Annotated in this window: 202 protein-coding genes, 6 tRNA genes, 15 pseudogenes, 2 riboswitches and 1 other annotated feature (1 of these 226 cut by a window edge); of the genes and pseudogenes, 42 read left to right on the top strand and 181 right to left on the bottom strand. The window is 38.2% G+C overall.

Annotated elements, in window-relative coordinates:
• On the bottom strand, positions 1 to 629 hold the 5' portion of the coding sequence (locus tag H1D32_RS22600; protein ID WP_261180453.1) for a C39 family peptidase. Its footprint begins 352 nt before the window's first position; 629 of the gene's 981 nt are visible here — the first part of the coding sequence; the start codon lies at positions 627 to 629; the stop codon falls past the left edge of the window.
• Between the two features lie 179 nt (positions 630 to 808).
• On the opposite strand from H1D32_RS22600, the gene H1D32_RS22595 reads away from it, so the two are divergent.
• The 6 genes from H1D32_RS22595 to H1D32_RS22570 all read left to right on the top strand — a co-directional run bounded on the left by H1D32_RS22595 (position 809) and on the right by H1D32_RS22570 (position 5876).
• The gene (locus H1D32_RS22595; protein WP_261180452.1) at positions 809 to 1339 is read left to right on the top strand and encodes a hypothetical protein; all 531 of its coding nucleotides are present in this window, start codon (positions 809 to 811) and stop codon (positions 1337 to 1339) included.
• Between the two features lie 33 nt (positions 1340 to 1372).
• Positions 1373 to 1714, top strand: a complete 342-nt coding sequence (locus H1D32_RS22590; RefSeq protein WP_314733494.1) for a single-stranded DNA-binding protein — start codon at positions 1373 to 1375, stop codon at positions 1712 to 1714.
• 14 nt (positions 1715 to 1728) lie between these two features.
• The gene (locus tag H1D32_RS22585) at positions 1729 to 1899 is read left to right on the top strand and encodes a hypothetical protein (RefSeq protein WP_261180450.1); all 171 of its coding nucleotides are present in this window, start codon (positions 1729 to 1731) and stop codon (positions 1897 to 1899) included.
• 596 nt (positions 1900 to 2495) lie between these two features.
• Positions 2496 to 4238: a glycoside hydrolase family 13 protein gene (locus tag H1D32_RS22580; protein ID WP_261180449.1), complete on the top strand. Its 1743-nt coding sequence runs from the start codon at positions 2496 to 2498 to the stop codon at positions 4236 to 4238.
• A 348-nt stretch (positions 4239 to 4586) separates the two neighbouring features.
• Entirely contained in the window at positions 4587 to 5183 is a 597-nt protein-coding gene (locus tag H1D32_RS22575) for a transposase (RefSeq protein ID WP_261180448.1), read from the top strand.
• A gap of 117 nt (positions 5184 to 5300) precedes the next feature.
• Complete coding sequence (locus H1D32_RS22570; protein ID WP_261180447.1) at positions 5301 to 5876, top strand: hypothetical protein; 576 nt, start codon at positions 5301 to 5303, stop codon at positions 5874 to 5876.
• A gap of 104 nt (positions 5877 to 5980) precedes the next feature.
• On the opposite strand, the pseudogene secY reads toward H1D32_RS22570, so the two are convergent.
• From secY to H1D32_RS22455, 24 genes and pseudogenes are all read right to left on the bottom strand, one after another.
• Positions 5981 to 7283 (bottom strand): annotated as a pseudogene (secY, locus tag H1D32_RS22565) (preprotein translocase subunit SecY).
• 350 nt (positions 7284 to 7633) lie between these two features.
• Complete coding sequence (gene fliT, locus H1D32_RS22560; RefSeq protein ID WP_261180446.1) at positions 7634 to 7981, bottom strand: flagellar protein FliT; 348 nt, start codon at positions 7979 to 7981, stop codon at positions 7634 to 7636.
• On the bottom strand, positions 7981 to 8385 hold the full coding sequence (gene fliS / locus H1D32_RS22555) for a flagellar export chaperone FliS (protein ID WP_261180445.1): 405 nt from the start codon (positions 8383 to 8385) through the stop codon (positions 7981 to 7983). Before fliS ends, fliT begins: the two co-directional genes overlap by 1 nt.
• A gap of 26 nt (positions 8386 to 8411) precedes the next feature.
• A complete protein-coding gene (gene fliD, locus H1D32_RS22550; RefSeq protein WP_261180444.1) occupies positions 8412 to 10223 on the bottom strand; it encodes a flagellar filament capping protein FliD in 1812 nt (603 codons plus the stop codon).
• Positions 10224 to 10366: 143 nt separating this feature from the next.
• On the bottom strand, positions 10367 to 10654 hold the full coding sequence (locus H1D32_RS22545) for a flagellar protein FlaG (RefSeq protein WP_261180443.1): 288 nt from the start codon (positions 10652 to 10654) through the stop codon (positions 10367 to 10369).
• Positions 10655 to 11146: 492 nt separating this feature from the next.
• Positions 11147 to 11329, bottom strand: a pseudogene (locus H1D32_RS25580) (JAB domain-containing protein); the annotation flags it as partial.
• 430 nt (positions 11330 to 11759) lie between these two features.
• Positions 11760 to 11942 (bottom strand): hypothetical protein, encoded by a 183-nt coding sequence (locus H1D32_RS22535; RefSeq protein ID WP_261180442.1) that lies wholly within the window; start codon positions 11940 to 11942, stop codon positions 11760 to 11762.
• A gap of 217 nt (positions 11943 to 12159) precedes the next feature.
• Positions 12160 to 13284: an AarF/UbiB family protein gene (locus H1D32_RS22530; RefSeq protein WP_261180441.1), complete on the bottom strand. Its 1125-nt coding sequence runs from the start codon at positions 13282 to 13284 to the stop codon at positions 12160 to 12162.
• 71 nt (positions 13285 to 13355) lie between these two features.
• The gene (locus tag H1D32_RS22525; RefSeq protein ID WP_261180440.1) at positions 13356 to 16058 is read right to left on the bottom strand and encodes a tetratricopeptide repeat-containing glycosyltransferase family 2 protein; all 2703 of its coding nucleotides are present in this window, start codon (positions 16056 to 16058) and stop codon (positions 13356 to 13358) included.
• A gap of 115 nt (positions 16059 to 16173) precedes the next feature.
• Positions 16174 to 16998 (bottom strand): flagellin N-terminal helical domain-containing protein, encoded by an 825-nt coding sequence (locus H1D32_RS22520; protein WP_261180439.1) that lies wholly within the window; start codon positions 16996 to 16998, stop codon positions 16174 to 16176.
• Between the two features lie 280 nt (positions 16999 to 17278).
• Positions 17279 to 17515: a carbon storage regulator CsrA gene (csrA, locus tag H1D32_RS22515; RefSeq protein ID WP_261180438.1), complete on the bottom strand. Its 237-nt coding sequence runs from the start codon at positions 17513 to 17515 to the stop codon at positions 17279 to 17281.
• 2 nt (positions 17516 to 17517) lie between these two features.
• Positions 17518 to 17961 carry a flagellar assembly protein FliW gene (gene fliW, locus H1D32_RS22510; protein ID WP_261180437.1) on the bottom strand — a complete coding sequence of 148 codons (444 nt, stop codon included), beginning with the start codon at positions 17959 to 17961 and terminating at the stop codon, positions 17518 to 17520.
• Between the two features lie 209 nt (positions 17962 to 18170).
• The gene (locus H1D32_RS22505; RefSeq protein WP_261180436.1) at positions 18171 to 18749 is read right to left on the bottom strand and encodes a DUF6470 family protein; all 579 of its coding nucleotides are present in this window, start codon (positions 18747 to 18749) and stop codon (positions 18171 to 18173) included.
• A 229-nt stretch (positions 18750 to 18978) separates the two neighbouring features.
• Complete coding sequence (gene flgL / locus H1D32_RS22500) at positions 18979 to 19911, bottom strand: flagellar hook-associated protein FlgL (protein WP_261180435.1); 933 nt, start codon at positions 19909 to 19911, stop codon at positions 18979 to 18981.
• Between the two features lie 112 nt (positions 19912 to 20023).
• Entirely contained in the window at positions 20024 to 21604 is a 1581-nt protein-coding gene (gene flgK, locus H1D32_RS22495) for a flagellar hook-associated protein FlgK (protein ID WP_261180434.1), read from the bottom strand.
• A gap of 24 nt (positions 21605 to 21628) precedes the next feature.
• The gene (locus H1D32_RS22490) at positions 21629 to 22120 is read right to left on the bottom strand and encodes a flagellar protein FlgN (RefSeq protein WP_261180433.1); all 492 of its coding nucleotides are present in this window, start codon (positions 22118 to 22120) and stop codon (positions 21629 to 21631) included.
• 17 nt (positions 22121 to 22137) lie between these two features.
• Positions 22138 to 22395 (bottom strand): flagellar biosynthesis anti-sigma factor FlgM, encoded by a 258-nt coding sequence (flgM, locus tag H1D32_RS22485; RefSeq protein WP_261180432.1) that lies wholly within the window; start codon positions 22393 to 22395, stop codon positions 22138 to 22140.
• Positions 22396 to 22501: 106 nt separating this feature from the next.
• A complete protein-coding gene (locus H1D32_RS22480) occupies positions 22502 to 22936 on the bottom strand; it encodes a TIGR03826 family flagellar region protein (RefSeq protein ID WP_261180431.1) in 435 nt (144 codons plus the stop codon).
• 87 nt (positions 22937 to 23023) lie between these two features.
• Positions 23024 to 23722 (bottom strand): ComF family protein, encoded by a 699-nt coding sequence (locus H1D32_RS22475; protein WP_261180430.1) that lies wholly within the window; start codon positions 23720 to 23722, stop codon positions 23024 to 23026.
• A 1-nt stretch (position 23723) separates the two neighbouring features.
• Entirely contained in the window at positions 23724 to 24059 is a 336-nt protein-coding gene (locus tag H1D32_RS25190) for a helicase-related protein (protein WP_396126315.1), read from the bottom strand.
• Complete coding sequence (locus H1D32_RS25575) at positions 23957 to 25150, bottom strand: DEAD/DEAH box helicase family protein (RefSeq protein WP_396126288.1); 1194 nt, start codon at positions 25148 to 25150, stop codon at positions 23957 to 23959. The genes H1D32_RS25190 and H1D32_RS25575 overlap by 103 nt, the downstream gene beginning before the upstream one ends.
• A 294-nt stretch (positions 25151 to 25444) precedes the next feature.
• Positions 25445 to 26290, bottom strand: coding sequence for a DegV family protein (locus H1D32_RS22465; protein WP_261180429.1), 846 nt, complete (start codon positions 26288 to 26290; stop codon positions 25445 to 25447).
• A 418-nt stretch (positions 26291 to 26708) separates the two neighbouring features.
• On the bottom strand, positions 26709 to 27413 hold the full coding sequence (locus H1D32_RS22460; RefSeq protein ID WP_261180632.1) for a response regulator: 705 nt from the start codon (positions 27411 to 27413) through the stop codon (positions 26709 to 26711).
• Between the two features lie 19 nt (positions 27414 to 27432).
• Positions 27433 to 28560 carry a sensor histidine kinase gene (locus tag H1D32_RS22455; protein ID WP_261180428.1) on the bottom strand — a complete coding sequence of 376 codons (1128 nt, stop codon included), beginning with the start codon at positions 28558 to 28560 and terminating at the stop codon, positions 27433 to 27435.
• Between the two features lie 305 nt (positions 28561 to 28865).
• On the opposite strand from H1D32_RS22455, the pseudogene H1D32_RS22450 reads away from it, so the two are divergent.
• A pseudogene (locus tag H1D32_RS22450) lies at positions 28866 to 29497 on the top strand (YigZ family protein).
• A 101-nt stretch (positions 29498 to 29598) separates the two neighbouring features.
• Here the strand turns inward: H1D32_RS22450 and fabZ are convergent.
• The 14 genes from fabZ to H1D32_RS22380 all read right to left on the bottom strand — a co-directional run bounded on the left by fabZ (position 29599) and on the right by H1D32_RS22380 (position 43346).
• Positions 29599 to 30030 (bottom strand): 3-hydroxyacyl-ACP dehydratase FabZ, encoded by a 432-nt coding sequence (gene fabZ / locus H1D32_RS22445; RefSeq protein ID WP_261180427.1) that lies wholly within the window; start codon positions 30028 to 30030, stop codon positions 29599 to 29601.
• 249 nt (positions 30031 to 30279) lie between these two features.
• Entirely contained in the window at positions 30280 to 30555 is a 276-nt protein-coding gene (locus tag H1D32_RS22440) for a DNA-directed RNA polymerase subunit beta (RefSeq protein WP_261180426.1), read from the bottom strand.
• Between the two features lie 82 nt (positions 30556 to 30637).
• Complete coding sequence (locus tag H1D32_RS22435) at positions 30638 to 31471, bottom strand: flagellar hook-basal body protein (protein ID WP_261180425.1); 834 nt, start codon at positions 31469 to 31471, stop codon at positions 30638 to 30640.
• A 119-nt stretch (positions 31472 to 31590) separates the two neighbouring features.
• Positions 31591 to 32415, bottom strand: a complete 825-nt coding sequence (locus H1D32_RS22430) for a flagellar hook-basal body protein (RefSeq protein ID WP_261180424.1) — start codon at positions 32413 to 32415, stop codon at positions 31591 to 31593.
• A gap of 88 nt (positions 32416 to 32503) precedes the next feature.
• Entirely contained in the window at positions 32504 to 33508 is a 1005-nt protein-coding gene (gene mreB / locus H1D32_RS22425) for a rod shape-determining protein (protein WP_261180423.1), read from the bottom strand.
• 112 nt (positions 33509 to 33620) lie between these two features.
• Positions 33621 to 33908 (bottom strand): sporulation transcriptional regulator SpoIIID, encoded by a 288-nt coding sequence (gene spoIIID / locus H1D32_RS22420; protein WP_261180422.1) that lies wholly within the window; start codon positions 33906 to 33908, stop codon positions 33621 to 33623.
• A 649-nt stretch (positions 33909 to 34557) separates the two neighbouring features.
• Positions 34558 to 35061: a nuclease-related domain-containing protein gene (locus H1D32_RS22415; protein ID WP_261180421.1), complete on the bottom strand. Its 504-nt coding sequence runs from the start codon at positions 35059 to 35061 to the stop codon at positions 34558 to 34560.
• Positions 35062 to 35299: 238 nt separating this feature from the next.
• On the bottom strand, positions 35300 to 37189 hold the full coding sequence (locus H1D32_RS22410; RefSeq protein WP_261180420.1) for a DUF294 nucleotidyltransferase-like domain-containing protein: 1890 nt from the start codon (positions 37187 to 37189) through the stop codon (positions 35300 to 35302).
• Complete coding sequence (locus H1D32_RS22405) at positions 37170 to 38831, bottom strand: sodium:solute symporter family protein (protein WP_261180419.1); 1662 nt, start codon at positions 38829 to 38831, stop codon at positions 37170 to 37172. The genes H1D32_RS22410 and H1D32_RS22405 overlap by 20 nt, the downstream gene beginning before the upstream one ends.
• 47 nt (positions 38832 to 38878) lie before the next feature.
• The gene (locus tag H1D32_RS22400; RefSeq protein ID WP_261180418.1) at positions 38879 to 39184 is read right to left on the bottom strand and encodes a DUF4212 domain-containing protein; all 306 of its coding nucleotides are present in this window, start codon (positions 39182 to 39184) and stop codon (positions 38879 to 38881) included.
• Between the two features lie 70 nt (positions 39185 to 39254).
• Positions 39255 to 39431 (bottom strand): hypothetical protein, encoded by a 177-nt coding sequence (locus H1D32_RS22395; RefSeq protein WP_261180417.1) that lies wholly within the window; start codon positions 39429 to 39431, stop codon positions 39255 to 39257.
• 237 nt (positions 39432 to 39668) lie between these two features.
• Positions 39669 to 40475 (bottom strand): stage II sporulation protein SpoIIQ, encoded by an 807-nt coding sequence (spoIIQ, locus tag H1D32_RS22390; protein ID WP_261180416.1) that lies wholly within the window; start codon positions 40473 to 40475, stop codon positions 39669 to 39671.
• A 250-nt stretch (positions 40476 to 40725) separates the two neighbouring features.
• Positions 40726 to 41739 (bottom strand): stage II sporulation protein D, encoded by a 1014-nt coding sequence (gene spoIID / locus H1D32_RS22385; protein WP_261180415.1) that lies wholly within the window; start codon positions 41737 to 41739, stop codon positions 40726 to 40728.
• A 191-nt stretch (positions 41740 to 41930) separates the two neighbouring features.
• On the bottom strand, positions 41931 to 43346 hold the full coding sequence (locus H1D32_RS22380; protein WP_261180414.1) for an alanine/glycine:cation symporter family protein: 1416 nt from the start codon (positions 43344 to 43346) through the stop codon (positions 41931 to 41933).
• Between the two features lie 362 nt (positions 43347 to 43708).
• On the opposite strand from H1D32_RS22380, the gene H1D32_RS25180 reads away from it, so the two are divergent.
• From H1D32_RS25180 to alr, 4 genes are all read left to right on the top strand, one after another.
• Entirely contained in the window at positions 43709 to 44260 is a 552-nt protein-coding gene (locus tag H1D32_RS25180) for a hypothetical protein (protein ID WP_314733483.1), read from the top strand.
• Positions 44203 to 44961 (top strand): PucR family transcriptional regulator, encoded by a 759-nt coding sequence (locus H1D32_RS25175; protein WP_314733492.1) that lies wholly within the window; start codon positions 44203 to 44205, stop codon positions 44959 to 44961. Before H1D32_RS25180 ends, H1D32_RS25175 begins: the two co-directional genes overlap by 58 nt.
• Before the next feature lie 119 nt (positions 44962 to 45080).
• Positions 45081 to 46211 carry an alanine dehydrogenase gene (gene ald, locus H1D32_RS22370; RefSeq protein WP_261180413.1) on the top strand — a complete coding sequence of 377 codons (1131 nt, stop codon included), beginning with the start codon at positions 45081 to 45083 and terminating at the stop codon, positions 46209 to 46211.
• A 92-nt stretch (positions 46212 to 46303) separates the two neighbouring features.
• The gene (alr, locus tag H1D32_RS22365; protein WP_261180412.1) at positions 46304 to 47512 is read left to right on the top strand and encodes an alanine racemase; all 1209 of its coding nucleotides are present in this window, start codon (positions 46304 to 46306) and stop codon (positions 47510 to 47512) included.
• Between the two features lie 248 nt (positions 47513 to 47760).
• On the opposite strand, the gene murA is transcribed toward alr, so the two are convergent.
• The 57 genes and pseudogenes from murA to H1D32_RS22080 form a co-directional block, all read right to left on the bottom strand.
• Positions 47761 to 49086, bottom strand: coding sequence for a UDP-N-acetylglucosamine 1-carboxyvinyltransferase (murA, locus tag H1D32_RS22360; RefSeq protein ID WP_261180411.1), 1326 nt, complete (start codon positions 49084 to 49086; stop codon positions 47761 to 47763).
• A gap of 33 nt (positions 49087 to 49119) precedes the next feature.
• On the bottom strand, positions 49120 to 49908 hold the full coding sequence (locus H1D32_RS22355) for a YwmB family TATA-box binding protein (RefSeq protein WP_261180410.1): 789 nt from the start codon (positions 49906 to 49908) through the stop codon (positions 49120 to 49122).
• Between the two features lie 158 nt (positions 49909 to 50066).
• Entirely contained in the window at positions 50067 to 50300 is a 234-nt protein-coding gene (locus H1D32_RS22350; RefSeq protein ID WP_261180409.1) for a DUF1146 family protein, read from the bottom strand.
• 325 nt (positions 50301 to 50625) lie between these two features.
• Entirely contained in the window at positions 50626 to 52083 is a 1458-nt protein-coding gene (locus tag H1D32_RS22345) for an NADH-quinone oxidoreductase subunit N (protein WP_261180407.1), read from the bottom strand.
• Between the two features lie 5 nt (positions 52084 to 52088).
• Complete coding sequence (locus tag H1D32_RS22340; RefSeq protein ID WP_261180406.1) at positions 52089 to 53612, bottom strand: complex I subunit 4 family protein; 1524 nt, start codon at positions 53610 to 53612, stop codon at positions 52089 to 52091.
• Positions 53609 to 55498: an NADH-quinone oxidoreductase subunit L gene (gene nuoL, locus H1D32_RS22335; protein WP_261180405.1), complete on the bottom strand. Its 1890-nt coding sequence runs from the start codon at positions 55496 to 55498 to the stop codon at positions 53609 to 53611. The genes H1D32_RS22340 and nuoL overlap by 4 nt, the downstream gene beginning before the upstream one ends.
• 193 nt (positions 55499 to 55691) lie before the next feature.
• A complete protein-coding gene (nuoK, locus tag H1D32_RS22330; RefSeq protein WP_196121195.1) occupies positions 55692 to 56000 on the bottom strand; it encodes an NADH-quinone oxidoreductase subunit NuoK in 309 nt (102 codons plus the stop codon).
• A gap of 1 nt (position 56001) precedes the next feature.
• Entirely contained in the window at positions 56002 to 56502 is a 501-nt protein-coding gene (locus tag H1D32_RS22325; protein WP_261180404.1) for an NADH-quinone oxidoreductase subunit J, read from the bottom strand.
• Positions 56499 to 56948 carry a NuoI/complex I 23 kDa subunit family protein gene (locus H1D32_RS22320; protein ID WP_261180403.1) on the bottom strand — a complete coding sequence of 150 codons (450 nt, stop codon included), beginning with the start codon at positions 56946 to 56948 and terminating at the stop codon, positions 56499 to 56501. Before H1D32_RS22320 ends, H1D32_RS22325 begins: the two co-directional genes overlap by 4 nt.
• A 5-nt stretch (positions 56949 to 56953) precedes the next feature.
• Positions 56954 to 57910: an NADH-quinone oxidoreductase subunit NuoH gene (gene nuoH / locus H1D32_RS22315; RefSeq protein ID WP_261180402.1), complete on the bottom strand. Its 957-nt coding sequence runs from the start codon at positions 57908 to 57910 to the stop codon at positions 56954 to 56956.
• Positions 57910 to 59019 (bottom strand): NADH-quinone oxidoreductase subunit D, encoded by a 1110-nt coding sequence (locus H1D32_RS22310; RefSeq protein WP_261180401.1) that lies wholly within the window; start codon positions 59017 to 59019, stop codon positions 57910 to 57912. Before H1D32_RS22310 ends, nuoH begins: the two co-directional genes overlap by 1 nt.
• Before the next feature lie 13 nt (positions 59020 to 59032).
• Entirely contained in the window at positions 59033 to 59512 is a 480-nt protein-coding gene (locus H1D32_RS22305; protein WP_261180400.1) for an NADH-quinone oxidoreductase subunit C, read from the bottom strand.
• A complete protein-coding gene (locus H1D32_RS22300; RefSeq protein WP_261180398.1) occupies positions 59509 to 60045 on the bottom strand; it encodes a NuoB/complex I 20 kDa subunit family protein in 537 nt (178 codons plus the stop codon). Before H1D32_RS22300 ends, H1D32_RS22305 begins: the two co-directional genes overlap by 4 nt.
• Positions 60036 to 60407, bottom strand: coding sequence for an NADH-quinone oxidoreductase subunit A (locus H1D32_RS22295; RefSeq protein ID WP_261180397.1), 372 nt, complete (start codon positions 60405 to 60407; stop codon positions 60036 to 60038). Before H1D32_RS22295 ends, H1D32_RS22300 begins: the two co-directional genes overlap by 10 nt.
• Before the next feature lie 356 nt (positions 60408 to 60763).
• Positions 60764 to 61129 (bottom strand): four helix bundle protein, encoded by a 366-nt coding sequence (locus tag H1D32_RS22290; protein ID WP_261180396.1) that lies wholly within the window; start codon positions 61127 to 61129, stop codon positions 60764 to 60766.
• Positions 61130 to 61408: 279 nt separating this feature from the next.
• Positions 61409 to 61813 (bottom strand): F0F1 ATP synthase subunit epsilon, encoded by a 405-nt coding sequence (locus H1D32_RS22285; RefSeq protein ID WP_261180395.1) that lies wholly within the window; start codon positions 61811 to 61813, stop codon positions 61409 to 61411.
• Positions 61814 to 62037: 224 nt separating this feature from the next.
• Positions 62038 to 63450 (bottom strand): F0F1 ATP synthase subunit beta, encoded by a 1413-nt coding sequence (atpD, locus tag H1D32_RS22280; RefSeq protein WP_261180394.1) that lies wholly within the window; start codon positions 63448 to 63450, stop codon positions 62038 to 62040.
• Positions 63451 to 63488: 38 nt separating this feature from the next.
• Entirely contained in the window at positions 63489 to 64346 is an 858-nt protein-coding gene (locus H1D32_RS22275) for a F0F1 ATP synthase subunit gamma (protein ID WP_261180393.1), read from the bottom strand.
• A gap of 68 nt (positions 64347 to 64414) precedes the next feature.
• Positions 64415 to 65922: pseudogene (gene atpA, locus H1D32_RS22270) on the bottom strand (F0F1 ATP synthase subunit alpha).
• An 11-nt stretch (positions 65923 to 65933) separates the two neighbouring features.
• Complete coding sequence (locus tag H1D32_RS22265) at positions 65934 to 66488, bottom strand: F0F1 ATP synthase subunit delta (RefSeq protein WP_261180392.1); 555 nt, start codon at positions 66486 to 66488, stop codon at positions 65934 to 65936.
• On the bottom strand, positions 66485 to 66976 hold the full coding sequence (atpF, locus tag H1D32_RS22260; RefSeq protein WP_261180391.1) for a F0F1 ATP synthase subunit B: 492 nt from the start codon (positions 66974 to 66976) through the stop codon (positions 66485 to 66487). The genes H1D32_RS22265 and atpF overlap by 4 nt, the downstream gene beginning before the upstream one ends.
• A 92-nt stretch (positions 66977 to 67068) precedes the next feature.
• Complete coding sequence (gene atpE, locus H1D32_RS22255; protein ID WP_261180390.1) at positions 67069 to 67284, bottom strand: F0F1 ATP synthase subunit C; 216 nt, start codon at positions 67282 to 67284, stop codon at positions 67069 to 67071.
• A gap of 105 nt (positions 67285 to 67389) precedes the next feature.
• A complete protein-coding gene (gene atpB / locus H1D32_RS22250; protein ID WP_396126314.1) occupies positions 67390 to 68106 on the bottom strand; it encodes a F0F1 ATP synthase subunit A in 717 nt (238 codons plus the stop codon).
• 30 nt (positions 68107 to 68136) lie between these two features.
• Positions 68137 to 68505: an ATP synthase subunit I gene (locus H1D32_RS22245; RefSeq protein WP_261180388.1), complete on the bottom strand. Its 369-nt coding sequence runs from the start codon at positions 68503 to 68505 to the stop codon at positions 68137 to 68139.
• Positions 68506 to 68549: 44 nt separating this feature from the next.
• Positions 68550 to 68783, bottom strand: coding sequence for an AtpZ/AtpI family protein (locus H1D32_RS22240; RefSeq protein WP_261180387.1), 234 nt, complete (start codon positions 68781 to 68783; stop codon positions 68550 to 68552).
• 492 nt (positions 68784 to 69275) lie between these two features.
• Entirely contained in the window at positions 69276 to 71531 is a 2256-nt protein-coding gene (locus H1D32_RS22235; RefSeq protein ID WP_261180386.1) for a S8 family serine peptidase, read from the bottom strand.
• Positions 71532 to 72162: 631 nt separating this feature from the next.
• Complete coding sequence (wecB, locus tag H1D32_RS22230) at positions 72163 to 73305, bottom strand: non-hydrolyzing UDP-N-acetylglucosamine 2-epimerase (protein ID WP_261180385.1); 1143 nt, start codon at positions 73303 to 73305, stop codon at positions 72163 to 72165.
• Positions 73306 to 73411: 106 nt separating this feature from the next.
• Complete coding sequence (gene upp / locus H1D32_RS22225; RefSeq protein WP_261180384.1) at positions 73412 to 74041, bottom strand: uracil phosphoribosyltransferase; 630 nt, start codon at positions 74039 to 74041, stop codon at positions 73412 to 73414.
• A gap of 469 nt (positions 74042 to 74510) precedes the next feature.
• Complete coding sequence (locus H1D32_RS22220) at positions 74511 to 75755, bottom strand: serine hydroxymethyltransferase (protein WP_261180383.1); 1245 nt, start codon at positions 75753 to 75755, stop codon at positions 74511 to 74513.
• Between the two features lie 202 nt (positions 75756 to 75957).
• Entirely contained in the window at positions 75958 to 76569 is a 612-nt protein-coding gene (locus tag H1D32_RS22215; protein WP_396126313.1) for a TIGR01440 family protein, read from the bottom strand.
• 75 nt (positions 76570 to 76644) lie between these two features.
• The gene (rpiB, locus tag H1D32_RS22210) at positions 76645 to 77082 is read right to left on the bottom strand and encodes a ribose 5-phosphate isomerase B (RefSeq protein ID WP_261180381.1); all 438 of its coding nucleotides are present in this window, start codon (positions 77080 to 77082) and stop codon (positions 76645 to 76647) included.
• Between the two features lie 26 nt (positions 77083 to 77108).
• On the bottom strand, positions 77109 to 78404 hold the full coding sequence (locus H1D32_RS22205) for a methyl-accepting chemotaxis protein (protein WP_261180380.1): 1296 nt from the start codon (positions 78402 to 78404) through the stop codon (positions 77109 to 77111).
• 81 nt (positions 78405 to 78485) lie between these two features.
• Entirely contained in the window at positions 78486 to 79130 is a 645-nt protein-coding gene (locus H1D32_RS22200; RefSeq protein WP_261180379.1) for a low molecular weight protein arginine phosphatase, read from the bottom strand.
• A gap of 179 nt (positions 79131 to 79309) precedes the next feature.
• On the bottom strand, positions 79310 to 79870 hold the full coding sequence (locus H1D32_RS22195) for a manganese efflux pump MntP (RefSeq protein ID WP_261180378.1): 561 nt from the start codon (positions 79868 to 79870) through the stop codon (positions 79310 to 79312).
• A 142-nt stretch (positions 79871 to 80012) separates the two neighbouring features.
• Positions 80013 to 81053, bottom strand: coding sequence for an L-threonylcarbamoyladenylate synthase (locus H1D32_RS22190; protein ID WP_261180631.1), 1041 nt, complete (start codon positions 81051 to 81053; stop codon positions 80013 to 80015).
• A gap of 188 nt (positions 81054 to 81241) precedes the next feature.
• Positions 81242 to 81688, bottom strand: coding sequence for a GNAT family N-acetyltransferase (locus H1D32_RS22185; protein WP_261180377.1), 447 nt, complete (start codon positions 81686 to 81688; stop codon positions 81242 to 81244).
• A 97-nt stretch (positions 81689 to 81785) separates the two neighbouring features.
• Positions 81786 to 82388, bottom strand: a complete 603-nt coding sequence (spoIIR, locus tag H1D32_RS22180) for a stage II sporulation protein R (protein WP_261180376.1) — start codon at positions 82386 to 82388, stop codon at positions 81786 to 81788.
• A 144-nt stretch (positions 82389 to 82532) separates the two neighbouring features.
• Complete coding sequence (gene prmC / locus H1D32_RS22175) at positions 82533 to 83387, bottom strand: peptide chain release factor N(5)-glutamine methyltransferase (protein WP_261180630.1); 855 nt, start codon at positions 83385 to 83387, stop codon at positions 82533 to 82535.
• A 14-nt stretch (positions 83388 to 83401) separates the two neighbouring features.
• Positions 83402 to 84472, bottom strand: a complete 1071-nt coding sequence (gene prfA, locus H1D32_RS22170; protein ID WP_261180375.1) for a peptide chain release factor 1 — start codon at positions 84470 to 84472, stop codon at positions 83402 to 83404.
• A gap of 136 nt (positions 84473 to 84608) precedes the next feature.
• Positions 84609 to 85055, bottom strand: coding sequence for a hypothetical protein (locus H1D32_RS22165; protein ID WP_261180374.1), 447 nt, complete (start codon positions 85053 to 85055; stop codon positions 84609 to 84611).
• A gap of 241 nt (positions 85056 to 85296) precedes the next feature.
• Positions 85297 to 85917 (bottom strand): thymidine kinase, encoded by a 621-nt coding sequence (locus H1D32_RS22160; RefSeq protein WP_261180373.1) that lies wholly within the window; start codon positions 85915 to 85917, stop codon positions 85297 to 85299.
• Positions 85918 to 86181: 264 nt separating this feature from the next.
• On the bottom strand, positions 86182 to 86424 hold the full coding sequence (locus H1D32_RS22155; protein WP_261180372.1) for a type B 50S ribosomal protein L31: 243 nt from the start codon (positions 86422 to 86424) through the stop codon (positions 86182 to 86184).
• A gap of 148 nt (positions 86425 to 86572) precedes the next feature.
• Positions 86573 to 87844: a transcription termination factor Rho gene (gene rho / locus H1D32_RS22150; protein WP_261180371.1), complete on the bottom strand. Its 1272-nt coding sequence runs from the start codon at positions 87842 to 87844 to the stop codon at positions 86573 to 86575.
• Between the two features lie 426 nt (positions 87845 to 88270).
• Complete coding sequence (gene glpX, locus H1D32_RS22145) at positions 88271 to 89236, bottom strand: class II fructose-bisphosphatase (protein WP_261180370.1); 966 nt, start codon at positions 89234 to 89236, stop codon at positions 88271 to 88273.
• A 109-nt stretch (positions 89237 to 89345) separates the two neighbouring features.
• On the bottom strand, positions 89346 to 90635 hold the full coding sequence (locus H1D32_RS22140; RefSeq protein WP_261180369.1) for a UDP-N-acetylglucosamine 1-carboxyvinyltransferase: 1290 nt from the start codon (positions 90633 to 90635) through the stop codon (positions 89346 to 89348).
• A gap of 309 nt (positions 90636 to 90944) precedes the next feature.
• Positions 90945 to 91589: a fructose-6-phosphate aldolase gene (gene fsa / locus H1D32_RS22135; protein ID WP_261180368.1), complete on the bottom strand. Its 645-nt coding sequence runs from the start codon at positions 91587 to 91589 to the stop codon at positions 90945 to 90947.
• Positions 91590 to 92108: 519 nt separating this feature from the next.
• The gene (locus H1D32_RS22130; protein WP_261180367.1) at positions 92109 to 92966 is read right to left on the bottom strand and encodes a class II fructose-bisphosphate aldolase; all 858 of its coding nucleotides are present in this window, start codon (positions 92964 to 92966) and stop codon (positions 92109 to 92111) included.
• A gap of 338 nt (positions 92967 to 93304) precedes the next feature.
• Positions 93305 to 93667: a response regulator gene (locus H1D32_RS22125; protein ID WP_261180366.1), complete on the bottom strand. Its 363-nt coding sequence runs from the start codon at positions 93665 to 93667 to the stop codon at positions 93305 to 93307.
• A 259-nt stretch (positions 93668 to 93926) separates the two neighbouring features.
• Positions 93927 to 95528: a CTP synthase gene (locus H1D32_RS22120; protein WP_261180365.1), complete on the bottom strand. Its 1602-nt coding sequence runs from the start codon at positions 95526 to 95528 to the stop codon at positions 93927 to 93929.
• A gap of 433 nt (positions 95529 to 95961) precedes the next feature.
• Positions 95962 to 96498: a DNA-directed RNA polymerase subunit delta gene (gene rpoE, locus H1D32_RS22115; RefSeq protein WP_261180364.1), complete on the bottom strand. Its 537-nt coding sequence runs from the start codon at positions 96496 to 96498 to the stop codon at positions 95962 to 95964.
• 494 nt (positions 96499 to 96992) lie between these two features.
• Entirely contained in the window at positions 96993 to 100253 is a 3261-nt protein-coding gene (gene icmF / locus H1D32_RS22110) for a fused isobutyryl-CoA mutase/GTPase IcmF (protein ID WP_261180363.1), read from the bottom strand.
• 112 nt (positions 100254 to 100365) lie between these two features.
• Positions 100366 to 100989 (bottom strand): TetR/AcrR family transcriptional regulator, encoded by a 624-nt coding sequence (locus H1D32_RS22105; RefSeq protein ID WP_261180362.1) that lies wholly within the window; start codon positions 100987 to 100989, stop codon positions 100366 to 100368.
• A 124-nt stretch (positions 100990 to 101113) separates the two neighbouring features.
• The gene (locus tag H1D32_RS22100) at positions 101114 to 102256 is read right to left on the bottom strand and encodes an acyl-CoA dehydrogenase (protein ID WP_261180361.1); all 1143 of its coding nucleotides are present in this window, start codon (positions 102254 to 102256) and stop codon (positions 101114 to 101116) included.
• Positions 102257 to 102276: 20 nt separating this feature from the next.
• Positions 102277 to 103422, bottom strand: a complete 1146-nt coding sequence (locus tag H1D32_RS22095) for an acyl-CoA dehydrogenase (protein ID WP_261180360.1) — start codon at positions 103420 to 103422, stop codon at positions 102277 to 102279.
• 109 nt (positions 103423 to 103531) lie between these two features.
• Entirely contained in the window at positions 103532 to 104383 is an 852-nt protein-coding gene (locus H1D32_RS22090; RefSeq protein ID WP_261180359.1) for a 3-hydroxybutyryl-CoA dehydrogenase, read from the bottom strand.
• A gap of 251 nt (positions 104384 to 104634) precedes the next feature.
• On the bottom strand, positions 104635 to 105813 hold the full coding sequence (locus tag H1D32_RS22085; RefSeq protein WP_261180358.1) for an acetyl-CoA C-acetyltransferase: 1179 nt from the start codon (positions 105811 to 105813) through the stop codon (positions 104635 to 104637).
• A 534-nt stretch (positions 105814 to 106347) separates the two neighbouring features.
• Entirely contained in the window at positions 106348 to 108435 is a 2088-nt protein-coding gene (locus H1D32_RS22080) for a (Fe-S)-binding protein (RefSeq protein ID WP_261180357.1), read from the bottom strand.
• Positions 108436 to 108627: 192 nt separating this feature from the next.
• Here H1D32_RS22080 and cls point away from each other — a divergent pair, with 192 nt between their 5' ends.
• Both cls and H1D32_RS22070 read left to right on the top strand, forming a co-directional pair.
• Entirely contained in the window at positions 108628 to 109821 is a 1194-nt protein-coding gene (cls, locus tag H1D32_RS22075; RefSeq protein WP_261180356.1) for a cardiolipin synthase, read from the top strand.
• A gap of 570 nt (positions 109822 to 110391) precedes the next feature.
• Positions 110392 to 112305 carry a heavy metal translocating P-type ATPase gene (locus H1D32_RS22070; protein WP_261180355.1) on the top strand — a complete coding sequence of 638 codons (1914 nt, stop codon included), beginning with the start codon at positions 110392 to 110394 and terminating at the stop codon, positions 112303 to 112305.
• Positions 112306 to 112448: 143 nt separating this feature from the next.
• Here H1D32_RS22070 and H1D32_RS22065 read toward each other — a convergent pair whose 3' ends face one another.
• The 6 genes from H1D32_RS22065 to speE form a co-directional block, all read right to left on the bottom strand.
• Positions 112449 to 113228 carry an alpha/beta fold hydrolase gene (locus tag H1D32_RS22065; RefSeq protein WP_261180354.1) on the bottom strand — a complete coding sequence of 260 codons (780 nt, stop codon included), beginning with the start codon at positions 113226 to 113228 and terminating at the stop codon, positions 112449 to 112451.
• A gap of 63 nt (positions 113229 to 113291) precedes the next feature.
• Positions 113292 to 113462, bottom strand: a complete 171-nt coding sequence (locus tag H1D32_RS22060; RefSeq protein ID WP_261180353.1) for a XapX domain-containing protein — start codon at positions 113460 to 113462, stop codon at positions 113292 to 113294.
• A 112-nt stretch (positions 113463 to 113574) separates the two neighbouring features.
• Entirely contained in the window at positions 113575 to 115245 is a 1671-nt protein-coding gene (argS, locus tag H1D32_RS22055) for an arginine--tRNA ligase (protein ID WP_261180352.1), read from the bottom strand.
• Positions 115246 to 115247: 2 nt separating this feature from the next.
• Complete coding sequence (locus H1D32_RS22050; protein WP_261180351.1) at positions 115248 to 115685, bottom strand: YwiB family protein; 438 nt, start codon at positions 115683 to 115685, stop codon at positions 115248 to 115250.
• A 211-nt stretch (positions 115686 to 115896) separates the two neighbouring features.
• Positions 115897 to 116769 (bottom strand): agmatinase, encoded by an 873-nt coding sequence (speB, locus tag H1D32_RS22045; protein WP_261180350.1) that lies wholly within the window; start codon positions 116767 to 116769, stop codon positions 115897 to 115899.
• Positions 116770 to 116781: 12 nt separating this feature from the next.
• Positions 116782 to 117609, bottom strand: a complete 828-nt coding sequence (speE, locus tag H1D32_RS22040; RefSeq protein ID WP_261180349.1) for a spermidine synthase — start codon at positions 117607 to 117609, stop codon at positions 116782 to 116784.
• Between the two features lie 382 nt (positions 117610 to 117991).
• On the opposite strand from speE, the gene H1D32_RS22035 reads away from it, so the two are divergent.
• The gene (locus H1D32_RS22035) at positions 117992 to 120070 is read left to right on the top strand and encodes a transglycosylase domain-containing protein (RefSeq protein ID WP_261180348.1); all 2079 of its coding nucleotides are present in this window, start codon (positions 117992 to 117994) and stop codon (positions 120068 to 120070) included.
• Positions 120071 to 120201: 131 nt separating this feature from the next.
• Here the strand turns inward: H1D32_RS22035 and H1D32_RS22030 are convergent, their stop codons facing one another.
• Positions 120202 to 120723 carry a YwhD family protein gene (locus tag H1D32_RS22030; protein WP_261180347.1) on the bottom strand — a complete coding sequence of 174 codons (522 nt, stop codon included), beginning with the start codon at positions 120721 to 120723 and terminating at the stop codon, positions 120202 to 120204.
• Between the two features lie 206 nt (positions 120724 to 120929).
• Between H1D32_RS22030 and H1D32_RS22025 the strand changes: the two genes are divergently transcribed.
• Entirely contained in the window at positions 120930 to 121115 is a 186-nt protein-coding gene (locus H1D32_RS22025; RefSeq protein ID WP_261180346.1) for a 2-hydroxymuconate tautomerase, read from the top strand.
• A gap of 85 nt (positions 121116 to 121200) precedes the next feature.
• Here the strand turns inward: H1D32_RS22025 and H1D32_RS22020 are convergent, their stop codons facing one another.
• From H1D32_RS22020 to H1D32_RS22010, 3 genes are all read right to left on the bottom strand, one after another.
• The gene (locus H1D32_RS22020) at positions 121201 to 121704 is read right to left on the bottom strand and encodes a YwgA family protein (protein WP_261180345.1); all 504 of its coding nucleotides are present in this window, start codon (positions 121702 to 121704) and stop codon (positions 121201 to 121203) included.
• A gap of 12 nt (positions 121705 to 121716) precedes the next feature.
• Complete coding sequence (locus tag H1D32_RS22015; protein ID WP_261180344.1) at positions 121717 to 123012, bottom strand: HD domain-containing protein; 1296 nt, start codon at positions 123010 to 123012, stop codon at positions 121717 to 121719.
• 163 nt (positions 123013 to 123175) lie between these two features.
• Positions 123176 to 123397 (bottom strand): YuzB family protein, encoded by a 222-nt coding sequence (locus H1D32_RS22010; protein ID WP_261180343.1) that lies wholly within the window; start codon positions 123395 to 123397, stop codon positions 123176 to 123178.
• Between the two features lie 329 nt (positions 123398 to 123726).
• Here H1D32_RS22010 and lipL point away from each other — a divergent pair, with 329 nt between their 5' ends.
• Positions 123727 to 124551, top strand: a complete 825-nt coding sequence (gene lipL, locus H1D32_RS22005; RefSeq protein WP_261180342.1) for an octanoyl-[GcvH]:protein N-octanoyltransferase — start codon at positions 123727 to 123729, stop codon at positions 124549 to 124551.
• 653 nt (positions 124552 to 125204) lie between these two features.
• Here the strand turns inward: lipL and pta are convergent.
• Positions 125205 to 126182 carry a phosphate acetyltransferase gene (pta, locus tag H1D32_RS22000; protein ID WP_261180341.1) on the bottom strand — a complete coding sequence of 326 codons (978 nt, stop codon included), beginning with the start codon at positions 126180 to 126182 and terminating at the stop codon, positions 125205 to 125207.
• 195 nt (positions 126183 to 126377) lie between these two features.
• Here pta and H1D32_RS21995 point away from each other — a divergent pair, with 195 nt between their 5' ends.
• From H1D32_RS21995 to gerQ, 7 genes are all read left to right on the top strand, one after another.
• Positions 126378 to 126971: a TetR/AcrR family transcriptional regulator gene (locus tag H1D32_RS21995; protein WP_261180340.1), complete on the top strand. Its 594-nt coding sequence runs from the start codon at positions 126378 to 126380 to the stop codon at positions 126969 to 126971.
• Between the two features lie 88 nt (positions 126972 to 127059).
• Positions 127060 to 127974, top strand: coding sequence for an oxidoreductase (locus H1D32_RS25170; RefSeq protein ID WP_314733482.1), 915 nt, complete (start codon positions 127060 to 127062; stop codon positions 127972 to 127974).
• Complete coding sequence (locus H1D32_RS25165) at positions 127914 to 128987, top strand: FAD-dependent oxidoreductase (RefSeq protein ID WP_314733491.1); 1074 nt, start codon at positions 127914 to 127916, stop codon at positions 128985 to 128987. The genes H1D32_RS25170 and H1D32_RS25165 overlap by 61 nt, the downstream gene beginning before the upstream one ends.
• 15 nt (positions 128988 to 129002) lie before the next feature.
• A complete protein-coding gene (locus H1D32_RS21985) occupies positions 129003 to 129749 on the top strand; it encodes an enoyl-CoA hydratase/isomerase family protein (protein ID WP_261180339.1) in 747 nt (248 codons plus the stop codon).
• Between the two features lie 204 nt (positions 129750 to 129953).
• Positions 129954 to 130697 (top strand): hydrogen peroxide-dependent heme synthase, encoded by a 744-nt coding sequence (gene hemQ / locus H1D32_RS21980; protein ID WP_261180338.1) that lies wholly within the window; start codon positions 129954 to 129956, stop codon positions 130695 to 130697.
• A 219-nt stretch (positions 130698 to 130916) separates the two neighbouring features.
• Entirely contained in the window at positions 130917 to 131348 is a 432-nt protein-coding gene (locus tag H1D32_RS21975; protein WP_261180337.1) for a cell wall hydrolase, read from the top strand.
• Between the two features lie 132 nt (positions 131349 to 131480).
• The gene (gene gerQ / locus H1D32_RS21970; RefSeq protein WP_261180336.1) at positions 131481 to 131954 is read left to right on the top strand and encodes a spore coat protein GerQ; all 474 of its coding nucleotides are present in this window, start codon (positions 131481 to 131483) and stop codon (positions 131952 to 131954) included.
• Between the two features lie 377 nt (positions 131955 to 132331).
• On the opposite strand, the gene H1D32_RS21965 is transcribed toward gerQ, so the two are convergent.
• From H1D32_RS21965 to H1D32_RS21930, 8 genes are all read right to left on the bottom strand, one after another.
• Entirely contained in the window at positions 132332 to 132703 is a 372-nt protein-coding gene (locus H1D32_RS21965) for a DUF423 domain-containing protein (RefSeq protein ID WP_261180629.1), read from the bottom strand.
• Positions 132704 to 132779: 76 nt separating this feature from the next.
• Positions 132780 to 133085: a hypothetical protein gene (locus H1D32_RS21960; RefSeq protein ID WP_261180335.1), complete on the bottom strand. Its 306-nt coding sequence runs from the start codon at positions 133083 to 133085 to the stop codon at positions 132780 to 132782.
• 65 nt (positions 133086 to 133150) lie between these two features.
• Positions 133151 to 133402 carry a YwdI family protein gene (locus H1D32_RS21955; RefSeq protein WP_261180334.1) on the bottom strand — a complete coding sequence of 84 codons (252 nt, stop codon included), beginning with the start codon at positions 133400 to 133402 and terminating at the stop codon, positions 133151 to 133153.
• A 17-nt stretch (positions 133403 to 133419) separates the two neighbouring features.
• Positions 133420 to 134046 (bottom strand): ATP-binding protein, encoded by a 627-nt coding sequence (locus tag H1D32_RS21950; RefSeq protein WP_261180333.1) that lies wholly within the window; start codon positions 134044 to 134046, stop codon positions 133420 to 133422.
• Positions 134047 to 134051: 5 nt separating this feature from the next.
• Positions 134052 to 134615 carry a hypothetical protein gene (locus H1D32_RS21945; RefSeq protein WP_261180332.1) on the bottom strand — a complete coding sequence of 188 codons (564 nt, stop codon included), beginning with the start codon at positions 134613 to 134615 and terminating at the stop codon, positions 134052 to 134054.
• Positions 134616 to 134700: 85 nt separating this feature from the next.
• A complete protein-coding gene (locus H1D32_RS21940; protein WP_261180331.1) occupies positions 134701 to 136839 on the bottom strand; it encodes a sensor histidine kinase in 2139 nt (712 codons plus the stop codon).
• Positions 136840 to 137037: 198 nt separating this feature from the next.
• Positions 137038 to 137901 (bottom strand): NAD(P)-dependent oxidoreductase, encoded by an 864-nt coding sequence (locus H1D32_RS21935; protein ID WP_261180330.1) that lies wholly within the window; start codon positions 137899 to 137901, stop codon positions 137038 to 137040.
• Between the two features lie 26 nt (positions 137902 to 137927).
• The gene (locus tag H1D32_RS21930) at positions 137928 to 138596 is read right to left on the bottom strand and encodes a uracil-DNA glycosylase (RefSeq protein WP_261180329.1); all 669 of its coding nucleotides are present in this window, start codon (positions 138594 to 138596) and stop codon (positions 137928 to 137930) included.
• Positions 138597 to 138846: 250 nt separating this feature from the next.
• Here H1D32_RS21930 and H1D32_RS21925 point away from each other — a divergent pair, with 250 nt between their 5' ends.
• A complete protein-coding gene (locus H1D32_RS21925) occupies positions 138847 to 139239 on the top strand; it encodes a (deoxy)nucleoside triphosphate pyrophosphohydrolase (protein ID WP_261180328.1) in 393 nt (130 codons plus the stop codon).
• 44 nt (positions 139240 to 139283) lie between these two features.
• Here the strand turns inward: H1D32_RS21925 and H1D32_RS21920 are convergent, their stop codons facing one another.
• Together H1D32_RS21920 and H1D32_RS21915 are read right to left on the bottom strand one after the other, a co-directional pair.
• Positions 139284 to 141293, bottom strand: coding sequence for a methyl-accepting chemotaxis protein (locus H1D32_RS21920; RefSeq protein WP_261180327.1), 2010 nt, complete (start codon positions 141291 to 141293; stop codon positions 139284 to 139286).
• Positions 141294 to 141467: 174 nt separating this feature from the next.
• The gene (locus H1D32_RS21915; protein WP_261180326.1) at positions 141468 to 142853 is read right to left on the bottom strand and encodes a glycine--tRNA ligase; all 1386 of its coding nucleotides are present in this window, start codon (positions 142851 to 142853) and stop codon (positions 141468 to 141470) included.
• A 234-nt stretch (positions 142854 to 143087) separates the two neighbouring features.
• Positions 143088 to 143265, bottom strand: a binding site (T-box leader).
• 313 nt (positions 143266 to 143578) lie between these two features.
• Here H1D32_RS21915 and H1D32_RS21910 point away from each other — a divergent pair.
• A complete protein-coding gene (locus tag H1D32_RS21910; protein WP_261180325.1) occupies positions 143579 to 143719 on the top strand; it encodes a YfhD family protein in 141 nt (46 codons plus the stop codon).
• Between the two features lie 83 nt (positions 143720 to 143802).
• On the opposite strand, the gene H1D32_RS21905 is transcribed toward H1D32_RS21910, so the two are convergent.
• The 3 genes from H1D32_RS21905 to cshA all read right to left on the bottom strand — a co-directional run bounded on the left by H1D32_RS21905 (position 143803) and on the right by cshA (position 147204).
• Positions 143803 to 144753 (bottom strand): aminoimidazole riboside kinase, encoded by a 951-nt coding sequence (locus tag H1D32_RS21905; protein WP_261180324.1) that lies wholly within the window; start codon positions 144751 to 144753, stop codon positions 143803 to 143805.
• 132 nt (positions 144754 to 144885) lie between these two features.
• The gene (gene pgmB, locus H1D32_RS21900; RefSeq protein ID WP_261180323.1) at positions 144886 to 145557 is read right to left on the bottom strand and encodes a beta-phosphoglucomutase; all 672 of its coding nucleotides are present in this window, start codon (positions 145555 to 145557) and stop codon (positions 144886 to 144888) included.
• A gap of 120 nt (positions 145558 to 145677) precedes the next feature.
• The gene (gene cshA, locus H1D32_RS21895) at positions 145678 to 147204 is read right to left on the bottom strand and encodes a degradosome RNA helicase CshA (RefSeq protein WP_261180322.1); all 1527 of its coding nucleotides are present in this window, start codon (positions 147202 to 147204) and stop codon (positions 145678 to 145680) included.
• 413 nt (positions 147205 to 147617) lie between these two features.
• Here cshA and H1D32_RS21890 point away from each other — a divergent pair, with 413 nt between their 5' ends.
• Positions 147618 to 148826 (top strand): NAD(P)/FAD-dependent oxidoreductase, encoded by a 1209-nt coding sequence (locus H1D32_RS21890; RefSeq protein ID WP_261180321.1) that lies wholly within the window; start codon positions 147618 to 147620, stop codon positions 148824 to 148826.
• Positions 148827 to 148899: 73 nt separating this feature from the next.
• Complete coding sequence (locus H1D32_RS21885) at positions 148900 to 149715, top strand: histidinol-phosphatase HisJ family protein (RefSeq protein WP_261180320.1); 816 nt, start codon at positions 148900 to 148902, stop codon at positions 149713 to 149715.
• 198 nt (positions 149716 to 149913) lie between these two features.
• Here the strand turns inward: H1D32_RS21885 and H1D32_RS21880 are convergent, their stop codons facing one another.
• Together H1D32_RS21880 and H1D32_RS21875 are read right to left on the bottom strand one after the other, a co-directional pair.
• On the bottom strand, positions 149914 to 151305 hold the full coding sequence (locus H1D32_RS21880; protein WP_261180319.1) for an L-cystine transporter: 1392 nt from the start codon (positions 151303 to 151305) through the stop codon (positions 149914 to 149916).
• A gap of 605 nt (positions 151306 to 151910) precedes the next feature.
• Entirely contained in the window at positions 151911 to 153569 is a 1659-nt protein-coding gene (locus H1D32_RS21875) for a glutamine--tRNA ligase/YqeY domain fusion protein (protein ID WP_261180628.1), read from the bottom strand.
• A 347-nt stretch (positions 153570 to 153916) separates the two neighbouring features.
• Here H1D32_RS21875 and H1D32_RS21870 point away from each other — a divergent pair, with 347 nt between their 5' ends.
• Both H1D32_RS21870 and H1D32_RS21860 read left to right on the top strand, forming a co-directional pair.
• Positions 153917 to 154216 carry an MTH1187 family thiamine-binding protein gene (locus tag H1D32_RS21870; protein WP_261180318.1) on the top strand — a complete coding sequence of 100 codons (300 nt, stop codon included), beginning with the start codon at positions 153917 to 153919 and terminating at the stop codon, positions 154214 to 154216.
• 186 nt (positions 154217 to 154402) lie between these two features.
• Positions 154403 to 156316 (top strand): triple tyrosine motif-containing protein, encoded by a 1914-nt coding sequence (locus H1D32_RS21860; protein WP_314733481.1) that lies wholly within the window; start codon positions 154403 to 154405, stop codon positions 156314 to 156316.
• 43 nt (positions 156317 to 156359) lie between these two features.
• Here the strand turns inward: H1D32_RS21860 and H1D32_RS21855 are convergent, their stop codons facing one another.
• Positions 156360 to 156911 carry a DUF6944 family repetitive protein gene (locus H1D32_RS21855; RefSeq protein WP_261180317.1) on the bottom strand — a complete coding sequence of 184 codons (552 nt, stop codon included), beginning with the start codon at positions 156909 to 156911 and terminating at the stop codon, positions 156360 to 156362.
• A 141-nt stretch (positions 156912 to 157052) separates the two neighbouring features.
• On the opposite strand from H1D32_RS21855, the gene H1D32_RS21850 reads away from it, so the two are divergent.
• Positions 157053 to 157349, top strand: coding sequence for a hypothetical protein (locus H1D32_RS21850; RefSeq protein ID WP_261180316.1), 297 nt, complete (start codon positions 157053 to 157055; stop codon positions 157347 to 157349).
• Between the two features lie 227 nt (positions 157350 to 157576).
• Here the strand turns inward: H1D32_RS21850 and H1D32_RS21845 are convergent, their stop codons facing one another.
• The 11 genes from H1D32_RS21845 to H1D32_RS21795 form a co-directional block, all read right to left on the bottom strand.
• Complete coding sequence (locus H1D32_RS21845; protein ID WP_261180315.1) at positions 157577 to 159214, bottom strand: thiamine pyrophosphate-binding protein; 1638 nt, start codon at positions 159212 to 159214, stop codon at positions 157577 to 157579.
• A gap of 15 nt (positions 159215 to 159229) precedes the next feature.
• Positions 159230 to 162049 (bottom strand): bifunctional diguanylate cyclase/phosphodiesterase, encoded by a 2820-nt coding sequence (locus tag H1D32_RS21840; RefSeq protein WP_261180314.1) that lies wholly within the window; start codon positions 162047 to 162049, stop codon positions 159230 to 159232.
• A 114-nt stretch (positions 162050 to 162163) separates the two neighbouring features.
• Positions 162164 to 162967: a GGDEF domain-containing protein gene (locus H1D32_RS21835; protein ID WP_261180313.1), complete on the bottom strand. Its 804-nt coding sequence runs from the start codon at positions 162965 to 162967 to the stop codon at positions 162164 to 162166.
• 790 nt (positions 162968 to 163757) lie between these two features.
• Entirely contained in the window at positions 163758 to 164927 is a 1170-nt protein-coding gene (locus H1D32_RS21830; protein ID WP_261180312.1) for an HD-GYP domain-containing protein, read from the bottom strand.
• Between the two features lie 29 nt (positions 164928 to 164956).
• A complete protein-coding gene (locus H1D32_RS21825; RefSeq protein ID WP_261180311.1) occupies positions 164957 to 165577 on the bottom strand; it encodes a response regulator in 621 nt (206 codons plus the stop codon).
• Positions 165570 to 167117 carry a sensor histidine kinase gene (locus tag H1D32_RS21820; protein ID WP_261180310.1) on the bottom strand — a complete coding sequence of 516 codons (1548 nt, stop codon included), beginning with the start codon at positions 167115 to 167117 and terminating at the stop codon, positions 165570 to 165572. The genes H1D32_RS21825 and H1D32_RS21820 overlap by 8 nt, the downstream gene beginning before the upstream one ends.
• Positions 167118 to 167319: 202 nt before the next feature.
• The gene (gene lepB / locus H1D32_RS21815) at positions 167320 to 167898 is read right to left on the bottom strand and encodes a signal peptidase I (protein WP_261180309.1); all 579 of its coding nucleotides are present in this window, start codon (positions 167896 to 167898) and stop codon (positions 167320 to 167322) included.
• Positions 167899 to 167966: 68 nt separating this feature from the next.
• Positions 167967 to 168569, bottom strand: coding sequence for a hypothetical protein (locus H1D32_RS21810; RefSeq protein WP_261180308.1), 603 nt, complete (start codon positions 168567 to 168569; stop codon positions 167967 to 167969).
• Between the two features lie 75 nt (positions 168570 to 168644).
• Entirely contained in the window at positions 168645 to 169454 is an 810-nt protein-coding gene (locus H1D32_RS21805; protein ID WP_261180307.1) for a hypothetical protein, read from the bottom strand.
• 85 nt (positions 169455 to 169539) lie between these two features.
• Positions 169540 to 169986 (bottom strand): hypothetical protein, encoded by a 447-nt coding sequence (locus H1D32_RS21800; RefSeq protein ID WP_261180306.1) that lies wholly within the window; start codon positions 169984 to 169986, stop codon positions 169540 to 169542.
• 332 nt (positions 169987 to 170318) lie between these two features.
• Complete coding sequence (locus H1D32_RS21795; protein ID WP_261180305.1) at positions 170319 to 171869, bottom strand: BCCT family transporter; 1551 nt, start codon at positions 171867 to 171869, stop codon at positions 170319 to 170321.
• Between the two features lie 364 nt (positions 171870 to 172233).
• Positions 172234 to 172317, top strand: a riboswitch (cyclic di-GMP riboswitch).
• 116 nt (positions 172318 to 172433) lie between these two features.
• On the opposite strand from H1D32_RS21795, the gene H1D32_RS21790 reads away from it, so the two are divergent.
• Positions 172434 to 173063: a hypothetical protein gene (locus H1D32_RS21790; RefSeq protein ID WP_261180304.1), complete on the top strand. Its 630-nt coding sequence runs from the start codon at positions 172434 to 172436 to the stop codon at positions 173061 to 173063.
• 100 nt (positions 173064 to 173163) lie between these two features.
• On the opposite strand, the gene H1D32_RS21785 is transcribed toward H1D32_RS21790, so the two are convergent.
• Together H1D32_RS21785 and H1D32_RS21780 are read right to left on the bottom strand one after the other, a co-directional pair.
• Positions 173164 to 173961 (bottom strand): GDSL-type esterase/lipase family protein, encoded by a 798-nt coding sequence (locus H1D32_RS21785; RefSeq protein WP_261180303.1) that lies wholly within the window; start codon positions 173959 to 173961, stop codon positions 173164 to 173166.
• Between the two features lie 326 nt (positions 173962 to 174287).
• Positions 174288 to 175577, bottom strand: coding sequence for an NCS2 family permease (locus H1D32_RS21780; RefSeq protein ID WP_261180302.1), 1290 nt, complete (start codon positions 175575 to 175577; stop codon positions 174288 to 174290).
• A 22-nt stretch (positions 175578 to 175599) separates the two neighbouring features.
• A riboswitch (purine riboswitch) is annotated at positions 175600 to 175699 on the bottom strand.
• A gap of 170 nt (positions 175700 to 175869) precedes the next feature.
• Here H1D32_RS21780 and H1D32_RS21775 point away from each other — a divergent pair.
• The 4 genes from H1D32_RS21775 (at position 175870) to H1D32_RS21765 (ending at position 179226) form a co-directional block, all read left to right on the top strand.
• Positions 175870 to 177162 (top strand): phosphotransferase, encoded by a 1293-nt coding sequence (locus H1D32_RS21775; protein ID WP_261180301.1) that lies wholly within the window; start codon positions 175870 to 175872, stop codon positions 177160 to 177162.
• 68 nt (positions 177163 to 177230) lie between these two features.
• Positions 177231 to 177458, top strand: coding sequence for a hypothetical protein (locus tag H1D32_RS21770; RefSeq protein WP_261180300.1), 228 nt, complete (start codon positions 177231 to 177233; stop codon positions 177456 to 177458).
• Between the two features lie 168 nt (positions 177459 to 177626).
• Complete coding sequence (locus H1D32_RS25570; protein ID WP_396126309.1) at positions 177627 to 177704, top strand: hypothetical protein; 78 nt, start codon at positions 177627 to 177629, stop codon at positions 177702 to 177704.
• A 274-nt stretch (positions 177705 to 177978) separates the two neighbouring features.
• The gene (locus H1D32_RS21765) at positions 177979 to 179226 is read left to right on the top strand and encodes a two-component system sensor histidine kinase NtrB (protein WP_261180299.1); all 1248 of its coding nucleotides are present in this window, start codon (positions 177979 to 177981) and stop codon (positions 179224 to 179226) included.
• A 54-nt stretch (positions 179227 to 179280) separates the two neighbouring features.
• Here the strand turns inward: H1D32_RS21765 and H1D32_RS21760 are convergent, their stop codons facing one another.
• Positions 179281 to 180147: a DegV family protein gene (locus tag H1D32_RS21760; protein WP_261180298.1), complete on the bottom strand. Its 867-nt coding sequence runs from the start codon at positions 180145 to 180147 to the stop codon at positions 179281 to 179283.
• 589 nt (positions 180148 to 180736) lie between these two features.
• Between H1D32_RS21760 and H1D32_RS25160 the strand changes: the two genes are divergently transcribed.
• Positions 180737 to 183766, top strand: a complete 3030-nt coding sequence (locus tag H1D32_RS25160; protein ID WP_314733480.1) for a CsxC family protein — start codon at positions 180737 to 180739, stop codon at positions 183764 to 183766.
• A gap of 616 nt (positions 183767 to 184382) precedes the next feature.
• Here H1D32_RS25160 and H1D32_RS21750 read toward each other — a convergent pair.
• Together H1D32_RS21750 and H1D32_RS21745 are read right to left on the bottom strand one after the other, a co-directional pair.
• The gene (locus tag H1D32_RS21750) at positions 184383 to 184769 is read right to left on the bottom strand and encodes a tyrosine-type recombinase/integrase (protein ID WP_261180297.1); all 387 of its coding nucleotides are present in this window, start codon (positions 184767 to 184769) and stop codon (positions 184383 to 184385) included.
• A 226-nt stretch (positions 184770 to 184995) separates the two neighbouring features.
• Positions 184996 to 185373, bottom strand: coding sequence for a site-specific integrase (locus H1D32_RS21745; protein WP_261180295.1), 378 nt, complete (start codon positions 185371 to 185373; stop codon positions 184996 to 184998).
• A 127-nt stretch (positions 185374 to 185500) separates the two neighbouring features.
• Between H1D32_RS21745 and H1D32_RS21740 the strand changes: the two are divergent.
• A pseudogene (locus H1D32_RS21740) lies at positions 185501 to 186774 on the top strand (IS110 family RNA-guided transposase).
• Between the two features lie 691 nt (positions 186775 to 187465).
• Here H1D32_RS21740 and H1D32_RS21735 read toward each other — a convergent pair.
• A complete protein-coding gene (locus H1D32_RS21735) occupies positions 187466 to 189211 on the bottom strand; it encodes a glycosyltransferase family 4 protein (protein WP_261180294.1) in 1746 nt (581 codons plus the stop codon).
• Positions 189212 to 189394: 183 nt separating this feature from the next.
• On the opposite strand from H1D32_RS21735, the pseudogene H1D32_RS21730 reads away from it, so the two are divergent.
• The 4 genes and pseudogenes from H1D32_RS21730 to H1D32_RS21715 form a co-directional block, all read left to right on the top strand.
• Positions 189395 to 190500: pseudogene (locus H1D32_RS21730) on the top strand (tetratricopeptide repeat-containing glycosyltransferase family 2 protein).
• A gap of 92 nt (positions 190501 to 190592) precedes the next feature.
• The gene (locus tag H1D32_RS21725; protein WP_261180293.1) at positions 190593 to 191924 is read left to right on the top strand and encodes a GT-D fold domain-containing protein; all 1332 of its coding nucleotides are present in this window, start codon (positions 190593 to 190595) and stop codon (positions 191922 to 191924) included.
• A complete protein-coding gene (locus tag H1D32_RS21720) occupies positions 191917 to 193026 on the top strand; it encodes a glycosyltransferase (protein WP_261180291.1) in 1110 nt (369 codons plus the stop codon). Before H1D32_RS21725 ends, H1D32_RS21720 begins: the two co-directional genes overlap by 8 nt.
• A gap of 188 nt (positions 193027 to 193214) precedes the next feature.
• Positions 193215 to 193978 (top strand): annotated as a pseudogene (locus tag H1D32_RS21715) (FAD-dependent oxidoreductase); the annotation flags it as partial.
• 264 nt (positions 193979 to 194242) lie between these two features.
• On the opposite strand, the gene H1D32_RS21710 reads toward H1D32_RS21715, so the two are convergent.
• The 36 genes and pseudogenes from H1D32_RS21710 to H1D32_RS21535 form a co-directional block, all read right to left on the bottom strand.
• Positions 194243 to 195019, bottom strand: a complete 777-nt coding sequence (locus H1D32_RS21710) for a sensor histidine kinase (protein ID WP_396126307.1) — start codon at positions 195017 to 195019, stop codon at positions 194243 to 194245.
• A 32-nt stretch (positions 195020 to 195051) separates the two neighbouring features.
• On the bottom strand, positions 195052 to 196320 hold the full coding sequence (locus H1D32_RS21705; RefSeq protein WP_261180289.1) for a hypothetical protein: 1269 nt from the start codon (positions 196318 to 196320) through the stop codon (positions 195052 to 195054).
• Positions 196295 to 196981: a response regulator transcription factor gene (locus tag H1D32_RS21700; protein ID WP_261180288.1), complete on the bottom strand. Its 687-nt coding sequence runs from the start codon at positions 196979 to 196981 to the stop codon at positions 196295 to 196297. Before H1D32_RS21700 ends, H1D32_RS21705 begins: the two co-directional genes overlap by 26 nt.
• Before the next feature lie 505 nt (positions 196982 to 197486).
• Positions 197487 to 197966 carry a 23S rRNA (pseudouridine(1915)-N(3))-methyltransferase RlmH gene (gene rlmH, locus H1D32_RS21695; protein ID WP_261180287.1) on the bottom strand — a complete coding sequence of 160 codons (480 nt, stop codon included), beginning with the start codon at positions 197964 to 197966 and terminating at the stop codon, positions 197487 to 197489.
• A 68-nt stretch (positions 197967 to 198034) separates the two neighbouring features.
• Complete coding sequence (locus tag H1D32_RS21690) at positions 198035 to 198214, bottom strand: CxxH/CxxC protein (protein WP_314733479.1); 180 nt, start codon at positions 198212 to 198214, stop codon at positions 198035 to 198037.
• 141 nt (positions 198215 to 198355) lie between these two features.
• A complete protein-coding gene (locus H1D32_RS21685; RefSeq protein WP_314733478.1) occupies positions 198356 to 199696 on the bottom strand; it encodes a sodium/glutamate symporter in 1341 nt (446 codons plus the stop codon).
• A 192-nt stretch (positions 199697 to 199888) separates the two neighbouring features.
• Positions 199889 to 201105 (bottom strand): annotated as a pseudogene (locus H1D32_RS21680) (S1C family serine protease).
• A gap of 107 nt (positions 201106 to 201212) precedes the next feature.
• Positions 201213 to 202006, bottom strand: a pseudogene (locus tag H1D32_RS21675) (MBL fold metallo-hydrolase).
• A 15-nt stretch (positions 202007 to 202021) separates the two neighbouring features.
• Positions 202022 to 202816 (bottom strand): two-component system regulatory protein YycI, encoded by a 795-nt coding sequence (locus tag H1D32_RS21670; protein WP_261180286.1) that lies wholly within the window; start codon positions 202814 to 202816, stop codon positions 202022 to 202024.
• 3 nt (positions 202817 to 202819) lie between these two features.
• Positions 202820 to 204159 (bottom strand): annotated as a pseudogene (locus H1D32_RS21665) (YycH family regulatory protein).
• A gap of 1 nt (position 204160) precedes the next feature.
• Positions 204161 to 205978: a cell wall metabolism sensor histidine kinase WalK gene (gene walK, locus H1D32_RS21660; protein WP_261180283.1), complete on the bottom strand. Its 1818-nt coding sequence runs from the start codon at positions 205976 to 205978 to the stop codon at positions 204161 to 204163.
• A 5-nt stretch (positions 205979 to 205983) separates the two neighbouring features.
• The gene (yycF, locus tag H1D32_RS21655) at positions 205984 to 206685 is read right to left on the bottom strand and encodes a response regulator YycF (RefSeq protein ID WP_261180282.1); all 702 of its coding nucleotides are present in this window, start codon (positions 206683 to 206685) and stop codon (positions 205984 to 205986) included.
• 157 nt (positions 206686 to 206842) lie between these two features.
• Entirely contained in the window at positions 206843 to 208141 is a 1299-nt protein-coding gene (locus tag H1D32_RS21650; protein WP_261180280.1) for a M23 family metallopeptidase, read from the bottom strand.
• A 472-nt stretch (positions 208142 to 208613) separates the two neighbouring features.
• A tRNA-Thr gene (locus H1D32_RS21645) sits at positions 208614 to 208686 on the bottom strand.
• A gap of 15 nt (positions 208687 to 208701) precedes the next feature.
• Positions 208702 to 208777, bottom strand: a tRNA-Phe gene (locus tag H1D32_RS21640).
• A gap of 36 nt (positions 208778 to 208813) precedes the next feature.
• Positions 208814 to 208889 (bottom strand) — tRNA-Asp (locus tag H1D32_RS21635).
• Positions 208890 to 209024: 135 nt separating this feature from the next.
• Positions 209025 to 209101: transfer RNA gene (locus tag H1D32_RS21630), tRNA-Met, on the bottom strand.
• A gap of 90 nt (positions 209102 to 209191) precedes the next feature.
• A tRNA-Glu gene (locus tag H1D32_RS21625) sits at positions 209192 to 209266 on the bottom strand.
• 14 nt (positions 209267 to 209280) lie between these two features.
• Positions 209281 to 209356, bottom strand: a tRNA-Lys gene (locus tag H1D32_RS21620).
• Between the two features lie 498 nt (positions 209357 to 209854).
• Complete coding sequence (locus H1D32_RS21615; protein ID WP_261180278.1) at positions 209855 to 211141, bottom strand: adenylosuccinate synthase; 1287 nt, start codon at positions 211139 to 211141, stop codon at positions 209855 to 209857.
• Between the two features lie 467 nt (positions 211142 to 211608).
• A pseudogene (queF, locus tag H1D32_RS21610) lies at positions 211609 to 212101 on the bottom strand (preQ(1) synthase).
• 2 nt (positions 212102 to 212103) lie between these two features.
• A pseudogene (gene queE, locus H1D32_RS21605) lies at positions 212104 to 212828 on the bottom strand (7-carboxy-7-deazaguanine synthase QueE).
• The gene (gene queD, locus H1D32_RS21600; RefSeq protein WP_261180274.1) at positions 212825 to 213313 is read right to left on the bottom strand and encodes a 6-carboxytetrahydropterin synthase QueD; all 489 of its coding nucleotides are present in this window, start codon (positions 213311 to 213313) and stop codon (positions 212825 to 212827) included. Before queD ends, queE begins: the two are co-directional and overlap by 4 nt.
• Positions 213303 to 213980, bottom strand: a complete 678-nt coding sequence (queC, locus tag H1D32_RS21595; RefSeq protein WP_261180273.1) for a 7-cyano-7-deazaguanine synthase QueC — start codon at positions 213978 to 213980, stop codon at positions 213303 to 213305. The genes queD and queC overlap by 11 nt, the downstream gene beginning before the upstream one ends.
• Before the next feature lie 445 nt (positions 213981 to 214425).
• Positions 214426 to 215796: a replicative DNA helicase gene (dnaB, locus tag H1D32_RS21590; RefSeq protein WP_261180272.1), complete on the bottom strand. Its 1371-nt coding sequence runs from the start codon at positions 215794 to 215796 to the stop codon at positions 214426 to 214428.
• 117 nt (positions 215797 to 215913) lie between these two features.
• Entirely contained in the window at positions 215914 to 216357 is a 444-nt protein-coding gene (gene rplI / locus H1D32_RS21585) for a 50S ribosomal protein L9 (protein WP_261180271.1), read from the bottom strand.
• Entirely contained in the window at positions 216354 to 218324 is a 1971-nt protein-coding gene (locus H1D32_RS21580; RefSeq protein ID WP_261180270.1) for a DHH family phosphoesterase, read from the bottom strand. Before H1D32_RS21580 ends, rplI begins: the two co-directional genes overlap by 4 nt.
• A 16-nt stretch (positions 218325 to 218340) precedes the next feature.
• A complete protein-coding gene (locus H1D32_RS21575; protein WP_261180268.1) occupies positions 218341 to 219276 on the bottom strand; it encodes a YybS family protein in 936 nt (311 codons plus the stop codon).
• A gap of 213 nt (positions 219277 to 219489) precedes the next feature.
• Complete coding sequence (locus H1D32_RS21570; protein WP_261180266.1) at positions 219490 to 220146, bottom strand: potassium channel family protein; 657 nt, start codon at positions 220144 to 220146, stop codon at positions 219490 to 219492.
• A gap of 232 nt (positions 220147 to 220378) precedes the next feature.
• A complete protein-coding gene (gene rpsR / locus H1D32_RS21565; RefSeq protein WP_238938037.1) occupies positions 220379 to 220618 on the bottom strand; it encodes a 30S ribosomal protein S18 in 240 nt (79 codons plus the stop codon).
• A 95-nt stretch (positions 220619 to 220713) separates the two neighbouring features.
• Entirely contained in the window at positions 220714 to 221214 is a 501-nt protein-coding gene (gene ssb / locus H1D32_RS21560) for a single-stranded DNA-binding protein (protein WP_261180265.1), read from the bottom strand.
• A gap of 31 nt (positions 221215 to 221245) precedes the next feature.
• Positions 221246 to 221533, bottom strand: coding sequence for a 30S ribosomal protein S6 (rpsF, locus tag H1D32_RS21555; RefSeq protein ID WP_261180264.1), 288 nt, complete (start codon positions 221531 to 221533; stop codon positions 221246 to 221248).
• Between the two features lie 235 nt (positions 221534 to 221768).
• Complete coding sequence (gene ychF / locus H1D32_RS21550) at positions 221769 to 222869, bottom strand: redox-regulated ATPase YchF (protein WP_261180263.1); 1101 nt, start codon at positions 222867 to 222869, stop codon at positions 221769 to 221771.
• Positions 222870 to 223447: 578 nt separating this feature from the next.
• Positions 223448 to 225444 (bottom strand): annotated as a pseudogene (locus H1D32_RS21545) (molybdopterin-dependent oxidoreductase).
• Positions 225445 to 225517: 73 nt separating this feature from the next.
• Positions 225518 to 225718 carry a DUF951 domain-containing protein gene (locus H1D32_RS21540; RefSeq protein WP_261180262.1) on the bottom strand — a complete coding sequence of 67 codons (201 nt, stop codon included), beginning with the start codon at positions 225716 to 225718 and terminating at the stop codon, positions 225518 to 225520.
• Between the two features lie 143 nt (positions 225719 to 225861).
• The gene (locus H1D32_RS21535) at positions 225862 to 226884 is read right to left on the bottom strand and encodes a YkvI family membrane protein (protein WP_261180261.1); all 1023 of its coding nucleotides are present in this window, start codon (positions 226882 to 226884) and stop codon (positions 225862 to 225864) included.
• Positions 226885 to 226979: 95 nt separating this feature from the next.
• Between H1D32_RS21535 and yyaC the strand changes: the two genes are divergently transcribed.
• Entirely contained in the window at positions 226980 to 227600 is a 621-nt protein-coding gene (yyaC, locus tag H1D32_RS21530) for a spore protease YyaC (protein WP_261180260.1), read from the top strand.
• Between the two features lie 136 nt (positions 227601 to 227736).
• Here yyaC and H1D32_RS21525 read toward each other — a convergent pair.
• From H1D32_RS21525 to H1D32_RS21515, 5 genes and pseudogenes are all read right to left on the bottom strand, one after another.
• Positions 227737 to 228437, bottom strand: a pseudogene (locus H1D32_RS21525) (DUF554 domain-containing protein).
• A gap of 11 nt (positions 228438 to 228448) precedes the next feature.
• Complete coding sequence (locus H1D32_RS25565; protein ID WP_396126280.1) at positions 228449 to 228952, bottom strand: aminotransferase class V-fold PLP-dependent enzyme; 504 nt, start codon at positions 228950 to 228952, stop codon at positions 228449 to 228451.
• Positions 228943 to 229332 carry an aminotransferase class V-fold PLP-dependent enzyme gene (locus tag H1D32_RS25560; RefSeq protein WP_396126306.1) on the bottom strand — a complete coding sequence of 130 codons (390 nt, stop codon included), beginning with the start codon at positions 229330 to 229332 and terminating at the stop codon, positions 228943 to 228945. The genes H1D32_RS25565 and H1D32_RS25560 overlap by 10 nt, the downstream gene beginning before the upstream one ends.
• Before the next feature lie 7 nt (positions 229333 to 229339).
• Positions 229340 to 229609, bottom strand: a complete 270-nt coding sequence (locus tag H1D32_RS25555; RefSeq protein WP_396126279.1) for an aminotransferase class V-fold PLP-dependent enzyme — start codon at positions 229607 to 229609, stop codon at positions 229340 to 229342.
• Between the two features lie 263 nt (positions 229610 to 229872).
• A pseudogene (locus H1D32_RS21515) lies at positions 229873 to 230669 on the bottom strand (ParB/RepB/Spo0J family partition protein).
• Positions 230670 to 230686 lie beyond the last annotated feature (17 nt).

The following is a 230686-nucleotide window of genomic DNA, read 5'->3' as shown; positions in this document are numbered from 1 at the left end:
TCCCAGATTGGACGATGGGAAACACCTAAACTAGGTTCATCGGCATCATAGATGTTACCGACAAAACCATCATTCGGATGTCCGAAAAATACCCCTGCTTCTGTGACTGTTAATGGTGTCTGATCTTTCTTTAATCGCTGCGCCAATTCAACTTTATTAATTTTTTTGCCGGCATAGGTAAGCAGCATTGCAAGACTTGTCACTTCTGCGCCTCTTTCAAGCTCAGGTAATTGTAGAATAAGAGGTACTTGGAGTACCTGTTGCGGAATATCTTTTACCCGCTCCCAAACAACCGTCTCATGGTCTTGAAAATAGATTTGATTAACATGGCTTGCTCTTGCAAAAGCAACGGCCGCTTGAAAGGATTCGAAATAGCTCACCTCGTTAGCCTTTACAATAAAGGGAGTTTCTTTTGGTGCATTCTCAATTTCTTCTAGTTCAGGCAGTATTTCCTCAGTCTGTTGCGGGGCAAAAAAGAGATAAGTAGCTCCGCCAAACAAAGCGACTACAATGATAAATGAACTAAATGCCTTCCAAAAAAGCTTCCGAACTCGTAACACCTTAGTGATCCCATACATGACTATGATGATAAGTAAGAAAATCGTTGCGACCGCAATATAAAGCCCCATTAGTAACTCCTTTTTTATTTTCATAATAAATATTGTAATTGGATAATTTTTCTTGTAAAATGATGGTAACTTCGATCTCCTTCAACAAAAAACCATCTTCCTCGACAACTACTTCTATTTTACCAAATCACTAGTCTTCTGGCTCAAAGTTTTACGAATCTCATGAATGGGGTTTTTTCATGGTTAAAAAACACACCGTTTGGTTTCCTGGTGCCATTTATTATGTTACTTGTTTCGGTGCATGGGATGAGAGCATTTTTTATGAAGAGTCTGATTTTCTCGCTTATTTATCTTTAGTAGAAAGTGTTCGTTACCGTTACCCCTTTTACCTTCATTCATACTGCCTCATCGCAAAACGCATTTACCTCTTACTTGAAACAACTCATATTCCAATGAATGATATCATCACGACACTCAATGACGAATATGCGCGTTATTTTCAAGACAAGCACACATTTGTTTTACCACAAGCATCCTCTACACTGATTGATTCCGCAGACAAATTCTTGAAAGCTAGCAAGTTTATCCACCTCGCGCCGCTGCAGGAACAAATACCACTACAGAATTACCGTTGGAGCAGCTATCAAGCATATATTAGCTATACTCCTAATGACCACGTTGTCACTTCTAGAATTCTCACTTTTTTTAAGGACCCAAAAATGGACCAATATTCCCGTTTTGTTGAAGGGGAAAAAATCGAAGTAAATTGATGTACGTAAAAGGAGGTCTTTCTATTGAACCAAGTGATCCTGACTGGTAGATTAGCAAAAGAACCCGAACTTCATTATTCTAAGGATGGAATTGGTGTCACGTCGTTTCATCTTGCCGTAAAAAGAAATTATAAAAATTCAGAGGGGACATATGAGGCTGATTTTGTTCCTTGCGTCTCTTTTAAACGAACCGCTGAAAACATTGCGAGTTATTGTGACAAAGGATCGCTAGTGGCGTTGACAGGACGCCTGCAAACCAGAAGCTATGAAAATCGCGATAATATCAAAATTTACGTCACGGAAGTTGTCGTTGATACGATTGAGTTTTTACAAAGAAAGAAAAACGAAGCTAATAAAGAGAAAGTACTCGTATAAGAGGAGGATTTCCCTTGAAAACAACATTAATAGCCAAAAGAAGAAAACAACCGGTTGATCTTTACCAATTTGAGATTTTAGCACTGAACAAGAAGTATGAGGAGCTTAAGCGAAAAATGGAGGAACAACACCTAGAAAACATTCATAGTGATGAAATGCTACTAAAGTACCTCCGAAATCAATAGTCCTCTAAAAAGAATAGGAACTATGCCCGAGGAAGATGGTCCTATTTGTAAACAAATTTAAAATATGTCAAAATATGCACAATTTTGTAAAAATACTAAAAATTTACTGTGTTTTTGTAAAATATTGTATTGTACTTTTTAGAGTTACAAAATAAAATAAATTATAGAAACACTTACAACTTAAAAACACGTGGACTTACTATAGAAGCTATTATGATGCAGCAGCTCGCTCTCAACTACCCCCCTCGTCCCTTAGTCTTTAGGTTTCGCCTTTATCCCATCCTCCGGAACCTAATTTTTAAAGACTAGGGGACGATAACACTCCGGGGTGGGATACCCTAATAACTTAATTCCTAATTTAAACTAACCTTAATTTTTCTTAAGATATTGTGTACAAAAAAAGCCTAACTTGTTATAATTTAAGTGTAAAAGTTGAAGGCAATGTTACCAAAAGGTACAACCTCGTTTCCATAAGAAACATTGGTTGTTTTTATTTACCTAATTGCGAAAACGTTTGCACAAAAGAAAGATGTAACAAAGTATATGTTAATGTCCATACTATACAGTGGAAATGATCTTAAGGAGGTACTCTATTTATGTTATTAGAAGCCATTTACCATCGTCCTAAATCTAATTATGCGTATGCATACGACGAAAATACTATACATATCCGCGTGCGCACGAAGCGAGATGATATGGATCAAGTATTTTTACTTTACTGCGACAAGTATAACTTGCATGAAACCGGTTTTACTAAAGTTGAAATGAAAAAAATCGCTAGTGACTCACTTTTCGACTATTATCAAGCTGAGGCGCAGCCTGAATACCGCCGCTTTGCTTATCTATTCCAATTTATCGCTGGTGAAGAAAACATCGCGATGAATGAAGTTGGCTTTGTCGCTGATAAAGAGTTTGACGATGCTTCTGTGTTATTTGCGACTGGTCTATTTGAATATCCGTTCTTAAATGCGATTGATGTCAATAAACCTCCTCAATGGGTGAAGGATGCGATTTTTTATCAAATCTTCCCAGAACGTTTTGGAAATGGCGACACTTCGAATGACCCGGAAAATATTGAACCTTGGGAGGAAGCTGCGCCCGAGCGTGATAACTTCTTTGGTGGCGACTTACAAGGGGTCATTGATCATCTCGATCATTTAGTTGAACTTGGAATTAATTGCATTTACTTCACGCCAATTTTTGAAGCAACGACAAATCATAAGTATGACACAGTCGACTATATGAAGGTTGATCCTCATTTTGGTGATAATGAACTTGCAAAAACTCTTGTTGATAAGTGCCACGAAAAAGGCATTAAAGTAATGCTTGATGCTGTGTTCAATCACTCAGGCTACTTTTTCGGTCCATTCCAGGATGTTGTAAAAAATGGTGAGTCTTCAAAATATAAAGATTGGTTCTACATTCGTGAGTTTCCAATTGTCGCAGAGCCAAAACCAAATTATCATACATTCGCTTTCACTGGGCAAATGCCGAAGTTAAATACCGAACATCCAGAGGTAAAATCCTACTTATTAGAAGTAGCTCGCTACTGGATTGAGGACATTGGTTGTGACGGCTGGCGCTTAGACGTAGCCAATGAGGTTGATCACCAATTCTGGCGTGAATTCCGCCAAGTGGTGAAAAAAGCAAATCCTGAAGCTTATATTTTAGGGGAGATTTGGCATAACTCATTGCCTTGGCTACAAGGAGACCAATTTGATGCGGTGATGAACTACCCAGTAACAAACTCGATTTTAGAGTTTTTCTGTAAGGATGCCATCGATGCTGAACAATTTATGGGTCGCCTAGATTCAATGCTTTTGGCCTACCCACTACAAGTTAATCAAACGGCTTTTAACCTATTAGATTCACATGACACAGCACGTCTTTTGACGATCTGTAATGATGACAAACAACGCATGAAGCTTGCTGCAACTTTCCAATTAACTTACATGGGCGCTCCTTGTATTTATTACGGAGATGAAATAGGGATGACAGGTGGAAATGACCCTGACTGCCGTAAGCCAATGGTTTGGAATAAAGAAAAGCAGGACCTTGAACTATTCGAGTACTACAAAGCGATGATTAAGCTTCGTAAAGAACACAGAGCCTTCCGTGACGGTTCTTTCACATTCCTACAAGCTGAAAAAGGTTCAAAGCATATCGTATTTGAACGTACTGATGAACATAACCGTTTTGTTGTTGTCATGAATAGTGGAACGGAAGCTGTAGACGTGCAACTACCAGGATCATTTGACGTAGTAAACGGCAATGGCACTGTAGATGGCGAAAAAGTTTCTGTTGGAGCATTAGAATACCTGATTTTGAAAGCTAAGTAAGAGTGAATGTCTTTTTGTGGTGTCGTCTTTTTGTGGTGTCAGACACCACAAAAAGACATTTTTCATTAAATTTCCATCTCGAGTGGACACTACCAATTCTATTAATAATTTCACACATTGGGATATTCCCTTTTCGCAAACTGTATGGTACCTTTACCTTGTACTAACTTCCATCATGCTTTGCTCTTTCACTCCTCTCTTAGCCTCGCTCTGTCTTACACAATCATATCTATCATCCACACTTTATCTTTACATTCATTTATTCTGACTTAACCAATGAAATTAGATGTGAATTAACAATCTGTAACATTTAAGAGGAAAATCACTCTACTAAAAGGAGGCACGTTTATGCCGAGAAAGAAAAGAGTTTGGTTTAAGTATGCCATGTACCATATAACCAACCGTGGCGTTCGAAAAATGGCGATATTTTACCAGGAAGATGATTATTTAAAGTATTTAGAAATTCTTGAAGAAACAAGACAACAATACCCCTTTACTCTCCACGCCTACTGTTTAATGACAAATCATGTACATCTATTACTCCAAACCCTCGATCACCCAATCTCAATCATTATGAAACAATTAAACACTCAGTACGCAAAATACTTTAATAAGAAATATAATTTAGTTGGCCATCTCTTCCAAAGTAGATTTGGTTCAGAGTTAATTGACTCTCTTAAATACGAACTTGATGTCAGCAAATATATTCACCTCAATCCCGTTGAAGCGTACATGGTAGATAAAGCTGAGGATTACCGTTGGAGTAGTTACCGAGCCTATGCTTTTCACGAATCTAACCCTCACGTACACACAGAAAAGATATTATCCCACTTTCCACCTCCAGCCTCCTACCATTACCAACAATTCACAGAACAACAAGACAAGCTTGATCCGCCTCCAATAATAATAAAACCCTTTGTAGGCAAATTTGATCATACCAGATAAATTATGTCGACTTTTGTCCGTCAAGGGTGGAAAAATGCTAAAAAATGTCCATTTAAGGTGTCAGACACCACAATTTTGACTATACTGCTACTACAAATTTTTATGGGGTGGTTAGTCATGAAATATCTATATAGTGTTATTTTCATTCTTACTTTAGGGTTTATCATAGCTGCTGCTGAACAACATTTAAATGTCGAGAACAGTAAGATAGAAGATATCACTCCTAACGAGTTTCCAGAGCCATACAGTAGTTTCGATTATGATGATGCACATGGAATACCTTACGAGTTTCTAAGTGGCAATATCGAGCATTTAGAGCTACATAATGAAGAAGCAGTTTTCGTCTCTAGTGCCCAAATTAAAGAACCTTATGTTGCTCAATTTGAACAGCTTCAGCACCAAGCATTACAGGAAATCACAAACCTTATTGGTGTCATCATAGAGGATTACTCAACAAAAAAAGCAAATGGTGAATCGATCTCCTATTTAAACTTCTACCGAACCTATTATCCAAAACTTAAACAAATAGAAAGTAACATTGACACTGAATTTGCTGAAACATATGCACAGGTGGAAAAGGAGCTTGTTCACTACGGTTTTTCTCCTGACAAAGCCTTAAAATTCAAGGAGCAATATGACTCAACCAAACAAGAAAAGCTTAAGGAATTGATGAGTCTAATTCTCGGCCAATAGTAAGTCACTACCAAACTTTCCTTACATGAAAACAGCAAAAAGTCCACATGAAGTGGACTTTTTGCTGTTTTTGTCTTTTTATGGTGTCAGACACCTTTTTATGATTATGAAGTCTTCTTGATAAATCCTTTATAGTGACGCTTGATTAAATGACCTTCAATTTGTTTCATGGTGTCAAGAGCTACACCGACAACAATTAGTAGACCAGTTCCACCAATTTGTACAGCTGGTGGGAGCTTCATCAAGACTGTGAATACTACCGGGATTAAAGAAATGACTGCTAAGAATAACGCTCCGACAAACGTTAAACGATATAAAATTCTCGTTAAGTACGCCTGCGTTGTTTTCCCTGGACGAATTCCTGGTATATAGCCACCTTGCTTTTTCAGGTTTTCTGCCATTTTTTCAGGGTTAACTTGAATGAATGTGTAGAAGTACGTAAACCCAATGATCAACGCTGCATACATTGCCGCTCCAAGCGGTTTTTGGTACGTAAAGTTTTGGGTAATCCAAGCTGCCACAACGTTACCATCTCCGATAAAGCCAGCAACCGTTGGCGGGAAAATAAATAACGACATTGCAAAGATGACTGGAATAACCCCTGCCGCGCATTAACCTTTAACGGTAGATGTGTAGCACCTCCACCTTGTGGACGTCCTGCGACGATTTTTTTTGCGTATTGAACTGGAATTTTACGTAATGCTTGTTGAACAAAGATAACACCAACAACGATCGCTAAAATAATGAGAACTAATAAGACCACTTTAACAATATTAAGAAATAATTGATCGCCGACTCCTTCTAATTGAGTCGCGTACACTTGGTTCACTGCATTAGGAATCGCTGATGCGATACCCGCAAAAATCAGGATTGAGATACCATTACCAACGCCTTTGGCGGTAATTTGCTCACCTAACCACATTAAGAATGCTGTACCAGCTGTTAAAACTAATGCAATAAAAATATATTTACCAACGCTTGGGTTAGGAATTAACCCTGGCATTAAACGATTAAATCCAATTGACATCCCAATAGCTTGAATAAAGCCTAGAACAATTGTACCGTAACGCGTAAACTGCGCTAATTTACGACGACCACTCTCACCTTCTTTAGCCCACTCAGTAAATTTCGGAACAACATCCATCTGTAAAAGCTGAACAATGATTGAAGCAGTAATATAAGGCATAATTCCCATAGCAAAAATCGAAAAATTCTCTAACGCTCCACCACCGAACGTATTTAAAAATCCAAAGGCATTCATTTGATCTTGAAACTGAAGTACATCAGGGTTTGCACCTGGTACTGGAATAAACGCTCCAATACGGAAAATCACTAACATGAGTAAGGTAAAATAATCTTATTTCTTAAATCTCCCACCTTGTAAATATTCCTAATAGTCTGAAACAAGAAGCTACACCTCAACTTTTCGTTATTCTTTTAGGCTGCATCCATCGTGCCTCTATCAAACTTGCCGTTTTTAACCGCCTAGTAAATTATGATAACGGTTACGAAATTTTCGGCATGTTTAACCGTGATACAATTTCTGAGTAAAATAGCCCTATTAATCTTATTTATACTATAGCTATTATTCTACTATATTTCCACTATTTTTTTAATACTCAGACACCGTAAAATTGTTTTTTTTGAATAATATTACCAGTGTTGCTATCTCCAAGTAACTTGGCTCTGTAACAAAAAAGGCAGAATAACTAGGTACTACATAGTTACTCTGCCTATTTGTGTCTATAAATTTACATTTAGTTTTTCTTATCAATAAAATATCCATCGGTCTGGTCCACATATGGATTTTCGTATCTCTTTCCTGTTTCCTTTTGTTGCTTTAGTTTGTTCAGATCAACTTTGATCGTCTCTAAGTAGTTTTTTAATAACTTTTCGATCGCGTTATTCCACTGAATGATTTGTTTCGCTTGCTCTAGTTCATCTATAGTCGGTTTACCCTCATAGTGGTTAATGAGATCTTGTCTTTTTGCTAAGAGAACTTCTACTCTCTCAATATAAGACTCCCGAACTTCCTTTGGAAACGGAGTATTCAGCTGTTCTACTAAATTTCTCGTCACTATGTAAAGCTCATTTACAGTGACCACTAGGCCTTGCCACCTTGACCATGGCGCTTTTGACGATCAAGTTGAACAACTTGCTTCCAGGTATCACGGAATTCTACGACAAACTGTTCCGCTTCTGCTAAAGCGACAAGATCGCTTTTCGTATTAGCATCAATTAGACGACCAAGGATGAAATCGTACATCCGCATCATTTCTTTACCAATTTCATTATCTGTTTTTAATGTAACCATAAGCTCTCTGATAATGTTTTGTGCTTTAATGATATTCGTATTTTTCGCTTGAATATCGCCTTTTTCAATTGCCATTCGTGTTTGTTTGATGAACTTCAGGCAACCATTATAAAGCATTAATGTTAACTCACCTGGCGAAGCTGTTGCTGTTGTATTGTTCTTATATGCTGTCGCATATGGATTTGGTATAGACATCGTAACCCTCCTACTAATTTAAAAATCTATTGACCGCCAAATAATTGGGCAAACATCGTTTCAGCCTGAGAGTTGGCTTGCTGCATTGCTTTTTCCATCGCTGAAAACTGCTTCCAGTAGCGATCCTCAATTTGCTTTAACCGTCGCTCAAAGTTTGAAATTTGCCGATCGATATCTGTAATATTTCTTCCTAAGGTAAATTGGTGGTTCAGGTTTTTCCCCCTACTACCTCCTGCCCGCTCTGCAACTTGATCCATTGCTCCTGCTAAGTTTTCACGCATCCGGCGCGCAAGCCCTTTTTCAGCAGACGTTGGGCCGTCAGCATTAAAGATCCGAAAAACTCCATCTGGATCTTTTTCGATTGCCGCGCGTAGCTTAGCCTCATCTATTTCAAGCTTCCCTCGCTCCATAAAGTCTCTAGAAGTAGTAATCCCAAGCTCAGCTAACTGTTTAAATGTCGGGTTATCCCCAGATAATGAGACCGGACTGTACATCGCTGATCGCATTCGATCTAATGCATTTGAGAGTGTTTGGTCATTGCGAAGCATACCACTCATCGCTTTCTCTTCCCACTTCTCGATATCCTTTTCAGACATCGCCTCTTTTTGCTCATCAGTCAATGGGCGAAAATCGCGGTACCGCTCTTCTTTAAGCTTGCCATTAATCGTCGCAAGTAACTCATTATATTCATCAACAAAGCCTTTAATTGTATCAAAGATTTTATCTGTATTTGTATTCACATTTAAGGTAACAGGACTGTCAGTAAATGCTTCTTTAAGGGTGATGGTAACACCGTTGATTGTAAAGTTGTTTGTTGGGCGTTCGGTTTCAAGACCGTTGATCGTGAACTTGGCATTATCCCCGCCCTTTTCTTCACTTGTATTTAACTTAAGAACGTTTGTGAAGAAGCTACCCTCAAAGATCATTTCTTGACCTCCTGGATTATGATTACCTGTCTCCTTACGTTGCACCGTTACTCTATCCGTAAAGGAATCATAAAACATGCTAACACCAGCAGGTGAACTATTGATTTCTTGGATTACTTGGTTTAAAGTTTTATCTCCTTGAAATGTAAACTTTTCAACTTGTGGCACTCCACTGGTATTGAAGGTCGTGATGGAAGAAGTAAAGTACTTTTCTGTTTCTGACTTCGTCGCGTACGTTACAGAGACTTTTGCCCCAATTTCCAAGTCTTTACTAAATTCCATTTTCTTATCTACCATATTAAAATATACTTGATTATCTTTTAAACCATCTTTAGTAGTAACTACTTCAAACTGCTTTCCGTTGACCTTTACAATTGTTGACGCTAGTAAATCTGCTTGATTTTCAACAAAGTCAGTATTTTGTAAATTAATCATGCTTTGTTTTTCAGTCAGTGTTAAACTTTCATTTTGAATTTTACCTTTTTTCCATCCGAAATCTCCTACATTCTCCTCAGGGTACTGGGACTGTAATGTTTGCGTCGGATCAATCTTCACAGTTGGATCTGCAGAAATAGCCCCTTGGCTTACGTTTGTTGCAGCTGTAGCTAGCTGTTTTACTTCCTTTATCGTAAACGAGCTATTTGCAGCTGCGGCTGTAGCTGTTGCCGTAATACGAGAACTATTTGAGGATGTTACTGTTTTCGCTGACATATTTGCTGAACGCATAATGGTATCAAAAATATTTGTATTATACTTCGCCATTTGGGTATTGATACTACGATAGGCGTCCCGTTGCCATTCAATCGTTTGCTTCCTTTGAGTAAGCTTGTCCATTGGTAAGCGCTGAACGCGCATTAAATCCTTGATCATTTGGTCAGTATCCATTCCTGAAGCGAGACCACCAATTCTCATTTCTTGCACCTCATTTTCCGAAAACTATCATCTTGACATTATATCGGTTAAAACGACATTTTTTTTAGGGGAAAATTCATTTATCTTAAATTACTCCTCAAAAAAAGTACGTAATTCATAACTACGCACCCTTTTTCCTACTATTAAACTCGCTTATCTACAATTAAACCTACATGCTCTAGCATTGAAGAGATCATATCAAGGAATTCCTTTGGCGGTATTTCCCTAACTACCTCCTGCGTTATTTGATCAACAATTTCCACAAAAATACGATCTAGGTCTTCATGAACTTGAAATTTTAAAGAAGTAAAGCTTGTTTCTAGAAACTTATTAACATTTTCAATATTTTTCTCTAGATCTATCCTAGATATTTCTTTGGCATTTTCAGCGTGGAGAACTTCCCGCTTCTCTGTAAGCCGTTGATTAATCAATTCAGTAACATTTTAACGTCAGGATCTTTTTTTGTACTATTAACATTAAAATCATAGTTCCCTTTAATAGATAAAGATTTCACATCCATGTGAGCTCCTCCTTGATTTATCAGTACTCTTATATACTATTATATCGGTTAGGAGTATGCTTTTATAAAATAAATTTCAAATTCTTATACTATTCATTACTTTTTACCTAATTGTTTAGTACTTCACATGTTTTTTAAGCGGAAGTATCCATTAAAAGTCCAAGAGTTGTGTGCTTGGCTTTGTTTGCGATAGCAACAGCTGCAACCGGCGTTTTATTGTAAGATATGGAAAATAATATTTTAGAAGCTTTTATTAAAATGGAAAAGAGACTATAGCCTAACTAGAGCCTTTCTAACATCTTGACCATCTTTTCTCTTTTACTCCAAGAGTAATTAGGAGTGTTGTTTAGTACTACTCGCCAATTTCACCATGATACTACGTGATTGCTTCCTAGACTAATCGAAGGATGGCAGAATTAAGACTTCCAACATGACAAACATTGATTGCTGTTGGTTGGTTTTTCGTGTCTAAGCAAACGACGATGAACTGCTCACGGTCTGCATCAATCATCATTGGTTTTAGTAGATTGTAAGCATCCTCTGGTGACTTTACTTTCCTGTCTTTGTAGTGGATGCTAGTTTCGATGGCTGTGTCTTCCCTTCCTTCACTACATTAACCAATGGCAATTGTAACTGTTTCGGGTAATCATACTTTCTCATTTTTTAAATTCCTCCAAAAATAGCAATAGCCTTTACTCCCGCAGTGGAAGTAAAGGCTTACGGCTCGGCTCATTCCTGAACAACTAGTGCACATTAAATGAACTTACATTCCTATATATAATATATGGTTGAATGTTGGTTTATTACTGGAATGTACTGTCACTTAGTTACACACCAGCCTCTAAAGGTATGCATTCGGGGAACAATCTACTTCTCAACTTATTCGAAAGTGAAAGAAGATCTAAATCTCTGAAAGGTGTCCCCATAAACTCTCTAGTTTCGAAAGAAGGTTACTCTGTTTTCTTTCTGTAAAACTCCCCTTTCAATATACTCATTAGCATCATTAAGAAGATTACTTAAAGTTTCTCTTTGGGAGTATCAATTAATCTCAAATTAAATAATGTCTCAGGCAAATGATTTTCAGTGTAATCAACGATTGTGGAAGGGTTCCTACCTTTGTATTTTTTCATAAGACTCATTTTAAAGTCATCAAAATCTCTTTGAAATTGCTGTAATAAATAACCACTAATCAATTCCATACATACATCCATTAAATTCTAATAAACAAAGAGACCCTAGCATAACTAGAGCCTCCCTGTTTGTATGGTTTTGTAGTTTTCCTATCCAACTAACCACTAACCAACTAATTACCCAAGTAATTGAAGTACAGCTTGTGGAGCTTGGTTTGCTTGTGCAAGCATTGCTTGAGAAGAAAATGTTGTTCTTTATCAGTAAAATTGCCTCGTTGAATATATCTTATACTTCATGTTTAACTATTTCAGTTAACTTCTTACCAACTGTTTGTTCCCATAAAATATTATAGTAATCATACAAACTTGATTCAGAAGCGTATTTTGTATAAACTGGTTTATCACCCTTGAATTCTTTAGGTGGACCAATGACATCATAAGATTGTAGAAGACAACCTGGTTTCTTACTATAACTAAATAAGTATTCAAAATCAATAACTTTTAATCCATTTTCTTTAGTATAAATTATGTTGCCAGGGTGGAAATCTAAATGAGCAAAACCTTCATCATACAAAAACTTTAGAAAATTAGCGATTTCCTTTATCTTCTGTGAAAGTATACTTCTTTTAGATTGTTCATTATCAATCTCATTTTTATAATACGGAAATATAATATAGTTTTCACCTTTAGCTAGTAATGGTGGTATCAAATTACATTTTTTGCTCAAGACTTCTGAGGCATAAATTTCGTTTAACATAAATTTCTTTTGACTTTCTCTAAATGTCTTCTTAACTGCAAATTCACCTTCATATTCTATAAGCTCCGTTTTAGCTCTTAAATTATAACCATTAAACTGTTTAATAACCCTGTGTTCGTCTGAATGATATCTTTCTATTAAACGAACTTTCTTATTAATTATTTTCTCAACTTCTTCTGGGATTAAAAGTTTAATATACTCCATTGCCTCTAGTTCATCGTCACTGGAATGTACAGGATTGGTCATGTTTTCTTTACTAAGAAGTGCATTTATATCTCTTCTTATTAGTTCTTTTTTAAAGAAGTTACCATTTTTAACAAAAGGGTATTGTTTCTTTCTTTCTTCTGGCACTGGAGTTACGTTAAGATCTAATAGGACTAACATAGTAACTGGCTTACCGCCCGTTTCATAAATCACTCCTTCATTCCAGTTACCACCCCTTATTTCTCTTGTAGCTGTATCTTGTACCTCATCATTTAAATCTTTAGTTAATAGTATTTCATAGCCGTACTTCTTCAAGTTATCAATAATTAAATTACTATAACCCTTGTTCGTTATCCACTCTCTAATAAAATAGATTGACAGTTCACTTTTGAACTCCCTTTCAAAATGGGTAGATTGTGCAACACTTTTCAGAAAATCACTATTAAGCAAAATACTATACTTTCTAAGTAGATCAAGAGAAGGGGACCAATTATTTTCAGATAAGAAATGATGTAACTGTTTTAACGTAATTTCTTTATTAAGTTTATAATCGTCAAAAATTGTTTAATTTTACGATAATACTTATTATTATTTGATACTTTGCCATCTAGCCCAGAATTTTCTGCTTTATGGTATAGTGCATGGTAAATTAAACTAAACATATAATCTTCATTACTAGGCACATATATTATGTCTAACTTTTCCCTTTGGCGTAGTATTTGATCTGCTAAATTTCTTGGATAGTAAGGTAAACCAGCAAAATGATTATTAGGTGTTGGTGTAGGTGTATATACATCGAATGGTATTGCACCTTCTTTGTAATAAGGCAGAAAATATTTGCTTAACTTATAGACATCTTTATCATCAACTAGTATATCAACATCTTTGATTTCCGCTGTAGAATATAATAATTCATCATACCATCTTAAAACTACATACTTAATTCCCTTTTCATCTAATAGTTTAAAAAAGTCTTGAACACTAATGTCTGGATTTAAATATCTCATCGTATTCAAGCATTCGTTTAATAACTTTAGTGTTTCATCCGACTCATTGTGTCTACCTTGCATTTCATGTAAGTAATGTAGGTTGTATAAAATATCGTAATTCCGAGGAAATCTTTCCAATCCGTTATTTAATATATTCTCTGCAACGTCTATATTACCAGTTAACATTTCAACAATTGACTTCATTGTTATACTATGTGCATCTTCCCCAAAGTGTTTAGATAAAACATTCACTAAATTTAGAGCTAAACTTTGCTCTTGATTAGTTATAAGAATAGAAAAGAGTAACTCCAGTTTCTTTTTCAAGTAATTACTATTTTTATAATTTTCTAACCCAAAATCAATTGTATCAATAACACCTTGGTAATTTTGATGGCTCATGAAAATTTCAATAAAGTCTGTTATTATCCTAAAGTCATATTTATTTAATTTAAGTGCTTCACTAGCAACCTTAAGTGCTTGGGTAAAATTTTGTTGGTCTTTATAGTACTTACAGATATTAGCAAAAGAGTTTTCAGATAAAAAGCTTGTATTAATTACTTGTTTATATGAATTAATAGCCAAATCTTTGCAACCATATTTATATAAAATATCTCCTATATCGATATTAATATCGGATCCTAAGGAGTACCTCCATTCTAAAAACTTATTCAATATTGAGTCAAACTTATATTTTAATAACCTTTCAAATAAAACTAAATAATGTTTTTTATCAGTCTCATTTATTAAGTTGCTTCCAGATAGTAATCTTTCTATAAAAGATTTATCTCCACCTAATAGTGTATAAGATAAATCTCTCAAAATGGTGATAATACCATCTCCGAGTATAAAATAGATGACTATCACATCATAGAAATCAATTATTTGTCTTTTAATCAGCTCGATCAGCTCATTATTAGAAATTACCAACATTAATTCTTTAATCGTCGGAATATTGTTTTCGTATAAGGCTATTCTTAAATTAAGTCCTTTAACAAGTATTGGTTCATTAACCTTTTCAATATACTCTTTCACAATAACCGTATCATGAATAGATATTAATATTAATACCATATTAATTAAATCATCAGTAGTTGAGATATCAATATTAGTATCTATAAAGTGCTTTATGTCACTTTCGGATTCGTTTTTATATAAAATATTTAGTAGTTCACTTAACGCTTCTTTACTTTTATTAAAAGAGTATGCTTTACTAAAATGAAATACTGCATTACTTAATTCGTTTTGTTTTTTGTAAACTTTCCCCAGCAATAAATGCGGATAATATTCTCTATAGTCTATACTTACTATACAATGATTATCATCTCCATGAGTTTCTATAGTAGAAACCAAAACTTCTAGCGCATCCGTATAACGATGCTGACTCAAATAGATATTTGCCTTAAAAACCTTAAAATCAGGTGAAGCGGGAAAGATATTTTCAGCATCAGCAATTACCCTTAAGGCTTCTTCATATCTTTGCAAACTAATCAAACAATTAACTATTTGGACCAAACAGAACGGTATCCAGCTAATGTTAAAGCTTATTTTTTTGTTGTATCCATTAACAAATGCCTCCAATGCTTTTTCAGTTTCATTAGTAACCAAGTATTCATTTCCTAAATTAAAATAATCAAAAGCTGAATTCCCAGACAATACGATTTCATTATCTAGTAAATGTGTATTTCTTTCTGATTTGTTTTTTTCTTTCATTGTGCTATTCAGATAACCTGAGTGATAAAGAGTTAGGTTAATAGAACCAACTTCTAAATCACCAGTTACTTTTTTTAATTGTTCATGTATTAGTCTATAATATTTAATAGAAGAACTATTTCTATATAATCTAATGCTTTTATGCTGTATAATTCGTTCGCCATACTTTCCAGTAAAATTGTAAATTTTAACTTGAAAGGCCTCAGCAGAACTTTTACTTTCCTTTAGCTCATCAATGGCTAATTTTAAATTATCAGTGTCTACAAACTCATCAGCATCTAAAACAAGAATCCATTTGCCAGAAGCCTTAGATTGTGCAAAATTTCTTGCATCTGAGAAGCTATTATTCCATTCATACTCATATACTCTTTGTACATATCTATTCGCTATTTCTAACGTCCTATCAATAGAACCTGTATCTACTATTATTATTTCATCAACTACATCCTTAACTGAACTTAAACAACGATCTAATGTTCTTTCCTCATTTTTAACTATCATACATAAACTTAGAAATTTTTCCATTTTTTCTCCTTAAATTTATGTTGCTTTAGATAATAGGTAGTCAATTACTATATAAAACAACATAATAATATAAAAGTGCCCCCTTCAAAGTTCTGAAGGAGGCACTTTAAAGTCCTTAACCTAATAGTTGAAGTACTGCTTGTGGTGCTTGGTTCGCTTGTGCAAGCATTGCTTGTGATGCTTGAGAAAGAATATTACTCTTCGTCATACTCATTACTTCACGTGCCATGTCTACATCTCTAATTCTAGATTCAGCAGCTTGAAGATTTTCAGCTGAATTACCAAGATTCGAAATTGTATGATCAAGGCGATTTTGGTAAGCGCCTAGTTTAGATCTTTCAGCAGAAACTCTTTCAATCGCAGCATTAATAGCTGAAATTGCGTCATTAGCATCACCTTGAGAAGTGATTCCTAAACCTGATAATTGAGATAGCACACCAGCAGAGCTCATATCAGCAATTGTCAATGCAATATTTTGATCAATATTTGCTCCAATGTGGAAAGTTAATGCGGTACTATCGAAACTACCATTCATAAGAGTCTTTGTATTGAACTCTGTATTATTAGCAATACGATCAATTTCCGAGATTAACTGGTTAACTTCTTTTTGAAGTTCTCCACGATCTGCATCAGTGTTTGTATCATTTGATGCTTGTACTGCTAATTCACGCATACGTTGAAGGATAGAATGAGTTTCGTTTAACGCACCTTCAGCTGTTTGAATCAAAGAGATACCATCTTGAGCGTTACGAGATGCTTGGTCTAAGCCGCGAATTTGCCCTCTCATTTTCTCAGAGATTGCTAAACCTGCTGCATCATCACCAGCTTTGTTAATACGAAGACCTGAAGATAACTTCTCCATAGATTTTTGACCAGCAGCCTGGTTCATACCCATCTGACGGTGGTTGTTTAATGCTGAAATGTTATTGTTGATAATCATAAATAATTCCTCCTTGAGTTTGGTTTGTCCGCCCACGTCCTTGTGGTTGGAAAGTATTTGAATTGAGATGGGTGGAAGGTCGGCCGCCAATCTACTCATTTTCAATTCTACATTGTTTATATCGGAGGTATTATATGAATGTTTAATAGTTTTTTCTTAATTTCTACAATTTTTTTATATTTTTTGTAAAATCATAGAGATTAGTTATAAAAATATGTAGAACTATGACTCTTCTTGCTTTATACAAAAAACAGAGCCCAAGTCTCTGCATGTGATTTACTTATTTTTCTTGTCTCTGAAAGTTATTCGTCAACTGCTGCAACAGGTTCATGGAAGTATTTGCTGCCTTATTGTTCTCGTCTTGGATGGCTAGGAAAATCTCTTTGCGGTGGATCTCAATGTTTCTTGGTGCGTTAATGCCAAGTTTAATTTGGTCACCATCAACTGCTAAGATGGTAATTTCAATATCGTCGCCGATCATAATCGATTGGTCTTTTTTCCGGGTTAAGACGAGCATCGTTATCCCTCCTGCCCAACAGTTTGTGGCATTAATAAATGCTTGGTTCGATAGTTTGTTTCACTTAATAGAATTTGTTTTGCTTTTTGCTTTTTCGTATTAATAACGATTGGTCCTTGAAGGTTTGCAGTTGTATCGGTAAACGGGTCTTGGACGGTTAAGATCACATACAAGGCAACGTCCTCTTCTTTTTCAATCACTAATGCTTCAAGGTTTGAGTCTGAAAGCTTGACTTGGTAATCAGGGAAAAATTGAAATGGTGAGACACAGACAAATCCTAATTCAGGGGTAATGACTGATTGCAAGATGTATAGCGGTGTTTCTTGGCCGAACGGCAGTAAAACAAACTGCTTTTCGTCTAAAAAGCTTGGAATTCCATTTTCAAATTTGATTATACTCTCTTCATTTATCTCTACTTCACCTAAATACTTTGTTTTTATTATCACGAGTTATCACCACTTTATCTATATTCTAGCTTTATTGTACTACTTCAGAGCTTTAATTAAAAATAGATACCTGACATCAATATATAAAATAGAGGCTGTCCCAAAACAAAGTGTCAGACACCGCTAGGCACCGAATATAGACATATGATAAATCTGTACGTCAATATTTAGTCGGATCCGCGTGGTTTCAGACACTTTTTGGGCAGCCTCTAAAGCTGTTGATTTACCTGAACACCGACAGCTTGAAAGGATATGCTTTGTTTTTGTTGTAAGTAGATGTTCGTTTGCCAAGGACGATGTTGTATCGTAGGCTCATGTCTTTGCACCTGGATATCAGCTATGCCACCTTTGACTTGAACGCTCGTTTTGCTAGGTTGAAAGTGAATTTTTACTTGAAACGGACCCGGCATCTGGCCGACGGTGGCCTGCTTCTCCGGGAAAAGAACACTATTTACTTTTGCAAGGTGAGGAATGACATTGCCACCATTTTCAATTTTCATAAGTTGGTCGCCTTCTCTGGCGTATTTCGCTGTCACCTGACTTGCGTTACTCATTGCTTTGGCTGCAAATTCTTTATTCAACTGGTAGACATGCTTAAGATTCGCTGAAGCAAAAGCTTGTGTTTGGTCGATGCTAAGCTTTGCTGGTTGAGTATTCATTTGGATACTGGCATGTTCTTGGTTTATTGAAAGTACTGCACTGGCTTGCTTTATTTCGATATGGGGGCGCTGTGAGTGCATACCAGTTTGTCCACGTACTGATTGGATTGCTATCGTTGGTAGTTGCATTAAAACCGCCCCCTTTTAATATTGTTTGAGTTTACCGTAAGGCTATTTTCGCAAAGTTTGTTGCTTTCGTAAAAATCCCAAAAGCCGGATTTTTACACAAAATACTAAGAATCCACCACTTATTTAGTAAGTAGTACTCTTTTCTTACTTAACTATTGGGTGATATCTTCATCTACGTTTTTTTTCGATTATTTTAGGTTAAAAAAGCTACATTTTTTAAGAAAAGAGCCTAACGTAAAAAGTCTAACAACGATGGCTGGATAATTCTTGCCCCAGCTGAGAGAGCCGCACGATGTACACTTTCTTGTGAAACAAGATCAATAATGACTTTTTCCATATCGGCGTCTTCATTATTTGAAAGTATCCGTCTAGCAATCACTTCTTGCTCCATAATTCGGTCTTCAATCATTTCAACTCGATTTACACGGGCCCCCAACTCTGCACGTTCATTGACAACACTATCGATATGATTTGCGACTAGGTCAATAAACCCTTCAATGTCAGTAGCTTTAGAGTTTGGGTTCCCGAGCGTTTTTTCTAAAGAAATAATATCACTGAAGAATTTTTCAGAAAAAACATTTGTCGGGTTAATATTTACACCGACATTCACTCCTTTTAACAGTTCAAATTGAACCGCTTCACCATTCTTTGAAACAGCATCAGCTAGCGGCGGAACAACTCCAGTAGCAAGGGCCTCCGCTAGGGCTGCATTCATCTGCTTCTCATCAACCGGTGGATTAATCGTATTGGTCCCATTAAAGATATATTTATTATTTGCTTTTGTATTTGCGAGGGCCATGAGGTGCTCCCGTAATTGCGTGATCTCTTTACGAATGTTCTCTCGTTGCGTATCTTCATAACTATCATTCGTTGCTTGGACTGTAAGCTCTCTGATCCGCTGAAGTGTCAGGGTAACTTTGTCTAATGAAGAATCTGCCGTATCCATCCAATTGTACGTTTCTGATAGGTTTCGGTTAAATTGTTCTATTTCAGTTACCTGTGAGCGATAGCGCATACCATTCATAGCAACAACAGGGTCTTGAGAGGCCCGTGTAATTTTCTTCCCCGTCGCTAATTGATCTTGAATCTTCCCTAGCTTTTGGTAGCTATTTGACATATGTCGAAGGGTATTATTCGATAACATCGTTTGCGTAATTCTCATATCTTTCACCTACTTTTTTAAAGTGTTGAGTTTTGAGGTATGAGTTAATGAAAGCTTTTCAGGGATGCACTTCGAAGCATCACTGAAACAACTCAAAACTCATAACTACCAATTATCTCCCCGCCGTACCCATGCCATTGATAATCCTATCTAGCATTTCGTCAACGAGGGTTATGGTTCTCGCCGCTGCATTATAGGCATGTTGGAATTGAATTAAATTTGTCATTTCTTCGTCTAAGGAAACGCCACTTACACTTTCACGGCGTTGGTTAATCGACAGTCTTAATGTTTCTGTGTTATAAACCATCCTGGCTGCTTCGTTTGTGTTAACTGCCATTTCACCGATGACACCTTGATAAAAGCTTTGCACGGTTGTGGTTGTTCCACCAAAGTCAAGTAAGGCATCTTTCACGTTTGCTAAGGCTAAGGCATTGGCTCCATCTCCAGAAAATCCACCTAATGACGCCGCTATGTTATCTAATTCTCGAATAATATCATCTGAGACCATAAGTTTTAAAGCTGCACCCTTGATATTATTAGAGGTTGGTTGAAAATCTTTATACGTGAAAAAATCAACTGAGGCACCTTTGTTTCCATTTTTTACATCATTTAAGGTCCAACCCTCGTTATGAACTCTATTAAACTCCTGAACAAAGGTGTATGCCATTTGATCTAACTCTTGCAGCATTTTTGGATAAACGCCTTGTTCTGAGCCGTCTTTTCCAAGGTAACCATGGACTTCTAAATTTGCTTGCAATTTTCCAATCGCTGTAAAGTCTTCAAAGTTGAGTTCAGAAACCACTCTATTAACACCTGTTTCCAACTTTTCAGGGCCAAATTTTATTTTATCCACTAGACCAGTATCCTGGTCATAAGTAACTTGAACTTCATTATGTGTTAAATCTCTGCCATCAACCAGAGTTATGCCGAGTTCCTGCCCATTGTCGTCAATAAGTTTAATCGTATACTTACCTTCTGCTATCTCTAGTGCTAGTCCATCACTTCTAACTGGCTCGACTTTGATGTTAACTAACTGTGACAGTTGGTCGACTAATAAGTCTCGTTCATCGTAAAGGTCATTCGGTAGATAACCATGTGGCTCAATTCCAGCTATTTGTTTGTTTATTGAATTAATTTGCTTTGCGATTGAATTAATATCTTTTATCGTTATATCAATCTGCGACTTTAAGTCACGCTGAATAGCAACTAAGGAGTTGGCTGTATAATTAAAGGTTTCAGCTAATGCCATTCCTCTTTGCCGTACAACCGATCTAGCCCCTGAATCTTCAGGGTGAACTGATAAGTCTTGCAATGATGTCCAAAATTTATCGAGTGTATTTGCTAAGCCTTTTTCACTTGGCTCATTCATAATATCTTCCATCTTCTCTAAAGCCGTATGCTTTGTATCCCAATATCCAAATTTACTTGTTTCATTACGGAATTGCAAATCAAGAAATCCTTCTCTAATTCTTTGAATTGAGCCTGCCTGAACCCCCGTACCAATCTGCCCTGGAATTCCTGGTCTATTAAAACCAACTCCTGGAAACGGGGTTGTCGTTGTTAGATTCACTCGTTGTCTGGAAAATCCTGGTGTATTGGCATTTGCAATGTTATGTCCTGTCGTATGTAATGCAGTTTGTGACGTATAAAGGGCACGTCGAGCCGTTTCTAGTCCCTGAAAGGTTGACCGCATTTGAACCCCTCCGTTTCTCTCTTTTTATGCTTTTGAGTCAAATAATGAACGTCCGAGCGGCTCAGACTCGTTATTTTTCACTCTGTTATAATTCCCAGTCTCAAGTTCAGGTTGCAAGACATCAAGGGATAGGTTCACAAACCGTAACGAATCTTGGATTAGCTGCTGATTTAAATCATTTGTTTGCTTTAAGCTTTGAATTTCGGCCACTAATCTTTTCTGCAACTCTAATAACTCCTTTTTTTCCATATCTGAAATATAGGGAAGGAGCTCCGTGATCGTTCCGCTTTCTATTGCCAATCCCTTGCCGTTTAGAAAATATCGAACTAACCTAGACCGTTCTTGTTCTAATTGCTGTAGCTTTTTTAATTGGGACGTTTCTTTTTGAAGGATCATCCGGAAGTGAGAGATGTCACCCTTAATAATGACATTGGTTTTTTCTTTGGCAAGTTCATGAAAGGATTGATGAACTTGATCTAGTTTTTTTAAACATTCAATAATGAGTTGGGCAGACATCTATTTCACCTCTACTTCTATTCATTCCAAAACTCGTAAAACTTTTTCGCCACTTCCTGGGAGTTTACTTTGTATTCTCCTGACTGAACCTGCGCCTTTAACTGCTCAATTTTTTCTTTTCGTTCCGTTGTAATTCTCGTTTCCTGCTGCAGCAGTTTTGCTTGTGGAGAAATTTCTAACTGATCGCGTTTTTTGGTTACTTCTCCCTTAGGTTGTAGTTTATCCAGTTGCTTCCGGTAAATATTTTGCAGATTTCCGTACGGATTAATTTTCATTGAGTTTCACCTCTTTTGATTTACTTTTTTAATAATATCGGCAAGATCGCTAATTTGTTTAGATTTTCAAATAAATAATTACTTTAAAAATAACCGTTAACAAAGGCTAACGGTTACGATCAAATCTGTTATTTACTGAATGGTAGGTGGTGATTTTACTGTTTTCCTCACGCTTGTTACGTTCTGCGAATGTTTTTTCAATGTCTAAACGCTCTAAACCATCTGTGATGTTGCCTCTACAATCGCTACAAATTCGTCCTTCACGAATCATTGTGCCACAAGACTCACATGGGTATGCGAGATTAGGAAAACTATGTAAAGATATTCTTCCTTGTTTGATAAACTTATAAATGAATTCTTTTTCAACACCTGTTGCCTCTTCTACCTCATGAATTGTTGCCCTTCGATTATCTTTTTTTCTTACGTAATGATAGACTTTTTGAAAATCATCTTCTTCTTGTTGGTGACAATTATTACAGACCTCTCGAAATGCTTTCACAAAAATCTTATTGCAACGCGGACAATTTAGTAATTCTGGCATAACCGCTTCCCCCCATCCAATACTGCTTATACTTATTATATCGGACTGGCATCTACTTTTAATTAGGCTATTGGGAAATTTTTTTGGTCACCCTCTAGCAACAGTAATTGAATAAACAGCTGCTGCCCCGTGTTGTTTTAAAATAGCTGCTGCTGAATACAGCGTCGCTCCTGTTGTGTAAATATCATCGACTAGTAACAGCGATTTCCCTTTGCATAAAGAGGCTGGGACCAAACCAATTTGAAACCGGTCTTCTTGGTGTAAGCGTTGTTGACGGCTTTTTTTACTTTGCTTGGTTACTCCGATAGGTCTAATGATCGCTTCAACAATTGGATAAGGTAGCCCTTCAGCAAGTGCTTGTGCTTGGTTAAAGCTTCGTTCATATAATCGTTCGGGACTTAGTGGAATCGGAACAACCGCATCAATCGTCTCAAATTGCTTAACTAGAATTTGAAGCTTTGGCCAAAATAATTTTACAAGCTCGGCATCCCCTCGATATTTCCACCTCCCAATTACTTCCTGTAAAAATGAATTGTAAACAAAGACCGAACGATTTTTCACCAATCCTCCGTCTCCCCAGCGCACACAGTCATGACATAACTGACCGTGACGGTACTGTGGATCTACACCGCTAAAGGTGCGTCCGCACTTATCACAAATCTCCCCTGTAATTTCTTTAAAGCTGCCGCTACATTGCTGACAGATTGGTAGAGTTGTCGCTCTGCCAAATACATATTCCCAGCTCACCTTTTCAATAAAAGCGGTATGGCACCACAAACAGTACATGTTAAAAACCTCCCAACTTATTCATTAAGTTAATATGGTCAATTGCATCTAGCATCGCCTCTGTTTGACCATAATGAAAAAAGTGAATATCACCCGTTGGAAACCTGGCACTACGACCAACACGACCAGAGATTTGCACAAGAGCACTTTCAGTAAAAATGTCGTCATCTGCACCATAAACAGCGACAGCTACGTTTTCAACCGTAACGCCTCGTTCTAAAATCGTCGTTGTCACTAATATTTGAAGCTCTTTTTGGCGGAAGTTTTGAACTTTTTCGCGGCGATTAGGATCTTCAGCGTGAACGCCATCGAGTAGGGGAAACGTTTTTTGAAGGATTGGAACGATTTGATCGAGGACGGTGACTGAAGGAACAAATAGAAACGCTTGCTGTTTAGTAACCATTCGTTTTTTAACCAATCCATGATGGTGTCTGACACCCGCTCTTTTTTTAACAGCTTACGCCAGTTTCCAATCCATTTGGACTTAGGAACCGGAAGCGGAAAGCCATGGTAGCGCGTCGGTATTTTAACGATCTCGAGATCTTTTGACTTTTGGAGTTTTTTATCAGGAGTGGCGGTTAAGAGGATCGTTGTGGCCGTTTGCTTAGCCGCTTGTTTGGCTGCAAATTTCAGCATCGGGTCATAGGAGAACGGGAAGGCATCTACTTCATCTATGACGACGAAGTCAAAGTGGTCGTGGTATCTGAGGAGTTGGTGGGTCGTTGCTAGCACAAGCTGCCCTTGTTTTCCACGATCTTCACTGCCACCAAATAACGAGATCACAGCTATTTGTGGAAAGACACTTTTTATCCGAGGCGTAAGTTCATGAACAACATCACTTCTTGGTGTCGCGATCACGACATTTTGTCCTTCTTCAATCGCTTTGTTCATCCCTTCAAAAAGGATCTCAGTTTTTCCAGCACCGCAAACCGCCCAAATTAATAACTTTTTCGCCGTACCGACCGCTGCAATAATTTTCTCAGATGCGTGTTGCTGACCTTGCGACAAGGTTCCTTGCCATTCAAGAGCCCGATTACGTTTTTCATAGTGGACGTGCGTCCCTGTCCAAGTAAGTAATGGTGAGCATTGCGACACCTTCCCCATCGTCAAACAGTGGCGACAATACACACATTCTGCTTCGCACCTTGCACATGCATGCTTTGCAAATAAGTGTCTTTTCTGATTGCCACAGCGCTGGCAAAAATATGAACCATTTTTTTCAGTGATTCCTTTATGGTAGCTGACAAAGCCATGTAGATAATGCTCGTGAATGATTTCGATTGAAAGGTTAATCTCTTGAAAAAGGAGTTTTCTACCGCTTAGAAGTTGTTGGAGTGTTTCGGAATAGTTATACGTAGAATTAAGTGGTGGCATACAAAAGTCCGGAAGCCTACTAATGGCCGTAGGTACGAAGTCGGATTGCCGCAAAACAGCTGGAGCGATGTAATTCTCATAAAACACAAATTTCATCAATGCACCTCTTTCTTTAGTTTTGAGGGTTGAGGGTTGAGGGTTGAGTTTTTTTGGGGGCTTCGCTTCGGTGCAATGCTTTCGCTAACTCATAACTCTTAATTCAACCCTTTTAATTTTTTTGAGTTTTGGGTTTTAATGTATCGCTTCGAAGGATCACATTAAGGAAAATTACTTTTTTTATAATTCTTGTGGGTATTGCTTCGAAGCATTACCCACATTAACTCTTAACTCAACACTCAAAACTCTAAACTATCCTTTATACCATCCAATCCCAAGGCTACCTTGTCCAAGGTGTGTGCCAATGACTGGACCGAAATAACTAATACAAATATCCGCGTGTGGGTACTGTAACTTGAGATGATCAGCAATTTTTACAGCTTCTTCTTCACAGTTGCCATGAATGACAGAAATATGAAGTGGCGCGTCTTTTTGTACATCTTCTTCAATAAGACCGTAAATTCGATTTAACGCTTTCTTTGCAGTCCGTACTTTTTCAAACGGAACAATTTTCTTATCTTCAAAGTGTAGGACAGGCTTAATTTGAAGCAAACTACCAAGAACTAATTGTGCTCCATTTAGTCTCCCACCACGATGAAGATGACTTAAATCATCAGCAATGAAATATGCACGCATATTTTCTTTCATTTCGTTAAGTCGATTGATGATCTCCTCAGCCGTCTTCCCAGCTTTGGCCATCCTCGCTGCCTCAAGAACGTAAAAACCTTGTGGCATACAACTTATTTCGGAGTCGAACGGAATCACTTCAATTCCTTCAACCATACTGCCTGCAGCAACTGCAGATTGAAAAGTGCCACTAATACCACTTGAAAGATGAATTGAAATGACCTGATCAAAGTCTTTAGCGAGACGCTCGAACTCCATCGCAAGTTCACCAATTGCTGGCTGTGATGTTGTTGGCAGATTTTCTGCTTTTTTCATCATCTCATAAAAATCATCAGCAGTAATTTCTACTTCTTCCTTATAAGACTCATGACCAAAAATAACGTTTAAAGGCACCATCGTTATTTCTAGCTCATCCCTTACATGTTTAGGAATGTAGGCCGTACTATCAGTTACAACCGCTATCTTGCTCATCGTTATATCCTCACTTTGTTAGATTCATATTTTTTAAAAAGATTATTTTTTCGCGTAGATTATTCCTTTCGTAAAATCCCAAAAGCCGGATTTTTACACAAAAATAATAAGATTTCTTACTTATTTAGTAAGTAGTGCTCTTTTCTTACTCAATTCATTGGGTGATATCTTCATCTGAGGATTCTTCCAATTTATTTTAGATTAAGAAGCAACAAAGTTTACGAAAAGAGCCTTTAAAAAAGCTTGTACAAAATTGTACAAGCTTAACTTATCTATTAATAGTATTCACTACCATAGTACCAATAACCTATTCTACCTGTCCAATTTTATTAACATACAAAATAGGCAGGAAACGACATTGACATGTAGAATTGATTGAGTGAGCACTACAAAGCATTAACTTTAAAGCATTCTACATTTACCTAACGATTACCCAACCATTTTTAATTGCTTCAACAACAGCTTGAGTGCGATCATTTACGTTCATTTTTTGGAGAATATTACTTACATGGTTTTTCACTGTTTTTTCACTAATAAATAAGATTTCTCCGATTGAACGATTGCTTTTACCATCCGTCATTAACTGAAGGACTTCACATTCACGACGGGTTAAAACATGTAACGGGCGTCGGTATTCGACTTCTCGGAAGCCAATTTCTGTTTCTTGTGTTTTATCTGAAGCTAAACGACGGTATTCGTTAATTAAATTATGGGTTACTTTTGGATGAATGTAGGCGCCCCCATCAGCCACTACTTTGACAGCTTCAATTAACGAATCTGCATCCATCTCTTTTAATAAATAGCCAGAAGCTCCTGTTTTCAACACATGTGTCACGTACGTTTCATCATCATGAATGGACAGAATCAGTACTTTAATGCCTGGATAGGCCTCAATCAGTTGACGTGTTGCCTCGACACCGTTCACTTTAGGCATGTTAATATCCATTAAAATGACGTCAGGCTGACATTGCTCGACCAATTGCATTGCCTTGGCACCGTCATCACCCTCAGCAATAATATCAAAATTATCTTCCATCGCTAAAATTCGCTTTACCCCTTCACGGAAAAGCTGATGATCATCAATAATTATTATCTTTATAGTCTTTTCTGTTTGCTCGTACATCATAGATAAATCCTCCTATTTATGTATGGATTGGTATAGCAATCATGATGGTTGTGCCTCTATTGATTTTGGAGTCGATCGATAATTGACCCTTTAACATGTTGACCCGTTCTTTCATTCCTAGTAATCCAAAGCTACCTTCCTTCTTTTCGTTAAGATCGAAGCCTTTGCCATCATCCTTCACCACTAAAAGAACCTTGTTCATTTTTATTTCCATTTTGACTTGAACTTCATTTGGATTGGCATGTTTATAGGCATTTTGAACAGCTTCTTGGACAAATCGAAAAAGAGCAATTTCAAGTGTTGCAGGGAGGCGTTCTTCTTTACCAAAGTTTCGGAATGAAATCGTTATACCCGTACGCTCTTGAAAGTTTTTTAAATACTTTGTTAGCGTCGGGACTACCCCAAGATCATCTAGGGCCATTGGGCGCAAATCATATATAATCCTTCTCACTTCAGATAATGAATTTTTTACCATCGACCTCAAGTCACGTATTTCTAACAACGCGTCCTCAATCCCTTTTTCACGGTAAATACGTTCAACAAGCTCAGAACGAAGCAAGACATTGGCCATCATTTGTGCTGGTCCATCGTGTATCTCTCTTGAGACTCGCTTTCGTTCTTCTTCCTGCGCTTCGATTATCTGCAACCCATACTCTTGGATTTTTTTTGCACCTTGTACCATTTCGTTCACTTGCTGCAAATCACTCGTTAAATAGTTTAAAACGACTGTTATTTGGCCAACTAACGCTTCTGCTTTTTTTATCGTATCTTGAATGGCAATGAGCCTGCGCTCAAGTGTGTCACGACGTTCGCGAAGCTGTTTTTCTTCTTGCTTCAGTAACGCGAGCTTAACACGAAAATCATTTGCTTGTTCGTAAGCTGTACGAACCTCTTCATCAGTGAATTTATCAAAATTTTTACTAACCTCAGCTAGACGATTGCGAGCAAAACGTGCATGAAGCTCCGTGCGATCCGTATTTTTAATAACAGCCGCAACCTGCATTTGTACTTCAGCTAGCTCTATTTGTAATTGCGAATATTCGTTTCGTGATTGTTCAGTTATATCAAAAACTTGCTCTTTACTATCACTTACAGTATCAACCATTTTTTTTAATATATCGTCTAATGTTGTGTTATTCGCCATGAAAGTCCCTCACTTTAACTGTACATAACTATCCTATTAGAAAATAGAAACTAAGTACCTAATATTTTTATAGGTAAACTTTACTAGATTTCTAGCTAAACGTAGTGCATATCATGTGAAATTGGCTATTTAGTAGCAGACTTTTTGATAACTAGATTCCGTCTGTCTTATTTTCTAGCAGATCCACGTTTTCTATTCTACCATATAAATACGTAATTAGATGCTGTTTTAAGGGGGGGCAGGTGTTTTTTCATATTTATGTTACAATAAAAAGTGAACTAGTAACATCAAAAGGGGTGAAGTTGTTGCTCACGGCTTATTTTACAGTTAAAGGATATGGAGAGCATGAGCTTGTCATTCAAAAGTCGCGGTTCATTACCTATGTTACCCGTGTCACTACAGAAGCTGACGCTCAGGCATTCATTGAAATGATAAAAAAGAAGCATTGGGATGCGAACCATAATTGTTCGGCCTACCTCATTGGTGAACAGGACCATATCCAAAAAGCGAATGATGATGGTGAACCGAACGGAACAGCCGGTGTACCAATGCTAGAGGTTTTGAAAAAGCGTCGATTAAAAGATACCGTTGTTGTTGTGACCCGATATTTTGGTGGCATCAAGCTTGGAGCCGGTGGTTTAATACGAGCATATGGTAGTGCAACCAGTGAAGGTCTCAATGCAACCGGAATCGTTGAACGAAGACTCGTGCAAATTTTCATACAAAGGTTGATTACACTTGGCTTGGAAAATTGGAAAATGAAATTCGCGGTTCACATTATCTCCTTAAAGAAATTAATTATCTCGATCAAGTCGAACTTCAAACCTATGTAGCGAGCGGTGAAGAAGAGGTGTTTATCGAGTGGATGATGAACCTAACAAATGGTCAGGCAAAAATTACTGCCGGAGAACAAACATACTTAGAGGTCGATGTGTAAAGTACATAAAAAACTGATACCTTCGCTGAAGCGAGGATATCAGTTTTTTAAAAATAGCTAGTAATGCACATTCGAAGCTTGAAAGCCACAATGTTTCCTAACTATTGCTTTTCACCTAATGCAAACATAAGCTCAGTTTCAGCTACAACTTTTCCATCTACATAAGCTGTACCTTTTCCTTTGCCAATTGAGCCTCGTAAACGCGTGATCTCCACTTCAAGGCGAAGTTGATCACCTGGTTTGACTTGACCTTTGAAGCGACAACCATCAATCCCCGCAAAAAAGGCTAAGCGACCACGGTTTTCTTCCTTGATTAGCATCGCTACGGCACCTACCTGTGCAAGTGCTTCGATAATGAGGACTCCCGGCATTACTGGGTAATCTGGGAAATGACCATTAAAAAACTCTTCATTAGCTGTTACATTCTTAATACCCACCGCACGCGTACCTTCATCAAGTTCAATAATACGATCAACTAATAAAAATGGGTAACGGTGAGGAATGATTTCTTTAATTTGTTGAATATCTAACATTTTAGTACCTCCTATTAATAACAGATCTCATAATAGGATTGTATCATATTTTTGTAAGTTTCACACCTTCCACAAGTTGCGATAAGAAAACGCAAGCGCCGCCCATTTAAGCCCCGACAAGAAAATGTTCTTCGAGAAAAAAAGTGTGATCTTTCACTATTCTCGAGGGTCTAGGCGCACTGGAGCTAGACGTTTACACTTCCTTAAATTGTAAAAAAAACTGTGAAACAAATTTGTTTTCACAGCTTTTTACTTTCCATCTTTATAGATGATCTCATGAATTTTTAACCAAGGACCTTTACCAAGAACATCCTTTGGTTCTCCATCGCCAACAATACCGTAGCCAAACATCGCCCCAAGCACAAGACTTGCAGCAAAAATTAGAAGCACAATGATGAGGCGAACCCAGATCGGAATTAAACGAATTGGTTTACGTTTTTTACGCTTTTTCTTCGCTTCCTTCTGAGCTCTCACTTCTTGTCTATTTTTTTGTTCAGTAGGTTGATTATCGTTTTCTTTCGTCATTTGATACACCTTTTCAATAGAGATTTTCGAGCTACAATACATTGTCACCTTAAGCATAACTTGCTTTGGTTACTTTGTATATCTATCCTCTAATATTATTTACTAATCCCATCATTTGGTCAGCCATAGAAATGGACCGTGTATTAAATTGATACGCACGTTGTGCAAGAATTAATTCACTTAGCTCTTTACCAAGGTCAACGTTGGAACTTTCTAAAGTTCCTTGAATAATACCACCATTTCCTACAATACCAAACACATCAGCGAAGGTTAAACCTAAGTCATCAAGGTTCGGAAAAGAAAAGAAATTATCACCATTATTTTGAAGTAACTGCGGTTTCGTAATTTTTACTAGCTGCAATTGCCCCACGTTTAGCTGAGTATCATCATGTAAAAAAACATCAATTCTACCATTGTCCGTCACAAGTATCGACTTGTAATTAGCCGGAATCGTAATCCGTCCACCAGTTGAGGACATAACATAATCGCCATCTCCAGTAACAAGGAATAACTCGTCGTTATTAGTAGCATTTGGAGTTAAGTAAAACGCACCGTCTCTAGAAAAACGTCGCTCTCCACCGGCCTCTGTTGGCAAAACCTCGAAAAAGGCACCTTGTTCAGAAATCGCTAGATCCAACGCTCGTCCTGTTTGCATTAACGCTCCTTGTTCCATTCTAACATTTGTCTGGGAGACACGTGCACCTGAACCAATCCGTATGCCTAACGGAGTATTGCGCCCAGTTTCTTGGGTCCCGACAACTTGATTATTTAATTGCTGAAATAATAAGTCTTGAAACTGAACATCACGACGTTTGTAACCAGTTGTATTCACATTTGCAACATTATTAGAAATTGTATCTAATTTCTTTTGCAGCTGGCCCATAGTCACTGACGCCGTTATCATTGATTGATTCATGAGAGCACCTCTTTTTTACAGTGTAGAGTTTAAAGTGTAAAGTGTAGAGTCCTAAGGCATTGCTTCGTAGCGTTTCAAGCAACAAAACTCTACACTCTACACTCTGAACTCTAAACTAATTATCCTATTCTCCCAATCTCATTGACCGCTTTTTCCATGCTGCGATCGTACGCTTGGAGGACTCTTTGGTTGGCTTCAAAGGCCCGAAATGCAGTCATCATATCGGTCATTGTTTGGGCTGTATCAACGTTGGCACGCTCAATGAAGCCTTGGTTTAGTTGATACGAAATATTAGCATTACCGTTTGCAGAAAGAACAGCTTGTCCACCTTCGTAACGAAGGAGCCCGTTTCCTTCTTTTACAAGTTGATTAGGATTGGCAACAAAGGCAACATTAATTTGGGCAAAATTCGTACCATTCTCATTAACGAGGAACCCTTCCTGTGTAAGCTTAAAATCATCATTGCCTACATTTAAGCGATTCCCGCTTGGGTCAAGGACATAAAACCCTTCACTCGTCGTAAGGTAGCCTTGTCCATCAACTGTAAAATTCCCGTTTCTTGTATAACGTACTTCGCCTGTTTGATTTTCAACGGAAAACAATAATGCTCCCGGGCGTCCTGTTTCTTCATTCAACGGGACAACACCTTGAAGTAGAGCAATGTCTGTTCTGTTACCTGTTTCATGAAGATCACCTTGGCGAAAATTTAGGGTTCGCTCTTGCAAGTATACCCCTGTACTTAATTCACCAACGTGAGTCGTTTTTCCTTGGGGACGATTGTCAACGCCCATTGCTTGGATCAGCAAATTCGGAAACGCTCGCAATGATGCATCATCAGCGCGATAGCCTGGTGTATCGGCATTAGCTAAGTTATTTGTTAGCATTTCCTGACGGCGTTGCTGAGCAATCATTCCGGCAGCAGATGTATAAAACCCACGAATCATTATTGTTTCACCTCTATGTATCTTACTCTATCTATTCTATTTATCGGCTATCATGTTGGCAGTTGAAAGATATAGCAATTTTGGCAGTTTAGTATTTAAATTTTCGTCTTGACACCTTGTCCAAGTTTTCAAGTAAAATACCGGTTCCCTTTGCAACACAATGCATTGGCTCTTCAGCAACTAAGACAGGTACCTTTAATTCTTCTGCTAAAAGTAGATCAATACCATGAAGCAATGCGCCACCACCAGTCAGGATGACACCACGGTCAATAATATCTGCTGAAAGTTCAGGTGGAGTTTGTTCAAGAACACTTTTTGAAGCTTGTACAATATGTGAAATTGCCTCTTCTAAGGCTTTTTGGATCTCATCTGAGTATACGGTAATCGTACGTGGAAGTCCACTAACCAAGTCACGACCACGGATATCGATTTCCTCTTTGCGACTACCTGGGAAAACGGTTGCTACTTGGATTTTAATTGACTCAGCCGTACGTTCCCCGATTAATAATTTATACTTTTTCTTAACATAGTTTAAAATCTCCTGATCAAACCTGTCCCCTGCAACCTTAATTGAAGAGGCGGTGACAATATCGCCCATTGATAATACAGCAACATCTGTTGTCCCACCGCCTATGTCTACGACCATGTTACCGCTTGGTTGGTAAATGTCCATGCCTGCTCCAATTGCCGCAACTTTCGGTTCTTCCTCTAAGAAAACATTTTTACCACCGCTTTTTTCTGCTGCTTCACGAATCGCCTTTTGCTCAACTGAAGTAATGTTGGTTGGGCAGCAAATCAAAATTCGTGGTTTTGTAAAAAAGCCTCGAACATTAATCTTATCCAAAAAATGTTTTAGCATCGATTCAGTTAAATCAAAGTTTGCAATAACCCCGTCCTTCATTGGACGAAGAGCCACAATGTTTCCAGGCGTACGCCCGACCATTCGGAACGCTTCATCCCCAACCGCTAAAACTTTACCCGTGTGTGTATCTATTGCGACAACTGAAGGTTCATTTAATACAATTCCTCTTCCTCTTACGTGAACGAGAACATTTGCTGTTCCTAAATCAATTCCAATGTCCCTGCCAAACATGCCATTTCCTCCCTGCTTTAAGTAGCCGTTTCATCTATCACTAATTAGTTTATATCTAATGTAATATTTTATCATATTTTGTCAGTGCAGGGAAAATGATTTTTTTGTGAATTTACGATTGAGTCTCTGCTAACTTCTTACCGCTTACTGGCTCTGACTTCTGGTACTTCACTTTCGTTGCTTCGCCACCTCGTAAATGCCGAATCGACTTATGATACTCTAGTATTTCTTTCACTTCATTTGCCAGCTCTGCATTAATTTCAGGCAATCGTTCTGTTAGATCCTTATGAACTGTGCTCTTGGAAACCCCAAACTCCTTCGCAATCGTGCGTACGGTTTTCCTTGTCTCGACGATGTACCTGCCAATCTTGATTGTTCGTTCTTTGATGTAATCGTGCACACCTCTCGCCTCCTAATTCATGAGGGTCCTGCGAGCCCGAACGTCCGCTAACCGATAAAAACCCATCCCCTTATATATGTAAAGATGAACTCCCATACAATACGCCTCCGTCCAAGTGATCTTAGGCCCTTCCTTTAATAACTAATGATTTGTAACATTTTATTAAGGGAGACGGGTATATATGCATAAAAGGTGGTGAGACAAGGCTTTTAATTTAGAAAATTGTAAATTCTTGCTTTGGTGTTACCTTTTTGGGCAAATTGTGGGGTGGTGAGGAGGCGATTCATAAGGTTAGGATCGTTTATTTCTAGAAAATTTCTAATTTCTTCGTTTGAAAATGTGGGACTAATTAAAAGGGAGTAGTCTTTCATTGAGGGGATATGGGCATCTTTCATCTTCACGTTGCAACTAGGACACTTCCAGCCACCATAAATTTTAGGGATCGGTAGACATTCGCATTTAGGACAATAGACACCTTTTATAAGTTGGTCTGGGATCATACCAAATTGATCTAGTATGGGAGTGTCGAGCGGCGTATGTTGAGCTTTCATGGTACGGCAGATTTTTTTCACCTGTTTTTCATTGAGTTTATTTTCGGGGTAATATTTTTCAAGCTGTTGAATTTTTATCGGAAGATACTCACTGCGGATTACTTTTTAGAAGTGGTCTCGAGGATGGAGCTGGGATTTGCGCTAACAACTAAGGATAAGATAGTTAGATCTGTATAACCGTTTTGTTTTAGCCAGTTTTTCAGATGCATTTCTTGAAAATAGGCTTGGGTAAGCGGGTCACTAAAACCATCTCTTTTGGTGTCTAGCGTTCTAATAAGTTGATGATTTCTTTCATCGAATTGAAGGGTGCCGGCAATCGTTTTCACTTCAAGATTCAGGAAAAATTTTTGCGAGATTAGGAGATTATCGATTTGAAAAAAATGATTTCCGTCTTTAAGTCTAATTCCTCGTAAAATATAGTAGCTTTTCTCTGGTAAAAGGGAAAGTTGATAGTGTAAGGAGCATTCACCACGATAACCTGCTAGTCTCCTAGCTGTTTCGTCTTTAATTAGAGAGTATTTAGGTAGCATTATTGGGGTTCTTCGTTTCAAAGCAATAAGTTTTTCTAATTTAAGGGGCATTTTTAATTCTTTTATGATCATTTCACCACTCCTTTAGGGGGTTTATTCGATATTAACAGAGAAAATCCTGCTTCTAGAAAAGGTTTTTTGTGTTCTAGTTGGTTATTCGGACAACTTTTTTGGTTATTCGGACAACTTCAGTAATTATTCGAACAACTTTTTCAGTTATTCTGCAAACTTTCCACATTATTCGGCAAAGTCCAAAAAAAAAGTAAAAACTACTCCTTCTCTCAGAATAGTTTCTACTTGCTAAACTCATCTACATCGCAAACAACGCTAGCACTTGATTTTGTAATGAACGAATGATTTTCAATGCTTGGATCAGCTCAGCTTTATCGCGTGATTTCAAATGCGTAAAGGTGACCACTGATGTATTCGGCTCACCTTGTTTGAACCGTGCCCAACCTTGATTGACACGAATTCTCAAAGCAATACTGTAGGCAAACTTTAGCTCACCAGCAAAGTCCTCCGATACCACCTTTAACTTCTTTAACGACTCAATTTTTTGCAAGGGTGTCCCCTCATAGATTCCATTTTTGATCGCCAGTAATTGCAAGCAATGATGGAATGGAAACAGGGCATCTTTTTTTATATCAATCGTCGTCTTTTCTAATCGAAATAAGGCTCTTATCGGCTGGTCTAACGTTGGAACCGGATAATCCTTTTCTACTTTGGCCATTTGGTACATGTAAATTCGAGCTTTTGCCTGTTGTTCCTTAATCGTTGCTATAAATCGGTTGTGCAACGTTTGGTCGCCATACAATAACCGCATTGAAAAGAAATTTTGGCCAAGTAAGACATGCTCATTCGTCGAACGAACGCTCCAGCGACGGAGCCGGTCACTCCAGTTGCTAAGCGAGCCACACCACCCTTCTTCGCTTGCCATCATTTTGCCTTTGCAATGCTCGTAACCTGCTAATGTAAGCAGTCTGACAATCTCTGCTCCTAGCAACCGAAAATAATCTGCTACATCCTCGCCATCCTCATAGACTAAAAAATGGTCTTGGTCAGTTAAGAGATACTGTTCACAGCGACCTCCGCTTCCCATTTGATAGAAGGAAAAAGCGACTGGAGCCTCACCGACTTCAGCTAAGGCTAGCTTCACACAATGCTTGACGAGGCGATCATACAACTTCGTAATAACCTCTAACATGTTGATTGTTGGTAACTCATCATTGATCAGTGTTTCTAACACTTTATAAATCGCTTCTTTCACTTCACCGATGGTTTCCGTTGTCGATTCTTCAATGGTTTGGATGACGTTTAACTTTCCGCGATCTTTTTTTCTCATTAAATCTGACAAGGTGACGATCCCGACAATGTCACCCGTCCCACCGACAACAGGAAGATGCTTAACCCCATTCATTAAAAATAACGAAAGTGCTTCATAATAATAAGCATCCCTGGAAATTGTATAGGGATTTGTCGTCATAATTTCCCGTGCTTGCTTGTCTAAGCCAAGATTTCCGGCTACGACCCTTGCAACAATATCATTTTCAGTAATGATACCAACAAGCTCTTTTCGATCCATGACTAAAACAGATGTCGTCTTCTTATCTATCATTTTTTTGGCAACGTTTTGGATTCTGTCATCAAGACTAACAGTGTTGACTGGAAATTGCATTAAATCATGAACACGCTGAATAAATGGGTCACTTTCGCCCCACTTGCTCGCTAACTGAACTTGTTCAGCCAATGAGCCATAGATGTCACGAAGCCTAACAGCTATCTGTCGCAGTACAAAGTCGCGAACATTTTCATCTGGCCAACGCTCTTCAATGACCGAGTAAGAAACCTGCAAACAAGTCGTCTCTTCTATTGCTTTTACCTCAACCGTATAGTCATAAATATGCTCCGCTGGTTCTCCTAGAAATTCTGCTAAACTTGAAAAACCAATAATGTCATTTGTCTGTAAAACTTCCAGAACTTCGCCTGTACTAGAGTCGTCAATTAGTACCTCTGCCATTCCTTCTAAAATTATGAGCAGACCCTCGCGTGGCGTTTTTTTATATAAAACCGTTTCCCCTTTTTTATAAGTTCTTAACGTACACTTTTCGATTAACTCCGCAAAAACTTCAGATGACACCCCTTGAAACAAGGGGTGCCGACTTATTTTTTCTAAAAATGGACTATCTTCCTGGGGCATCATCTAACCATACCTCACCATCTTTATAAGTCATTTGCTCTGGGTATCTGAGGTCGATACACTCGTCTTGAAGATGTTGAGGTGGTGCAGCTGTTAGTTTTGAGACCGTGTACATAACAAGTAAGTTGACTGGTACACCAAACACACCAGCTGCTGTATCTAGTAATCCAAAAATTGTAATACCACTTCTGGCCAAGAAAATATATCCAAGGGTTACAAATAGACCTGAAAGCATCCCGGCAATTGCCCCTTCGGCATTAGCACGCTTCCACCAAACCCCTAATAGGAGAACCGGGAAGAACGTACCCGCTGCAAGCGAGAAGGCCCAAGCAACAATTTGCGTAATCACTCCAGGAGGATCAAGCGCTACAACACCAGCAACAATGGTTGAGAGAACAATCGCCCAACGCCCTGCCTTAAGTCGTCTCGCATCACTTGCATCTGGTCGCATCAAGCGATAGTAAATGTCATGAGCGAACGATGATGAGATCGTAATTAACAAACCACCTGCTGTCGAAAGCGCCGCGGCCATTGCACCAGCAGCAACTAGACCAATGACGAACATTCCGAGATTTGCAATTTCTGGTGTCGCCATTACCACGATGTCATTACTAATAACAATCTCTGGCCAACTAAGAATACCATCTCCGTTTGTATCAGCAACCTTAAGTCGACCTGTGTCTACCCAACTTGTTGTCCACGCAGGCAATTGGTCAATTGGACTACCAGCAACCTTCGTCATTAAAATAAAACGAGAAAACGCCGCATAAGCAGGAGCCGATAAGTATAAGAGTCCGATAAACAGAAGTGCCCATGCTCCGCTCCAGCGAGCCGCCTTCATCGTTGACACTGTATAAAAACGGACAATCACGTGTGGTAATGCTGCAGTTCCTACCATTAAACAGAACATTAATCCTAAAAATTGTGCTTTGTTACTCGATGAAAATGGTGCAAAGTATTCAGAGAATCCAAGCTCACGATCGAGATCACCGAGCTGACTCACAATGTTGTGATACGATAGCCACGGCAATGGGTTTCCGGTAATTTGTAGTGACATAAAAAGAACAGGTATTAAGTATGCAATAATCAAAATGATGTATTGAGCAACCTGTGTCCAGGTAATCCCCTTCATCCCACCTAATGTCGCATAGATAGCAATAATGACAACACCAATCATTGTTCCATACATCGTATCGATTTGGAGAATGCGTCCGATAACTACCCCTGATCCAGAAAGCTGACCAATAATATAAACGAAACTGATAATAATCGTGGCAATTGCCGCAATTAAGCGACCTTTATTTGTCCCGAATCGGTCACCAATAAACTCAGGAACCGTGTATCTACCATATTTCCGCAGTTGTGGAGCTAATAAAAAGGTTAAGAATAGATAGCCTCCAGTCCAACCCATGATATAAGCCAAACCATCATACCCCAAAATCATAACAGTTCCAGCCATACCAATAAATGAGGCAGCGCTCATCCAGTCTCCACCAATCGCCATACCATTCCAGAACGGTGGAACTCCCCTACTTGCTACGTAAAAATCAGACGTCACTTTCGCTCGACAATAAATAGAGATCCCGATATAAAGGGCGAAAGTAGCAAAAATAATTGAAATTGACATTAAACCTTGCGCATCCATTTGAATCGCCCCCTTTTTTCATTTCTTTTTTCGCATCCACGTTATGTTTAGTGATCAACTGCCTTCCCTGCACTTAAAGTCGCATTCTTCTCGTCATCAATACCAAAATCTCGATCAACTTTGTCACTTAAGACAGCGTTTGTGAATAGGAGGCAAATAAAGATCAATACAGCTCCTTGAGCCCCCATGAAGTAGTGTAGTGGTACGCCGCCAATGAATGTAAATTGCGAGAAAAACTCCGCAAAGGCTACCACTCCAAATGAAACGCTAAAGCCAATTGCCAAAAAGATGATGATATTGCGAGTTCTAATGCGAAAGTAAGCATCTGCTACTTCCTTATCAATTTTCTTCATCGTTTTTTACCCCCTTTCTTTTTTAAAAAATTTATCGTCACACAGAAACAAGTTTCCATGATGAACGCGCTTATCTGAGACTAAAAATAAATTTTACAGTCTCGAAAAATCCTAGTGGAACCATGGCGATTTGAATGATGATAAATACAACAAGCGCTCCTATTGGTGCCGCTAAAAAACTCGGTTTTTTTAATTTAAAGGACAAGAAAACGCTTACACCAATAATTACTAAAAAAAGATAAAACATTCGATCCCTCCAGTCTTGTAAATTTATTTAAATATTCTAAATTTTAACAATAATTGTATTATTACAGATTTTGTAAGCTAGCACAAGTGAAAATTCTCACTACAAACGAGTTTTTTTTCTGACAAAAAATGATGTTTACTAGAGGACTTTGTGGGGAATAGTTTTGATTCTGAGACAACAAAAAACAGCTCCCCGCCTGCGTAATGCAGTGGGAAGCTGTTTTGAAATGATTTAGACTTATAAATCGTCTGTTTCTTCAAGTGGCTCTTCAGCATTTTCTTCTAGTTCTTCGTCAGTTGGCTCTTCTACTTCATCACCTTCAGTCTTTTCAGAACTAGCAGCTGGAAGTGCTGATAATGGTTGTTCAAAGAAGTCACTAGGATTTACCGGAACACCATCATGACGAATTTCAAAGTGTACGTGAACGCCAGCTTCTTGGTTATAAAGGTTTCTACCAGCTTGGCCGATTACATCCCCTTGTTTCACCGATTGACCTTGTTCAACTTTGACGCCTTCTAAACTTTGGTAAATTGTTACAACGTTGTTTTCATGTTCGATATGAACTAAGTTACCAAAAAGAGCATCCTTTTCAACTTTTACTACAGTACCACTTAATGCTGCGACAACATCGAATGTTTCTCCACTCTCTAATGCGAAATCCATACCTTTGTTTTGGTAGAAAGTATTATCGTAAAAGACGAGAGCAGATTCATTTTGTTCAGCTGTTGCATTGAAATCGAAGTAGTAACCAACAACTTGTACTTCTTCTTCATTCAAAAATGGCTTTTTGAACACTTCATTCATTGTTGTTACCGGTAAAGCATCTTCAGTATTTGTACCTTGATCTGTACCAGTTGGTCCTTGCTCAACATTTGGATCTTCTTGTGTAATTTGTTCATCAGATCCTTGAAGCCAGATTACTGTACTTAATACTAGTGCTGCTAAACCTAAGTAAAGTGCTGGTAATACCCAACGTTTTTTCATTGTCTTCTGAAGGTTTGCCTTCAGTTTTGCTAATTTAGAAGATTGATTTTCTTCTCTCATTTAATCATCACCTCAGCAATCAGTCTGATCAAATTATGAGAATTATATACACAATTAAAAACTTTTTTTAATAAATTATTTTTCGACAAAGTTGGAGAAATTATTCATAGTTTTAAATACTAGTTTTGAGTGTACAGTGTAGAGTGTAGAGTGTAGAGTTGTGAGTGGTGAGCTTCGAAGCATTACTTTCCAAGACTTTACACTCTAAACTCTAAACTTTACACTAAAAAAGCAGCCCAAAGGCTGCTTTTTAATTTAGATTAGCAATGAACGGATCAACCGAGGAAATTTGAACTCCTTGATAATAGTGTTTAATAATCTCTTGATAATTCTTGCCTTCCTTGGCCATGCCGTTGGCTCCCCATTGGCTCATACCAACGCCGTGTCCCCAACCCTTCGTTTCAATGATGACATTATTGCCGCTTCTCTTCCATTTAAAATCGCTAGAGTCTAAATCTAACTTCTCTCTTATTTGCCTACCAGTAAAGGTCTTACCATTTACATTAACTGTAGCTACTCGCCCACCTTTCGTGCGTGCAGTAATTTCTCCTACAGTTCCATCACCAGGTAACTTCACACCTAACGCTTGAAAAAATTCTTGTGAAGACACAATTTTTTCAGAAGAATATCTTGGAGATTCAACATCCCATGGACTTTCTACACTTCGTAAGTATGGAAATTCATTTGGCCAAAAATCCTCTGAGTTTTCTGTAAAGCCATTACTTGTTGAAAAGAAAGAAGCTGTTATTGGAACTCCTTCATGTGTAATTATTTGACCACGAGTGGCACGTACAGCTTCAGTTACTTTTGCCTTAGCCCAATCATAGTTTTCTTTCCAAAATTCCTTAAGTTCTGCATCACTTCGAAAAACTTGGTGCTGAATCGTATCAGTTACAACTGCACCTTCAGGAAGACTAATCTCTCCAGGATTTAGCATATGTTTAATAATATAAGTCCTTGCCGTTAGCGCCTGTGCTTTTAATGCTTCAAGTGAAAATTCGGCTGGCATTTCAGATGCAACAACGCCAATGATGTACTCTTCAAAATCATATTCCTCTATACTTTGTGATTTTGAGCGGTACACGGCCACACTTAGATTTTCAGGTGATATCTCGTTACTAGAGTCAATGACATTCGAGGTTTGAACTGAAACAGGTTTGATAGATTTGTCTGTTTCATTACCTTGAAATGCTAGAACGAGCATTGTCGGGATAATAAGAATAACACTACATAAAATTGCTCCAATAATAATAATTTGCCGCATGCATACGCCTCCATACTTTGATTTTGTGCTGAAATTAGTAGACGAATATTCTGTTTTTCTGTCTCTAGCATTGTATGCAAATTTAATAGAGGATAGACCTTGAGATTTATTTTTCTTAAAAAATTGGAGCCAAGCAATGCTGAAAATACAAAACAGGCTGTTGAGTTCTTCTCAACAGCCTGTTTCCTTCATTAACTTGCTTTTTTGACTGCCACCGCTGCAACCTTGTAGTGATTTTCGAAGAAATCATTTGTTTCACGAACTACTACCTTACTTAAGAGAATAAGTGCAAGTAAGTTCGGGATCATCATTAATGCGTTAGCCATATCAGCAAATGCCCAAACTGTTGTTAAGCTTGCTACAGCACCAACACCACAAGCAGTGATGTAAGCTGCACGGTAAGCTAAAATTCCTCTTGTTCCTACTAAATATTCGAAACATTTCTCACCGTATACATACCAGCCAACGATGGTTGAGAAGCCAAAGAAGATAACTGAGAATGCAACAATATATTCTCCAACGGTTCCTAATACAGATGCGAACGCTGCCCCTGTTAACGCTCCACCTTCAAGGCCTGCCTCATGGACTACACCAGATAGTAATCCACCTGTTGGATCCCAAAATCCAGATATTACAAGAACTAAACCAGTCATCGTACAAACAATGATCGTTACAATGAACGTACCTGTCATTGCTACTAATGCTTGTTTTACAGGATGATCTGTTTTTGCATTACCAGCAATTAGTGCTGCTGTACCAAGACCAGCTTCGTTCGAGAAGATCCCACGAGCAACCCCGTTACGAATGGCTTCTGATACGAGAACACCTACAAATCCACCAGTTGCTGCAACTGGATTAAACGCATATTGGAAAATCAGTCCAAAGGCTGGAATGATTTGATCATAATTAATAGCAAGAATAAGTAATGCCCCACCGATATATAAAACTGCCATAACTGGCACGAAGAAACCTGCAACCGTACTAATACGTTGAATTCCTCCAAAAATAATTAACGCTGCTAAAACAGATAAGATGATTCCTGTTGTAAGATTATTGATACCAAATGAATTCTCCATTACCCCTGCAATGGTATTTGACTGAACACTATTTCCAATACCTAACGCCGCAAATGCTCCAAAGAACGCAAAGGCAATTGCTAACCATTTGAATTTTTTCCCTAGTCCGCGTTCCACATAGTACATCGGTCCGCTAGAATATTCTCCATTAGCATTTTTGACACGATATTTCATCGCAAGAAGTGCTTCAGAGTATTTTGTTGCCATTCCTAAAAGACCTACGATCCACATCCAGAAAATAGCTCCTGGACCACCAATCGTTACGGCAGTTGCAACCCCTGCAATGTTACCGTTTCCGATCGTCGCCGCCAGCGCTGTCATTAATGCTTTAAAGTTACTAACGTCCCCTTCATCCCCTGCACCAGCTTGTCCCTCTTTTGTAAAACCAAGCTTAAAGGCATAAAGCAATCTTCTGAATTGTAATCCCCTTAACATGAATGTTAATAATAGTCCCGTCCCAAATAGTAGGACTAAGCTCGGTGTTCCCCATAACACACCATTTACTTTGTCTAATACCGCTAAGATATCCATAAATCTCCCCCTAAAAAAATGATAGCGCTTTCAATACATTGATAATTGTAGCATTTCTGTGAACAAAAACTTTTGTGTATTTTTTAAACATTGAAAGAATATTTTTGTAAAACACAACAAATGTATACATTATTCAGAATTTTAATTACGATACTTGTTGGAAGCCACATACTAATTCCCAAAAAGGCCAACGATGTTAGTAAAATCTTTTTCTATCTTACTATAATATAGAAAGATCGTATATTAGAAGTTATACTTATATATATGTGTGAATTTCATACCTACATAAAACCTTAGTTGAAAGCGATTTCATTGTTTGAAATTCATATTGCATGATTTTTTACATAAGGAGCAATTATTTAATGACCTATGAAAAACATAACAACGATCCTTTTAAGGGCACTTTTGGGAACTTGGAAAACCTCGTCGATAAAATTAGTGACGTTTTGGGTTGCCCAGTGACGATAGAAGATGCTAACCATCGTTTACTAGCATACAGTTCACACGATGATCAAACGGATCCTGCTAGAATCGCGACCATTATTGGCAGAAGAGTACCAGAGAAGATCATAAACAACCTTTGGAAAGATGGCGTTATCCAAAGGCTTAACCAAACGACTGCGCCAGTGCGTATTTCAGAAATAACAAATATCGGACTAGGTGATCGAGTTGCAATATCTATTCATAACAAAAATGAGGTTATAGGGTATATTTGGGTGTTAGAAGTTGAACACCGTCTCTCAGAAGAACAATTATTATTAATAACTCAAGCGGCTCAAACTGCAAAAAATCAGTTACTCCAATTACAAGTACGTAAAAAAAGAAAGAACAATGCCATCAGGAATTTTTCTGGCAGATACTTACTGGACATGTCAACTCCGATCGTGAAATTAAACAGAGAATCGAACAACTAGGGATTACTCCACCATCACCTATATCTATTCTTGTTTTTCAATTTGGTAAAGAGATCACTCCGAAAATTGAGAAAAATATCAGTTACACGATCACAACAACTCAGCAATTACAAATAGTCTTACATGTCATAGATGGCAATGAGTTAATCCTTCTAGTATCACCGCTGCCAACGAAAGAGGTTCAAAGTAGTATCGCCCATTTTATCAATGAATTTATCTTGCAAATGGATAAGCGCTATAACATCTCCGATATTAAGGCAAGCTGTGGAAATATATACGATAATTACGAAAAAGTTGAAGCAAGCTATCAGGAAGCCTTGACTGTTTTGCGTCTAAAAACTCAGTTTTCTGAAGAAGTTGGTGACATTTATAGTTACCAACAATTAGGGATTTTTCGCTATCTTGACGTCATTTTCGAGAAAAAGAAAGTTGATCAGTACGAAAATCCTGCTCTAAGGAAACTCGCTGAATACGACAAAGTCAATAAAACGTATCTAGTAGAAACTCTGGAAGTTTTTTTAAATAAAGATAGCAACATCAACGAAGCTGCCAAAGAACTGCATGTCCACGCAAACACATTAAATTATCGACTGAAGCGGATATCAGAAATTGGTGACATTGATTTAAAAAATCCAAACCAAAAAATGACGCTGTACCTGGATATTAAGACTAATAAATTAGATAAGCAAGGGCGTTTGTAGAATTTCACAAACGCTCTTTGTTTTTTCTCCAATCTAAACAAAGAAAAATTGTTTCGCAAAATCTATACTGTGATTATCAAGTGATCATCTTTTTGAAAACAACTAAGGGGGATTTTATTATGTTAATTGGGGTACCTAAGGAAATTAAAAACAATGAAAATCGTATTGCGCTTACACCAGCTGGTGTTGATGCATTAATAAAAGCCGGTAATGAAGTTATTATTGAAACTGCAGCTGGAATTGGAAGCGGTTTCACGAACGATGATTACATTCAAGCTGGAGCAAAAATAGTTGATACTGCAGCTGAAGCTTGGTCAGCAGATATGGTCATGAAGGTTAAAGAACCACTTGCTTCTGAATATAACTACTTCCGTGAAGGACTTATCCTTTTCACTTACTTACACTTAGCTGCAGAGCCTGAATTAGCTCGTGCCCTTACTGAAAAAGGAGTAACTGCTATTGCTTATGAAACAGTTGAAGTAAATCGCACATTACCACTTCTTACTCCGATGAGTGAAGTTGCTGGTCGTATGTCTTCACAAATCGGAGCTCAATTTTTACAAAAAGCAAACGGTGGAAAAGGAATTCTGCTTGCAGGTGTACCAGGTGTTAAACGTGGCAAAGTTACGGTTATCGGTGGTGGTGTTGTAGGTACTAGTGCAGCAAAAATCGCAATGGGCCTTGGCGCTGACGTAACAATTATTGACCTTAGCCCAGACCGTCTACGTCAATTAGATGATATTTTCGGAAATGAAATTCAAACTTTAATGTCAAACCCATTAAATATTGCTCAAGCTGTTGCTGAGTCTGATTTAGTCATCGGTGCTGTATTAATTCCAGGTGCTAAGGCTCCTAAATTAGTAACTGAAGAAATGGTGAAAGCAATGTCTCCTGGCTCTGTGATTGTCGATGTAGCCATTGACCAAGGTGGTATTTTTGAGACTGTTGATCGAATTACGACTCATGACAACCCAACATACGAAAAGCACTCTGTTGTTCATTACGCAGTTGCGAACATGCCTGGAGCAGTTCCAAGAACTTCTACAATTGCACTTACGAATGTTACAGTTCCTTATGCGGTTCAAATTGCAACAAAAGGTGTTAAGAAGGCTGTTGCTGAAAATCCAGCTCTTAAACTTGGTGTAAACGTTGCTGGTGGACACGTAACATATGAAGTAGTAGCGAAAGACCTTGGCTATGAGTACGTTAGCGTTGATGAAGCATTAGAAAAGGTTATGGAAACTGTTTAATCTAATATTTTAATCCTTGCAGCTCTAGGAATCCCCTCATCAAATCCAGAGGGGATTTTTTTTACCATAATTTTTTGATAAGGGGTACAAAAATGAGTCTATTCAGTTTTCGAGATACATGGGCAGAGGTTTCATTAGATGCGATTTATCATAATGCAAAGCTTTTTAAAACCAAACTAAAAAGTAAAACTAGGCTGATGGCAGTTGTTAAGGCTGACGGATATGGACATGGTTCTGTTGAAGTAGCCAGAACGGCTGTAGAAGCAGGAGCTGATTATCTCGGTGTAGCCTTCCTTGACGAAGCACTTGTTTTACGGAGATCAATTCCTCAAACACCAATTCTCGTGTTAGGATACATTCCTCCAAGTTCAGTAGCTACCGCCATTGAACATAAAATTACACTGACTGTCTATTCTGAAGAAGTTCTAGAGGAGATAAGTACTTGTGCGACTCGCTTAGGAATAACAGCAAAGGTCCATATTAAATGCGATACAGGGATGGGGCGGGTTGGTGTAACAACAAAAGAAGCAGCTCTCTCGTTAGCGAAAAAGGCATCCAAAGCTAGTGGGGTATTAGTAGAAGGTATCTTCACTCATTTTGCCAATGCCGACAGTGATGACCCCTCGTATACGTTTATGCAATTTAAACGTTTTACAAGTATGTTAAATTATTTAGAAGCAAATGACATATCGATTCAAATCAAACATTGCTGCAATAGTGCCGGAACGATTAACTTCCCAGACATGCACCTTGACATGGTAAGGGTAGGCATCAGCCTTTATGGGCTAACGCCATCAAAGGAAATGAACCTTTTTGCCTTTCCTTTAAAGCAAGCGATGCATCTCAAAACAAGAATTATTCAACTGAAGCAAGTATCCACTGGAGAAGCCATTAGCTATGGCTGCACATATAAAGCTGAAAATGTAACTACAATTGCTACCATCCCAATTGGATATGCCGATGGGCTTTCGAGGCTTTTATCAAACAAGGGATCTGCACTTGTTCATGACAATCGTGTACCAATTGCAGGAAGAGTCTGCATGGATCAATGTATGCTAAATGTTAGCACGGTCTCCAGCCCAGCTGTCGGAGACGAAGTCATTCTCTTTGGAGGAACGGACGAAGGATTTATCTCGATAGATGAAGTAGCCGAACAAATGGGTACTATTAATTATGAAGTCGTCTGTTTAGTAGGAAAACGTGTCCCACGTGTTTATTTAAAATACAATCAGTGCATCAAATACAACAACCAACTTCTTCCTAGTTCGAATCATCAATTGCCTTTAGCATTTGGTGTCTGACACCGTAAATATCTGAAAACCATTACGAGTTCACTTCGAAAGTTCACTTTCCTTTATAAGATAATTCTTCAGCCATATTTACATGTTGTGTTGTAGAAAAGTGAACTTTCTTTAAATGGACTTTTTCTCATTTTGTATATCTGAAAAAGACAAAAAAGGATTCAGCTTCTCTGCTGAATCCTTTTTATTTTGTTTTGGTGTTTATTAATGTCTGACAATCGAGTTCGCTTTGAAAGTGAACGTTCTTTCTAAGCCAAATTAGGATTAACCTTTAATGGCGCTGGTGCTTCAAGATTTTTTAGTTGTGATTGATCCACTTCGTACACACGCTCAACGTTTGCACCTAGTGCTTTTAGCTTGCCAGCAAAGTCAACATAACCACGGTCGATGTGCTTTAACTCAACCACTCTTGTGTAGCCATCAGCCACAAGACCTGCGATAACAAGTGCTGCTCCAGCTCGTAGATCGGTTGCAGCTACTTCTGCTCCTTGTAGCGAAGCTGGACCTGAAATAATGGCTGTTCTGCCCTCAATTTTAATATTTCCATTCATGCGGCGGAATTCCTCCACGTGCATGAAACGATTTTCAAATACAGTTTCGGTAATCATACTCATGCCTTCTGCTCTCAATAACAGTGACATCATTTGTGATTGCATATCAGTTGGGAAACCTGGGTGTGGCATCGTTTTAATGTCGATTGGCTTTAATTTCTCCGGACCAATAACACGAATTCCAGTTTCCTCATCCATAATGGTAACACCCATTTCCTCCATTTTTGCAATAAGAGGCCTTAGGTGCTCAGATAAAGCACCCTCGACAAGGACATCTCCACCAGTAATTGCTGCTGCAACCATAAACGTTCCTGCTTCAATACGATCAGGAATAATTGTATGACCGGCACCTACTAATTTCTTTACTCCTTCAATACGAATCGTACCCGTTCCTGCACCGCGAACTTTAGCACCCATAGAATTTAAATAGGTAGCTAAACAAACGATTTCAGGCTCTTCTGCAACGTTTTCGATAATAGTTGTTCCTTCTGCAAGGGCTGCTGCCATCATAATGTTCTCAGTTGCCCCTACACTAGGAAAATCTAGATAGATTTTTGCTCCTTTAAGGCGCCCATCAACTCTAGCATCAATAAATCCATTTCCGATTTCAACAGTAGCTCCCATTGCTTCGAAGCCTTTTAAGTGTTGATCAATTGGTCTTGAACCGATGGCACAACCACCTGGTAATGCAATTCTTGCGTGACCAACTCGAGCCAATAGAGGACCCATGACTAAGAACGAAGCCCGCATTTTGCGAACATATTCAAATGGTGCTTCAGTCTTTAATGCTTTATCAGCATCAACCTCAATAACTCCATTTTCATATTTAACATCAATATTTAAATTTCTTAAAACTTCATTAATAGTGTATACATCTGCAAGTGCTGGCACATCATAAATGTGGCTCTTGCCTTCACTTCCTAAAATAGATGCAGCGATTACTGGAAGTACAGCGTTTTTTGCGCCTTCTACCTTAACCTTTCCAGTTAATCGGTTACCTCCTCGGACTATGATTTTCTCCAACGTATTCCCCTCCGACGTCCAGTTTCTATATTATTAATATTCAGTCGTAATTATCGGCGTGCCAATTGTAACGGTTGTTTTACCGCCCAATCCTTCTTTTTCTCGAATTGCAACCTGTAAATTCATGTTTTCATTGTTAGTTGAGATTACATTTTTGTTCCATGTATTAGTGTATGCAGAGATGGAAATGAACGTTTCCTCTTTTAAGAATTCAATCGTTTGTGCTGAAAATTCCGCTAATAATTCTTCTGCTTTTTCTTTCAAACCAAAATTAAGTTTATCACTGCTATTTCCTGATACACAAGTGAAAATTTTGGTATTTGGTTGAAATAAGTCTTCAAGCCTATTTTGCACTGTTAAAGATAGATACTGCCAATTTTTTTCGCTTAGTTTCTTCGTGCCATGAATGTCATAGATAAGATATGAATGTAGTTGCTCGTTGTGAGGGTAAATAATGTAGGTAAGTGTTTCTGTTACACCCAATTCGTGGTGAGTAAGCACTGCCGTAGCTTTTTCTTGACCTTTAAGCTCGTCATATAAAAGTGGTTCCCATTGGAATTCAGTTGTATTTTCTTTAAGTACTTGTAACTCATCTACTTCCTCACCTGGAATACTCCAACTATTTAAATGTTCCCTAGTATAAAGCGTCCAATCAGTTAATTCAATCTCATGCTTGTCCATAACTTCAAGTATTTGCTCTAGCTCAGAAAACTGGTTACTATCTGTCGCTTCTCCACTCCAATTTAACCCAAAATAGAGGCTAAATAATGTCACGCAGTAAAAGACTATCTGCATAAATCCTTTTATCTTTTTATTCCCCATGTTTCTCTCTCCTTAACGTTCGTTTCGCCGAACTCTACTTAGTAGCATTTTTGCCAAATAGAGAGTTTAAATACATGGTATTTGTAGTTAAAAGTCGACAAAATCAGCAGATCAAACGTTAGTGGGGATCTGCCCGCTAAGTATATAGGAGACACATTTTAGAATAGAAATCTCAGCATTCTTGAGTAATTTAGATAATCTAAAAAAAAGCTACTTACTAATTGAGTTAATGCAATAGTCATAATAATCATTAAGACAATACCTTGAGGACTTTTTGGGTTTTTAACAAGGACATCAAACCTGAATGCCTGTAACGACCACCAGATAATCACTAAAAACATTAAACTGACGATAAGGTGAACAAGAGCTTGCTGACCAAATTGTTCTAACATACTGTACTTAACTCCTTGACTTTGAATGATTAGTTGTCCATTTTCCACTTGTCAATAATCATTATAGGATTTCTTCATCATTCTTATTTTTTGTGTGTTATTAAAATTATTTCCTGCGCAATCGCTTGCTTATAGGAATTCAACAGTCACATTATTTATGATAACGAAAATCATCCAAAAAAGCTATGTAAATTATAGAAGGTTTGGTGAATTGTGAAGAATTTTAGTTGAATATGAAGAATGTTTCGGGGAATACTTTCTACAAGAAAAAAACCTACCAAAAAATGTTTCTTGGTAGGTTTAAATTATTTAATTTTTGGCTAAATTAAAGGATGATCCAATTTAAGCCGTTCATATAATTGGTTAGCATGTTGGCAAATAGAGCTAGCCCAAAAGTACCGATAAGTGAAATCGTCACGATAAGCGAAATGCTTGTCGGTGCTTTTAGCATGCTATCTTCTTCTTTAGGATCTCTCATATACATTTGTTTGATGATCCCGAAGTAGTAGAAGAACGAAATTGTACTCGTTACGATCATAATAACCGCAAGCCATACCATTTGGCTCGTCATTACCCCTAGGAAAATGTATACCTTCCCAACAAATCCAGCAGTAATTGGTAATCCCGCCATCGATACTAAAAACACAGTCATTGAATGAGCTAAAAACGGCGAACGTTTATAAAGCCCAGCAAAGCTTGACAGGTCTTCATCATTTGCATCTTCTGTTACATAAGAAATGATCGCAAACGCTCCTAATGTCATGAATACATAAGCAAACGTGTAATACACAATCATACTCATTGTAATGTTAAACGATAATGATGCTGCTAGTGGTATTAGTAAGTAACCTGCTTGTGCAATTCCTGAGTAAGCCATTAATCGCTTCACATTTGATTGAACAAGAGCTACTGTATTACCGACGATCATTGTTAAAGCTGCAATCACAGCAATAATGAAGTACCACTCCTGATAGATACCGCCAAAGCCAACTGATAAAATACGAATTAAAATCGCAAATCCAGCTACCTTTGATACTGCAGTTAAAAAGCCAGTAATCGGTGTTGGTGATCCTTCATAAACATCTGGAGCCCACATGTGAAACGGTACAACAGAAATTTTAAATCCAAAACCAGCGATCATGAATAATAGAGACATGATTACTAGGTAGGGATAGTCTGCATAAAGCTGTGGCATTGCTCTACCGATTGCTGCTAAATTGGTTGTTCCTGTTAATCCATAGACAAACGACATACCGTACAGGATGAAAGCAGATGCTGTTCCACCAAGTATGACATATTTAAGAGCTGCTTCTGTAGATTTTGATTGTGATTTACGGAAACCAGCTAAGCAGTATGATGAAATACTAAGTAGCTCTAAACCGATAAATAACGTGATCAAGTCTGCAGATGAAACCATTAGCATTGCACCAAGTGCTGCAAAAAGTAATAACGAATACATTTCACCTTGGTACATTTCTTTATGCTTATCCATGTAGGACATTGATGTCAGAATAACAAGCGCTACCCCAATTAAGATCGCAATCTTAAATAGCATTGCAAATGGGTCAACGATAAACGTGTTTGACACAATTGATCCAGAAGTTTGATTAAATACGACTACTAATACAGCGGTAATTATAAGTGAAATGAAACTTAAAACGCCAATGAATGGCTTTTTACCACGAATGCCTGTCGTAAAATCAATTGTAAACACTGTTAGTGCAAGTATTGCTAACACAATCTCCGGAGTCATTAAAGACCAGTCTGCGTTAAATGCTGCCATTGTCTTTAACCCCCTATCTTCGACACAATGTCGATCACTGTAGTATTAATTACGTCACCTAAAATCGCAGGGTAAACTCCAATTAGAATGATTAACCCAAGTAAACAAACCATTGGGACAAACTCAATTGGACGTGCATCTTGAAGGTGCGCATGGGACTGGTGTAATTGACCAAAAGTAGTTCTTTGCATTGCCCATAACAGATAAGCAGCTGTAAGAATGATCCCTAATGCTGCAACAACAGCGATCGTTTTTGCGGCTGGAATCACCTCAGGAGATGCCCAGAAAATACCCGTAAACGCTAGGAATTCACTAACGAAGCCCGACATACCTGGAAGCCCAACGGAAGCCATGGCCGCCGCAAGTAAAAATCCAGCTAAGATTGGAATCGTCTTAGAAAGCCCGCCTAATTCTTCGATCATACGTGTATGTGTTCTCTCGTAAATTGCACCTACCATAAAGAATAGAAGTGCTGCGATAAATCCGTGAGAAACTAATTGGAAAATTGCTCCTTGCATACCTGCAGTTGTGAACGATGCAGCTCCAAGTAAAACAATCCCCATGTGCGAAATACTTGAGTAAGCAACAAGCTTCTTCAAATCTTTCTGAACTAGAGCTAATAGAGCACCGTAAATAATGTTTACAACCCCAAGGATTGCAATTAAATACGCAAAGTTAGCTGCTTGGTCTGGTAAAATTCCAAATCCAACGCGTAGTAATCCATAGGCACCCATTTTTAACAAGACACCCGCTAAAATCATACTAGCAGCAGTAGGTGCTTGAACGTGAGCGTCTGGTAACCACGTATGGAAAGGGAAAATTGGTAGTTTTACAGCAAAAGCAATAAATAATGTTAAGAATAAACCAGCTCTGAACGTATTAGTAATAGCTTCAGCATTCGCCGGGTTAGCGTAAATTTCAGCTAAGCGTAGGAAGTTTAATGTTGCTTCTTGGGCCATTGCTCCTTGATAGAACATTGCAAAGAAAGCAATTAACATTAGCGCACTCCCAAGTCCTGTATAAAGCAAGAACTTAAATGCAGCATATTCTCGTTCTTTTCCGCCCCAAATCCCGATGATAAAGAACATTGGAATTAACGTTAATTCAAAGAACAAGAAGAATAAGAACATATCTAGTGCAACGAATACACCAAGCATACCTGTTAGAAGGATTAGCATCCATACAAAGTATTCTTTGACACGCTCTTTAATTGTCACAGAAGCGATAACCGCTAAAAATGTAACAATTGTTGTTAATACTAATAATGGCATCGATAAACCATCTACACCTAGGTCGTAATTAAATGAAACAAATCCTAAATCGATCCACGTAAAGTTCTCAGCGAACTGCATACCTGATACGCCACGGCTAAAGTTCGCCCAAGCGATAAACGATAAAATCATTGTTACAAAAGATGTAACCCCAGCAATCGAACGAATAACATTTTTATGCTCATTAGGTATTGTTAAAACAATTAACGCCCCTAATAATGGTAGAAAAACAATTAAACTTAACATATTTGGGATCATCCGAAATACCCCCTTAATACAAAGGCAAGGGCAATAACTGCGAGTCCACCAACGACTGATACTAAACCGTAAGTTTGCAATTGTCCTGTATGCCTTCTGCTAATTACATAGCCTGTTCCCTTTGCAAGGTATCCAGTAATATTAACGATCCCATCAATAATGAAGCGATCGACTGCCCAAAGGAGTTTCCCAAGGTTTACTACCGGACGTACAAATACTTTTAAGTAAAGCTCATCCATGTAGTACTTGTTCAATAGCACTTTGTGTACTCCTGGTGCCATTTTCGGGAAGAAACTTTCAGAAATTGTTCCTTTGAAGTAGATTAAATATGATAGAACAAATCCGATTGCAGCAATCAGGATTGAGTAACCAACTAACCAAAGCTCACCGTGAGCCTGCTTACCAACATTTAATCCCTCTGTTAAAAATCCTTCAAGATGGAAACCGAAAATTGGTGTATTCACATAACCAGCAAAAATTGCTAGAGTAGCTAATACAATTAACGGAATTGTCATCACTTTTGGACTTTCATGTGGTTCATGATGGTGCTCGCCAGCTTCTAGGTTATCGTCTCCACGATATTTCCCTGTAAATACTTTAAAGAATAAACGGAACATATAAAATGCTGTCATCGCAGCTGTAATAGAGGCAATCGCAAATAATAACGGGTCCCCATTATAGAATACAGCAGCTAAGATTACTTCCTTACTCCAGAACCCTGAAAGTAAAGGAGCACCAGCAATGGCCATTGTTCCAATTAAGAATGTAATGGCTGTTACCTTCATCTTCGACCAAAGTCCACCCATTTCACGAATGTCTTGACGATGGTGCATTCCATAAATAACACTACCTGCTCCTAAGAATAGAAGTGCTTTAAAGAAAGCGTGAGTCATTAAGTGGAACAATCCAGCTACATAACCAGCAGTTCCTAAAGCTAAAATCATAAATCCTAGCTGACTCACCGTTGAATAGGCAAGAACACGTTTAATATCTGTGTTAACTAGCGCAATTGATGCAGCGAAAATCGCTGTGATCGCACCAGTGTAAGCAACAACTGTCATCGCAGTTTCTGATGCTAAGAACACAGGATACATAACTCCAACTAAGTATACCCCTGCAGCTACCATCGTTGCAGCATGGATTAATGCTGAAACTGGTGTCGGACCTTCCATTGCGTCAGGTAACCAGACATGTAATGGGAATTGAGCAGATTTACCGACCGCCCCTAGGAAAATACAGATAGCGATTACAGTAATCATTGTTTCCTCAACTAAACCATTGCTAACTGCTGCAAAAATTGTCTCATACTCAAATGATCCCGTATAAATAAACGTTAAAATAAGACCAATGAGTAATCCTACATCCCCAATTCTTGTTGTTAAAAATGCCTTTTTTGCCGCAGCAGCAGCTTCAGGCTTGAAGAACCAGAAACCTACTAGTAAGAATGAACACACCCCTACTAACTCCCAAAAAATGAAAAGTTGTAATAAGTTAGGAGATAGGACGAGACCTAACATTGAGAATGAGAACAACCCTAAGTATGAATAGAATACTGGGAAACGATCATCCCCATGCATGTATTGTTTTGAAAATAAGTGAACAAGTAAACTTACAGTTGTAACAACAATTAACATCATTGCGTTTAATGCCGTTACTTCATATCCCATTGTAATTGTGTGCTCCCCAAAGGTAATCCACCTTACAACGTACTTATAACCTTCCCCACCGATTCTTTCGAATAAGACGACTACTGCCGTCACGAATGAAGCAGCCATTGCAATAATTCCAACGTAAGCCGCTCTTTCTTTCAGTATTCTTCCAAAAAGTAGAAGCAACACGAAGGCTAATAGTGGGAAGACGGGTATTATCCAGGCAAATTGCATCATACCATCACCTTTTCCTCTTTTAGTCTAGCAGACGTTCAAAAAATTCCGGTAACCATTTCTGTCGAATTTCTTCGTTGGCTCACTTCTCTGCTACTTATGTATTTCTGTATACACTACGTTGCTTGAAGCCTTGCCGCCTCGACCTTCTCCGTTCTGCTTATCCTCATTTTTGAACCTTCTTTAAGCTATAGCCTTACCAACGCATAAGATCTTGTTTAATAACATCAATTGATTTTCGATTACGGTATAAGGCAATTAAAATCGCTAAACCAACTGCTGCTTCAGCTGCAGCTACAGTTATGACAAATAGAGTGAATACTTGCCCTGTAATATTGGCGAACGGTCCAATGCTAGAAAATGCTACTAGATTAATATTGACCGCGTTTAACATTAACTCTACTGAAACAAGAACGATAACGAGATGTCTTCTCGTAAGTACCCCATATAAGCCGATACAAAATAGAATAGCTGCTAAGGCAAGATATAACGTTATTGGTACCATTCTAATCGGCCTCCTTTCGTGCCATTACAATGGCTCCTACTAACGCTGCAAGTAGTAAAATACCTGCTCCTTGGAACGCAATGACGTAGTTTCCATATAAAGCAACCCCAATATCCTCTGCAGATGCGATATAAAGGTCTTGCCCCCCGCTAGGCACATCAAGTGTAAAGATTCCGCCTAGCATTAATAAAAGAAGTACGCCGACACCTATAAAGCTCACTATTTTGTGGGCTAAATTACGTTCTGGACCAAATGACACTAATTTATGATCAGTCATCATCATACCGAAAACGAATAGGATCGAAAGCGCCCCTACATAAACCATAATCTGAACAATACCTATAAATTCTGCTCTAAGTAAAAAGTAGATACCTGCAACAGCAAAAAATGTAAATGCCATTGATAAAACCCGATGGGCGATCCTCTTTAAAATGATAACTAGAACAGAACACGAGATTGCAAGAATGGCTAGTATTAGAAAAAGAACTAACTCTCCACTCATTTCTCTTCACCTCGCTCTGGTTCTTCTGCTTTCTTCACTGTGTAATTTCCGTATACTTCATTACCAGAAAGCCAATCAATGTCTTTATAGAGTGGATCTCTCTCATAATCTGAAAGGTTATCATATTTTGCTGTCATAACAATCGCTTGTGTAGGACAAACTTCAGTACAGAAATCACATAAAATACATCCTTGGAAATCAATGTTATACGTATCAATTACTTTTTTCTTCGGATTATCTGGATGCGGCTTACCTGTTAAGGTAATAACATCGGTTGGGCACGCAGTAACACACATGTTACAGACGATACATAAATCAGGGAAAAAACGCTGGATCCCGCGAAAACGTTCAGGCATTACCTGTTTTTGTTCTGGATATTGGATGGTAATCTTCTCTTTAGTAAAGTATTTCAGTGTTACACCGAAACCTTTCAATAATTTAAACATCTATATCACCCCATCCATACTTTTATCACTGCCGTAATGACAATGTTAAGAAGTGCTAGTGGAATTAAAACCTTCCATCCAAAGGCCATTAACTGGTCCACTCTGACACGTGGCAATGTTGCACGTAACCAAAACCAAAAGAACATAAAGATTGACATCTTGAGGAAGAACCATACGATACCTGGTAGAACTGGTCCTAACCATCCACCTAAGAATAATGTAGTTGCGAGTGCCGCAATTGCAATTGCGTATACATACTCTGCAAGCATAAAGAATGCCATTCGGAACCCACTATACTCCGTATGATATCCTGATACGAGTTCACTTTCTGCTTCAGGTAAGTCAAATGGCGAACGGTTTAACTCGGCAATAGCAGCAATCATGTAAATAACAAAACCTAAAAGCTGTGGAACAATAAACCAAACACCTAATTCTTGCTGAGCAAAAACGATGTCTCTTAGGTTTAATGACCCTGCTAAAATAACAACACCGATAATTGCTAATACTAACGGGATTTCGTAACTGATCATTTGGGCAATGGAACGCATGGAACCCATTAATGAATACTTGTTATTAGAACTCCATCCACCCATTAACACACCTATCGTTGATAGTGATGAAATACCAACAAAGTATAAAATACCGATATTTAAGTCAGCACCGACAATATTTTCACTCCATGAAATTGTCGCTAGTACCATAAACGCTGGTGCGAACGCAATAACCGGAGCAATAACAAAAATATTCTTATCCGCTTTTGCTGGAATAATATCTTCCTTTAGCAAAAGCTTTAAAACGTCGGCGATCGTTTGAGTCAATCCCCAAGGACCGTGACGGTTTGGACCAGGACGAAGCTGCATGTAACCAATAATTTTACGTTCAAAAAGAATCGTATACGTTACCGCACCTAACAAAAGTCCTAGCATCGTCACAGCATAGATAATGATATATAGCATTTCCATTATGCATCGACCTCCCCGAGAACGACATCAAGACTTCCGAAGAGTGCAACTAAATTTGCAATATTTTCATCTTTTAGCTTTGCTGCTAAAATTGACGTGTTTACAAATGATGGACGACGTAATTTGACTCGGTATGGCTTATTTTTACCATTACTAATAGCGTAAACTCCGATTTCACCTTTTGAACCTTCACAGCGGAAATATGTTTCCCCAGCAGGTGGCTTAATCATCATAATTCGTTGCCCTTTTTTGTGAATGATTTCACCTTCACAAATTTGCTCACAAGCTTGCTCAACAATTCGCAAAGACTGGAACATTTCTTCAAGCCTTACTTCATATCTAGCAAAACAGTCCCCTTCTTCTCTCGTTGGGACTTCAAAATCAAAACGATCATAAATAGAATAAGGTTGATCTTTTCTTAAATCATGTTTTACACCGCTACCACGTAATATTGGACCTGAAAGTCCCCAGTTAATTGCTTCCTCTTTGGAAATATGCCCTACACCTTTTGTACGTCCAACGAAAATTTCATTTCCAGTTACAAGTGTATGGTACTCCTCAAAGTTTTTGCGAAGTTCTTTAACTGTTTCTTTTACTTTTTCAACCCAACCCTCTGGCGCATCCCATTTCACGCCACCAATACGCATGTAGTTGAATGTCATCCTTGCACCACTAATTTCATTTAAGCGATCCATAATCGTTTCACGATCTCTAAATGCATAAATAAATGGACTAAGAGCCCCAATATCTAGAAGGTACGTTCCCCACCATAATAAGTGGCTTCCAATCCGGTTAAGCTCCATTGTGATGACACGGAGATATTCGGCACGTTCTGGCACTTCAAGTTCCATGAGCTTCTCGATAGCCGCACAGTATACGTAATTATTAGTCATGGCATTTAAGTAGTCTAGACGATCTGTATATGGAATGAACTGAGAGTACGTTAAATCTTCAGCAAGTTTTTCTGTACCCCGATGTAAATATCCGATTACAGGTCTCGCTTCTTTAATAATCTCACCCTCAATTACTACCTCAATACGAAAAACACCATGTGTACTAGGATGTTGCGGGCCTATATTTAATACCATTTGCTCAGCTTTTATACTCATCAACAGTCACCCCCTACGATAAACCCATTTCTTCTTTGTCGAACTTATAATCTTTACGAAGCGGATGACCAACCCAATCATCCTCTAATAAAATTCGGGTAAGGTTTGGATGACCGTCAAATTCAATTCCTAATAGATCATAAGCTTCACGCTCATGCCAATCAGCAGTCTTCCAAATCGGTTGTAACGAAATTACCTTTGGATTAGATCTTGGTGTCTTCACTTTAATGCAAAGGTAGTGGTCTAATTCCAATGAATAAAAATTATAGATAACTTCTAAATGCTCTTCATAGTCAACACCCGTTAAACAGCATAGGAAATTGAACCTCAAACTTTGATCATCGTATAACATCTGAGCTATTTCAGATGTCCAGTTGTCACTGTTGATCGTAATAAAAGGTTCTTCAAAATTTAATCTACTTTCAATTACTACTTCCGGGCCTGATAATTGTTCAATTTTATTTAAGACGAGATCTAGTAATTGTTGACTCATATCCTTTGGCCCACCTTCTTCCTTCTCTTGCCCTTAGCTTCTTCTCTAATTTGAATACGAAGTTTCTCGATACCATCTAACAGCGCAGGTGGAGTTGGTGGACAACCTGGGATGTAAACATCAACAGGTACAATTTTATCAACGCCGTTAACAACACTATAAGCTTTGTGATATGGACCACCGCATGTAGCACATGACCCCATTGCGATAACCCACTTTGGTTCAGGCATTTGATCGTATAGTCTTTTTACAACCGGTGCCATTTTAGCAGTTACTGTACCCGCTACGATCATTAAGTCAGCATGACGTGGTGATGCACGGAAAAGTACACCGAAACGGTCTAAGTCATAACGTGCCGCTCCAGTACCCATCATTTCGATTGCACAACAAGCCAATCCAAATGTTAATGGCCAGAAAGACCTTGTACGAGCCCATGCCTTTACTTCTTCAACCTTTGTAATAAGGACATTACGCTGTACTTCTTCTACTACTGCCGGATCAAATTCCTCTAACCCCTGTTTTTTTAGTTCCATTCTAGCACCTTCTTTTTCCAAGAGTACGCAAGGCCTAACGCAAGTACAACTATAAAGATAAGCATTGCATTGATCCCAAACCAACCTAATTGGTCAAGGGCTACTGCCCAAGGATATAAGAAAACGGTTTCAATATCAAAAATCAAGAACTCTAGCGCTACTATATAATAGGCTATATTGAACCGGACATGGGCATCTCCTGTCGGTAGAATCCCACTTTCATAAGATACTAACTTATCAGGATACGGGTTGTGTGGCCTTAAAAAACGACCAGCAGTCAACGCCACAACAGGAAGTGCAATACCTAAAAGCATAAATACAATGACATAAAAATAACCGTTTGAATACAGATCTAATTCCATGCGCTCTCTCCCTCCATTCCTTGCATATTTGTAATTCAACTCCCCTTCTAAATTATAACAAAGGCGTTCAAATTATGTCCACATTTTTCTCAATATTCTATTTTTTATACATTACACTATCATAATGTTCTAAACCTCGTAAAACCCCGGTATTATAACAATTTTCTGACTATTAACTATGCTGTTTTCTATAAAAATGACCATGTAATTGTGTCGAATTGTAGGCGAAAAAAACTTGTTTGTACTATAACTTTTTTTTGACTGTTATATACGATGAGTTTAAAGTGTAGAGTGTAAAGTGTAGAGTTGATGTGAGCTTATTCGAGGAGAAATTCGATTGTGAGAATAGTAAATTATTATCCACTTTTATCTAAATTGATCTTACTTGTCTTAATTATTGCAGTTAAAATCTTCTTTATTTCAACTGCTTCCTTTCGTAAATTTTCTGTCCTATCTATTTTTAAATAGCCGGACGCTTGAAGTAAATCAATCCAATAAATTGTTTCAGATATTTCTTTGAGAGATATATTTAACTTATAAATAAAATCTCTCTTTGATTGTGAAGCTAATGCTTCAGAGATATTAGCTCCAACACTTGTCCCTGATCTTAGGACTTGTTTAGCCATTACATATTCTTTTCTTTCGTCAACTAGGAATTTGTAGAGGTTAATTACATTTAGAGCAAATTGAAACGACTTTTCCTTAACGATACTTTTTGCCATTGAATCACCAATCTTTCTTTCTTTCTTTAATTAATAGTTTAAAGTGTAGGAGTGTAGAGTGTAGAGTCTGTGGGTAAATCAAGGAGGAAAAGGCAATAGAAATTAAAACAGAGTAAAAAGTGGGGAAGTTAATTTTAATATAGTCTTTTTCCTACGAATTTACAAACAAAAATCTAACATCTTTTACTTCTCGTAGTTACAATCACAACTCTAAACTTTACACTATAAACTCTACACTACAGAAAGAAAATAAAAAAAAGACGCCGCAGCGTCTTTTTTTTATTTTCTTTCTGCAACGTTCAAACGGTTAATAGCACGTTTAAGGGCCATTTCAGCACGTTTGAAGTCGATGTCATCTAGTTTTGCTTGTTGCAGGCGACGCTCTGCTCGTTCTTTAGAAGCGCGAGCACGGGCAACGTCGATATCTGATGGCAATTCAGCTGATTCTGCAAGAATACTTACTTGATCACCGCGAACTTCCATTAGGCCACCAGTGATCGCTACAAGTGTTATCTCAGAATCCTTTTTAATTCGAACCGCTCCAATGGTTAAAGGAGTAACTAAAGGGATATGATTTGGTAAAATACCAAGTCCACCGTTAATCGTTTGTACACTTACCATTTCAACGTCTCCATCGAATACTTTACCATCAGGGGTTACAACACTGACATTCATTGTCTTCATGAAAACCCTCCTTAAGCACCCTAGGAGCCACGGATTGTGGCTACTCTATGAGTGGAGACTAATTCAGTGAACTACATTTCACTAAAGTAGCTTAGAATCATTAAGTTTAATATCTAAACTTATTTATCACGATGTCTAGCTGCAGAGATGCAACGGCTCTGAGATACTTCTTTGCTACCTTGCGAAAAATTATCGCAGGAGCACGATGCCCATCTGACGCTTTTCTATGCCATTGCCTTAGCTTTTTCAACAACTTCTTCAATACGTCCAACAAGACGGAATGCATCTTCTGGAAGATCATCGTACTTACCATCAAGGATTTCTTTGAAACCTTTGATCGTTTCTTTAACTGGTACGTATGAACCTGGTTGTCCAGTGAATTGCTCAGCAACGTGGAAGTTTTGCGATAAGAAGAATTGAATACGACGAGCGCGGTGAACCACTAACTTGTCTTCTTCAGATAACTCATCCATACCTAAGATAGCGATGATATCTTGTAATTCTTTATATTTTTGTAGTGTTTGCTGAACACGACGTGCTACATCATAATGCTCTTTACCAACGATCTCAGGAGCTAATGCTCTTGAAGTCGAAGCAAGTGGGTCTACCGCAGGGTAAATACCCATCTCAGAAAGCTTACGCTCAAGGTTTGTTGTTGCATCTAAGTGAGCGAATGCTGTTGCAGGAGCTGGATCCGTATAGTCATCGGCAGGTACATAGATCGCTTGGATCGATGTTACTGAACCTGTTTTTGTTGATGTGATACGTTCTTGAAGCTGACCCATTTCCGTTGCTAATGTTGGCTGATAACCTACCGCTGAAGGCATACGACCAAGAAGGGCTGATACTTCAGAACCTGCTTGTGTAAAGCGGAAGATGTTATCAACGAATAAAAGTACGTCTGCACCTTGCTCATCACGGAAATATTCTGCCATTGTAAGACCAGTTAAGGCAACACGCATACGTGCTCCAGGTGGCTCATTCATCTGACCGAATACCATTGCTGTTTTCTTGATAACTCCAGAATCACTCATCTCGTGGAAAAGGTCATTTCCTTCACGAGTACGCTCACCTACACCGGCAAATACAGAGATACCGCCGTGCTCTTGAGCGATGTTGTTGATTAATTCCTGGATTAATACTGTTTTACCTACACCGGCACCACCGAAAAGACCGATCTTACCACCCTTAATGTAAGGAGCAAGTAAGTCTACTACTTTAATTCCTGTTTCAAGGATTTCAGTTGTAGTTGAAAGTTCTTCATATTTTGGTGCAGATCTATGGATAGGGTCTCTTCTTACGTCAGCCGGTACTGGCTCGTCTAAGTCGATGTTTTCCCCTAATACGTTAAATACACGTCCAAGTGTTACTTCACCTACTGGTACAGAGATCGGAGCTCCAGTATTGATTACTTCTAATCCACGGACAACACCGTCTGTAGAAGCCATCGCAACTGTACGAACCGAGTCATCACCTAAGTGAAGTGCAACTTCTAATGTTAACTCAATATCAACTTCACCAGCATTTTGTGCTTTGTGAGAGATCTTTAAAGCGTTATAAATCTCAGGTAGTTCACCGCGGTTGAACTTTACGTCAACTACAGGTCCCATAACTTGAGTTACGCGTCCTTTGTTCATAATTTTTCCTCCTAACTTCCATTCAAGCAGAGATAAGGTTACTCAAGGGCCGCCGCTCCACCAACAATTTCTGTAATCTCTTGAGTGATTGCAGCTTGTCGGGCACGGTTAAATTTCAATGTAAGGTCATCAATAAGCGCACCAGCATTATCTGTTGCTGAACTCATCGCTGTCATCCTTGCACCAAATTCACTTGCCTTTGCATCAAGAAGAGCTCCGAAGATTAAGCTTTCCGCATAATGTGGTAAAAGCTGTTCTAGGATAACATCTTCATTTGGTTCGTATATATATTCCAATGTTGCTGCGTCACTTGTAAGTTCAGTTAACGGTAACAGCTTTGTTTCTGTTACGTCTTGTTTAATTGGACTGACAAAATGATTGTAGAAAACAAACAATTCATCAAAAATCTCATCGGTAAACATTTGAACTGTAGTACTCGCAATATTTTTAATATCCGCATACGTAGGGTTGTCTGATAAACCAACGATTTCTTGGATGATTGGCATTTGACGCTTCTTGAAAAAGTCGCGACCAATTCGCCCCATGACGATTAATCCATATTCATCAGCTGATTTATGACGTTCTTTAATCGTGTTCAACACTGTACGTAAAATAGAACTATTGTACGCACCAGCTAAACCACGATCAGACGTAATCACGATGTAACCTGTTTTCTTAACAGGGCGCGATTGTAGCATCGGATGTGTTTTTTCTGTATTACCACCAGCAATAGAGACAACAACATCACGAATTTTTTGAGTATAAGGCTGGAAGTTCTGGGCCTTCAGTTGAGCTTTGTTAAGCTTAGCAGCAGACACCATTTGCATCGCCTTGGTAATTTGCTTCGTCTTTTTTGTAGACGTAATTCTATTTTTTATATCTCTTAAAGAAGCCATGTTCCGTTCACCACCTTTATTCTAAACTGGTATCCCATCTTGTAGAGGTCGTTAAGTAACGAACCCTATTACTTTGAACTTACGAAGTTTTTCTTAAATGCTTCAATAGCAGCCTTCAGTTCATTTTCGTCAGGCAATTTACCAGTTGAACGGATTTGCTCTAAAAGATTTTTGTTGTTGTGATCGAAGTGAGTATAAAGCTCTTCTTCAAAACGTTTCACATCTTCTACTGGGATGTCGTCTAAGAAGCCTTTTGTTAATGTAAATAAGATTAGTACTTGCTTTTCAACAGCAAGTGGCTCATGTAAGCCTTGCTTTAATACTTCAACTGTACGAGCACCACGGTTAAGTTTTGCTTGTGTCGCTTTATCTAAGTCAGAACCAAACTGAGCGAATGCTTCTAACTCACGATATGAAGCTAAGTCTAGACGAAGTGTACCAGCAACTTTCTTCATTGCATTAATTTGTGCAGAACCCCCTACACGAGATACAGAAAGACCCGCGTTAACCGCTGGACGTACCCCTGAGAAGAAAAGGTCTGATTGTAAGAAGATTTGTCCATCAGTGATGGAGATAACGTTTGTTGGAATATAAGCAGAAACGTCACCTGCTTGTGTTTCGATGAATGGTAGTGCAGTTAAAGAACCGCCACCTTTTGCATCACTTAACTTAGCTGCACGCTCAAGTAAGCGTGAGTGTAAGTAGAATACATCCCCTGGATATGCTTCACGACCTGGAGGACGACGAAGTAATAATGAAAGCTCACGGTAAGCAGATGCTTGTTTTGTTAAATCATCATAGATTACTAAAACGTGCTTACCATTGTACATGAAGTGCTCACCCATAGTTACCCCAGCATAAGGAGCTAAGAATAATAATGGAGCTGGTTGAGACGCACTCGCTGTAACTACGATTGTATAATCAAGAGCACCTTGTTGACGAAGTGTTTCAACAACACCCGCTACTGTAGATTCTTTTTGTCCAATCGCAACGTAGATACAAATCATGTTTTCGTTCTTTTGGTTAATAATTGTATCGATTGCAATCGCTGTTTTACCTGTTTGACGGTCACCGATAATTAACTCACGTTGACCACGACCAATTGGGATTAAAGAGTCGATCGCTTTAATACCAGTTTGTAGTGGCTCATGAACTGATTTACGGTCCATTACTCCAGGAGCGTTATACTCGATTGGACGAGTTTCTGTTGTTTCGATTGGGCCTAAACCGTCAACTGGTTGACCTAATGAGTTAACAACACGACCAAGAAGTGCTTCACCTACAGGAACCTCCATGATACGGCCTGTACGTTTTACTTCATCACCTTCACGAATATCTGTGTAAGGTCCAAGAATGATAATCCCTACAGCATTTTCCTCTAGGTTTTGAGCCATACCCATTACACCGTTAGAAAACTCAAGAAGCTCTCCAGCCATAACGTTTTCTAAACCGTGCGCTAGTGCGATACCATCCCCAACTTGGATAACGGTACCCACATCGTTAATTTCAACTTCAGACTGATAGTCTTCAATTTGCTTTTTATAATTAAGCTAATTTCATCAGCTTTGATGCTCATATCCTTCACCCCTATCTACTAACGTTTCCTCGAATCATACGACGCTCAATACGTCTAAGCTGGCTTAAAACGCTTCCATCATATATGCGATCACCAATGCGGACTTTGAAGCCGCCGATTAACTCAGGATCAACGATATTATTAATGGTTAACTTACCTTTTCCAGATATCTTTGAAAAAGTTGCTTCAAAGCCAATTTTTTCAACATCTGTCAATGGTTTTGCAGTATAAACTTTCGCTTCTGCAACACCTTGCTCTTCGTTTGTAAGCTTTAGAAATTCTTCTACCATTTTAAAAAGAATCCCCTCACGCTTCTTATCTATGAGTAGGAATAATGTATTTAACAATGTATCACTGATTTTCCCTTGAAAGCTTGCTTTGACAAGATCTTTCTTCTGGTCAATTGATACTTTAGGATGTTTAAAGAACGTATCAAATAGATTTGTACTTTCTACGACTTCACTAACAACCTTTAATTCTTCTGTTATTTGAGCGACTGCATTTTGTTCTTTTGCAAGTTCAAATACAGCTATCGCATAACGTTTTGCAACGTGGTCTTGTTTCATAGGTTTTCGCCTACTTCTTTAAGGTAGTCTTCGATTAGCTTCGATTGAGCTTTTTCGTCAAGTTCCTTTTCGATCACTTTAGTTGCTACTAAGACAGATAGAGACGCCACTTGCTCACGTAATGCTGAGACAGCTTGCTCTTTTTCTCTCTTGATTTCTGCTAGTGCAGATTCCTTCATTCTCTCAGCTTCTACTTTCGCTGATTTCACCATTTCTTCTGTTTGTTGCTCAGAAATTTTCTTCGCGTTAGCAATAATACTTTGTGCTTCTGTACGAGCTTTTTGAATTTCTTCGCGTTGCTCTGCTAAGTATTTTTCTGCTTCTTCACGATTTTTTTCTGCAGAAGTAATTTGATTTGCAATATGCTCCTCACGCTTTTGCATCATCCCGATAATCGGTCCAAAAGCGAATTTTTTCAGTAATACAAGGAGAATAAGGAATACGATTAACTGATATCCTGCATTTACCCATTGAATATTTTCAAACAAAACAATTCTCCTCCTTCGAGTCCAACATAAGGAATGGCGAAGAGGTTGTTAGACTTTTCTCCGCCATTATTGAATAATTCTTCCGAAAAATATTAAGCGTTACCTAAGATTAAGAATGAGATAACAATTGCAAGGATAGGAAGTGCTTCTGCAAGTGGTACCCCGATGAACATGATTGTTTGTAAAGAACCTTTGATTTCAGGTTGACGAGTTACTCCCTCTAATGTAGCACGAACGATGATTGCTACCCCGAATGCTCCTGCGATTGCTGCTAATGCTGCTACGATTGCTGCTGATAAAAATACCATGAAAAAATCCTCCTTTAGAATATAAGAAATTAGTTTTTTTTATTATTACGCCCTAATATTTCAGGACAAATTGATAAACGAATAGTAGGTAAATCTGTAAAAATTTTAGTGATCTTCACTAACTTTGTGAGACATGTAGACCATCGTTAGCATACAGAAAATGAATGCTTGAAGTGATCCGATGAATATACTGAATGCTTGCCATACCAAAAGAGGTAGTGCCACCCCTACGGCTAAGAAAATTGTACTCTTACCTAAAGTAACAAGCATGACCATTAATACTTCTTTTGCATAAATGTTACCGAAAAGACGCATTCCAAGCGTTAGCGTGTTGGAAAAGTCCTCGACAATTTTAAATGGGAATAAGAATGGTACGGGACGGAAGTAGTCCTTACCGTATTCTTTTACACCTTTGAGTTTAATACCGTAGTAATGAGTTAACAAAATGACAAATGCCGCTAACGATAACGTTAATACCGGATCTGAGGTCGGCGATTTCCACCATACTTCATAAACACCCTCAGCAATCTTCGATTTAATTTCGAACGGAACCCCTAACATGTTTGAAACAAAAACATAAAGGATAATAGTAAGACCTAGCATGACAAAGTTTTTTCCAACTTTCCAATCCATGTTACTGTTGATAATGTTCTTAACGAAATCAACAAGCCATTCTAATGCATTTTGTGCACCTGTTGGTTTCATTTGAATTCTTCTAGACATAAAAAAACAAACGAAAAAGACGATTGCTGCGGCCACAGTTGTCATTAGAATACTCGACATATTAACCGGCTGACCTAGAATTATTCTTACTGGAGCTATCGTTTCCAATTCATTTCACCTCTTTTCTGACTATAGACGTTTTAATTGAAAAATTGAATTAATTAATATGATGATATAGGTTAGCATTAAACCTATGACCACACTTATAAAGTGGAATTTATCGGGGTATCTGTACGCAATGTACACTGCACCTATTGTTAGACCGAAGCGAAAGAGTGTCCCTAAGGAAAACTTTGCTCGTCCAATCTCCATCGACTCGCCTATCCTTTTCACCTGAAAATATGTACTCCATAGATTACTTAAGCTAGCAATAGAACCTAATAGTAGCCCGAGAAAAATTGGTTGATACGGAGTAGCAAAGGCTAGTACAAGAAAGAGGCCAATCAAAATAATCGTATACAGTGTAAAGCGTTTGGTTAAATAAATATAGTCTACCATTCCGATCTTCTCCTTAAGAAAAACACAAGGTCTTTCTTGACCTATCATTTATCATGATAGTTTAAAAAATGCTTGACGACCATAATGACTCCGTAAGAACCCGTACCAAGACCTAAAAAAAGTCCTATGATGAGAAATAATGAGTTTGTTCCGAAGTAGCTATCAAGCCATCTACCACCAAAAACACCTACCAGGATCGAACCCAGTAAGTAGGAGCTAATAGTAGACATTAAAGCTAACGAACGCATTGTTTGTTTAAAGCGTTTAGGATTTTGCATAAACACCTCTTAATAAAATATGAATTACGAATTGTGAACAGTTGAACTCAAGGCTTCGAAGCAGTACGCTCAAAAACATTCATAATTCATAATTCATAATTTATAATTCTTAATTATACTGTTATGTAACAAACAAATACGCTTTCCCAGTTAGATTTCCCCGATGTAAACCTTATCATTATGTCCTTTGTAATCGTACAATAGGGTACACCATCTGTCAACGAATTTAGCAAATAAAAAATATTAAATTAATAACATTAGCATAGTGCTTATCCTCCTTGAATATAAGGCAATTCAGTGAACAAGCTAAGTAATTCACAAATCATTATAACTTAAATCGACATAAAATGTTCAACATTTTACAATAAATTACCACTAAATTTCAGTTAAGAGTTTAGAGTGTAGAGTCGTTACAAGTTTTTCGCCGATGCTTTTTGAGTGCATCTCCAAGAAGCGGAAACAACTATCAACTTTACACTCTAAACTGTACACTTACCTAGTAAGCATATTATGCCCGGAAATTTTTTCAATATCTTCGCCAATATAAATCATTGTTTCAATGAGGTCTTCTTTTCCTTCTTTATTGGCATAGACAAGCGTTTTATAGATACCTTCTTCTATCTGAAGTTCATCCAACTCCACTTCAAGTAAGCCTCGTTCTACGTTCTCCTTGACGTCTAGATACTTTATGAACTTGAACGTATCTGGATCGTAGAGAGCAATTCCCACTTCATCCGCTCCGCCTGGCAAATAGATCTCATAACGATACTTGCCTTGTTCATCCCCAAATTCAAAGGAAAAAGCCATTAATCGCGGATAATTTGGTTCTTCAATAAAAAACATATACGGAACTCGAACAGGATCCTTCCCACCTTCGACAACAAATTCCCCATAATGAATGCCTGATTGAAAGACAGCTGGTAAAATGTCGATCGTAATCGGTACCTGAGTTTCTTCACCAGGTTTTAAGGTGATCGAGAATGGGACCTTCCATTGAACACCGTCTGGTACAACAAACGGCGGTTTAACGTGATAGGTTCTTGTTTTTTGAGATGTATTCTTAATTGTAATCTCAACATCCTTGGTATGCCTTGCCTGCTCACGTGTCCATTTCCCAAAACCTACAGTACCTGGATAAACGAGAGTTTCAGCATGGACTGCCTTGCCTACTTGGATGCGCCCAGTCCCTTGTTCATGAGGCGAATACGGAATGCCTTCTAAATTTTCAATGGGTTTTGCTGTATTCATGATCGCTGCTTTAACCTCTTCAGGCGACCAGTCAGGGTGTGCTTGTTTCACTAGCGCCGCTGTACCAGCAACATGTGGTGCTGACATACTCGTTCCATTTAGTCCTAAATAGCCTTTTGGGATCGTACTATCAATTGAGACTCCTGGAGCAACAACATCAGGCTTCACTCCCCAGGTGTGGGTTACAGGTCCCCTCGAGCTAAACGGAGCAATCTGGTCTTCTTCTTTCCGATAAATCGTTCTTATATAATTTTTTTCATTTACATCCAATTGGTCTTTTAACCATTCACCATCTTCCTTCGAAATAGATACTACAGGAATATCTAATTGCATTTCTAGCGAACCCATAAACGCTCCTGGCGTATTGTTATAGATAATTACTCCGATTGCTCCAGCATCTTGCGCTGTTTTTGCTTTTTCGTAAAAAGGGATCACTCCTCTTTTTACAAGTACAACTTTTCCTTTAACCTCTTTCATATCTTCGACTCGCCCTAAGCCAATTTCCTTGATCGGGTAATCTCTTTTGTGCGTCCAAGGTTTCGAACCAACCATCATGTTCAAGGAAATTTCTCGATCTTCACTTTTAAATGTTAAATATGGGACCTTCAGCGGTGGGGTCGATGCCCCAACTGAAATTGCTTTAAGCGACGTGCCTGGCGATCCTACTGTCCACATGTTTGGACCACTATTGCCGTTTGAGGTTACTGCGATGACCCCTTTTTCCACTGCTTTATCCAAAGCAATACTCGTCGGCCAGTCTGGACCGTTGACTGTATTCCCTAAGGAAAGGTTAATGATATCAACACCATCTTCAACTGCTTTTTCAATGGCTTCAATTACTTGTTCTGTCGTTCCTTTTCCACCAGGTCCTAGAGCTCGATAGGCATAAATCTCTGCCTCTGGAGCTACACCTTTAATCTTTCCGTTAGCAGCGATAATCCCTGCTACATGAGTGCCATGGATGGTCGATAACCCTTGCTCCCTTGTCGTTTCCATTGGGTCGCCGTCTTGATCAATGACATCATAACCGCCCTTGAAATTTTTCTTTAAATCCGGATGGTCATAATCAATACCTGTATCAATAACAGCGATTTTTATTCCCTTACCGGTCAAACGTTGACCTTTTTTATCTAGCTTTCCACGAATGTTTCCGCCACCAATAAAAGGTACACTCTCATCTAACGTAACTTCATACGTTCTTAACGGATCAACACGTTTAATACCGGCAATCCCTTCAAGATGAGCAATATCCTGTTTCTTCAGTTGCAACGAAAAACCGGTAAATAGTGACTGAAACATTTTTCGAAACTGACTGTTAGGAAGCTCCTGCTCAATTTTAGCCAATATTTCATTGGGATCTCCATCCACTTCTACCATAACGACTGTGTCCTCGGCAGTATTTCCTTTGTCGAATGGAGGGCGCTCCGGGAATGTTGCTGCTAGACCTTGCTGAATAAAGCTAACTGTAAAAATAATCGTTAACAATAATAGTTTTCTCATTCTTTTCCGATATTCCCTCCTTTATGAAATTAGCATTTTTTATCGTTCCACAATATAACAAAAACATGCGTATTATAGTTGAGAGTGTAGAGTGTAAAGTTTAGAGTTGTGTGGGTGTTGCTCTGTAGCAAAAAGAAATTATATACGTTAAAGAGCAACCTAGTAGGGCATCACAGAAAAGCATAATGTGCACTATGACAAAGTGTGGTTACTTTTTCTTTGGTAGGACACTTGAATCAGCTCCATTGCACCTTGTAATCCTCAGGAAACTCCGGACTCTTTATTGTGACCTAAAAAAAATAAAAAGCTCTTTTCGTAAACATTGTTGCTTTTTTACTCTAAAATTATCGAAAAAATACCTTAGATGAAGATATCCCCCAATAAATTAAGTAAGAAAAGAGCAATACTTATTAAATTAGTGGTGAATTCTTAGTATTTTGTGTAAAAATCCGGCTTTTGGGATTTTTACGAAAGCAACAAACTTTGCGAAAACAGCCAAATAAAAAGACCGCACCAAATGGTACGGCCTTCTCTCGATTAAGCTTTCAATAACTCTGAACTTTACACTCTAAACTCTACACTTCAAAAAGCGCATCACTGAGCAACTTACACCAACTCTACACTCAACACTCTAAACTGTAAAAGGTTCAGGTCTTTCTCCCTGCTGGAAATGGTGAAGGATGGCTTCAACAATCCGTTTTGATGCAAAGCCATCACCATATGGATTGGAGGCTTTAGCCATCGCTTTAAATGCTTCTTCATCTACTAGAAGCTTTTTAGCAAGCTCATAAATGGTGTCTTCATTTGTACCAGCAAGCTTTAGGGTTCCTGCCTCGATTCCTTCTGGTCGTTCAGTCGTGTCCCGAAGTACAAGTACAGGAACTCCTAACGAAGGTGCTTCTTCCTGGACACCTCCGGAATCAGTCAGGATTAGGTGTGCTCTAGAGGCAAAGTTATGGAAATCTAAAACTCCAAGCGGTTCAATCAATTGGATGCGCGGGTCATTCCCTAGCACCTCATCGGCAATTTCTCGAACAACTGGATTTAGGTGGACTGGATAGACCACTTGCAAATCAGGATGCTCGTTTACCAACCGTTTAATTGCTCTAAACATATTACGCATCGGTTCACCTAAATTTTCGCGCCGGTGAGCGGTTAATAACAACAGCCGATCATTACCTAATTTGTCTAATACCTCATGCTGATAAGTATTTGTTACTGTGGTTTTTAACGCATCTATTGCTGTGTTGCCAGTTATGTATATTGTATTTTCATGTTTATTTTCAAGACGTAAATTATCAGCAGCTTTGCCGGTTGGTGCAAAATGAAGATCAGCGATAACCCCCGTTAGTTGACGATTCATCTCTTCAGGGAACGGGGAATACTTATTCCAAGTTCGGAGACCCGCCTCTACATGACCAACTTCTATTTGGTTGTAGTAAGCCGCAAGACTTGCGATAAACGTTGTCGCTGTATCACCATGCACTAGAACTAAATCAGGCTTAACTTCCTTCATCACTTCATCCAAGCCTTGTAGAACATTAACAGTTACATCAACAAGGGTTTGTCTTGCTTTCATAATATTTAAATCATAATCGGGCTTAACTCCAAAAATTAATAATACCTGATCTAGCATTTCTCGGTGCTGACCCGTCACAGTTACAATTGATTCAATGTGCTCCTGATGTTTTTCAAGCTCTAATACTAAAGGGCACATCTTAATCGCCTCAGGACGAGTTCCAAAGATCGTCATTACTTTAATTTTTTGATCCATGTTGAAACCCCTTTTTAGCTTTGAGTTTTGAGTTTTGAGTTTTTGAAGCATCTTTGAGAAGCAACCATTAACTCATAACTCAACACTCTTCACTCAAAACTTCAAATTATTTCGTTCCAAATAAACGATCACCAGCGTCGCCTAATCCTGGGACAATATAACCTTTTTCATTTAACTTTTCGTCCATTGCCGCTAAGTAAATATCCACATCAGGATGCGCTTTTTGAACGACTTCAACGCCTTCTGGAGCTGCGATTAGACACATAAGTTTAATATTCTTCGCACCACGCTTTTTCAAGGAGTTGATTGCCTCAGCTGCTGAGCCACCTGTCGCAAGCATTGGGTCGATAACGATAAACTCACGCTCTTCTACATCCGTTGGAAGCTTCACATAGTATTCTACCGGTTGTAATGTTTCAGGGTCACGGTATAAACCAACATGTCCAACTTTTGCCGCTGGAATTAACTTTAAAATTCCATCTACCATTCCTAAACCCGCGCGTAAAATAGGAACTAAACCTAATTTTTTACCAGCAATTGTTTTTGATTTCGCTGGACCAACTGGCGTTTCTACTGTTACATCTTGAAGTGGAAGATCACGAGTGATTTCAAATGCCATTAAAGCTGCAACCTCATCGACAAGCTCACGAAATTCTTTTGTCCCAGTACTCTTATCTCTGATGTACGTTAATTTGTGTTGAATTAGTGGGTGATCAAAAACAAATAAATTGCTCATATATTTTCCGCTCCTATTCTTTTGAGTTATGTAATATATCTTAATATACCACGTTAACTCTTTTTTGCTCCTTGAAGATTTTACATAAAAACGAGAGCGAGTTCAAGGATGAAATTTGAGTATGTCTTTTCCTAAGTGAAGAATTAATGAAGTTTGTACCGTTGTTTGACTAGCGGCACACTTTTGCGGACCCAGATTCCTCTATTTAATATTTTTGCCCTGTTTTTATATTTTTACGGACTCAGGGGACCTTACTCGAGTGCAAACCTTTAGTTTTAGCATGTTTTTATGCAAATGTAGGTCCGCTTAGCCGGCCATGGTCGTGAACGAGTTTATCAAAAAAAGCTTGGGGACTGGACCCAAGCTCTAGTTTGCATATAATTTATTATTTTCGCTACAATGTTCTAAATGTTGTTGCGGAAAAACCCATTGCAACGACATATAGATTGGTTTAGCTCTGTTTAGGTAATTATGAAATTGACTCATATAGAGAGTATTTATTCATTAGCGCTGCTACACGCTCTCTTGCTTCAACTTGTTTTTGTTCATTGTCAATATTTTTTAATGTAAGTGCTATGATCTCTCCGATTTCATCCATGTCCTCTAAGCCTAAGCCACGTGAAGTAACAGCAGCTGTTCCGATGCGGATACCACTTGTTACGAATGGGCTTTGTGGATCAAACGGGATCGTGTTTTTATTAGTAGTTATACCAATTTCATCAAGTGCTGCTTCAGCAACTTTACCAGTCAAATCTAAGCTACGTAAATCAAGGAGAACTAGGTGATTGTCTGTACCACCAGATACTAGGTTAATGCCTTCAGCTACTAGTTTTTCAGCAAGGCGGTTAGCATTGGCTACGACTTTCTCTCCATATTGTTTAAATTCAGGCTGAAGTGCCTCACCAAACGCAACAGCTTTAGCTGCAATTACGTGCATGAGAGGTCCGCCTTGAATTCCTGGAAAAATCGATTTATCAATTTTCTTTGCCCATTCTTCTTTACATAAAATCATTCCACCACGAGGGCCACGAAGTGTTTTATGTGTTGTTGTTGTTACGAAGTCAGCATATGGAACAGGATTTTCGTGAAGTCCTGTAGCAACTAGTCCTGCAATGTGCGCCATGTCTACCATAAAGTATGCTCCAACCTCATCAGCGATTTCACGGAATTTCTTAAAATCAATCGCTCTAGGGTAAGCACTCGCTCCAGCTACGATCAGCTTCGGCTTATGTAATCTTGCCTTTTGAAGAACATCTTCATAGTTAATTCGGTGTGTAACTTCATCAACTCCGTATTCAACAAAGTTGTACTGAATGCCACTGAAGTTAACTGGACTTCCGTGAGTTAGGTGACCACCGTGAGAAAGATTCATTCCTAAAACAGTGTCGCCGTGGTTTAAAATTGTAAAATAAACAGCCATATTTGCTTGGGCACCTGAATGCGGTTGAACATTTACGTGTTCTGCACCAAAGATTTCTTTAGCACGATCTCTAGCGATGTCTTCAACAACATCTACATGTTCACAGCCGCCATAGTAGCGTTTGCCTGGATAACCTTCAGCATATTTATTTGTTAAGACTGACCCTTGCGCTTCCATAACCGCTTCACTTACAAAGTTCTCTGATGCAATTAATTCAATTTTATCCCTTTGTCTTGATAATTCATCTTGCATTGCTTCATAAAGTTTTGGATCCTGTTGCTTTAGTCTTTCCATTTTACAATCCCCTTCCAACCATAAAGTCCTTAAACAAATCTCATGTTCACCATTTTATCACAATTTAGATTAGAGTGTAGAGGGGAAAATTAATAGTATTTAAACTTTTCACTATCTTTAGGTTATTTATTTCTTACTAAAAGCACTTTGATTGACCACCACACTCTAAACTCTACACTTTACACTCTAAACTAGAGTGAGTTCAATCACAGTTTCCTTCTTCTGCCTTCAATTCATACACAGCCCGTGCCCCGCCAATAAGTTTTGGTCTAGTTACCGCTAACGTAAGGTGCGCTTTACCGATAAATTTAATCTGACTTCTGACAGGAACCGCGACATGTTTTAAGTGCATGCCAATGAGTGTATCACCAATATCAATCCCCGCATCTGCTTTAATAAATTCAACAACCGTAGGTTTCTCAAATTGTTTATATGCATATGCAGCCATTGATCCACCGGCTTTTGGTACAGGGATGACGGACACTTCTTCAAGGGTAAATTGTCTTTGCGTTTTTTGTTCAACAACTATCGCTCTGTTTAAATGCTCGCAACACTGAAACGCTAAATGGACACGTGTTTTTTCTTGGAATTTCTTTAACGCCCCAAAAACAGCTTCTGCTACCTCTATTGTTCCTGATGTCCCAATATGTTGGCCAATTACCTCACTTGTGCTTGTACCAATAAGTAAAATATGATCTTGGCCAAACACCATTTTGGACTCTAAATCGCTCAATGCTTGTGTGATTTGCTCAAATATATTCAACTTAGATCCACCTCCTAATGTAAAATTGTTTGTAAGATACGCTAGAAGCATTGCATTAATAATTCTACATTTATAAAAATTCCACCAAGCAGAGCTCAACTCCACTTGATGGACTTTAATTGGGTTTTATTTTTCTAAAAACGTAATTTTATCAACTCGGCGTGCGTGACGCCCACCTTCAAATTCAGTTTCTAACCAAACTTTAGCAATTTCTCTTGCCAATCCAGGACCGATTACTCTCTCGCCCATAGCTAAGACATTGCTATCGTTATGTTCTCTTGTTGCTTTTGCACTATACGTATCATGTGCTAGCGCACAACGAATACCTTTGATTTTGTTGGCAGCAATGCTCATACCGATGCCTGTCCCACAAATTAGAATGCCACGATCAACTTCTCCACTGACCACTTTCTCGGCTACTGGTAATGCATAATCGGGATAGTCAACTGAATCAGCACAGTTACAGCCAACATCCTCGTATTGTATATTCATTTCGTCCATTAAGCTTTTGATTTCCGCTTTAATATTTATTCCACCGTGATCTGAACCGATTGCTACTTTCATGTCTATTTCCTCTTCTTTCCAAAAAATTATGTCGTGAATTTTCTAATCGTTTTTTGTAAAGCGCTTGCTTGAGATGCAAGAATCTCTGCAGATCCGGCTATCTCTTGCATCACTGCAGCTTGATCTTGAGTAGCAGAGGACACTTCCACGGTTCCCGCTGAAGTTTCTTCAGCAATTGCCGCTACTTCTTGCGAATCTCTTGTTGTGACTCTAATCGCTTCAAGCTGTCGATTAATTGTCTCTGTTATATCTTGAACCGCATTCGCTACTTCATTCACTGATTTTGTCATTTCAGCAATTGCTTCATTTGTTTGTGAACCTTTATAGGCTTCTTTGTTGGCAGCATCTACTTGTTTAGTGATTTGTGAAACAACATTACTGACCTCGTCTTGGATATTTCTAATTAACTGTGAAATACCTTGTACAGCTTTCGAGCTTTCATCTGCTAGCTTGCGAACTTCATCAGCAACAACGGCAAACCCTCGTCCTTGTTCACCTGCTCTTGCAGCTTCAATTGACGCATTTAACGCCAGTAGATTTGTTTGTTCAGCTATGTCTCCAACGAGGGAAATAATCTCCCCCACTTTTCTTGCATGAGTTTCCAGCCGACCAACTACATTTAAAGAATTTTGGTTACCTTCGGCTAATTGGTTAATCCCTGAAACTAGCGAATGAATGACTTGTTTACTTTCTGCTAATGTTTTGACCATTTCAATTGAGAGATGTTTTGAGGCATCTGCTCGCCCTTGGACTTGCTCTGCTAATTTCGAAACATCTTCCATAGACGCGGCTGTATTTTGAATTGCACTAGCCGAATTTTCAGCACCAACGGCAATTTCATCAACTGTTCGCCCAATCGTCTCTGCTTGTATGGCTGCTGCTTGGGAAGCATTTTTGATTTCAGTTACTTTTTCATTCGTTAGTTGGAAGTTTGTTCCAATATCAGAAACCATCGCTCGTAGATTCTGTACCATTTCTTGGTACGCCAAACCAAGTGCACGGATTTCATCATCTGACTTTGCCACTTCTACATCAACACTAATATCACCGTTAGCTACTTTGCGCGATGCTTCCTCTAACTTTTGCAATGGTTTCGTAATGAAGCCTGCAGCAAAAAAACCAAGGATCCCACACCAAAAAACTCCGAGGATCAAAGTTAATACTGTTAAAACATCCTCGTTAATTCCGAATAAACTACCCAGTACCTCACTTAAATAAAAAATGAAAAAGGCACTTGTTAAATAAGTAATAGCAGCTACTGTTGAAATTCCGATAACCATTTTTTTACGTAAACTAAACTTATAACCCTTTTTTTCGTTCATCGCATACGCCCTGCTTTCCCCATTTAAATATTATAGAAAATAAGGCTATTCGTTTTACGAGCGCCTTACCATTCTAAAAAACTAAAGATCCATTAGCAGTTTATCAATCGCCTCTTCAATCTCTCTCGCAGTTCTACGATAAACCTCAGTTGAGCCACCAAAAGGGTCTGAAATGCTGAAACTAGGCATGATTGTCTCTAATCTCTCAATTTCTAGCCGATCTACTTTTATTAATTGTTGAAGCGCTTTCGAAAGATTTTCCAATTGCAGTTTTGCTTCATTGTCTGTTCGTTTATTCAATTGTTCAATCTCTGCTTTATGCTCCTGTAAAAACTGTGCTTGTTTAAGTTCAAGCTGAACATAATGATGCTGAAGTTGTTGTTGAATGTCTGCTAAATCTTTTTCAAAAGCATATTCCTTTAATGTATGTATTTTATCAACATAATCAGGAAATTGCCTAACCAAGGTTGACTTATGTCCTTCCGTTAACGTTAAGACAATATCCGCCCAATCCATCATTTCCTTACTAACCTGACTCGAACTATGATTTAGAGAAATTCCTTTCTCAGCTAAAACCTCCACTGTACCTTCAGAAGCACTCATTCCCGGCAATGCACTAACACCAGCTGACTTTACCTCGATGTCAGGACGTTTCTCCTTTAATAGAGCTTGTGCAAGGGGACTTCTACAAGTATTACCTGTACATACGAAGAGGAATCGTTTCATCTCCTCACTTCCCTTCCCTATAATGTTACAATGTTTTACAAGTTTTTTTAAGAGTATTATATGAACTTTTTATTAATTCTGTCCTTTAAATAAATCCTACGAAAAAAATGTTAACAACATCAATTTGCTGTTAACATTTTTAGTTTAACATAAATTACTATAATAACTCCTGAGTTTTTTTAAATCGGCCATAAAAGTTTAAGTCCGAACCCTAATAAAATACATCCACCTAATAATTCACCATAAACCCCTATGTATCCTTTTACCTTCTTGCCAATAATTAAACCGAGCCAAGATAAGGCCATGCTAATTAATCCGAAGCTTAACAATGTCACCAATGTTTTCGCACCAATCATTCCGAGACTTAATCCTACCGAGAAACTATCTACACTTACACTTAACGCAAAAAGAAGTAGACCTAATCCTTCTGGCTGTAAAATCCTCTCTTCTTGCTCCTTTGAAAAAAGGGCAGAATACAGCATCTGCAACCCGAGTACCACCAATAAAACCCCACCAATAATAATGGCAACCATCCCAAAATACTGGGTTAAAAATTTACCAATAACAATTCCCAAAAACGGCATAATCACATGGAAAGCTCCAACCGTCACACCTATTTTAAAAATATGCTTATAGCGTAACCCTAGCATCCCCATTCCAATTGCCAAAGAGAATGCGTCCATACCTAACGCAAATGCCATAATACTAATTGTAATAAGTTCACTCAACAAAAGGATCACCCCCTAGTACATGCTACTCTAACCCTATGCATGTCCGAGGGAAAATATATCTTTTTAGTGTAGAGTTTAGAGTGTAAAGTCTGGAGTCCTTGAAAGCACTGCCTCCGAAGCTTGTCCCAACAATAACTCTCAACTCTACACTCTAAACTCTAAACTCACTTAGAATGTCCCCACCAGCAGCTTTTGTAAGACGGTTCATAACTGCTTTACCGACTCCTACTTCTGGAAAGGTTTCGCTATAGATAACATCAAGTTCATACTCGTCAAATTTTCTTAATACTTCGTAAAGATGCTGTGCTACACTTTGTAAATTTCCTGCCGTACCACAAGGCAAAATGACATCCGCCTCGTAGTTCACTTTATTTTCATTGGTGGTTAAAACACCGACCTTTTTCCCTGAGTCTTTCGCCAAAAAAACTTGCTTCTGTAAAAAAGCAGTGCTTCCTTCAACCAAAACTAACTTTGCATTTGGAGCATAATGTTTGTATTTCAGTCCAGGTGATTTCGGAGCTTGTCCATCCTCTTCAAGTGCAGGATCTACTGTTACCAAACCAATGACTTCTTCCAGCTGTTCTCTTGTTACTCCACCAGGTCGTAAAATCATTGGAACTTCAGTTGTACAATCGACGACTGTCGATTCAAGCCCAACTCCCGTCGCTCCACCGTCGACAATTCCAGCAATCTTTCCATTTAGATCTGTCTCTACATGTTGAGCCGTGGTTGGACTAGGCTTTCCTGAAACATTTGCACTTGGCGCCGCAATCGGCAAATTCGCTTCACTAATAATGGCTAAAGCAATCGGATGATCGGGCATTCGAATTGCCACTGTGGATAAACCAGCTGTTACATTATCAGCAATTCCCACACCTTTATTTAACACTATTGTCAACGGACCCGGCCAAAACTTGTTGATAAGTTTTTTAGCCGTTTCTGGAATGTCCGTAACGAGCATTTCTAATTGTTCCATAGTTGAGATGTGGATAATTAGTGGATTATCACTTGGCCTACCTTTGGCTTTAAAAATCTTACCAACAGCTTCGCTAGAATACGCATTAGCACCCAACCCGTACACAGTTTCTGTAGGAAATGCTACCACCTCGTTTGCTTTTATCCACTCTGCCGCTTCTTTAATTTGTGGATAACTTAAGTGGATATCTTCAACAAGCCACTTTTTCGTTTCCATATTACTCATTATAAAAAACTCCTTATATATTGATATAACAACTTTGACTATATTTTTATATTGTCATAAAAAATAGTTATCCACTAACTGTGGATAACCTGTTGATAATTTTACACAAGTAAAAATAATAAGTATGATACTAAATTTACTTTATTTTAATATGGTTTGTCCACACCATTTTTGAACTACTAAATATCATCTGTGGATAACGCCATGACTTTTGTCACACCTTCGACATATTGAGAAAAATGCTCTGATGCCTTTAAATGTTCTGGAATTTCGTTTTCCTCTACTATTTTAAAGCCAATGTATTCAAAAAACGGCAGTGATGTGTTTGTCAGTAAGAAAAGTTTTTCATAGCCCTTTTGTTTACCATACGCTACTGCTAACTCAATGAAATTCAAGCCTACTTTCGCATTCCAGGTCTCTGATGCTAAAACTAATGAACGTAACAATCCATCTCTTCCAACCGGTTCAATTCCTACAGTACCTATGATTTTTTTTTCAGGGTCTTCGACAACAAGAAAATTATCAATATTTTGCTCAATACCTCGTTCAGATAAACTAGCTTTTGCTAATAAGTGCTGGATCGGTAACAAATCTTTTTCTGTAGCTATCCTTATTACGATTCCCATTTCTTCTCCTCCTAAAAAACGGCTTGTACTACCATCTTATGTCGGAGGATGAGCAATTATCACTTTTAAATTAAACTATTTATATTATCATAGCCACTTAGGCAAAAAAGCTTTTAATCGTTTGAAAGATTTCTACTACGAAGAAGCGAACCTCTACTTCTTCTTGCTCCTGTTCTTCCCCTGCATCTGCTACAGCATCACCGTTAGCAAAGTCGATAAAGCACAATGGTGGAAAGAGTACACACCACCAATTCTCACCCTTACCAGTGCCAATCGTGATTAAAACTGATTCATAAATACCTGCTGGATAAACAACATTACCATATAGCTTTGTCGGAAACTGAACATCATTGAATTCTACTGTAAAACTATCCTTACTACCAATTGTATTAAGCTCGATTTGAACAATCTCTTCAATTTTATCAAGCTGAGCTTCAATCACATCTCGAGCATTTTCAATTGTATCTAGTTCAATGACCCAATTAGTAATTTCCGCATTTACCTTGTCGCGAATTTCTCGCTTTAACCACTGATCTTGAGGAGAGTCACTATTAGCCAAAATCCGTAACCGAATAGCCTCATCAGGAATTGTCACCAAATTTGCCGCAGTGACAGACATACTTCTTTGAGCCTCCCAGCTCATTATCAAAACTAGTAAACTAGTAATTATATAAAGAATTGCTTTTTGATTTAATCTCATTTCAAATCCCCCCAACCTATTTGTACTAACATTGTGGACAAGATTGAGAGATTATAAACCTAGTAATTTAAAAAAGTTTTGAGTTTTGAGTTTTTGCACTTTGCTTCGAAGCGCACCTTACTAACAACTCTTAACTCAAAACTCTCAACTAAGCGTAGCGTAAACCATCCGATCCTTCCCGTTTATGTCCAGTACGATTTCGGTCTTGGCATGGGGGAATTGGCCTATAATTAGAGCTGCCACATGCTCGCTTTGACCGACACCAACCTCGAAAGCAATGATGCCTTTTTCTTTAAGAACGGCTGGAATTTGCGCGATTAATTTCTCGTATAACTCGTACCCAGTGACACCACCTACTAACGCGAGCGTCGGCTCGTAATCACGGACATTTGTCGCCAGTTGCTGAAAATCCGCTTCTGAAATGTATGGTGGATTCGACACAACCACATCTACTTTGGCATCTTCCATAATAAGTGGTTGCAATAAATCCCCTTCTAAAAAGCGAACATCGGCAGCAAGGTTCGCTGCATTTATTTTTGCTACTTCAATAGCGGCAGTTGAAATATCAACAGTAGTAACCTGCAAGTTTCGATTTTCTTTCGCTAACGTAATTGCGATCGCTCCACTACCAGTGCCAATATCAACGACTGAAAGTGGCAATTCGTTTGGAAATAGTCGCCCAATACGATCTAAAAGCCCATAGACTAACTCCTCAGTTTCAGGGCGTGGAATTAATACATTCTCATTCACCACAAATTGTCTTCCGTAGAAATCTTCAACACCTGTGAGATGCTGTACAGGTATTCCCTTAGCTACCTTTTCTAAAGCCTCTTTAAAGGCAGTCTCAACCTCAGGTGACAGCTCGTCCTGAAGCATCGCAAACAACTTCGCACGATCAATTTTTAACAAATGTTTTAACAAAATTTCAGCTATTGGTGTCTCAAAGCCATGTTCAGTTAAAAAAGAAGAAGCCCAGCGGAGGGCTTCGTAAATTTTCATCGGTTGCTTAACCATTACTCGTCCGCCTGTTGCATTAAGCTTGCTTGCTCTTCCACAACTAACGCATCGATAATTTCATCGAGTTTACCTTGTAAGATTTGATCTAACTTTTGTAGCGTTAAACCAATTCGATGGTCGGTAACACGGCTTTGCGGGAAGTTATAGGTACGAATACGTTCCGAACGATCTCCAGTACCAACAGCTGACTTTCTTACTTCATCATATTCTGCTTGTTGCTCTTGTTGCATTTTATCATAGATACGCGCTCTTAATACTTTCATCGCTTTATCTTTATTTTTGTGTTGAGACTTTTCATCCTGACAAGTAACAACTGTATTTGTTGGAATATGCACGACACGAACAGCAGATGCAGTTGTATTAACACTCTGCCCACCAGCTCCACTTGAACAGAACGTATCTACGCGTATATCCTTCTCATGAATTTCAATTTCGACATCTTCAGTTTCTGGTAAAACCGCTACTGTAGCTGTAGATGTGTGGATACGTCCACCTGATTCAGTTGTTGGGACACGCTGAACACGATGAGCTCCATTTTCATACTTAAGCTTAGAATAAGCTCCAGTTCCGTTGATCATAAAGATAATCTCTTTATAACCACCGATTTCGGTATAGTTAGCTTCGATAACCTCTGTTTTCCAGCCTCTAGCTTCTGCAAAACGAGTATACATTTTATAAAGATCGCCTGCGAATAACGCAGCTTCGTCTCCCCCAGCGGCACCACGAATCTCAACGATAACGTTTTTATCGTCGTTAGGGTCTTTGGGCAGCAATAAGATTTTTAATCGTTGCTCAAGCTCTTCCTTCTGATCTTCTAACTCACTGATCTCCATTTTAACCATTTCATACATTTCATCATCAAGTTTTTCTTCAAACATTGATTTTGCATCTTTATATTGGTTAACGACATCCTTATATTCTTTATATGCTTGTACTGTATCTGATAAATTCGATTGTTCTTTCGAAAATTCACGAAGTTTTGTTGAGTCACTTAAAACGTCTGGATCACTTAAAAGCTCATTTAATCTTTCATAGCGATCTTCTAACGACTGTAATCGTTCAAACATGCTTATTCACCTCTTTTTATGGCATAACATTATAATTATAGTATACGCGCTGTCTATAGTCAAAGGTTCTATGTATAGAAACAAAAATTAAGTAACAAATGAAACAAGAGAAAGTGAACCCGTTGAAGAGTTCACTTTAAGGATTAATCCGTAAATGGATATCATAGCGTTGCATTGCTTGAGTTAAAAGCTCCTGTAAATCACTCTGTAGTTGCTCTCGCTCTTTTTGTCCTACATTTTGTAAAGTTGCATTTACCCAGATGTCCTTCCCAATAATAAACACTGAATCGGGTTGAACGCCCTCTTGTAGCAAGATTGTTCGGACCTTATCTTTATCATCGCCAAAATCTTGACGATGACGATCCAATGTACGGAAACTAGGAGTTTGATTAATCATCCCATCATAGCGATACTCATCAACGTCGTCTCTAATTACACCATAGTTAATTGGACCCGGACCTAATAATCCGTAAGCAACTCGGTTGCCCTCAATTGTATTTTCTTGCCCTGTTTCAGGGGAATTTGTTAGCGAACATGCACTCATCATGAATATAGCAGTTATCAGTAGTAATGCTCTTTTCATGAAAAACACCTCCTACCGATAGCTTACCCAGTTTTATTAAAATAATTTTAGGTGCCATATTGAATTTATTTACCGATTTTCTTGCAAAAAATTCGTTTGTTTGGGTATTATTTAGGTGTTTTGGCAGTTATTCGAACATTTCCCGGTGTTATTCGAACATTTCCCAGCTTTATTCGTTCATTTCCCGACTTTATTCATGCATTTGGGCCATTTATTCCACTAAAAAGTAAAAAAACCAACCTCATGAGAGATTGGTTTGTTCTTGTTTTATAGATAATACTTCTGGTTGGCCAGGTACTTCGTGGCAGTGTCTGCATCTTGGTTCATACGACTCAGAAGCACCCACTAAAATAATTGGGTCATGATAATTAGCTGGTTGGCCATTAATTAAACGTTGTGTTCTACTTGCAGGAGAGCCGCAAGATAGACAAATAGCTTGGAGTTTTGTTACTGTTTCAGCTAGTGACATTAATACCGGTACGGGGCCAAAAGGCTCACCACGAAAATCTTGGTCTAACCCAGCCACAATAACACGGATGCCTTGGTCAGCAAGCGCTTGAACAACAGCAATAACCGCTTCATCAAAGAATTGAACTTCATCAATAGCGACTACCTGAGTATCAAAATCAACAAGTTCTAAAATTTCGATCGAAGTCTTTACAGGTCTAGCCATTACTTTGGTTCCGTTATGGGAAACCACTTCTTCACTACTGTAGCGATTATCGAGCGCTGGTTTAAAAACTTGAACTTTTTGTTTCCCGTAGCTCGCTCTACGGACACGGCGAATTAACTCCTCGGATTTTCCAGAAAACATACTTCCGCAAACAACCTCTAACCAGCCTTCTTTTCTTGTTAAATGCATATTTGTCTCTCCCATCAATGATGTTCAAGTATTCTCTCCCGCAAAAGAAGATCGACTTTTTTATATTATTTTCGTTAGGTCATTAATCTATATTACAGTCTTTTATTGGACTCTTTTTTCAATGTTCATTTTAGCATAGTATGTAAGAATTCAATGAATACTTTTGTTACCAATAATGAACTCTTACTAAATGAAAGTAACTAATTTGTGTGAAAAAAAAACAGGCAAGTAGAGTTGCGCTTGCCTGTCTTCTTTATTTTTTGATTACTTAAGGTTGTATTTTTTCTTAAAGCGATCCACGCGTCCACCAGCGTCAGCAAACTTCTGACGACCTGTGTAGAATGGATGAGAGTCAGAACTAATTTCCACGTTGATTAGTGGATAAGTTTTGCCCTCAAACTCAACAGTATCACTAGAATACTTAGTTGAGCCACTTAAGAACATAAAACCTGTACTTGTATCCTTAAATACAACTTTTTGATATTTAGGATGGATTTCCGGTTTCATACTTTTCATCTCCTTTTTGCCCTGAATCTCTTCGAAACAGAGTTAACTAGGTGTGTTAATATTCAACACCTTTTTCGCACATGACGAAATTATATCAACTTAGGATTGGTTTTGCAACTGTAATTTTATGGGCATAGATGATCCAATATTATGAACGAACCTTACGACCAGCTTTGTCCGCTTCAATTGATGCAAAAAACTCTTCGTTAGACTTCGTCGATTTGATTTTACGGATGAAATGATCAACATATTCTGATGAATCTTTCATTGTTTTGCGGATTGCCCATAGATTTTCAAGCTGATCTTTTGGTAAAAGTAGCTCTTCACGTCTTGTACCAGAACGTAAAATATCAATTGCAGGGAAAATCCGTCTTTCAGCGAGCTTGCGATCAAGATGAAGTTCCATATTCCCAGTTCCCTTAAATTCTTCGTAAATAACTTCATCCATACGTGAGCCAGTATCAACTAATGCCGTTGCTAAAATCGTTAAGCTACCGCCTTCTTCAATGTTTCTCGCTGCCCCAAAGAAACGTTTAGGACGATGGAAAGCTGCAGGGTCAATACCACCAGAAAGCGTTCTTCCGCTTGGAGGAACGACTAAGTTGTAAGCACGTGCTAGACGTGTAATTGAATCCATCAAGATAATTACGTCTTTTTTGTGCTCAACCAGACGCATCGCACGCTCGAGGACAAGTTCAGCAACCTTAATATGATTTTCAGGAACTTCATCGAACGTTGAACTGACAACTTCAGCATTTACCGAACGCTCAATATCTGTTACTTCCTCGGGACGCTCATCGATTAAGAGGACAATTAGTTCAGCATCAGGATGATTTACTGAAATACTATTGGCAACTTCCTTTAATAAAAGGGTTTTACCCGCTTTGGGAGGAGCGACAATTAATCCACGTTGGCCAAATCCAACTGGAGAGATAAAATCAATAATTCTTGATGAGACCTTTTCCGGTGCAGCTTCTAGCTTAATTTTCTTCTCTGGATATAAAGGCGTTAATGCCGGAAAATGAGGTCGGTTTCTCGCTGTATCTGGATCGTCACCATTTACCGCTTCTACTTGAAGTAATCCATAAAAACGCTCATTTTCTTTTGGCTTTCTAACCTTACCAGAGACCTTATCACCATTTCTTAGCTCAAATCGACGAATTTGCGATGCGGAAATGTAAATATCTTCCGAGCTTGGTAAGTAATTAATCGGCCTTAAAAAGCCAAATCCTTCTGCAGAAACGATATCTAATGTTCCTTCCATGAACATTAACCCATCCTCTTCTGCTTGCCCTTTTAAAATGGCAAAAATCAACTCTTTTTTTGTTAGCTTGCTATACGAAGTTACTTTATATTGTTTAGCTAGTTCGTATAACTCACGCAACTTCTTTGTTTCTAATTCAGCTAAATTTACTCCCATATGACACCACTTCTTTTAATAGATTTTTGTTACAAAATAAAAGCACTAAAAAATACCTCTTAAACATAAAAGAGACTAATTTGAAAATGTAATTTTTTGATCTGGAATTGTATTTTGAAAGGAATATATGCTAACAGAAGTGAAAAATTGAGGTTCAAATGTCCTAATTTGTAAGAAGAATATACTAGACCTATGAAACACTAATAAGTGTTCCTATTTAAATTTTATCATGAAAAGCATCGATTTACTATTAACTTAACAGGTAATAATAATTTTATCCATAATTATTGATCTTATTCAAGCACAAAAATACTTTTTGTAACTCTATTATATTCTTTGAATTGTCGTTTGTAAAGAACGTTTGTTCGTTTAATTACAAGAAAATGATAGAGTTTAGAGCCAAAAAGACTCTAAACTCTAGTATCATTATTTAATGACCAAGTCCGGTTTTTTCTTCAAACTATGTTTTCCATCAATAAAACGAACCGTACCTGACTTTGCACGCATAACCACCGATTGCGTGTAACCAACGTCACCTTGGTAACGAACACCTTTTAATAATTCGCCATCTGTTACTCCTGTTGCTGCAAAAATACAGTCATCCCCTTTAACAAGGTCGTCCATGAGTAACACTCGATTAACATCATCGATCCCCATTTTTTTACAACGCTCTATTTCCTCTTCATTTTGTGGCAATAGTCTACCTTGAAGTTCTCCTCCAAGACACTTGAGGGCAACAGCAGCTAAAACTCCTTCAGGCGCTCCGCCTGAACCTAGTAAAATATCAACCCCTGTATCTTCAAAAGCAGTATTAATAGCCGCAGCAACATCGCCATCCTGCATTAGCTTAATACGAGCACCCGTATCACGAATCTCTTGGATTAGTTTTTCATGGCGTTCACGTTTTAAAATAGCAACTACTAAATCATCAATGTTTTTCCTTTTTGCTTCGGCAACAGCTTGAAGATTTTGGAGAACAGTAAAATCAAGGCTAACCTTACCAACAGATTCAGGGCCTACAGCGATTTTGTCCATGTACATATCTGGCGCATGCAGTAAATTCCCCTGATCAGCAACAGCTAAAACAGCTAGTGCGTTCCACTCTCCATTTGCAACAATGTTTGTTCCTTCTAGAGGGTCAACCGCAACATCCAAACGTGTTCCATAGCCATTCCCTAGCTTTTCACCTATGTATAGCATTGGTGCTTCATCCATCTCACCCTCACCAATAACAACCGAACCTCTCATTGGGATTGTGTCAAAAACATCTCGCATTGCTTGCGTAGCCGCATCGTCAGCAGAATCTTTATCGCCTCTCCCCATCCAGCGTGCAGATGCTAAAGCTGCCGCCTCTACAACACGTACCAATTCCATCGTTAAACTTCTTTCCATTATCTCTCCCCCAAATTCAGTGTTGAGTTTTGAGTGTTGAGTTTTGAGTTATTGCAAGTTTTGCTTCGAAGCCTTTCCCGCAAAACTCATAACTCTTCACTCAAAACTACTAAGCGTTTTCCACTTCTTTCATCTCTTCAGCAGTCATTTTTTCTCGCCAGATTTTCGCTCCAAGACCGATTAGCTTTTCTTCCAAGTGCTCGTAGCCACGGTCAATATGCTCAATCCCGGATATTTCTGTAATTCCTTCGGCCATTAGTCCGGCTACTACTAGAGCCGCACCAGCACGAAGGTCACTCGCTCTTACTTTTGACCCTTGTAGCTGAGGAGCGTCACCATTTATAATGGCAGATCTACCTTCTACCTTTACGTTGGCTCCCATTCGTCTAAGTTCATCTATATGCTTAAATCTCGCATTGTATATCGTATCGGTTACAATACTTGTACCACTAGCTTTTGTAAGAAGCGATGTAAATGGTTGTTGTAAGTCCGTTGGAAAACCTGGATAAACCAGTGTTTTAATATCGACACCTTTTAAGTTCCCTGTTTGGTAAACATAAATTTGATCATCATTCGTCTCAATATGAACGCCCATCTCTCGAAGCTTGGCAATTAATGACTCTAAATGGTCAGGAATGACATTGTCAATTAATACTTGTTTCCCCATTGCCGCAGCTAAAATCATATAAGTTCCAGCTTCAATACGGTCAGGAATGATCGAGTGGCGACAGCCATGGAGTGAATCAACACCATCGATCCGAATGACATTCGTTCCAGCACCTTTAATTTGTGCACCCATACTTGTTAATAAAGTTGCAACATCAATAATCTCCGGCTCTTTGGCTGCATTTTCAATCACCGTTCTACCTTTTGCCCTTACTGCTGCTAGCATAATATTTATTGTCGCTCCAACACTAACAACGTCTAAATAGATTTTTGCACCGCGTAACTCGTCAGCTCGCAAATAGATTGCGCCCTGTTCATTCGTTACTTTTGCACCAAGAGCCTCGAAGCCCTTAATATGTTGATCAATCGGTCTAGGACCTAAATTACAGCCCCCAGGTAAACCGATAACCGCTTTTTTAAATTTACCTAACATTGCCCCCATTAGATAATAAGAAGCACGGAGCTTTTTCACACTACCATTCGGTAATGGCATAGCGAACATGTTTTCCGGATAAACAGTTAACGAGTCACCTTCTAAAGCTGTTTTCCCTCCAATTTCTTCAAGAAGTTCACTAAGTAATTGTACATCAGAGATTTGTGGTAAATTATCAATCGTTACCTCTGAATCAGCTAAAATGGCAGCTGGAATCAGCGCAACTGCGCTATTTTTTGCTCCACTAATATTTACTCTTCCCTCTAGAGGATAACCGCCCTCAATTAATAACTTTTCCATAACAGCTTCCCTTCTTTTTTATACTGTCAGAATGTGGTTTGCTTTGAAAATGAACCTTATTAAAAGGCTAATTTTGTCTTTCTTGATGTTTTACCATTATAACCACATTGAATAAAAACAGTCTAAAAAATTACAAATTGTTCTAAAATTCGAGTTTAGAGTTTTGAATTTTGAGTTTTGAATTTTGAGTTTTCTGTTCTTGTCGCATCGAAGCTTTTCTAGAACTAACTCATAACTCAAAACTCAACACTCAAAACTTCAGAAGCACCTCAAAAAGGTATAAGGTGCTTCTTCAATTTTATTATACCATTATTTCTGTTTATTCCAATCTTCTAGAAATTTCTCGATCCCTTGGTCAGTTAATGGATGTTTCACTAGTTGGTTGATTACTTTAAAAGGAATTGTAGCAATATGAGCACCTTTCATAGCTGCTTCATGGACGTGCATTGGATGGCGAATCGAGGCAGCAATAATTTCAGTTTCGATGCCATGAATAAAAAACATCTCCGCGATTTGCGCAACTAAATCTAAGCCATTTTGGCCAATATCATCAAGACGCCCTAAAAATGGCGAGACATAGGTAGCACCCGCTCTTGCAGCTAGTAATGCCTGTACCGCAGAAAACACAAGAGTTACGTTTGTTTTAATGCCTAAATCTGTGAAAGCTCGGACAGCTTTTAAACCTTCTGTTGTCATCGGAACTTTAACTGTAATATTTGGGGCAATGGCCGCTAACTCTTTGCCTTCTTTTAACATTCCTTCAAAGTCAAGGGCAATAACTTCGGCACTTACAGAGCCTGGCACTATTGCTGTTATTTCCTTTAATCGTGTATGGAAGTCTACCCCTTCTTCTTTAGCTACTAATGAAGGATTCGTAGTTACACCTGCTAAAACCCCTAAAGCATTTGCTTCTTTAATTTCGTCTAGATTTGCTGTATCAATAAAAAATTTCATTGTTGACCACCCCATAAATTTGATTGTTATGTACTGAGCGAATTTCATCTCGATTAAATCAACCACATTATTATTGTCCCCATGTGGATAAAATTTGATTATGAAATCAAATTACACTGTCGATATATATTCAATTTTCTTTCGGTAATTCCTTTTAAAATTTCTCGTCTTTTTTCGGCAAATTATGGTATTTTTCTTCAATAGCTATTTTGCATCGAAAGTTTGTTGTGCGATGAGGAACATCAGGAGTATGATTCACGAATAGAACATATTTATTAGAAAAGCGCTAGCGCCCTAGGAAAAAGGAAGTTCACTTATTCTCTCGAAGGTTATTTGACCTGGAGGGGCTGGGCGCTGCTCCTGCGTCACTTCGTTTACTCGTCGCAAAACCTGCAATGAAGTAACTTCATTGATGTGTCTTGGAGCTAGACAGTTATTACGTTGAGATTTTATAATTTCTAATTCTAATTCTAATAAAAAAAAGTTGGTCTCCTCAAAAAAAGACCAACTTTTCTGCTATTAAGCTTTATTTGATGAACCAAATTCACGCATTTTGCCAATAACAGTTTGTTTGATTGTTTCACGTGCTGGTCCTAAGTATTTACGAGGATCGTAAACTTCAGAATCAGCTGCTAAAACTTCACGAACTGTTTTTGCAGATGCGATTTGGTTTTCAGTGTTTACGTTAATTTTTGCTGTTCCAAAAGAAATTGCTTTCGTAATATCAGCAGTTGGAATTCCAGTACCACCATGTAACACTAAAGGTACACCGGTTAGGTTTAAGATTTCTTCCATTTCTTTGAAACCTAAGTTTGGCTCACCTTTATATGGACCATGAACAGAACCTAATGCAGGTGCTAAACAGTCGATACCAGTGCGCTTAACTAACTCCTCACACTCTTTTGGATCTGCATAAATAACACCTTCAGCAATTACATCGTCCTCTTGTCCACCAACAGTCCCTAATTCTGCTTCTACAGATACACCGTGGAAGTGTGCAAGCTCAACCACTTTTGAAGTGATTTCAATGTTCTCTTCAAAAGAATGGTGTGAAGCATCGATCATTACAGAGGTAAATCCAGCATGAATTGCTTCAGCACATTTTTGGTAACTTGAACCATGGTCAAGGTGAATAGCTACAGGAACAGTTGTTTTGTACTCTTCCATTAGAGCTTCAACTATCTTTACGATTGTTTTGAAACCGCCCATATAGCGTGCAGCACCTTCTGATACACCTAAGATTACTGGTGAATTTTCTGCTTGAGCTGCTTGTAAGATTGCTTGTGTAAATTCAAGGTTGTTAAGGTTAAACTGTCCTACAGCATATCCTTCACTTTTTGCTTTTTCTAACATTTCTTTCATTGAAACTAAAGGCATTGGTGATTCCTCCTTTTAAATAGACTGTTTTCGCATAGTTGTTGTTTTAAAAGCAACAAAATTTACGGAAAAGAGCCTTTAACTAAAACATTTGTATTCGTACGATTTGTCTCAAACGAAAATTTTTAAAAAGTAGCTTTACTCTTAAATTTTAACCAAAAGTACATAGTAATTATGTATAAAAGGATTAACATTTCCTTGATATAGATTAGAAGCTACCTTGAATAAAATTTTCATTTCGTTGTACAGACATATTATAACATACCAACAAAAAAAATCACGAAAATATCTTGACAAATCGCAAAACACAATGTAAGCGTTTCCGTCCCAAGCCTTTTTTAGACACCTAGTTGTTTTTTAATGACAGCACGTACCTCGTCGATATCAAACGGTTTCGCGAAATGAGTAATTGCGCCTAGCTTCATCGCCTCGTTGATCATATCGAGTTCGCCATATGCCGTCATCATAATCACTTCAATACTTGAATTATATTGTTTTAACCTTCTTAAAATTTCTAGACCATCCATCCCAGGGATTTTCATATCTAGAATAACTAAATCCGGTAAATTTTCTTCTACAATACTCAATGCTTGAACACCACTTGCTGCTTGATACGTATCATAGCCATCTTTTTGAAAAATCTCATTTAGTAACACGCGAATCCCAAATTGATCATCGACAATTAATATTTTTTTCTTCATAAGTCACCGCCATCTCTATTTTTGCGTACTCCTACCTGACATAATAAATTCTTTTTCGTCAGCAAATTCTCCTTCTTTTTACAAAAAAAATTTAATCGCCTCTCTCAATGCCATTAAAATCACAATTCAGATTTTTATAGATATAAGTAGTTAATGCTGTGATCCTAGATCAGCTGAACGAAGCTATAGTTTCCCGGGCAACTTGTCCAACCAGCAAATAGAAGACCCCCTATTCCAATTGAAACAGGGGGTCTTGGTACTATGCTTTATTTAATGACGCTCTAATAAATTCTCTAAATAATGGTTGTGGACGATTTGGACGAGAAACAAACTCAGGATGGAATTGAGAAGCGATAAAGTATGGGTGATCCTCAATTTCAATGATTTCAACTAGACGGCCATCTGGGCTTGTCCCTGAAAACTTAAAGCCTGCTTTTTCCATTTGTTCACGGTACTCATTATTAAATTCATAACGGTGACGGTGACGTTCGTAAACTACTTGCTCTTGGTACGCTCCGTATGCAACTGTACCTTCAGTCAATTTACATGGATATAATCCTAGACGTAATGTCCCACCTAAATCTTCAATATCCTTTTGCTCTGGTAATAGGTCAATGACAGGATATTTTGTGCTAGGGTTAAGTTCTGAAGAATTAGCTCCTTCTAAGCCAAGAACATTTCTTGCATATTCAATCGATGCTAACTGCATACCTAAACAAATACCTAAGAAAGGAACTTTGTTTTCACGAGCATACTTAATGGCAGAAATTTTCCCTTCAATTCCACGATCACCAAAGCCACCAGGAACTAAAACTCCATCGACGTCTTTTAATAAATCACTTACATTTTCTTCTGTTACTTCTTCTGCATTAATCCATTTAATTTCAATATCAGCATCAAACGCATAACCTGCATGGCGAAGTGATTCTGCAACAGAAAGGTAGGCATCTTGTAACGCCACATATTTACCAACTAAACCAATGGTTGTCTTACCAGATAAATTTTTCACTTTATTAACAAGAGCTTTCCACTCTGTCATATCAGCTTCTTTGCACTCAAGGTTTAAATATTCGCAAACAAATTTATCTAAGTTTTGTCTTTGTAGATCAAGTGGAACCTCATATAATGTGTCAGCATCTCTTGCTTCAATGACTGCGTTTTTATCGATATCGCAAAATAGAGCAATCTTGTCTTTCATATCGTCTGGAACAGGACGCTCAGTACGAACAACAATAACGTTTGGTTGAATACCTAAGCTACGCAGTTCTTTTACACTGTGTTGTGTCGGTTTTGACTTCATTTCTCCTGCAGCTGCTAAATAAGGAATTAGTGTACAGTGAATATACATCACATTACGAACACCGACATCACTCTTAATTTGACGGATCGCTTCTAAAAATGGAAGTGATTCAATGTCACCAACTGTACCACCGATTTCCGTAATAACAACATCGGCATTTGTTTCTTTAGAAGCACGGAAAACTCTTTCTTTGATTTCATTTGTAATATGAGGAATAACTTGAACCGTTCCACCTAAATAGTCTCCACGGCGCTCTTTTTTCAACACTGTTGAGTAGATTTTTCCTGTTGTCACATTACTGTTTTTACTTAAGTTAATGTCAATAAAACGCTCATAATGCCCAAGGTCAAGATCCGTTTCTGCGCCATCATCAGTAACGAAGACTTCCCCATGTTGATAAGGACTCATTGTACCTGGGTCAACGTTGATATATGGGTCAAATTTTTGAATAAATACTTTCAAGCCTCGGTTTTTTAATAAACGTCCTAAAGATGCAGCTGTAATCCCTTTTCCAAGTGAAGATACAACCCCACCAGTTACAAAAATATACTTCGTCGCCATTTTATTCCCTCTCTTTTTGTGTAGTTTTGTATTTTGAGTTTTGAGTTGGCGCAAGCGAATCCTAATATGCTTAAAAATGATATGAGTGCTTTTAGATCACTTTTTAAACCTACATCAAATTTCGATCTCAAAAATTAGTTTCCACTGTTTATACTTTCCAATCTAATGAATTTCATAATCTTATTTCAGCATTGGTGAACTAAGGGGATTTTGAAATTCACATAAAAACAAAAAAACAAAAGCCACTGCCCCAATTTTTCGGGGGCGAACTTTTGTTTTTACTTAAGTAATTAAGAAAAAGCTTAGACTTCCTTTAAAGGTGAAATCCATTTTTTCTAAATAAAGTTCTATTCATTTTTTGCTCATAAGAAAAGCCCAAAAAGAATTTTATCCTAGACAAGCATCACTTGTCAAGATGTGATTTACGAGAACATTATAGAAGCTCGTCTTCTTCGTCTTCTAACTCTCCATCTAAATCTTCATCAGCATCATCAACAGCGTCTTCATCTTCCTCGTCTAAATCTAGGTCAAAATCTTCGTCTTCATTTTCTTCACTTACCAGTTCATCTAATTCATCTTCTAGATCTTCAAACTCATCATCTAAGTCTTCCTCAAGATCATCGAAGTCCTCATCTAAATCGATATCAAGATCATCATCATCGACTTTCTTCGCTTTCTTACGACGAACTGTCGGTGTAATTTCTTCATCAGCTTGCTCATAAGGGTACCAAGTACGTAAGCCCCAACGATTTTCGCCAAGACAAATGAATCGACCATCAACATTTAAGTCTGTGTATAGGTAAGAGATACGATCCATTACCTCACTTTCAGACATTCCTTTAATTTCAGCAACTCGCTTTACTAAGTCACCATATAAAAAAGGTTGCTTTTCACTCTTCATTAACTCATAAGAAATCTCCACCATGGACATTTCTTTGATTTCTTCTGGCGTGTACTCATTTAGCGTCAAAGTTGACCATCCTTTCAATGAACATTGATCATTAATTTATGTTGGAAAAGCTATTTTCGCATAAATTGTTGTTTTATAGAATTGTTGCCCAAAGATAGGTACATCTTTCTAACCATAGTGTATGTATTATCTATTAGTTTCATTAGCAACAACATTTACGAAAAGAGCCTTAAAAAAAACTGACTTGCCTGTCTTTCTTATCCTATCAACCAAAGTTTATAAATGATAGTGTAATAAAAAAATTATGTGTTTTCTTTGAATGATAGTAAGGAAAATCATACCTTTCATTATAAACATAAATGAAAACATTATGCTAGTCCAGTGTAAAAATTTTAGTTTTGAGTTTTGAATTTGAGTTTTGAGGTTGTTGAACGCTTTACTTCGAAGCGATAATATAAGAAAACTCATAACTCAACACTCATAACTCAAAACTTCTAAAGTAAGAAGAACCGAGCTTGATTATTCATCAAACTCGATTCTTGGAAAAATTAAGATTACATATTACGTCTGTACTGCCCACCCACTTGGTATAGCGCTTGGGTTATTTGTCCAAGGGAAGCCACTTTCACTGTTTCCATTAGTTCGGCAAACACGTTGCCGTTGGACATGGCTGTTTGTTGTAAGTTTTTCAAAGCAAGCTCGACACGACCTTTATTGCGATCTTGGAATGAACGAAGATTAGCAATTTGTTGCTCTTTCTCTTCTTTTGTTGCACGTGCAATTTCCATTTCAAATTCCTCTTCCGAAGGAGCATTTGGATTGAGATACGTGTTCACTCCGATGATTGGAAGTTCACCGCTATGCTTTTTCATTTCATAATACATAGACTCTTCTTGGATCTTTCCTCGTTGGTACTGAGTTTCCATGGCCCCTAGTACACCGCCACGGTCACTGATTTTTTCTAATTCTTGAAGTACTGCTTCCTCAACTAGGTCGGTGAGCTCATCGATAATAAATGAACCTTGTAGCGAGTTTTCATTTTTTGCTAGACCTAGCTCTTTGGTAATAATCATTTGGATCGCCATCGCACGACGTACTGATTCCTCCGTTGGTGTTGTCACTGCTTCATCATAAGCGTTTGTGTGTAAGGAGTTACAGTTATCGTAGATTGCCATTAGTGCTTGTAATGTTGTACGAATATCATTAAAATTTACTTCTTGCGCATGAAGCGAGCGACCTGAAGTCTGAATATGGTACTTTAGCTTCTGACTTCGATCATTCCCTTTATATTTATGTTTCATAACCGTTGACCAAATTCTTCTGGCAACCCGACCGATTACCGTGTATTCAGGGTCCAGTCCGTTTGAGAAGAAAAAGGACAGATTTGGTGCGAAGTCATCAATTTTCATTCCACGACTTAAATAGTATTCTACATACGTAAACCCATTTGCTAATGTAAAAGCTAACTGGCTAATAGGGTTCGCTCCAGCTTCAGCAATATGGTAGCCTGAAATCGAAACAGAATAGTAGTTACGAACTTTATAATCGATGAAGTACTGTTGGATATCGCCCATCATCCTAAGAGCAAATTCTGTTGAGAAAATACAAGTGTTTTGACCTTGATCTTCTTTTAAGATATCTGCTTGTACGGTACCACGAACATTTGCCAAGGTAAGAGCTTTAATCTTGCTACGCTCTTCTTCAGTTGCTTGACGCTGCTGTTCAGCTTCGAACTTTTCAATTTGTTGGTCAACAGCCGTGTTCATAAACATCGCAAGAATAATCGGTGCTGGTCCGTTGATCGTCATCGAAACAGACGTTGAAGGAGCACATAAGTCAAAGCCTGCATAAAGCTTTTTCATATCATCTAATGTACAAATGCTTACACCACTTTCGCCAACTTTCCCGTAAATATCAGGACGATAATCTGGGTCTTCACCGTATAACGTCACTGAATCGAAGGCTGTACTCAGTCGTTTTGCATCATCATCCTTCGATAGGTAGTGGAAGCGGCGATTTGTTCGCTCAGGTGTGCCTTCCCCAGCAAATTGGCGTTTTGGATCTTCACCTTGACGTTTGAATGGGAATACACCCGCTGTATATGGAAATTCTCCTGGCACATTCTCCTTCAAGCACCAACGAACAATTTCTCCCCAATCATCAAACTTAGGTAAAGCTACTTTCGGAATTTTTAAGCCCGCTAGACTTGTTGTCGTTAATTCAGTTCGAATTTCTTTGTCACGAATTTTTGTTACTAGCTCATCTTTTGAGTAGCTCTCTCTTAATGCCGGCCATCTTTCAATGAGTGTCTTTGTTTCAGGATGTAGCTTTTCTTCATAAAAGGTCTGAACCTTGGCTAATTCAGTGAGAACCTCCTCTGAAGTCCCAAGTGTATTCAGCGCTTCAACCGTACCCTTAATTTGGTATAGCTTTCTTGCGTAGGTTACTTGCTCTTCGGAAAATTCCTTATAGCTACGAATCGTCTTAACGATTTCAAATAAATATTGACCACGTTCAGGTGGGATGATTAAGTTGTTTTTCACAACATTTTTCGTTGTTTCAAGTGTCGTCTGCCAATCTAATTCGTACTTCTCATTAATTTTATTGATGAGAGCCACAAATAATGTGTTTGTGCCTGGATCATTAAATTGACTAGCAATCGTTCCATACACAGGCATCATATCTGGGTCCTCGTCAAAGCGAGTATGACTACGCTGATATTGTTTTTTTACATCACGTAATGCATCTTCAGAGCCTTTACGCTCAAATTTATTAATACAAATTAAATCTGCATAATCAATCATATCAATTTTTTCAAGCTGTGATGGGGCTCCAAATTCACTTGTCATCACATACATGGAAATATCAACAACTTCAACGATTGCTGCATCTCCTTGCCCAATTCCACTTGTTTCAACGATAACTAAGTCAAAACCAGCAGCCTTGACTACCTGGATGGCATCACGAATCCCTGCGGAAATTTCCATCTTTGAACCACGTGTGGCCAGTGAACGCATAAACACCCGTGGTGAATTAATCGAATTCATGCGAATGCGGTCACCAAGAAGTGCTCCGCCTGTTTTTTGCTTCGTCGGATCAATGGAGAGAATTGCCACTGTTTTATCAGTAAATTCATATAAAAAACGACGAACTAATTCATCGGTTAATGAACTTTTGCCAGCTCCACCAGTACCTGTAATCCCAACGACTGGAACAGTTTGTGCCATCGCTTGAATTTTTTCAAAAGCTGCTTCTGCAGTAGTGGAGACTTCTTGGTAATCTAGCTCTTGTTTCTCAGCTAAAGTAATTAACTTTGAAATGGCCTGAACGTTCTTGTCTCGTAACTGTTCAATCTCAACTGTTACCGTCTTAACCGTTGGGAAGTCGCATTCCTCCATCATCATGTTAATCATGCCTTGAAGACCATGCAATCGCCCATCCTCTGGTGAAAAAATTCGGGCAATCCCATACTCATGTAATTCTTTAATTTCAGCTGGAATAATAACACCGCCACCACCGCCATAAATGCGAATGTGCTCAGCACCTTGCTCCTTAAGAAGGTCATACATATATTTAAAATATTCCATGTGACCGCCTTGGTAAGAGGAAAGAGCAATCCCTTGAACATCTTCCTGGATCGCTGCATGAACAACCTCTTCAGCTGAACGATTGTGCCCTAGGTGAATGACCTCAGCGCCGCTCGCTTGCAGCATTCTTCTCATAATATTAATAGATGCATCATGGCCGTCAAACAAACTTGATGCCGTTACAAAGCGAACATGATTTTTCGGCCGATAAATTTCAACCTTCTCCACAAGATCATCTCCTAATTCAGTTTTGAGTGTTGAGTTTTGAGTGTTGAGTGGTTTTGCTTTGCTTCGTTGCTTAGCTTACAAGAACTCATAACTCAAAACTCATAACTCAAATCTATTTTTTAAGTAATCCATCTAACAGTAACTTTGTTTGTAATTCAATGTATTGATCGAGCGTATAGTTTTTTTGTACCTGCCACCGTCTAAATGTCCACATATGCGCTTGGACGAGGATGTTGTCTGCGGCTAGCTTCACCTCTTCATCAGCTAAAGCGAGGTGACCTTGTTTAACACATTCTTGAATGATTTGCTCGATCATTGCTGTCATGTCCATTTCTTTTTGCAGTACATAGCCCAACGCTTCTTTTGGTAGTGACTTTGACTCCTGGTACATGACTAAAACTTCATCTTGCAGGTCGTCAATGACCTTAAAGAGCGCAGCAATCGCTGATTTTAAACTTTCGATTCCCTCTACATCTTGAGTCAGCCGCTTCTTTAACTTTTCACTTACTTCGTCATAGATCGCGTCACAAACGAGATAGAGAATATCTTCTTTCGAACCAATGTACTCATAGAGAGTACCAATACTAAATCCAGACTCTTTTGCAATTTCTCTCGTAGTTGTTCTATGGAAACCTTTTTCTTTAAAAAGGGTAACTGCCGCCTTAATCATTTGTTCTCGCCTTTTTTTAATTAGCTGCTGGTCCTTTACCATTGAAGGTACTTTCTTCTTTTTCAACGACTTATGCACTCCCCTACTTAGTTATGAGTTTTGAGTGTTGAGTTTTGAGTTAATTGAAAGTTTGCTTCGAAGCTTTCTCTCAGACAACTCAAAACTCATAACGCCTACCTCAAAACTGATTTTAATCTGCCAATAGCATTTTGGATATAACGAGTCTTTGAATTTCGTTTGTTCCCTCGTAGATTTGAGTGATTTTCGCATCTCTCATATAGCGTTCAACTGGGTATTCTTTTGTATAGCCATAGCCACCGAATACTTGAACGGCTTCAATCGCCACTTCCATCGCAGTATCACCAGCAAATAGCTTTGACATTGCTGACTCTTTGCCGTACGGAAGTCCTACACTCTCACGCCAAGCAGCTTGGTACGTTAGTAATCTAGAAGCTTCAATCTTTGTAGCCATATCGGCAATCTTAAATGCCAAACCTTGTTGGGCACCAATCGGTTTACCAAACTGTTTTCTTTCTTTTGCGTAATTAACGGCTGCATCAAGTGCTCCTTGTGCGATACCAACAGCTTGTGCTGCAATTCCATTACGGCCGCCATCTAAAGTCATCATCGCAATTTTAAATCCTTCGCCTTCTTTTCCAAGGAGATTTTCTTTAGGTACACGACAGTTATCAAAAATGATTTCTAACGTAGATGACGAACGAATTCCTAATTTCTTTTCTTTTTTACCGAAAGAAAATCCAGGAGTTCCTTTTTCAACGATAAAGGCACTTACTCCTTTATGCTTTAATTCTGGTTGTGTTACTGCGAAAACGACGTAAATCTCGGCGTCGCCACCGTTTGTAATAAAGATTTTTGAACCATCTAAAATGTAGTCATCGCCATCTTTTTTAGCAGTTGTTTTCATTGCTGAAACGTCTGATCCTGCCCCAGGCTCTGTTAGACCGTACGCACCTAATTTCTTTCCTTCTGCCATCGGTCGTAAAAACTTTTGTTTTTGTTCTTCTGTACCAAATTTATAAACAGGCCAGCCTGCTAACGACGTATGAGCTGACAACGTTACCCCTACCGATGCGCAGACGCGTGAAAGTTCTTCAACGGCAATTGCATAGGATAAAAAGTCGCCACCAATTCCACCATATTCTTCTGGCCATGGAATACCTGTTAAGCCTAGTTCCCCCATCATGTCAAAAATACCACGGTCAAAGCGTTCTTCTTCATCGCGTTCTGCTGCTGATGGAGCAACTTCATTTTTCGCAAAATCTCGGACCATTTTTCTTATCATTTCTTGTTCTTCAGTTAATAAAAAGTTCATTGGCTAATCCCCCTAGTTTTCTATAAATCTCTTAACAAATGCTTACTTATCACGATTCTTTGTATCTCACTAGTACCTTCATAAATCTCGCAGATTTTTGCATCCCTGAAAAAGCGCTCAACTGGATAATCTTTCGTATAACCATACCCACCAAAAACTTGTATCGCCTCTGTGGCAACTTCCATCGCTGCCCTTGAAGCGAATAGCTTTGCCATTGATGCTTCCTGACCACATGGTAAGCCACGTTGACGAAGTGCAGCTGCACGATACACAAGTAATTTTGCCGCCTCAACCTTCGTCGCCATATCAGCTAATTTAAAACCAAGTCCTTGTTGTGCGCCAATTGGTTTGCCAAACTGCTTCCGTTCCTTGGCATAACCAATTGCACTTTCTAGTGCAGCTTCGGCAATTCCTAACGACTGCGCCGCGATCCCGATCCGACCGATATCAAGGTTTGCCATTAATATTTTGAAGCCTTGACCTTCTTCACCTAGAAGGTTGCTGACTGGAACTACCGCATCCTCAAAAATGAGTTCACACGTATTTGAGCCATGTAATCCCATCTTCTTCTCTTTTTTGCCAACTGAAAATCCTGGTGTATCCTTCTCAACAATAAAAGTAGAAATTCCTTTTACCCCTGCACTTGAATCTGTTTTAGCCGAGACAATATACGTATCAGCTTCACCTGCATTTGTAATAAATATCTTTGAACCATTTAGGATGTAATGATCACCATTTTTTACAGCTGTCGTTTTAATACTTGCTGCATCACTACCAGCCCCAGGCTCAGTTATCGCAAAGGCCCCTAAATATTCTCCTGTCGCAAGCTTCGGAACGTATTTTTGCTTTTGTTCCTCAGTTCCAAAATAAAGGATTGGGTTCGTACCAACAGATGTGTGTACCGACAAGATAACCCCGACTGTCGCACTCACCTTTGATAGCTCGTGAATGGCAATGATATACGAAGTAAAATCCATATCAGAGCCACCATATTCTTCAGAAATTGGGATCCCTAAAAGGCCAAGCTCTCCCATTTGCTTTATAATTTCACGAGGAAAGCGATCGTTTTCCTCCATATCTTCAACCATTGGTGCAATTTGCTCTTGGGCAAAATCACGAACCATCTTCCGCATCATTTCTTGTTCTTCAGTAAACCGCAACTCCATGTCAACATCCCCTTTTTAAGTGTAGAGTTTAAAGTGTAGAGTGTAGAGTTGGTGAGAGCATCGCAACGAAGCAAAGCTTTCACAACTCTAAACTTTACACTCTACACTCTCAACTGTAGTTATAAAATCCTCGACCTGATTTTCTACCGAGCCAGCCAGCTTTCACGTATTTTCTTAGTAATGGGCATGGGCGATATTTGTCATCACCAAAGCCTTCGTGTAAGGTTTCCATAATGTAAAGGCAAGTATCAAGACCAATAAAATCAGCAAGGGTTAATGGACCCATTGGATGGTTCATTCCTAACTTCATAACCTCATCAACCGCTTCTGGAGTAGCTACACCTTCGTAGACTGTATAAATGGCCTCATTGATCATCGGCATTAAAATACGATTTGCTACAAAGCCAGGGAAATCGTTGACTTCGACTGGAGTTTTGTTTAATTTATGGGACATGTTCTCGATCACTTCGTAAACTTCATCAGAAGTAGCTAAGCCTCGGATCACTTCGATTAATTTCATAACTGGAACTGGATTCATAAAGTGCATACCGATGACCTTTTCTGGACGCTTCGTAACGGCTGCAATTTCTGTTATTGGGAGCGATGATGTATTAGTTGCTAAGATGGCATGTGCTGGAGCGATTTCGTCTAGTTGTGCGAAGATTTTTGCTTTGATTTCCATATTTTCTACTGCCGCTTCAATAACCAAGTCAGCATCACTAGCGTCTTCTAGCTGAACTGAGGCTGTAATACGGTTAAGAATTGCATCACGTTCTTCTTCTGCTAATCTTCCTTTTTCAACTTGTCGGTTGAGGTTTTTACTAATAATTCCTAACCCACGATCGACAAATTCATCTTTAATATCATTTAAAAGCACTTCATAACCTGCTTGCGCGCAGACCTGAGCAATACCAGAACCCATTTGCCCTGCACCAATAACCATTACCTTATTCATTTCCATTATCGTTTCCCCCACTTTATTAATTGGTAGTTTTGAGTTTTGAGGGGTGAGTTTTGAGTTGGCTAGGGCTTTGCTTCGTAGCAACCCATGCAAACTAACTCAAAACTCTTCACCATCACTCAACACATTTACCTAAATTTCGTATTATTGATTTGTCTTTTTAGTTTGAGTTGCCTAGCACTTACTTTGGAGCATCGCTTTCAAACAAACTCATAACTCATAACTCATAACTCAACACTCATAACTGTTTTTTACACTTCTATAAGGATCGCATCTCCTTGCCCACCGCCGCTACAGATGGCCGCAATTCCGATACCGCCACCGCGACGCTTTAATTCGTAAGCTAAGGTAAGAACAATTCTTGCGCCACTGGCACCAATTGGGTGACCAAGAGCAACTGCCCCACCATTAACGTTTACTTTTTCAGGGTCAAGACCTGAAATTCGATTACTTGCAAGGGCAACTGCTGCAAATGCTTCGTTTACTTCAAATAAATCGATCTCTTCGATTGATTTTCCTGTTTTCGATAACAATTTATTAATGACCAAGCCTGGAGTCTTCGGAAAATTTTCTGGTTCAATTGCTAAGGATGTATGACCAATGATTGTTGCTAGGACGTCTTTTCCTTCTGCTTGTGCTTTTTCTTCAGACATCAGAACGACTGCACAGGCACCGTCATTTACTCCTGGGGCATTTCCAGCAGTAATTGAACCTGTAGAGTCAAAGACAGGGGCAAGTTTAGACAATCTTTCAATTGAGGTATCTGCTCTTGGTGATTCGTCTTGTGATACAACGATTGGATCACCCTTTCGAACTGGTACTTCGACGGCAACGATTTCATCGGAAAGTCTTCCTGCTTTTATCGCTTCGACTGCCTTTTGGTGACTGCGAAGAGCCCATTGATCCTGCTCTTCACGAGTAATTTCTAGTTCTTTTGCTACTCCGTTTCCATATGAACCCATGTGAACACCTTTGAATGAGCATGTAAGCCCGTCATGAACCATTAAATCATGAACCTTGCCATCGCCCATACGAAAACCGAAGCGAGCCTTTGACATAAAATAAGGGGCATGACTCATCGATTCCATCCCACCAGCGACAACGACTTCTGCGTCTTTTGCTCGAATCAGTTGGTCACCCAGAGTAATACTTCTCATTCCAGAGGCACAAACTTTATTAATCGTTTCTGTTGGGACACTATAAGGTAAGCCACCGAGACTCGCAGCTTGGCGTGACGGAATTTGACCTTGGCCTCCTTGTAGGACCATCCCTAAGATACACTCGTCAACTTCTGAAGCGTTTACATTTCCTCTTACCAAAGCTTCTTTAATGGCAATACCACCAAGTTCTACAGCCTTTAAGTTATTAAAACTTCCTCCAAATTTCCCGAATGGTGTTCTAGCTCCGCTTACGATTACTGTTCTTGTCATCTCAACTTCCTCCTTTAAAAATGAGTTACTTCGATTGAACGCTCGCTCAGGTGTTCGGCATAAAGAAAAGCGCAAACGCCTTGCTTAGCCCCGACAAAAGCTACTGACCTCGTTCACAACATGTGTTACTTCTAGAGTTACTTCATGCAGCTTTGCCTCGAGGACCCACTGGACCACAGAGGCAGCATTTAAGTGAACACGTGTTTTTGACCTCGAGGGGCTAGGCGCTAGAGCTCGACATTAACTACTAAAAACGGTTATACATGATTATCTTTCTAGAAAAAACAACTTTCCTCCTAAACTGTAGGGGAGCCTATTTTTCACAGATAAATTTAGGTTGGTGGTGTGCCTATTGGTCAGGCACACCACATTTTACTCACACAAAATTGTTTTCTTTCCTAATTTTACAATATTTTTAATTTTCTTTCTATTATTTTCTTTAAAAGTTTTTTATTTCTTATCTAGTCGAGTGAATTTCATAATTACCTTAACCGAGCTAACTGTAGTTGCGAAAATAATGAATGATGAAATTCATTAAATAGCAGACTTAAATAACGATTTTTCTAAAATTTCAACTACATCCAATGTCTGAATGGTTTCATCAACTTCTTTGGCTTTTGTTCCATCGCTCAGCATTGTTAAGCAATATGGACAGCCACTGCTAATGACAGTTGGGTTCACTTCTAGTGCTTGTTCAGTTCTGGCAACATTTACTCTTGTGCCTACATGTTCTTCCATCCACATTAAGCCGCCACCTGCACCACAGCACATTCCGTTTTCACGGTTACGCTCCATTTCAACTAGCTTCACGCCAGGTATAGCTCGTAAAACGTTTCTTGGCGCTTCATAAACTTCATTGTAACGACCTAAATAACATGAATCGTGGAAAGTAATGGTTTCGTTCACTTCGTATTGAGGCTTGATTCGACCTTCTTCAATCCACTTTGCCAATACTTCTGTGTGATGGTAAACCTCTGCCTCTAAACCAAATTCCGGATATTCATTTTTAAAGGTATTGTACGTATGTGGATCAATGGTCACGATCTTTTTGACGTTATGCTTTTGGAACAATTCAATGTTGGATGTCACAAGCTCTTGGAATAAAAATTCGTTACCAATACGGCGTGGTGTATCGCCTGAATTTTTCTCTTTGTTGCCGAGGATCGCAAACTTAATTCCCGCCTCGTTCATTACTTTTGCAAATGATTGAGCGATCTTCTGACTACGGTTGTCAAAGGAGCCCATCGAACCAACGAAGAATAAGTACTCAATTTCTTCTCCGGCTTTCTCCATTTCTTTCACTGTTGGCACTCTAATATCTTCACGCATATCCTTCCAATTCTCACGCTCTTTACGGTTAATCCCCCATGGATTTCCTTGGCGTTCAATATTCGTGATTGCGCGTTGAGCATCTGCGTCGAGCTTTCCTTCTGTTAAAACTAAATAACGGCGTAAATCAATGATTTTATCAACATGCTCATTGGCAACTGGACATTGGTCTTCACAGTTACGACATGTTGTACATGCCCAAATTTCTTCTTCTGTGATCACATCACCAATTAACGCAACATCGTAGCCAGCTGCAGCTTCCTGTCCGCCTGCTCCTTGCATCGCTAATTGGTTTGCTTTTGTATTATTGAAGGCAAACGCAGGTAACCACGGTTTTCTTGAGGTTACAACAGCACCTTTTTCTGTTAGATGATCACGCAGTTTAACGATTAGATCCATTGGTGACAAGAGCTTTCCTGTTCCAGCTGCAGGACACATACTCGTACAGCGACCACACTCTACACAGGCATATAAATCTAATAATTGCTTTTGGTTGAAATCTTCTATTTTATTGATACCAAATACTTCTTGGTCTTCATCTTCGAAGTTAATGGAAGCCAATTGACCGACCTTATGAGTTCTACCTAAGTAAACGTTTGCAGGACCAGCAATTAAATGGGCATGCTTTGATTGTGGAATATACACTAAAAATGTTAGTAAGAATAATAAATGCGCCCACCAGAATATGAAGAATAATACCCCTGCTGCTGTCGCTCCAATCCCACCAGCAATTGTGGCAATTGATGCTGCAACTGGTTCTGCCCAAGAAATGCTCTTCTCAAGCCAGATAATTTCCATACCTTTAGCAAGTAATTTTGAAATCATTAATCCACCAATAAAGATAAGTACAAGACCTGACTTAAAGTTACGCTTTAGTCGAACAAGCTTCTCTACATAACGACGGTGAAAAGCCCAAACGACGGCAACAATAATCATTAAAACGACAATTTCTTGGAAGAATGTAAAAATTGGATAAAGTGGCCCTAAAGGAAAATGAGAGCCCGTTGCAAGCCCTTTCCAAATTAAGTCAATAGCTCCTAGCTGAACAAGGAGAAATCCGTAAAAAAGCATGACATGAATGAGACCACTTTTTTTGTCCTTCATTAGTTTTTTTTGACCAAAGACATTCACTAAAACTTCATTAATACGTTCCTTCGTTGTTTTGTTCCATTCGGCTTTTTTTCCTAGTTTAATAAATTCGTAACGAGTTTTAACCAAGGTGACAAAAAGAAACCCAGCGTAACCAGTTACAACTAAAAATAAAGCCCAGTTGACATATACAAATGCATCCATTCCAACAACCCCCTTCAGTGTATGTAAGTGAATATTAAGAAAATACTAAATTTAATTACTATTATAACATAAAAGTTTTTGTGAATGAGCATTCAGTCGATTATTTTTTAAAAATTTTTTACTCTCCTTTATACAACATTCCTGGCAAACTAGGACAAACTAATTTGTAACCTTAAATTAAGGAGGCCTTCTATGTTACTTATGACGATAGTAGCGATTATATTACTACTTATCACTTGGTTCTGGATAGATTTTAGATTAGGTTTAAAAAAGCAACGTCAAGAAGCAAAAAGGTATGTTCAAGAAATTCGCAATGGCCAATGTGAAATTCTTACTTCGGGGCACGATTTGTATAAAAAAATGATTACCGATATCAACTATGCTGAGCATCATATCCATATGCTTTTCTATATCTTTCGTGATGACCATATTGGAACACAGGTGTTAAAGGCTTTAAAGGAAAAAGCAAAAGAGGGTGTAAAGGTTAGACTTCTCATCGACCGTGTCGGTTGTAGCATCTCGAAAAAAATGCAAAGAGAGCTGAAAAAAGCTGGAGTATCCTTTGCTCATTCTCACCCTCCAAAGTTCCCTTATCTATTTTTCACCTTAAATCGCCGAAACCACCGAAAAATTACCGTTATAGATGGTCACATTGGTTATATTGGTGGCTTCAACGTTGGTGATGAATACTTAGGTAGAGATCCGAAGTTTGGCGATTGGCGTGATATTCATTTGCGAATTGAAGGTGACGGTTGTCAGGACCTGCAAGAACAGTTTTTAGAGGATTGGACAGTGGCTACTAAAGAAAAAATCACCCAACAGCAATACTATCCTCCTTTGGCTAAAGGACTACACGAATTAAAAATCATCCCATCAGATGGTGCTTTTCTTGAAGAATCGTTTATTGACTTTATTAAGGAAGCTACGGATTCGATTTATATTGGAACACCGTACTTTATTCCTGGTAAGGAAATTAAGACTGAGCTGATTGCCGCAGCGAAACGGGGCGTTGATGTTAAATTAATCATTCCAAAACAAGGTGATCATCCCTTAGTAAAAGAAGCATCCTTCCCTTACTTTCAACCTTTGCTCGAAGCAGGTTGTGAAGTATTTCGGTATTACCGTGGCTTTTACCACGCAAAAACGATTATCATCGATAAAAAAATATGTGATATTGGCACAGCTAATGTCGACCCCCGTAGCTTCCATATTAATCATGAAATTAATTGTCTCATCTTTAACAAGGAATTTATTAAAGATGTGATTGAAGTAATGGAACACGACATTTCAATTTCAGAGCGCTTAACGATTGAACAGCTCAAAAACCGCTCCTTCTTCCATAGAAGTAAAGAAAAGATTGCTACAGTATTTGCGCCACTTCTATAAAGTTATGAATTCAAATTATGAATTATGAATTGGTGAAAGCTGTTTCAGAGGAGCTTCTCCTTTCTACACAATTCATAATTCATAATTACAAATTATCTTTTATATGGTAAGATGAATATAATAAAATACATGTAAATTTTCAGGTACTGCTGTCGTCCTTTATGGATGGCAGCATTTCGTCATTTTAAGGGGTAATGACTTTGATTGTTCTTCTCAATTGGATGAAAAAAAAAGGCTGTTTTCGCAAAGTTTGTTGCTTCTAGGTCGTCTTTTGATAATAAACAACGTGTGAAGAACCAAGCATTCGCTTGGTTACGACCTAAAAGCTATCTTTTAGAAAGGCTCTTTTCGTAAACATTGTGGCTTTTTAACGTAAAATAATTGGAAAAATGCCTTAGATGAAGATATCACTCAATAAATTGAGTAAGAAAAGAGCACTACTTACTAAATAAGTTGTGAAATCTTAGTTTTTTTGTGTAAAAATCCGGCTTTTGGGATTTTTACGAAAGCAACAACCTTTGCGAAAACAACCTTTATAAAAGAGCGAAAAATAAAAAGGAGATGACAAATATGGGAGAGAGTATTGGTTTAACGAAGGCAGAGCCTGTAGCGACTGAAAAGTCGTTATTTCAAGAACATCAGGAATTAATTTTCGCTATATTTGGAGGGCTCTTTTTAGGCGTAGCGATTGTCTTACAAAACTTAGAGTTTCAAACGTTTGCGGTTGCTGCTTTTTTACTATCATATGTGATTGGTGGTTTCTTTAAAGCCAAGGAGGGTTTTACTGATTTAGTTGTTGAGCGTTCTTTAAACGTCGAGCTACTGATGATTTTGGCAGCAATTGGTGCGGCCATTATCGGTTATTGGGCTGAGGGCGCCATCCTAATCTTTATTTTTTCGTTAAGTGGGGCTTTAGAAACTTACACGTTAAATAAGAGCCATCGTGAAATTTCTGCTTTAATGGAGTTACAACCTGAAGAAGCTACGGTCCTTGTTGGTGGTACTGAAAAAGTTATTGCTGTTACAGCTTTACAAGTCGGTGACCAAGTATTAGTGAAGCCAGGTGAGCGAATTCCAACAGATGGAAAAATTAGCAAAGGGCAAACGACCATTGATGAAGCTGCGATCACTGGGGAGTCCATGCCTGTTGTCAAAAAAATCGACGATCATGTTTTTTCGGGTACAGTAAATATGAACGGTGCAATTACAGTTACGGTAACAAAAACAAATGATGAAACCCTTTTTCAGAAGATCATTGAGTTAGTTCAAACAGCAAAAGACGAAAAATCTCCTTCTCAACTTTTTATAGAAAAATTCGAAGGAACTTATGTCAAAGGAGTATTAATTGTTGTAGCGCTAATGATGTTTTTACCACATTACTTACTAGGTTGGAGCTGGACAGAAACGTTTTATCGAGCGATGGTCATGCTCGTTGTTGCTTCACCATGTGCCCTTGTCGCTTCAATTATGCCTGCAACGTTGTCTGCCATTTCAAATGGCGCTAGAAATGGCATTTTGTTTAAAGGTGGCGTTCATTTAGAAGCATTAAGTTCAATCAAAGCGATTGCTTTAGATAAAACAGGAACGTTAACGAAAGGGAAACCTGAAGTAACAAATGTGATTGTTAGAGATGGGGCAGCTGTTAAGGAATTTTTATATACGGTAGCGTCGATCGAAAGCCATTCAACTCATCCATTAGCTGAAGCCATTGTGAACTATGCTAAAAATGAAGATATATCCGTGCTAGCTCAACCAGATGATGTAGAAGATATAACTGGGTGGGGGATTACCGCTACTTTAAATGAAAAAAAATATAAAGTTGGGAAACGAAGCTTTATCGGTGACGATGCGGCTGACCAATTTTTTAAGGAAGAAACTGAAAAACTATCAATCTCAGGAAAGACATTAGTATATGTCGCAGACGAAGAAGGGATTTACGGAATGATTGCCCTTCAGGACACTGTTCGTGATGTCGCAATCGAGGCGATCCGTCGTTTTCATGAAGCAGGGATTTACTCAATTATGATAACTGGTGATCATGAGAAAACTGCTCAATCAATTGCCAAAGAAACAAACATTGATGAGTATATCGCAAACTGTTTACCTGAAACAAAGGTCGAGGAAGTAAAAGAGTTAAAAAGGCGATATGGTTCGGTAGCCATGGTTGGAGATGGGATAAACGATGCCCCAGCCTTAGCTGTTTCTACCGTCGGAATTGCGATGGGAACAGGAACTGATGTGGCGATCGAAACTGCCGATATCGTACTCGTAAAAAATGATCTATCAAAAATTGCTAAAGCTATTGAACTATCAAAACGAATGAATCGTATTATTAAACAAAATATTATCTTCTCACTCTCAATCATTGTCCTTTTAATTATCGGTAACTTCCTTCAACAAGTATCACTACCTCTAGGAGTCATCGGCCACGAAGGCAGCACAATTTTGGTGATATTGAATGGGTTGAGGCTATTGAGAGGATAGTTTTGAGTTAGGAGTGTTGAGTTTTGAGTTGCTTTTTTAGTTTTGAGTTAGGAGTGTTGAGTTTTGAGTTGCTGATAGTACCGCTTCGAAGCCTTTCTTCCAATAACTCATAACTCATAACTCATAACTCAACACTCAACACTCTAAACTTCAATCTTTTTCTTAATAAAATTATAAATCACCTTATTCAATTCAAGGCTTTTCTTTGTTGGAATTTGGTGTTTAACGTCTGAGATGTAGACGATGTCGACGTTTGTTTTTACTTTTTCTAAAAAGATGTCTTGGTAATGGTGAACGTAATGGTCGTTAGCACCGTAGACAAGTAGGAGTGGCACATTTAGCTGATGAAGGCGATCGGTTGATTTATAATGCAATCCTTCATTGTACATATGACGCAACACTTCTGGGTCGGTTTTCTTTACGTAATCCTCAAGCTCAAGCTCAAAAAGCTTGGAACGGGTATGAGCCGTTGCTAAAGCAAAGGACATCAGTTTTATAAGCTTAAATTGGGCTGCATAAATGCCTAAGCGAAATTCATTTCGCAGCAAGAAGCTATTCACTTCGGAAAAACCACCACAAAGAATCACACCACTTACTCGGTCAGGAAATGATAAAGCAAATTCCTGAGCAATCGAACCACCATTTGAATAACCACATACAACAACCTTGCTGACACCTATTTCATCTACGACAGCTAATAAGTCTTCAACAATGAGAGACATGGTTATTTTTTCAGCTTTATTTCCACTTCTACCATTCCCACGCAAATCGACTGTAATGATTTGAAAATGATCGGCCAAAGGACGTTGTCTTTTAAACGTAACATGACCCATGGCTGGGGGATGGATAAATAAAATCGCCGTCCCTTCACCATAGGTTTCATAGTAAATTTCAGTTGTATCTTGATGAGTTGCAAAAGGCATTAGTATGTACACCACCAACGTATATTGATAGTGATATTGTTTACCTAGATCCGAAATAGTATTCTACTTTGTGATTAGTGGTAAAAGTAATGCAAATGCCTTGTAGCCAAGGAAAATACCGATAATACCCATGATACCTGATAATACAGGTGGAGCTGGGATTGGTAAGCGAAGTAATGCAAAAATAAAGCCTACAATTGAACCTGCTAGTAATGCCATAAAAATTTCATTCATGAAGTTCACTTCCTTTTATTGAGTTAAAAATTCTTACTTATTGTAACACGTCTGATGTCAGACAACCATAGTAAAAAGAAGAGGGAAAAATATTTCCCTCGACAATCGCATTTTACATTTTTTCTGGAGCGGATACTCCAATTAAAGCTAGTGCATTTTGAATGGTTTGTTGAACAGCTTTCATTAACGCTAAACGAGCCTTACTCTTTTCTTGATCATCTTGATCAAGAACTTTTTCTGCATTGTAAAAAGAGTGAAGTGCTGCTGCTAGCTCATATACGTAATTCGTAATTCGATGTGGCGTTAGTTTGTTGGCTGCATCTGCTACTGCTTCTGGAAACTCACCTAATTTTTTCAATAGGTCAAATTCTTTTTCGCTTTGAACTAGTGAGAAGTCAGCGTCTAGACTAATCGGTACACCCATTTGTTCACCTTGTCGTAGCATACTGCATACTCTGGCATGAGCGTATTGCGCATAAAATACTGGATTTTCATTTGACTTCGAAACGGCTAGATCCATATCAAAGTCTAACTGAGTGTCAGCACTACGCATCGCAAAGAAATAACGAGTCGCATCAATGCCTACCTCTTCCATTAGGTCACGAAGCGTAATTGCATTTCCTGTACGCTTGCTCATTTTCACTTTTTCACCGTTTTGGTACAGAGATACCATTTGGATGATCTCAACATCTAACTGATCTTTGTTATATCCTAACGCTTGGATAGCTGCCTTCATTCGTGGAATATACCCATGATGGTCAGCACCCCAAATGTTAATCAGTTTCTCAAAGCCACGTTCTAATTTATCGCGGTGATAAGCAATATCCGGCGTTAGATAAGTGTACGAGCCATCATTTTTAATTAATACACGGTCTTTGTCATCTCCATAAACTGTAGATTGGAACCATGTAGCACCATCTTTTTCATAAGTTTCGCCTTTTTCTTTAAGAAGATCGAGGGTTTCAACGACTTTACCATTTGTGTAAAGCGATGTTTCTGAAAACCAATGATCAAACTCAACACGGAACTCTTTTAAATCGTTCTTTAGTTTTTCGAGCTCTTTCTTTAGACCATAATCACGGAAAAATGCTAAGCGCTCTTCTTCAGAGTCATTAACGAAGCGATCGCCAAATTCGTCTGCTAAATCTTTACCGAAGCCAACAATATCTTCCCCATGATATCCGCCTTCTGGCATTTCAGCTGGTAGGTCTAATGCTTGCATATATCTTGCTTCAACGGATAACGCTAGGTTGTTAATTTGGTTTCCTGCATCATTAATATAGTATTCTCTAGAAACATCGAAGCCTGCTTTCGCTAAAACGTTACAAAGTGAATCGCCAACAGCCGCACCACGAGCATGTCCAAGGTGCAGGCTACCTGTTGGATTAGCAGAAACGAACTCGACTTGCACCTTCTTTCCGTTCCCTACATTTGTTTGTCCATAATCAGTACCGGCTTTTAAAATTGCTGGAATTAAGTCTGTTAAATAGCTATTGTCCATATAAAAATTAATAAATCCAGGTCCAGCGATTTCAATTTTTGAAATTGAAGCATTACCTTTATCAAAATTAGCCACTAGCTCCTCAGCAATTTGACGTGGCGCTTTTTTAGCGACTCGCGCTAGCTGCATTGCAGCATTCGTCGCATAATCACCATGTGTTTTGTCTTTTGGGATTTCCAAAACAATATCAGGAATTTGTTCGATTGTAGCTAGTCCAGCTTTTTGTATTGATGCACGAATTTCCTGCTTTAAATTTTCTTTTACTTGCTCAACAGTATTCATTCCTATTTCCTCCTAAAGTCAATCGTTACTTCATAATCTCCTGCAAATTGAGATTGCATATGTAATTGATAGATAAGCTGTACCGAACCTACTCCGGTTTCTTCATCAATGTTTGTACGGATCTTATTAGTCGTCGTGTTCATCAGCATTGTCCCAAATGAACTTCGATAAACACCTTCAGTCATTTCTCCTTGCAAAAAAAGTTGCTTCATAGAGACAGCGCCCTGACGGATCACAGTCACTGCACTATTTTCATCAATTTTTACAATTTGATTTACTGGGCCTACGTCTTGATTGTCCTCTTTAAATTGAAGGTAGAGACCACTAGCTTTTCGAAACAGCCGTCCCTCGGTAGCAAGATCGTTGACTTGCCTAAGATCACCATCTGTAATCTGTGTTTTCATTGCAACAGAAACTAAAGTCCCTTCTTGATTAGCCAATATAATTCATCCTTTTAGACCAATATGTTTACTGGGCGTGGACTTTTAATCAAAAATGTCCACGCATGGTGTCAGACACCTATGAAAAGACACCATCGAAAATTCACTTCCCCATTATACAGTAAAGAAAAAAGAGTTTAAAGTTAGATTATAAGCTACGAAGCACCGCTTTCACAACTTTACTCTCTAAACTCTAAACTCTAAACTATGTTTACTTCACCCAACCTAATAATATTTCACGAACAAATTTACTAGCAGCAATTTGTGTTTGTTCTGAATGGTCATAAACTGGTGCTACTTCTACTATATCAGCACCAATGACATTGATATTCGTATCGGCAATTAAGTGAATTGCTTGTAAAAGCTCTTTTGATGTAATTCCTCCTGCTTCAGCTGTTCCTGTTCCAGGAGCTGCTGATGGGTCTAGTACATCAATATCAATGGTTACATAAACATTTCTACCAGCTAACGTTGGTAGGACTTGTTTTAATGGTTCAACAACATCAAATTTGGCCATGTACATGCCTGATTCTTTTGCGTACTGGAACTCTTCACGCATTCCTGAACGGATTCCGAATGAATAAACATTTTGTGGTCCAATTAATTCACATGCTTTACGAATTGGAGTGGAGTGGCTTAATGGTTCTCCTTCATAGTGTTCACGTAAATCAGCATGTGCATCAATATGAATAATGACAAAGTCATTGTATTTTTTCTTTAACGACTTGAAAATTGGCCATGACACTAGGTGCTCTCCACCAAGACCTAACGGGAACTTATTGTCAGCCAAAAGCTTGTCGACAAATTCTTCGATCATATCAATGCTTCTTTGGGCATTTCCAAACGGAAGTGGAATATCTCCAGCATCAAAGAAGTTTACCTCTTCCAAATGGCGGTCCAAATATGGGCTATATTCTTCTAATCCAAGAGAAACCTCACGTATTCTAGCTGGGCCAAAACGAGACCCCGGGCGAAAACTCACCGTAAAATCCATTGGCATTCCGTAAAGAACGGCCTTACTTTCTTCATAAGTACTATTTGTTGCAATAAAAACGTTACCTGAATATGCTTCATCAAAACGCATGTTAAATGCCTCCTATTTAATTAGATCTTGAACGAACTTCGGTAAGGCAAATGCTGCTTTATGAAGCTCTTTTGTATAATATTTTGTCTCAATATCATGGAAACGCTCTTCTTCAACCTCAAGCGGATCATATTTTTTCGAGCCAATCGTAAAAGTCCAAAGTCCACTTGGGTAGGTTGGGATATTTGCTGTGTAAAGTCTTGTAATCGGGAAGACTTCCTTCACATCTCTTTGTACATTCGTTATCAAATGACTATGGAACCACGGATTATCGGTTTGCGCAACGAACACACCGTCTTCTTTTAGGGCTTTTGCAATTCCTTCATAAAAACCTTTCGTAAACAGGTTTACTGCAGGTCCAACTGGCTCTGTAGAATCAACCATAATTACATCATAAACACATTCACTTTTGGCAATATGCATAAAGCCATCATCTACTTGAACATCGACGCGAGGATCTTCTAAAGTTCCAGCAATGCTAGGTAAGTATTTTTTCGAATACTCGATGACTTTTCCGTCAATCTCTACTAATGTCGCTTTTTCAACAGATGGATGCTTCAATACTTCACGAATAACTCCGCCATCACCGCCGCCTACTACTAGGACATGTTTCGGATTCGGATGTGTAAATAAAGGTACGTGAGCTACCATTTCATGATAAACAAACTCATCTTTTTCTGTAGTCATGACCATTCCATCTAAAATTAACATGTTGCCAAACTCAGCAGTTTCTACCATATCTAACTTTTGAAATTCTGTTTGCTCTGTATGTAATGTACGTTTAATTGCTGCTGTAATTCCAAAATGCTCTGTTTGCTTTTCTGTAAACCAAATTCCCATTTTCATTCACCTCTTTAATAATTTTCTTTCTTTATCATTCCCTAAAAAAGGAGCAATAAAGCTTTTTTCAATAATTGCACTATAAAAAACCCGGCTAATTAGTCCCGAGTTAGTTCGTTGCACTATAGATTGTCCATTTGTACTACAAAGAAAGTATATATGACTTTCTTTAAAAATCAAGGAAAATATTCCTTCAATTTCTTTATCATGTTTTTTAAGTATAAAAAAGCCAACTAAATCCAAGAATGGATGGTAGTTAAGAGTTTAGAGTGTAGAGTGTAGAGTGTAAAAGTTGTTTTGTTTGTCTGGCTTCGTAGCAAAGCTAGAGAAACTATAAACTCTACACTTTACACTCTACACTAAACAGTAAAGGGTGGATACGATGGAAGTCATCACTAGAAAAAAATATCATAGAAGAATCGGTCTAACTAGAAGGCTTATTAGGTTAGCGTTAGTTACCGCAATCCTAATTATGGGTAGCCTAGTTGGCCTCTTAACATATGCAAAAATGCAGGGACCACCACCTTTACAAGTCCAAGAAACGACAGTCTTTTATGGGAATGACGATTCTGTTATTGGACAGCGTGTTGTTGGGCAAAATCGGCACTGGATATCTTTAGATGAGATGAGTCCAGCAATTATCGAAGCGACGATTGCCATTGAAGATCGAAAGTTTTTTAGCCACTTTGGCTTCGACCCTGTCAGGATTGGTGCAGCTGTATTAAAGAATGTCCAAAGCGGAACAAAGGCTCAAGGTGCTAGTACCATTACTCAGCAATATGCGCGGAACTTATTTTTGAGTCATGATAAAACATGGAAACGGAAGCGCGATGAAGCGATTTATGCACTCCGACTTGAAATGAACTATACAAAAGAGGAAATCTTAGAGGGCTATTTAAATACTATCTATTACGGTCACGGTGCCTACGGCATTGAAGCTGCAGCGAATTATTATTTCCGAAAAAGTGCTAGCGATTTAAATATTGCAGAAGCAGCGATGCTTGTTGGGATTCCAAAAGGGCCGCTGTACTATTCACCTCTTCGGAACTATGAACGGTCAAGAGGGAGACAACAGCAGGTTCTAAATGCAATGGCTGCTGAAGGTTATCTCACTCCACAGGAAGCTGAAGACTTTTATCGAACGCCGTTAATTCTAGAACATGAAACAACCTCGAATTCAGCGTCGATTGCTCCATACTTTCAAGATGTTGTCTACCAAATCCTAACCGATCGGTATGGATTAGACCCGCAACTAATTGAGGCTGGAGGCTTACAAATATATACGACTCTTGATCCAATTATGCAAGAAAAAGCCGAGAAGTGGGTCGAAAAAGAGCTTAAGGATACTGAGTTACAAGCTGCTCTTGTTGCCATCGATCCTCGCAACGGGGACGTCAAGGCAATGGTAGGTGGGAGAAATTACCAAGAAAGTCAATATAATCGTGCAACTATGGCGCCGAGAGCTCCTGGTTCAACAATCAAACCACTTTTATATTATGCTGCCTTAGAGAATGGCTTCACACCAGCTACTCCATTAACTAGTGAGGAAACAACCTTTATTTTTGATGATGGTCGGGAAACATATGAACCAGCCAACTTTGGTCATAAATATGCAAATGATTTTATGACACTTGCGAAGGCTATTGCTTTATCTGATAATATTTACGCAGTGAAAACACATTTTTTTCTAGGGTTTGATCAATTAATCGAAACAGCACATAGACTAGGGATAACAAGTACGTTACGTGAGTATCCTTCATTAGCACTTGGCTCAGAGAATGTCCGTGTTTTAGAAATGACGAATAGCTACAGCGCCTTTGCAAATGGCGGAAAAAAGGTGGAGCCTCGTTTCATTACAAAAGTTGTTGACCGCAACGGAAAAGTTTTAATAGAACAAGAACCGGTTCTAGAGCAGGTACTTAACCCAGAGTTAGCTTATGTAATGACAGACTTGATGACCGGTATGTTTAATTTAGACCTTGGCAATAGCGTAACTGGAAGAAGCGTCATGCACCTTGTTAACCGACCAGTTGCCGGAAAAAGTGGAACTACCTTATCAGATAGCTGGATGATTGGCTATACGCCACAACTGCTAACAGGTGTATGGACTGGTCACGATGTAGGGCGAGAACTTGTAAGCCCTGAAACACAATATGCTAAGCGAATTTGGGCTAATTTCCTTGAAGATGCTTTAACTGATAAATTAAAGCTTCCTTTTCCAAAGCCTGCAAACGTCGTTGCCATGGCCATTAATCCTGATACTGGTCGCCTTGCAACCGATGCATGTCCTGTGCAGCATGTAAGCTATTTTGTCAAAGGAACTGAGCCGATAGAATATTGCCAAGAACACTTGAGTAACCCAGAAAGTGTAGAAAAAGCCAAAGAGGAAATTGCTGAAATTGAAGAGGCAAAAAAGGAAAAACTCATGGATCGCTTAATTAAGTGGTTTAAGAGTAACTAAATAAATGAAAAAGGTGCCAACCTTGAGTAGGGGTTAGCACCTTTTTGTGTCCTAGTATAAAAAGTATTTATACTTATTCTAGTTTACTTATAGTGTAAACAAAAAACAAGTTCTTCACATTTTGTTCACATTTATAGTACGCCTAAATCGTCACGAAGTTTTTGTTCGGAGTTTGCATACATTTTTTCGTTAAAGCCTTTAAGGAAGTTTCCAAGTACTTCTTTTGAAGGATTATCCATGTGATCAACGATAATTTGTCTTTTTAAGGATTTATCCATTTTATTTACGTGTTCTGGTAAGCTTTTGTAGCCACGACGAATTTCACGGTCAACAGTCATTTCACAAGCAGTCACACCCGCATAGTAAGAGCCTTGAGCATTCTGATCAACAGTAATCCAAACTAACCAATATGGCTTGCCGTTTGGCACTTCTTCCTTTTCTTTTAAAAATTTTATTCCCTTTTCAACATCGCTTCTTGCATGCATCGCACCCATTTCAACGTAAGCCTCACCTGCTGTAACATCAACGATTACAGGAGTCATATTATCTAAATTTAGAGTTCCTGCACCATAGCCACCATGAGTAGTCGACTCTTTACCTAAAATGTTAAAGCCACTACCTTTTTTATTGTTATTATTATTTAAAAGGTCCATCAAAAATCCCACCTTATTTGATATTATTTTTTCTAGTCTACCATACGGAAAGTCACGTTTGCACGTTACAAGCTTCTAGTAGCTCAGAAGGAATTAATTTCTCTTTGTCGAATGATAATATATAGTGTTTCTAAATTTAGATTATTTAACGTCTTTTCGTAAATATTGTTGTCGGGAAGACGAATGAGAAGGGGAGTTTAATTAACATGCCATTTGTAACCGTGAAATTACTAGAAGGAAGAACCGATGAACAAAAACGTGCGTTAGTTGAAAAAGTAACAGCAGCTGTAAGTGAAACTGCGAATGCGCCAAAAGAAAATATCTTTGTCATGATCGAAGAATTACCTAAAAACCACTTAGCAGTCGGTGGCGTATTAAAGAGCGATCAATAGGATCTAGAATCCAAAAACTTAAATGTAAAAATGACTTTGAAGCATTGCTTCAAAGCCATTTCTACATTTATAGTGCTTGTCCACCTTACTGGGTGATTTCTTTCAATTTTGCGATATAGTCAAAGGCATCTGCCATTTCGTCTTCTGTAAAGTTTAGTTTGGCTTTGACTGTATGAACCTTTTCGACCATTTCCTCTTTTGATAAACCATCAAAATAGAGCAGAGTAGAGACGAGCTCTAAAAAGCGCGAGCTCTTCTCATTGATATCTAACGTAAAATCCTTTAACTTTGGTAGGTCCAAACTAGAAATCGATAAAAACTTTGCCCCTTCTTCGGACAAGGTGTAGCGATATTGGTAATACCCACCTTTTTGCTCTTTCGTTTCGTGAACAAAGCCTAGGTTGCACATTTCTTCAATGCGAAGCGTTAATTCCTCTGAATATGGTCCATAAAAGTGGAAGTTATAACGCTCTTGAAATGGGAAATTTATTTTTTTGGCGATATAAATGATTTTTTGCAGCTTTTTACGTCCAATGACTTCGCCTGCTTCACGAATCAACGCCATAATTTTCACATGATCATTTAACAACCTTTTCTCCCCCTATTTAAAAAGTATCTCTTTTATTTGTCTTTTAACCTCTCCATGCTGTGTCTCGTCATTTAAGAGATCTAATGGAAAATATAATTTATGATCTGTCCGTTTTTTCCCGGAAATTGCTTCAACAACATCAGATTCCCTTGAAAGTTCTCGTAAGTCACCGTTAGGAGTTACTAGGTATATCGGAATACGTTCGCCTTCTTCCCCTGGCCGATAAAAATCGTAAGGCAAATCTGACGATGAGTCAATCACCAAATAATAGTCCGGTTCAATCTCAGCTTTTTTGAAGAGCTCAATCAGTTTTGGCCATTCATTCCACTGTTTACTCGGATTAAATTCGACGTACTTAAACAATTTTCTATCATTAAATCTAACACATAAGTCACTTAAAATTCGATCTTCTTCTTCTTGCCAAATTTGGAAATAATACATGATTATCGCCTCATCTAGCTTTAAATAGTCCTCTAAGCACAGTTTTTCATTAAATAGTGAAAAAAAGTGAGTTGGTGCTTGTTTAAATTGATAGTTTTGTTGGTATAAAAGCTTCGCCCGGTGCAATATTTTACTTAAAATAACTTCCGCACTACGCGTAACCGGATGAAAATACACCTGCCAATACATTTGATAACGACTCATAATATAATCTTCGACAGCATGCATTCCACTTTGTTTAAAAACTGCTTGCTCCTCAGTCGGACGCATCACTCGAAGGATCCGTTCCATGTCAAAGTGACCATAGCTAACGCCTGTATAATACGCATCCCGCTGCAAATAGTCCATCCTATCAGCATCAATCTGACTAGAAATAAGACTAACTACAAGTTTATTAGAATAGGTCTTCGCGATCACATTGGAAACCTTATTAGGAAAATCAGCACTAACCTTACGAAGAATTTTATTAATTTCTGTATTCCCTAAAATAATCCGCCTCGTCCATTCTTCGTGGTCTGTTTGAAACACTTTTTCAAAGGAGTGTGAAAACGGTCCATGACCAATATCATGAAGAAGAGCAGCTGACAAACAAACAAGTCGTTCGCCCTCATCCCAGTGCTCACGCCCATCAAAATTATCAATGATCCGCCTCATAATTTCATAAACTCCTAATGAATGGTTGAAACGTGTATGTTCAGCACCGTGAAACGTCACATATGTAGTTCCTAACTGACGGATTCTTCTTAAGCGTTGAAACTCCCTTGTCCCTACTAGCTCCCAAATCAATTGGTCTCGGACATGAATATATCGATGAACAGGATCTTTAAAGACCTTTTCTTCCTCAAGTTTGCCTAAAATATCTGTCACACACAGCACCCCTTTCGACCAAACCTTTTATGAGTTTATTATAATTTATCTACTACGATACATGCTACATTAGTTTATAGTGGAGAGTGTAATGTTTAGAGTTGGTATTCAAAGTTTTCATCGAAAAAAGAAGAAGTCGCTTTCTGAATGGAAAGCGACCTGCTTACTTAAGTTTTTTCTTAATTTTTTCAATAAGCTGGTCCTCATCAGGTGCTGTTACCGGACGATTATTAACAAAAGCAAATGCTTTTTTCCGACCAGGACCACAATACGATTGGCAGCCAATATGAAGTTCTGCTTTTGCATCTAGTTGATTTAGGCGTGGGACAAGCGTCTTAACGTTTGTTGCCTGACAAACATCGCAAATCTTAATTTCATTATTCATATATCAAAACCCTTTCACTTTACTCAAAATCTATATGAATGGTTGACATGTTGAGTGTAATATTGTTAAAGCTATTGCTGTTTTCCTAAAGTTTGTTGCTTTCGTAAAAATCCCAAAAGCCGGATTTTTACACATAAACACTTATATATCACTACTTATTTAGTAAGCATTGCTCTTTTCTTACTAATTCTACAAGGTATTTCTTGCAACATTGTTTACGAAAAGAGCCAAGCCTAAAGAGTATTTTACACTTGTTTCTACTTGTTATGCAAATGAAAGATTTGCTATTATGAAAGGAAATTAGCAGTTTTACTAAGGAGCTTTAAAAATTGAGTAAAAATTCGATAACTAACTGGCGTTTTATTGATCAAACAACCTTTGGACCAAATTTCAGCCCGCTAACATCCTTTGCTACAGATGATACTCTTTGCACTTCGGTTGGCGAAGGCCGTTCAATACCAGTGATCAGAACTTGGGTTCACCATGCTACAGTCGTCTTAGGCATCCAGGATAGTAGGCTACCTTTTATAACAGAAGGCGTTCACTATCTCCACTCAGCTGGTTATGGAACCGTTGTCCGCAATTCAGGTGGGTTAGCCGTTGTCTTAGATGAAGGTATTCTTAATATATCCCTCATCTTTAAAGAAGATAAACAAATTTCAATTAATAGTGGTTATGATGCGATGTATGAACTAGTACAAAGTATGTTCCGTGATGTTACTGATGCAATCGAGGCTCGAGAAATTGTTGGATCATACTGTCCTGGAAGTTATGACCTAAGTATAGACGGCAAAAAGTTTGCTGGTATCTCTCAACGCCGTGTCCGTGGCGGAGTTGCAGTACAAATATATTTATGTGTAACCGGAAGCGGTAGTGAGCGCGCTGCTCTAATCAAAGAGTTTTATCGACTCGCTGTAAACGGCAACCAAACAAAATTTGTTTATCCGACGATTGAGCCAAGCACAATGGCTTCACTAAATGAATTACTAGGCCTCGACTTAACTGTGCAGGATGTCATGCTGAGACTATTAAAGACGATCATGCACGACCCATCTATCACCATCCAATCAACTCAATTACTTGACGACGAATTCTCACTCTACGAAACCAACCTCGCAAGGATGGAGAAAAGAAATGAAGGATTTGGGGTTTAAATTTTAGAATGAGGGTCACGTGGGGCTTCCGCATGACCCTCATTATGTTTTTCAGGAGAAGGGGTGCGGGTAGTGCTCTTCTACGCGACTAATTTTTACATTTATTAGGAGAGTTAGACACGTAGAACTCTTCTACGAGACTGAATTTTACATTTTATAGGAGAACACGGCTCGTAAAACCTTTATACGAGACTAAATTTTACATTTTCTAGGAGAATACAGCTCATAAAATCTTTATACGAGACTAAATTTTACATATCCTAGGAGAGTTCAGCTCGTAAAACCTTCCTACGAGACTAAATTTTACATTTTCTAGGAGGATAAGGCTCATAAAACCTTCCTACGAGACTAAATTTTACATTTTCTAGGAGGATTCGGCTCGTAAAACCTTTATACGAGACTAAATTTTACATTTCCTAGGAGAATCCAGCTCATAAAACCCTTCTACGTGACCGAATTTACATTTCCTAGGAAAATTAGGTACATAGAATGTTTCTATGTGACTTGTTTTTACATTTATTAGCGTAGAACCCTTTACACTTCCTATAAACCACCAGCCGCCACTCCCAAACCCATATAAAAAAAACTGACCCATGCCCAGCATCTCCAAATCGGGATACAGTTCACGACGTCAGTCCTTTTCCATAATTAGTTTATCCGTTTAACCCTTGCATAGCAGTAATCAATGCTAGCTTGTACACGTCATCTACGTTACAGCCACGTGAAAGGTCATTGACTGGTTTGTTTAGGCCTTGAAGAATTGGGCCAATTGCTTCGAATTCGCCTAGGCGTTGAGCAATTTTGTAGCCAATGTTTCCTGCTTCTAAGCTTGGGAAGATGAAAACATTTGCTTCGCCTTTTAAAGGTGAATTTGGAGCTTTCTTCGCTGCTACAGAAGGTACAAATGCTGCATCGAATTGGAACTCACCATCGATGACTAAGTTTGGTGCCATTTCTTGTGCAAGACGTGTTGCTTCAGATACTCTTTCTGTTTCAGGTGATTTTGCTGAGCCTTTTGTTGAAAAGCTTAACATTGCCACTTTTGGATCAATGTCGAATACACGCGCTGTCTCTGCAGCTGCGATCGCTGTTTCTGCTAAGTCATTGCTATCAGGAGCAATATTGATCGCGCAATCACCAAAGATTAATTTTTGCTCGCCTTTAACCATTACGAATACTCCAGAAGTTTTACGGATACCTTCTTTCGTTTTAATGATTTGAAGAGCAGGGCGAACTGTATCTCCAGTTGAGTGTGCTGCGCCACTTACAAGACCAGCTGCTTTCCCTAAATAAACAAGCATTGTCCCGAAATAGTTAACATTTAAAAGCTGCGTGCGCGCATCTTCTTCTGTCACTTTCCCTTTACGACGCTCAACAAATGCAGCTACTAGCTCATCAAATTCTGGGTATGTAGCAGGATCGATCACTTCTACATGATCAAGAGTAACACCGATCTCAGCAGCCTTTTGGCCAACTGCTTCATGGCTACCAATAACAATTGGGTGTAAAACTTTATTTTCACCTAACTTAACTGCTGCTTCTAATACTCTCTCATCTATTCCTTCAGGAAATACGATTGAAGGAAATTGACCTTTTACTTTTGCTTCAATTTGTTCAAATAAACCGCTCATTTTCATCCTCCTAAGATAACATCAGATCATCATATCATCTAGAATACTCCTTCTGACAAGAAAAATAAACCAAGTTTGAGAAACTATACAAAGTTTAAATTTTCAGACATAAACAACTGAACCTATCCTAGTTTTTCCATAAAGAAATGAGTTTTATGCTAGAATAAAATTAATCATTGAACAGAGGTGAAGTAAGTGAGCCCCAAAATCGGTATGGAACCTATTCGAAGACAACAAATTATTGAAGCAGCAAAACATTGCATCGTCACAAAAGGGTTGCCTCATTTTTCGATTAAAGACATCGCTAAAACAGCGAAGCTAAGTACTGGTGTCATCTATCATTATTTTGAAAATAAGGATGATCTTCTTGTGGATGTTTTAAAAGATGCTTTTGCCCAAACCGAAGCACTTGTAAAAAAAAATGTCGACGAGGCTAACGATTATAAGACGAAAATGAATGCATATTTAGAAACCGTAGCAAAAGTGCCTGAAGAGAACCCTGATTTTTATTTAATCCTATTAAACTACCTGGCTCAAGCACCATATCATGAAGAGCTAAAGCGAATGATTACGCGCTTTTTTCAAAATTTAGGTCAATTCATCGAAAGTATTTTACAAATTGGCTATCAAGAAGGTGTAATCAAAAAGGTTGAAACAGGAACAGCCGCAAATTTAATTCTTTCACAAGCGATGGGCATTGCCTTTTATTATTTGATTACCAATGAAAAACTACAACGTGATAACATAAATCGTGATTTTGTTGAAATTTTCAAAAAATATATTGAATAGTCATTCAGTTCGTTTATATAATGAAGTTGTAAACGAAACTTTTATTTATATTGATTGTTCAATATAAAACTACTTAGGAGGCTAGTATATGTCATCGCAATTACTATTTAATCCTATCAAAATTAACAGTTTAACGTTACCATCACGAGTCATTATGGGATCGATGCATGTCGGTTTAGAAGGTGAAGAAAACGGTCTTGAGAAGTTGATCGCTTTTTACACAGAAAGAGCGAAAAACAAAGTTGGCTTAATCGTCACTGGTGGTGCAGCCGTCTGTCCAGAGGGCAGTGGTGGGCTTCACTTTATGTCGATCTACAACGATGAGGATGTTGAATACTGGAAGCCACTAACAAAGGCTGTTCATGAGGTTGGTGGAAAGATTGCCTTACAGCTGTTTCATGCTGGTCGCTATGCCTACCAAGCGTTAACAGGTTGTAACGTCGTTGCTCCGTCAGCGATTCAATCACCAATTAACCCAGATAAACCCCATGCTTTAACAGCTGAACAAGTTCAGGAAACAATCGCTGCTTTTGCAAGCGCTGCCAAGCGTGCCAAAGAAGCAGGCTTTGATGCAGTCGAAATTATGGGGTCAGAAGGCTATTTGATTAATCAGTTTATCTCGCCTGTTACAAACGAGCGCGAAGACGAGTGGGGTGGCTCCTTTGAAAATCGTATGCGGTTTCCACTGGAGATTGTTAAGGCTGTCCGGGGAGAGGTCGGGTCAGCTTATCCGATCATTTTTCGGATGTCTGGTCTTGACCTTATTGAAAATAGTACAACAGAAGCAGAAACGCTAACCCTAGCCAAAGAGTTAGAAAAAGCAAGTGTCGACCTGTTAAATATCGGCATTGGTTGGCATGAATCTAAGGTGCCGACAATTTCCATGAAGGTGCCGCGCAACCGTTTTGTGCCTGTAGCAGCGAGTATCAAAAACAGGTTTCAATTCCTGTCATTGCTAGTAATCGCATCAATAATCCTGTTGATGCAGAACAAATCCTCTTAAATGGCGACGCTGACCTTATTTCAATGGCCCGACCATTTTTAGCAGATCCTGCGATTTTAACAAAGGCCTATGAAAATAGAGTAGAAGATATTAATACATGTATCGCCTGCAATCAGGCTTGTTTGGACCATGTATTTGAGTTAAAACCAGCCTCTTGCTTGGTTAATCCTGAAGCAGGTAGAGAGTTAGAGCTAGAGCTTATTCCAGCCACTGTAAAAAAACGAGTGTTAGTCATCGGCGCTGGACCCGGCGGAATTGAAGCTGCACGAGTCTTAGCACTTCGCGGTCACCAAGTCGTTCTTGCAGATCAAAACGACGCGATTGGTGGACAACTAAATTTTTCAAGGATCGTCCCAGGCAAAAGCGAATTTAACGAAACCATTCGTTATTATAAAACACAACTGAGTAAGCTCAACGTCCAGGTTCGTCTGAAACATCGCATTACCGCTGATGATCCATTGGTAGCCCAAGCAGATGAAATTATCATTGCGACCGGGATTGAACCACGAAAACCAGATATTTTGGGTGTAAATAACGAATACGTAGTTTCATATAAAGATATTTTTGAAGATCGAGTTCCCGTAAAAGAAAACATCGTCATTATTGGTGGTGGTGGAGTAGCTTGTGACTTAGCGATTTTACTAAAACAAAAAGGTGCCAAAGAGATTACAATGCTTCAGCGTAGTAAGGCTTTTGCAAGAGGCATTGGCAAAACAACCCGCTGGGCAACGTTAATGGAACTTAACATGAAGAATATCCGCATGATTGGTGGGATCAGTGAGTACAAAGCGATTGATCAAGGCGAGATTACATTTTTACGTGAAGGTGCTCTAAGGTCCATCCCTGCTGACTTAATCGTTTATGCAAGTGGGCAACTGCCAAACAACAGCTTATACAACAAGCTTACGGAAAGCAAAAAGCCTGTTCACATTATTGGTGGTGCCAAAGACGCTAGTGAGCTTGATGCGAAAAAAGCGATTTACGAAGGTACGATCGTTGCAAGAGAAATTTAATGAGGAGTGGAATTTATGAAAAACGGAACTGTCCTACTTGAAGCTCATAATGGAATTGCTACAATAACACTAAATCGTCCTGAAGTAAAAAATGCCATTAATTTAGAGATGCATGAGGATTTACAGCAAGCTTTTACAGAAGCAGACAATGATCCAACCGTTAAAGTCATCATTCTTCAAGGAAAAGAAGGCGCGTTTTCTAGTGGAGCCGATTTAAAAAGCATTCCTGTTCACGACTTTGCTTCGTTTGATCACGGTGATTACCTTGCTAAAACGTATAACAAATTAATTGAAATCATTGAGGCAATCGATAAACCGATTATTGCTTATTTAAATGGTACAGCAGTCGGCGCCGGCTTAAGCATCGCACTCGCTTGTGATTTTCGATACGCAGAGCCAAGTGCGATTTTAGGCGTTAGCTTTTTAAAAATTGCCCTTGTTCCTGATGCTGGTGCTTCCTACTATCTACCGAGAATTGTTGGCCTTCAAAAAGCAGTAGAGCTTTGTTTAGGCGAACCAATTACCGCTGAAGAGGCACTTAGCTGCGGCCTGATCAATCAGATTGGTAACCCTAGCGAATTTGCTACTAAACTTACCCAAGTTCCTAGCACCACCTTTGGCTTAATGAAAAAAAATATGCGTAACTCTTTTGATAAATCACTTACTGAAGTATTAGAGATGGAGGTTCAGACACAACGTCAAGCTGGAAAAACTCCTGAACATATGCGAGCCATCCAAAGTTTTGTCATGAAAGGTAAATAATGTAGAATAAAAAGTGAATGCTAACTATGGCATTCGCTTTTTTATGAGTTTAGATATGTTACAAAGCGTTGACATCTTTATATTCGCTAAACTGTTTATTTGGTTTTTTAGATTGTAAATAGTATAATGAACATAGAAATAGTAGTTATAACAAGAGAATAAGTATAGTTTTTCATTAAGATACATTTTGAGGAGTGGATATGAATGAGTGAAGCAGCAATAACATTAGAAGGCTGGTATTGTTTACACGATTTCAGAGCAATGAATTGGGAAAAGTGGAAGTACCTTTCAACAGAAGAGCGTCAATCAATCACAAATGAACTTTTAGGATTATTAGAAAAGTGGGAAACTACTGAACTTCGCAAAGCTGGAAGCCATGCTCTTTATAGCATTGTTGGTCAAAAAGCGGATCTTTCCATCATGTTGTTACGTCCAACAATGGAAGAGCTAAATGAAATTGAAAATGCGTTTAACAAAACTCGTTTTGCAGAGTACACAATCCCTACATACTCTTATGTTTCAGTTGTCGAGTTAAGTAACTACCTTCCTGCAAGTGTAGACCCTAACACTGATCCTGAAATTCAAGCGCGTTTAAAACCAACACTACCTAAATCAAAATATATTTGCTTCTACCCAATGAACAAGCGTCGCGAAGGCAACGACAACTGGTACATGCTTCCAATGGAAGAGCGCAAAACATTAATGCGTAGCCACGGCATGATTGGTAGAGGATATGCTGGTAAGGTAAAACAAATCATTACAGGTTCTGTAGGATTCGACGATTGGGAATGGGGCGTAACATTATTCTCAGATGATGTTCTCCAATTTAAAAAACTTGTATATGAAATGCGTTTTGATGAAGTAAGTGCTCGTTACGGAGAGTTCGGATCATTCTTCGTCGGAAATCTTTTAGTAAAAGAGTCAATTCCTAGTTATTTACACATATAATCTTCAGAGTCAGATCATTATGATCTGGCTTTTTTATATGTAAGCTACATTCTTTTTAATTCATAATTCAGAACTCCCAATCATAGGAATAAGATAGTGAAAGAAGTTTACCAATAATCGTAGATTAGCTGTAGTTTTTTTATTTGCCAAGTATTCTGTAATAATCTTGCTCCTGATCAGTCAACTTTGTAGCTTACATAAATATAGGAGGTGAGTAAAATGGCAGTCATAAAAGCTACAGAAAATGATGTGAAAGTGCTAGCTCGATTAATGCGAGCAGAGGCAGAAGGTGAAGGAGAGCTAGGGATGCTTATGGCGGGAAATGTCATGGTTAATCGAACTCGAGTTGACTGTTTAGATTTTCGCGATATAAATTCGATTGAAAGAATGGCTTTTCAATCACCAGGTGGATTTGAAGCTGTTCAAAAAGGTTATTTTTATCAAGGCGCAAGAGAAAAGGAAATTCGACTTGCAAGAAAGGTGATCAAAGGTGAAAGACACCATCCAGCTGAATTTGCTTTATGGTTTTTCCGACCAGCGGCAGGATGTCCAGCCCAATGGTGGGGTCAATGGAACTCAGGGAGATATAAGCTTCACTGTTTCTATACACCGTTAGCAAGTGAATGTCCGTCGGTTTATTCAACATATTAGTGGTTTTTTATCAACCGCTCTTTTCGTAACTTTGTTGCTTTCATAACAAAGTTACTCCTACCTAATTGGAAGTTAGACATTAAAAAAAAGATTACGCGAAAATTGCCCTATCATTTATAAAGGAGTGATATCATGTATCCGTTTCAGCAGCAACCTTGGATGCAACAACCCTTAACACCAACACAAGAAGCACCTGCCTTACCTTACCAAATCCCACCTCAGCAGCAACAATTTTTACCGGGGGCACCGATGCCAGTCCCACCAGGATTTGCACAACAATATCCAATGCCAACTCCTCAGCCTCCAGTCACTGGAATGCTGCCTCTTGAGCAATCATACATTGAAAATATTTTACGACTAAATCGGGGTAAAGTAGCTACTTTCTATATGACATATGAAAATAATGTAGAATGGAATGCAAAAATCTTTAGAGGAATTGTTGAAGAAGCTGGTCGTGACCATATTGTCATTAGCGATCCACAAGCTGGACAGTACTTTTTATTACTTATGCTAAATTTAGATTATGTAGTCTTTGACGAACCAATTGAGTATGATTATCCATATGGTGCTGCAGTGCCGCCAATGGGTACCTATTCTCCACGATAAGAGACCATTTTTAAATTCATTAGGTAGTAAAAACCTATATTAATAGTTTTATAGCATACCAAATCTTTTGTCGATTGGTATGCTATTTTTGTTGATTCAGTAGTTGGCGAGACGCCTTTCGGATTTGGAATGCTTTTCTTCTTCTAGGAGTAATCCTTTCCGAAGGTGACTCAGATTCGGAAATACTTTTCATCTTCCAATCAGAGTTCTTGGAACAATTTTGACCTGGTTTCGTACCGTTTTGCGTTCCAATCAGGGTTATTCCAGCCGATCTTCCTAACTCCTACCTAGAAATCTCGCTTCCTGTTCTAAAAACAACGCCAAGTCGTAAAACAAAAAAACGCTTGGCGGAAACTTAATTCCATCCAAGCATTTTTTTATAACCCTTTAAAAGCAGCTAAAGCGAGCAGCACCCAACCGACCATGAAGAAAACACCACCAATTGGTGTAATTGCTCCAAGGATTTTTACGCCGGAAATACTCAATATGTACAAGCTCCCAGAAAAGAAGAGTATGCCAATGAACATTGACCAACCGGCCCATGTAATCATTCCTGGGCTACCAAGGCGATCAGCGACAATCGCAATAATTAAGATGCCAATGGCATGAATCATGTGGTATTGTACACCTGTTTGGTAGATCTCCAGCATTCGCGTCGTTAGTTTCCCTTGCAAGCCATGTGCTCCAAAGGCACCTAAACCTACAGCTAAAACCATATTTATACTACCAATTATTAAAAATAGTTTCATCATAACTATGCTCCTTTGCTCAATCTTATCTTTTCACACAGAATAGCATAGTCACAGCAAATCTTCAAAAATTGGATTAGCGGTTCTTTAAGTAAACTTCCAAGGCTTGTCTCATTCGTGAAGCTTCCTCACCATTATCTGCATGAACAATAATGTGATCTCCGTTTAATTCAACCTCGACGTTTTGAAAGCCCTGTCGTTCTAAAAAGTCACCAACATCATGAAAATCTTCATTCTGTGCATACAATGTTTTCTCGCCGACATATTTTCCCTCGACAAAGACTTCATAGCGATCCTCAAATAATTTCGTTGTATCCTGATTATTATTGTCCCTCGTCGTAAAAAATACTGGAACTCCAATATTACTATAGTTATAATTCATAGCTAAGCCTCCTTAAAATTTACCTCTCCCTTTAATTTGGTCTTAACTTTCGTTTATTATGAGTGCTAAAAATCAAATAAGCTTTCACTATCAGGTTTTTCTTTCAGTACTACCTTTGTCTCACTGCTAGTTATTTTCGTTTCCATAACAACAGCTGGTCTTACGTCTTTTCTTGCTTCTAAAAGCAGGTCACAGTAAGCCTTAATACTAATTAAATCCTCAGTAAGTCGTTCGTTGTCCTGTGTATGTATCGCTTTTTTTACCGATGTAACTTTCTCTTCTAGCTTATTGATAATCACTTCAGTTCCAATATTCATCGTATCCCTCACTATTTTCATTTTTTTTGAGGAAGATCTACTTCAACAGTCGTTCCGTTGCCGACCTTGCTTAAAAATTTGATCTTGCCTTGGTGATTCTCGATTATTTTTTGGCTCACCATTAACCCAAGACCAGTCCCGGTATCTTTGGTCGTAAAAAAAGGCTCGCCTAACTTTGTAATTTGTTCTTCGGGTATCCCTAACCCTTCGTCCGTGACCTTCATTCGGATCTTACTTCCATCTACTACAAGCAATTCAACCATGACATTCCCACCAGTTGGCATAGCTTCAATCGCATTTTTTATTAAATTGATTAATACTTGCTTGATCTGATTTTTCTCACACTCAACGAATATGTCTTGTTTGGATTCTAAAAAATTAATCATCGCATCTTTTAAAAGCGCTTCTGGCTGTAACAACGTCACGACCTCAGAGACGATTTTCTTTAGATCTTCTGTTTCAAATTGAGGTGACTGAGGTTTTGAAAAAACTAGAAACTCACTGATGATTAAATTAATTCGGTTCAATTCTTGGAGCATGATCTCACGGTGATTTGCACCTTGTCGATCTTTCTCCATCATTTGAATAAACCCTGAAATGACCGCGAGCGGATTGCGAATTTCATGTGCGACTCCTGCTGCCAACTGCCCTACCACCGCGAGTTTTTCAGATTTCCGAAGCAATTCTTCTGTTGCATCTTCTCCTGTTGTAATTTTTCCTGCAACTTTTCATTAAACTTACTGGCATATATCAGAAAAATTGTTACAAACACTGAAAATAGGCCTAAATAGACAATATCCTCTTGGTCCGTAAAAGGAAATACTTCCGCATGATAGTTATAAAAAATATAAATCGTAAATCCTAACGAATAAATTCCAGCTAGTAAAATCGGCTTATATTGCTGATAAATCGAACTTAAAATTAACGCAAACCAAATGTAGACAAAATTTATTAGTAAAGGCTCAAATAGGACTAGAGTAATGAAAAAAAGGAAAATAACAGTCACAATGATCACAGGTGTTTGCGTAACCAGCCATTTTTTTGCAACAAATACCGATGCAACTAGACAACAAAAGAGACCTGTCGGAATAATCACGACTAAGATCGCTGGGTCAACGATTCCATTAACTAATATAGACAAAAATAGAAAAAACCACATTAATTTTGCCATCAATTGATTGCGATTATGGATAAGAATTCTATGATTATTCATCGGATCTCTCTTCCTTGACTATTATCTGAAATATTTACCATTAGTATAACATGTAGGCGTTCGTGTAAACAAAAAGAGACTAATATTAGTCTCTTTTTAAGTAGATATGAAATGTGCTTCCTTTATTAATCTCACTAGTAACCGCAATGGACCCGTTCATTTCCTCGATAATTCGGTAGCTCGTTGCTAAGCCTAATCCGGTGCCTGTTGCTTTAGTCGTGTAAAATGGCGTTCCTATCTTTTCAAGAGTTTTCTTATCCATCCCTAGACCAGTATCTGAAATGCTAATACACACTTTGTTTTCTGGAACTAAATGTGTCGTAGCTACAGTTAACGTGCCACCCTCTGGCATCGCTTCAACCGCATTTTGAATAATGTTAATACATACTTGTTGAAGTTTACTAGAATCTACAACTACCGCTGGCGGTGGCTCAAACTCTTTTACAACGGATATGCCCTTTTTATAAAGCTGTGAAGATTGCAGAAGTAATAAGTCTTCCAATAAGCAAACAACATTGATCTCTTTCATATCATTCACAGGCTTTGGATTAGCGATATTTAGTAAATCCGTGATGAAATTGTTGACTCGGTCAATTTCATTAATAATAATATCGTAATACCCCTTTTTTGAGCCTTCTTCTTCTTTTCTAAAAAGCTGGATAAAGCCCCGGATAATTGAGAGCGGATTCCGAATCTCGTGAGCTAAGCCCGCTGACATTTCGCCGACAACCTTTAGCTGTTCCGAACGTTGTAGTTCTCGCTCCATTTGCCTTTTTTCAGTCAGGTCATTCAAAACTAGCAGTATTTCGTCATGCATCTCTTCATTTTCTAAAGACGGAAGAGAGGAGACACTAACGAAAAAATGATAGGCTTTCTGTCTCAAATTACATTCAAGTTCAAACTTTTTATTTGCTTCTTCATTTAGATATGTAGGTATCTTGCTAGCAATGACGAAATGATGAAAGCTTTCTGATTGCTTTGAAAGCTCACCAATCGTTTGACCAATAACCTCATGCTTATTCAACTGAAACAACTCTTCGCACATCCGGTTAAACGTCGTTATCTGCAATGTCTGTTTATTTATCGCGATGACTCCATTATCAGTCGTTTCAATAATCAATGTAGACTTTTTATCCGCACGATCCCTTTCCGCTAGCTTTTCAGCCATAGTCAGAAAGGTGTGATTTAAACGACTAATTTCCTCATACGAGTTTTTCATTTTTGCTGAAATTGGTCTACCAATGACAATATCAGACGTTGCTTCCCCTAAGCTTGCCAATGGCCTAACGATAAAATCAGATAGCTTAAAAATAGCAATCTTTGTGAGAAGGAGAACTAGACCAATGATCAATAGGTAATTAGTAAGCAACTTTTGAAGTGGTGCAAAAAGGGCCGTTTTTGAAACGGAGATTCCAACAAACCATTCCTCATCAAAACCAACTAATTTACGAATTTTTTCGTAGGCTAAGACAACATCACTGTCATCGTTATAATATATTTTTCGTTGGTCACTTTTATTAATTAAATGATCCGTCGTAAGACTGTTCTTTATTAAATAATTTTCAGTTAATATTTTACTCTGATCAGGATGAGCGATGATGTCTCCATTTATGTTCATTAAGAAGGCATAGCCTCCTAACCCAGCCACCTGTTCAAGCTCCGAAAACTTATTAAATGTTTTCCAAAGATGATTTAAATCAAACATTGGAGAAATCACGCCTATAACCTCGCCATTTTTATCGAATACAGGCGCAGACATGACTAGAATCGGTTCATGGAGAACCGTTGATAAATAAATATCCGAAATGTAGACCTCGCCTCGCATTGACGCTTGGAACCAAATTCGTTCAGTGAAATCATTGCCAACGACATGGTCAATTAAGCTTACCGAAACAATCCCCTCAGGGTTTACAAAAATAGTATCCTTATAAATATCATAGACATTAACGAATTGATGAAATTGCTCTGTAATCTCTTCAGTTGTAGCATTTGGGTCCATGACAACCGGATTCAATGCTAAATGCTGGAGGTCTAACACCCGTTCAGTTAATAATTTCTCAACATCTAGGGCTAGTTCGCTAGAAAATGTTACTAATGATTGTTCGATTGATTTCGTAAGCTCATATTTTTGTGACTGATAGGAGATATAACCTAAGAACAAAAGCGGAAAAAGTGTTATTAATAAAAAGAAAGTTAATAGTTTCGCTTTTAATGTTTTAAACATAAGGACACTCCTTACCATGATACATTAGATCTATTATAGTATAAAAAGGAAATCTAATGTTGCACAAAACGACAAAATTCTCATGTTTCTCTTGTTTTTTTACAAACTAGTGACGAACTCTTAAATAAAAAAAACAAGCCCTATATCTAAGGCTTGTGAGAACTCGATCTTTAGTTACTGGATTTCATAAAAATTCACTTAACTTTGATATAATTTATACAGTGCCTGGGTCCCACTGTTTTCCTCACCAGCTTCAGCAAGCTTTTCATACATTTCCTTGGCAAGCTTCAATCCCGGTGTTAATAATCCAAGCTCCTGGGCAGAATTCAGAGCGATCGTCATATCCTTAATAAAGTGCTTCACGTAAAATCCAGGTTCAAAGTCACCAGCAATCATTTTCGGACCTAACACACTAAGTGAAAAGCTACCAGCCGCACCTGTTTCAATCGTTTTTAACACTCGCTCAGGCGATAACCCCGCTTTTTCAGCATAAGTAATCGCTTCACAAACACCAAGCATCGTTGTGGCGATCGCCATCTGATTACACATTTTTGTATGCTGACCAGCACCTGGTCCACCTTGAAGAATGATATTTTTACCCATCTTTTCAAAAATCGGTAAGACTGCTTCAAAATCAGCTTCGTCGCCACCAACCATGATCGCTAAACGTGCTTCCTTCGCTCCAATATCACCGCCAGAAACCGGCGCATCTAAGGCGTGCATCTCACGTTTTTTCGCCTCATCATAAATTTTTGCCGCTAAAGAAGGACTAGATGTCGTCATATCAATAAAGTATGTACCAGGCTTTGCATGTTTTAGTAAGCCCTCCTCACCCAGATAAACCTCTTCAACGTCATGAGGATAACCAACAATCGTAATAATCACATCAGCCGTTTGGGCAACCTCTTTCACAGTATCCATCCACTTAGCACCTGCTTCAATGACATCTACTGCTTTTTCCTTGGTACGGTTGTACACAATCACTTCGTAACCAGCCTTAAGTAAATGCGACGCCATGCTTTTCCCCATCACACCAATTCCAATAAATCCGATAACTGTCATGTTTTCTCCCCCTTTTGACCTTTATGTTAACGTGTCGGAATGCACCAGTCAATAACTGGTATTTCTTGCGCTTGTAAAAATTGGTTTGCACGAGAAAACGGGTGACTGCCAAAGAAACCGCGATTAGCCGAAAACGGGCTCGGATGAGGCGATTCGATAATTAAATGATGCGGTTTGTTGACCAGCTCCCGTTTCTTTGCCGCGTGCTTGCCCCAGAGGATAAAAACGAGAGGCTCTTCTCGTTCATTCAAGCAGCTAATCACTTGGTCAGTAAATGTTTCCCACCCAAGACCTTTATGTGAGTTCGGTAAGCCTTCGCGCACGCTCAGCACTGTGTTGAGTAAAAGCACCCCTTGCTTCGCCCAGGATTCTAGGCAGCCATGGTCCGGAATTGGGCAACCTAGATCAGCTGCTAATTCCTTGTATATATTTTTTAAGCTTGGAGGAATTTTCACACCTAGCTTTACAGAGAAGCTCAACCCATGCGCTTGTCCCTCGCCATGGTATGGATCCTGACCTAGGATGACGACCTTTGTCGCCCGGTACCCCGTATAACGAAGCGCATTAAAGCGGTCCTGCTCAGGCGGAAAAATCGTTGCCGTCTCCTCTTTTAACACTTGTTGCAATTGTTGAAAATAGGATTTTTGAAATTCCTTATGTAATATTTCGTCCCAGTCATTGTTCAATAAGTTCATTGGCTTGAATCCTTTTTTATATTAGGTTCTTTTCGTAAACATTGTTCCTGTGATTACTCGTCGCAGAATTGTTGGTCAAATTGCATAAATTTCATAAGGTTATAGGTAAGAAAAGACACCCTGACACCTTGATGTTCAAAAACTAAACTACTTATTTATAAAGTAACGTTTTTTGAGAAAACAACCTTATTCTATTATACTGAGTAGTAAAATGAAGGACAACAAAAAGGTTATCTGGAGGTTAGATTAAGTGAAAACTGTAAATGTTGTTGGCGCCGTGATTAAAAACAAAGATGGCAAAATTTTATGCGCGTTGCGTTCACCGGTAATGTCGATGCCAAACCTTTGGGAGTTCCCTGGAGGAAAGATTAGAGAAGGTGAAGATCCTGCTGATGCACTTGTTCGTGAAATTCAAGAAGAGTTGGGATGCACGATTTGTGTAGGGAAGCTTATAGAAGAAGTCAGTCACCAATACCCAGCGATCCTAGTCAATTTAGCTACCTACGAAGCCGAGATCATCGAGGGTGAACCTAAACCTTTAGAGCATGAAAAACTAGCTTGGGTTAAGAGTGCTGATCTAATGCAGTTAGAATGGGCTCCTGCAGATGTGCCGACGGTGGAACGGCTCCGGGATTTTTCATAAAGAAAATGCCAGTCAGTCTCAATATGAGCTAACTGGCACTTTTTTTACACCTTAAACTTCGTTACTACCGCTTGTAGTTCCTGGGCAAGATTTGATAAATCTTCACTAGCTCGTGAAATGTCCTCAACTGCTGCTGTTTGCTGTTCCATGGTTGCAGAAACCTCTTCCGTTGAGGCAGAATTTTCTTCCGCGATAGCGGAAAGGGATTGAAGGGTATCGATAATCGCATCCTTCATTTTTTCCATTTCTTCGCCTGAAACATTTAGTCTTTCAACCGCAGCTTCAGATTCTTTCATAGCGATAGCGATCGTTTCATATTTTTTCTTACTTTCTTTCACACTTACTTCTTGATCAATTAGAATTGTAGAGACGTGAGCCATCACTTCTACTGCTGCTTTTGCATTTCCTTGTAGCTCGCGAACGACTTCATCAATTATTTTCGTAGAGTTCGTCGATTGTTCAGCAAGTTTTCGAATTTCATCAGCTACGACTGAAAAACCTTTTCCAGCTTCACCAGCTCGTGCTGCTTCAATTGCTGCGTTTAAAGCCAATAAGTTTGTTTGATCAGCAATCGTCGCAATAACACTACTTGCTTCGCCAATTTTTTGCGCACTTGCATTGGTCTTAATAATACCTGCTTCAACTTCTTTTGTAGATTTGCTGCTCTCTAATGAGATTTTTAATAGATTCTCTATTTCAGCTAAGCCGGCTTCAACAACGATATTTACTTTTTCAGATGCTTCATTTAACTCTCGTAAATAAGCCTGATCTTTCTCTACCGTTTCCCCTAACTGGATAGCCTTTTCAGAGCCTTCTTCAGTACTTTGGGCTTGGCTTGATGCGCCACTAGCAATTTCCGCCACTGTTCTCGCAACTTCCTCTGCAGCACTTGCTGACTGCTGTGAGGTAGCAGTTAGCTCCTCTGAAGAAGCTGAGACGTGCTCAGCAGATTTCGTAATCTCAATGATAGTAGCTCTTAAATTATCAGTAATCGTCTGCAATGCTAAAGATAACTCTCCAACTTCGTCTTTTTTACTAAGAAGCTTTTCTGGTACATCCTCGGTTAAGTCTAACTTAGCTATTTTTTCAGAATGTTTGATTACGTTAATAATTGGATTTGCAATAGTAGTGCCAATTATATAGGTAAGGATAATGCTAATTACTAAAACAATTAGCGTAATTAGTAAAACTTTAACTGACAGACCAGGTAGTGCATCTAGCACTTCAGATTCAAATGCTGTAATAACTAGTGTCCAATTGGTATTTTCGATAGGCGCATATCCGGCATATAAGTGGTTACCGTTATAGTAGTAATCATTTACACCGCTTTTTTCCTCAAGTATTTTTGTAAATAATTCACCAACAGATTTGGTCTCGTCTTGTGCACCAATTGGGTTAAATTGATCAGTCACCATGTCTCGATTTGGATGAGCAATCACGGTTCCATTACCATCAATGATGTACGCATAGCCATTTTTACCATAACTCATGTCATCAACAATACTATTAATAAAATCGGCACTCCCAACGCCAACTAAGACGCCAATAATTCTACTATTATTATAAAGTGGAATTGAACTCACCATGACCATACCGCCGTTATCGTCGGAATTTACACTCAGGGAAGGCGGCATCATTTGTCGTTCACCTTTAAGCGACTGCTGGTAATAGGCTCTCTCGCTAATATCGACGATTTGCTTATTTATTCCATAGCTATCTGATAAATAAAGGTTCCCGTTTAAGTCAGCAACACCGAGCCTTATGTAGCCGCTATCTTCGACCTTTTGAAGTAGGATCGACATTTTTGTCATGATATCTTCATTCGGGTCACTAAGCGCGTCAATATTTGCCAACCCTTCTAAGTAGGTAAATCGATTATCAATTCGACTTTCGGTGAGTCGTGCTCCTTCCTGTACGACTGATTGTAACCCCGACTCTGCTTCAGCAACGATTAATTTGCTTGCATTATTTAAAATAAAAAAACCTAACAAACTTGATGCAATAAAGATTACTACTGAAAAAAAGACTACTAATTTTGTTTTGATACTCTTCATTCTTACACCGCTTTCTTATGCTGACTGAGTAGTTTATCTAGTATATTATATTTTAATAGAATAAAAGCTACAATGACATTTACTATATACAAATCGACATGTTTGTGAATGGTTTTGATTCTAAAAAATAAAAAACCAAGCTCAGTTATTCTAAGCTTGGTTTTCAAACAGATATTAAAACTGCATTTTAGCTTCTAAGAAGCTCTTTAGGTCAGCAATTGCGACGCGTGTTTGCTCCATTGTGTCGCGGTCACGAACTGTTACCATGTTATCTTCTTGAGAGTCGAAGTCATAAGTGATACAGAATGGTGTACCGATTTCATCATGGCGACGGTACCGTTTCCCGATTGAACCAGCTTCATCATAATCTACCATGAAACTCTTCGCAAGATCAGCAAATACCGCTTGTGCTCCATCAGATAATTTTTTTGATAAAGGTAAGACTGCAGCTTTAAAAGGTGCTAAAGCTGGGTGCAACTGCATGACTGTACGGCTTGTGCCGTCTTCTAATTGTTCTTCTTTATAGGCGTCGATTAGGAACGCTAATGTCACACGGTCAGCACCTAATGATGGTTCGATACAATAAGGAATGAAACGCTCATTCGTTTCTTGATCATGATAGTTGAAGTCTTCACCAGAAAACTCCATATGTTGCTTCAAGTCGAAATTCGTACGTGATGCAACACCCCACAACTCGCCCCAACCGAATGGGAATTTATATTCAAAATCAGTCGTCGCGTTACTGTAGTGAGATAACTCATCATCAGCGTGATCACGCATACGAACGTTTTCCTTCGTTAATCCAAGACCAGTTAACCATTTGTCGGCTGAGTCTTTCCAGAAATCAAACCATTTTAATTCTTCACCAGGCTTACAGAAGAATTCAAGCTCCATTTGTTCGAATTCACGAGTACGGAACGTGAAGTTCCCTGGAGTGATTTCGTTACGGAAGCTCTTACCGATTTGGCAAATACCAAACGGTAATTTTTTACGCATTGTTCTTTGAACATTTTTAAAGTTAACGAAGATTCCTTGTGCTGTTTCTGGACGAAGGAAGATTTCATTTGTGCTTGTTTCAGTAACCCCTTGGAAGGTTTTAAACATTAAGTTGAACTGACGAATTGATGTGTAATCCATCGCCCCACAATCAGGACAAACGATGTTGTGCTCTTGAATTAGCTCTTCCATCTTTTCAAACGAAAGACCATCAACAACCATTTCAATTCCTTTTGCATCTAACGCATTTTCAATAATTTTATCTGCACGATGTCTTGCTTTACACTTTTTGCAGTCGATCATTGGGTCATTAAAGTTACCAATATGACCAGAAGCTTCCCATGTACGAGGATTCATTAAGATTGCAGCATCAAGTCCGACATTGTAAGGTGACTCCTGAACAAACTTTTGCCACCAAGCCTTTTTTACATTGTTTTTCAGCTCCACACCTAGTGGACCGTAGTCCCACGTGTTTGCTAGACCTCCATAAATTTCAGAGCCAGGAAAGATAAACCCACGGTGCTTCGCATGCGATACGATTTGATCCATAGTTACATTTGACATTTTAGTCACTCCTTATAGATTTTTTTGGTGTCCTTTTTTGGTGTCTGACACCCCAGATGGACAAATTACTCTGTTTTTCCACCTGAGGTAAACACCTCTTATAAATTATTTGAAAAGCCGTTTCAACGACAGTTAGTTATCGTCCACCTAGCGTGGAAAACGCAACGATTTTGTCCACGAGCGGTGTCTGACACCAAATAAATACAAAAAACTCCCGTCTCTAGGCTTTTCTAGCCTAGGGACGAGAGTTATCTCCCGCGGTTCCACCCTAGTTGGTATACAGGATCATATACCCACTTTATCGTAAAAACTCCAGACTGCCGTTTCGTTAAATGTCTTCGCTAGGCTCTCACCGGCCCTAGCTCGCTTGGGAAGCTTAATTTAACTACTATTCGTCCTTCACAGTTCTATATAGTAAGTACAAAAAGTCCGGAAACAATAGGCGGCAAATCTCTTCGTCAGCTTGTTCTTCCGATACTCACGTATTGTCTCTATACGCTCCGTTTCTCAGAACTACGCTTCCTCGATCTTTTTACCTCTTGTCGTCCTCCTTTTTGAACATCTATTATTAAATTTTATTGTTGTTTATCATACCAAATCTTACAAGTGTCGTCAAACCTATTTTCAGAAAAAAATGCGAGAAATATACATCCTCCCAATAATTTTTCGTTACATATCCCTGCTACTCTCCGCAGAAAATAGAAATTAGAAAGGAGCTGATACAAATGGGACGTGCTCGTAAACAAAAAACACGTGACAGAAACAAAAATAGTTTGCCGCAAACACCAAAGAAAGACATTGCCACAACTGACGAGGATCTGCAATGGGCCAAGGAAATTGATGGTAAGTATGATGTGAGAGACTAAGGTGCAGTTTTGAGTGTAGAGTTTTGAGTTGTGAGGGCTTCGAGGCCTTTTAAACCTTAACTCTACACTTAAATTCATTGCCTCTACTTAGCTTCTAGTATATCCTTCACTTGTCTGATTGTTGGGAGGGCGGTCATTGCACCTTTGGTTGAGGCAGCTAGGCCACCGGAGACACTGGCAAACTCGGCAATTTCCTTCGCTTCTTCTAAAGATAAATTCATAATCCCTTTGCCGCGCTTTTGCAGCTTATATAAAATACCCGAAACAAAGGCATCTCCAGCACCAGTCGTATCAACAGCGTCTACTTTCATCGCTTCAACATGAGCCTTTTCACCGTTTACAAAAACATAGCTTCCCTCTGCACCTAACGTAATGAATACAAGTGGAATGTTGTATTGAGCTAATGCAGCAATTCCCTGGTCAATCTCTGTTTCACCAGTTATAAATTCTAATTCTTCCTCAGAGATCTTTAAAACATCAACTTCACCTAGCATTGAAACAATCATTTCTCGAGCCTGTTCAGCACTTCCCCATAGCCCAAGGCGTAAGTTAGGATCATAAGATACGATTAAACCATTTTCCTTAGCGACCTTAACCGCTTTAATTGTTGCTGATCTCGATGGCTCACTGATTAAGCTAATCGATCCATAATGAAGAATTTTACTCATCTTAAAAACATTTTCATTAATATCGCTTTCCTCTAAAAAACGGTCTGCACTTGGATTAATATAAAAATCAAAGTTACGTTCACCGTTATGAGCTAATGTAACGAAGACAACCCCAGTCCGAACTTCCTTAGAAAAGAATAGCTGGTCGGTCCAAACCCCTTCTCTCTTAAGGACATCTCGTAAAAAATGGCCTAAAACATCGTCACCAACTTTACCTAGAAACGTTGTATTAATTCCTAACCTAGCTAACCCTACCGCAACATTTGCCGGAGCGCCACCTGGACTCTTTATGTAATTCAAATTCGTACTATCCATCGGAATAAAATCAATTAACGCTTCACCTAAGCAAATAACACCCTTGCCCACTTTAACGTCCTCCTTTAGCTAATAAATTCTCATATTATGTTGCCATATTGGTTAGCGGATTGCAATGCAAGCAGAATACTCAATTTAATAATAAAGAATGCAAAAGCAACCTTCTTTTTTCCTAAAAAGCAACTAAGAGGATTTTTTTATCTCTAATTTCTTTCTAAGTGTATCTAATGTAAGTTCTTTCGTACTGGACACGTTCCAATTGGCTTGCTGCATCGCTTTATGTTCTCCAACTCCTACGGCAAAAATGTCTGTTTGTAAAATGCCTGACAACCCTGCTTCGCCATCTTCAATTGCTACGCAGTTCGCTTCTGGTACTTGCAGTGCTTGTGCGGCGGTCACAAATATTTCAGGATCAGGTTTTCCTTTTTTCAATTTGGTAATATCAACGATATGGTCGATCAGTTCACTTATTCCTAGCTTTTCGATAACGACAACAGCATTCGAGCTTGACGAAGCAATCGCAGTTTTTATTCCCGCCTTTTTTAATTCCTCAAGAAACTCTTTCATCCCTGGTAAAATGTGCTCCGCTGATAATGTTCCTATTAGTTCCCGATAATAATCACTTTTTTGATCGCCGAATACACGGATTTGCTCTCTCGAATATTCTTTAAGTTTGTCACCTAACATCATCTCTACACCGGTATAGCGATTTAGCCCTTGAAGTTTTTGGTTTAAACCGCGGTCATACTGGACCTCAAGTTCATCAGCTAACCGTTTCCCGGCTAAGTAATATAGTTCAACCGTATCTGCGATGACACCATCCAAATCGAAGATCACAGCTTCTAGTCTTTTCAATGCCTTTCCCACCTTTTATCAAAATACCTATTAGTTACTAATTTACAGAGGCGAATTAAAGTTTGCAACATTGTAAAAAAAAGCTGATCCACTTGGACCAGCTCTTCTTTGTTATTTAAATTATGCTTTCGTTCTATTGCGCTTTTTAAAGCTGCGTTCTGCATTATTTCTTGGTGGTCTGCCTTCGCCGTCTTTACGAGTACGACTGCCGCCACCACCGCCGCCGCGATTTCTGTCACGGTCACGGTCTCTACCGCCACCACCACTGCCGCCGCGGTAACTTCCACCGCCGCCGCCTTTTTTACCGTCAAACTTCGCCTTTTTAGCACGAAGAGGTGCTTCACCAGTAATTTTAACAGGCGTTGTGTTTGGCTCTTTAACAAGCATTTTTAATGCTGCAGCTACAAGTGTTACTGAGTCCACTTCTTCTAAAAGCTGCTCTGCACTATTTTTATAAGCTAAGAATTCTTTTTCTTGGATTGTTTCTAACAGCCTATCAATCGTTAAGCGTTGTTGTCCTTCAATTGCCTCAGCAAAAGTTGGAACATTGATACGATTAATTTTACGATTCGTCATCTTTTCGATTGATTTCAAGTGATCAATTTCTCTTGGTGTTACAAACATAAGTGCTAAACCAGTTTTACCAGCACGACCTGTACGACCGATACGGTGAACATAGCTTTCAGGGTCTTGAGGTATATCAAAGTTGTAAACGTGAGTTACGCCACTTACGTCAATCCCACGAGCTGCTACGTCTGTTGCAACAAGTACTTCGATTGTTGATTCTTTAAACTTACGAATAACACTGTCACGCTTAGCTTGGTTTAAATCGCCATGGATCCCCTCAGCAATGTAGCCACGTTTTAGTAGCGCTTCTGATAACTCATCAACACGACGCTTTGTACGACCAAAGACAATCGCAAGATCAGGTGTATGAATATCAAGCATACGGCAAAGAGCATCAAACTTTTGCTTTTCTGCTAATTCCATATATTGTTGTTCAATGTTTTCTACTGTCATTTCTTTTGCTTTTACGGTAATAAATTCAGGCTCACGTAAGAATTTTTGAGCAAGCACTTGAATACGTTTAGGCATCGTTGCTGAGAACAGCAATGTTTGGCGAGATTCAGGAACCTCTTTTAAGATTGTTTCAATATCTTCAACAAAGCCCATGTTTAACATTTCATCTGCTTCATCAAGAACAACAATACTAATTGATTGAAGATTAATCGTTTTACGACGCATATGGTCCATAAATCGTCCTGGTGTTGCAACAACAATTTGTGGTCTTTGCTTTAATGCTCTAAGTTGACGGCTGATATCTTGCCCACCGTAAATCGGTAATGCTTTTACACCTTTGTATTGACCGATTTTGTTTATTTCTTCGGCGATTTGAACTGCTAATTCCCTTGTTGGTGTAAGAATAACTGATTGAATATCAGCTTGACTAGTATCAGCTTTTTCAATAAGTGGGATACCAAATGCTGCTGTTTTCCCTGTTCCTGTTTGCGCTTGCCCAATTAAATCTTTTCCTGCGATTGCTGTAGGAATCGTTTGAGCTTGTATCGGTGTTGCTTCCTCAAATCCCATATCTGATATTGCGCGAATAATTTTTTGGTCTAAACCAAAGTCGTTAAAAGTTGCCAAATTCATTTCTCCTTTTGATTGTTTTTTTATCCCTTCTGACGGGCGGTATAAGAGGTTGACATACTAAACCTTCCCCACCTGGTTGCTGAATGAACAACAACCAGGTCATTGAATAACTAGCTTTCATACAACTAAGTATAAAAATAGAGTGCCCAAAATCAGAGCACTTACCACGGGAGAATTTAATCCTCCATCTAGTCAACCCCATAACCGCCCATTAGAAACGATTGTTTCTAATTTTGTTGCATATCATTTCATTCATTCCCTCAAAATTGATTTTTTATCCATGAAATTCATAAAAAGAAAGCAACCTACCTATCTTACTACTTATTAACAATTAAAGCAAAGGATTAATTTTTATTTTTTACTGGAGAGACTACATAAGGGAGAATTTTTTAAGGAGTTGTAGCTAAATGGATTTACAAAGTGGCAAGTTTTATTGGCCGACAACAATTACGAATAAACCAAGCTATCCGCGGTTGGAGGAAGACGTTACCTGTGACGTTTTAATCATTGGTGGCGGTAGTTCTGGCGCACAATGCGCATATTATTTATCTGAAGGAGATCTAGATATTATTGTTGTTGATAAACGTGAAATTGGCTCAGGAAGTACGACGACCAACACAGCCTTAATTCAATATTCTGGAGACAAAATGTTTTTTGAACTTTGTCAGACATTTGGTGAAGAACGCTCGACGCGTCATCTTAAGCTTTGCCAAAAAGCAATCAATGAAATTGAGGTTGCAGCGAAAAAGTTACCAACTGATTGTCATTTCATGAGACGAGATAGTCTCTATTTTGCTAGTTCTTCAGATGACGTCGAAAAAATCGAGAAAGAGTTTCAACTGTTAAAAAAGCATGGTTTTCAAGTTGAATTTTTCAACGAAGAAAAAGTAGGTCTACATTACCCGTTTAGGGCGCCTGCAGCTATCTATTCTCTTAATGATGCAGAATTAAATCCGTTAGCGTTCAACTATGGATTATTAGAAAAAGCAAAGGCGAACGGTGTTAGAATTTATGAGCATACTGAAGTAATTCGCAAAAAATATGAGGATGATGGTACGGTCCATTTTTTTACGACGGATCAAAGGTCAATTACAGCAAAAAAAATTATTTACGCTGCTGGCTATGAGAATTTAGAAATTAATAAAGAAAAAAATGCCGCTGTTACTAGCTCCTATGCGATTGTCACGCAGCCGCTAAAAGAGTTTTGGTACAACCGCACACTGATATGGGAAACAGCGCGGCCTTATTTTTACATGCGGACGACACACGATGATCGAGTCATTTTTGGCGGTCTCGACGAAACAACGGAATTTGTTGATCGCCGCGACTCGATGATTCTTAATAAGCGCGACCAATTAGTTCAAGAATTCAATAAGCTATTCCCTAACATTGAAATTGAAGCCGAGTACTATTTAGGTGCTTTCTATGGTGGTACGCATGATGGCATGCCGATCCTAGGGATCTATGATGAGTATCCTCACAGTTATTTTCTTTACGGCTATGGTGATAATGGCACTGTCTATAGTATGGTCCTTGCAAAAATCATCCGGGATCTAATTGTTACTGGGAAGAACGAGGATCTAGATTTATATATCCAGACGCGTCGGCTTCGATAATAGCGTGCTACATTCTGAATTTTTGTATTATTTGTGATAGAATAGAACAAACACTTCGGAGAGGGTTATTATTATGTTTGATTATCATGTACATTCGCTATTTAGTGCGGATTCAAAAATGAAGCTTGAGGATGCTTGTGATGCAGCCATTGCTGCAGGGGTAAAGGAAATTGCCTTCACGGAGCATATTGATTACTTTTATCCAAACTGTGATTTGATTTTTGATTTTGACTATCAAGAATACGCTAAAGCGGTTGAAGTAATTCAAGAAAAATATCGCGAGAAGCTAACGGTTTTGAAGGCGGTCGAGATTGGGATCCACCCCTTTAAACATTTAGAAAATAAGGAGTTTGCAAACAGTCATTATTTTGATTTTATTATTGGCTCGGTTCATTTGGCAGACGATCTCGATCTACATAATGGCGACTACTTTAAAGAAAAAACGTTAGACGAGGCTGTAGAGACTTATTTTTTAACAATTAATCAATATGTTAAGGAGTTCAAGGATTTTAATGTGTTAGGTCATCTGACATTGATAAAGCGTTACTTGCACTATGTTAAGGCTCATTGGGCGGACGTGAAGTGGAAAAATTATTATGACATCATCGAAGATACATTTAAAGCTCTAATTGAGACTGAGCGCGGCATTGAAGTAAATATGTCCGGATTTCGTTATCGGATTGATTGCGCTTTGCCAGATTTACCGTTCCTCAAGCTTTACAAGGATGTTGGCGGTGAGATTATCACGGTTGGAACCGATGCTCACAGCAAACATTTCGTTGGAAAACACTTAGATTTAGGCTATGAATTACTAGGGAAGGCTGGTTTTAAGTATGTTACAACGTTTCGTGAGCGAAAGCCGAAGTTTGTACCGATAAATTTGAGATAAACCGGGCTGAGTGCCCGGTTTTTTATTTGGGTTTGGTTGGAATATGGGGTTATTCGGACAACTTTTTGAGTTATTCGAACAACTTTTGAAGTTATTCGAACAACTTTTACAGTTATTCGAACAACTTTTTAATTTATTCGGCAAACTAGCCAAAAACCAAGAAAGGGCTGACACCCTAGTGTCAGCCTCCCTCTATTTTTAAGCAGAAATTTCAATTTGTTGTTCTGGGTCTTTGTAAACCTCTGTATCAATTTCTCCTGTTACTTTACTTGTCACAAGGCCTGCAGTCATACTGCCACTTACGTTCAATGCTGTACGGCCCATGTCAATTAGTGGCTCAACCGAGATTAATAAACCAGCTAAGGCAATTGGAAGGTCCATGGCTGATAATACGAGTAGCGCTGCAAATGTCGCGCCGCCCCCTACTCCTGCAACACCAAATGAACTAATCGCAACAATCGCTAGTAACATGACTAGGAAACCAGGGTCTAACGGATTAATACCTACTGTCGGTGCAATGATTACCGCTAGCATGGCAGGATATACACCGGCACACCCATTCTGTCCAATCGATAAACCAAATGACCCTGCAAAGTTCGCAATTCCATCTGATACACCTAATTTCTTTTGTGTAGCAATGTTCATTGGAAGCGCCCCTGCACTTGTACGTGAAGTGAAAGCAAATGCTAATACTGGGAAGGCCTTTTTCATGTATGTGACTGGATTTAAGCCAACACCCATTAAGATTAATAAGTGGATCACGAACATAATTCCTAACGCTACATAAGAAGCAATAACGAATTTCCCTAAACTGTAAATTGCATTTAAATCACTTGTTGCCACGGTTCTTGTCATAATTGCCAGAACACCGTATGGCGTTAAACGAAGAATTAGTGTAACAACACGCATCACAATTGCATAAACGCTATCGATGATTTTCTTAAACATTTCGGCATGCTCAGGTTCTTTTCTAGCAACTCCAAGGTAACTAATTCCTAAGAATACGGCAAAGATAACTACGGCAATCGTTGATGTTGCACGTGCACCTGTAAAGTCTAAGAATGGGTTGCGCGGTAACAGCTCTAAAATTTGGTTCGGTAATGTTTTTCCTTCTAAATTACTGCTATACGTATTTGTTAGTGAGTCGCCTCGCGCTAGCTCAGCATCCCCCTGTTCAATTTGAATTGCTTCTAAATTAAAAGTAATTGTTGTCCCAATTCCAACTACTGCTGAGATGACAGTTGTTGCAATCAACATTCCAATTATTAATAAACTGATCTTTCCTAAATTCGATGCGATTTTCATTTTCGTAAACGCAGCTAAAATGGAAACAAAAATTAATGGCATTACAATCATTTGTAAAAAGCGGATATAACCTGTTCCAACTAGGCTAAACCAGTCTGATGTAACTTGAATGACCTCTGATTTTGGATCATAAACAAATTGTAAAATTAGACCAAAAATAATTCCGACCGCGAGTGCGGTAAATACCCGCTTAGAAAATGAAACATGTTTCTTTTGCATGACATACAAACCAACGATAACTACTAATAAAATAGCAATGTTTAATAAGATTAATAAGGTTGTCAACGTTTATCCCCTCCATTTTTTGAATTTATTAACAAATAATACACCTATAATTCCTATCCGTCAACTATGTTTTAAAAGTATTTTTCAAACATAGTTGTTTAGTAAATTACTATTGTAGCGTCGTCCTTTTTATGCCAATGTTTTATCTAAGATATTGTGCATGGGGTGATGGGCCCGCCCCCCTGCAAGACTTGGTAGGCTAAAATATGATTATATATCTTTTGCATTTTGACCGTTAAAGTCAAGTTCGGAATGGATCTAGCTAATAATTAGAAAAGTATTCCGAACCTAGGCTAAGGAATGGAGCAGGCTCATAAATAGAAAAGTAGTCCGAAACTGGGTCGATAAAGTAAACCGAGCATAAAACCTACTGCTTCGTATATATCCCTCTGCCTCATTTAGTTTACAAACTTCACGATATACGTGAAGAGCCAAGCCTTGCTCGGCTACGCTCCTAATGCAAGCAAATGACCTTCTAAACACACTAAAAAACCAAGTCTTTAGAAACACTTCTAAGACTTGGTTTTTATTATTTCATGTCTATCTTTAGGCTTTCTGAAAAAAAGCAATACACTTTTTCCTAGGGCGCTTTGCGCTTTTCTATCTTATAACTTAAACGAACTCTTCAGCGAAACAATTCGGTTAAAGACAAGGTTGTCGCTCGTCGATTGTTTCGGATCAACGTTGAAATAGCCGTGTCTAAAGAATTGGAACTTGTCATGGCCTTTAGCATCTGCCATATTTGGCTCAACATAGCCTTTTAAAACCTCTAATGAGTTAGGGTTAACCTTATCAAGGAAGTTCTTATCTTCCCCTTCATCCCCAGCATCATCAAGAATTAGCGGCTCGTAAAGTTTAAATTCTACTTCTTTGGCGTGCGTTGCTTCAACCCAATGAAGCGTCCCTTTAACTTTACGTCCAGTAAAGCCAGTACCACTCTTCGTTTCTGGATCATACGTACAGCGAAGCTCAACAACATTGCCTGCCTCATCTTTAATAACTTCCTCACATTTAATGAAATACGCATGCTTTAAGCGAACCTCATTTCCCGGGAATAAACGGAAGTATTTCTTTGGTGGATCTTCCATAAAGTCTTCTTGCTCAATATAAATTTCGCGAGAAAATGGAATTTGGCGCGTACCCATTTCTTCGTTTTCAGGATTCACTTCTGCGTCAAGCCATTCCACTTGTCCTTCAGGATAGTTGGTAATGACAACTTTTAGTGGAGCTAATACAGCCATTGTTCGTGGTGCTTTTAACTTCAAGTCTTCACGAATGAAATGCTCAAGCATTTGCTCATCAACCGTACTAAAGGCACGAGAAACGCCGATTTCACGACAGAACGTTCGAATTGCCTCAGGTGTATAACCTTTTCTTCTTAAGCCTGAAATTGTTGGCATCCGTGGATCGTCCCAGCCATCAACAATTTTCTCATCGACGAACTGCTTCAGCTTTCGTTTGCTCATTACTGTATTAGTTAAGTTTAAGCGCGCAAACTCATATTGACGTGGCGTTGCTTCCATCTCACATTGCTCAACGACCCAGTCATAAAACGGACGTTGGTCTTCGAACTCTAACGTACAAATCGAATGAGTGACACCTTCGATCGCATCCTCTAATGGGTGAGCAAACGCATACATCGGATAAATGCACCACTTGTCACCAGTATTATGGTGTGTTGCATGGGAGATCCGGTAAATGACTGGATCTCGTAAGTTAATATTCGGTGAAGCCATGTCGATTTTTGCACGGAGAACTTTCTCTCCATTTTGAAATTCTCCATTTTTCATTCGTTCAAAAAGATCTAGGTTCTCCTCAACTGAACGAGTTCTAGATGGACTTTCTTTTCCTGGCTCAGTAAGCGTTCCACGGTAGGCGCGAATTTCTTCCTGTGAAAGATCCTCAACATAAGCTAGTCCTTTATTAATCAAAAGAACTGCTTTTTCATACATCGTATCAAAGTAATCAGACGCAAAAAATAGGCCATCCCATTCAAACCCTAGCCATTTTACATCTTCTTTAATAGACTCAACAAATTCCACATCTTCTTTTACAGGATTTGTGTCATCAAAGCGTAAATTTGTTCTTCCTTTAAACTCGTCTGCCAATTCAAAATTAAGTACGATTGATTTTGCATGTCCAATATGTAAGTATCCGTTCGGCTCTGGTGGAAAGCGCGTGACAATTTCATTGTACTTTCCAGCTTTTAAGTCTTCCACGACGATATGTTTAATAAAATTTGAACTGCTCGATTTATTCTCCATCAAATACCAACCTTTCTCCATTTTATTGAATTTCATCATTCATTATTTCCGCCATTTAAATGGCTCAATTTCTGTAACTATGAAATTCACTCAGTCTCTAAATAATAATTTTAGTTATATCATAAATTAGCAAATATATCTATGTAGTATTGTTTCTGAGAACGTTACAGAATAAACCCCTTTCTGGTGAAAGAAATGAATTTCACCACCGCTACTAAGTTGTGTAAAAACCATCGCAACTGCATTTCACTCAGTTAAAAGAATATTTAGGTTGGTTAAGAAAGTAGAAAATGCAAAACCTATTACATAGGTCATAATTGACCAATGTTGAAAAGGAGTGAAATTTCATGCCAATATTAGAAATTAGTGTCGTCCCCGTTGGTTCGGATACCCCAAGTTTTAGTAGCAATGTTACTGAAGCCGTAAACATTATTAAAGAAAAAGGATTAAACTATCAGGTAACTCCAACCGCTACAGTTATTGAAGGTAACTTAGATGAGATCATGGAAGTTGCCAAACTCATTCATAAAAACGAGATCACCAACGGTACCCAGCGAGTCGTCACAAATATCTCTATTGACGACCGCATTGATAAACCAATGACCCTAGAACACCAGGTTAAAACCGTAGAAGATAATCTTGAATAGTTAGGTCTTAGATAAGAATAAAAAAACTCTAGTAAGGGCGCAGTGCCTGCTAGAGTTTTTTTCTATTATTATCTACTAATATTTTTGTCGAAAAATTTTCTGAATTCTATTCCACTTTTTTACAAATATTTCCGTAAGTGTAACTTACACTTGTTTTAATATTCTATCAAATTGTGGGGTGAATCTATGAAAAAACTATTTTCCTTTTTTCTATTACTATTTTTACTGGTTGTCGGCAGTTCAAATGTATTTGCAAATGGACAACAAATGATCATTGTTAATAAAAGTAACAATCAATTAGCCTTTTATAATCAAGGCAAACTAGAAAAGACATTTAAAGTAGCAACTGGTAGAGAAAATAGTTTTACACCAGAGGGAAAGTTCAAGATTGTTAATATGATTAAAAATCGACCTTATTATACAAATAATATCCCTGGTGGTCACCCCTCCAACCCGTTAGGTGACCGGTGGTTAGGCTTAAATGCACGAGGTACTTATGGAACAACCTATGCGATACACGGAAATAATAATCCAAGCTCAATTGGTACATATGCAAGTGCGGGATGTATCCGTATGTATAATGAAGATATTCGCTGGTTATTCGATCGGGTCGCAGTGAACACTCCCGTTATTATCACAAATTCAAAACAAAGCTTTCAGCAAATAGCTACTGCAAATGGCTATGTTTTCACAAGTAAACTTAAAAATGTAACGGTTAACAAAACTAGTCCCCAGCCGTCTAAAACCTCAATCGCTGTTACGGCTAATCTTGATAGTGGGACAAATCCTGTGTACAAGTTTATGGTCCATGACGGTAAAAAGTGGACGACGCTTCGTAACTTTTCAACCAACAATAAACTGACTTGGACCCCTGAAAAGTCGGGATCTTATAAAGTTAAAGTCCAGGTAAAAAATAAGAATTCAAAAAAGTCGTTTGAAGATGAGAAGGTACTCAACTATGTTGTCTATACAGCGGCAAAAGTCACTACATTTACTACAAGTAAAAGTAGCCCTCAGCCTAGCAACACAACGATAAACTTGACGGCTCAGTCAAACAAGAACACGGATAACCTATTTAAATTCTCTTACTACAACGGGACGAAATGGGTAACTTTACAAGATTATTCTTCTAAAAATACAGTTACTTGGAAGCCGACAAAAGCTGGCACTTTCCAGGTTCGAGTACAAGTAAAGAATAAGCTATCTAAAAAGAGCTATGATAGTCAACGCGTCATTGATTATACGATCTTTAGCCCAGCTTCGCTTAAAACTGTTTCGTTTAATAAAGTGAGCCCACAGCCTAAGAATACATCTGTGACAATCACGGCGCAATCGAATGATAATGCGAACAACCTTTTCAAGTTTCTAGTATTTGATGGAAGCAAATGGGTCACTGTTCAGGATTTCTCTACAAAAAGGACAGCCGCTTGGAAACCTACGAAGGCTGGCGCTTATCAAATAAAAGTTCAAGTTAAACATAAACATTCGAAGAAAAGCTATGATAGTCAGCAGGTAAGTGAGTTTACTGTCTTTGATGAAGCATCAATAAAAACGGTCTCGTTTAATAACGTGAGCCCGCAGCCTAATAATACTTCTATAACAGTCACGGCAGAATCGAATGACGATGCTAATAATCTTTTCAAGTTTTTAGTGTTTGATGGAAGTACATGGATCACTCTTCAAGACTTCTCTACGAAGAGAACAGCAGCGTGGAAGCCTGCGGAGGCTGGAGCCTACCAAGTCAAAGTACAAGTAAAGCATAAACTCTCTAAGAAAGGTTATGATAGTCAGCAAGTGAGCGCGTTCACTGTCTTTAATGAAGCATCATTGCTATCGATTGATGTTGATAAGAGTAGCCCACAGCCTTCAAATACAGAAATCAAATTCACTGCTCAATCAAAGGTACCAACAGAACATCTCTATCGTTTTTCTATTTTTGATGGCACACAGTGGCTTGTGGTCCAAGATTATTCTCAGCAAAGCTACTACAACTGGTTAGCAACAACTCCAGGCACGTTTACAATCAAAACAGACGTAAAACATCGACTATCTAAAAAAGAAATCGATGATAGTCAGGAAATCAATTTTACAATTGAATAGACATTAGAAGATGGTAAGAGAGGTTTTTCTCTCTTATCATTTTTTATTCCCTCAAAAAATCCCGCGTTACGACAACAGCATTATAGTTTGAACCAATGGCTTGTAGGATCGCTCCTAGTGCTGTAATCGGCTGGCCTTCCTGCTTTCTATCACTTAATAAATATATGGCACCTATCGCTTCAAGACCTGCGCCTAGGCCTTGCAGGGCATTTCCAACAGCAAGTTCATCTTCACCAGCTAAATAGTCTGCTAAAGCACTAAGTGAAGCCCCCATCGATTGAAAAATATAACCTAGAAACTCAATTCGAAGATTTCCTTCTTCATCACCAACACCAATATACTCACGGTAAGCACCAAGAGAAGCAGCTGCAGCACCAGCTCCGTCAATCCAGTTGCCCGCAAAATTCAACGGGTCGTCAATTTGCGCCGTTCCAATGATCATTGGACCAACGGCTTGCAAGGCATCACCTATAGCCACCAACTTTTTATTGATGTCATTCAACCCAGCTAATTCCCTCAATTCACCAACCGCTGAGATAATTGTCCCTATTGCATCAATCCAAGCTCCGATTACTTGTTTTTGTTGATCATCCACTCCTATTTCCCCCATCTATCTCAGCTTTCCGATATTATATTCGTTGCCAATTTAATTAGTGAGGTCAGAGGTTTAGAAAGCATAAATGTTGGGCTTCTTTCATACATCTTTTACGAGGATTTTCATTCGGGAGGTGATAATATGAGCGAAGATCGACTTGAAACGATTGAAAATCGCCTAAAAAGACTTGAAAAAGAACGTCAGCACTTCATTGATCACTTAATAGAACTTAGTTTGACTGTTGAAAAAATGCAAGAACGCATTGACTCGACCCAAAATTTAAACCAACCTAGTCATGTAAAAGTAGAATATTTAACAGCTGCGAATGAGCAAATGTTCCAGCAAAACCAACGCTTACGCGAATATATCGAAGCCTGTATCAATGGTGAAAAAACGTTAGATCAGAAGAGCTACTTGAAGGCGTTAAGTGGCGAATAAGAAAACCTAGCCATGCAAGCATCTGCTTTTGACCGTTGAAATGTTCTTTTACGCTTTACACGGGCAAAACATTGACCTCGTGCCAAGTACATCCTTGAAGCGACTCCATTGCATCATTGCTCCGAGTAACCTCGGAGTAGAAGACGCTCAAAGTTAAACACACTAAAAGGATAATAGATTTTTCCGGTTCTTATAAATTTAAAAAAGCCCTTTAACAAGGGCTTCAGTTACTGCTTTCCAAATGATGAGAGAAACTTTACGCGTTCTCCCATTGGTGGTGTATTTTCATCTACTAAAGATATCTCTAAAATTGTAGGACCATTAAAGCTCATTAGATGGTTAATAATATATTTATTAATATCTTCCATGCTTTCAACACGGATACTAGGAATTCCTAAAGCTTCTGCCATCGCAGTGATATTTACCGGTTGCTGCTCAAACCGAGGATGCGCTCGCTGGTATTGTAACGAATGTCCGTGATAAACCATTCCTAAACGAGCATTATTCATAATGACAAAAAGAATTGGCAGTTTATATTCCTTGGCAGTTAACATCTCCATCCCATGCATGAAAAAGCAGCCATCTCCTGTAATACAAACAACAGGTCTTTCGGGTTCAGCAAGCTTAGAACCAAAGGCAGCGCCAATTCCTTGCCCCATTGCCCCAAAGTGGATATTAATATCAAAGGTGTCCGATTCCAATACATTCATATAGTGAACAACATAGGCCATAAACTCTCCGATATCTATCGTATAGCGGGTTGCAGCTGGCAAGTGCTCCTGAAGCTTTAATAGCACGTCCTGAGAATTATATTCTTTTGAAGATTGGTAAGTACTTTTTTCAGGTTGTATTTCACTTTTCATTGTTAAGCCCAAATCCTTGAGATATTCGCTTAAATAAAGCAAGCTTAAATCAATGTCACCTAGAATCGGAATATCCACCTCATACTTTCTACGAAAAACCGTACTGTCAAAATCAAGCTGGATCACGACACGGTCTTTGGTTATGCAACTATTCCAATTATTCGTCGCAGTTTCTCCTAGACTAGAGCCAACAATGAGCAAAATCTTGCCGTCACCCTCACTAAGTAGCTTGGAGGCTGATTCATGCCCAGCAAAGCCGTAAACACCAGCAAACAGAGGATGGTCATCAGGAATGAGCCCTTTCCCCTGAGGAGTAACAATGATTGGCCATTGTAGCATTTCAGCAACTTCTAAAAGTGCCGGAACTGAACCTCTGGCACCTTGTCCGACAAAAATATAACCTGTTTTTCCACTAATGAGGGCGATCGCTGCTTGTTTAATCGTTGTCATGTCCGGATAGATTTGAGTCCGCTTCGGATATGGTGGAATTGTTGCCAAATCTACTTGATCAAGCTGCACATCAATTGGCATCGCAATGTGAACCGGGCCAGGTACGCCACTGACTGCAATTTCCACAGCCTTTGCTACTTCTGTCAACAAATCTTTAGAGTCATTGACCGTCACGCTATATTTCGTAATTGAACGGAAGATAGGCTCGGCATGAAGCTCTTGCGAGGCATTTAACCCAACCGTTGAAACAGGCACAGCGCCAGTTAAAAACAAGACAGGTAAATGCTCTCGCATGGCATTGGCACAGCCACTAATTAAATTAGTTGCTCCTGGGCCACTACTGGCTATACAAACACTTAAACCATTCACGTATTTGGCATAAGAAGCAGCCATATACGAAGCTGCCCCCTCATGCTTGACGATGATTGGCGTTAGGTCTTTCATATCATACAATTCGTCAAAAAAGGCATTAACCGACCCTGCTGGTATACCGAATACGTATTTAACTCCGCCTCTTTTAAGAAAATGTAATACAGCACGTACGGCTTTCATCGCAGTCTCCTTAGTTCAAAATATTTCTTCTTCCTCATGAATAAAATATTTCGCCAAAAATTCCTCAGCTTTAATCGGTGGACTAAACATAAATCCTTGCATGAGGAAACACCCCTTTGAAGACAAAAAGTTTTTTTGGTCTTCTGTTTCGACCCCTTCAGCTATGACATTTAAGCTTAAATTACCAGCTAAAGTGATGATCGTATTTGTGATTGCTGCATTGGCTGTATCAGCGGCAACATCGTGAACGAAAGATCGATCAATTTTCAGTGTGTTTATCGGAAAGTTCTTTAAATATCCTAAAGACGAGTAACCAGTTCCAAAATCATCAATGGACATTTTAATTCCAAGCTCACGTAATTTTTCCATCGTTTCTAACGTCGATTTTGTATTCTTAATGATCATATTTTCAGTAAGCTCTAACTCTAGGAATTTAGGATGCAAGTTGGTTTCAGCTAAAATTTCTTTGACGATTTCAACTAAATTTTGCTTCTCAAATTGACGAGCTGACAAATTAACCGAAACAACTATATTCGAAAATCCGATCTCATGCCATGCCTTGATTTGTTTACAAGCATTTCGAAGCACCCATTCTCCGATTGGGACAATTAACCCCGTTTCTTCTGCCACTGGAATAAAATCCGCAGGTGAGATAAGTCCCATTGTTGGGTGAATCCACCGGATTAGTGCTTCAACACCAATAACTTCATTCGTCTTCGAGTTAATCTGTGGTTGGTAATGCAGGACAAATTCCTCATTATCCAAGGCTTTATGAAGCGCATTTTCGACCTTCACACTGCGGAGGTTGATGCGGTCCATTGATTCTTGATAGAATTGAAAATTATTTCCGTGTAGTTCCTTTGATTTATACATCGCCGTATCGGCGTTTTTAATTAGTGTATCGACATCAATCCCGTCATTCGGAAACAGGCTAATCCCGATGCTTGGTTTAATAAATACTTCATTCCCTTTTAAATCAAAGGGGCTTGAAAAGGCATTTAAAATTCGGTCAGCTACTTCGGAAATATCACCTTTTGATTGAATGGTAGGTAGGATAATTGTAAATTCATCGCCACCTTGACGGGAAACCGTAGCTCCCTTTGAAACACTCCTTTTTAAGCGCGAAGCAACTTCCTGAAGCAAATAGTCACCATAACTATGGCCAAGTGTATCGTTTACAAGCTTAAAACGGTCAAGGTCAATAAACAAAACGGCCAGTTCCTCTTGGTGGAGGTGGGCATACGTTAAAGCTTGATTTAAGCGGTCTTTTAGTAACACGCGGTTTGGGAGATTTGTTAAACTATCATAATATGCATGGTATTTAATCTTCTCTTCTAATTGCTTACGAACCGTAATATCCTTAAAAAGGACGACATACCCGGTTATTTCTTCTGCTTCTTTTATCGGTGAAACTGCATATTCAACTGCGAAACTTGTACCATCTTTTCTAAAAAAGACCTCATCACTACTGTAGCCACTGAGATTTTTTTCAATATAAGCTGGAAAATTTTGATGAAAGCTTACTTGATTTGTCTTGATACGGTTAAAAATCGTATCATACACCACATCAATTAATTCTTCCTTATTCTCATAGCCTAACATCATCGCTGCCGCTGGGTTGCAAAAAGTAATTTTCCCTTCAACATCCAAACCAAAGATACCTTCGCCGGCTGAATTAAGAATTAATTCCTTTTCGTGACTTAAACGTTGTAGTTCTTTCACAACTTTTTCAAGCTCATTATTTTTAAGCGTAATTTGCTCTGTTCGTTCTTCAATCATAATTTCCTGTTTTTCTCGGAATAGTAAATTGGATAATGCCAATGAAGTCGCATCGACAATCGATTGGGCAAGACGCATCTCTACCTTGGTATACACCCGATTAACCTCATCTAAATTTACTACTGAAATGATCCCCAGAACCTCCCCCATCGACACTAACGGGATTCTAAACAACCCCTTAATACCAAAGGTCCGACAGGCATGATGGTTTGGTCTCTCATCCGCAAAAACATCAGGAATAAACACCGCTTTTTTGTTTTTCACTATATCTTGAAAAAGCTTATCCTTGCTATGATCAACCTTAATATCTTTATGTTTTTCTAACCACTCTTCTTGCGTCCAATCACTTTCCTTGCTTAATCTTGTCGGTTTAATATTTCGCTCAGCAATTGGATCTAAGATGTGCGCGCCAATATTATAGTTGTTAAGCACCTGTGATAGATAATGAAAGCATTTATCTAGTACTTCCTGCATAGTCGAACAAAGGGCTAAGTCACTTGTTACATCTAATAATAACTGCTTTTCATAAAGCAAATTTTCCGTACGAGTTAAGTTGTCAGCATTTAAAATAGCAACGGCTGCCATATTGACATACATATCGACTAGCTGTACTTCTTGTTTTGTCATAGCCTTGCCTACTTCATGGTTCATTACATAGATTAAACCATAAAGCTCTTCACCAAGTGAAATAGGTGATACGAGTAATGAGTTGATTTGAAAGTTTTCCACGAATGTAGAATCTATACGTTTGTCCTTCATGGCATTACGGATATTAAGCGTTTGGTTTGCTTCAATAGCCTCTTTCGCTAACATATCTGTTACAGGGTTAATGATATGCTTATCAAGGTTTGTAACAAAATCTAAATGAGCCTTCCCGATAAACCACCGAAATGTCCCGTCTTCCTGTAATAAAAAGATCCCTATTGAATTACAGCTTGCAATTTCTTCAGAAATAGTAGAAACAACATTTTCTAGTATTTCTTGGAGCTCTATATTTGTATGAATTAGTTTTGTTATTTTTGCAAGGCGAGAATATCTCATTTGATGTCGGGACATTTAGTTCTTTCCTCCTAGATAAAAACCGCAAATCTACAATTTGGATATATATATTTTCCTATTTCGACAATTATATTGGTTTTTCCTGCAAATAAGCTACTTCAACTACAATATTTATCCAATTTTTACTTCTTTACTTTGAACGACTCGATTACGGCCCTGCCGTTTCGCTTCATATAGTAATTTATCAGCTTCTTCAATTAATTCAATTGGCTCCTCTTTCCCATTTTTACTACATCCAAAACTCATTGTCACCGAGAACTTTCCACCGTGACAGTAATGTACTTCTTCCGCTACTTTTTGTTTCACATCTATAAGTAGTTCCTCTACAACAGAGGATTGATCTGTATATAATAAGATCGCAAACTCTTCTCCTCCATAGCGAAATACAGTTCCAAGACTTGTAGGAACAGTTGCACTAAGTATTTTGGCAATCTTCTTTAATACTAGATCGCCAACAACATGACCATATTTATCATTAACAGTCTTAAACTCGTCAATATCACAAAATACTAGATAAAAATTGATGTTTTTTTCTTTGGCTATACGTAACTGTTCTTGGAAAGAGCGGTGGTTAAAAAGAGTAGTCAAATGGTCTTTGTTTGCTAGACTTTCAAAAACATTCTTTTCTATAAAATGTTTTCTTTCTCTAGAGACGATAATCCCACCTAAAAACCCAACTAATAGGAAGAATACAAGCTGTGTACTATACGTCATAAAATCAAAAGATAACAGTAGATTTCCTTGAACCGTAAATACAACTGAAAAACCTAAAACAAACAGAAATGAGGCAATAATTGCACCAATAAATTTCCAATAGACAGCAACATGTAAAATGATTAAGTAGGCTATTGGCGTTAAAGGGCTAAAAATACCCCCTGTTAAAGATATTAAGGCAAAAAAAAGCGATGAAATCAAAAAATGGGCCACCTTTTGTCATCAAGGTATACATGAAGGAGTCTTCAGCTGTCCGACGTAAGCAAATATCGGATAATGCCATATAGGTAACCCCAAAAATTAACAAAAATACAAACAAGTATAAGTGTGTTTCGACGGGGTTTGTATTATATCTAACGTAAAAAACTGCGGTAGACACTAGTAGAAAAAACCATCTTAATGAAGAAAATATAATTTCTAACACATGGTCAGATTGGTAAGCTTGTTTAATAAACAGTTTTATTGAGTTCAAAACTATCACTTCCCTAAAATTTCTACTTCTGAGCTTTTTTTCATTTTATGTAAATTACCATTTATTTTACTATACAAGATTGTTTGTATTAAAGGAAGGTAAAACATCCGAAAAAAAACCTGAGGAAAGACATAATTTACTCATGGTCTAATACGAGGAAGTTTTAAATTAGAGTCTTATACTACCTGCTACTTTCTTTCTTTTTTCTGCTAGAACGTTCGTAGAATGAATAACTTTTAGTTTAGTAATATCTTTTTTGCAATAAGGACAATACCATAAACCATCCTTATAGCTACTAAAAGATTCCTCCCAACAATATGGACAAGTCTTCTGATACACAGGTCATCCCCCCTACCACAATTTTACCTATTTACAATGTAGTGGGGGATTAGACTTGAGAATAATTTATATCAACCATTGGGATGATTTTTTGCTTAGGTTTCTTTCATAACCTTCGCATTCTTATATATTTAGACAGTGAACTCTTAAACTACTACTTAAAGAAAAGAGACTATTTTCTTAAGCAGAGAAATAGTCACTTTGACCTTCGGAATGTTTGTTGTTTACAACCAGATAATCATGATCTGGCTTCAAGCCTTCCGTTTCTAGTACTGACAGTAATGCCTCTACCACTTTGTCGTCATAACTATTCTCTCTGGATATTTCAGCTATCACAGCTTTTGAAGATAATGTACCTTCACGATAAGAACGTGGGTTTATCATTGCTAAGTAACTTTCGACTATCCCTAGAGTTTGTGAAAAAACTGGGATTTGATCACCTTTTAGACCATAAGGGTAGCCAGTACCATTAATTTTTTCATGATGATGGGTAAATGCAACCTCTACCTTGCTAAACTCCTCAATCTCTCCAATAATTTCATTACCAAACATGCAGTGTTCCTGAACAAGCTGGTATTCAAATGAGGTTAACCTACCGTCCTTTTCGAATATATAATCTGGACATTTAATCCTACTAACAAAGTGTAATAAAGAAATTAAATACGCTTCGGTTTCAGTGACTTCCTCTTCTGGGAAACGGTCCATGACCAATTTAATTAAGCTACTCATCACTAGTATTTCATTACGGTTAATTTGTGTTTTTCTTTCGATTGTTGGAATAAATGTTTGTAATAAATTCATCACATACTGCTGCTTCTTTTTCGCACTAACATTTTTCCGGTACTCACTAAAGAGTATGTTTGTATGAAAAATAAGCGTAGAAATTAGGCTTGTCCCTATACCAAATAAAAATATATTTGTCAGCGTGAGGGTACTAATATTTTGTATGTACTTTAAATATAATAGGAAACATGAAAAAACAACTAAAAATATTGTAGTCCAGCGGATAAAAATAGCTTTATTTTCAAACAGGCTGATTAGGATTGGGTAAAAGATTAAACCGTACCAAAAAGCCGCATGGTTAAAAGGATTATAGATAGCAAAATAAAGGAGTAGTGTTAGGCAGAGTCCTGCTGCAAGTTCTAATGAATATTTGCGTTTTTGTAAGGTTACTTTTTGTAGTAAATAACATGCTAGAACCATAATGATACTTATTAAGAAACTAATCATAACTGGAGCAGGACTCGCATGTAAGTTAATTAAACCTATAGCATATTCTAAAGAGACCAAAACACCTACGATCAAGATAGCGATACTACCGATTCGATTTTTAAATTGCGTCTCTACCAAAGTCTAAACACTTCCTTTCGGACTGTCTTTTACACTTGAACATACCCTGTTTTCAAAGCAAACAAAACAGCTTGTGAGCGATTAGGTTGTCCTGTTTTTCTTAAGATACTGCTTACGTGTGTTTTTACTGTCGCCTCAGAAATATATAGCTTTTCTGCTATATGAGCATTTGTATAGTTATCAACGATTAATTTAAATACTTCTTTTTCACGGTCTGTTAATGTAATTTCGCTTTGATCACTCTTGGTTTTTGGTTCCTTATTTAACTTCGGTTGAAAACAAGAATATCCCATTAGAACCATTTCAACGGTATTGATGATTTGTTCAGGTAAAGTATCCTTCATAATATATCCATCAACCCCATTGTCTAAGGCACGATAAATATCACCACTATCATCATACGCTGTTAGAATGATGATCTTTGTATTCGGTAAACGCTCCTTCAATCCTTTACTAGATTCAATGACTGACCTTCCAGGCATTTTCAAATCGGAAATAATAATCTCAGGTTGTGTGTTCAAGGCCTTTTCAACTAATTCGTCACCATCTGAAGCCTCATCGACAACAACATACTTTGGGTTACTTTGAAGTAAAATCTTCAAGCCATCTCTGACAATTTGGTGATCATCTGCTAATAAGACATTAACCAACTACTTCAACTCCTTTTCTAGGTATGATTGCGATAATTTCTGTCCCTCTACTTGGTTTAGAACGAACCATTAATTGACCTTGAACTTTACTAACACGTTCTTTCATCCCCTTCATTCCAAAATGATCGCTTGTATCACCCTTATGTAACTCTTCAATACCGATACCGTCATCAATGATTTTCAAGGTCCATTGAATTACCGTGACCTCCAACAAAACAACTACATTACTTGCTTTTGCATGCTTGATGATATTATTGATAGCCTCTTCTGTTATCCTGTATAATGCATCGTTAATCTCAAATGATTCCTCTATCACTCTTCCCTTGGTTACTAGGTCAATGGTCAGATTGCTTCCCTTCATTGCTTTCGTAATTAGAGCTTGAAGTGCATCAACGATATGGTAGCTCTCTTTTCCTTCCATTAAATAGTGAATATGTTCTCTTACCTCTCGGTGACATTGTTGTATTTGAGTTTCCATTTCTTGAATTAGTTGATTTAATTTTGTAGAACTTGGGTCACTGTTTCGAAATTGTTTAATCTGAAATAGTTTAGTCGACAGAAAGAACAATTGTTGAGCAACCCCGTCATGTAAGTCTTGAGCCAACTTTTGACGAATTTCCTGTTTAAGTGAGTTACTGAACTCACTCCTTAAGGCAAGCTTCTTTTTTTGACCCACTAAAAAGGTAGATAGAATATTCAAAAAAATTAGTTCGTACCAATGAATGCTATCTTCAACTAAAATAAATCCCTCATGTGCTTTTTTATCTCCACGAATCGGGAAAAAATAGTATAGCTCTTTTTCACCAGTATGGTTCGTAAGGATGAGTTCCTTTCTCTTTTCCATGTGATACTTATTTCTTTTCGTAATTTCTTTATAGTATAAGTTCCTCTGCCAATCGATTTCATGGTTTCCTTCACTAAACCAGTAGATAAAAACTTTACGATCCTTAAAAATTCGTATTAATTGTTTTTCTACGCGATCGCTTATGATTTGTAACGAATGTAAACCATCTAACTGCTTGATTGCGTAATTAATGCGAAGCATCTGACGGTACCAAGAATTTATTTTTTCTAAAAATAAGTTACTCAGAAAGATTACACAGAAAAGCGAAAGCATGACAAGAACTAGCTGAAAATGAACATTAACCGGTAATAATTCCTCTGAGACTACTAATGGTAGCTGCGTACAAACAATGATATAGATTAATGCAAAAAAATAAAATTTCTTACCAGAATAATAAAAGTTTGCAAAAATAAGCGATGACAACAAATAGATCATAAATGGACTAGTAATTTGTCCAGTACTACTAACCAATACGAAATTTAAAGAGAGATCAATTATAAGTAATAGATATAGGTAACGCTTCTCTATTTGAAAGAAAATTAAACAATAAAAAGCTATGTTTATAATCAGTCCCACCGAGATGATTAGTAAGCCATATGTACTAAAATAAGTGCCATAGAATAAAAAAATTAGTAAGCACAGAGACAATCGGTAGACAATTAGGTACAAATTTCTTTCTTTTACTAAACTATTCATGGAATTTCCCCTATTTTTGGAATAAACTTACAAAACCACTCTAGTTAAATCTTACTATATGTTCTATATATTGAACAACGGGGTTATTTTGTCACCTTTTGTTTAGTTTTCTTGTCATATTGTAGAAAGAAAAATTTTTTTGTCAAAAAAAGGTAAAGAGACTATCACATTAGCGATAGTCCTCACACTTTTTTTGAAAATCTTATAATTTTAACGGCTTGGCTATTTTATAAAATGGGAAAATAGATATAGTTGCATATCCTTTAATATTTTCAATCGATACCGGTCCAACATTTGGATCACGGCTATCTAAGCTTTCCCCTGGTGTCCGATTGTCACCCATCACAAAAATCTTCCCCGGCTGAATCGTTATGGCCGGCATATTATTTGCCTCGCCAATTGTGTGTAGTTCCGGTAATGGTTGTTGGTTTACGTAAACCACTCCATCTTCTATCGAAACTGTATCTCCAGGTACCCCTATTACCCTTTTGATCACATCATAGCCAGCCTCTTCAAGAACGACAATATCTCCATATTTAGGCTCTGAAAAAGTCGCAGATAATTTATTCACTAAAACAAGACTTCCATCACGTAATGAAGGTTGCATCGAATCCCCAGCCACTAATGTAAAACCAACACTACCCTTTATAACGAATACAGCAAGTGTTAAGAAAAAAATGAATTTAACCCAGCCGATGATTTCTTTTTTGGTGTTATTCTTAGGAACTTCAGTTTTCTGTTGTAACCCGTTAGAATCAATTTCTAGTTTAGTTGCATGCATGAGTTATACACCTTCCAGTAGTATAAGGTTTATTACTGTTGTTTTACTTTCTTAATGCATGTATATGTTTATGGCTGATCTTCTTCCTTTACATTCTTCTTCTCTTGACCTTTCTCCTTCTTATCTTCTTTTTTTATTTCTTCTTCTTCCTCTACTTCTTCTATCACATCAGAATCGTTATTGCTAGACGCTGGGTCTGTAGCTTCTTCACCGCTACTAGAAAAGAGAGCGTCAATGGCTTGAGTGGCCTCATTTTGTATTGCAGCTAACTTTGCTTCAATTTGTTGCTTCTCAGCTCCATTGGAAAAATTTGCATTTTTAATCAATTCATCAGCATACTTTTGAATCTCAGCAATAATTTTGTTTGTTTGGGTTTCTGTAAAACTATCGATCTCTTCGGCAGAGCTTTGTAATTTTAATTGGACTTCTTCCTTCAAACGTAGCTTTTGTTCTTCTAATTCACGTTGAACTTCACCCTCCATTTTTACAATGGCTTCATTGGCCTTTTTGCTATACCAATCCTGCAGCAAAGTAGAAATGTTCAGCTCTGAATTAGCAAATGCTACACCCGTCGTCAGCACAAACGTTGTACTTAAAGAAACAAGTCCAATTACAAATTTACGTTTAAACCCTTGTTTTTTTTCAACTTTATATTTATATAACCTACTCATTTTTACTTAACCTCCTTTTATGTAATAGCCAGAAATCCTCGTAGGAGGATTTCTGGTAGTTGAAACTACTACTCGTTAGATACCGTCTACTAGATCTTGGAGATCTTGTATAGCATCACGTTCTAACTCGGCGCCTAACTCTAAAATTGACTCTTTAATCTCTTCTACTAAATCACTAGCAGTATCTTCAATTTCTTTCTTTGCAGCTGCAACCTTTATATCAATGTAGTTTGTAAGCTTATCTACACCATCAGTTTTCGCTTTATCATCTAGTAATCCTTCAATATCTGTTTTCGCTTTTAGAATAGCAGCTTCTAAGTCAAGGACAGCAGCAGACCTTGCACTTTCTACAGCAGTTTCCAAGTTAGTGATGGAAGTTTCACCTTGACCTGCAATAGCATTTAAAACTTCTGTCATAGCCTTTGCTTTTTGTTGACTAATTACTCCGTCTACTACTCCTTCATAGTAAGCTCTCCAATCTTTTAAATTATGAAAGATTAATCCTGCATTAGCTTGACCACCTTTACCGCCAGCCCATTTAGTAATATCATTTGCCATATTAGAAATATCAGTTTTATGTGTACCTAATGCTGAAGTAATTTGTCCCTCTACTCTCCCTGTTTCTGTACTTCCTGCCTCTGATACATCGAGATTTGAGTCAGTAATCAGTTGATTTTTGTCATTTTTTAAATCCTCAACTAAACTTAGTCCATAAATATTAACGTCATTCTCCATCTCTACCTTTTTACTACTAAACAACTCTGTATACCATCTCTCTAATTGTTCTCCAGCATTAGTGTTAGCAAATGCCACACCCATACCTCCGCTTACTAAAGTAACTGTTAATACCCCTGCCGCGATTTTACCTTTAACTGTTTTTAACATTTTAATTTCTCCCTTCGATTTTCACATTTTGGATTTTTTATAATTAATTTTTAAATTGATACCTTGGTAATAAATCCTCAAATAGTTAGTTTTCTTCTTCTACAATTTGTAAGATGAGTTCAGCTATTTCCCGATCAATTTGTTCCTTCTTTTGATCGACATATTGTTGTAAATCGCTTGTGATCTCATGGTTGATAATGTTTTGTTTTGCTTCTTCAATTTGATCAACATAATCTGTAGTTAATGCTGAGATATTATTCACGATACTTGTACTTAGTTCGTTTGTAACATCGTCCAGCTGCTTTTGACTATTAAGAATTAGTTGCTCATTCTCTTCAATTAACTTAGCTAACTCTTGTTGTGATTTTTCATCAGCGTTAGCAGCTACATCTTCTACCACAACTTGGAAAAGCTGATTATACCAAGTTTTGAGAAATTGACCAGAGTCGCCACTAGCATGAATGCTACTAATGCCAAATCCAAAAAATAAGATTAAACATGCTATAATCAGCTTTCCACTCTTGACCTTCAAAGAGTATTTACACCTCCTTCTATATTTTGTTCGTTTGAAAGTTTGTTGTTGCTCTTCTTGTTTACAATATTACTCTCATTTCTGCATCAGGATAATCCGGCAACAGGGTGAACTATCATACCTGTCGGGTTGATTTGAACCTCATCCTAAAGTATAGGTACAGGCTCAGTAGTAAGTCGTAATGTTCAGTGACTACTTGCTTAAACCAATGAATAAACCCTTGATCATATATCAAGGGTTCTAAGGAAACGATATAATTTTCATTTGTAAAATTGGATAGTCATTTATCCTTGGCCGATCTTTATTTTCCGAAAAAGGTTACTTGTCACTAATTACTTCTTCTCTTTATCAGCTTCTTTTTGCAGACGCCGGAACCTTCGTAAATCTGCCTTCCTAATCGGTAATGGTTCATCCTTCAACAACTTGATGATTGAAAACATCAATAATAATAAGATTAAAGTAAAAGGTAAGGCTGAGATTAGTGATGCTGTTTGTAGTGCCTCTAACCCACCTGCATAAAGTAATACCCCTGCTATCGCTGACATCAGCGCTCCCCACACGAGTTTTTCAAAGCGCTGGGGATTTAGAGAGCCTTTCGTAGTCATACTTGCTAAAATGTAGGTCGCAGAGTCTGCCGATGTAACAAGAAACGTAAAGATCAATAAGATTGAGAGTGTATTCAAGAGTCCCGTTAATGGAAAAAAGTCATAGACCTGAAATAAAGCCAATGTAAGGTCTGTATTCACAGCTTCAGCAATTCCAGCATTATTTCTTAAATCATTCCATAAAGCTGCACCACCAAATGTGGCAATCCATAAGCAAGCAATCACAGGTGGTATAATCATGACACCCATAATGAATTCTCGAATTGTTCTTCCTCTTGAGACCCTTGCAACGAAAGCACCCACAAATGGAGACCAAGCAATGGCCCATGCCCAGTAAAAAATTGTCCAGTCACGAACCCATGTCCCCCCCCGGTACGGCTGCATACGTAAACTATAATTAATAAAGTTCGTAAAGTAATCGCCAATAGCCAAGGTAAAGCTCTCCAAAATAAAAACGGTTGGACCAGTAATAAAGACAAATAAAAGCAGACCTAAAGCAAGTCCTAAATTTAAATTACTTAGATATCGAATTCCCTTATCTAGACCAGTACTTGATGATAGCATGTAAGCAATAAACAAAAAGACTAGGATGGCAAATTGTAGGTTTATTGGATTTTCAGGTTTTATAGCCGCGTTCAAGCCACCATTCATTTGCAATATACCTAAGCCAAGCGAAGTCGCAATCCCCATGACGGTTGCTATAACTGCTAAAATATCAATTGTATTTTTAACAACAGGCTTATTACCAGTGATAGGCTCAAGTGCTGTTGAAACCAACCCGTTCTTTTTTTTCCGAAATTGTAAAAAACCTATCACAAGACCGACTATAGCAAAGATCGCCCACTGACTGACACCCCAGTGAAAAAAGGAATAGCCCATAGCAATTCTTGCTGCTTCTATTGTTTGCCCTTCAGTCGCTCGAAATGGTGGTGAAAAAAAGTGACTCATTGGTTCGGCAACACCCCAGAAGACAAGACCAACACCGAATCCAGCTGAGAATAGCATCCCAACCCAGGTGAAAAAGGGGAATTCTGGTCGCTCTTCCTCTCCACCAATTCGAATTGCACCGTATTTACTAATGGCAAGACCTACTAAAAAGATAATAATGATAAAAACGGCAATTAGGTAAAACCATCCAAAGTTAACTGTCGTAAAGTTAAACAAGGCACCTGAAATTAGTCCAAACCCCCTCGGCATAATTGCACCTAGCAGGACTAGTACAAATATGACTGCAGCAGATATTGAAAAAACAGGATTTCTCCAGACTTCTTTTTTCATATTAAACCTCCTAAACATTTCAGTCCTTATATATTCCCCAAACCGACCAATTTCTTCCGACTATCAAACACTTTTTTTGTGATAAATTAGTTCCTTGGGAAATCTCACTAGGTAATTAGAAGCATTTCTTCTACACTTACTATTACAATGATAGTACCAGGTTGTTTTTTCCGAGGGCAAAGTTAGACATTTTTTTACAAATATTGTAATGTATTGTCGACCAAATATTGTATCATTTTACTAGATTTGGCAATATAATCGATTTATAAGCGTGATTTGAAAAATAACTTGGTGGCCACCGAAAACTATTCTTCAGACCGCTAAATCCTAACTACTACTCTAGTAATTAGGTAATTGGGACTAAATAATTTCGGGGAGCATAGAAATATAGCCTTTAATTGGACACTTGGGCTATATCGAGCTAGTAGTGTAACCGACCCGCAAGACGGGGATGCAATGAAGTATAGCCTATAATTGGACACCTGGGCTATATCGAGCTAGTGGTGTAACCGGCCCTCTTATTTAATTATGTCAAAAAATATTAAATTAAGAGGAGAAAAGGAAATGAAAAAAGCAAAAAAATTATCTGTAGTAGTTTTGACTTTGTTGCTTTCTCTTAGCTTGACAACTGGTGCCCTTGCAAGTAATGGTAAAGGTAAAGGCTTAGAAACTGCTCCTGGACAAAGCGCAAATTTCTCAAATGGTATTACAACATTGGTTACTACCTCTGAGATAGTAACTGAAGATTTAAGAGTTGATAGAGAAACCTCCGAAGAGTCTTCCACTGAGACCAAAAGCAGTACGAGTGAAGAATTAGTGGTAGTTGATACAAAAGTAGAAAAAGAATTTCATCCTGCACAAAATTGGTTTAGGTATGTAACTACTACTACTACTCAAAAAACTACTATACAATCATCTTGGGACGAGACTACGACAATTACTACTACTACCACCACTGAAACACCGCTTACTATTACAGAAACTACAGAAACTACTATCACGCACCGAGGTGCTCCGGGAAGTAATGGTAAAGTGTTAAGCGAAACTAGTTTGACTACTAAAGACGTTGTTGAAGGTGTAATGGAGGTTGTTGACATTCAGACCTCTGAGAAAGTTACAAAAGGCGATACTACTACCGAAGTTATTAATGTTACACTATTAACGAATGAGTCAAAAGGCGATTGGAATAAGTAATTAGTTTGATGCCTGGACCACCCTTTTAAAAACGCTGTAGAGTTCTTCCTCTACAGCGCTTTTAGTGTATAAAAAATAAGTATTTTAAAGTCTTGATAACTTATCGTTTAATAGCTTTTTCGGGCTTTGAATTTCCTTTTTTTGAGTCAAATAGTGACTCCAATACATCATTTCCAACCTCCGCTAGCTTCTTCTGCCCTTCAACTGTCGGATGAATATCACCCGCAATCACATATTCAGCTTGATTTGTTCCAAATGCTCCATAAGCATCGGCAACAAAAGCATCACCGTAAATTCCGTTTAACCCACTAATAACATGACCAAATGATTGGTTAATTCCTGGCAAAACTAGTTGACCTATATCGTGTAAAGTATCATTTACCTGAAAAGGATTATACACATTATAAATGACAATCGGTGCATCTGTTAGTGAACGAATTTCAGCAACAATAGAGCCTAAATTTTCAAACAAGTTACTTTTATTAATTTGATCTTGTAGATGATAATTAAACCAAAATGGGTCTCCACCACTTTCAGCATTAGCCACAGCTAACGCCTGCAACAAATCATTATTCCCAATATTCAACGTAATTGCATCGGCCTGCTTAATTGCTTGGCGAAATTTTTGTTCGTTTTCTACAGCATCTAACAGCTGATCTGTTCTCCACCCTGGCACGGCTAAATTTCGAACTCGCATATTTTTATCATCGCCGATTAGGTATGGAAAGGCGTCCTTAGAAGGTGAGTCATTGTCTTCACCAAGGTTATACCCATAAGGAATAGAGTCTCCTAAAGCTAGTAATGATTTTTTTGCATTGTCATTTTTGGCTAATACTGTTGTCGAAAATAAAAGTGTAATTGTTAACAATAAAACAAGCGAACGATAAATTGTTTTCATTCTTTCCCTCCTTAATAGTTAATAGAATCCTATTATAAAAGGGTCATTTTAATTTTACTGTCGATTAATAGAGCTTCTACTAAGAAAAGATGGGGTCTACTTAAAATATCGTTCGACAAAACATAAATACTGTGGCGAAATCCACTGTGACACCCAGAATAATCTTGTTTCACAAAATGTATCATGGAACTATACTTTATCTTTTCAACCTCACCTCGAAGTATCAAATACTACATTTTTTCTATTTACAAAACAAAAAAGCTGCTCCCAATACCATTGAGAACAACTCTTCTAAACTATATTCACATTTTGCGCATATTACCCTTTTAATGCGCTGGGAAAAACACCATTTGGATAGCAAAAATGATACCAAAGATATAAAGAATTGGATGTACTTCTTTTCCTTTTCCACTTACTAGCTTGATCACTGGGTAGGTAATAAATCCAATGGCTATTCCAGTGGCAATGCTTGATGTTAATGGCATTGTTAAGATAATCGCAAATGAAGGAAAGGCATCGTCAAACTTCTTCCAATTTATTTTCGCTAAGCCTTCCATCATGTAGCAACCAACGATGATTAACGCCGGAGCTGTGATGGCCGGAAGCGCGGAAATTGCTGAAACTAGCGGTGAGAAAAACAAGGCAACCATGAAAAGGATTGCTACAACCAATGCCGTTAATCCTGAACGGCCACCAGCTGCGACACCCGCGGATGACTCAATATAAGCTGTCGATGGGCTTGTACCTAACGCAGAACCTACTGTAGTAGCTACGGCATCGGCTGTTAGGGCCGATTTTGCTTTTTTCATTTTGCCGTCTTTCATTAAGCCTGCCTGCTCAGCTACACCGATTAGTGTTCCTGTTGTATCGAAAATTGTTACGAGTAAAAAGGCAAAGACAACCGTATATAAAGCATGTGAAAATACTCCTGCAATGTCGATGTCAAAGAAAACGATCGGCGGTGGTGTTGAAACAATCCCATTGATTTCAAGATGCCCAGTAAAATAACCAACAAGTGCCGTTACTAGCATCCCAATAAACAACGCACCTTTAATATTTCTGGCAATTAAAACGAAAGTAATAAATAAACCAAGGATCGTCAATGCCGTTATTGGCGAGCGCAAATCTCCAATTGTTACGAGTGTCGCCGGGCTGGCTACGACTAACCCTGACATTTGTAATCCAATAAACGCGATAAATAAACCAATTCCTGATGTAATACCATATTTAATAGAAGCTGGAATCGATTGAATGAGCATTTCACGAAACTTTGTAAATGTTAAAAGCAAAAACAAAAGACCAGCCAAAAAGACTGTACCAAAAACGACCTGATAGCTGACTCCTTGGGAAATGACAACACTTGTAAAATAAGCATTCAATCCCATCCCCGGGGCAACTGCAATCGGATAATTTGCTGAAAATGCCATGATTAACGTACCAATAACGGCTGCTAAAATTGTGGCAATAAACACTTGGTCAAACGGAACTCCCGCAGCTGATAAAATCGCCGGATTGACAACTACGATGTATACCATGGTCAAAAATGTCGTAAAACCAGCTATCACTTCTGTTCTGACATTCGTTCCTAACTCATTTAACTTAAATAACCGTTCCATCTACAAAACCTCCAGAAAAATATAGATTCCTAGCCACACTCGTAGTTAGGAATTTGCGGTCCCTTGTAGAAACTCCTAGCCCATATTACCAGGAATATACGAACGAATAATTTTATTTAAACTTTTTTTTACAACGTTTTTAATATTAAGCGAACATTAATAATGTGTCAATAATAATTGTTCGTATTTAATTTAATAAAATATTATTTTAATAACAATTGAAAGAAAGCTGGTAGAAACTTATAATTATTACAGTAAACTAATATTTTTGGAAATAAGTAGGTGATCTTGATTGACTGAACAGTTATTAGTACTAGCCAAAAAGCATCAGGATGAACATAAATGGCAAAAAGCCATTGAATGTTTCGAGCAATACCTTGAAGAAAATAGAGAGTCATGTTCAGATACAGTCTATGTTTCATATGCTAGAAGCTTACGGATCGTTGGGCAAACCACGCTCGTAAAAGAGGTTCTCGATGAAGGTCAAAAAAGGTTTCCAACAAGTGAACACATCTTAGTAGAGTTGTACAAACTGTATGATTTTTTAGGCGAGTGGGACGCGGCAAAAGATGTCGCAATGAAGCTACTGAAACGTAATCCGAAACAAGCAGATTACCATTTTCGCTTAGGTAGAAGCTACTCGTTTCTACTAAATAACAAAAAAGCGAAAAAATCCTACCAAACTGCCTTAGAATATAAACATAACTTGCCTTTTTCTGAACTTGTCCAAACCATTCAAAGAGGCTTTACGGATAACTTCAACACTGTTACATCAAGCTACGTCTTCATAGACGGGAAAAACAACCTAGGTGCCTTTGTTCATCACGACGGCGAGCACAGGTTGTTTACAAAGATCTCTAACTATACAAATAAAAACAATGGGGCTGGTCGCGAAGAAGCTTTCTACAGCAATCTGTGTAGTAGTTTTCCGCAGTTAAATAATCTAGTTCCTCGTTTTGTAAATTCACAAATCATTGATAAAGTCTCTTACCTAACACTAGAAATGATCAATGCAAGTCCAGTTGGTCCTGTTCATATAAAGAAAGTGATTGATACATCTCAAGTAATCGCAACAATTGACTATCACCAACTTGCCCCTAGCTACAAGCTACCTAACTATGTCTTTCAATTTAGAAAAGGTCGAGCCATTTCTGTTGTTCACTTTTTTACGCAGATCCATGAAGAAGCTTACAATAAAAAATTATTTAAAGCGATTAACTTGATAATGAAACAGCACCAATACCCAAAAGAGGTTCGTTTATTAATGAAGCGCCTCGAATCTGCCATTATGAACCACCATTTATATTCGTATATAAAACCTGAAAAGCATTATTCATTACTACACGGTGATTTTGCTTTTCAAAATATTTTAGTAGACAAAGATACCGAAAGACCATATGTAATCGACTGGACTTCACATACGCTTGGACCACATTTTATTGATCTTGCTAGATATTTTACGAGTCTACTTCTCCCCTATGCCCAAGTAAAAGAACTGTACTTAAATGAAGCAGATAAAAAGCTAAGCCAGATCGAACAAATTTTTTTCCACTATGCGTTAATCCTTTTTACTTTCAAAAATTAAGTAAGAAAGGCATCGAAACAGAATTATCGGAGTTTATCCTGCCAGCTTTAGAGGATTTAGAATACTTAGTGCTGAAATTTACATTAGCTAATGAAGGTGATCTGGTGAACGAAGAAAATCGACCAACTTTAGAGGAACTAAAAGAACAAGAATTACGAATTGAACAACTAACACAAAAGGTTGCTGTTTTAGAGGCGGAAAGAAAGTACCTGCATCAACGTCTTCATTCCCTACTTAACAGTAAGTCATGGAAGCTAACTGCTCCACTTCGTATTTTTACATCTAAGAATAGGTAAAAAAGAGACACACTTCCCAAAAGGAAAATGTGTCTCTTTCATTTGGTTATTCATTCAGTAGCTCCAGTCGATAACTGGCCAAGATAGCGAAATACACAATAAGGCAAATAAACGCTCAAAGCTTCTTATCTATTCCGGTGTCCCACTAAAAGAAGAGGTTCTTTCGTTATGAACTCTATGGAAGAAATCCAACTGGCTTATGGTAATTATCAAGAAGGAAAGTTTGGATATCCGAGTGTAAGGTGAATCTTTTCGGTGATTTACATAATTTGTATAATAAAGTATTATTACTATAGATATAGGTATTTCACTGGCTTGTTTCTTAAGTATTGTTAGATACGCAACAATCTATCAGGAAAGGTCTCTTAATTAAAGGCTTTTTTCGTAAACATTATGGGCTATATGGACAATAATTCGAGTTTAAATACTTGAAATGTTTGAAAAAATTATCGAGACTTTGATATATCGTGAATCTTTGAGAAAACAGTCTAATTTATTATGCGGGACGGAGTGAACGATCGTGAATAAGGATACAGCCGAACAATCAATTGAAACTCTTGAAGAAGAATTACAATTATATAAACGCCTCATCGCAGATCTTCCTTTCGAGATAAATTATTATGATGAAATAACTAACAAACAAGTTACGAAAAAAAGCAACGAAAGAACTCTTACAATTATCCCAGAAGAACAAGTGAAAATAGAAGAAGAACAAAGTCCCTTCTATTTTCCGATGCTCGAACATCATTTTGAAAGGCTTGAGCAGTTTTTAAAACCTCTCTTTGATTTAGTCCCACATCACATTGTTATTATTGATAAAAATGGTTTAGTCACACTTTGCAACCAACAAACACTCGATGATTTTAATGTCAGCTTAGAAAATGTTCTTGGTAAGCCTATTCAAGACTTATTGCAGATTGATGAAAGCCAAATTAGGCTCCTCCAAACATTGAGGACTGGAAAAGAAATCGTTAGTGAAGAGGTTCTAGATAAAAATTATGGGATCTGTAATACTAGAATTATCTACGATCAGTTCGGAAACCTTGTCAGAGTGATTAGTCTTTTTCATTTTTTAAATCCACTCAAAGAGGCAGAAAAGATGAATATGATTGGGCAAATATCTGCTAGTATTGCCCATGAAATAAGGAATCCCCTAACAACCGTTCGAGGATATTTGCAGTTGATGTCACAGGAAGAAATCCCAATTGCTGCAGACCTCTTAAGCAGCTTACTAATACCAGAATTGGATCGAGCAAATAAAATCATTAGTGATTTCCTAACGGTTTCAAAAAATGCTCCCGTAAAGAGAACTCCCGAAAAGATTGCTAGCTTTTTTACTCATTTTAAAAACCTAATGTACAGTGAAGCAATGATGAGGGACGTTGAGCTCATCGTTGCTTTAGATGAGGAATTAACTGATACAATTGTTTTAATCAATCATAACGAATTACTTCAAGTGTTTATTAACCTATTTAACAATTCAATTGATTCCAAGCAAGACACTCAACCATTAGTAATCTCAATAGAAGGAAAGAAGCTCAATAATGATATTCACATTATCTTCAAAGATAATGGTATTGGCATGAGTGAAAGTAGTCTAAGATATATTTTCGACCCTTTCTTTTCAACAAAGGAAACAGGCACTGGTTTGGGCTTATCATTATCAAAAAAAATCATCGAATTACATAATGGTTCGATTTCCGTTTCTAGTACTCTTCATAAAGGCACCCGCTTTTTTATTACACTGCCAATTAATAATACGAATTAAAATAAGGCTTAGCATCGTTTTGCTAAGCCTTTGCTTTTTGCTAGAAGTTAACCTCTACCTCTTCTCTACGAAAAACATAGAAATGGCACCTAAACCGACATGGGTGCCAACCGAAACTCCCATTTGCATAATATGGATATCCCCAGAAAAATCGGTTTCCTTTTCAATTTTCACCTTTAGATTTTCAGCGACTTTTATATCCGATGTGTATCCGATAATAATAAATTCTGTAATCTCTTTATTATTTCTTTTAATAAACTCGTCAACATAATGCTGAAGTACCCGCTTGAGACCCCTTACCTTTGCAACGATTGCTCCTTTTCCAGCCTTCATCGTCATAATTGGTTTTAGCATTAAAATTTTTCCTATTATTGCACTTGCATTTGTAAGCCTTCCACTCTTAATTAAATGATCTAAATCGTCAACTGAGAGGAAATGCTTTACATTTACCTTATATTCTTCATTAAATTTGACTATTTCCTCAAATGAGGCGCCTCGTTCTCTCATCAATGCACTTTTCATAATTAACCAACCACTTCCATGGCTCATACATTTTGAGTCAACAATATGTATTTTCACACTTGAATCTGGACTTTCCTCATAGAAATAAGATTTCGCTAATTCTGCTGATTGATATGACCCACTAGTTCCACTAGACATACATATACATAAAATTTCATTATATCCATCTTTAATGGCGTCCTTTATTATTTGTAAATATTCCGCTGGACTAGGCATACCTGTTGTTGGAAACTCTGGTAGCGCCTCCATAATTCCATAGAAATAGTCAGGTTCAATATCTACCCTATCTTTATAGATTTTCCCCTCAATATTAATTGTAAGAGGTGCTAGGCTAATGTCGTATAACTCAAGTATCTCCGTAGATAAATCGCAAGTTGAATCCGCCATAATTTTTATCATCTTTATCCTCCAATAAGTAACTGAACTACTATTAGCTTAACCCAATCACCCTGTATTTTATTTCTAGTTTCTTACTTTGATGCTATTCATTAGCTTTATCTGTTGTATCAGATAAGCTAGAAAAGATACCAGCCAAAGTTAGTCTATTGCCCTATATTCAATAATTGTTATTAAACATAAAAATACCCCTCGGATAGTGTCCGAGAGGCAATTATCTCATACTACATTTATAAATAATACTCTGTAATCAACAAGATAACGGCACTTGAAATTACTAGGGCGTTCGACTGTTACTCCCCGAAAATTAACATTCAACAATATAATCTAAAATTGAATGATGATGCCTATTTTAGTTTACCGATTATATGTAGGAAAGTAAAAAAACTTTAAGTTAAGGAGCAAAACTACTAGAGTGACTGAATGAATATACCCTATACAACACTAAAATCTTTTGAATTACACTTTGCTTTAGTTCTAAAACATGTGCGTCTTATCTAATTTTCAGTTTGCTACGTTAAACGTACAATACTCCCTTAAACAGTACGCATAAGATATTGTGTTCTCAAATAAATGCAAAGGGAGTGAACTTATGAGTGAAAAGGAGAAATCGTCTTGGAAACATTTTCAACATTCAGCCTCCATTGGCAAGTGTCCAAATGAAAATGTATCCCCTAACGTGAATCCAAATGCTAGAGTAGCTAAAGTACCAGTTTTATTAGCTGAATTAGCAGTACGTACTAATCTAGTAGCCAATATTACCTTTCCAGAAGATGTATTAGAAATTAAGGATATTAAAAAACGCGTACAACTTGTTCAGTGTCGCCTACTAGTGCCTAGTAATCAACTATTTATTAAAGGGTATGTTGAAAAAAATATTCAATATGTTACTCCTATCCCAAAGGAGACAAATTCAAAATCCATTAATTCAAAGTATCGTTCATATACAGTAAAAGTACCTTTTGAGTGTACTACTGAAATTAGTGAGTTTTTGACTAACCCATTAGATGTTAGACTTAATCAACGTCAAGAGTTTGATTTTATGATCTCTCAACCTTTACCAGAAGGTTACCCTGAAAAAGATCAACTTCTATCCAGCGACCTTTCCCAATTCCATCAAGATAGTACTCAACATTATAATGAGCTTCCGTTCTGTGATTTAGTATCTAGTCGTATTATTGAATGGGATGAAGCCACAGATAGGATACCTTTACAAGGTGGGTCTAAATTTGAAGGAGTCTTTAGAAATGTTGTAGAAAAAATGACAGTAATCTTAACTATTAAGTTACTTCAAATGCAGCAAGTTCCAATAACAGGGGGAGTGACGGGACCTACGGGGCCAACTGGACCTGCCGGAGGTCCTCCCGGACCTACTGGACCGACCGGGCCGACCGGGCCGACCGGGCCGACTGGGCCGACTGGAACGACCGGACCTACGGGGCCGACCGGACCGACCGGACCGACGGGGCCGACGGGGCCGACTGGACCTACGGGACCGACGGGGCCGACGGGGCCGACCGGACCGACGGGACCTACTGGGCCGACTGGGCCGACCGGACCGACGGGGCCGACTGGACCGACGGGGCCGACGGGGCCGACGGGGCCGACCGGACCGACGGGGCCGACGGGGCCGACCGGACCGACGGGGCCGACCGGACCGACGGGGCCGACCGGACCGACCGGACCGACGGGGCCGACGGGGCCGACCGGACCGACGGGGCCGACTGGGCCGACTGGGCCGACGGGGCCGACCGGACCGACTGGAACGACTGGGCCGACTGGACCGACGGGGCCGACTGGACCTACTGGAACGACCGGACCGACTGGACCGACCGGACCGACTGGACCGACCGGACCGACCGGACCGACCGGACCGACGGGACCGACCGGACCGACCGGACCGACTGGAACGACCGGACCTACGGGACCGACCGGACCGACCGGGCCGACTGGACCGACTGGACCTACGGGGCCGACCGGGCCGACTGGACCGACCGGACCGACTGGAACGACTGGGCCGACTGGGCCGACTGGACCGACCGGACCGACTGGAACGACTGGGCCGACCGGACCGACCGGACCTACGGGGCCGACGGGGCCGACCGGACCTACTGGGCCGACTGGACCTACGGGGCCGACTGGACCTACGGGGCCGACTGGACCTACGGGACCTACTGGGCCGACGGGGCCGACGGGGCCGACGGGGCCGACCGGACCGACTGGGCCGACGGGGCCGACTGGAACGACTGGGCCGACTGGGCCGACTGGACCGACCGGACCGACTGGAACGACTGGGCCGACCGGACCGACCGGACCTACGGGGCCGACGGGGCCGACCGGACCTACTGGGCCGACTGGACCTACGGGGCCGACTGGACCTACGGGGCCGACTGGACCTACGGGGCCGACTGGACCTACGGGACCTACTGGGCCGACGGGGCCGACTGGAACGACTGGGCCGACTGGAACGACTGGACCTACTGGAACGACTGGGCCGACGGGGCCGACGGGGCCGACCGGACCTACGGGGCCGACTGGGCCGACCGGACCTACTGGAACGACTGGACCTACTGGAACGACCGGACCGACCGGACCTACGGGGCCGACGGGGCCGACCGGACCTACGGGGCCGACGGGGCCGACCGGACCTACGGGGCCGACTGGAACGACTGGACCGACCGGACCTACGGGGCCGACGGGACCGACCGGACCTACGGGACCGACTGGGCCGACGGGGCCGACTGGACCGACCGGACCTACGGGACCTACGGGGCCGACGGGGCCGACTGGACCTACGGGGCCGACGGGGCCGACGGGGCCGACTGGACCTACGGGGCCGACGGGGCCGACCGGACCTACGGGGCCGACGGGACCTACGGGGCCGACGGGGCCGACCGGACCTACGGGGCCGACGGGACCTACGGGGCCGACGGGGCCGACCGGACCTACGGGGCCGACTGGAACGACCGGGCCGACTGGAACGACTGGAACGACTGGAACGACGGGGCCAACTGGAACGATGGGGCCGACTGGGCCGACTGGAACGACTGGAACGACCGGGCCGACGGGACCAACTGGAACGACTGGAACGACTGGACCTACGGGGCCGACTGGAACGACCGGGCCGACTGGAACGACTGGAACGACTGGGCCGACCGGACCTACGGGGCCGACTGGACCTCAGGGACTGCCTGGAGGAGTATTGGACTTTGCAGATTTTTTTGCATTAATGCCTAATGATAATACTGCAACAGTTGCAGCAGGTGAGGATGTAGATTTCCCTCAAGATGGACCTAATAGTGATGGTGGAATTTTCCGTGCTAGTGCAGATACGTTTACCTTGTCTGACATTGGTACTTATCAGGTCTTGTTTCAAGTGAGCGTCTCCGAACCAGGTCAACTTGTTCTAACTCTCAATGGTAATGATTTAGCATATACGGTGGTCGGGCGAGCAACTGGTACTACTCAGATAGTAGGTATTTCTCTCGTTACAACAACAACTATCGATTCACTCCTCACTGTTCGAAACCCTGCGGGGAATACTCCTGCTCTAACCATTACTCCTTTCGCAGGAGGAACAAGACCAGTTTCAGCACACCTTGTAATCACGCGACTCCGATAGGCTAAAGAAAACTTCACAGTGAATCCTTGAAATTAACAAAAAATGTGCCTGCTGACTAGTAGATCGGCTACACATAACTGGAGAAAAAATTAAGTCCTGCCATTTCAAGGAAATATATGGTATATCATCTTAATAAACGCAGTTGTCTATACGGATCGTGCTTTAAATGATAATTGCGAAGTAATTCCTGAAAAAAAGAAAACTAATTACCACTAACGGGTTCCGTTTACTATCACAAAACTCAATTATACACTATGAAATGTTTGCCTAATTGCACCGCAAAACGCGGTGCTTTTTGTATATAAAAATGGTCCAGTTTTAAGAAAAATGGACCATAACTTGTATTCTCATTTTCAATCGTTTGTTCAAATAAAGCACCAAAGTAAAACCTTTAAAAATCTCATGGTTATTCTTAAAGAAATAAAATAATACCAAAAAATAACGAAATAGGTCGTAATAATAATAGTGGACTACTCGTATCCATACTCAGTTGAGTGGAAAGTCGAGACAATTTTTATATAGAAAATACATCTAACTTGAATTATATGAAATATAACTTAATTCATACTAGTTTGAAATTGTTTGTTGCGCAGTATCTAGTCAAATATGCAGTAACTTATTGAATCAAATACTTTTTATGCTGCTCTCGCTTTCGCTCATGAGTAATCTTTGCATATCTAAGTGTTGTATCTGGTGAACTATGTCCTAACAGTTCTTGAATCGCAACTAATTCAGCACCACTAGTTAAGGTTAAAGTAGCAAAAGTGTGTCTCAAAACATGGGGACTTACTTTGTCTTGTAAACCTGCTTTTTGAGCGATTATATCTATTTCTCTTTGTATTCCTCGTTTAGATAATCTTCTATAAGGTTTTCTCTCTGTAACCACCAAGGATTCACAATTGTCATTTCTTCCTTTTATATATTTACCTAAATGATACATCGCTCTAATTGAAAAATAGGCTTCCCTTTGTTTATCACCTTTACCAATAACTAATGTGCTCATATTTTGTAGATTGATATCAGCTTTATCTAACCATGAACTTCAGACAATCTACAACCCGTTGCATACAATATTTCTAGAAAAGCATGCTACCGGACTGTATCGCAGGATTCTCTTAAACAATTCTAGTTCTTCGATTGATAATGATTTCGGGAGTCGGTATTCATCTTTTGGCGCTTTTAACTTGGTAGTTGGATCACACTTAATATATTCTTCTGAAGCTAACCAACTAAAAAAAACTCTTTAAAACAGATAATTTCTTTCTAATTGTGCTCATTTTTAGGGTACCATCTTGACTTAAATACATTCTAACATCTGCTGTAGCTATGTCCTCAGCCTTTTTTTTTACGATATCAGCAAACATACTTAATTCCATGAGGTAGTTGTCTAGAGTAATAGAACTTAAACCTTCTAGCTTTTTTGCCGAGATGAAACATTGTATTTTATCCTCAAGGTCTGGATGTACCTCACCTAACTCAACTCTTTGAAAATAATACTCTGATAGAACAGTAGATAATTTATTCTTTGTACTTTCCACTTCAATATTAGGATACAAATCTTTTAAAGCAGAAACTAAATCTGATAATATTTGCTCACCTAGATTCATAATAATCAACTCTCCTTAGCAATCCTGTAGAGCGTTAATTATCAGGTTTGAAAAAATAGAGCCCCTCAGTAAGATATGAGAATAGACATCACTCTAAAACTCAAAAATCTAAGGAGGAAGCTCTACTATGAAGTATAAAATGCAAGACAAACAAAATCAATTGATTGAAAGAATTACACATGAACACCTTGTCGTAGGAATAGATATAGCCCAACAATTTCATGTAGCTCGTGCTGTTAATTTTCGTGGGATTATCGTTTGTGAGCCTCTTACATTTGAAAATAATAAAGATGGCTTTGCTAGATTATTAGAATGGATAAATCATTTAATCTCTAAGGCTAACTTTAATACAGCTATCGTTGGAATGGAACCTACGGGACATTACTGGCTAAATCTCTCCAAATGGCTCTACAATCATAACGATGATGTTGTAACTGTCAATCCTCGCCTTGTAAAAAAGAATAAAGAAAACCGAGATAATACACAATCTAAGAGTGATATTAAAGACACTCTAGGTATTGCTGATATGGTCATGAATGGGTACTATGCGTTTATTCGCCCGACTTCAGAAGCCTTTGAACAGTTACGAGTACTTATGTCAAACCGTGACGTGATCGTTAAAAGCTTAGTCAGTTCAATCAATCAGATTAACCGTTGGGTCGATGTTATATTTCCAGAACTTCGACAAGTATTTAAAGATGTCAAAGGCAAAGGAGCTATCGCGACTCTACGTTTATTTCCTACACCAAGCGATCTTCAATCTTTAGAACCTCAAGAAATTATTGATGGATGGAGAACTGTGATGCAACGATACGCAGGTTTACATAAAGCACGCTTACTGATTGACTTAGCTAAACACTCTGTTGGAAGTACACAAGCTACCGCTGCTTATAAACTTCATCTAGAACAATTACTTGAAGAATTTGATTTAGCTACAGCTCAACTTTCAAGGGTAGAAAAAGAAGTCACAACGTACTCAAACAGATTACTTTTACAGACAAACTACTTGCCATAAAAGGTATTAGTGAAATTTCTCTGGCTGGAATCCTTGGAGAAGCGGGAGATTTAAGTGGTTTCGCACACGGTAATTCTCTCCTACGACATGCTGGTTTACATCTTGCAGGGGCGAGTTCAGGCAAATGGAAGGGTCAAATTGTGCTGTCCAAGCGTGGAAGGTCTAGGTTACGCCGATTCCTTTACTTAGCGACTATATCACTTATTGTAAATAATCCTGAATTCAAAGCTTATCACGCCCACAATGTACATGTTAAAAAAATCAAAAAAATGAACTCCATTATGAAATTGATTGGCAAACTCGCAAGACTTTTAGTAGGAATGGCTAGAAGAAATGAATCTTATTATCCTAAAAAAATACAAACTTTTTCACCAATTGCAGCCTAGGTGGTTAAAAACTAGATTATACTTTTTCGAGTGTTGTCTTATTCATAGGATCTCAAAAAAGCACGGAGTACTGGATCACTTACACAAAAGGGCACCGACCCGTTTCGTTAGCAAAACAGCCTCCACCCCTTGGATAGGCATGACGAAGGAATGAAAGGACATAGACCCGTTGAGACATGGGAGGGAAAGCCTCCAGGGGCGGCGTGGAGAACACGTGCAATATATGGTAATAAATGGAGTTAGACACTACCTCCTCTATTCCTGCACGCCTTCATGTAGCTCTTACTCTCAAAAACCTATCCATTATTCACATAAATATCCAATAAACCTTAATAACTATCGAAATAATCACCAAATTGCATAGAGAACAAAAAAAGCAAAGGAATTACCAATTCCCTTGCTTTTTATAATGCTAATTTACTGTTAATAGTGATGTTAAAACTACTGTAAATTTAACTGCTAAATATGTTTTTCTACCTCAAAACGAACCCGTTATTAAAAAACTGTCTCTTTTTTCTTTATTCAAGGCAATTTTCGTAAACTTTGTTGCTCTTCACTAGCCTTTTTTTGTTGTCTCAGAAAACATACCTTACTTAGGCAAAAAACAAGTTAGAAAAGATGCCCGCCAAACTTGCTGTTATTGCCCTTAGGATACTACATCTTTATGGCGATTTAATGGGTACTATGAATTTTATTCTTTTGTTATTCTATTATTTATTACATGATCTTTGATATTAAAAATAAATTCAGGATATGAAGTAGCATCTCCTAGTAGGCATATTTTACGAAAGAAAGTTGAGTTCTCTTTTCCACCGAGAAGAATCTCGAGGAAATCAAAATCTGAAAAATAAGGGTGTTTATAGTGTTCAATCCATTTACTTATTTTGGACCTAGCCTCATACTTTCGTTGGAGACGGTATAAACATAAAATCATCCACCGAAAATAGACTGCCTGAAGCTTTGGTTCTTGTTGTTTATTATATAGGTCTGTGAATTCAGCGTATGACTCTTCAAACTCCCTTTTATAAAATGAACGATAGGCTTTTTCGTTTAAGATCGAAAGGTGGTTGAAAGGTAAAATAGGACAATAGCATTGGTCTAGGTCAATACTCATAGATAGTTTTTTTCGTCTAGCAACGACTTCCCACCTGGCAAATTGGATAAAACCATCTATACTATAGACAACTGGTACCTGAATAAAATTTGCTTTAGAACACTGCAAGAACTTTAATAACTTAGCATAATCTCCTTTTTGTAAACACATATCCTCTGTTAAGGTTATTTCCCATTCATCTAGTTGAAATGTTGGACATACTTCTAATCCTGAAACTTCTCGATAATACTCAAGTAATTCCCCTGTTATTTGGCTCCAGTTAAATTTCCTTACTGTCAAAAGACCATTTTGAACAAGCTTTTCTTTTAATAGTTTATCTTGTAACAGTTGTTCTACTTTCGCAGCCATATCCTTTACGTTTTTCTTCTCACATAGTAGAGCATTTTCTTCATGCAGTGCATATTCGAGTACACCCTTATTATTTGTGGTTACAACTGGACACCCACAAGCCATTGCTTCTAATGGTGGCAGGGAAAAGCTTTCATAATGCGAGGCAGATATATATACAGTAGCTCCTTTATATAGGTTTGCAATGGTTTGCTGGTTTGGCTGAATAAAATATTTTGTTACTCTATCCTTCATTTGAACAGATGGATCTTCTGGTGTAATCCAAATTAAATCAATATCTATTCCTTTTTCTTTTAAGAGTTCATAAGCTTGAATAATGTCAGAAATCCCTTTAAATTTTGCTGATTCTGCTCCAACCATTAACAAATAAGGGTTAGAATGCTGATAAGCTTCTATATGTTCAGAAAAAATGGTTTCATCAATAGCATTATTAATAACCTTTGCTTTTCGGTGATAATGGCCCTCAATATATTTTGCTGTACTATGTGAAACCGTATAGATAAATTCAGGTAATTGAAACTGCTTATCAATAAATTTCTTTAACACTTCATTCATCATTTCATATTCAAAAATATGAAAATCCCCTTGTTCAAAATAAACAACTGGAGCTATACCCGTATCAATACATGATTGAATATGATCCCAGTACGTAGCTACAATTACCTGGCAATCTGGTATCCCTTTTGCAAGTTCCATATCAAATGGGACCTGGATATAGTTTGCCTCAATCGGATACCAAGCAGGATTTTCAAAATGGGAAACGATTGACACTTGAACTCCTAACTTCTTTAAACGATTTACATGTTCGAAAATAATTTTTACGCCTCCACTTACTCCAACGTGACTCATCACATATACAACATGAAGGTCATCTAGTTCTTCAAATGACTCTTTAGTAATTAACTTTTGTTTCTTAGCTAGCGGCAAGCGTTTTAACCTTTTGTTAAATTCTTTAAGTTTTAATTCTTGTATCACCTTTTGCCCTCCATTTTCTTTAATGTAACCTTCTACATTTTATTATTAGGAGGTTATAGAGTGACTGAAATGAAGATGAAATATATTGTTTTGAGTAAACTTCTTATAAACACCCTCACGTTAGATTCTTACAAGAATATAGTGCATTAGAATGCGAATTAATACCTTAATTGGGGGGATACTGTGTCAACGATCAGTCTATGTATGATAGTTAAAAATGAAGAAGAAGTTTTAGAAAACTGTTTAAAGAGTATTAGAGAAGCCTGTGATGAAATCATTATTGTTGATACAGGTTCAACAGATCAGACAAAAGAAGTTGCAGCTAACTATACAAATAAGGTTATAGATTTTGAATGGATTGATGATTTCTCAGCTGCTAGAAACTTTGCCTTTAGTCACGCAACGATGGAATACATCCTTTGGTTAGATGCCGATGACATTCTTAAAAAGAGGACCTTAATAAACTATTAGCACTAAAGAAAAATCTCGATCATTCTATTGATGTTGTATCTATGCTTTATCACATAGCTTTTGACGAGCACGAGAATCCCACATTCAGCTACCGTCGTAATCGTCTTGTTAAGCGGGAAAAAAACTTTAAATGGCATGGAATAGTACATGAATATTTAGAAATAGCTGGCAATGTTTTAAATTCGGATATTGCAGTCACCCATAATAAGGGGGAAAAGAAAAAGACCCCTACAGATAAGGCAAGAAACTTGAGAATTTATGAAAACAAGCTAAAGGAAGGTAAACCATTCTCTCCTCGAGATTTATACTACTATGCTAATGAATTAAAAGACAATCAACATTACAAAAAAGCCACCCTTTATTACGAAGAATTTTTAGCAACTAAAAAGGGCTGGATTGAAGATGATATAATGGCTTGTATCAATATGGCGGACTGTTATGGTCAACTGCGTCAGAAGGAGGAAGAAATAAATGCCTTATGTAGTTCTTTCAAATATGATCAACCTCGACCTGAAGTTTGCTGCCGTCTAGGTAGTTATTTTATGGGGAAAAAGGATTATGAGAGTGCTATTTTTTGGTTTACTACTGCCGTCAATAAAAACCATAGAGATTATGGGGGATTTCAGAAACCGGCATATTCCACATGGTTCCCACATTTACAGTTAGTGTTATGTTACTGGGAAACAGGAAATATGAAAAAATCATTTGAACATAATACAATGGCTGAGAAGTTTATACCGAATGATCCAAGTGTTGTGTTTAATAAAAACTTTTTTAAAGACTACTTTAAAGAGAATCCAACACTTTTGGGAAAATAGAAAATTTTGTATGTAGGTTGGATTGGTCATAAAAACCTTGGCGATGACTTCTTTTCAAAGAAAAGCTTGATCAAAAGACTGGAAATGTAAATTTGGAGTTGGATCGTACCATACGAAACCCTGCAAGAGAATTTGATTTAGATAATTATGATTTGATCGTACTAGGCGGAGGATCCATCATAGGCAAAAACAACATTCCTGTTTTACATGAAACGATAAAAAAAGGGGTGATGAAGATGTATAATCTTTCGAAAGAGGAGTGGGAAAGGCTTATAAAGTTTGGTCATGTAGAAAAAGGAGATGTAAAGAACTTTGCTGTTGAAGGGCTTTATCATGGTGGAGATAGATTTGTTGAAAATAACCTAAAGAAGTATCACTATCTCCCTTACAATATTGAGGAAATAATTAGTGCAGGGTTAGAAGTTTTGAAAGATAAGACAATTAAATTAAAAAATGCAGAAGAAATTGCCAATGAAATAAGAGAAGCTCTAAACATGAGTCGTGGCTATTCACTTGTTCGCTTAGGAGATGGAGAGTTACTCTTTTTAGCACATGATATATTGTATTCTACTGAAGAAATTGAAAAGGAGCCGAGGCTAAAGTTTTTGGCGTATGCAGGAGTTAACTTACCTGATCATGAAACACGTGATAAATTGTCTGAAGTGTTATTACGTACTGATGCAATAGGAATGCCAATAGCTAGATTTCCCACGTTTCAAAACCTATTTACCAAACTAGCAAAATATCATAAGTGGAATTTTAGTAAAATGAACTTAGCAAGTTCAAATATTCATTTTGAGTTATGTCATTACACCACACTACTTCATGAAATATTTAGCAACTATAAAGTATTATTAATAGGAAATAAAATGGAGCAAGGAAAAACGTTTTTTGAAAAACTTGGCTATGAAAGTATTGTAGGTACGATCCCAGTTAATGGAATGAAAGCAGTCCCTGATGTTGTAAAAAGAACAAAAGAATATGATTACGATGTTGCTTTAGTTTCAGCGGGAATTCCAGCTAATTTAATATGTGGCATGCTTGCTAAGGAAAATAAAGTAGCGATTGATTTTGGGCATGCCATTGACTGGTTATTAAGTGGGTATGCGAAAATTAGATCTTTAGATAATGAAACAATAAATTCAGAATATTGCTGTGAAATGGCTTATTACTATTTTATACGAGACGACTTTAAAACAGCTGCTTATTGGTATAAACAAGCTGTGAAAATTGGCGAAACAACAGGCCATTTTTCATCTTTGTCTACAACTACTCCTCACATTCAATTATCCTTATGTTATTGGCAATTAGGAGATGTCCAAAGAGCTTATGAACATAATGAGTTAGCAAGAGGTTTTGAACCTACCAATCCTAGCGTACTGCAAAATAAAGCCTTTTACGAAGGGGTATTAAAAAATGGTTAGCATCATCTTACCCGTTTATAATGGCGAGGCATTTCTTAAAGAGACGATTGAAAGCATTCTAATTCAAACGATAGGATCCTTTGAGCTTATTATTGTTAATGATGGATCTACCGATGATACGGAAAAGATTATCAAATCTTTTCATGACCATCGAATTCAATATTATAAGCAAGAAAACAAAGGAGTAGCAGCAGCAAAAAATGAAGGTCTGAGACATTGCAATGGAGACTTTATTACATTTCATGACGCGGATGACCTTTCATTACCTAATCGATTTGAAAGGTTACTAGAGTGCTTTCACGGAGATATTGGATTTGTTCATTCGGATATGTTATTAATCAATGAACTCAATCAACCTATCGGGTACTGGCAATCAAGTAATATTCACCAAGACGATGTTTTTTCCTTTTTAATCAATGTTGGAACCCCCTTTAACAATGGAACAATTATTTTTCGAAGTGAAGTTCTTACTGGACTTCAATTTAAGCCCTATAAAATAGGTGAAGATACAGAATTTATTATGCAAATAGCTACGAAGTATGCATCTTACCACATTCAAGAACCGCTTTATCTTTATAGACGCCACACTAGTAATTTGACAAAAGAGATAAGCTACGACCAGTTGGCAGAGCATATTCAAGAAATTTTAGGAAATGTTACTTTTCAGGAAGTATTGAATGAAATCAATTGGGAAAACGATAGCAAAGAAAAAAGTCAGCTGAAGGCACAATTGATAATTGGCGAAGCATTATCAAAAAGAGGAATGATCCTCGAAGGGATTAACCTTTTCGAAGCCGCTATTCCTTTCATAAAAGACGAATGGGATCGAGCCTTCTTTGAAGGAATGAAGGGTCTATTTGAAAATAGATTTGAGGATGCTAAACAAATCTTTTTATCCTTCACTAACAAAGATCATACTATTGAAAATTACCTTGGGGAAGCATACTTATCCCTTCAAAATTATACTAAAGCATATGAACATTTTATGAAGGCACTTAAGAAAAATCCTGATTATAGAACCCCCATAAAAAACTTAAAAGCACTTGGACAATTAAACAGTCATCATTTAATCTGTCAATACAAGGGCAAATTTGTAAAATAGTTATTTAAAACTGAAGAGGTATACTGAATCGAGTAGGAGGGGACGACTAACCCCCTCCTACTCAATTTTTATAAAACTTATGAAAACAGCCGTTTCCAATATAGATGATATAAAACAACACAGTCTACGAGAGGAGCTTTATTTAACAAAGAATTTCATTTTTTGTAAGGCTACGTTAAAAAATTTAAGAAGGACCTAAACTTGCAGCTAGCCTTGAAGAGCATGTGAAGGAATACAACATAGATTTAATGAACTGACAACGGGCGAAACGTCTCGAGAAAAAGGAACTAATTGAAATTGAATTAGAGAACGGTGCAGTCCTAAAAAGTAAGAGTGTCAATATTTCTACAGGTGCCCGCTGGCGTAATGTTGGTGTACCAGGTAGACAAAAGTTTAAAAATAAAGGTGTAGCTTACTGCCCTCATAGAGATGATCCACTGTTCGAAGGAAAAGACGTAGCTGTTATTGGTGGCGGTAACTCTCGTATTGAAGCTGCCATTGCTCTGGCTGGAATAGGCAAACATGTAACTGTCCTTTAATTTATGCCAGAGCTCAAAGCAGATGAAGTACTACAAAACTTCTCTATAGTCTACCTAACGTAACTGTCATTAAAAATGCACAGACAATAGAAATTACTGAAGAAGAAAAAGTAAACTATATTTCTTACATGGACCGGGAAACAGAAAAAATACACCGGTGTATTCGGTCAAATCGGACTTGTACCAAATACGGATTGGTTAAACAATATTTATTGAGCGAAACGGCTTTGGTGAAATTGTAGTAGATAGACATGGTGCTACAAATGTACCAGGCGTATTTGCTGCAGGAGATTGCACAAACCGTGTATACAAACAAATCATTATTTTATCGGTCTGGTGCTACGGCTGCCTTAGGTTCATCCGATTACCTAATCAGGAATACACCCTATGAAGAAGCAGCAGTAACCAAATAAGCCATAAATAAAAAAAGTTTCTTTTAAAAGCGATAGCGACTTTTTTTGTATGACCCTCTACACCTAAATCCTCGAACATGTTCAAAAAAAGCTTACTTACTTATGGTACGGTTCACGATATCTATTTAACCTGCTATTTCTATATAAGAGGTGCCAACTCTGGCCACTCCTTTTACTCTTTGATTTATTTTTTCAGCAATAAAGATAAATAGGACATCCCCTAGATGTCCTATTCCTTCCAAACCTTCATATATTATCAATCAATCAAATAAATGTATGTTTTGGCAGAAAGATGATTGCCTTAAATAAATCTCCGTCAATTTGAATATCAAATTTACCTTTTTGTATTTCAACCAGATTTTTTGCAATCGATAATCCTAACCCACTGCCCTGGCTCGTTCTGGATTCATCGCCTCTTTTAAAACGCTCCATTAATTCGTCTGAAGAGATATTCAACTCAGCAGCTGACATGTTTTTGAAGGTAAGAAGTATTTCGCTTCCTAAATCCTCAATATCTATATATACTCTTGATCCTTCGAGAGCATAATTAAATATATTAGATAATAAGTTCTCTATGGACCTCCACAATAATTTTCCATCCGCTATAACATAAACCTTGTCCTTAGGATGATTCAACCTAAAATCTAATGCCATGGCCTCAATTTTGTCATTTACTTCCCCTAGCCCCTGAGTTATCAAGGAGACGATATCAATTTTCTCAAAATCAACTGGAATACTTCCGCTAGAAGCCTTTGCTGCTTCAAATAAATCATCTGTTAAAATTTTTAACCTTTTTGATTTTTGATCCAGTACTTCAATATATTTTTCTACCTTTAATGGGTCCTTCTCATTTTTCAGTAGATCCACATAGGTAATAATGGAAGTTAGTGGTGTTCTTATATCATGTGATACATTGGTGATAAGCTCAGTCTTTAACCGCTCACTTTTAAGTTCGCTATCAACTGCCTTTTTCAATCCATCAGTGATGCTATTAATATTCGAAGTTAGTCTTCCTAACTCTCCTTTTCCACCCACTTCAATCCGATAATGAAGATTTCCATCCTTTATTGTCTCTACCCCTTCCTGAATTGCATTGAAGGACTTAATCTTTTATAGGCAAACCAGGCTGCTAAACCAATCGTTACCGGGAACATGAAAAACGTTAACGCTACTAGTATAGGATAACCTATTACGACTAAGACCGTCTTCACGCCAACATTACCGCTACTATATACATCCCCTACAAATTTAGTTAACTTATAAATAATACTATAGATCAATGTATGCTTGATAAGTGTTTTATTTTTTAAATGTTTTACGAGTGACAGTACCAGTACAAGTCCAAGAATGGCAAAAGGAACCGTTATTGGTAAGAGGAATATATCAATATTTCTATAGATTTCCTTTACCAATTCCAACCAAATTGGTATAAGAAATATACATATTACTATTTTAATCTCATTGTATAGCTTGTCTATTGCGTTCAAGTGTAACTCTTGATCGTTAAACGACTTTCGCCCTATTACGAGTACGAGATAGGAAAATGAAAAAATAAATCCTATTAAAAATCCTACTAGTTTATATAACTTTTTTGTACCAATTGCTTTGTTTTCTTGCCATACTTTTATTTTAGAATCTAAAAATTCCTCCGTGAAGGCAACATAAACAACCGTGTTTTCTGGATCCAACCGATCTAGGTGATGTGTTAACCGAGATAAATACTCATTTTCTTTCGTTTCCTTTGGGTAAATCTCTTGTTTATAATCCTCAAATATCATATAAGCAGGGTAGGTTTCAAACTGCATTTTTTCTATCAAAGTAGTGTTTGTAAACACATTTTTGCCATCACTGGCATAAAACAATGGTACCTCATACTCTTCTAGATTTTGCAGGAGCAAATGATACTCTTTTAAATCATCCTTAATCAACTTATCCTTTGCCTGGGTGATTTCGTCTGCATATTCTTGTTTAAACGTTTCATAAATTTCCTCTTCACTTAACTCATGGTTATAATTTCTAGAACGGAATTGATAATCTGAAAATAAGTTTTCTTCAACTCGTCTCCATTCATCCTCACCAATTGTTCCACCACTTAAAATATGTTCCTCATTCTTATATTCTTCTATTAGGGAAGTGAGGTTACGGATGAGTTTTGCACTTTCTTGTACATATGTAAAGCTTTGAAAATAATGATCTTCCAAAGCGTTACTAAGTTGCGCATCATTTTCAATCTCTACTTCTACGACCACTTTCATGACCCCAGTTAAACAGATGATCGCAATAATAAAAATAACGATTTTTGTTATGATTGAGTGACTATATTTTTTCAACTTTATATCCAACTCCCCACACCACCTTCAAATATTTTGGCTCTTTCGGATTTATTTCTATTTTCTCTCGGATTTTTCTTATATGAACGGACACCGTATTTTCCGGACTATGCGCCGTTTCATTCCATACCTTCTCATAGATCTCCTCGATTGAGAATACTTTTCCAGCGTTTTCAATCAGAAACTTTAACATCTTATATTGTACCGGTGTAAGATGGACGTCCTCCCCATCGACGGTGATTGTTTTACTTTCATCGTCGATCACAAGTCCCCCAGTCTGATATACATTGCTCCTCGTTTCAAGACCTCCCAGGGTTGTATATCTTCTCAGTTGAGATTTAACCCTCGCTATCAGCTCCAAGGGATTAAATGGCTTGGTGATATAGTCATCAGCCCCTATATTTAGTCCGATTATTTTGTCTGAATCCTCAGATTTAGCCGAAAGCATGATCAATGGGATATTATTTTCTGCTCTAATCTTCATGGTAGCTCTAATCCCATCCATCTTAGGCATCATAATATCCATAATAATAAGATGGATCTCTTGATCTCTGATTACTTCTATTGCTTCTATTCCATTAAAAGCTTTAAATATTTTATAGCCTTCATTTTCTAAATAGATCTCTATCGCTTCGACAATTGCTTTGTCATCATCACAAACTAGTATGTTCATGGAAATTCACTCCTAAATGTAATTTTCAACATTTATCACCTCTTTATCGCTCGTTATAAGAAAATAATATCAATAAAATCTTAATAAACACTTTATACAGTTCTTAAGATATTCTTAGTGTTTTCAAAAGGTGGTAAGATCATAAGAAAAGCGCAAGCGCCCTAGGAAAAAGTGTAGTGCTTTTTCCCTGCTTAGCCCCAACTAGCAAATGTTCTGACAAGCAACACCCTGAGTATTCTTCTTTGCAAGCTTTGCGACGAGTAACCGCAGGAACAAGTAGGGTGCCTTTTCACTTTTTAACTAAGAAAAAGTGAAGTCCTTTTTCCTAGGCAGGTTATTTGACCTCGAGAGGCTGGGCGCTGGAGCTAGACATCAAATACTAAAAAAACACACATATACTTATCTTTAAATAACAAACGCCAAACTAGTATATTAGTTTGGCGTCTTCAGTCAATTTTTATAAATAATCATTATAAACATCTTTTTTGAAATCAAAAAAATCCCTCTATTTATGGTACGGTTCATTCCTATTAATTCTAAAAGCGCGGTACACCTGCTCAACCAAAATCAACCTCATCAGTTGATGTGGAAAAGTCATTTTTGAAAATGATAGGGCTGCATCGGCACGCTGCATGACGGCGGCACTTAAGCCGAGCGAGCCACCAATAATAAATGTGACCTTACTACGGCCGTAAGTAGCAAGCTTATCTAGCTCTTTGGCTAACTTTTCTGAGCTCCACATTTCTCCTTCAATGGCTAACGCAATGGCATAGGCGTCAGCAGGTACCTTTGCCAAAATTCGCTCACCTTCTTTATCTTTAACTTGCTGCATTTCGGCGTCACTTAATTGTTCTGGCGCTTTTTCATCTGGCACTTCAATAACTTCGATCTTTGCATAGGGGCCCATTCTTTTTATGTATTCATTAATCCCATTAATTAAATATTTCTCTTTTAGCTTGCCAACTGTCACAATAGAGATATTCACAGCTTAATTCACCACTTTTTCAATGTTATCCACAAAAGTTATCCACATATCAACAGGTTAAAGGCAATTTATCCACTTATTTGATAAATTGCCTTTTCAGTACAGAAGTTACAGGTTGTGGACAACTTTTTTTCCGGATCTATTTTCTCCATAATAGGAGCAAGTTCTCTTTCATCAACAACGATATCGATCGCTAAATCAACATGTTCTTCACAGCAATAATACATTACCTCAATCACTTCTTTCATTAGTTAAACTTCTACATTAACCCATTTTAACTACTTTGTCCTTTTTTATCCACAACAAAGCAAAAAAGACCTGCAACATTTTTTTATGCACAGGCCTTTTGCATCTAAACTTCTCTGAAAATACTTCTTACAATTCTACATTCAAGAAGTTGCCTTCGCTTTTTTCCCACCAAAGTAAAAGAGTCCAAATAACAAGAAGAAGGTCGTCACAATCACCGAAACAATTAAAATGGCAACTGGGCCAAATTGATAAATTAGTGGCAGTGACGCTGCTGTAAATAAACCACCACCTACTAATGGCTCAAATAGAAGTTGTTTATAACCGAAGCCTTCGAGAGCTGGAGTCTCTATATCCGGGTCCGCAATCTTCATGAGTAATAAACCTGTTGCTGTCATCCCCATTGCTTGGCCTAAGTCACCTATTCCCCGTTCGAACCAATACTCTGGAATCATTCTTGGTGCTAATACTAAGAAGGCGAAGACATTCCAGCTAATTGCGACAACCGCTAGTAGTAAAAATGGAATAAGGTTGTCACCAATAACTGCTAATGACAATGTTCCTAAGGCACTGACAATTAAGATATCTAGCGAAAAACCGGAAATTCGGTTCACCATTTCACGATCAATGAAGTGACTTTTCCCATAACGGTCAAGTCCAATTTGGATTAACATGCCGCCGATCATTGCTAGTGGAAACAATGGTACATAAGGGAATAGTACTGTTCCAGTCCATGCTCCCCACGTGTACTGCTCTAGCAGGACAATTAATTCTAATAAGACATAGCCAACGGCAATAGCAGCCCCGACAAGCGCTAAATGAAAAGCTAAAGGTTCCATCGAAGTTGTATGGGTTGGTTTAATTTCTTGCTCTCGGTCTTCTAATTCAGCTAGCTTATTTTTTTCTTCCTCTGATAAACGATGTTTGCCTCCAACAAACTTAGCTCTGTTTGTTCTCGCTCCCCAGTTTATTAAGATGATCCCAATAATTACACCGGAGACGATCCCGATAGTTGCAAGTCCAACTGCCAAATCTGCCCCTTCGGCAAAATTTAATTCTTCAAACGTACCCGCTAGCCCTGCAGCCGTGCCGTGGCCACCAACAAAACTAATTTCAATTAATGCACCTGTTAATGGATTCATTCCGAAAAACGGAGTTAATACTGTAATGGCAAGCAGTAAACCGACAACATACTGGCCCCAAGAAACAGTTTGTCCCATCACAACTTGCGGACCTGCAATCAACCAGATTTTCTTTAAACTCGGGACAACTTTTCCTAAAAATAGCGCTGCAAAAACAACATTAATGAAAAGGCCAGGTAACGTTCTCCAAACCTCTAAGATAAATTCTGGGATTAATCCTTGATAAAAAATGGAGTCTGTAGTCACAAATGAACTAATCATTCTCCCCAAAACCTCTGGTCCAACAAATAAGGCGACAAACCCAGCAATAATTGAGCTCGGTAAGAATAGTTTTCTTAACACTTCAATTTTACTTCTCAGGATCTTCCCAATAATCAAAAAATCCCTAACAGAATAAAACTAAAGCCAACCATGTTTGGTGACAAGACAACATCATCCTCCTATGTAAAAGTCTTTTATTGGTTTCCCCTATAATTATGAGACTAAACATAAAGTAATGCAAAAATGCCTATCACTAGGTGATAGGCATATATACTATAATGTTTGTTTTGCTAATATGATCGTTGTCGTTTGCCTATGACCATCACGGTAGTAGGTTACTTCTAGCTCATCACCAATTTTTTTCTTCGTATAAAGATGTTTACGCAAGTCATGAGTATCTTGGATATCTACTCCGTCTAAAGAAACAATAACATCATATTCACCTAACCCAGACTTAGCTGCTGGCGACATTGGTTCCACTCTCTCGATCACGACTCCTGTTTTTACTTCATCAGGAAGATTAAACGTATCTTTCCAATGGAAGCTCGGTATTTCGGATAGTGAGCGGATGACTACTCCCATCTGTGGGCGCTGTACATCACCGAATGTTTCTAAGTCATTAATGACTGGAATGGCAATCGCACTAGGAATGGAGAAGCCAATGCCTTCAACTGAGCCGGCGATTTTCATTGAGTTAATACCAATGACTTGCCCTTGAATATTAATAAGAGCACCACCACTATTTCCGGGATTGATGGCTGCATCCGTTTGTAAAACTTCTGCTTCCCAGTCAACACGACCGTCCTTATTTAAATCAACCGGTACACTTCTTTCGGTTGCACTAATAATTCCTTGGGTAACTGTTCGCGAGAATTGTAACCCGAGCGGATTACCAATTGCAATTGCTGGTTCGCCTACACGTAGTAGTTCTGAATTTCCGAACTCAGCTACTGTCTCAACACCTTCTGCTGAAATTTTTAACACGGCTAGATCTGTAATAATATCTGTTCCTAGTAATTCTGCAGGAACTCTTGAGCCATCACTTAACGAAACCTCAATTTGTCCAGCTCCTTCAATTACGTGATGATTTGTAACAATGAAGGCGTGGTCGTTCGTTTTTTATAAATGACACCGGAGCCTGTTCCCTCTCCTTGTGTAGAATTCCAAAAGTTAGATTGTTGAATATTAATTACACCAACGACAGCATCTGATACCAGTTCAACAGCGTCGATAATATTAGATTGAACTGTCACATTTAAAGTATTGCCAAGCGGTGATGAAACTGGCTCACTTTCAGGCTGTGCACTATTTTCACTTTGACCTTTTGGAACTACTTCATATGGAAGTAACCCCGCATTTGAGAGAAATGGAACAGAAAAGATGATAAGCAAAGCTCCTACTACTGAACTTAAAAATGCTACTCCGATATTTCTAACAGTGTTTTGTTCCCTTTTGGGTTCTGTTTGATAATGCTCATCGTAGTATCCCATAAATACCCCTCCTTAGATTAATTCAACTATAATTTATCAAATTTACTATTAGGGAATCCAGTATTTTAATTTATTTTTTCAACAGTTATTTCCAATATATGAATCTTTTAAACTGCTAAAAGTTCAGTAGGTTTTGCCGGATCTGTATCAAATAACTTTAACTCCTCACCAACTTCAAAGCCTTGTTCTGCTAGAGTTTGTTTCACCGTCAAATGAGCCAAGTCCTTCATATTATTATCTTTACTTAAATGCGCTAGGTAAATGCGTGTTTCTTTCGTTCCAATTACGTCTGCTAAGGCAAGTGCTGCATCTTCATTTGAAACGTGGCCAACATCGCTTAAAATTCGCCTCTTAACGCTCCATGGGTATTTTCCCATTCTTAACATATTTGTATCATGATTCGATTCAAAGATATACACGTCGGATTCTTTGATCGTCCCTTTCATGCGATCACTTACGTAGCCTGTATCAGTAATAAGGGATAGCTTTCTGCCTTCATGATGAAAGACATAAAACATAGGTTCTGCAGCATCATGAGAAACACCAAATGATTCAATATCAATATCTCCAAAAACCTTTGTTTCTTCCATCCCGAAAATAAATTTTTGCTCTAAAGGAATTTTTCCTAACAAGCCGTCCATCGCTTGCCACGTTTTTTCATTTGCATAAATAGGAATATGATACTTTCGTGCTAATATCCCAACCCCTTTGATATGGTCACTATGCTCATGACTAACTAGAATTGCATCTAAATCACTCGGGCAACAGTCGATCTTTTAAAAAGATCATCCATTGCTTTACCACTTAGACCTGCATCTACTAAAATTCGCTGTTTTTCCGTAGCTACATAAATGGCATTTCCAGAGCTACCACTTGCTAAAACACTGAATTTTAAGCTCATAGGTTATTCTCTCCATTATTGTATATTTTGAATTGCGCCGTCGATGGCGTTAACATAATAAATTTGTTCATTGACACCAATATTCCACATTGGTGCAAACACTTGGACTTCACCATGTGGCTTGAAAAAACTAAAATAACTTAGCTCAACCTTTGTTATATTACTATCTGGTGGAACTAGCTGCTCATTAAAAAGCTTCTCAATCGCTTTAATACTTGAAATCACTTCTTGTTCTTTTCCCTGTGGATGAATAGGCTGGATGGTTAAATAGTTTTGCTCATAAGTTGTGATTTGCAAGTCTTCATTTAGCTGTAACATTAAAGGAAATCGTCCGCTTTCATAATTATCGACCTTTTTGCCTTCATACGTCTGGAAAAAATAAACTTGCTTCATTTCTTCATTGTAATGACTATAGCGATATTCTTGTCCATTGATAATATGTTCACTGACAAATTCCTTCACTTGAACTTGAACACTTATATCACCTTGAAATAATTGAAATGGTTTCTCTAAGCTAACTGTAACTACTTCGTCCGTCACTTTTATGACTTCCTGATTGGCTAGTTTACTAGTAATCAGAGTATCTAGTGGCAGTTCACTTGAACCACTAATATAGGTGCCAGTTAGTTGCTCCTCATGCAACTCAGCAGCAATGGTAATATTCATTTCCGATAGTCGTTCCTGTAACGTAGCTTCTGCTACAAAATTAAGATTACTAGCAGTTTTTTTTTCATTTAGTTGATAGCCAAGGAAAATATTAAGAAGCAAAAAAGTAATGATAAAAATTGTTTTTGCTCTACTCCAATCCATTTGTTATCCCCTCACTATCATCAACAATCTGAACTGCTTCCCACTCACCATTATATTGATAAACCACCTTGGTTCAAAAATCACAAATGACTGGCGTTTAATCATCATAAATCCATAGTTAATGTCTGTTAGGAAATGTGACTGAAAACCCTCAATATTCTGAAGTGCTTCAATCAATTCACTACCTGATGGTAACTTTGTAGATTTTGTAATATTGATTGGTTCATTCTCCAAGAAAAATAACGGCCGAATGTACTGTTCAATTTGATTACCACTCCCACGTTGTAACGAAATTTCATATAGATGATTCGTTACCTCAAATAGACTAGAACGATAAACGGGAACACCGTCAACTAAGAGTCGAAAATAACCTCCTCGGTAGATCCGAACGACTTGGTAGAATCATAATAAAATGAATTTGTGAAGCCTCCATGAGCATTTAAAAAGTCAAGAGCACTATATAAGATATGCTTATTTCCGCGCTCAATTAAATCACCAATAGTAGGATTAATGTAACGTAATACATTTCCACCTTGTAAAATATTGACCATCCGATTCCCATCAGTGAAGGATTCTTCGCCATTTGACTGTAAGTACTGTTTGACGAAATTCGGATCACTAAAAAGAACTTGTTTAAAGTGCTCAGTTGGAATTGGCTTTGCTAAATAAGTTACACTATTCACGTAATGAGACTCTAGTGGTAAATATACCGTCTTCTTGAAACCATTACCAAAGAGCTTAACATCATAAGGAAATACTTTATAATAAGCATCGTTAGACTCTACCTGGATATCCTCTTTAAACTTACTAACTGATATATTTGTTTGAGCCTGAACAACCATTTGAGCATCATTAGAAATTAATTTCACATCTATTTGCTCTTTCCCTTGCTCACTTGTTAAAAACAAAACAATCCGATCAACACTATCAATAAAAACCTGGTTACCACTAATTTGAAAAATCTCTTTTATCGCTTCAGCAGGAATACTTGTTGGAAAAATAAATTCTATTTTTGAACCCGATTCATGGCGGCTAAACGTTTGAATGTTTGGTAAAAGTATAAATTGCTCTAAAACCGCACCAGAGTATTCTTCAAAGAAATGATCAATAAAGTCAAAACTATCTAACGGTGAAAAGTAATGACCACCTTCATGATGCACAACCACCTGTTTCGGCCTAATAACCTGCTGCAATTTCTTTTCTTCACCAATTTGAGTATTATCAATATACTCTGTGCTCTTCAAAATGGCATAGTTAGGCTGAAAGGTCCAAATTTGTATTGTTAAAAATATACTTAGTAAAATTAATAACCAAAGCGTACCTGTCTTAATGCGCTCAATCATTTTAACCCACCACCTTCTCTACAGAATAAGGTAATGTAAAAGAGATTGTTGTGCCAATATTCCACTCACTATCAACCGAAATATATCCTTCATGTGCTAGAACAATTTGCTTAGCGATTGCTAAACCTAGCCCTGTGCCCCCTAGTTTTCGTGAACGTGCCTTATCAACACGGTAAAAGCGGTCAAACACTTGTGGTAAACTTTCCTTCGGGATTCCAACGCCTTCGTCACTAACACTAATCGTAAAGTACCTTTCACTTTCTTCAAGTGTAATAGAAATTTTCCCACCCTCAGGTGAATATTTCACAGCATTCGATAAAATATTATCAATAACTTGAGTTAATTTGTCCCGATCGACCATTGCGAATATTGTTTGATCAGAATTATTTCTTTGAAACGTAATTTTCTCTCGATCAGATACAAGCTCATAGCGATCAATAATACTATTTAACAACCTTGTTACATCAGTAGTTTCAAAATTTAAGCGATAATCTTTACTATCCATTTTTGATAGTTGTAGTAAATCGTTCACAAGCCGAATCATTCGTTCTGTTTCCGTTTGAGCAACATTCAAAAATCGCGGTGCAATTGCTGGATCATGAAGTGCACCATCCTCTAAAGCTTCGAGATAGCTTTTCATTGAAGTAAGAGGCGTTCTGAGCTCATGCGATACATTAGCAACAAATTCACGTCGCTCTGTTTCAATTTTTTCTTGCTCAGTAACATCATGGAGGACAGTGATTAGCCCGTTAAAATCGCCTTCCTCCTTTTGGATCACCGAAAAACTTGCTTCTAATAAATATTCTTTTTCGATATTACCAAAGTCTAAAAGCAACGGCTCTGCATGACTTATTAAATCAGCTAATGTAAAGGATTCCGATAAACGTAGTAATTCAACAATCGCTGTTCCCAAAATTTGTTCTTGAGAAACAGCGAGAAGTAGCTCCGCTTGCTTATTAATTAAAATAATATTTCCTTCTTTATCAGTAGCAATTACCCCGTCAGTCATATGTGACAGAACTGAAGTTAGCTTTCGTTTTTCTGCCTCAGTTGTAGCATTGGCATCTTTTAATTTATTTGTAAGTTCATTAAACGTAATCGCTAACTGGCCAATTTCGTCTTTACCATAAACATGTACTTTTCTTGTAAAATCACCTTTTCCCAAAACCTGTGCTTGCCTACGCATATCAAGAATTGGTCTTGTTAGCGTTCGTGCAAGAAGGATCCCCAAAGCAGCAGTGATCAATAGGGCAATAATTGTACCTGTCATTAAGATTTGATTTATCTGTCTCATTTGCTCATAAATCTCTTCCATTGAAGCTTCAATATAAATGGCTCCGATTGTTTCATTATTTGATTTTACAGGTACAGCCAAAACTCTCATCCGATGCCCTGTCGCTTGATCACGAAGGATATCTTCATCATCAGTGCCAAGTAAGGCACGTTTAACACGAACCTCCGTTGTCCTTTGTCCGATAACATGTCGTTTTTGGAAATTTGAAACACTCAAAACAACCTTATTTTTATCAACAACCTGAACTTCAGCATTATCAATTGAAAAGAATTCACGAAGCAAAATATCAATATCGGACCGTAGTGTTGGCGTCGTTTCATCACGGTTTTTTTTCATTTCTTGTTCAACGTTATAAGCTAAAAGGTTGGCCCTTTCATCTAACATTTCAAAAAAATTGTCTACGAGTTGATCTTCAAGCTGCTTGGTGAAATAAACACCAATTACTTGCATTGCAATTAAAATCAATAACACATAAATAATGACAATTTTCACGTGTATTGATTTAAAAAAACCGACTTTATCCATAATAATTACTCCTCATAATTCTTTAGATAATAGCCTACTCCTCTTCTTGTGATAATCCAATTTGGATGACTAGGATTATCTTCAACTTTTTCTCTTAGCCTGCGGACAGTAACATCGACCGTTCGGACATCCCCAAAATAGTCATAACCCCAAACGGCTTGTAGAAGGTGTTCTCTTGTCATCACTTGTCCCATATGTTTTGCTAAATAATAAATTAGCTCAAATTCACGATGAGTCAGTTCGATAGCTTCTCCACGTTTTGTCACCAAATAAGCATCAGGTTGAATAACAAGCGAGCCAATATAGAGCTCCTTCTTATCCGAAGTCACTTCGTCGGCTTTTTGCTGGTGTCGTCTTAAGTTAGCCTTAACTCTAGCTAATAGCTCTCTCGTACTAAACGGTTTCGTTACGTAATCATCAGCACCTAATTCTAGACCCAAAACTTTATCAATCTCAGAATCTTTTGCTGTCAACATAATGATTGGCATATCAAATTTCTTTCTAACTTCACGGCATACTTCCATTCCATCTTTTAGTGGAAGCATAATATCTAATAAAATTAAGTCAGGAACAATCTGAACTACTTTTCTAATCGCTTCTTCACCATCGTAAGCACATTCAACAGTAAATCCCTCTTTTTCTAAGCTGAACTTTAAAATGTCTGCAATCGGCTGTTCATCATCAACAACTAATATTTTCTTTTCCATACCATTCTCAACTCCTGACTTAGTCCTAACTTACATTTCTTAGTCTATTTTATCATACTATGACTCTCTTTTTCCCAAATAAAAGGCCTGACTTTATTAGCAACCGAATTGATAAATCTACCAATACCTTTGCTAGTAGTCAGACCTTCTAGGATCGTTATCTATTTAAAAACTCCATTGGGTTTTTTAAATTCCCATTCTGAGTAACCTCAAAGTGTAAATGAACTCCAGTCGAATTACCTGTTGATCCCATTACACCTATTTTTTGCCCTTTTGCTACCGTTTGTCCAACTCTTACATCAATTGAAGCTAAGTGTGCGTACAAAGTTGTCATTCCATTATTATGATTAATAATAATTTTATTACCATAACCGCCACCATCCCAGCCAGCAAAAGATACTGTACCATTATCGGCAGCTAAAATATTACGATTTGACGGTCTTGCAATATCAATTCCTCTGTGGAATCTTCCCCAACGCATACCCTGATAACTTGAAATATACCCACCAACAGCAGGCCAGCCAAGCTGTCCAGAACCTCTAGAAGGAGTAACCTTTGTTCCTTTTAGTATAATCCGATTTTGTGGCTCTTTGGTTACTTTTTCACTTACAATTTCTCTCTTAAGTGTTCGCCCGTTTTCCCGGGTAATATTATAGCTAACAACTCTTTCACCTGCATGTCCAGCTTGTTGAACTTTCGTATCACCACGCCACATATTTGCATCTTCTTTTGTTTCTGTTTGGAATGGAATTTCTTCTTTATCAGTCAAAGCTTCTTGTACAATAACTTTAACAATCGGCTTATACACTGTAACGTTTAATTCATCACCAATTTGCAGTAGCGTATTTTCTGTAATGTTAGGATTAAGTGCTAATATTTCCGAAATAGCAAGATCATGTGCCTCGGCAATTGTTCCTAATACATCACCTGGTTGAACTTCATAAAGATCATCTTCTAACGTGCCTAAATTGAGCTGCTTAATTGCATCTTTCACTGATAATATATCACGAAGATGAACTGTTGCTTTTTCAGCCTCAATATCCTTTGACAATGTAACGTCTAAAGTAACACTTTCTCCAACAGCAGGCTGTTTGACTGTTGTGCCTTCCTCTTTTGCCTTTAGTATAGTAGCCAAGTCCTTTTCAGAGACATACTGCAGCATTAATTCCTGCACAACAGTGTTGTATTCTTCTTCGGAACGAACATACCCTACTTCATTTCCATCAACCATTAAAGCAAGGGCTTCTGCTTTAACTGTTAAACTATTTTCTAACTTTTTAAGAGTTTCACTAGTATTGGCTCTTGAAGTAAACACCACTTCTGGAATAAACTTAAGCTCTTCACCAATAACCAGTTCTACGTCGGAATAAGCATCAGCATATTCGTTAATTTTCGAATTAATTATACGGTCAACTTGACTTTTTTCATCGACCGAACCTACCCGGTGATTATCCATATATACATGATAAATCGTTTTAACCTTTAGTTTTGTAGGATCCTCAGCTTTTACTGTATCTGTATGTACGCTTGTTGTTAATAAAGCAGCTATACATAAACTTGTTCCTATTGCTTTTTATATTTTTTTGATAATTGTTTTATTGTGTTTAAACTACCTTTTGTTATACCTTTAAGTTTTTCTTGTAGTTGATCTAACCGGCGTTTGTAATCTTCCATGGTTCTCCTCCTACACTACTATATACTTACTACTCTCTATTCAAATACCCTACTAAACTACTAAAAAATAGAGATACTATAATCCTTTGTATTTTATCACAATACCAATTAATTTGTCAGAAAAATAAAGAAAACGTAATATAATTGTATCATTACTGGAATATTTCTTCCAATTTAAGTATCGATAGTCCTAGAAGCAGGGCAAAAAATAAAAGTCTATCAGTAACTGATAGACTTTAATCTTTATATAAGAGTGCCGGCCAGAGGACTTGAACCCCCAACCTACTGATTACAAGTCAGTTGCTCTACCAATTGAGCTAGGCCGGCATGCCTTGATTATAGTGGTGGCTCGGGACGGAATCGAACCGCCGACACGAGGATTTTCAGTCCTCTGCTCTACCGACTGAGCTACCGAGCCAATATATAAATAATTACTAATTACTAATTAACAAAATGGCGGACCCGACCGGGATCGAACCGGCGATCTCCTGCGTGACAGGCAGGCATGTTAACCGCTACACCACGGGTCCATCAATAGTAGATATCTTGATTTAATGCAATGCCAGTAAAGAGTTTTTATTAAAGTACCTGGTACTGTGCTCCTGCGGTGCATTAGCTCCTCGTCGCAAATTCTACAACGATGATTATTCAAGATGTTTACGAATTGGTTGCGGGGGCAGGATTTGAACCTGCGACCTTCGGGTTATGAGCCCGACGAGCTGCCAGACTGCTCCACCCCGCGATAATAAAAATTATTTAATTCTGTCCTTGCTCAATCCGACAAATATTATTATATCCCATTTCCATGTTTTTTACAACACAAGATATAAAATGGTGACCCGTACGGGATTCGAACCCGTGTTACCGCCGTGAAAGGGCGGTGTCTTAACCGCTTGACCAACGGGCCACTGAGATGAAAAATGGTGAGCCATGAAGGATTCGAACCTTCGACCCTCTGATTAAAAGTCAGATGCTCTACCAACTGAGCTAATGGCTCTTGATAACTATATATTAATTCTTACAGATTAATACCTGTTTCTTCCTCTTCCAGCTTTGCTTCGAAGAGTATCCGTCGAAACAACTCGCTGTCAGTTCAAAGATGCTTCGCTCGCCACTGAGATAATGGGTCATCTCGTGACGACAAGATTAATAATAACATATTAAAATAATCAATGCAAGTCTTTTTTAAAAAACTTTTTTAAACATGTTTCGATGTGTTTTTCAACACTTGTCCTATATTACAGAAATTATTAATGAAAAGCAAGAGATTTTAATCTGGAATTACTTGGTTTTGGCTAATTAGTCGATTTTTAAAAATTAAAGCGCGATGTATTCTAATTGATCTATTCACAATGGGCTTAGCAACAAGGTTTTTTTAGACAGCAATAGCCTTATTTATTTAAAATACATCTCGTAACTTTTAGCCAAATTATTGTATTAGTAATAAGCAAACAAAAAATGCCTAGATCAACTCCAGGCATTTCTTATTATTTACTTAGGCAAATACACTCTTTAGTAAGTTTGTTTGATTTCGATCAGGTCCTACTGAAAAGATCGTTAATGGGATCCCTGTAAGCTGTGAGATTCTCTCTACGTAGTGACGTGCATTCAGAGGGAGCTCCTCTAATGATTTTACGCCTGTAATGTCTTCTGTCCAACCTGGTAACTCTTCATACACTGGTTCACAGTCTGCTAGCACTTTAAGACTTGCTGGGAATTCCTCCATTACTTCACCTTTGTAATGGTAAGCTACACAAATCTTTAATGTTTCAATACCTGTAAGGACATCGATCGAATTTAATGATAAATCAGTAATTCCACTTACTCTACGCGCATGACGAACAACCACACTGTCAAACCACCCTACACGACGTGGACGACCAGTTGTTGTTCCATATTCATTCCCGACTTCACGAATTCGGTCACCAGTCTCATTCGCTAACTCAGTTGGGAATGGGCCATCACCAACACGAGTTGTGTATGCTTTCGATACTCCAACTACGCTGTTAATTTTTGAAGGACCAACGCCAGAACCAATTGTTACTCCACCTGCGATTGGATTAGAAGATGTAACGAAAGGATATGTTCCTTGATCGATGTCTAACATAACCCCTTGGGCACCTTCAAATAAAACGCTCTTTCCTTCATCTAAGGCATCATTTAATATGACTGATGTATCAACTACATACTGAGCAATTTGTTGACCATAATCATAATACTCTTCTAAGATCTCTTCTTTTGTAAAGCCTTCTACTTCATAATATTTCTCGAACAAACGATTTTTTTCTTTTAGGTTAAGATCAAGCTTCATTTCAAATTCTTCTTTATCTAATAAGTCTGCAATTCGAATTCCAACTCGAGCGGCCTTATCCATGTAAGCTGGGCCGATTCCCTTTTTTGTCGTACCAATTTTGTTAGCACCCTTGCTTTCTTCTTCAACAATATCAAGCTTAATATGGTAAGGAAGAATTACGTGAGCTCGGTTACTAATTCTTAAGTTGCTCGTGTCAATGCCATGGTCATGTAAGTATTTTAGTTCTTGAACTAATGCTTTTGGGTCAATAACTAGCCCGTTTCCAATAACACAAGTTTTATCTTTATAGAAAATCCCAGATGGAATTAAGTGCAGTTTGTATTTTTTTCCGTCAAATACAATTGTATGACCTGCATTATTTCCACCTTGATATCTTGCAACAACTTCTGCCTTTTCTGATAGGTAGTCTGTGATCTTCCCTTTTCCTTCGTCTCCCCACTGAGTTCCAACAACAACAACTGATGCCATTTATGTACACCTCCGCAAATAATCAATGCTTATATATTTTTATCTTATATTCCCTAAATCATTCAAAACCATAGCTAGTGTAACAATTTACTTTTCTGAAGTCAATAAATTCCGAACAATATTCAAAATATATATTTATTTGTTCGTAGTTTTAAAAACTATAATAAAAACTGAGGGGTTTCTTAATATAGATTATAGAATGGAGATTTATATCCTTAGAGAAAAGTATCCCTGTTTGGCTGGTGGTATACATTTTTTTATGGTCTGACAGAATATAAAATTTATGCATAATGACCGTTTTCGTAAACTAAATGAGGCGGAGGAACAAATTCATTTGTCCCTCCGCCTCATTTAGTTTACAAACTTCACGCTATGCGTGAAGAGCCAAGCTTTGCTTGGCTACGGTCATAATGCAATTGTACTTTAAATAAAAATGGCAGTTGAGATTTTCCCAACTGCCTTCTCTATTACCGATTATCAATTTTTTTCTGGATACATATCGTGATTGAATAAGCGTTGTTTAGCCATTTCCTCAAACATTGTACCCTTTTTGCCGTAGTTTACATAAGGGTCAATCGAAATACCGCCACGAGGTGTGAATTTACCCCAAACCTCAATATATTTGGGGTCCATTAATTCAATTAAGTCTTTCATGATGATATTCATGCAATCTTCATGAAAATCGCCCTGGTTTCTAAAGCTAAATAAGTACAGCTTTAATGACTTACTTTCGACCATTTTTTCACTCGGAATATAAGAGATATAAATTGTTGCGAAATCAGGCTGTCCTGTTTTCGGACAAAGACTTGTAAATTCAGGACAATTAAATTTCACCCAGTAATCGTTATCTAGATGCTTATTTTCAAACGTTTCTAAAATGGACTTATCATATTCAAATTTATATTGAACGTTTTGATTTCCTAGTAAAGAAACACCTTCTAATTCATGATCTTTTCTCATAATTACACTCCCTTTTTATTACCCCAAAGAAGGGCATGTAGCTGTGGTAAGACTCTTGCATTATTAAAATCAGGATCAACAATCACTTTACTCACTAACCAATCTAACTTTTTTAACAGTTTTTGAGCAAGTTGCTCGTCATCCTCCATCGTTAAATTCTCATTTCCGACAGAGAGGTAAAAAGGCACAGTAGGATAGTCTAGGTGAACTTTTTTGCATATTGTAAGTCTTTTTCATCAAAAATAACAACCTTTAAACTAACTTCACCGGCAACAACCTTTTTAGTTAAACGCTCGATCATTTCAGTTAGCCTTGTATGATCTGTTTCCATACCGCTACTAGGTGGCTTTGGAGAAACTGTTAAGTCATCTATTTCTAGCATCCAGTCTTGCCAAACAGTACCTTGTGTCTCTAGGCCAATCTTCATGTTCAAATCTTTTAAAGCACGTATAAGATCACCAAGCTGCTTCAGCAGTGCTGGGTTTCCACCAGAAATTGTTACATGCTGAAAGTTGTCTAACCCAATTTTTTTAAGTTCAGTAACGATTTCAACAGTTGTCAACATTTTAATTTCATCTTTCCCGGTTCCATCCCACGTAAACGCAGAATCACACCAAGAGCATTGATAATCACACCCAGCCGTGCGAATAAAAACAGTTTTTTTTCCAATTACTGCACCTTCACCTTGAATGGTCGGGCCGAAAATTTCTAAAACCGGTATTTTCATTCCATCCACTCTCTTCTAGCTTCGGCATAGCTTGTTGGTGTTTCAAAAAGTCGAACAAATTCAACCCTTGGTTCTAACATTTTAAACTGACTTTCTTTTAAGTAGTCCGCCATTTTTTCGTAGATCCAAACAACCATGTTTTCTGCCGTCGTATTCATCGGAGGTAGCGTTTCATTCAAATAGCGGTGGTCAAGATATATTTCAATCTGCTCTTTCCAGATTTTTTTTATATCACCAAAGTCAATGGCAATCCCAATTTCATCTGTAAAAGAACTAATACCAAAAACAACTCGGTACGTATGACCGTGTAGGTTTTTGCATTTCCCTTCATAATGATGAAGGTGGTGGGCGGCATCAAACGTAAATTCCTTACTTACCATCACGCGCTTATTGTGGTACTTCAAGTCTTTTATTTGAATGTCTTCACCTAATTTTTCTAGCTTATCAACAATTCGAAAACCAAATAATCCATCTTTACTCGACACGCTGCATGCCCCCTTCCTGTTCATTAAGGAACTTTTGTAAGCCTTCATTACGAAGCTTGCATGCAGGGCACTCGCCACAACCGTCGCCTACAATACCGTTATAGCATGTAAGCGTCTTTTCCCTTATATATTCAAAAGCTCCAAGCTCAGCAGCTAGAGCCCACGTTTCTTTTTTATCAATCCACATCAATGGTGTATGAATAACAAAGTTGTAATCCATCGCTAAATTTATCGTTACATTTAGTGACTTTACAAACATGTCACGACAATCAGGGTAACCTGAAAAATCTGTCTCACAAACACCTGTAATAATATTTTGGATCGCTTTAGCTTTCGCCATAATCGCTGCAAACGATAAAAAGAGGTGATTGCGCCCATCAACGAATGTACTAGGTAAACCGCCATCTTCCCCGTCTTTTATTTCGATTTCACTGCGTGTTAACGCATTAGAAGTTAGCTGATTTAATAAACTCATATCTATAACCGTATTCTCTACGCCTAGATCTTCAGCAATTTTTTTAGCTACTTCAATTTCTTCATTGTGCCTTTGGTTATAATCAAAGGTCACTGTTTCTACATGATCATAATTTTTTAGTGCCCAAAATAGACAAGTTGTTGAATCTTGTCCGCCACTGAACACCACCAATGCTTTTTCATATTTAAACACTCCCTAGTTTTTTTTAACGAGAGGAGATCGCGAACTCTCGAAATTGGAATTTTTGATTGTAAAATGTAGATTAGAATTATGTTAGTGAAGAAAACTTTACCCTAACAAATTTTACAATCTACATTCTACAATATTTTTCAATAAAAATATACGTCATTACCTGGTAACTAATAAGAAAAGCGGAAGCACCCATTTAAGCCCCAACAAGCAAATGTTCTTCGAGAAGAAAGTTTGCTCTATCACTTTTATTCTAGGAAAAAGGAAGTTCACTTTTTCTCTCGAAGGTTATTTGACTTCGAGGGGCTCCACATTTGCTCCTGCGATTACTCGTCGCAAGGCAGTAAGAAGCAAATTCAAGCAGTAGCCTTGCTGGAGCTAGACAGCAATAAAATCCCCTTAGGCACTCCCAGGTACCGTAAGGGGAATATTTTCAAACTCAGATTTTCTATGCCCCTGCTCCGACAGGCATACTACGTTCATCAAAACGTCGCTCTAAGTTTACGAATTTGTTATATTCTTTAACAAAGGCAAGTTCAACTGTTCCAACAGGGCCATTCCTTTGTTTTGCGATAATAATTTCGATGATATCCTTGCTCTCACTTTCCTTGTCATAATAATCATCACGGTACAAGAAAGCAACAATATCGGCATCCTGCTCAATACTTCCTGACTCACGAATATCAGACATCATCGGTCGTTTATCTTGACGGGATTCTACACCACGTGAAAGCTGTGATAAGGCAATAACAGGTACTTGTAATTCCCTTGCTAAACCTTTCAGGGATCTCGAAATCTCTGAAACTTCCTGCTGACGGTTTTCACCACTTTTGCCATCTCCGCGAATTAACTGCAAGTAGTCAATTAAGATCATTCCTAAACCCTTTTCCTGACTTAATCTACGACACTTTGCACGAATGTCATTTACACGGATACCAGGTGTATCGTCGATATAAATCCCGGCTTTTGATAAACTTCCCATTGCCATCGTCAGTTTCGTCCAATCCTCTTCTTGAAGTGAACCTGTACGCAGTCTTTGTGCATCAAGATTTCCCTCTGCACAGATCATACGCATGACTAGCTGAGAAGCACCCATCTCAAGACTAAAAATGGCAACATTTTCGTCTGTTTTCGTCGCTACATTTTGCGCAATATTTAAGGCAAAGGCAGTCTTACCAACAGAAGGACGTGCTGCAACAATAATTAAGTCATTGCGTTGAAACCCTGCAGTCATACGATCTAATTCAGAGAAACCTGTTGGGATACCAGTAATATCATCTGTACGATTTTGTAGCTGTTCAATGTTGTCATATGCTTCAACAAGTACATCTTTAATCGAAATAAAGGCACTCGTATTTTTTTTATGAGAAACTTCTAGTATCGTTTTTTCAGCTTCACTTAAAATTGTATCTACTTCTTCTTCTTCGGCGTACCCATCTGCAGCAATATTAGTAGCAACACGGATCAATCGTCTAAGTAACGATTTTTCTTCTACAATCCTACTATAGTATTCTACGTTTGCTGCTGTAGGAACTGAGCTCGCTAAGTCACTTAAATATGAAACTCCACCTATTTCTTCAAGCCATTTTTTATCTTGTAGCTCAGCTGTAACAGTAACAAGATCGACAGGCTCTCCCTTTTCGGCTAACTGGATCATCACACTGTAAATCCGCTGATGGGACGCTCGATAAAAATCGTCAGACGCTAGTCTTTCTGATGCTGTTACAAGAGCTTCTGGTTCAAGAAAAATTGCCCCTAAAACGGCTTGTTCTGCTTCAATATTCTGTGGTGGAGTACGATCAGCATATAATTCACTCATGATTGATTCACCTACCCTTATAAGTGTAGAGTTTTGAGTGTTGAGTGTTGAGTTCTTTTCAGCATTGCTTCGCAGCATTACCTACACAACTCAACACTCAACACTCCTCACTCAAAACTATCCTTCAATAACATGTACTTTAATTGTTGCTGTTACTTCTGGATGTAATTTAATTGGAACATTTGTATAGCCTAATGCTCGAATTGGCTCATCAAGTTCAATTTTGCGCTTATCGACTTTCTTTTTCATCTTTGCTAACGTTTCAGCAATTTGCTTGCTTGTAACGGCACCAAATAGTCGACCACCTTCTCCAGACTTTGCCTTTATTTCAACTGTAAGCTTTTCAATTTCATCTCGAAAAGCTTTAGCTTCGTTTAGTTTTTCTTCCGCACGTTTTTCTTCGCCCTGTTTTTTTACTTCTAGTGTTTTTAGCGCTCCTGCATTTGCTTCAGCAGCTAGCTTATTAGGTAATAGAAAGTTTCTTGCATATCCCTCTGAAACATTCTTTACTTCACCTTTTTTTCCCTTGCCTTTTACGTCTTGAAGAAAAATAACTTTCATTCTTCTTTTCCTCCTTCAATATATTCATCTATCTTTTCCATTAATAATTTTTCAGCCTCATCTAAAGTTACATCACCTAGCTGCGTGGCAGCATTCGATAAATGTCCTCCACCATTAAGCCTTTCCATTATTAATTGAACATTTACATCACCTAAGGATCTAGCACTAATACTTATAGCGCCGTCCTTCCTCTTTGAAATGACAAACGAAGCAACTACTCCATTCATAGAGAGAAGCGTATCTGCAGCTTGGGCAATCAGCACCTGACTACATACCTCATTAGGATTTCCTTTCGCAATCGCGACGCCATTTCGATATATTTGAGCACTTTCAATTAACCTGGAACGTTTTATATATTGGTCCAAATCTTGTTTCAATAGATTTTGGACTAAATTCGTATCTGCTCCTTGTGACCTTAAAAAAGACGCTGCATCGAAGGTTCTTGAACCAGTACGAACCGCAAAGCTTTTAGTATCTACAATTATACCAGCCAGTAAGGCAGTTGCTTCAAGTAAGTCTAGTTTTGTTTGTTTAGGTTGATACTCCAATAGTTCTGTTACGAGCTCCGCTGTTGACGAAGCGTACGGCTCCATGTATACCAACACTGCTTCATCTATAAATTCTTCACCACGACGATGGTGATCTAAAACAATTACACGGTCAATTTTATCTAATAGTCTTGGCTCAATTACTAATGAAGGCTTATGCGTATCAACAACAACTAATAGTGTATTTGGTGTTAACTCTTCTAACGCTTCATCAGGAGTAATAAAATGCGCCCATAAGCGATCATGTTTTTCAACTTCCTCCATCAACTTTCGGACATCTCTACTAATATTGGTAGGGTCTAAAATGATATATCCTTCTTTACCATTAAGTTCTGCCAATTTCAAGACACCGATCGAAGCACCAATTGCATCCATATCAGGGCTGATGTGACCCATAATCATCACACGATCACTTTCTAGGATGAAATCACGTATCGCATGAGAAATAACTCTAGCTCTTACTCTCGTACGCTTTTCGACAGCGTTTGATTTGCCACCATAAAAACGAACTTTACCGTTTTTCTGCTTAATCGCCACTTGGTCACCGCCCCTACCAAGTGCTAAGTCTAAGCTTGACTGAGCAAGCGCACCGAGTTCTTGTAGTGACCCTTGGCCACTACCGACACCAATGCTTAGCGTAATGGGAATTTTTTCGCGAGCAGTTGCTTCCCTTATTTCATCTAATAAATCAAATTTCGTATCTTCAAGTTCTTCTAACATCTCTTGACGCAAGATAGCAAAAAATCGATCGGAAGAGGTTCTTCTTAGAAAGACACCATGCTCCTTTGACCATCTATTTAAAATTGATGTAACCTGACTCATTAACTTACTTCTGATCTGGTCTTCTAATCCTTGTGTAACTTCATCATAGTTGTCTAAATAAATAATAGCAATAACAGTTTGTTCCTTTTCGTACAGCTTTTTCACTTTTGTCTCTTCAGTAATATCAAAGAAATAAATGAGCCTCTCCTCATGTCTAAACACAACCCGAAAGACATTTTCACCAATTTGAATGACTTTTTCTCTCTGCTCTGTTTCAATAGCATCGTAAAGGTCATTATCTATTTTAGAAATTGGTTGACCAATACACTCTTCTTCAATAATTGACATGACCAAGTGGTTCGCCCACTGAATGACTTTATCTTCATTATAAAGCACCATTCCGACCGGAAGCTTTGTGACTACTTCTTCACCTGCTTTATTGACACGATATGACAGTGTAGAAATATATTGTTCTATGTCTTTTTTAAACGAATTTCTTGCCTGTACAGTGTATACAAGTAGAATGGTTAAGCAAAAGAAGCCCAACAAACCAAGGCCCCACTGATAAACTGTTAAAATTCCAATAAAGATAACTGCCACAGAAAATATGGCAAATAAGTGATACCCATGCCACCGTTTTAATAGGAATTCCGGCATAATCTTCAACTCCTAATTAATTCGAGTTTTTTATTCTTTTCCGAAGTTCAAATCCTAAATCAATTATACCTAATATTCGATAGATATAAAGAAGAAATGGGGCGATAAAAGTAACAACGAGAATGATAACAGGTACAGATTTATGAAACCCCTTCGCATGACAATAAAATAAAACAACTGCTAAACCTTGAATAGTCATCGCAATCTCTAATAGCGGGAACAAATTCCACATTACCATGTAAAGACCTGTTCCTTCTTCTAACCCTATTAAAATAAAAATTGATGTTACTAAATAATACCATAAAAAAGACTTTGGAAAGGTCCAATCACGGAAAGGCTTAAAACGAGATATCTTTTCCCCGATTCTCTTTAAAACAGCATATGCAATTAATTGAATAAAAAGTGCATAAAAAACTCCCGTTGAAATAATCAGTGAAGGAGCTAAGTATACCAAACGATCTATGAATTCAACCATAGGCACAAGTTGTGCCCCAGGATCTTGCCCAATTGCTATAAGCATTGACTCTGCCGTTTGAACTGATTCCATCATTAACTCTTGGATAACTTTAATTGGATTTAAGCCTAAGACAACGATACTTAAAATAAAATATAGAATTAAATTGGCGATATATGCTAAGCTTCCACCTAATAACACCACAAAGGCAGAATATTTTCTTCTATATAATTCTCCTACAACAATTCCACCACTTCCAAATATAATTGCAGTAAAGAATAGTACTAACCCACCAATGATTGTAGAAACAAATATAGCAACAACCCACAACATTAAACCAGCTTTCCATCCATTCCTTACTGTGTAAACAATGAACGGTAGTGGTAAAATCCAAAGTAGAATTGAACCCAAGATTGGAATAAACACTGTCATAAAGGCAATTAATGAAAATATTGCCGCAAATATTGCCCCCTCAGTCATTACTTTTGTATTTTTCATTCATTTTCCCTCATTTCATTAAATACCTAAACACTAAGGAAGAACTCACCCGTGAAAGTATTTCCCTTCATGATTATATACGATGATCAAAATTTTTAAAAATAGTCCTCACTTTAACCTAGATAGTGAATCTTTTCTTATACCACCAGCAAGGTAGTTGCTTCAAAAGAAATCTAGCCTTTGATAGGATAAGAAAAAACTCCTTACAAAAAGCTAGAGGCCTTCATCTTCAAAGCGTTTAAGGTCATTATTATGACCAATTAGAATTAAGATATCTTTTTCAAGAATTAATTGGTCTGGAAAAGGTGTTATGATAACATCTTCACCTCTTTTAATACCTAAAATAGTACAGCCATATTTAGCACGAATATCTAATTTAGCAATCGTTTTATTAGAAACTTTTGTTGAAGCTATTAACTCCATGATACTGTAATCGGGTGATAATTCGATGTAATCAATAATTTTTTCAGAAACTAAGTAATGAGCAATTCTAATTCCCATATCTTTTTCAGGATGAATAATTCGATCTGCACCGATTTTCTCAACTACCTTATGGTGATAGTTATTTTGTGCCTTCACCCACACTCGCTTTACATTCAACTCTTTTAATAATAAGGTACAAAGAATGCTAGCTTGAATATTATCACCAATGGCAACGATGACATGCTCAAAATTTCTAATGCCTAAAGATAATAGCGTATTTTCATCAGTGGCATTGGCTACGACTGCATGTGTGGAATAATTCGCAAAGTCATGAACTCTATCCTCATTAATGTCAATCGCCAAAACCTCATGTCCCATCGCATATAACTCTTTACAAACACTGCCACCAAATCTTCCTAGACCCACAACTGCAAATTGTTTTTTCATACGTTACGCCTCCCTATACCTTTTTATAGTATGTATAGTTTAAACAGTTTCTCTATTTACAATGTACTTAAGAAAAACACGCCACTTTTTTGATTAACAAACTCATTAAACAGTTTATTTTTGTAAAATATTTCAGTTTGAGACCCTAATACTTCAAGTGATACTAGCCTTGTATAAACAGCCATCAATAAAAAAAGGAGATCGACTATAAGCCATCCCCTTTTTACATTATTTATTCACCACTAACATACGGTAATAAAGCGATTTGACGTGCACGCTTAATTGCAGTTGTTAATTGACGTTGGTACTTAGCTGAAGTTCCAGTTACACGACGAGGTAAAATTTTACCACGCTCAGAAACGAAACGTTTAAGTAATTCTACGTTTTTATAGTCGATTTTCGTGATTTTGTTTACAGTAAAGTAACAAACTTTACGGCGTTTCGCACCACGGCCACCACGACGTCCTCCCATTGCCATTCAAAAAACCTCCTTTATTTTAGATTTTATATTCACACAAAAGGGCTTGACCCTATAAAAGTTAAAGTTAAATTAGAAAGCCAATAGATCTAGAATGGTAAATCATCATCTGAGATGTCAATTGGCTTGCCATCACTAGCAAATGGATCATCAGAAAATGACTGATTACTACGGCCTTGATTCTGGTTGTTGTTAGGATATCCTCCTTGATTAGGAGAGCCATAATAGTCTCCACCACCCTGATTTTGATTTCCACCAGGGTTACTAGAACCTTTTGTTTCTAAAAATTGTACACTGTCCGCTACTACTTCTGTTATAAAAACTTTCTTACCTTCGTTGTTTTCATAACTACGAGTTTGTAGTCGACCATCGACACCTGCTAAACTTCCTTTACGTAAGTAATTAGCAACATTCTCTGCCTGTTTACGCCAAATGACTACGTTAATAAAGTCTGCTTCTCGGTTGCCTTGTTGGTTTGAAAACGGTCTATTGACAGCAAGTGTAATACTCGCTACTGCAATACCATTCGGCGTGTACTTAAGTTCAGGATCTCTCGTGAGGCGACCTACCAAAACGACACGGTTAAGCATCAGAACCCCTCCCCATACTATCTACTAGTTCTTATTCTTCGTCTTTCGTGATAAGTAAACGAATTACATCTTCGTTAATCTTAATTAAACGATCGAATTCAGCGATTGCTGCTGGCTCAGCTGTTACGTTTAGTAATACATAGAAGCCTTCACGGAAGTCTTCAATTTCATAAGCTAAACGACGCTTACCCATTTCTTGAACCTTATCAAGAGTAGCACCATTGTCAGTTAACACGTTGTTAAAACGCTCAACTAATTCCTTTGTTGCAGCCTCTTCTAGGTTTGGTCGAATAATGTACATGATTTCATATTTACGCATTTGTACGTCACCTCCTTTTGGTCTAACGGCCCCTCTCATTCGAGGAGCAAGGGGCGAATAATAACAATTATTAAAGTGTCATTTACTCGCATTTATCGATTATAGCAGAAACCTCTTTGTAAAACAAGTGTAGAGTGTAAAGTTTAGAGTGAAGAGTTTGCGTTAGCAGTTCAAAGTTGCTTTCTAAGCATGCCCTTCGAAGCTTTACTACCAACAACTCTAAACTTTACACTAATTAAACATTAAATCTAAAATGAATAACATCACCATCAGCAACGATGTACTCTTTTCCTTCTAGTCTTACTTTTCCTTTTTCTTTGGCTGCCGCATGAGATCCAGCTTCAACTAAATCGTCATAAGCTACAACCTCAGCACGAATAAAACCACGTTCAAAATCGGAATGAATGACACCAGCTGCTTGTGGTGCTTTTGTTCCCTTACGGATTGTCCAAGCACGAACTTCTTGAACTCCAGCTGTAAAGTATGTTGATAAGCCTAATAAGCTGTAAGCAGCACGGATGAGCTGATCTAAACCAGACTCCTTAATTCCTAACTCTTCTAGGAACATGGCCTTTTCTTCCCCATCAAGTTCAGAAATTTCCTCTTCAATTTTTGCACAGACAACGATAACTTCTGAGTTTTCTGCAGCTGCAAATTCTCTAACCTTTTGAACCAGCGGATTATCATCAGCTACTAGTAATCCATCTTCATTTACGTTTGCCACATATAAGACAGGCTTCATCGTTAATAAATGCATTCCTTGAACAATCTTCTTTTCTTCCTCAGTTAGCTCGACACTTCTTGCTGGCTTTTCATCTTCAAAGGCTTCTTTAAACCTTACTAAAATTTCATATTCAGCCATTGCCTCTTTATCTTTTTGCTTCATTAATTTCTCAACACGCATAATTCGCTTGTCTACTGAATCCAAATCTGCAAGGATTAACTCAAGGTTAATAACTTCAATATCACGAATTGGGTTTACACTTCCAGATACATGGGTAATATTCTCATCTTCAAAACAACGAACAACGTGAGAAATCGCATCAACTTGGCGAATATGAGATAAGAACTTGTTCCCAAGCCCCTCCCCTTTACTAGCGCCTTCAACGATTCCTGCAATATCTGTGAATTCGAATGCAGTTGGAACTGTTTTTTTCGGTTGAACAAGCTCAGTTAGCTTTGTTAAACGATGATCAGGTACCTCTACAATACCTACGTTAGGATCAATCGTACAAAATGGATAGTTTGCAGATTCAGCACCTGCTTGAGTGATTGCATTAAATAGTGTTGATTTACCAACATTCGGCAAACCGACAATTCCAGTTGTTAAAGCCATTCGTGGACACTTCCTTCATTTATATAATCTTTATATACACTTTTATTAAAGTTTAAGTTAAACGTAACTACTAACCCTAAACAATTATATTGATAACCCAAGAAAAGCGCAAGCGCCCATTTAGCCCCGACAAAAGCCGCTGACCTCGTTAACACCATGTGTTGCTTCTTGAGATACCACATGGTGCTTTGCCTCGAGGGCCCACTGAACCAAAGAGGCAACGATTAGGTAAACACGTGTTTTTGACCTCGAGAGGCTAAACAGCTGCTCCTGCGATTACCCGTCGCAAGGCAGCTAAGAACTGAGTTCAAGCAGTATTCTCCATGGCGCTACCGTTATACTTACTTACCTTGCTTCGATTCGAGCTAGTTTTTATTACAATTTTCTTTTTTAATATGGCTGTTTTCGCAAAGTTTGTTGCTTAAGTAAATGCTAAGATTTCACTACTTACTTTAGTAAGTAATGCTCTTTTCTTACTCAATTTATTGGACGATATCTTCATAAGTAATATTCACAATCATTTTAGGTTAAATAGCAACAAGTTTTTTTGTGCGACGAGTAACCGCAGGAGCAATGTTTTAGAAAAGAGCCTTTATATCGACCAAACAGTCATACTGGACTCCGCCAAGTCCGATTATTGACCTGCTTGATGAAGTTAGGACATTGACAGACCCGCCAAGTTTTTTCCATCTTCCTTCATCAATATTAATCGTATCTGGGTGGGAATTTTTAGTATTCTTACGTACCCGACAATTTTCCCGCGGTCGTTCCAAACTACTACTTCTTCCCCTTCTGAAAGCTTACGGTCGTAAGCTATATCTTCAGAGATTTCAACTATGACTCTTGTTTCACCAAGAAGGTTATAGTTTTGTGAGTGGTTAGATCTAGTGGGATGTTTAGACACTAAATGGTAAGGGTATATCTTCTTTTTAGGGCTTATAACTGATTCTTCTGGATACTGAAACGTTAGTCTCCCCTCTTGTCCTTCTTTTATCGCTAAGTTGGAGGTAAACTCATACTTTCCTGACGGCGTTTTAAACTTATAATCACTCCAAGGCACATCCTGAATTGGTAGCTTCATAAATCCCTCTGCCTTTATTGCCGCTAATGTAATTCCTTCCTTGGCTAGTGAGTGTAATCCCATTTCAAGAAATTCATCGTCACTATAAGCAAATTCATCACCAAATCCTAAACGGTTGGCAAGCTCAGTCCAAATCCAACGGTCAGATTTTGCTTCCCCTTTTGGAGATACTAGCTTAGGTCCATAATTAACATAGCTATGGTACATTGAGGAATAATAAATATCTTCTTCCTCAAATACAGTGGTACATGGGAGGAAATAATCAGCTAGTTCAGCGGTGTCAGTCATAAATTGGTCAATGACAACTAGCGTATCAATAACTGAAAATGCTGCTTCGACTCGATTTGTATCAGGCAACTGTGTCAGTGGGTTTCCTCTAGTAACAAAGGCCATTTTGATCGGCGAATCTTGTTCTGAAAGTATTTTTTCAGCTTGGTTCATCCTTGTAAATGTACGTGTTTTTTGTTTTCTTTCACTTAATGTAAGGTTACTGACATCAAATGCTTGTCCGACTGGAAGATGTCCATAATTAGCACCTCCGCCTTTAATCCCGATATTTCCACTTATTGCTACCACTGCATCTATTAGTCTAACTGTATGACCACCGTTTACATATCTTTGTAGGCCTAATCCTAAATAGGTTGACGTTGGACCATTACTATACTGATCGGCCAAATGGTGTATTGTTTCTATACTTACGGATGTCTGCGAGACTATCTCTGACATTTCCATTTTATCAATATAGGCTTCAAAATCTGAAAACCCGACTGAATGCTGATTAATAAAATTTTCGTCGACTAGCTTGCGCTTCTTTAACTCTTTCATAATCCCTATCGCTAACAGTCCATCCATTCCTGGTCGAACAGCAATATATGTATCTGCTAACTTCGCGGTTTGATGATAGAGAGGGTCAATCACTGTTACATGAATACCCTTTTTCTTTGCCTTTAGTAGGTTGCTAAATAGGTGAATATTAGTGCTCGCTGCATTTCTACCCCAAATAATAATATTTTTACTATGAAAGATATCTTCAGGCGCATGAGCTGCACTATTTCCAAAATCCCATATTTGTGCCTCAATACCTGCACCCCAACATAAGCTTCCAATTACTTCTGTCACGCCTCCATAGCAATTAAAAAAACGTTGATCTAAGTTTTTTAACAGTCCATTATTTGAATAGTCATGACTATGCAAAACAGAAGTCGATCCATAGTTTTGCTTCACTGAAATTAACTTTCCAGCGATTTCATCAAGTGCCTGCTGCCAAGAGATTTCTTCAAACTGACCGTTCATTTTTTTTAATGGCCTCGTAATCCGAGAGGGAGAATTGGTCCGCGTTTCTAGCATTCTTCCTCTATTGCAGATATGTCCTTTTGTAACCGGGTGTTGTTTGTTTCCTTCTACCTTTACTACAGTATTATTTTCTACAGTTACCGTGAAACCACATGTATCCCAACAATTAAGGGGACAGGCTGAAATCATCTTTTTTTCCAATCGAACCCCTCCTATATTAGAAAAGCTTTAGCGCCTCTTTAGACACTAAAGCTAGATCGCATAGATCGTATTTTTACTCTGCATGCTTTACTAGTATTTTTTTTAGTTTTCTTCCAAATTCTTTACGTGGGATTAATACACTATGATCACATCCGAGGCACTTAATACGAATATCCATTCCTAAGCGAATAATTTTCCAGCGATTTTCTCCACAAGGATGAGGCTTTTTCATCTCAACAACATCATTTAGGTCGTATTGCTTTTGATTTTCCATTATCCTTCCCCTCCTATTAGTTCACCATTAGTCTTTCTTGCAATTCATCTAATAGTTATTATACATTACTAAGCTCTTTAGATACTATTGTAATACATAGAATGTAAAAAATAAGAGAACACATTTTGTGCTCTCCTTGGTATTCACGTCTCATTATCATAATTCCTAGCAATTGGATATAAAAGGATTGACGCTAAAATATATAAGTTCAGAACCCCATATAGTGGATACAAAACTGCAATCAATGTAGAAAAACCAATCTTCGTTAAAGGTATCATTGATAATATCAGAAAAAATGCTAGTGCCCAAAGTGGAACCGATACATATTTTCGGAATCTCGTTGCTAAGCCAAATAATCCTGAAGCTGCCGTTGTGTAAATGGCAACCCATAATAAACCAGACATGACTAGTACCATAACATACGGATAGTGTTTTAGAATTGCAAACAACGGTATTTCATAAAACATAATGTCATGAGCAACCCTTATGAGTGATTCATTGTATAGAAAAGAAATACCGCCTAAAGTTACCCCACTACCAATACTTGCAATCCAAATCTCACCTTTCGTCTTAATTTCACTACCAATTCCAGCTAATACAGCTACCAAAGGTAAGATATTAAGGGCAGTAAAGGTAAAAGCAGAAGGCCAATTTTTTTGCTCATTTAAATTTAAAGTAATTGAAAAACCTTGTAAAGACTGAAACGAGAGTAATATCCCCACTAAAAAAACAATTAAGACTGGTACTACGAGTGAATTCATAGAAGTAATTCCTTTTGTATCCCAAAAAAATAGCACGATTAAAAGTCCAGAGATGAGTATAATCCCTAACCAGTAAGGCAAATTAACAACTTCTAACGTCGCTCCCCCACCCGCTAACATAATGACTGTAACAGAGAACAAGTACAAGATAATCATATAATCATATAGTCTAGTTAACTTTTTTCCCATTAACAACTGTAGCACAGGTAAATAATGAATTGTTTTTTGGCGAAAGCTTATTCCCATGATCACCAAACAGCATATACTAAATAAAATTGAAAATAAGATGATAGCTAATCCACTTTCACTACCGAAAAATTCCCACAATTCTCTCCCTGAGGCATACCCTGCACCAATCATCGTACCTATTATTAAACACATCCACTTTAGTCCTGCTTTAATCATAAAAACGCATCCTTCCAATTTTATTAATGGCATGTATAGAAAGGAAAAAATATCCGTATACTGTTACTACTATTGTTAAGATGGGAGGTCATAGAATGATTTCACGTAATCTCTTTAAAAAGAGACAATTACCTTTTCGAATTCATATTGATGAAAACAATGCAAGTCATGACTTTGCAGACCAACTTTTAGACCTTCTACCAAAACTAGCAAAAAAAGATATTGTTATAGTATGTATTGGAACTGATAGATCAACTGGCGACTCATTAGGACCACTAATTGGCTCTAGACTACAAGAATGTAATTTAAAGTTATTCCATGTCTATGGCACGTTAGAAAACCCTATTCATGCTGTTAATCTCGAAGAAAAACTAGCTGAAATTAATGAAAAACATTGTGACGCCTTCACAATTGGTATCGATGCCTGCCTTGGTCGCTCTACAAGTGTTGGAATTATGTCAATCGATGACGGCCCTGTTAAACCTGGAGCAGCAGTTAATAAAAAACTTCCACCTGTAGGTGATATTCATATTACTGGAATTGTTAATGTTGGTGGTTTTATGGAGTATATGGTTTTGCAAAATACACGCCTCCATTTCGTAATTAAAATGGCGAATAAAATTGCTGAAAGTATCCACCTGACTGATATGAAACTGACAAAAGAAAGACAACGGTCTATATTAAAAAGCGTTAAGCCCTCTTTTTTCTCAAGTTAATACAACCAGCTTGATATTCATCGAGCTTTTGGTTCGATTAACGCACACAAAAAAGACAACTCCTTACATGTATAGTAGGGGTTGTCTTATTTTATGAGTAATTTATTATTCGTTTAGATGGAAACTCATTGTTCCATTAAAAGAAGCTTAAGATATAGACTATGACTGCAACTACGAGAATTGCAGGTAATAGATTTGCTACTCTTATTTTTGTTATACCAAGAATATTTAAACCAATCGCTAATATCATTACACCACCAGTTGCAGTCATTTCGACAATAAACGCATCCATGATCTCTTGAGGAATAAATTGCGTGATTTGAGTAGCTAAAATGGCAATTGCTCCTTGATAATCATCACTGGAAAGGCCGAAAATAAGACTCCAATCCCTAGTGTACTAGTAAACAAAATGGCTGAGAATCCATCTAGCATTGATTTTGTATATAACACCGCATGATCATTTCTTAGTCCACTATCTAGTGCACCAACAATAGCCATAGCCCCAACAACATAAATCAAAGTCGCCGTAACAAACCCCTTTGCAAATGAGCCTTCTTCTTTTGCTCCAGTTTTTACTTCTAACCATTTACCGAGTCGATTTAGTTTATCCTCTAAGTCCCACTTCTCACCTAATACGGCTCCTACAGCTAAACTCCCGATTACGATTAAGAAGTTTTCACTTTTTAATCCCATCCCAATTCCAATGATCATTACAGCTAAAGCAATTGCCTGCATCACTGTAACTTTCATTTTTTCTGGAATATGTCTTAATTTTGTTCCAATTAATGAACCTATAATAATTGCTAAGCCATTAACTATTGTTCCTAATAAAGCCATACTTTTTACTCCTATCCGACTAACCCTTCTTTTATCTCTTTGATCATTCCCAGCCACTGGTCTATTTCTTCTAATGTGTTGTAAAGACCGAAGCTAGCTCTTAGCGTACCACCTTCAATTGTACCTATTGTTTCATGAGCTAACGGTGCACAGTGAAGCCCACCTCTTAATGCTACTTGATAGTGTTGATCAAAAATCATCGCGATTTCTTGGACATCGGTTCCATCAATGATAAATGGAATAACCGCTAACCTTTCGACATTAAGATCCGGTCCAAATACTGTAACACCATCAATGTCACTTAGTTTATCTAAACTATATTTGGTGAGCATCCACTCATGTTCAAAAATAGTTTCAACGCCTCTCTTCATTACTTCATCTATTCCAGCAGATAATCCAGCAATACCAGGTGTATTTAACGTACCGCTCTCATATCTACTCGGACGTACCTTAGGTTGGTCTTTCTCTTCAGAATGACTACCTGTTCCACCATGAAAAATTGGGGCTAATTCCACTGAACCTTTGACGATAAGAGGCCCCCGGTCCCTTGTGGACCTAATAACCCTTTATGCCCTGGAAAAGCCAGCATATCAATATTCATTGCATCCATATCAATAGGGAGCACTCCTGCTGTCTGTGAAGCATCAACTAAAAAAGTAATTCCTTTTTCTTTACAAACAGATCCAATCATCTCAATTGGAAATATTGCACCCGTTAAATTAGAACCATGACTTGCAACAATCAACTTGGTTTTGGGTGTAATTTCATTTAGCAACTGTTCTTTCGTAATGAAACCATTATGATCACTTTTAAGATAAGTGACTATCACACCTTTTTCTTGCTTTAGAAATTCTAGTGGTCTCCTGACTGAATTGTGTTCATAAGTAGTTGAAATAATATGATCACCTTGTCCTAAAGGAACCCTTAATCGCTTGATTTAAGGCATGTGTTGCATTTTGGCAAAAGATCACATTGCTCGGGTCCCTTTCACCAAACAATTTTGCTAGTTTCACTCTCGTTTCATATATCATTGCAGCTGCATGATTTGCTAATTGGTGCCCACCTCGTCCTGGATTAGCCCCATACTCACTAATTGCCTTAGCAACTGCGACTGCGACAGTTTCAGGTTTTGGAAATGATGAAGCAGCTTGATCAAAATAAATGATAGACACGGCTACCCTCCTTTGAAGATTACGAAACATTTTGCTTTAATGAATTTCATAATTCATTATTTTCGCTACAACGTTCTAAATGTAGCTCGGTTAGGGTAATTATGAAATTCACTTAGCTAAAAATATAAAAAAAGAGACCAACCCCTAAAGGACGGGGTCAGTTTTATAAGAAAGTTTACTTTCAACAATAGGTTACTTATTTCTTTAATAAAATTCTATAAATAGAAAGCGAACGAGTCATGCTTACTATTTAGTTTTCTCTATTATTGATTTCCTTCTAACAAAGATAAAATTCTCTCTAAATCATCTTCTGAATAAATTGAATTTCAATTCTACCTTTTTTCTTATTCTTCTTAATAGCTACAGATGTACCAATCTTTCTCTTAAATGCTCTTCCTTTTCCTTAATAAAAATTGAAGGTTCGGGTTTTTTCGAATTGTTTCACGTGAAACATTTTCATTTAAGATTTGAATAAGATGCTCTAATTGCCGAACATTTAAGCCTTCTTCTAATACTTTCTTTAACAAAAGGTTAAGTTTCTCTTTGTTTTTTAATCCAAGTAAAGCACGTCCATGCCCCATAGAAAGTTCACCGTTTTCAACTAGAGTCAGGACTTCATTTGGTAATTGCAATAGACGCAAGTGATTAGCGATATGAGGACGGCTTTTACCTAATCGCTTAGCTAGCTGCTCTTGCGTTACTTCTAAATGCTTCATTAGTTTATCGTATGCAACAGCTTCTTCAATGGGTTTAAGTCTTCTCGTTGAAGATTTTCAATTAAAGCAAACTCCATCATCTTATCTTCTGTTAGTTCTTTTACGACAACTGGGATTGTTTTTAGGCCCGCTTCTGTTGCTGCTCGAAAGCGACGTTCACCAACAACAATTTCATAGCCTTTGATGCTTTTTCTAACTAGTAATGGTTGTAACACGCCGTGGTTTAAGATTGATTCTTTCAGATCGTTAATCGATTCTTCGGAAAAATACTTTCTTGGCTGATAAGGATTTGGCCTTAATTCATGTAAAGCAACTTCCTGAATCTTTTCTTGCTTCTCATCCATTGCATCTGGAAAAAACG

Origin of the sequence: Anaerobacillus sp. CMMVII (assembly GCF_025377685.1) — a bacterium.
GTDB lineage: Bacteria > Bacillota > Bacilli > Bacillales > Anaerobacillaceae > Anaerobacillus.
Note: the sequence above shows the minus strand (reverse complement) of the source record. Positions and strands in the feature narration are given on the sequence as shown.

Excerpts from the sequence above, each read along its gene's own strand:
- H1D32_RS22535 (WP_261180442.1), bottom strand. The coding sequence starts at position 11,942 with ATGGAATTGATTAGTGGTTATTTATTACAGCAATTTCAAAGAGATTTT.
- H1D32_RS21930 (WP_261180329.1), bottom strand. The coding sequence starts at position 138,596 with ATGAACTTATTGAACAATGACTGGGACGAAATATTACATAAGGAATTT.
- H1D32_RS22300 (WP_261180398.1), bottom strand. The coding sequence starts at position 60,045 with ATGGAACTAAAAAAACAGGGGTTAGAGGAATTTGATCCGGCAGTAGTA.
- alr (WP_261180412.1), top strand. The coding sequence starts at position 46,304 with ATGAGTCTATTCAGTTTTCGAGATACATGGGCAGAGGTTTCATTAGAT.
- H1D32_RS21805 (WP_261180307.1), bottom strand. The coding sequence starts at position 169,454 with ATGTTAAAAACAGTTAAAGGTAAAATCGCGGCAGGGGTATTAACAGTT.
- rpsR (WP_238938037.1), bottom strand. The coding sequence starts at position 220,618 with ATGGGAGGACGTCGTGGTGGCCGTGGTGCGAAACGCCGTAAAGTTTGT.
- H1D32_RS22200 (WP_261180379.1), bottom strand. The coding sequence starts at position 79,130 with ATGAAACGATTCCTCTTCGTATGTACAGGTAATACTTGTAGAAGTCCC.
- H1D32_RS21570 (WP_261180266.1), bottom strand. The coding sequence starts at position 220,146 with ATGAAAAAACAATTTGCAGTTGTGGGTCTAGGAAGATTTGGTGGCAGT.
- H1D32_RS21960 (WP_261180335.1), bottom strand. The coding sequence starts at position 133,085 with ATGAATTATAACTATAGTAATATTGGAGTTCCAGTATTTTTTACGACG.
- rpiB (WP_261180381.1), bottom strand. The coding sequence starts at position 77,082 with ATGAAAGTAGCAATCGGTTCAGATCACGGTGGAATAAATATTAAAGCG.
- H1D32_RS22235 (WP_261180386.1), bottom strand. The coding sequence starts at position 71,531 with ATGAGAAAACTATTATTGTTAACGATTATTTTTACAGTTAGCTTTATT.
- H1D32_RS22345 (WP_261180407.1), bottom strand. The coding sequence starts at position 52,083 with ATGGCAGCATTTAACGCAGACTGGTCTTTAATGACTCCGGAGATTGTG.
- nuoL (WP_261180405.1), bottom strand. The coding sequence starts at position 55,498 with ATGATGCAATTTGCCTGGATAATACCCGTCTTCCCACTATTAGCCTTC.
- H1D32_RS21750 (WP_261180297.1), bottom strand. The coding sequence starts at position 184,769 with ATGAGCACATTAGTTATTGGTAAAGGTGATAAACAAAGGGAAGCCTAT.
- H1D32_RS22460 (WP_261180632.1), bottom strand. The coding sequence starts at position 27,413 with ATGTACGAGCAAACAGAAAAGACTATAAAGATAATAATTATTGATGAT.
- H1D32_RS21670 (WP_261180286.1), bottom strand. The coding sequence starts at position 202,816 with ATGGATTGGAGTAGAGCAAAAACAATTTTTATCATTACTTTTTTGCTT.
- H1D32_RS22025 (WP_261180346.1), top strand. The coding sequence starts at position 120,930 with ATGCCATTTGTAACCGTGAAATTACTAGAAGGAAGAACCGATGAACAA.
- prmC (WP_261180630.1), bottom strand. The coding sequence starts at position 83,387 with ATGAAAATTTACGAAGCCCTCCGCTGGGCTTCTTCTTTTTTAACTGAA.
- H1D32_RS22030 (WP_261180347.1), bottom strand. The coding sequence starts at position 120,723 with ATGGACCTTTTAAATAATAATAACAATAAAAAAGGTAGTGGCTTTAAC.
- H1D32_RS22215 (WP_396126313.1), bottom strand. The coding sequence starts at position 76,569 with ATGCTTCTAGCGTATCTTACAAACAATTTTACATTAGGAGGTGGATCT.
- H1D32_RS21700 (WP_261180288.1), bottom strand. The coding sequence starts at position 196,981 with ATGAACATACTAGTTTGTGATGATGACAAAGCAATTGTCGAAGCGATA.
- H1D32_RS21785 (WP_261180303.1), bottom strand. The coding sequence starts at position 173,961 with ATGAAAACAATTTATCGTTCGCTTGTTTTATTGTTAACAATTACACTT.
- yycF (WP_261180282.1), bottom strand. The coding sequence starts at position 206,685 with ATGGAAAAGAAAATATTAGTTGTTGATGATGAACAGCCGATTGCAGAC.
- fliS (WP_261180445.1), bottom strand. The coding sequence starts at position 8,385 with ATGTCTATACCAAATCCATATGCGACAGCATATAAGAACAATACAACA.
- glpX (WP_261180370.1), bottom strand. The coding sequence starts at position 89,236 with ATGGAAAGAAGTTTAACGATGGAATTGGTACGTGTTGTAGAGGCGGCA.
- prfA (WP_261180375.1), bottom strand. The coding sequence starts at position 84,472 with ATGTTTGAACGATTACAGTCGTTAGAAGATCGCTATGAAAGATTAAAT.
- rpsF (WP_261180264.1), bottom strand. The coding sequence starts at position 221,533 with ATGCGTAAATATGAAATCATGTACATTATTCGACCAAACCTAGAAGAG.
- H1D32_RS21890 (WP_261180321.1), top strand. The coding sequence starts at position 147,618 with ATGGATTTACAAAGTGGCAAGTTTTATTGGCCGACAACAATTACGAAT.
- H1D32_RS21940 (WP_261180331.1), bottom strand. The coding sequence starts at position 136,839 with ATGTTTAAAACATTAAAAGCGAAACTATTAACTTTCTTTTTATTAATA.
- H1D32_RS22355 (WP_261180410.1), bottom strand. The coding sequence starts at position 49,908 with ATGGGGAATAAAAAGATAAAAGGATTTATGCAGATAGTCTTTTACTGC.
- mreB (WP_261180423.1), bottom strand. The coding sequence starts at position 33,508 with ATGTTTGGCAGGGACATTGGAATTGATTTAGGAACAGCAAATGTTCTC.
- dnaB (WP_261180272.1), bottom strand. The coding sequence starts at position 215,796 with ATGAGTGAATTATATGCTGATCGTACTCCACCACAGAATATTGAAGCA.
- H1D32_RS22290 (WP_261180396.1), bottom strand. The coding sequence starts at position 61,129 with ATGGCAAAAAGTATCGTTAAGGAAAAGTCGTTTCAATTTGCTCTAAAT.
- H1D32_RS21845 (WP_261180315.1), bottom strand. The coding sequence starts at position 159,214 with ATGAAAGCCGTACGTGCTGTATTACATTTTCTTAAAAGAGGCGGAGTT.
- H1D32_RS22380 (WP_261180414.1), bottom strand. The coding sequence starts at position 43,346 with ATGGATATCTTAGCGGTATTAGACAAAGTAAATGGTGTGTTATGGGGA.
- H1D32_RS25170 (WP_314733482.1), top strand. The coding sequence starts at position 127,060 with ATGTCATCGCAATTACTATTTAATCCTATCAAAATTAACAGTTTAACG.
- H1D32_RS21885 (WP_261180320.1), top strand. The coding sequence starts at position 148,900 with ATGTTTGATTATCATGTACATTCGCTATTTAGTGCGGATTCAAAAATG.
- cls (WP_261180356.1), top strand. The coding sequence starts at position 108,628 with ATGTTACTTATGACGATAGTAGCGATTATATTACTACTTATCACTTGG.
- H1D32_RS22410 (WP_261180420.1), bottom strand. The coding sequence starts at position 37,189 with ATGATGCCCCAGGAAGATAGTCCATTTTTAGAAAAAATAAGTCGGCAC.
- H1D32_RS21910 (WP_261180325.1), top strand. The coding sequence starts at position 143,579 with ATGGGACGTGCTCGTAAACAAAAAACACGTGACAGAAACAAAAATAGT.
- H1D32_RS22350 (WP_261180409.1), bottom strand. The coding sequence starts at position 50,300 with ATGTTAGAACAATTTGGTCAGCAAGCTCTTGTTCACCTTATCGTCAGT.
- fabZ (WP_261180427.1), bottom strand. The coding sequence starts at position 30,030 with ATGTTAGATATTCAACAAATTAAAGAAATCATTCCTCACCGTTACCCA.
- H1D32_RS21975 (WP_261180337.1), top strand. The coding sequence starts at position 130,917 with ATGGCAGTCATAAAAGCTACAGAAAATGATGTGAAAGTGCTAGCTCGA.
- H1D32_RS21795 (WP_261180305.1), bottom strand. The coding sequence starts at position 171,869 with ATGAAAAAAGAAGTCTGGAGAAATCCTGTTTTTTCAATATCTGCTGCA.
- H1D32_RS22395 (WP_261180417.1), bottom strand. The coding sequence starts at position 39,431 with ATGTTTTATCTTTTTTTAGTAATTATTGGTGTAAGCGTTTTCTTGTCC.
- H1D32_RS21820 (WP_261180310.1), bottom strand. The coding sequence starts at position 167,117 with ATGAATAGTTTAGTAAAAGAAAGAAATTTGTACCTAATTGTCTACCGA.
- H1D32_RS22505 (WP_261180436.1), bottom strand. The coding sequence starts at position 18,749 with ATGCAACTACCAACGATAGCAATCCAATCAGTACGTGGACAAACTGGT.
- fsa (WP_261180368.1), bottom strand. The coding sequence starts at position 91,589 with ATGAAATTTTTTATTGATACAGCAAATCTAGACGAAATTAAAGAAGCA.
- H1D32_RS21875 (WP_261180628.1), bottom strand. The coding sequence starts at position 153,569 with ATGGAGAATAAATCGAGCAGTTCAAATTTTATTAAACATATCGTCGTG.
- upp (WP_261180384.1), bottom strand. The coding sequence starts at position 74,041 with ATGAGCAATTTATTTGTTTTTGATCACCCACTAATTCAACACAAATTA.
- rho (WP_261180371.1), bottom strand. The coding sequence starts at position 87,844 with ATGGGAGTAAATTTAGCTGAATTAGAAACAAAGAAGTTGCGTGAGTTA.
- H1D32_RS21535 (WP_261180261.1), bottom strand. The coding sequence starts at position 226,884 with ATGATTAAAGCAGGACTAAAGTGGATGTGTTTAATAATAGGTACGATG.
- H1D32_RS22340 (WP_261180406.1), bottom strand. The coding sequence starts at position 53,612 with ATGATCCCAAATATGTTAAGTTTAATTGTTTTTCTACCATTATTAGGG.
- H1D32_RS21720 (WP_261180291.1), top strand. The coding sequence starts at position 191,917 with ATGGTTAGCATCATCTTACCCGTTTATAATGGCGAGGCATTTCTTAAA.
- H1D32_RS22125 (WP_261180366.1), bottom strand. The coding sequence starts at position 93,667 with ATGAAGAAAAAAATATTAATTGTCGATGATCAATTTGGGATTCGCGTG.
- H1D32_RS21840 (WP_261180314.1), bottom strand. The coding sequence starts at position 162,049 with ATGTCCCGACATCAAATGAGATATTCTCGCCTTGCAAAAATAACAAAA.
- H1D32_RS22160 (WP_261180373.1), bottom strand. The coding sequence starts at position 85,917 with ATGCATTTAACAAGAAAAGAAGGCTGGTTAGAGGTTGTTTGCGGAAGT.
- atpE (WP_261180390.1), bottom strand. The coding sequence starts at position 67,284 with ATGGTATTTTTATCAGCAGCAATCGTAGCAGCATTAGCAGCAATCGCA.
- H1D32_RS22165 (WP_261180374.1), bottom strand. The coding sequence starts at position 85,055 with ATGAAAAGAGCATTACTACTGATAACTGCTATATTCATGATGAGTGCA.
- H1D32_RS21575 (WP_261180268.1), bottom strand. The coding sequence starts at position 219,276 with ATGAAAAATACAAAAGTAATGACTGAGGGGGCAATATTTGCGGCAATA.
- H1D32_RS22480 (WP_261180431.1), bottom strand. The coding sequence starts at position 22,936 with ATGCCAGAATTACTAAATTGTCCGCGTTGCAATAAGATTTTTGTGAAA.
- H1D32_RS22325 (WP_261180404.1), bottom strand. The coding sequence starts at position 56,502 with ATGAGTGGAGAGTTAGTTCTTTTTCTAATACTAGCCATTCTTGCAATC.
- H1D32_RS22095 (WP_261180360.1), bottom strand. The coding sequence starts at position 103,422 with ATGGAGTTGCGGTTTACTGAAGAACAAGAAATGATGCGGAAGATGGTT.
- H1D32_RS22525 (WP_261180440.1), bottom strand. The coding sequence starts at position 16,058 with ATGGAAAAATTTCTAAGTTTATGTATGATAGTTAAAAATGAGGAAAGA.
- H1D32_RS22455 (WP_261180428.1), bottom strand. The coding sequence starts at position 28,560 with ATGGCGAATAACACAACATTAGACGATATATTAAAAAAAATGGTTGAT.
- H1D32_RS22435 (WP_261180425.1), bottom strand. The coding sequence starts at position 31,471 with ATGAATCAATCAATGATAACGGCGTCAGTGACTATGGGCCAGCTGCAA.
- H1D32_RS22065 (WP_261180354.1), bottom strand. The coding sequence starts at position 113,228 with ATGCCTTTTGCAACTCATCAAGATACAACTGAAATTTACTATGAAACC.
- H1D32_RS21965 (WP_261180629.1), bottom strand. The coding sequence starts at position 132,703 with ATGAAACTATTTTTAATAATTGGTAGTATAAATATGGTTTTAGCTGTA.
- H1D32_RS22220 (WP_261180383.1), bottom strand. The coding sequence starts at position 75,755 with ATGGAAAGACTAAAGCAACAGGATCCAAAACTTTATGAAGCAATGCAA.
- H1D32_RS22185 (WP_261180377.1), bottom strand. The coding sequence starts at position 81,688 with ATGGGAATCGTAATAAGGATAGCTACAGAAAAAGATTTGTTACCGATC.
- nuoK (WP_196121195.1), bottom strand. The coding sequence starts at position 56,000 with ATGGTACCAATAACGTTATATCTTGCCTTAGCAGCTATTCTATTTTGT.
- yyaC (WP_261180260.1), top strand. The coding sequence starts at position 226,980 with ATGATTTCACGTAATCTCTTTAAAAAGAGACAATTACCTTTTCGAATT.
- atpD (WP_261180394.1), bottom strand. The coding sequence starts at position 63,450 with ATGAACAAAGGACGCGTAACTCAAGTTATGGGACCTGTAGTTGACGTA.
- ychF (WP_261180263.1), bottom strand. The coding sequence starts at position 222,869 with ATGGCTTTAACAACTGGAATTGTCGGTTTGCCGAATGTTGGTAAATCA.
- H1D32_RS22120 (WP_261180365.1), bottom strand. The coding sequence starts at position 95,528 with ATGGCGACGAAGTATATTTTTGTAACTGGTGGGGTTGTATCTTCACTT.
- H1D32_RS22415 (WP_261180421.1), bottom strand. The coding sequence starts at position 35,061 with ATGATCATAAAAGAATTAAAAATGCCCCTTAAATTAGAAAAACTTATT.
- H1D32_RS21650 (WP_261180280.1), bottom strand. The coding sequence starts at position 208,141 with ATGGATAATCACCGGGTAGGTTCGGTCGATGAAAAAAGTCAAGTTGAC.
- H1D32_RS21985 (WP_261180339.1), top strand. The coding sequence starts at position 129,003 with ATGAAAAACGGAACTGTCCTACTTGAAGCTCATAATGGAATTGCTACA.
- H1D32_RS21780 (WP_261180302.1), bottom strand. The coding sequence starts at position 175,577 with ATGGAACGGTTATTTAAGTTAAATGAGTTAGGAACGAATGTCAGAACA.
- H1D32_RS21945 (WP_261180332.1), bottom strand. The coding sequence starts at position 134,615 with ATGAATAATCATAGAATTCTTATCCATAATCGCAATCAATTGATGGCA.
- H1D32_RS22205 (WP_261180380.1), bottom strand. The coding sequence starts at position 78,404 with ATGAACGAAAAAAAGGGTTATAAGTTTAGTTTACGTAAAAAAATGGTT.
- H1D32_RS22240 (WP_261180387.1), bottom strand. The coding sequence starts at position 68,783 with ATGCAAAATCCTAAACGCTTTAAACAAACAATGCGTTCGTTAGCTTTA.
- H1D32_RS21850 (WP_261180316.1), top strand. The coding sequence starts at position 157,053 with ATGAGCGAAGATCGACTTGAAACGATTGAAAATCGCCTAAAAAGACTT.
- csrA (WP_261180438.1), bottom strand. The coding sequence starts at position 17,515 with ATGCTCGTCTTAACCCGGAAAAAAGACCAATCGATTATGATCGGCGAC.
- speE (WP_261180349.1), bottom strand. The coding sequence starts at position 117,609 with ATGGGAATTTGGTTTACAGAAAAGCAAACAGAGCATTTTGGAATTACA.
- H1D32_RS22595 (WP_261180452.1), top strand. The coding sequence starts at position 809 with ATGGTTAAAAAACACACCGTTTGGTTTCCTGGTGCCATTTATTATGTT.
- H1D32_RS21860 (WP_314733481.1), top strand. The coding sequence starts at position 154,403 with ATGAAAAAACTATTTTCCTTTTTTCTATTACTATTTTTACTGGTTGTC.
- H1D32_RS25180 (WP_314733483.1), top strand. The coding sequence starts at position 43,709 with ATGACCTATGAAAAACATAACAACGATCCTTTTAAGGGCACTTTTGGG.
- H1D32_RS22080 (WP_261180357.1), bottom strand. The coding sequence starts at position 108,435 with ATGGATGCATTTGTATATGTCAACTGGGCTTTATTTTTAGTTGTAACT.
- H1D32_RS22130 (WP_261180367.1), bottom strand. The coding sequence starts at position 92,966 with ATGCCTTTAGTTTCAATGAAAGAAATGTTAGAAAAAGCAAAAAGTGAA.
- H1D32_RS22245 (WP_261180388.1), bottom strand. The coding sequence starts at position 68,505 with ATGGTAGACTATATTTATTTAACCAAACGCTTTACACTGTATACGATT.
- argS (WP_261180352.1), bottom strand. The coding sequence starts at position 115,245 with ATGAATACTGTTGAGCAAGTAAAAGAAAATTTAAAGCAGGAAATTCGT.
- spoIID (WP_261180415.1), bottom strand. The coding sequence starts at position 41,739 with ATGCGGCAAATTATTATTATTGGAGCAATTTTATGTAGTGTTATTCTT.
- H1D32_RS22405 (WP_261180419.1), bottom strand. The coding sequence starts at position 38,831 with ATGGATGCGCAAGGTTTAATGTCAATTTCAATTATTTTTGCTACTTTC.
- H1D32_RS22275 (WP_261180393.1), bottom strand. The coding sequence starts at position 64,346 with ATGGCTTCTTTAAGAGATATAAAAAATAGAATTACGTCTACAAAAAAG.
- H1D32_RS22475 (WP_261180430.1), bottom strand. The coding sequence starts at position 23,722 with ATGTACTGTTTGTGGTGCCATACCGCTTTTATTGAAAAGGTGAGCTGG.
- H1D32_RS22035 (WP_261180348.1), top strand. The coding sequence starts at position 117,992 with ATGGAAGTCATCACTAGAAAAAAATATCATAGAAGAATCGGTCTAACT.
- ald (WP_261180413.1), top strand. The coding sequence starts at position 45,081 with ATGTTAATTGGGGTACCTAAGGAAATTAAAAACAATGAAAATCGTATT.
- H1D32_RS22010 (WP_261180343.1), bottom strand. The coding sequence starts at position 123,397 with ATGAATAATGAAATTAAGATTTGCGATGTTTGTCAGGCAACAAACGTT.
- H1D32_RS22295 (WP_261180397.1), bottom strand. The coding sequence starts at position 60,407 with ATGGAATTAGATCTGTATTCAAACGGTTATTTTTATGTCATTGTATTT.
- nuoH (WP_261180402.1), bottom strand. The coding sequence starts at position 57,910 with ATGGAAATGCTATATATCATTATCTATGCTGTGACGATGCTAGGACTT.
- H1D32_RS21690 (WP_314733479.1), bottom strand. The coding sequence starts at position 198,214 with ATGAAAGAAGTGATTGAGGTAATGTATTATTGCTGTGAAGAACATGTT.
- H1D32_RS21745 (WP_261180295.1), bottom strand. The coding sequence starts at position 185,373 with ATGAATCTAGGTGAGCAAATATTATCAGATTTAGTTTCTGCTTTAAAA.
- H1D32_RS22575 (WP_261180448.1), top strand. The coding sequence starts at position 4,587 with ATGCCGAGAAAGAAAAGAGTTTGGTTTAAGTATGCCATGTACCATATA.
- H1D32_RS22265 (WP_261180392.1), bottom strand. The coding sequence starts at position 66,488 with ATGAAACAAGACCACGTTGCAAAACGTTATGCGATAGCTGTATTTGAA.
- H1D32_RS21870 (WP_261180318.1), top strand. The coding sequence starts at position 153,917 with ATGCCAATATTAGAAATTAGTGTCGTCCCCGTTGGTTCGGATACCCCA.
- H1D32_RS22140 (WP_261180369.1), bottom strand. The coding sequence starts at position 90,635 with ATGGAAAAGTTATTAATTGAGGGCGGTTATCCTCTAGAGGGAAGAGTA.
- speB (WP_261180350.1), bottom strand. The coding sequence starts at position 116,769 with ATGCGTTTTGATGAAGCATATTCAGGTAACGTTTTTATTGCAACAAAT.
- flgM (WP_261180432.1), bottom strand. The coding sequence starts at position 22,395 with ATGAAAATTAATCCGTACGGAAATCTGCAAAATATTTACCGGAAGCAA.
- gerQ (WP_261180336.1), top strand. The coding sequence starts at position 131,481 with ATGTATCCGTTTCAGCAGCAACCTTGGATGCAACAACCCTTAACACCA.
- H1D32_RS22520 (WP_261180439.1), bottom strand. The coding sequence starts at position 16,998 with ATGATTATCAACAATAACATTTCAGCATTAAACAACCACCGTCAGATG.
- pta (WP_261180341.1), bottom strand. The coding sequence starts at position 126,182 with ATGAGCGGTTTATTTGAACAAATTGAAGCAAAAGTAAAAGGTCAATTT.
- H1D32_RS22100 (WP_261180361.1), bottom strand. The coding sequence starts at position 102,256 with ATGAACTTTTTATTAACTGAAGAACAAGAAATGATAAGAAAAATGGTC.
- H1D32_RS21920 (WP_261180327.1), bottom strand. The coding sequence starts at position 141,293 with ATGAAGAGTATCAAAACAAAATTAGTAGTCTTTTTTTCAGTAGTAATC.
- lepB (WP_261180309.1), bottom strand. The coding sequence starts at position 167,898 with ATGCATGCAACTAAACTAGAAATTGATTCTAACGGGTTACAACAGAAA.
- H1D32_RS22090 (WP_261180359.1), bottom strand. The coding sequence starts at position 104,383 with ATGGAAATGAATAAGGTAATGGTTATTGGTGCAGGGCAAATGGGTTCT.
- H1D32_RS22305 (WP_261180400.1), bottom strand. The coding sequence starts at position 59,512 with ATGAGTCAACAATTACTAGATCTCGTCTTAAATAAAATTGAACAATTA.
- walK (WP_261180283.1), bottom strand. The coding sequence starts at position 205,978 with ATGGATAAAGTCGGTTTTTTTAAATCAATACACGTGAAAATTGTCATT.
- H1D32_RS22085 (WP_261180358.1), bottom strand. The coding sequence starts at position 105,813 with ATGACAAGAACAGTAATCGTAAGCGGAGCTAGAACACCATTCGGGAAA.
- flgK (WP_261180434.1), bottom strand. The coding sequence starts at position 21,604 with ATGCGGTCAACCTTTCAGGGACTAGAAACGGCTCGACGTGCCCTTTAT.
- H1D32_RS22285 (WP_261180395.1), bottom strand. The coding sequence starts at position 61,813 with ATGAAGACAATGAATGTCAGTGTTGTAACCCCTGATGGTAAAGTATTC.
- H1D32_RS21580 (WP_261180270.1), bottom strand. The coding sequence starts at position 218,324 with ATGCCGGAATTCCTATTAAAACGGTGGCATGGGTATCACTTATTTGCC.
- ssb (WP_261180265.1), bottom strand. The coding sequence starts at position 221,214 with ATGCTTAACCGTGTCGTTTTGGTAGGTCGCCTCACGAGAGATCCTGAA.
- fliD (WP_261180444.1), bottom strand. The coding sequence starts at position 10,223 with ATGAGAATTGGTGGTCTCGCTTCAGGAATGGATACTGACCAAATGATC.
- H1D32_RS25160 (WP_314733480.1), top strand. The coding sequence starts at position 180,737 with ATGAGTGAAAAGGAGAAATCGTCTTGGAAACATTTTCAACATTCAGCC.
- H1D32_RS22310 (WP_261180401.1), bottom strand. The coding sequence starts at position 59,019 with ATGAGTATAAAAGCTGAGCAAATGGTATTAAATATAGGCCCGCAACAT.
- wecB (WP_261180385.1), bottom strand. The coding sequence starts at position 73,305 with ATGGATCAAAAAATTAAAGTAATGACGATCTTTGGAACTCGTCCTGAG.
- H1D32_RS21955 (WP_261180334.1), bottom strand. The coding sequence starts at position 133,402 with ATGAATATTGGAACTGAAGTGATTATCAATAAGCTAGAAGAGAAAGTT.
- H1D32_RS22320 (WP_261180403.1), bottom strand. The coding sequence starts at position 56,948 with ATGTTTAAATTATTGAAAGGTTTCGGTGTAACACTGAAATACTTTACT.
- H1D32_RS22155 (WP_261180372.1), bottom strand. The coding sequence starts at position 86,424 with ATGAAACCGGAAATCCATCCTAAATATCAAAAAGTTGTATTTAAGGAT.
- H1D32_RS21915 (WP_261180326.1), bottom strand. The coding sequence starts at position 142,853 with ATGTCAAATGTAACTATGGATCAAATCGTATCGCATGCGAAGCACCGT.
- H1D32_RS25570 (WP_396126309.1), top strand. The coding sequence starts at position 177,627 with ATGAACTCTATGGAAGAAATCCAACTGGCTTATGGTAATTATCAAGAA.
- H1D32_RS21790 (WP_261180304.1), top strand. The coding sequence starts at position 172,434 with ATGAAAAAAGCAAAAAAATTATCTGTAGTAGTTTTGACTTTGTTGCTT.
- H1D32_RS22060 (WP_261180353.1), bottom strand. The coding sequence starts at position 113,462 with ATGAATGAAATTTTTATGGCATTACTAGCAGGTTCAATTGTAGGCTTT.
- H1D32_RS22190 (WP_261180631.1), bottom strand. The coding sequence starts at position 81,053 with ATGGAAACGAAAAAGTGGCTTGTTGAAGATATCCACTTAAGTTATCCA.
- H1D32_RS22440 (WP_261180426.1), bottom strand. The coding sequence starts at position 30,555 with ATGACGAAAGAAAACGATAATCAACCTACTGAACAAAAAAATAGACAA.
- H1D32_RS22490 (WP_261180433.1), bottom strand. The coding sequence starts at position 22,120 with ATGTCTGCCCAACTCATTATTGAATGTTTAAAAAAACTAGATCAAGTT.
- spoIIR (WP_261180376.1), bottom strand. The coding sequence starts at position 82,388 with ATGAGATTAAATCAAAAAGCAATTCTTTATATAATTACTAGTTTACTA.
- H1D32_RS21935 (WP_261180330.1), bottom strand. The coding sequence starts at position 137,901 with ATGACAGTTATCGGATTTATTGGAATTGGTGTGATGGGGAAAAGCATG.
- H1D32_RS22430 (WP_261180424.1), bottom strand. The coding sequence starts at position 32,415 with ATGATTCGTGGGTTTTATACATCTGCTGCCGGAATGATTGCTCAGCAA.
- H1D32_RS22400 (WP_261180418.1), bottom strand. The coding sequence starts at position 39,184 with ATGAAGAAAATTGATAAGGAAGTAGCAGATGCTTACTTTCGCATTAGA.
- H1D32_RS22465 (WP_261180429.1), bottom strand. The coding sequence starts at position 26,290 with ATGAGCAAGATAGCGGTTGTAACTGATAGTACGGCCTACATTCCTAAA.
- H1D32_RS21810 (WP_261180308.1), bottom strand. The coding sequence starts at position 168,569 with ATGAGTAGGTTATATAAATATAAAGTTGAAAAAAAACAAGGGTTTAAA.
- rplI (WP_261180271.1), bottom strand. The coding sequence starts at position 216,357 with ATGAAAGTTATTTTTCTTCAAGACGTAAAAGGCAAGGGAAAAAAAGGT.
- H1D32_RS22570 (WP_261180447.1), top strand. The coding sequence starts at position 5,301 with ATGAAATATCTATATAGTGTTATTTTCATTCTTACTTTAGGGTTTATC.
- spoIIQ (WP_261180416.1), bottom strand. The coding sequence starts at position 40,475 with ATGAGAGAAGAAAATCAATCTTCTAAATTAGCAAAACTGAAGGCAAAC.
- flgL (WP_261180435.1), bottom strand. The coding sequence starts at position 19,911 with ATGAGAATTACGCAAACGATGTTATCGAATAATACCCTTCGACATATG.
- H1D32_RS21540 (WP_261180262.1), bottom strand. The coding sequence starts at position 225,718 with ATGGAAAATCAAAAGCAATACGACCTAAATGATGTTGTTGAGATGAAA.
- H1D32_RS22070 (WP_261180355.1), top strand. The coding sequence starts at position 110,392 with ATGGGAGAGAGTATTGGTTTAACGAAGGCAGAGCCTGTAGCGACTGAA.
- H1D32_RS21615 (WP_261180278.1), bottom strand. The coding sequence starts at position 211,141 with ATGGCATCAGTTGTTGTTGTTGGAACTCAGTGGGGAGACGAAGGAAAA.
- hemQ (WP_261180338.1), top strand. The coding sequence starts at position 129,954 with ATGAGTGAAGCAGCAATAACATTAGAAGGCTGGTATTGTTTACACGAT.
- H1D32_RS22580 (WP_261180449.1), top strand. The coding sequence starts at position 2,496 with ATGTTATTAGAAGCCATTTACCATCGTCCTAAATCTAATTATGCGTAT.
- H1D32_RS21760 (WP_261180298.1), bottom strand. The coding sequence starts at position 180,147 with ATGATAAAAATTATGGCGGATTCAACTTGCGATTTATCTACGGAGATA.